At 70.8% G+C, this 227058-nt stretch carries 190 protein-coding genes and 2 riboswitches (2 of these 192 running past the window's edge); of the genes, 98 read left to right on the top strand and 92 right to left on the bottom strand.

Going from position 1 to position 227058, the window contains the following annotated elements:
* The 6 genes from K8625_RS11570 to K8625_RS11545 all read right to left on the bottom strand — a co-directional run.
* Nucleotides 1-323: the beginning of a hypothetical protein gene (locus K8625_RS11570; protein ID WP_194869257.1), read on the bottom strand. Its footprint begins 424 nt before the window's first position; 323 of the gene's 747 nt are visible here — the first part of the coding sequence; its start codon is at nucleotides 321-323; its stop codon lies beyond the left edge, outside the window.
* A complete protein-coding gene (locus K8625_RS11565) occupies nucleotides 320-1015 on the bottom strand; it encodes an RNA polymerase sigma factor (protein WP_223750710.1) in 696 nt (231 codons plus the stop codon). Before K8625_RS11565 ends, K8625_RS11570 begins: the two co-directional genes overlap by 4 nt.
* Before the next feature lie 209 nt (nucleotides 1016-1224).
* Nucleotides 1225-1653: an ADP-ribosylation/crystallin J1 gene (locus K8625_RS11560; RefSeq protein WP_223750711.1), complete on the bottom strand. Its 429-nt coding sequence runs from the start codon at nucleotides 1651-1653 to the stop codon at nucleotides 1225-1227.
* A gap of 93 nt (nucleotides 1654-1746) precedes the next feature.
* Nucleotides 1747-2046 carry a hypothetical protein gene (locus tag K8625_RS11555; protein ID WP_223750712.1) on the bottom strand — a complete coding sequence of 100 codons (300 nt, stop codon included), beginning with the start codon at nucleotides 2044-2046 and terminating at the stop codon, nucleotides 1747-1749.
* Entirely contained in the window at nucleotides 2043-2894 is an 852-nt protein-coding gene (locus K8625_RS11550; RefSeq protein ID WP_223782743.1) for a polymorphic toxin type 50 domain-containing protein, read from the bottom strand. The genes K8625_RS11555 and K8625_RS11550 overlap by 4 nt, the downstream gene beginning before the upstream one ends.
* A 277-nt stretch (nucleotides 2895-3171) precedes the next feature.
* Entirely contained in the window at nucleotides 3172-5448 is a 2277-nt protein-coding gene (locus K8625_RS11545; RefSeq protein WP_223782742.1) for a lamin tail domain-containing protein, read from the bottom strand.
* Between the two features lie 202 nt (nucleotides 5449-5650).
* Between K8625_RS11545 and K8625_RS11540 the strand changes: the two genes are divergently transcribed.
* The 5 genes from K8625_RS11540 to K8625_RS11520 all read left to right on the top strand — a co-directional run bounded on the left by K8625_RS11540 (nucleotide 5651) and on the right by K8625_RS11520 (nucleotide 10973).
* Nucleotides 5651-6136 carry a transcriptional regulator gene (locus K8625_RS11540; protein ID WP_223750715.1) on the top strand — a complete coding sequence of 162 codons (486 nt, stop codon included), beginning with the start codon at nucleotides 5651-5653 and terminating at the stop codon, nucleotides 6134-6136.
* 96 nt (nucleotides 6137-6232) lie between these two features.
* Nucleotides 6233-7135 (top strand): nucleotide exchange factor GrpE, encoded by a 903-nt coding sequence (grpE, locus tag K8625_RS11535; protein ID WP_223750716.1) that lies wholly within the window; start codon nucleotides 6233-6235, stop codon nucleotides 7133-7135.
* 5 nt (nucleotides 7136-7140) lie between these two features.
* Nucleotides 7141-8964, top strand: a complete 1824-nt coding sequence (dnaK, locus tag K8625_RS11530) for a molecular chaperone DnaK (protein WP_141326698.1) — start codon at nucleotides 7141-7143, stop codon at nucleotides 8962-8964.
* A gap of 89 nt (nucleotides 8965-9053) precedes the next feature.
* A complete protein-coding gene (locus K8625_RS11525; RefSeq protein WP_223750717.1) occupies nucleotides 9054-9353 on the top strand; it encodes a hypothetical protein in 300 nt (99 codons plus the stop codon).
* A gap of 144 nt (nucleotides 9354-9497) precedes the next feature.
* Nucleotides 9498-10973, top strand: a complete 1476-nt coding sequence (locus K8625_RS11520) for a serine/threonine-protein kinase (protein ID WP_223782902.1) — start codon at nucleotides 9498-9500, stop codon at nucleotides 10971-10973.
* A gap of 72 nt (nucleotides 10974-11045) precedes the next feature.
* Here the strand turns inward: K8625_RS11520 and K8625_RS11515 are convergent, their stop codons facing one another.
* Entirely contained in the window at nucleotides 11046-11906 is an 861-nt protein-coding gene (locus K8625_RS11515; RefSeq protein ID WP_223782741.1) for a YsnF/AvaK domain-containing protein, read from the bottom strand.
* Between the two features lie 368 nt (nucleotides 11907-12274).
* On the opposite strand from K8625_RS11515, the gene K8625_RS11510 reads away from it, so the two are divergent.
* From K8625_RS11510 to K8625_RS11475, 8 genes are all read left to right on the top strand, one after another.
* Nucleotides 12275-13483 (top strand): ABC transporter substrate-binding protein, encoded by a 1209-nt coding sequence (locus K8625_RS11510; RefSeq protein WP_223750719.1) that lies wholly within the window; start codon nucleotides 12275-12277, stop codon nucleotides 13481-13483.
* Nucleotides 13484-14404, top strand: a complete 921-nt coding sequence (locus K8625_RS11505) for a branched-chain amino acid ABC transporter permease (protein ID WP_046716478.1) — start codon at nucleotides 13484-13486, stop codon at nucleotides 14402-14404. It begins immediately after the preceding gene.
* On the top strand, nucleotides 14404-15468 hold the full coding sequence (locus tag K8625_RS11500) for a branched-chain amino acid ABC transporter permease (protein WP_223750720.1): 1065 nt from the start codon (nucleotides 14404-14406) through the stop codon (nucleotides 15466-15468). Before K8625_RS11505 ends, K8625_RS11500 begins: the two co-directional genes overlap by 1 nt.
* The gene (locus K8625_RS11495; RefSeq protein WP_267699254.1) at nucleotides 15465-16349 is read left to right on the top strand and encodes an ABC transporter ATP-binding protein; all 885 of its coding nucleotides are present in this window, start codon (nucleotides 15465-15467) and stop codon (nucleotides 16347-16349) included. Before K8625_RS11500 ends, K8625_RS11495 begins: the two co-directional genes overlap by 4 nt.
* A complete protein-coding gene (locus K8625_RS11490) occupies nucleotides 16346-17101 on the top strand; it encodes an ABC transporter ATP-binding protein (RefSeq protein WP_223750721.1) in 756 nt (251 codons plus the stop codon). The genes K8625_RS11495 and K8625_RS11490 overlap by 4 nt, the downstream gene beginning before the upstream one ends.
* Before the next feature lie 188 nt (nucleotides 17102-17289).
* Entirely contained in the window at nucleotides 17290-18063 is a 774-nt protein-coding gene (locus K8625_RS11485; RefSeq protein ID WP_223782740.1) for a hypothetical protein, read from the top strand.
* A 163-nt stretch (nucleotides 18064-18226) separates the two neighbouring features.
* Entirely contained in the window at nucleotides 18227-20446 is a 2220-nt protein-coding gene (locus K8625_RS11480) for a sialidase family protein (protein WP_223782739.1), read from the top strand.
* Between the two features lie 123 nt (nucleotides 20447-20569).
* Nucleotides 20570-21337: a methyltransferase domain-containing protein gene (locus K8625_RS11475; RefSeq protein ID WP_223782738.1), complete on the top strand. Its 768-nt coding sequence runs from the start codon at nucleotides 20570-20572 to the stop codon at nucleotides 21335-21337.
* 9 nt (nucleotides 21338-21346) lie between these two features.
* Here the strand turns inward: K8625_RS11475 and K8625_RS11470 are convergent, their stop codons facing one another.
* The 4 genes from K8625_RS11470 to K8625_RS11455 all read right to left on the bottom strand — a co-directional run bounded on the left by K8625_RS11470 (nucleotide 21347) and on the right by K8625_RS11455 (nucleotide 25538).
* Entirely contained in the window at nucleotides 21347-23410 is a 2064-nt protein-coding gene (locus K8625_RS11470; RefSeq protein ID WP_223750725.1) for a putative metal-binding motif-containing protein, read from the bottom strand.
* Nucleotides 23411-23494: 84 nt separating this feature from the next.
* Nucleotides 23495-24112, bottom strand: coding sequence for a YiiX family permuted papain-like enzyme (locus K8625_RS11465; RefSeq protein ID WP_223750726.1), 618 nt, complete (start codon nucleotides 24110-24112; stop codon nucleotides 23495-23497).
* A gap of 343 nt (nucleotides 24113-24455) precedes the next feature.
* Entirely contained in the window at nucleotides 24456-25010 is a 555-nt protein-coding gene (gene thpR, locus K8625_RS11460) for an RNA 2',3'-cyclic phosphodiesterase (protein WP_223782737.1), read from the bottom strand.
* A gap of 3 nt (nucleotides 25011-25013) precedes the next feature.
* On the bottom strand, nucleotides 25014-25538 hold the full coding sequence (locus K8625_RS11455) for a metal-dependent hydrolase (RefSeq protein WP_223750728.1): 525 nt from the start codon (nucleotides 25536-25538) through the stop codon (nucleotides 25014-25016).
* Nucleotides 25539-25640: 102 nt separating this feature from the next.
* Here K8625_RS11455 and K8625_RS11450 point away from each other — a divergent pair, with 102 nt between their 5' ends.
* A complete protein-coding gene (locus K8625_RS11450; RefSeq protein ID WP_223750729.1) occupies nucleotides 25641-26885 on the top strand; it encodes an adenylate/guanylate cyclase domain-containing protein in 1245 nt (414 codons plus the stop codon).
* Between the two features lie 69 nt (nucleotides 26886-26954).
* On the opposite strand, the gene proS is transcribed toward K8625_RS11450, so the two are convergent.
* The gene (gene proS / locus K8625_RS11445) at nucleotides 26955-28388 is read right to left on the bottom strand and encodes a proline--tRNA ligase (protein WP_223750730.1); all 1434 of its coding nucleotides are present in this window, start codon (nucleotides 28386-28388) and stop codon (nucleotides 26955-26957) included.
* A 401-nt stretch (nucleotides 28389-28789) separates the two neighbouring features.
* On the opposite strand from proS, the gene K8625_RS11440 reads away from it, so the two are divergent.
* Both K8625_RS11440 and K8625_RS11435 read left to right on the top strand, forming a co-directional pair.
* Entirely contained in the window at nucleotides 28790-29413 is a 624-nt protein-coding gene (locus K8625_RS11440) for an MXAN_6652 family MXYO-CTERM-anchored protein (protein WP_223782736.1), read from the top strand.
* Between the two features lie 83 nt (nucleotides 29414-29496).
* Nucleotides 29497-30339: an endonuclease/exonuclease/phosphatase family protein gene (locus K8625_RS11435; RefSeq protein WP_223782735.1), complete on the top strand. Its 843-nt coding sequence runs from the start codon at nucleotides 29497-29499 to the stop codon at nucleotides 30337-30339.
* Here the strand turns inward: K8625_RS11435 and K8625_RS11430 are convergent.
* Nucleotides 30326-30877 carry a hypothetical protein gene (locus K8625_RS11430; RefSeq protein WP_223750733.1) on the bottom strand — a complete coding sequence of 184 codons (552 nt, stop codon included), beginning with the start codon at nucleotides 30875-30877 and terminating at the stop codon, nucleotides 30326-30328. The genes K8625_RS11435 and K8625_RS11430 overlap by 14 nt on opposite strands.
* Nucleotides 30878-30988: 111 nt before the next feature.
* Nucleotides 30989-31372, bottom strand: a complete 384-nt coding sequence (locus K8625_RS11425) for a hypothetical protein (protein ID WP_194869560.1) — start codon at nucleotides 31370-31372, stop codon at nucleotides 30989-30991.
* A gap of 160 nt (nucleotides 31373-31532) precedes the next feature.
* Here K8625_RS11425 and K8625_RS11420 point away from each other — a divergent pair, with 160 nt between their 5' ends.
* Together K8625_RS11420 and K8625_RS11415 are read left to right on the top strand one after the other, a co-directional pair.
* Nucleotides 31533-32894 (top strand): hypothetical protein, encoded by a 1362-nt coding sequence (locus K8625_RS11420; protein ID WP_223782734.1) that lies wholly within the window; start codon nucleotides 31533-31535, stop codon nucleotides 32892-32894.
* A 35-nt stretch (nucleotides 32895-32929) separates the two neighbouring features.
* On the top strand, nucleotides 32930-33580 hold the full coding sequence (locus K8625_RS11415; RefSeq protein WP_223782733.1) for a YdcF family protein: 651 nt from the start codon (nucleotides 32930-32932) through the stop codon (nucleotides 33578-33580).
* Here K8625_RS11415 and K8625_RS11410 read toward each other — a convergent pair.
* Complete coding sequence (locus K8625_RS11410) at nucleotides 33561-35069, bottom strand: trypsin-like peptidase domain-containing protein (RefSeq protein ID WP_223750736.1); 1509 nt, start codon at nucleotides 35067-35069, stop codon at nucleotides 33561-33563. The genes K8625_RS11415 and K8625_RS11410 overlap by 20 nt on opposite strands.
* Nucleotides 35070-35171: 102 nt before the next feature.
* Nucleotides 35172-35681 carry a MarR family winged helix-turn-helix transcriptional regulator gene (locus K8625_RS11405; RefSeq protein WP_141333126.1) on the bottom strand — a complete coding sequence of 170 codons (510 nt, stop codon included), beginning with the start codon at nucleotides 35679-35681 and terminating at the stop codon, nucleotides 35172-35174.
* 119 nt (nucleotides 35682-35800) lie between these two features.
* Here K8625_RS11405 and modA point away from each other — a divergent pair, with 119 nt between their 5' ends.
* From modA to modC, 3 genes are read left to right on the top strand one after another with little or no spacing between them, the layout of a single operon-like run.
* Nucleotides 35801-36562, top strand: a complete 762-nt coding sequence (gene modA / locus K8625_RS11400; protein WP_223782732.1) for a molybdate ABC transporter substrate-binding protein — start codon at nucleotides 35801-35803, stop codon at nucleotides 36560-36562.
* Nucleotides 36559-37236, top strand: a complete 678-nt coding sequence (gene modB, locus K8625_RS11395; protein WP_223750738.1) for a molybdate ABC transporter permease subunit — start codon at nucleotides 36559-36561, stop codon at nucleotides 37234-37236. The genes modA and modB overlap by 4 nt, the downstream gene beginning before the upstream one ends.
* Nucleotides 37233-38303, top strand: coding sequence for a molybdenum ABC transporter ATP-binding protein (gene modC, locus K8625_RS11390; protein ID WP_223750739.1), 1071 nt, complete (start codon nucleotides 37233-37235; stop codon nucleotides 38301-38303). The genes modB and modC overlap by 4 nt, the downstream gene beginning before the upstream one ends.
* 64 nt (nucleotides 38304-38367) lie before the next feature.
* On the opposite strand, the gene K8625_RS44420 is transcribed toward modC, so the two are convergent.
* The 4 genes from K8625_RS44420 to K8625_RS11370 form a co-directional block, all read right to left on the bottom strand.
* Nucleotides 38368-41388: an Ig-like domain-containing protein gene (locus K8625_RS44420; protein ID WP_370641904.1), complete on the bottom strand. Its 3021-nt coding sequence runs from the start codon at nucleotides 41386-41388 to the stop codon at nucleotides 38368-38370.
* 205 nt (nucleotides 41389-41593) lie between these two features.
* Complete coding sequence (locus K8625_RS11380) at nucleotides 41594-43621, bottom strand: glycosyl hydrolase family 18 protein (RefSeq protein ID WP_223782731.1); 2028 nt, start codon at nucleotides 43619-43621, stop codon at nucleotides 41594-41596.
* A gap of 160 nt (nucleotides 43622-43781) precedes the next feature.
* Nucleotides 43782-44948, bottom strand: a complete 1167-nt coding sequence (gene nagA / locus K8625_RS11375; protein WP_223782730.1) for an N-acetylglucosamine-6-phosphate deacetylase — start codon at nucleotides 44946-44948, stop codon at nucleotides 43782-43784.
* Entirely contained in the window at nucleotides 44945-45955 is a 1011-nt protein-coding gene (locus K8625_RS11370) for an SIS domain-containing protein (RefSeq protein WP_223782729.1), read from the bottom strand. Before K8625_RS11370 ends, nagA begins: the two co-directional genes overlap by 4 nt.
* Before the next feature lie 304 nt (nucleotides 45956-46259).
* Here K8625_RS11370 and glgC point away from each other — a divergent pair, with 304 nt between their 5' ends.
* The 3 genes from glgC to K8625_RS11355 all read left to right on the top strand — a co-directional run bounded on the left by glgC (nucleotide 46260) and on the right by K8625_RS11355 (nucleotide 50144).
* Nucleotides 46260-47507, top strand: coding sequence for a glucose-1-phosphate adenylyltransferase (gene glgC, locus K8625_RS11365; protein WP_223750743.1), 1248 nt, complete (start codon nucleotides 46260-46262; stop codon nucleotides 47505-47507).
* A gap of 268 nt (nucleotides 47508-47775) precedes the next feature.
* The gene (locus tag K8625_RS11360; protein WP_223750744.1) at nucleotides 47776-48657 is read left to right on the top strand and encodes an HmuY family protein; all 882 of its coding nucleotides are present in this window, start codon (nucleotides 47776-47778) and stop codon (nucleotides 48655-48657) included.
* Between the two features lie 44 nt (nucleotides 48658-48701).
* Nucleotides 48702-50144 carry an MXAN_6640 family putative metalloprotease gene (locus K8625_RS11355; RefSeq protein WP_223782728.1) on the top strand — a complete coding sequence of 481 codons (1443 nt, stop codon included), beginning with the start codon at nucleotides 48702-48704 and terminating at the stop codon, nucleotides 50142-50144.
* 54 nt (nucleotides 50145-50198) lie between these two features.
* On the opposite strand, the gene K8625_RS11350 is transcribed toward K8625_RS11355, so the two are convergent.
* Nucleotides 50199-51284 carry an energy transducer TonB gene (locus tag K8625_RS11350; protein ID WP_223782727.1) on the bottom strand — a complete coding sequence of 362 codons (1086 nt, stop codon included), beginning with the start codon at nucleotides 51282-51284 and terminating at the stop codon, nucleotides 50199-50201.
* A 263-nt stretch (nucleotides 51285-51547) separates the two neighbouring features.
* On the opposite strand from K8625_RS11350, the gene K8625_RS11345 reads away from it, so the two are divergent.
* The 5 genes from K8625_RS11345 (at nucleotide 51548) to K8625_RS11325 (ending at nucleotide 56639) form a co-directional block, all read left to right on the top strand.
* Entirely contained in the window at nucleotides 51548-52633 is a 1086-nt protein-coding gene (locus K8625_RS11345; RefSeq protein ID WP_223782726.1) for a type III polyketide synthase, read from the top strand.
* Complete coding sequence (locus K8625_RS11340) at nucleotides 52627-53202, top strand: isoprenylcysteine carboxyl methyltransferase family protein (protein WP_223750748.1); 576 nt, start codon at nucleotides 52627-52629, stop codon at nucleotides 53200-53202. The genes K8625_RS11345 and K8625_RS11340 overlap by 7 nt, the downstream gene beginning before the upstream one ends.
* Nucleotides 53195-53473 carry a phosphopantetheine-binding protein gene (locus tag K8625_RS11335; protein ID WP_141332129.1) on the top strand — a complete coding sequence of 93 codons (279 nt, stop codon included), beginning with the start codon at nucleotides 53195-53197 and terminating at the stop codon, nucleotides 53471-53473. Before K8625_RS11340 ends, K8625_RS11335 begins: the two co-directional genes overlap by 8 nt.
* Nucleotides 53474-53517: 44 nt before the next feature.
* Nucleotides 53518-55224 carry a fatty acyl-AMP ligase gene (locus K8625_RS11330; RefSeq protein ID WP_255665614.1) on the top strand — a complete coding sequence of 569 codons (1707 nt, stop codon included), beginning with the start codon at nucleotides 53518-53520 and terminating at the stop codon, nucleotides 55222-55224.
* A 317-nt stretch (nucleotides 55225-55541) separates the two neighbouring features.
* Nucleotides 55542-56639: an NAD(P)/FAD-dependent oxidoreductase gene (locus tag K8625_RS11325; protein WP_223750750.1), complete on the top strand. Its 1098-nt coding sequence runs from the start codon at nucleotides 55542-55544 to the stop codon at nucleotides 56637-56639.
* Nucleotides 56640-56647: 8 nt separating this feature from the next.
* Here the strand turns inward: K8625_RS11325 and K8625_RS11320 are convergent, their stop codons facing one another.
* Nucleotides 56648-57292, bottom strand: coding sequence for a TetR/AcrR family transcriptional regulator (locus K8625_RS11320; protein WP_223750751.1), 645 nt, complete (start codon nucleotides 57290-57292; stop codon nucleotides 56648-56650).
* A gap of 90 nt (nucleotides 57293-57382) precedes the next feature.
* Here K8625_RS11320 and K8625_RS11315 point away from each other — a divergent pair, with 90 nt between their 5' ends.
* Entirely contained in the window at nucleotides 57383-58426 is a 1044-nt protein-coding gene (locus tag K8625_RS11315) for an SDR family oxidoreductase (RefSeq protein ID WP_223782724.1), read from the top strand.
* Between the two features lie 97 nt (nucleotides 58427-58523).
* Nucleotides 58524-59633: an MBL fold metallo-hydrolase gene (locus K8625_RS11310; protein ID WP_223782723.1), complete on the top strand. Its 1110-nt coding sequence runs from the start codon at nucleotides 58524-58526 to the stop codon at nucleotides 59631-59633.
* Nucleotides 59634-59636: 3 nt separating this feature from the next.
* Here K8625_RS11310 and K8625_RS11305 read toward each other — a convergent pair whose 3' ends face one another.
* Nucleotides 59637-60992, bottom strand: coding sequence for a hypothetical protein (locus K8625_RS11305; RefSeq protein WP_223750754.1), 1356 nt, complete (start codon nucleotides 60990-60992; stop codon nucleotides 59637-59639).
* 350 nt (nucleotides 60993-61342) lie between these two features.
* Nucleotides 61343-62284: a LysR family transcriptional regulator gene (locus K8625_RS11300; RefSeq protein WP_223782722.1), complete on the bottom strand. Its 942-nt coding sequence runs from the start codon at nucleotides 62282-62284 to the stop codon at nucleotides 61343-61345.
* A 106-nt stretch (nucleotides 62285-62390) separates the two neighbouring features.
* Here K8625_RS11300 and K8625_RS11295 point away from each other — a divergent pair, with 106 nt between their 5' ends.
* The 3 genes from K8625_RS11295 to K8625_RS11285 all read left to right on the top strand — a co-directional run bounded on the left by K8625_RS11295 (nucleotide 62391) and on the right by K8625_RS11285 (nucleotide 66092).
* A complete protein-coding gene (locus K8625_RS11295; RefSeq protein ID WP_223782721.1) occupies nucleotides 62391-64118 on the top strand; it encodes an alkaline phosphatase family protein in 1728 nt (575 codons plus the stop codon).
* Between the two features lie 504 nt (nucleotides 64119-64622).
* The gene (locus K8625_RS11290) at nucleotides 64623-65186 is read left to right on the top strand and encodes a regulatory protein RecX (RefSeq protein WP_046716438.1); all 564 of its coding nucleotides are present in this window, start codon (nucleotides 64623-64625) and stop codon (nucleotides 65184-65186) included.
* Between the two features lie 129 nt (nucleotides 65187-65315).
* Nucleotides 65316-66092 (top strand): alpha/beta fold hydrolase, encoded by a 777-nt coding sequence (locus tag K8625_RS11285; RefSeq protein WP_223782720.1) that lies wholly within the window; start codon nucleotides 65316-65318, stop codon nucleotides 66090-66092.
* Nucleotides 66093-66095: 3 nt separating this feature from the next.
* Here K8625_RS11285 and K8625_RS11280 read toward each other — a convergent pair whose 3' ends face one another.
* Nucleotides 66096-67007: a LysR family transcriptional regulator gene (locus K8625_RS11280; protein WP_141326527.1), complete on the bottom strand. Its 912-nt coding sequence runs from the start codon at nucleotides 67005-67007 to the stop codon at nucleotides 66096-66098.
* Between the two features lie 90 nt (nucleotides 67008-67097).
* On the opposite strand from K8625_RS11280, the gene K8625_RS11275 reads away from it, so the two are divergent.
* Nucleotides 67098-68213, top strand: coding sequence for an aldo/keto reductase (locus K8625_RS11275; RefSeq protein WP_223750759.1), 1116 nt, complete (start codon nucleotides 67098-67100; stop codon nucleotides 68211-68213).
* A 3-nt stretch (nucleotides 68214-68216) separates the two neighbouring features.
* On the opposite strand, the gene K8625_RS11270 is transcribed toward K8625_RS11275, so the two are convergent.
* The 7 genes from K8625_RS11270 to K8625_RS11240 form a co-directional block, all read right to left on the bottom strand.
* Nucleotides 68217-68807, bottom strand: a complete 591-nt coding sequence (locus K8625_RS11270) for a Uma2 family endonuclease (protein WP_223782719.1) — start codon at nucleotides 68805-68807, stop codon at nucleotides 68217-68219.
* Nucleotides 68808-68856: 49 nt separating this feature from the next.
* Nucleotides 68857-69447, bottom strand: coding sequence for a Uma2 family endonuclease (locus tag K8625_RS11265; RefSeq protein WP_223782718.1), 591 nt, complete (start codon nucleotides 69445-69447; stop codon nucleotides 68857-68859).
* Between the two features lie 64 nt (nucleotides 69448-69511).
* Nucleotides 69512-70249: an SDR family oxidoreductase gene (locus tag K8625_RS11260; protein WP_046716433.1), complete on the bottom strand. Its 738-nt coding sequence runs from the start codon at nucleotides 70247-70249 to the stop codon at nucleotides 69512-69514.
* A 24-nt stretch (nucleotides 70250-70273) separates the two neighbouring features.
* On the bottom strand, nucleotides 70274-71665 hold the full coding sequence (locus K8625_RS11255) for an FAD-binding oxidoreductase (RefSeq protein WP_223782717.1): 1392 nt from the start codon (nucleotides 71663-71665) through the stop codon (nucleotides 70274-70276).
* A 13-nt stretch (nucleotides 71666-71678) separates the two neighbouring features.
* Nucleotides 71679-73124: a UbiA family prenyltransferase gene (locus K8625_RS11250; protein WP_223750763.1), complete on the bottom strand. Its 1446-nt coding sequence runs from the start codon at nucleotides 73122-73124 to the stop codon at nucleotides 71679-71681.
* A 75-nt stretch (nucleotides 73125-73199) separates the two neighbouring features.
* Nucleotides 73200-74243, bottom strand: coding sequence for a methyltransferase (locus K8625_RS11245; protein WP_046716431.1), 1044 nt, complete (start codon nucleotides 74241-74243; stop codon nucleotides 73200-73202).
* A gap of 11 nt (nucleotides 74244-74254) precedes the next feature.
* Complete coding sequence (locus K8625_RS11240; protein ID WP_223782716.1) at nucleotides 74255-74638, bottom strand: MXAN_6627.5 family MYXO-CTERM protein; 384 nt, start codon at nucleotides 74636-74638, stop codon at nucleotides 74255-74257.
* Between the two features lie 114 nt (nucleotides 74639-74752).
* Here K8625_RS11240 and K8625_RS11235 point away from each other — a divergent pair, with 114 nt between their 5' ends.
* A complete protein-coding gene (locus K8625_RS11235) occupies nucleotides 74753-76081 on the top strand; it encodes a response regulator (protein WP_223750765.1) in 1329 nt (442 codons plus the stop codon).
* Between the two features lie 73 nt (nucleotides 76082-76154).
* Here K8625_RS11235 and K8625_RS11230 read toward each other — a convergent pair whose 3' ends face one another.
* Complete coding sequence (locus K8625_RS11230) at nucleotides 76155-76802, bottom strand: hypothetical protein (protein WP_223750766.1); 648 nt, start codon at nucleotides 76800-76802, stop codon at nucleotides 76155-76157.
* 57 nt (nucleotides 76803-76859) lie between these two features.
* Between K8625_RS11230 and K8625_RS11225 the strand changes: the two genes are divergently transcribed.
* The 4 genes from K8625_RS11225 (at nucleotide 76860) to K8625_RS11210 (ending at nucleotide 79622) form a co-directional block, all read left to right on the top strand.
* On the top strand, nucleotides 76860-77360 hold the full coding sequence (locus K8625_RS11225; RefSeq protein ID WP_223750767.1) for a hypothetical protein: 501 nt from the start codon (nucleotides 76860-76862) through the stop codon (nucleotides 77358-77360).
* Between the two features lie 57 nt (nucleotides 77361-77417).
* The gene (gene bcp, locus K8625_RS11220) at nucleotides 77418-78374 is read left to right on the top strand and encodes a thioredoxin-dependent thiol peroxidase (RefSeq protein ID WP_223782715.1); all 957 of its coding nucleotides are present in this window, start codon (nucleotides 77418-77420) and stop codon (nucleotides 78372-78374) included.
* Nucleotides 78375-78657: 283 nt separating this feature from the next.
* Nucleotides 78658-79143 carry a hypothetical protein gene (locus K8625_RS11215; RefSeq protein WP_223750769.1) on the top strand — a complete coding sequence of 162 codons (486 nt, stop codon included), beginning with the start codon at nucleotides 78658-78660 and terminating at the stop codon, nucleotides 79141-79143.
* A 98-nt stretch (nucleotides 79144-79241) separates the two neighbouring features.
* The gene (locus K8625_RS11210) at nucleotides 79242-79622 is read left to right on the top strand and encodes a hypothetical protein (RefSeq protein ID WP_223782714.1); all 381 of its coding nucleotides are present in this window, start codon (nucleotides 79242-79244) and stop codon (nucleotides 79620-79622) included.
* 286 nt (nucleotides 79623-79908) lie between these two features.
* Here K8625_RS11210 and nagZ read toward each other — a convergent pair whose 3' ends face one another.
* Both nagZ and K8625_RS11200 read right to left on the bottom strand, forming a co-directional pair.
* Nucleotides 79909-80973: a beta-N-acetylhexosaminidase gene (gene nagZ, locus K8625_RS11205; RefSeq protein WP_255665612.1), complete on the bottom strand. Its 1065-nt coding sequence runs from the start codon at nucleotides 80971-80973 to the stop codon at nucleotides 79909-79911.
* A gap of 165 nt (nucleotides 80974-81138) precedes the next feature.
* The gene (locus tag K8625_RS11200; RefSeq protein WP_223782712.1) at nucleotides 81139-82155 is read right to left on the bottom strand and encodes a hypothetical protein; all 1017 of its coding nucleotides are present in this window, start codon (nucleotides 82153-82155) and stop codon (nucleotides 81139-81141) included.
* Between the two features lie 312 nt (nucleotides 82156-82467).
* Here K8625_RS11200 and K8625_RS11195 point away from each other — a divergent pair, with 312 nt between their 5' ends.
* Both K8625_RS11195 and dbpA read left to right on the top strand, forming a co-directional pair.
* The gene (locus K8625_RS11195; protein WP_223782711.1) at nucleotides 82468-82866 is read left to right on the top strand and encodes a DUF488 domain-containing protein; all 399 of its coding nucleotides are present in this window, start codon (nucleotides 82468-82470) and stop codon (nucleotides 82864-82866) included.
* 91 nt (nucleotides 82867-82957) lie between these two features.
* On the top strand, nucleotides 82958-84340 hold the full coding sequence (dbpA, locus tag K8625_RS11190; protein ID WP_223782710.1) for an ATP-dependent RNA helicase DbpA: 1383 nt from the start codon (nucleotides 82958-82960) through the stop codon (nucleotides 84338-84340).
* Between the two features lie 6 nt (nucleotides 84341-84346).
* On the opposite strand, the gene K8625_RS11185 is transcribed toward dbpA, so the two are convergent.
* Genes K8625_RS11185 through K8625_RS11170 form a run of 4 tightly spaced genes read right to left on the bottom strand, consistent with a single transcriptional unit; the run spans nucleotide 84347 to nucleotide 89267 of the window.
* Nucleotides 84347-85243 (bottom strand): hypothetical protein, encoded by an 897-nt coding sequence (locus K8625_RS11185; RefSeq protein ID WP_223782709.1) that lies wholly within the window; start codon nucleotides 85241-85243, stop codon nucleotides 84347-84349.
* Nucleotides 85244-85254: 11 nt separating this feature from the next.
* Nucleotides 85255-87357, bottom strand: coding sequence for a BatA domain-containing protein (locus K8625_RS11180; protein WP_223782708.1), 2103 nt, complete (start codon nucleotides 87355-87357; stop codon nucleotides 85255-85257).
* Nucleotides 87354-88232 (bottom strand): DUF58 domain-containing protein, encoded by an 879-nt coding sequence (locus K8625_RS11175; RefSeq protein WP_046716420.1) that lies wholly within the window; start codon nucleotides 88230-88232, stop codon nucleotides 87354-87356. The genes K8625_RS11180 and K8625_RS11175 overlap by 4 nt, the downstream gene beginning before the upstream one ends.
* Nucleotides 88233-88238: 6 nt before the next feature.
* The gene (locus tag K8625_RS11170) at nucleotides 88239-89267 is read right to left on the bottom strand and encodes a MoxR family ATPase (protein WP_223750775.1); all 1029 of its coding nucleotides are present in this window, start codon (nucleotides 89265-89267) and stop codon (nucleotides 88239-88241) included.
* A gap of 269 nt (nucleotides 89268-89536) precedes the next feature.
* Here K8625_RS11170 and K8625_RS11165 point away from each other — a divergent pair, with 269 nt between their 5' ends.
* From K8625_RS11165 to K8625_RS11155, 3 genes are all read left to right on the top strand, one after another.
* Nucleotides 89537-90907, top strand: coding sequence for a hypothetical protein (locus K8625_RS11165; protein ID WP_223750776.1), 1371 nt, complete (start codon nucleotides 89537-89539; stop codon nucleotides 90905-90907).
* Nucleotides 90908-90992: 85 nt separating this feature from the next.
* Nucleotides 90993-91310 carry a helix-turn-helix transcriptional regulator gene (locus tag K8625_RS11160; protein WP_223782707.1) on the top strand — a complete coding sequence of 106 codons (318 nt, stop codon included), beginning with the start codon at nucleotides 90993-90995 and terminating at the stop codon, nucleotides 91308-91310.
* A complete protein-coding gene (locus tag K8625_RS11155) occupies nucleotides 91307-91705 on the top strand; it encodes an SRPBCC domain-containing protein (protein ID WP_223782706.1) in 399 nt (132 codons plus the stop codon). Before K8625_RS11160 ends, K8625_RS11155 begins: the two co-directional genes overlap by 4 nt.
* 57 nt (nucleotides 91706-91762) lie before the next feature.
* Here K8625_RS11155 and K8625_RS11150 read toward each other — a convergent pair whose 3' ends face one another.
* Nucleotides 91763-93370, bottom strand: a complete 1608-nt coding sequence (locus K8625_RS11150; RefSeq protein WP_223782705.1) for a DUF3466 family protein — start codon at nucleotides 93368-93370, stop codon at nucleotides 91763-91765.
* Nucleotides 93371-93602: 232 nt separating this feature from the next.
* Between K8625_RS11150 and K8625_RS11145 the strand changes: the two genes are divergently transcribed.
* Nucleotides 93603-95054 carry a metallophosphoesterase gene (locus K8625_RS11145; protein ID WP_223782704.1) on the top strand — a complete coding sequence of 484 codons (1452 nt, stop codon included), beginning with the start codon at nucleotides 93603-93605 and terminating at the stop codon, nucleotides 95052-95054.
* Between the two features lie 58 nt (nucleotides 95055-95112).
* Here the strand turns inward: K8625_RS11145 and K8625_RS11140 are convergent, their stop codons facing one another.
* Both K8625_RS11140 and K8625_RS11135 read right to left on the bottom strand, forming a co-directional pair.
* A complete protein-coding gene (locus K8625_RS11140) occupies nucleotides 95113-96528 on the bottom strand; it encodes a fibro-slime domain-containing protein (protein ID WP_223782703.1) in 1416 nt (471 codons plus the stop codon).
* Nucleotides 96529-96741: 213 nt separating this feature from the next.
* Nucleotides 96742-97920, bottom strand: a complete 1179-nt coding sequence (locus K8625_RS11135; RefSeq protein WP_223750782.1) for a hypothetical protein — start codon at nucleotides 97918-97920, stop codon at nucleotides 96742-96744.
* Between the two features lie 143 nt (nucleotides 97921-98063).
* Here K8625_RS11135 and K8625_RS11130 point away from each other — a divergent pair, with 143 nt between their 5' ends.
* The 3 genes from K8625_RS11130 to fliB are packed head-to-tail and all read left to right on the top strand — an operon-like array spanning nucleotide 98064 to nucleotide 103175.
* A complete protein-coding gene (locus K8625_RS11130; RefSeq protein ID WP_223782702.1) occupies nucleotides 98064-101642 on the top strand; it encodes a TIGR02266 family protein in 3579 nt (1192 codons plus the stop codon).
* A gap of 17 nt (nucleotides 101643-101659) precedes the next feature.
* Nucleotides 101660-101899: a ClpX C4-type zinc finger protein gene (locus tag K8625_RS11125; protein ID WP_223782701.1), complete on the top strand. Its 240-nt coding sequence runs from the start codon at nucleotides 101660-101662 to the stop codon at nucleotides 101897-101899.
* A 13-nt stretch (nucleotides 101900-101912) separates the two neighbouring features.
* On the top strand, nucleotides 101913-103175 hold the full coding sequence (gene fliB / locus K8625_RS11120; RefSeq protein ID WP_223782700.1) for a flagellin lysine-N-methylase: 1263 nt from the start codon (nucleotides 101913-101915) through the stop codon (nucleotides 103173-103175).
* Between the two features lie 26 nt (nucleotides 103176-103201).
* Here fliB and K8625_RS11115 read toward each other — a convergent pair whose 3' ends face one another.
* Nucleotides 103202-103822: a DsbA family protein gene (locus K8625_RS11115; protein ID WP_223782699.1), complete on the bottom strand. Its 621-nt coding sequence runs from the start codon at nucleotides 103820-103822 to the stop codon at nucleotides 103202-103204.
* Nucleotides 103823-104042: 220 nt separating this feature from the next.
* Here K8625_RS11115 and K8625_RS11110 point away from each other — a divergent pair, with 220 nt between their 5' ends.
* A complete protein-coding gene (locus K8625_RS11110; protein ID WP_223746929.1) occupies nucleotides 104043-106076 on the top strand; it encodes a S9 family peptidase in 2034 nt (677 codons plus the stop codon).
* A gap of 74 nt (nucleotides 106077-106150) precedes the next feature.
* Here K8625_RS11110 and K8625_RS11105 read toward each other — a convergent pair whose 3' ends face one another.
* The 8 genes from K8625_RS11105 to K8625_RS11070 all read right to left on the bottom strand — a co-directional run bounded on the left by K8625_RS11105 (nucleotide 106151) and on the right by K8625_RS11070 (nucleotide 116277).
* Nucleotides 106151-106429 (bottom strand): hypothetical protein, encoded by a 279-nt coding sequence (locus K8625_RS11105; protein ID WP_223782698.1) that lies wholly within the window; start codon nucleotides 106427-106429, stop codon nucleotides 106151-106153.
* 61 nt (nucleotides 106430-106490) lie between these two features.
* On the bottom strand, nucleotides 106491-107198 hold the full coding sequence (locus tag K8625_RS11100; RefSeq protein ID WP_223782697.1) for a DUF4142 domain-containing protein: 708 nt from the start codon (nucleotides 107196-107198) through the stop codon (nucleotides 106491-106493).
* Nucleotides 107199-107627: 429 nt separating this feature from the next.
* Nucleotides 107628-109382 carry a tetratricopeptide repeat protein gene (locus K8625_RS11095; protein ID WP_223782696.1) on the bottom strand — a complete coding sequence of 585 codons (1755 nt, stop codon included), beginning with the start codon at nucleotides 109380-109382 and terminating at the stop codon, nucleotides 107628-107630.
* A gap of 11 nt (nucleotides 109383-109393) precedes the next feature.
* Nucleotides 109394-112537: a DUF4175 family protein gene (locus K8625_RS11090; protein WP_223782695.1), complete on the bottom strand. Its 3144-nt coding sequence runs from the start codon at nucleotides 112535-112537 to the stop codon at nucleotides 109394-109396.
* A gap of 446 nt (nucleotides 112538-112983) precedes the next feature.
* Nucleotides 112984-113529 (bottom strand): MarR family winged helix-turn-helix transcriptional regulator, encoded by a 546-nt coding sequence (locus K8625_RS11085; RefSeq protein WP_223747243.1) that lies wholly within the window; start codon nucleotides 113527-113529, stop codon nucleotides 112984-112986.
* Nucleotides 113530-113807: 278 nt separating this feature from the next.
* Nucleotides 113808-115520, bottom strand: a complete 1713-nt coding sequence (locus K8625_RS11080; RefSeq protein ID WP_223746933.1) for a dipeptidase — start codon at nucleotides 115518-115520, stop codon at nucleotides 113808-113810.
* A gap of 158 nt (nucleotides 115521-115678) precedes the next feature.
* Complete coding sequence (locus tag K8625_RS11075; RefSeq protein WP_141330867.1) at nucleotides 115679-116032, bottom strand: helix-hairpin-helix domain-containing protein; 354 nt, start codon at nucleotides 116030-116032, stop codon at nucleotides 115679-115681.
* The gene (locus K8625_RS11070; RefSeq protein WP_194869429.1) at nucleotides 116029-116277 is read right to left on the bottom strand and encodes a hypothetical protein; all 249 of its coding nucleotides are present in this window, start codon (nucleotides 116275-116277) and stop codon (nucleotides 116029-116031) included. Before K8625_RS11070 ends, K8625_RS11075 begins: the two co-directional genes overlap by 4 nt.
* A gap of 310 nt (nucleotides 116278-116587) precedes the next feature.
* On the opposite strand from K8625_RS11070, the gene K8625_RS11065 reads away from it, so the two are divergent.
* The 3 genes from K8625_RS11065 (at nucleotide 116588) to K8625_RS11055 (ending at nucleotide 119003) form a co-directional block, all read left to right on the top strand.
* Nucleotides 116588-117484, top strand: coding sequence for an MBL fold metallo-hydrolase (locus tag K8625_RS11065; RefSeq protein ID WP_223782694.1), 897 nt, complete (start codon nucleotides 116588-116590; stop codon nucleotides 117482-117484).
* 204 nt (nucleotides 117485-117688) lie between these two features.
* Nucleotides 117689-118138 (top strand): carboxymuconolactone decarboxylase family protein, encoded by a 450-nt coding sequence (locus K8625_RS11060; RefSeq protein ID WP_305070881.1) that lies wholly within the window; start codon nucleotides 117689-117691, stop codon nucleotides 118136-118138.
* Nucleotides 118125-119003: a sigma-70 family RNA polymerase sigma factor gene (locus K8625_RS11055; protein WP_223782693.1), complete on the top strand. Its 879-nt coding sequence runs from the start codon at nucleotides 118125-118127 to the stop codon at nucleotides 119001-119003. Before K8625_RS11060 ends, K8625_RS11055 begins: the two co-directional genes overlap by 14 nt.
* A 136-nt stretch (nucleotides 119004-119139) precedes the next feature.
* On the opposite strand, the gene K8625_RS11050 is transcribed toward K8625_RS11055, so the two are convergent.
* Nucleotides 119140-122001 carry a hypothetical protein gene (locus K8625_RS11050; protein ID WP_223782692.1) on the bottom strand — a complete coding sequence of 954 codons (2862 nt, stop codon included), beginning with the start codon at nucleotides 121999-122001 and terminating at the stop codon, nucleotides 119140-119142.
* A 268-nt stretch (nucleotides 122002-122269) separates the two neighbouring features.
* On the opposite strand from K8625_RS11050, the gene K8625_RS11045 reads away from it, so the two are divergent.
* From K8625_RS11045 to K8625_RS10975, 15 genes are all read left to right on the top strand, one after another.
* On the top strand, nucleotides 122270-123523 hold the full coding sequence (locus K8625_RS11045) for a dipeptidase (protein WP_223782691.1): 1254 nt from the start codon (nucleotides 122270-122272) through the stop codon (nucleotides 123521-123523).
* A 160-nt stretch (nucleotides 123524-123683) separates the two neighbouring features.
* A complete protein-coding gene (locus K8625_RS11040; protein ID WP_223746939.1) occupies nucleotides 123684-124784 on the top strand; it encodes a hypothetical protein in 1101 nt (366 codons plus the stop codon).
* Nucleotides 124785-124828: 44 nt separating this feature from the next.
* Nucleotides 124829-125425 (top strand): RNA polymerase sigma factor, encoded by a 597-nt coding sequence (locus K8625_RS11035; RefSeq protein WP_223782690.1) that lies wholly within the window; start codon nucleotides 124829-124831, stop codon nucleotides 125423-125425.
* Entirely contained in the window at nucleotides 125422-126294 is an 873-nt protein-coding gene (locus K8625_RS11030; protein WP_223782689.1) for a tol-pal system YbgF family protein, read from the top strand. The genes K8625_RS11035 and K8625_RS11030 overlap by 4 nt, the downstream gene beginning before the upstream one ends.
* Nucleotides 126291-127550: a hypothetical protein gene (locus K8625_RS11025; protein ID WP_223782688.1), complete on the top strand. Its 1260-nt coding sequence runs from the start codon at nucleotides 126291-126293 to the stop codon at nucleotides 127548-127550. Before K8625_RS11030 ends, K8625_RS11025 begins: the two co-directional genes overlap by 4 nt.
* Nucleotides 127551-127624: 74 nt before the next feature.
* Nucleotides 127625-128146 (top strand): FHA domain-containing protein, encoded by a 522-nt coding sequence (locus K8625_RS11020; RefSeq protein WP_223746943.1) that lies wholly within the window; start codon nucleotides 127625-127627, stop codon nucleotides 128144-128146.
* A 9-nt stretch (nucleotides 128147-128155) separates the two neighbouring features.
* Nucleotides 128156-128403, top strand: a riboswitch (cobalamin riboswitch).
* A gap of 58 nt (nucleotides 128404-128461) precedes the next feature.
* Entirely contained in the window at nucleotides 128462-130423 is a 1962-nt protein-coding gene (locus K8625_RS11015; protein WP_223782687.1) for a TonB-dependent siderophore receptor, read from the top strand.
* Between the two features lie 333 nt (nucleotides 130424-130756).
* The gene (locus K8625_RS11010; RefSeq protein ID WP_223782686.1) at nucleotides 130757-132370 is read left to right on the top strand and encodes an MXAN_6577-like cysteine-rich protein; all 1614 of its coding nucleotides are present in this window, start codon (nucleotides 130757-130759) and stop codon (nucleotides 132368-132370) included.
* Nucleotides 132371-132389: 19 nt separating this feature from the next.
* Nucleotides 132390-132606, top strand: a riboswitch (cobalamin riboswitch).
* 184 nt (nucleotides 132607-132790) lie between these two features.
* Nucleotides 132791-134167: a hypothetical protein gene (locus tag K8625_RS11005; RefSeq protein ID WP_223782915.1), complete on the top strand. Its 1377-nt coding sequence runs from the start codon at nucleotides 132791-132793 to the stop codon at nucleotides 134165-134167.
* On the top strand, nucleotides 134164-134892 hold the full coding sequence (locus K8625_RS11000) for a cell surface protein (RefSeq protein WP_223782685.1): 729 nt from the start codon (nucleotides 134164-134166) through the stop codon (nucleotides 134890-134892). Before K8625_RS11005 ends, K8625_RS11000 begins: the two co-directional genes overlap by 4 nt.
* Complete coding sequence (locus K8625_RS10995; protein ID WP_223782684.1) at nucleotides 134889-135380, top strand: ubiquinol-cytochrome c reductase iron-sulfur subunit; 492 nt, start codon at nucleotides 134889-134891, stop codon at nucleotides 135378-135380. The genes K8625_RS11000 and K8625_RS10995 overlap by 4 nt, the downstream gene beginning before the upstream one ends.
* Before the next feature lie 151 nt (nucleotides 135381-135531).
* Nucleotides 135532-137214 (top strand): FHA domain-containing protein, encoded by a 1683-nt coding sequence (locus K8625_RS10990; RefSeq protein ID WP_223746948.1) that lies wholly within the window; start codon nucleotides 135532-135534, stop codon nucleotides 137212-137214.
* A gap of 83 nt (nucleotides 137215-137297) precedes the next feature.
* Nucleotides 137298-140801, top strand: coding sequence for a serine/threonine-protein kinase (locus K8625_RS10985; RefSeq protein ID WP_223782683.1), 3504 nt, complete (start codon nucleotides 137298-137300; stop codon nucleotides 140799-140801).
* A gap of 75 nt (nucleotides 140802-140876) precedes the next feature.
* Nucleotides 140877-142568, top strand: a complete 1692-nt coding sequence (locus K8625_RS10980; protein WP_223746950.1) for a carbon starvation protein A — start codon at nucleotides 140877-140879, stop codon at nucleotides 142566-142568.
* Between the two features lie 21 nt (nucleotides 142569-142589).
* A complete protein-coding gene (locus K8625_RS10975) occupies nucleotides 142590-145232 on the top strand; it encodes a fused MFS/spermidine synthase (RefSeq protein WP_223782682.1) in 2643 nt (880 codons plus the stop codon).
* A 2-nt stretch (nucleotides 145233-145234) separates the two neighbouring features.
* Here K8625_RS10975 and K8625_RS10970 read toward each other — a convergent pair whose 3' ends face one another.
* Entirely contained in the window at nucleotides 145235-146011 is a 777-nt protein-coding gene (locus K8625_RS10970; RefSeq protein WP_223746952.1) for a YoaK family protein, read from the bottom strand.
* A gap of 65 nt (nucleotides 146012-146076) precedes the next feature.
* Nucleotides 146077-146421, bottom strand: a complete 345-nt coding sequence (locus tag K8625_RS10965; protein ID WP_223782681.1) for a histidine triad nucleotide-binding protein — start codon at nucleotides 146419-146421, stop codon at nucleotides 146077-146079.
* 196 nt (nucleotides 146422-146617) lie between these two features.
* Between K8625_RS10965 and hprK the strand changes: the two genes are divergently transcribed.
* From hprK to K8625_RS10930, 7 genes are all read left to right on the top strand, one after another.
* Nucleotides 146618-147583, top strand: a complete 966-nt coding sequence (gene hprK / locus K8625_RS10960; RefSeq protein WP_046716385.1) for an HPr(Ser) kinase/phosphatase — start codon at nucleotides 146618-146620, stop codon at nucleotides 147581-147583.
* Nucleotides 147580-148443: an RNase adapter RapZ gene (gene rapZ / locus K8625_RS10955; RefSeq protein WP_141332937.1), complete on the top strand. Its 864-nt coding sequence runs from the start codon at nucleotides 147580-147582 to the stop codon at nucleotides 148441-148443. Before hprK ends, rapZ begins: the two co-directional genes overlap by 4 nt.
* 6 nt (nucleotides 148444-148449) lie before the next feature.
* A complete protein-coding gene (locus K8625_RS10950) occupies nucleotides 148450-148998 on the top strand; it encodes a manganese efflux pump MntP family protein (protein WP_223782680.1) in 549 nt (182 codons plus the stop codon).
* A gap of 143 nt (nucleotides 148999-149141) precedes the next feature.
* A complete protein-coding gene (locus tag K8625_RS10945) occupies nucleotides 149142-150665 on the top strand; it encodes an NAD(P)/FAD-dependent oxidoreductase (RefSeq protein ID WP_223782679.1) in 1524 nt (507 codons plus the stop codon).
* On the top strand, nucleotides 150658-151761 hold the full coding sequence (locus K8625_RS10940; protein WP_223782678.1) for an alpha/beta hydrolase: 1104 nt from the start codon (nucleotides 150658-150660) through the stop codon (nucleotides 151759-151761). The genes K8625_RS10945 and K8625_RS10940 overlap by 8 nt, the downstream gene beginning before the upstream one ends.
* Nucleotides 151758-152603 carry an SDR family oxidoreductase gene (locus tag K8625_RS10935; RefSeq protein ID WP_141328636.1) on the top strand — a complete coding sequence of 282 codons (846 nt, stop codon included), beginning with the start codon at nucleotides 151758-151760 and terminating at the stop codon, nucleotides 152601-152603. Before K8625_RS10940 ends, K8625_RS10935 begins: the two co-directional genes overlap by 4 nt.
* A complete protein-coding gene (locus tag K8625_RS10930; RefSeq protein ID WP_223782677.1) occupies nucleotides 152600-153307 on the top strand; it encodes a QsdR family transcriptional regulator in 708 nt (235 codons plus the stop codon). The genes K8625_RS10935 and K8625_RS10930 overlap by 4 nt, the downstream gene beginning before the upstream one ends.
* A 3-nt stretch (nucleotides 153308-153310) precedes the next feature.
* Here K8625_RS10930 and K8625_RS44415 read toward each other — a convergent pair whose 3' ends face one another.
* From K8625_RS44415 to K8625_RS10855, 15 genes are all read right to left on the bottom strand, one after another.
* Nucleotides 153311-154036 carry an immunity 52 family protein gene (locus tag K8625_RS44415; RefSeq protein ID WP_223782676.1) on the bottom strand — a complete coding sequence of 242 codons (726 nt, stop codon included), beginning with the start codon at nucleotides 154034-154036 and terminating at the stop codon, nucleotides 153311-153313.
* A gap of 13 nt (nucleotides 154037-154049) precedes the next feature.
* On the bottom strand, nucleotides 154050-155192 hold the full coding sequence (locus K8625_RS10920) for a Tox-REase-5 domain-containing protein (RefSeq protein ID WP_223782675.1): 1143 nt from the start codon (nucleotides 155190-155192) through the stop codon (nucleotides 154050-154052).
* A 513-nt stretch (nucleotides 155193-155705) separates the two neighbouring features.
* Nucleotides 155706-156164 (bottom strand): hypothetical protein, encoded by a 459-nt coding sequence (locus tag K8625_RS10915; RefSeq protein ID WP_223782674.1) that lies wholly within the window; start codon nucleotides 156162-156164, stop codon nucleotides 155706-155708.
* A gap of 276 nt (nucleotides 156165-156440) precedes the next feature.
* Nucleotides 156441-157085: a putative glycoside hydrolase gene (locus K8625_RS10910; RefSeq protein ID WP_223746962.1), complete on the bottom strand. Its 645-nt coding sequence runs from the start codon at nucleotides 157083-157085 to the stop codon at nucleotides 156441-156443.
* Complete coding sequence (locus tag K8625_RS10905) at nucleotides 157082-157636, bottom strand: hypothetical protein (protein ID WP_194869357.1); 555 nt, start codon at nucleotides 157634-157636, stop codon at nucleotides 157082-157084. The genes K8625_RS10910 and K8625_RS10905 overlap by 4 nt, the downstream gene beginning before the upstream one ends.
* A 10-nt stretch (nucleotides 157637-157646) precedes the next feature.
* On the bottom strand, nucleotides 157647-160976 hold the full coding sequence (locus K8625_RS10900; RefSeq protein WP_223782673.1) for a hypothetical protein: 3330 nt from the start codon (nucleotides 160974-160976) through the stop codon (nucleotides 157647-157649).
* Entirely contained in the window at nucleotides 160973-162343 is a 1371-nt protein-coding gene (locus K8625_RS10895) for a GH1 family beta-glucosidase (protein WP_141328648.1), read from the bottom strand. The genes K8625_RS10900 and K8625_RS10895 overlap by 4 nt, the downstream gene beginning before the upstream one ends.
* Nucleotides 162324-163319: an ABC transporter ATP-binding protein gene (locus K8625_RS10890; RefSeq protein WP_223746964.1), complete on the bottom strand. Its 996-nt coding sequence runs from the start codon at nucleotides 163317-163319 to the stop codon at nucleotides 162324-162326. Before K8625_RS10890 ends, K8625_RS10895 begins: the two co-directional genes overlap by 20 nt.
* Entirely contained in the window at nucleotides 163316-165070 is a 1755-nt protein-coding gene (locus K8625_RS10885) for a dipeptide/oligopeptide/nickel ABC transporter permease/ATP-binding protein (RefSeq protein ID WP_223782672.1), read from the bottom strand. Before K8625_RS10885 ends, K8625_RS10890 begins: the two co-directional genes overlap by 4 nt.
* Nucleotides 165063-166043 (bottom strand): ABC transporter permease, encoded by a 981-nt coding sequence (locus K8625_RS10880; RefSeq protein ID WP_141328654.1) that lies wholly within the window; start codon nucleotides 166041-166043, stop codon nucleotides 165063-165065. Before K8625_RS10880 ends, K8625_RS10885 begins: the two co-directional genes overlap by 8 nt.
* Before the next feature lie 2 nt (nucleotides 166044-166045).
* The gene (locus K8625_RS10875) at nucleotides 166046-167695 is read right to left on the bottom strand and encodes an ABC transporter substrate-binding protein (protein ID WP_223782671.1); all 1650 of its coding nucleotides are present in this window, start codon (nucleotides 167693-167695) and stop codon (nucleotides 166046-166048) included.
* Nucleotides 167692-168537, bottom strand: a complete 846-nt coding sequence (locus tag K8625_RS10870; protein ID WP_223782670.1) for a family 16 glycosylhydrolase — start codon at nucleotides 168535-168537, stop codon at nucleotides 167692-167694. Before K8625_RS10870 ends, K8625_RS10875 begins: the two co-directional genes overlap by 4 nt.
* Nucleotides 168534-169760 (bottom strand): ROK family transcriptional regulator, encoded by a 1227-nt coding sequence (locus tag K8625_RS10865; protein WP_223746967.1) that lies wholly within the window; start codon nucleotides 169758-169760, stop codon nucleotides 168534-168536. Before K8625_RS10865 ends, K8625_RS10870 begins: the two co-directional genes overlap by 4 nt.
* 43 nt (nucleotides 169761-169803) lie before the next feature.
* On the bottom strand, nucleotides 169804-170547 hold the full coding sequence (locus K8625_RS10860) for a hypothetical protein (RefSeq protein WP_223782914.1): 744 nt from the start codon (nucleotides 170545-170547) through the stop codon (nucleotides 169804-169806).
* Nucleotides 170548-171059: 512 nt separating this feature from the next.
* Nucleotides 171060-173129 (bottom strand): hypothetical protein, encoded by a 2070-nt coding sequence (locus K8625_RS10855; RefSeq protein ID WP_223746968.1) that lies wholly within the window; start codon nucleotides 173127-173129, stop codon nucleotides 171060-171062.
* A gap of 166 nt (nucleotides 173130-173295) precedes the next feature.
* Here K8625_RS10855 and K8625_RS10850 point away from each other — a divergent pair, with 166 nt between their 5' ends.
* Entirely contained in the window at nucleotides 173296-173931 is a 636-nt protein-coding gene (locus tag K8625_RS10850; protein ID WP_223782669.1) for a hypothetical protein, read from the top strand.
* Here the strand turns inward: K8625_RS10850 and K8625_RS10845 are convergent, their stop codons facing one another.
* The 5 genes from K8625_RS10845 to K8625_RS10825 form a co-directional block, all read right to left on the bottom strand.
* Nucleotides 173932-175980 (bottom strand): TonB-dependent siderophore receptor, encoded by a 2049-nt coding sequence (locus K8625_RS10845; protein ID WP_223782668.1) that lies wholly within the window; start codon nucleotides 175978-175980, stop codon nucleotides 173932-173934.
* An 86-nt stretch (nucleotides 175981-176066) separates the two neighbouring features.
* Nucleotides 176067-177080 carry a PEGA domain-containing protein gene (locus tag K8625_RS10840; RefSeq protein ID WP_223782667.1) on the bottom strand — a complete coding sequence of 338 codons (1014 nt, stop codon included), beginning with the start codon at nucleotides 177078-177080 and terminating at the stop codon, nucleotides 176067-176069.
* A gap of 51 nt (nucleotides 177081-177131) precedes the next feature.
* A complete protein-coding gene (locus tag K8625_RS10835; protein WP_223782666.1) occupies nucleotides 177132-178346 on the bottom strand; it encodes a serine/threonine-protein kinase in 1215 nt (404 codons plus the stop codon).
* 119 nt (nucleotides 178347-178465) lie between these two features.
* Nucleotides 178466-179182: an imm11 family protein gene (locus K8625_RS10830; RefSeq protein WP_223782665.1), complete on the bottom strand. Its 717-nt coding sequence runs from the start codon at nucleotides 179180-179182 to the stop codon at nucleotides 178466-178468.
* 164 nt (nucleotides 179183-179346) lie between these two features.
* Nucleotides 179347-180054 carry a metallophosphoesterase family protein gene (locus tag K8625_RS10825; RefSeq protein WP_223746974.1) on the bottom strand — a complete coding sequence of 236 codons (708 nt, stop codon included), beginning with the start codon at nucleotides 180052-180054 and terminating at the stop codon, nucleotides 179347-179349.
* A 214-nt stretch (nucleotides 180055-180268) separates the two neighbouring features.
* Here K8625_RS10825 and K8625_RS10820 point away from each other — a divergent pair, with 214 nt between their 5' ends.
* A complete protein-coding gene (locus K8625_RS10820; protein ID WP_255665607.1) occupies nucleotides 180269-181282 on the top strand; it encodes an SPFH domain-containing protein in 1014 nt (337 codons plus the stop codon).
* 24 nt (nucleotides 181283-181306) lie between these two features.
* Nucleotides 181307-182227, top strand: a complete 921-nt coding sequence (locus K8625_RS10815) for an NAD+ kinase (RefSeq protein ID WP_223782663.1) — start codon at nucleotides 181307-181309, stop codon at nucleotides 182225-182227.
* Between the two features lie 24 nt (nucleotides 182228-182251).
* Here the strand turns inward: K8625_RS10815 and K8625_RS10810 are convergent, their stop codons facing one another.
* From K8625_RS10810 to K8625_RS10800, 3 genes are all read right to left on the bottom strand, one after another.
* Nucleotides 182252-182821, bottom strand: coding sequence for a protease (locus K8625_RS10810; RefSeq protein ID WP_223782662.1), 570 nt, complete (start codon nucleotides 182819-182821; stop codon nucleotides 182252-182254).
* A 120-nt stretch (nucleotides 182822-182941) separates the two neighbouring features.
* Nucleotides 182942-184048 (bottom strand): M35 family metallo-endopeptidase, encoded by a 1107-nt coding sequence (locus K8625_RS10805; RefSeq protein WP_223746978.1) that lies wholly within the window; start codon nucleotides 184046-184048, stop codon nucleotides 182942-182944.
* 489 nt (nucleotides 184049-184537) lie between these two features.
* Complete coding sequence (locus tag K8625_RS10800; RefSeq protein ID WP_223746979.1) at nucleotides 184538-185029, bottom strand: peroxiredoxin; 492 nt, start codon at nucleotides 185027-185029, stop codon at nucleotides 184538-184540.
* 429 nt (nucleotides 185030-185458) lie between these two features.
* Between K8625_RS10800 and K8625_RS10795 the strand changes: the two genes are divergently transcribed.
* The 7 genes from K8625_RS10795 (at nucleotide 185459) to K8625_RS10765 (ending at nucleotide 190501) form a co-directional block, all read left to right on the top strand.
* Nucleotides 185459-185881 (top strand): PTS sugar transporter subunit IIA, encoded by a 423-nt coding sequence (locus tag K8625_RS10795; RefSeq protein ID WP_223746980.1) that lies wholly within the window; start codon nucleotides 185459-185461, stop codon nucleotides 185879-185881.
* Between the two features lie 33 nt (nucleotides 185882-185914).
* Nucleotides 185915-186400 carry a PTS sugar transporter subunit IIB gene (locus tag K8625_RS10790; protein ID WP_046716356.1) on the top strand — a complete coding sequence of 162 codons (486 nt, stop codon included), beginning with the start codon at nucleotides 185915-185917 and terminating at the stop codon, nucleotides 186398-186400.
* Nucleotides 186401-186404: 4 nt separating this feature from the next.
* A complete protein-coding gene (locus K8625_RS10785) occupies nucleotides 186405-187124 on the top strand; it encodes a PTS sugar transporter subunit IIC (protein ID WP_223746981.1) in 720 nt (239 codons plus the stop codon).
* Complete coding sequence (locus K8625_RS10780; RefSeq protein ID WP_141327233.1) at nucleotides 187121-187888, top strand: PTS system mannose/fructose/sorbose family transporter subunit IID; 768 nt, start codon at nucleotides 187121-187123, stop codon at nucleotides 187886-187888. Before K8625_RS10785 ends, K8625_RS10780 begins: the two co-directional genes overlap by 4 nt.
* Nucleotides 187889-187909: 21 nt before the next feature.
* Entirely contained in the window at nucleotides 187910-188188 is a 279-nt protein-coding gene (locus K8625_RS10775) for an HPr family phosphocarrier protein (RefSeq protein ID WP_141327235.1), read from the top strand.
* Nucleotides 188189-188234: 46 nt separating this feature from the next.
* Nucleotides 188235-190055 (top strand): phosphoenolpyruvate--protein phosphotransferase, encoded by a 1821-nt coding sequence (ptsP, locus tag K8625_RS10770; RefSeq protein WP_223782661.1) that lies wholly within the window; start codon nucleotides 188235-188237, stop codon nucleotides 190053-190055.
* A gap of 86 nt (nucleotides 190056-190141) precedes the next feature.
* Complete coding sequence (locus tag K8625_RS10765) at nucleotides 190142-190501, top strand: hypothetical protein (protein ID WP_223782660.1); 360 nt, start codon at nucleotides 190142-190144, stop codon at nucleotides 190499-190501.
* Between the two features lie 12 nt (nucleotides 190502-190513).
* On the opposite strand, the gene K8625_RS10760 is transcribed toward K8625_RS10765, so the two are convergent.
* The 5 genes from K8625_RS10760 to K8625_RS10740 form a co-directional block, all read right to left on the bottom strand.
* Nucleotides 190514-190999 (bottom strand): MgtC/SapB family protein, encoded by a 486-nt coding sequence (locus tag K8625_RS10760; RefSeq protein WP_255665582.1) that lies wholly within the window; start codon nucleotides 190997-190999, stop codon nucleotides 190514-190516.
* 33 nt (nucleotides 191000-191032) lie between these two features.
* On the bottom strand, nucleotides 191033-191632 hold the full coding sequence (locus K8625_RS10755) for an MXAN_6521/LA_1396 family lipoprotein (protein WP_223782658.1): 600 nt from the start codon (nucleotides 191630-191632) through the stop codon (nucleotides 191033-191035).
* Nucleotides 191633-191718: 86 nt separating this feature from the next.
* A complete protein-coding gene (locus K8625_RS10750) occupies nucleotides 191719-194397 on the bottom strand; it encodes an RND family transporter (RefSeq protein ID WP_223782657.1) in 2679 nt (892 codons plus the stop codon).
* Between the two features lie 111 nt (nucleotides 194398-194508).
* On the bottom strand, nucleotides 194509-196644 hold the full coding sequence (locus tag K8625_RS10745; protein WP_223746986.1) for a site-specific recombinase: 2136 nt from the start codon (nucleotides 196642-196644) through the stop codon (nucleotides 194509-194511).
* 108 nt (nucleotides 196645-196752) lie between these two features.
* On the bottom strand, nucleotides 196753-197328 hold the full coding sequence (locus K8625_RS10740) for an ABC transporter substrate-binding protein (protein WP_141327244.1): 576 nt from the start codon (nucleotides 197326-197328) through the stop codon (nucleotides 196753-196755).
* A gap of 231 nt (nucleotides 197329-197559) precedes the next feature.
* Between K8625_RS10740 and metK the strand changes: the two genes are divergently transcribed.
* On the top strand, nucleotides 197560-198738 hold the full coding sequence (gene metK / locus K8625_RS10735) for a methionine adenosyltransferase (protein WP_223746987.1): 1179 nt from the start codon (nucleotides 197560-197562) through the stop codon (nucleotides 198736-198738).
* 92 nt (nucleotides 198739-198830) lie between these two features.
* Here metK and K8625_RS10730 read toward each other — a convergent pair whose 3' ends face one another.
* The gene (locus tag K8625_RS10730; RefSeq protein WP_223782656.1) at nucleotides 198831-199655 is read right to left on the bottom strand and encodes a penicillin-binding transpeptidase domain-containing protein; all 825 of its coding nucleotides are present in this window, start codon (nucleotides 199653-199655) and stop codon (nucleotides 198831-198833) included.
* Nucleotides 199656-199975: 320 nt separating this feature from the next.
* Between K8625_RS10730 and K8625_RS10725 the strand changes: the two genes are divergently transcribed.
* Together K8625_RS10725 and K8625_RS10720 are read left to right on the top strand one after the other, a co-directional pair.
* Nucleotides 199976-202636 (top strand): CHAT domain-containing protein, encoded by a 2661-nt coding sequence (locus K8625_RS10725; protein ID WP_223782655.1) that lies wholly within the window; start codon nucleotides 199976-199978, stop codon nucleotides 202634-202636.
* A gap of 45 nt (nucleotides 202637-202681) precedes the next feature.
* Nucleotides 202682-203338: a hypothetical protein gene (locus tag K8625_RS10720; protein ID WP_223782654.1), complete on the top strand. Its 657-nt coding sequence runs from the start codon at nucleotides 202682-202684 to the stop codon at nucleotides 203336-203338.
* A gap of 76 nt (nucleotides 203339-203414) precedes the next feature.
* On the opposite strand, the gene K8625_RS10715 is transcribed toward K8625_RS10720, so the two are convergent.
* Together K8625_RS10715 and K8625_RS10710 are read right to left on the bottom strand one after the other, a co-directional pair.
* Nucleotides 203415-205214 (bottom strand): TIGR02996 domain-containing protein, encoded by a 1800-nt coding sequence (locus K8625_RS10715; protein ID WP_223782653.1) that lies wholly within the window; start codon nucleotides 205212-205214, stop codon nucleotides 203415-203417.
* 10 nt (nucleotides 205215-205224) lie between these two features.
* Nucleotides 205225-205695: a YchJ family protein gene (locus tag K8625_RS10710; protein ID WP_223746991.1), complete on the bottom strand. Its 471-nt coding sequence runs from the start codon at nucleotides 205693-205695 to the stop codon at nucleotides 205225-205227.
* Nucleotides 205696-205821: 126 nt separating this feature from the next.
* On the opposite strand from K8625_RS10710, the gene K8625_RS10705 reads away from it, so the two are divergent.
* Entirely contained in the window at nucleotides 205822-206715 is an 894-nt protein-coding gene (locus tag K8625_RS10705; RefSeq protein WP_046716342.1) for an undecaprenyl-diphosphate phosphatase, read from the top strand.
* Between the two features lie 19 nt (nucleotides 206716-206734).
* Complete coding sequence (locus K8625_RS10700) at nucleotides 206735-207346, top strand: CoA pyrophosphatase (protein ID WP_082165458.1); 612 nt, start codon at nucleotides 206735-206737, stop codon at nucleotides 207344-207346.
* On the opposite strand, the gene K8625_RS10695 is transcribed toward K8625_RS10700, so the two are convergent.
* Together K8625_RS10695 and K8625_RS10690 are read right to left on the bottom strand one after the other, a co-directional pair.
* A complete protein-coding gene (locus K8625_RS10695) occupies nucleotides 207343-208761 on the bottom strand; it encodes an MBOAT family O-acyltransferase (protein ID WP_223746994.1) in 1419 nt (472 codons plus the stop codon). The two genes, K8625_RS10700 and K8625_RS10695, sit on opposite strands and share 4 nt — an antisense overlap.
* 1 nt (nucleotide 208762) lies before the next feature.
* A complete protein-coding gene (locus K8625_RS10690; protein ID WP_370641911.1) occupies nucleotides 208763-211699 on the bottom strand; it encodes a GDSL-type esterase/lipase family protein in 2937 nt (978 codons plus the stop codon).
* 70 nt (nucleotides 211700-211769) lie between these two features.
* On the opposite strand from K8625_RS10690, the gene K8625_RS10685 reads away from it, so the two are divergent.
* From K8625_RS10685 to tpx, 6 genes are all read left to right on the top strand, one after another.
* Nucleotides 211770-212834, top strand: a complete 1065-nt coding sequence (locus K8625_RS10685) for a mannose-1-phosphate guanylyltransferase (RefSeq protein WP_223746996.1) — start codon at nucleotides 211770-211772, stop codon at nucleotides 212832-212834.
* Between the two features lie 201 nt (nucleotides 212835-213035).
* Entirely contained in the window at nucleotides 213036-214979 is a 1944-nt protein-coding gene (locus tag K8625_RS10680; protein WP_223782651.1) for a protein kinase, read from the top strand.
* Between the two features lie 732 nt (nucleotides 214980-215711).
* Entirely contained in the window at nucleotides 215712-217082 is a 1371-nt protein-coding gene (locus tag K8625_RS10675) for a phosphomannomutase/phosphoglucomutase (RefSeq protein ID WP_223746998.1), read from the top strand.
* Complete coding sequence (locus K8625_RS10670) at nucleotides 217079-217630, top strand: NADPH-dependent FMN reductase (protein WP_141328863.1); 552 nt, start codon at nucleotides 217079-217081, stop codon at nucleotides 217628-217630. The genes K8625_RS10675 and K8625_RS10670 overlap by 4 nt, the downstream gene beginning before the upstream one ends.
* A gap of 14 nt (nucleotides 217631-217644) precedes the next feature.
* On the top strand, nucleotides 217645-218577 hold the full coding sequence (locus tag K8625_RS10665) for an ROK family protein (protein ID WP_223782650.1): 933 nt from the start codon (nucleotides 217645-217647) through the stop codon (nucleotides 218575-218577).
* 18 nt (nucleotides 218578-218595) lie between these two features.
* Nucleotides 218596-219114, top strand: a complete 519-nt coding sequence (gene tpx, locus K8625_RS10660; RefSeq protein WP_223747000.1) for a thiol peroxidase — start codon at nucleotides 218596-218598, stop codon at nucleotides 219112-219114.
* A gap of 30 nt (nucleotides 219115-219144) precedes the next feature.
* Here tpx and K8625_RS10655 read toward each other — a convergent pair whose 3' ends face one another.
* Nucleotides 219145-219549 carry a hypothetical protein gene (locus K8625_RS10655; RefSeq protein WP_223747001.1) on the bottom strand — a complete coding sequence of 135 codons (405 nt, stop codon included), beginning with the start codon at nucleotides 219547-219549 and terminating at the stop codon, nucleotides 219145-219147.
* Between the two features lie 134 nt (nucleotides 219550-219683).
* On the opposite strand from K8625_RS10655, the gene K8625_RS10650 reads away from it, so the two are divergent.
* Entirely contained in the window at nucleotides 219684-220493 is an 810-nt protein-coding gene (locus K8625_RS10650) for a helix-turn-helix domain-containing protein (protein WP_223782649.1), read from the top strand.
* Between the two features lie 63 nt (nucleotides 220494-220556).
* On the opposite strand, the gene K8625_RS10645 is transcribed toward K8625_RS10650, so the two are convergent.
* From K8625_RS10645 to K8625_RS10630, 3 genes are read right to left on the bottom strand one after another with little or no spacing between them, the layout of a single operon-like run.
* Nucleotides 220557-221105 carry a M23 family metallopeptidase gene (locus K8625_RS10645; protein ID WP_223782648.1) on the bottom strand — a complete coding sequence of 183 codons (549 nt, stop codon included), beginning with the start codon at nucleotides 221103-221105 and terminating at the stop codon, nucleotides 220557-220559.
* A 52-nt stretch (nucleotides 221106-221157) separates the two neighbouring features.
* Nucleotides 221158-222132, bottom strand: coding sequence for a HEAT repeat domain-containing protein (locus K8625_RS43720; RefSeq protein WP_255665579.1), 975 nt, complete (start codon nucleotides 222130-222132; stop codon nucleotides 221158-221160).
* 11 nt (nucleotides 222133-222143) lie between these two features.
* Nucleotides 222144-223307 (bottom strand): HEAT repeat domain-containing protein, encoded by a 1164-nt coding sequence (locus tag K8625_RS10630; protein WP_223782647.1) that lies wholly within the window; start codon nucleotides 223305-223307, stop codon nucleotides 222144-222146.
* 183 nt (nucleotides 223308-223490) lie between these two features.
* Between K8625_RS10630 and K8625_RS10625 the strand changes: the two genes are divergently transcribed.
* On the top strand, nucleotides 223491-226343 hold the full coding sequence (locus K8625_RS10625; protein ID WP_223782646.1) for an HAD-IC family P-type ATPase: 2853 nt from the start codon (nucleotides 223491-223493) through the stop codon (nucleotides 226341-226343).
* Between the two features lie 3 nt (nucleotides 226344-226346).
* On the opposite strand, the gene K8625_RS10620 is transcribed toward K8625_RS10625, so the two are convergent.
* Nucleotides 226347-227058, bottom strand: partial view of a DUF547 domain-containing protein gene (locus K8625_RS10620; RefSeq protein ID WP_223782645.1) — the 3' portion only. Its footprint extends 206 nt past the window's final position; the window shows 712 of its 918 coding nt (coding positions 207-918); its start codon lies beyond the right edge, outside the window; its stop codon occupies nucleotides 226347-226349.

Here is a 227058-nt window from a genome sequence, read left to right as displayed (position 1 = left end):
GTGAGCACCACCGCGAGCACCACCGCCGCCAGCGCGCCGCCCAGGGCCGTCAGCGAGGGCCAGCGCGCGGGCGCCTCCAGGGGCGCGGCCGCCGCGAGCGCGGCCTCCAGGCCGCCTTCCGTCAGCGCGTGCCGCTCCACGGAGGAGGGCGCCTCCAGCGAGCCTTCCAGGGCGCGCTGCGCCCGGGCCCAGCGTTCATAGAGCGGGCCACATCGGTGACACAGATGCGCATGGCGCAGCAGGCGGGCGGCCTGGGGCGAGGGCAGCTCACCCTGGGCCTGTCGCGTCAGTCCCGCGTCGATGTGTCGCTCGTACCACCTCATGATGGGATGCTCCCTATGGCGCACAGGGCGAGGGTCGCCAGGAGCACACCCAGCTCCATGCGCCCGGGCTCCGCCGCCGTCTCCAACCAGCCGGAGGTCTTCAGGTACTCGGTGAACTGCGTGCGCAGCCGCCGCTCGCGCACCCGGACCTCTCCGCGGGTGAGCTGCAGCTGCTCGGCGGCGCTCTCCTGGGACAGCCCGTCCACGAAGCGCAGCTGGGCGAGCGCGCGGGCCTCCTCGGGCTGGGACTCCAGGAAGCGGCGCACCAGCTCGCGCACCTCGGTGCCCAGCGCCTCCTCCTCCGGGCTGCGTCCCTCGTTGGGGAGCTGACCGAGCTCCGGCGCCTCGTCCAGGGACACCGCTTCCCGGGACACCCGCCCCGATGCGCGCATCAGGTCGATGGCCGTGGAGCGCGCCACCGTCAGCAGGAAGCCCAGGTAGGGGCGGACCCCGTCGTAGGCCTGTCGCATGTTGGGGCGGAACGCGCGCACGAATGTCTCCTGGTGGGCCGCGTCCAGGTCCAGCGCGGACAGGGAGATGGTGCGGCTGGCTCCTCCCTCCGCGCCCACCGCGAACCGTCGTGAGAGGTAGCGCAGCACCTCCGGCGAATAGGCGCGGTACACCTGGGTGAGGACGGTGGTGTCCCCACGACGGAAGGACTCCAGGACGGAGCGGTCATTGCCTGGCAGCACGGTGTCTCCGACCCACGCGAGCCGAGTCCGAGCCCAATGCCCGGCCAGCCGTCATCCTCGAAAAAGGATACGGAGCGTGCCCTCGAAATGGGTCGTCCACCTCAACGAAGAGGGGTCGATTTCCTTGCGTGGCGGGTCGGAAATAGTTGCCGGGAGGGGGCTTTCCCTCCCGGCGGCACTTCAGGCTGGACGGGCCCGGGCCCTTGGCTTCAGCGCGCCGGGCGGGCCACGGTGTGCGGGTCGCCGGCGGGGACCCAGGGGATGGCGGGGCCCTGGTAGTCCGGGCCGAACCAGGCCTCGAGGAAGCGGATGGGGCCCACGAGGTGGGCGTTGAACTCCGCGAGCTCCTCGGCGGGGACCCACAGCTCCTGGTGGAGCCTGGCCCCCACGGTGCGGACGGGGTAGCGGGCGAGGAAGGGGGCCTCCACGTCGAAGGCGGTGACGAAGCCCACGTGGCCACTGCCCGCGTCCGGCGCGTTCCAGTCCCGGGCAATCTGCCGGGCGTAGTCCACGTTCATCACGGGGTAGAAGAAGGGCTGGTCCGGCAGCCGGGGAGGGAAGCCTCGGCCGTCGACCTCCCGGACGAGCTGCGCCTCCTTCAGCCCCACCGGGCGGTACAGCGTGAGCGTCTCCACCATGGGCGTCTCCTCGAGGAAGGGCGGGGCCATGCCGGGACAGGCATGGCGTGCCGTCGACGCGGGCTGGCGTGACGCCCTGACCGCTTCCGAGGGCTACGACTCCTGGCGGTAGTACACCCACGCCCGGTCCTTGGGAATCAGGGCCGGGGGGTCCAGGCGGATCAACTCGTGGGAGATCTCGTGGTCGTCGGGAAAGTCCGCGATGAGCTCGGTCTCCACCTCGGACATCGTCTCGCGGTCCTCGTCGCGAATCGCGCCGTCGAAGAACGCCTCGAAGTGCAGCCTGGTGTCATCGAAGCGGACGGTGACGGCGCGCAGCCGGGAGGGGATGGCTCCCAGCAGCGCCCGCTGCAGCGACAGGTGGACCAGGCTGCTTCGGTTGGGGGTGCTCATGGATTGGCGGGGACGATATGCGCGCCCTGACTCGAGTAGTGGATGATTCCGCGCGTCGTCGGCTGGCCGTTGACCTGACCGATGACCTCACCGAAGTCCACCCGCTCCCGGAAGCCCGGCTGACCGCGCGCGACGCTGCCCACGGGCTGGCCCTGGCCGGAGAAGCGGTCCAGCAGGCCCTGCGGGTTGGGGTGCGTGAAGGGGCTGCGGCCCGGGATGTAGTTCTGGTGCCCGACGATGTGCTTGCCCTGCTTGGCCTCCTCCAGCAGCACCCTCGCCGCGGCGGGCGCGGCCACACCCTCCACACCCGCGGCCGCCGCCGCTCCACCCACGCGGGGGGCGATGGCACCCGCCGTGGCGCGGGCCGCCCCGACGCCTCCCAGCAGCATCGAGGAGAGGCTCACGGCGTTCTGCGCGGCGGCCTCCGCCTGCGAGCGGGGCTGGATGGCCAGGTCGGTGCGGAAGCGGAAGTCGATGCCGGCGGCCCCCAGGCCCCGGTTGACGCCGGCGTTCACCAGGCTGGCCGAGTCCAGCACGAGGTTCGCGGCGCCCGTGGCGTAGCCCCGCGCCGTGTCCGCCGCCCAGCTGCCCACCCGCTGGGCCCAGCTCGCGCGCGGAGCCTCGGCGGGAGCGCTCGGCGCGGCGCCCGTCACCGCCTGCGCGACCTGCCGACGCTCTCCCGCCGGAGCGGGGTCGAAGCTGGAGACGCCGCGGAACTCCGCCGGAGGCTGCGCCCGAGGCGCGCTCGCCGGCCCGGCGGGCTCCGTCCGGGGCACCTCACGCGGGGCCTCCTCTCGCGAGGTGACAGGCGTGGGGGGACGACGCGTGGACAAGGGAGGGAGGGACATCGGGTCTTCTCCGGCTCGACTGGCTTTGAGGAGATTATCCCTCACACCTGACCTTGAGTTGCGTTTGGGGAAAGGCCAGTTGATTCAGGGGCTTGCCCTGATTCCTTTCAAAGACTTCCATCGTGGGATGGGAAGACCCGCCTGGGTCGATGTTGAAGCGGGAGCGCTCCGACCCACCCCGCGCCGAGGTGGCGCGGACGAGGTCGAGGGCTCCCGCCGTCGATGCTGGGCGTCCGGGCTTGCGAGAGCCCGTCGCCCGTGTGGCCTTCAGCGCGGCTCAGAAGGCCGAGCCGTCCACGCGGCGCCCCGGGGACGCGAGCGAGGAGGACAGCGAATCGTGGCGCACCCATTCGCCCGCGCCCGTGCCGTCCGGGTTGCGGTTGAAGGAGACGCCCAGCGTGGTGCTGCCGTAGGAGGCGTGGTCCTGCTCGGAGCCGTCCGGACGGACCAGGTAGGCGGAGTCGTTCGAGCGGTTGAAGCGAAGTCCGTCGCCACCGTTGGCGCCCGCGGTGTTGGGCACGCCCATGGGCACGGCCGAGGCGTCGCCATACACGGTGTAGACGGCGCCCGGCTGCAGCATCGTCCCCGCGGGGAAGACGTGGCGCGCGGGCTTGTCGCCGCGCCGGGACTCGTCGTCATGCAGCGAGTAGCCGCCCAGGTTCACCGCGGCAGTGCCGGTGTTGCGCACCTCCACGAACATCTTGTCGTAGTCCGGCGTGGTGCTCCCGCTCGGCGGCAGCGGCTGGGGCAGGTACTCGTTGATGAACAGCGTGGGCACGGGCCGGTTGAGGGTGAAGGGGGCATCGCTGATGTCCGCCAGGGTGGAGTCCGCCGCGTCGTTGATGCGCACCCGCGCGGTGGAGGAGCCCTCCGAGGGCACCGTCCACGTGAAGCTGCCCGAGGCCGCGGGCACGGAGGTGGCGATGTCGCTCCACACCACGCCGTTGTCGAGCGAGTACTGCAGCCGCACGTTCTGCACGCCGGAGGCCGTCCAGGTGATGTCGAACGTGCTGCCCGCGGCGAGCACCTCGCCCCCGTTGGGCGCGGTGACCTTCAGCGTGCGCGCCGTCACCTGCCCGAAGTTGTAGCGGCTGATGATGGGGTAGTGGTCGGACGTGGTGGTGCCATAGCGGGTGATGCTCGGGCGCAGCACCGCGGCGGACCCCGGGACGTAGGACTCCAGCATCTCGTTGCTGACCAGCTGGTGGTCGATGAACGTGTTGCGGCTCACCGTGGAGCCGATGCCCGACACGGACATCTCCTGGGTGACGAAGCGGTAGTTGTCGGCGTCGTCCACGAAGTTCCGATAGGGCGTGTCGCGGTTGTTGACGGTGGAGACGTCCACGTCATCGTTCCAGTCGCCCACCACCATCACCCGCTGCGTGGGCATGCTGCTGTCCAGGTAGCCCTTGAGCAGCTGCCCCGCCTCGAGCCGCCGCTCGTAGTCCGCCGACTCGGTGCCGTTGCTCGTGGCCTTCATGTGCAGCATCAGCACGGACAGGTCCACGTTCGTGCCGGACCGGGTGACGCGCAGGTCCACCCGCAGCGGCGGCCGGCCCGCGAAGTAGTAGTCGCTCGAACCCAGCACGATGCGCGCCTCGCGCACCTGCACCAGGCCCTTCTTGTAGAGGATGCCCAGCTTCTGCTCGTCCGCGTCGTAATAGAAGGAGCCGGACGGCACGAGCGGGTCGCTGGCCAGGAAGCCGTCGTACTCGGGAAGCTGCGCCTTGAGCTGCTCGAAGTGCGCCGCGTCGACCACCTCCGCCAGTCCCCAGACATCCACGCCCGCGCCGGCAATCACCGTCTTCACGTTGGCCAGCTGGAGCGCCTCATCCGACGGCCCCTGTCCCGTGTGGCCGAACCACTCGATGTTCCAGTTGCCCACCGACAGGGGGAAGCTCGTCGAGGGGCCGCCATCCGTCCCGCCTCCGTCCGGCGTGCCCGTGCCCGGCTTCACCTCCAGCGAGTAGCGCGCCTGCGCGGCGATGCCGCTGGCGTCCTCCACCTTCACCGTGAAGCTGGTCGTGCCCGCGAGCGTCGCGACGCCGGTCACCTCGCCGTCCTGCGACAGCGACAGGCCCTCCGGCAGCGCGCCCTCCACCACGGAGAACGTCACCGGGGGCCGCCCGCCCACGCCACCGAAGGTGTACGTGTAGCCATTGCCCGCCACGGCCGCCGTGAGCGTCGCGCCCACGAGCGCCGGCGCCGGCCACACCTTGAGGGTGTACGTCCGCGAGTCCTCGCTCTTCTCCACGTCCACCACGTCGACCTGGAGGGAGTAGTCCCCCGCGGCGCTCGCCGGGCCCGTCAGCCGCCCGTCCGTCGAGTAGAACGAGAAGCCCGGGGGCACCTCCGACTTCAGCGTGTAGCGCAGGGGCGCCGTCCCCCCCGTGGCGGTGATCCGCGTGTCGTAGGGCGCGCCCACCGTGGTGTCGGTCAGCGCGGAGATGTTGGGCAGCTTCGGGCCGCTGCCGGGGTTCGGGTCGTCCCCGCCGGAGCAGGCGCCCAGGAAGGTCAGGATGAGCAGCATCCCGACCGCGCGTTGGATGGACATGAAGGTGGTCTCCCCGAGAAGCGGTGGGGGCTCGGCCGTTCCCCCTATATGGAATCAGACACTCTAGCCGTATCCCGTGGGGGGATGCTCGCGGGACGTGTCCCCTCGGGGAACTGCAATGGCGCCGGGGGATGTCCGTGACATATTCGAGGGCCGCGAAACCCACGGGGGGCGCCGCCGCCCGGACGAGAGGACCTGCGCAATGGCCGAGAAGTGGGACAAGCACCTGATGGAGTTCCTCAAGCGCACCGGCGACGAGCTCAAGCGCACCACCGATGACCTGCGCGGCGAGGCCCAGCGCCTCCTCAAGGAAGTGAAGGACCCGGACAAGCAGGCCAAGGTGAAGGAGGGCCTGGTGCAGTTGCGCACCTGGGCCGCCAGCACCACTAAGGTCGCCGCGGAGAAGATTGAAACCGCCGTGCGCCAGGTCGAGGGCGCCGTGGAGCGCGCCTTCCGTCCCGAGGAGGGCGAGGCGGGCGCGCCGGGCACCACGAAGTCCGAGGCCGCCGACGCCGAGGCCCCCCGGGCCCCGCGCCCCAAGCCCGAACCCAAGGCCGCGAAGAAGGCCGCCCCCGGCACCAAGTCCATCGGCCGCAAGAAGGCCAGCGGGCGCCCGGCCGCCAAGAAGGCCGCTCCAACTTCCAAGAAGACCGTCGGCCGCGCGAAGAAGCCCACCGCCGGAGCGTGAAGTTCCGCCCGGCCTTGAATCAGACAGGTCCGGACTTCCGGTTCCGGTTCCGTCAGTCATTGCCGCCAGTTGGAACGGTGTGCGGCGCGTGAGATAGTGCGCGCCGTGGCCGGCTCCAGTGAAAAGGACAGCATCCAGGCGGAAATCGGGCAGGACGTCATCGACGCGGCGGTCCGCAGCGTCGAGCGTCGCATGGAGGATGAAGAGGTGACCGTCATCGAGGTGGAGGCCCCCCAGGCCGCTGCTTCCGAGGACGCGGCCGCCTCCGTCGCCCCCGAGGATTCCGTGCCTCCCCAGGACTCCCCAGCGCCCTCCGCGACCGCGGAAGAGGTCGCGCAGCTGCGTCAGGAGGTGGAGTCGCTCAAGGCGCAGGTCGAGTTCAGCCAGGCCAAGGGTCGCGAGACCATGGAGCGGCTGCGCGAGGCGCACGAGCGCGCCAAGGAGGCGCAGGACCGCATGGTCCGCGCCGCCGCGGACCTGGAGAACTACCGCAAGCGCGCGCAGAAGGAGAAGGAGGAGGTCCAGCGCTTCGGCTCGGAGAAGCTGCTCAAGGACCTGCTCCCGGTGATGGACAACCTGGACCGCGCGCTCGAGGCCGCGACCAAGTCGCCCGACATCGAGAGCTTCCAGAAGGGCGTGGCCATGACGCGCAAGTCCTTCGAGGACGCGCTCGGCCGCCACGGCGTGAAGTCCTTCAGCGCCAAGGGCCAGCCGTTCGACCCGCGCATGCACGAGGCCATCCAGCAGGTGGAGACGGCCGACACGCCCGCGGGCCACGTGGTCTACGAGGTGGTGCGCGGCTTCTTCCTCAACGAGCGCCTGGTGCGCCCGGCCATGGTCGTCGTCGCGCGCGCGCCCGAGGCCGTCGCCGCGCCCGTCGTGGACGCCGCCGCCTCATCCACCCCCGCGCCCGCCGAGGACTCACCTCCGGCGGAAGCCGAGCCGCGGGCCGAAGCACCCGAGCAGCACACGGACAGCACTTCCGGGGGGAGCCAGTAAGCATCATGGGCAAGGTGATTGGAATCGACCTGGGGACCACCAACTCCTGCGTCGCCGTCATGGAAGGCGGCGAGCCGGTGGTCATCCCCAACAGCGAGGGCAGCCGCACCACGCCTTCCATGGTGGGCTTCACGGACTCCGGTGAGCGGCTGGTGGGCCAGATTGCCAAGCGGCAGGCCATCACCAACCCGGAGAACACCGTGTTCGCCGTGAAGCGGCTCATCGGTCGGAAGTTCGACTCGCCGGAGGCCAAGAAGGCCATCGGCGTGAGCGCCTTCAAGGTGGCCGCGAGCCCCAACGGCGACGCCTGGGTGGAGATCCGCGGCAAGGGCCACAGCCCGCCGGAGGTCTCCGCCATCGTCCTGATGAAGATGAAGCAGACGGCGGAGGACTACCTCGGCGAGCCCGTCACCGAGGCGGTCATCACCGTCCCCGCGTACTTCAACGACAGCCAGCGTCAGGCCACCAAGGACGCCGGCCGCATCGCGGGCCTCAACGTCCTGCGCATCATCAACGAGCCCACCGCCGCGGCGCTCGCGTACGGCCTGGACAAGGTCAAGGACGGCGGCACCGAGCGCGTGGCCGTGTACGATTTGGGCGGCGGCACGTTCGATATCTCCATCCTGGAGCTGACCGCCGGCGTCTTCGAGGTGAAGAGCACCAACGGCGACACGTTCCTGGGCGGCGAGGACTTCGACCAGCGGCTCATCGACTACCTGGCCAAGCGCTTCGCCGAGCAGAACAACGGCCTGGACCTGCGCCGCGACCGCATGGCGCTGCAGCGCCTGAAGGAGGCCGCCGAGCGCGCCAAGCACGAGCTGTCCAGCGCGCCCGAGACGGAGGTGAACCTGCCGTTCATCACCGCGGATGCCTCCGGCCCCAAGCACCTGACGGAGACGGTGGACCGCTCCACCTTCGAGGCGCTGGTGGCGGACCTCATCGACCGCACCATCGAGCCCTGCAAGATCGCCCTCAAGGACGCGGGCCTGACCGCGCAGCACGTCAACCAGGTGCTCCTGGTGGGCGGCATGACGCGCATGCCCCGCGTGCAGCAGAAGGTGCGCGAGTTCTTCGGCAAGGAGCCGCACAAGGGCATCAACCCGGATGAGGTCGTCGCCGTGGGCGCGGCCATCCAGGGCGGCGTGCTCAAGGGCGAGGTGAAGGACGTCCTCCTGCTGGACGTGACGCCGCTGTCCCTGGGCGTCGAGACGGCCGGCGGCGTCTTCACCAAGATCATCGACAAGAACACCACCATCCCCTGCAAGAAGAGCCAGGTGTTCTCCACCGCGGTGGACAACCAGCCGCTGGTGAGCGTGCACGTGCTCCAGGGTGAGCGCGAGATGGCGGCGGACAACAAGACGTTGGCCCGCTTCGAGCTGGTGGGCATCCCGCCGGCGCCGCGTGGCGTGCCGCAGATTGAGGTGTCGTTCGACATCGACGCCAACGGCATCGTGCACGTCAGCGCCAAGGACCTGGGCACCGGCAAGGTCCAGCAGGTGCGCGTGGTGAGCAACTCCGGCCTGTCGGAGGCCGAAATCCAGGCGATGATCAACGACGCCCAGTCGCACGCCGCCGACGACAAGAAGAAGAAGGAGCTGGCGGAGCTGCGCAACAACGCGGACGGCCTCATCTACACCACCGAGAAGAGCCTGGAGGAGTACGCCAGCCTCCTGTCGGAGAAGGACCGCGAGGAGATCAAGTCGGACCTGGAGCGGCTCAAGGGCCTGCTCAACACCTCCGACCCGGTCGCCCTCAAGGAGGCCTTCCAGCGCCTGGAGGGCAGCGCCTACCGCATCGCCGACGCCATCTACACGGGCCAGGCGAGCTGAAGCACCCGCCTCGCGGGCGGGGGGATGCAATCGCCGGAACCCTTCCGGCGTAGAGTCAGTCACCCCCTGTCCGTTCCGAGGTCTCAGTCATGGATCCAGTCGAAGGCGTCGTCATGGTGCTCGTGGTGGCGATGACGTGCGGCATCCCCCTGTTGGGGTTGACGCTGCGCTTCTCGCTCAAGCCCGTGCTGGAGGCCTTCATCCGCCTGCGCGAGGCTCAGCTGGGCTCCCACCCGGAGAACGCCCTGCTGCGCGAGCGCGTGGCCTACCTGGAGCGCGTGCTGGAGGCCCACGGCCTCATCGAGGACCGCCGCGTGGTGCTCCCCACCAGCCCCTCCGAGCGCCTGCCGCCCGGCGCCACGGCCCTGAAGGACCGCGAGCGCGTCTAGCCCACGCGGTGTCGTTGACCCACGCACGCTGTTCTTGGTCCCTGGCTTCCCGGGGAATCCCTCCCAGGTTGTAATGGGGGGGTGGAATTCCCTTCCTTGGAGACAGAGGTCGCGTTCCTGCGTGGGCTGGTGGCCGTGCAGCGGATGGCGGACGACATCCTGGAGGACTGCCTCCAGCGCGGCCTGACGCTGGACGCGGGCCTGGACGTCTTCCTCACGCAGTGCGCGCGCATGGTGCATGCGCCCGCGGGCTTCGTGTCCCTGCGCGGCACCCGGGGGCCCGTGCTGACGCGGGTGCTGGGCGAATTGGGCGCGGACGTGTTCGAGGCGGCGCTCTGGCGCGGCCCCAAGCGGCTGCCCAACGGGCGGATGCTCTTCTGCACCCGGCTGAAGCTGGGCACGCTGGAGCTGGGCGGGATGGGGCTCGCGGTGGAGGGCGCCTTCCCGGACGGCGGCGGGCTGGTGATGAAGCTGGTGGAGGCCATCGGCGAGCAGCTCGACACGTCGGTGCTGGCCTTCCTGGCGCTGACGGACGGGCAGGGCCCGCTGGAGCGGCTGGACGACCTGGCCATGGACGACACGCCGGTGCCGCGCGGGCGCATCGGCAAGTACGAGGTCCTCACGCCCCTGGGCACCGGCGGCATGGCCCAGGTGCTGGTGGCGCGGGCCCGGGGCCCGGAGGGGCTGGGCCGGCTGGTGGCCCTCAAGCGCATCCTCCCGCACCTGACGGCGGACCCGGCCATCGTCCAGCAGTTCCTGGACGAGGCGCGCATCGGCCTGCGGCTGGCGCACCCCAACCTGGTGCACGTGTACGACTTTGGCGAGGCGCAGGGGGCGTACTTCATCGCCATGGAGCTGGTGCGGGGCGTGGACCTGGACCGGCTCCTGCGCGCGCGCCGGGGGCCCCTGATGCCCGAGCAGGCGGTGGCGGTGGTGGTGCAGGCGCTGCACGGCCTGCAGGCGGCGCACTCGCTCAAGGGCGAGGACGGCAAGCCGCTGCACCTGGTGCACCGCGACCTGTCCCCGCACAACCTGATGGTGGGCTTCGACGGGCGGGTGAAGATTCTCGACTTCGGGGTGGCCAAGGCGCGCGCCCAGCGGACCATGACGCTGCCGGGCATCGTGAAGGGCAAGCCCCTGTACATGTCCCCGGAGCAGGCGCGGGGGCAGCGGCTGGACGCGCGCAGTGATTTGTTCGCGATGGGGCTCATCCTCTACGAGGCGCTCACCGGCAAGCGGGCGTTCGACCGGGGCGACGAGCTGCGCTCCATGCAGGCCATCTGCGACGAGCGGCTGACGCGCCCGGACTCCATCTCCCAGCCGCTGTGGGACGTGCTGGAGATGGCCCTGGCCAAGTCGCCCACGGCGCGCTTCTCCGACGCCCTGGAGATGGCGGAGCGGCTGCAGGACGCCCTCACGCCGGTGAAGGACGCGGAGCTGGCGCGGCTGATGGCCCGGCACTTCCCTGACCGGCTGCGCGAGCTGCAGCAGCTGGACCGCACCGAGGCGCAGGGCCGCCTGGGCGTGTCCCCGCCCGCGGTGGAGCAGGACATCGAGGACGTGGACACCGAGCCGCGCCCGCGTCCCTCGCCCCAGCCCCAGAAGAAGGCCGCGCGCTGACCCCGGCACCGCCCCCGTGCTGTCGGGGAGCGGTGGCCGGGTGCCATGCCTTCACTTCACGCGACCGATGCCTCAGGAGCGGCGCAGCGACGGGTCGTCGGACGTCGCGTTGAGGGTGCGCGGCGCGTCGACCTCGCCCTCGGTGCGGATGTCCACGTTCTCGTGGCGCACCCGCTCGGTGAAGCGGCGCTCCTCCTCGACGACGTCCTTGTGGATGACGACCTCCTCGTCGAGCACCTGGCGCTTGATGACCTCCGCCTCCTCGGCGTGCAGGGGGACGACGATGGTCTCGTCCTTGAACGCGCCCGTCACCGGCGTGTCCGACGTCACCGCCCGCCGCTCCACGCGGACCCGCTCGTGGCGCAGGGGGACCTTCACCACCTCCTCCTCCTCCACGATCTCCTTGTGCACGCGCAGCTCTCCGGCCTGCATGTCGTGCTTCTCCACGCTCAGCCGCTCCCGGTGGACGGGGATGGAGATGTCACGGTTGTCGTTCCACTCCGTCTTGGCGCGCCGCAGCTCCGTGTCTGCCTTCATGTTGGCCTGGTAGCCGACGTCCTCCTTCAAGCCCGTGGTGGGCAGCGGCGTCACCGAGGCCCGGCCCGCGTTCAGGTCCGTCTCCCGCACGCGCGTCTCCGTCACCGTGCGCTCGGACGCCAGCCCCATGGCGCCGGCGGTGCCCAGGTCCGCGCCGCTCCGGGTGCGCTCCGCCTCGGAGACCTGCTGCAGGGCCTCCTTGCCGCGGTTGAGGATGACCTCCCCGTTGCGAATCTCGCTCACCTCGGTGAAGGAGACCCGGTAGTCCTTGGGGAAGAACAGGCCTCTCTCGATGTGGAACGCGTCGTCGCCGATGGCGAAGACCTTGCCGAGCTTCTCGTCGTCGATGCTGCGGACAACCATCCCTTCGCGTACGTCCTTCTTGTTCTTGAGCATGGCTGGCTCCTCCTGAATGCCTCCTGCTGCATCACCGGGAAGGTGGGAGCGGGTCCGCGGATGAACAGTGTCTCGCCAACATGCGTGCTCAGGGCTCGCCCCCGTGGTCGCCGTCGCGCCCCATGCCCGCCCGCCCGCGCGAACTCCGGCCCTGTCCACTTTCCGGGCACCCCCGGCGAAGCGGGTGGGATGACGCGGGAGCCTGGGATTCGAGCGCTCCGCCCTCGACGGGGGCTCGCGTGACGCGCCGCACGGAGGGTACGTGGGGGGAGGGCCTGTCTGGCAGCGCGCTTGACCCATGGAGAGGGCTCCCCTAGAAAACCGGGGCTTTGACTCGCAGCACCCCCTGTTGAGGAGGATTGCTCCGCATGCGACGCCTTGCCCCGATGCTGCTCGCCGCGCTCGCCGTCTTGGCGGCCGCCTGCGAGAAGAAGACGCAGCCCACCCCTTCTGGTGAGGCCGGCACGCAGGCCGCGCAGGGACAGGCCCCAAGCCCCGGCGGTGGCACGCCCGCGGGCGCGGACACCATCCTGCTGGGCCAGGTGGGCGCGCTCACCGGCGGCCAGGCGACGTTCGGCATCTCCACGCGCAACGGCATCGAGCTGGCGCTCAAGGAGGCCAACGCCGCCGGCGGCGTGAACGGCAAGAAGCTGGCGATCCGCGTCTACGACAACCAGAGCAAGCCGGAGGAGGCCGCGCAGGCCACCACCCGTCTCATCACCCAGGACAAGGTGGTGCTCATCCTGGGCGACGTGGCCTCGTCCAACTCGCTGGCCATGGCGGAGAAGGCGCAGGCGGCGGGCGTGCCCATGATTACCCCTTCGTCCACCAACACCACGGTGACGGAGAAGGGCGACTACATCTTCCGCGTGTGCTTCATCGACCCGTTCCAGGGCTTCGTGATGGCGAAGTTCGCCCGCGAGGACCTGAAGCTCGGCAAGGTGGCGGTGCTGCAGGACAACAAGAGCGCCTACTCCATCGACCTGTCGGGCGTGTTCACGCGCAAGTTCACGGAGATGGGCGGGAAGATCGCCACCACGGAGAGCTACAGCCAGGGCGACACCGACTACCGCGCGCAGCTGACGGCCATCAAGAAGACGCAGCCGGATGGCATCTACGTGCCGGGCTACTACAGCGAGGTGGGCGTCGTCGCCCGCCAGGCGCGCGAGGTGGGCCTCAAGGTGCCGCTGATGGGCGGCGACGGCTGGGACTCCGAGAAGCTCTTCGAGCTGGGTGGCAGCGCCATCACCGGCAGCTACTTCTCCAACCACTACTCGCCGGACAACCCGGACCCCCGCGTGCAGAAGTTCATCGCGGACTACAAGGCGGCCTACGGCGGCGTCCCGGACGCGCTCGCGGCGCTGGGCTACGACGCGGCCCGCGTGGCGATTGAAGCGCTCAAGCGCGCCAAGGATTTGAGCGGCCCGTCCGTGCGCGACGCGATTGCCCAGACCAAGGACTTCCCGGGCGTGGCGGGCACCGTCACCCTGGATGAGAAGCGCAACGCCGTGAAGTCCGCCGTCGTCCTCAAGGTCGGGGATGGCAAGACGCAGTACGTGACGACCATCAATCCCTAAATGGCGCAGCTCCTCCAGCACCTCATCAACGGCCTGGCCGCCGGCACCATCTACGCGCTCGTCGCGCTCGGCTACACGATGGTGTACGGCGTCCTCAAGCTCATCAACTTCGCCCACGGCGACGTCATGATGGTCGGCGTCTACATGGGCTACGCCACCGCGTTTGCGATTGGACGCGAGGCGCGCGGCTCGTTCCTGGGCATCGCCGCCGTCTTCGCGGTGGCCATGCTGGGCTGCGCGCTCATGGGCTTCCTCATCGAGCGCTTCGCCTACCGGCCCCTGCGCGAGAAGCCCCGGCTGACGGCGCTCATCACCGCCATCGGCATCTCCTTCGCCCTGTCCTACGGCTTCCAGCTGGACATCGGCTTCCTGCCGGGCGCCAGCCCGCGCGCGTTCCCCGAAATCATCGAGCCCACCGAGTGGCTCATCATCGGAGACCGCGACGTCGTGGTGTGGAACTGGCAGGTCATCAGCTTCCTCATCGCAGTGGGGTTGATGGTGGGCCTGCAGTACCTGGTGTTCGGCACGCGCTTCGGCCGGGCCATGCGCGCGGTGTCCTGGGACCACCGGGTGGCGGCGCTGATGGGCATTCCCACCGACCGGGTCATCGCGCTGACGTTCATGCTCAGCAGCGGCCTGGCCGCGGGCGCGGGCCTGCTCTACGCCATCAAGGACACGTCGGTGAGCCCGCTGATGGGCCTGTACGTGGGCCTCAAGGCCTTCGTCGCGGCGGTGATTGGCGGCATCGGCCACGTGCCGGGCGCGGTGGTGGGCGCGCTGGTGCTGGGGCTGGTGGAGGAGTTCGTCGTCGGCTACGCGGCCAGCACCTGGCGCGACGCGGTGGCCTTCGGCTTCCTCATCCTGGTGCTGCTCGTGAAGCCCGGTGGCCTGTTCGGCCGGGTCGCCGCGGAGAAGGTCTGATGGAGACCCCCGCGCTTCCCATCCCCGAGGCCCGCACGCTCGTGCCGCCCTCGCTGCGTGGCGTGCTGCCGGTCCTCGTCGCCATCCCCACGCTGGTGCTGTTCCAGTGGGCGCTGAGCGGCTCCGACTTCGCCACGTATCTGTTGTCCGTCGTCGGCGTGAACATCATCCTCGCGGTGAGCCTCAACATCGTGAACGGGATGACGGGGCAGTTCTCCATCGGCCACGCGGGCTTCATGGCCGTGGGCGCGTACATCGCCGGGTACTGCTCGCTGCAGCTCAAGGAGGTGGCGCTGTCCTTCCTCCCCGTGGCGGCCAGCGACCAGGTGCTCTTCACCGTGGCGCTGCTCGCGGGCGGCGTCGCGGCGGCGGCGTGCGGCTTCCTGGTGGGCCTGCCGTCCCTGCGCCTGCGCGGTGACTACCTGGCCATCGTCACGCTGGGCTTCGGCGAAATCATCCGCGTCGTGGTGCAGAACACGGACGCGTTCGGCCGCGCGCTGGGCCTGTCGGGCATCCCCCAGTACTCGAGCCCCGGCATGGTGTTCTTCTGGGTGTTCCTGGTGGTGCTGGCCGCGCGCCGCATCGCCGGCTCCAGCCACGGCCGCAGCCTGTGGGCCATCCGCGAGGACGAGGTGGCCGCCGAGGCCATGGGCGTGGACACCACCGGCTACAAGGTGCGCGCGTTCGTCTTCTCGTCGTTCTTCGCGGGCATCGCCGGCGGCCTGTTCGCCCACTTTGTGCCCATCATCAACCCCGGCTCCTTCACCTTCGTGCGCTCGATGGAAATCGTCGTCATGGTGGTGCTGGGCGGCCTGGGCTCCACCACGGGTGCCTTCGTCGCGGCCATCTTCCTGACGCTGCTGCCCGAAGGCATGCGCTCCCTGTTCGGCGCGCTGGGCACCGAGGGCAGCCTGGCGCAGCGGGTGGACCAGATTCGCATGCCCATCTACGGCCTGTTGCTCGTCGTCTTGATGCTCGCCAGGCCGCAGGGCCTGTTCGGCACGAAGGAGATCTGGGACGTGCTGCCACGGTGGCTGCCCCGCAAGCGCCGGGGGCTGGCGTGAGCGCGAACGTGACGGCCCTCTCCTCCACGTCCCCCGAGCCCGTGCTGGTGGCGGACGGCGTGAGCATCCAGTTCGGCGGCCTCAAGGCGCTCACCGACTTCCACCTGTCCATCCGGCAGGGGGACCTGCTGGGCCTCATCGGCCCCAACGGCGCGGGCAAGTCCACCGCGTTCAACGTGCTGACGGGCGTCTACCAGCCCACCCAGGGCGTGGTGCGCGTGGGCGGCACGCAGGTCAACGGGCGCAAGCCGCATCAAATCAACCTGCTGGGCGTGGCGCGCACCTTCCAGAACATCCGCCTGTTCCGCGCGCTCTCCGCGCTGGACAACGTGAAGGTGGCCTGCCGCGCTCAGACGGCGCTGCACCAGTCCAGCCTCAGCGTGGGCTCCAAGCTGCGCAACGCGGCCCACAACTACGCGGACTGGTGGCGCTCGCTCCTGCTCACCCCGGGCTTCCAGCGCGAGGAGCGGCGGCTGACCGAGCAGGCCGAGCACCTGCTGGAGGTCATGGGCCTGTCGCACCGCCGCGACGAGGAGGCGCGAAACCTCCCCTACGGTGAGCAGCGCCGGCTGGAGATCGCCCGCGCCCTGGGCAGCCAGCCCCGGGTGCTGCTGCTCGACGAGCCCGCCGCCGGCATGAACACGCGCGAGAAGGCGGACCTGATGGTGCTCATCCGCAAGCTGCGCGACGACTTCAAGCTGGGTGTGCTGGTCATCGAGCACGACATGAAGCTGGTGATGGGCATCTGCGAGCGCATCACCGTGCTGGACCACGGCGAGACCATCGCGCGCGGGGCGCCCGCCGAGGTGCGCAGCGACCGCAAGGTCATCGAGGCGTACCTGGGCGACAGCTACCTGGAGAGTCACGGAGGCGCGGCGTGAGCGAGGCGCAGGTGAAGACGCTGGGTGAGCGCCAGGCCTTCGCGCCGCTCCTGACGGTGGAGGGCATCAAGGTCCACTACGGCGCCATCCAGGCCCTGAAGGGCGTGTCGCTGACGGTGGGCAAGGGTGAAGTCGTCGCCCTCATCGGCGCCAACGGCGCGGGCAAGACGAGCACCCTGCGCGCGGTGAGCGGCATGCTCAAGGCCAGCGCCGGGAAGATTCGCTTCGGCGGCCAGGACACCACCAGCCTCAAGGCGCACCAGCTGGTGCCCCGGGGCATGGCGCACGCGCCGGAGGGACGGGGCATCTTCCCCAACATGTCCGTGCTGGAGAACCTGGAGCTGGGCGCCTACCTGCGCCGCGACACCGCGGAGGTGAAGGCGGACATGGAGAAGAGCTTCACGCTCTTCCCCGTGCTCAAGGAGCGGCGCACCCAGATGGCGGGCACGCTGTCAGGCGGCGAGCAGCAGATGCTGGCCATCGCCCGCGCGCTGCTCAGCCGGCCCCAGCTGCTCTTGTTGGACGAGCCCTCGCTGGGCCTCGCCCCGCAGGTGACGGAGACCATCTTCCGCACCCTGCGCGAGGTGAACCAGACGGGTGTCAGCGTGCTGCTGGTGGAGCAGAACGCCCACCTGGCGCTCAACTGCGCCCACTACGGCTACGTGTTGGAGACGGGCGAGGTGGCGATGGCGGGCCCCGGCAAGGCGCTCCTGGAGAGCGCGGAGGTGCGCCGGGCCTACCTGGGTGAATAGCTTCCGGAGGCCGATTTTCAGCCTCCGAAGCGCCCGCTTCCGTCCGGCCGCGGACGCTTCTGGGGTGTGCGTGACACCTGGAAACTGGCGGCCGTCCCAATCTCGGGTAGTCAGAAGTCGAGCAGTTCTATTAGCGTCGTCCGACGCACCGCGTTCATCTCCCACACCAAATTTCAGGAAGCGCGCCCATGCCTTCGTTGTCTCGCCTCCTTGCCGCCCTTGCCACCCTGTCGCTGATTTCACTCGCGTGCGTCAGCGCCCAGAAGACCGACCCCAACCAGCAGGCGACCTCCACCGTCGAGGAGCTGCCGAACGAGGGCGGTGAGTCGGGGGGCCAGCCGGCCGCCGCCGCGGGCCCGCAGCTGACCGAGGTGACGGCCGAAGAGGGCTTCACCGTGAAGATGCCGGGCCAGCCCCAGGTCCAGCGCCAGAAGGTGAACATCCCCGCGGGCGAGGTCTCCACGGCGGCGTACTCGCTGCAGACCGCCGAGGGCGTCATCTACTCCATCAGCACCGCGGACTACCCGGAGAAGGTCGTCGCGAGCCGTCCTCCCGAGGCGTTCCTCAACGAGGGCCGCGACGGCCTCACCAACCAGCTCAAGGGCACCGTCAGCAACGAGCAGGAGCTCACGCTGGATGGCTACCCCGGCAAGTCCTACACGGTGTCCTCGCCCAACGGCGAGGTGCGCGCGCGCAACTACCTGGTGGGCCCGCGCCTCTACACCATGCTGGTCCTCTACAACCCGAGCATCGGCGCGCCGGGCGCGGAGGACTTCCTGGGCTCGCTGGGGCTGGTGAATCCTCCTCCGGCCATTCCGCGCGCGGGCGCGGCGGGCGCGGATGGTGGCGTGGGTGACGGTGGCACGGACCCGGACGCAGGCGCTGTCGAGGCCACCGCTCCGGACGCCGGTGCCCCGGATGCGGGCGCTCCCGCCCCCGCGAAGCGTCGTCGCGCCAAGTAGTCGGAGGGCTCGCCCCGGGCCGCGCTCCCTTCGCTGGGGAGCGTGCAGCCGGCGACACGGGCCCCGTTGCTGTTCAACGGATGGGGGCCCGCACGCTGCGGGGTGACTTCCCTCGGTAGGTGCTCGCCCACATTCTCTCCTCGGATGTCCGGGGAGGGGATTCATGACAGGGCTTGCAGGGGCCTTGCTCGCCGCGGTGCTCGCGGCGGGTGGGACGGCGTTGGTACCGGTGAGCGGGGGCAATGCCCTCACGCTCCCGGCGCAGCGCCACATCGTTCGAGTCGAGACAGGCAGTGGTCGTCCCGCGAGCCTGCTGGTGGCCATCCAGCACGGCAACGTGGAGTCCAAGGGGCTGGTGCTCTACCGCTCCGAGGACGCGCTGCGCACGGTGCGGCGGGTGGGCGACATCCAGTCGGATGCCACGCACGCGGACCGGGCGGAGCTGCTCGCGGTGGGGCGGGACGTGGCGCTCGTGTATTCCTACGAGGGGCCACAGCTGGAGCCCTCCAGCCGGCATGACGTCTGGTTCCAGTGGTGGCGCTACCAGTCCGGCGCGGACACGTGGACGCCGGAGCCGGCGGTGCGGGTGATGAACGCGGACGCGAGCACGGGCTACTCGCGGGCGCTGCTCGCGCGGGACTCGAAGGGGCGGCTGTGGGTGCAGGCCTTCCGGCTGGAGTCGGACGGCGGCTCCACGGCGGTGGTGGCGGTGTCCACGGACGGGGGGCAGAGCTTCGGTGGGCACCAGGCGCTGGACAAGGTGAGAAGGCGCGGCGGAGGACGGCTGCTGAGCGTGGGGACGCGGCTGGTCTTCGTCTACGCCATGCATGACGGCTTCGTGCCCACGCGGATGCGCGTGCGTGACGACGAGGACCCGACGGGCACCTGGGCGCCCGTGCGCGAGGCGTTCTCCGACGGCATCTACCATGGCGCGGCGCTGAGCGCGGTGGCGGACGGCCGGGGCGGCATGCACCTGGTCTACAAGGACGAGCAGGAGCGGCTGTACCACCGGCGCTTCGACGGGACGTCCTTCGGTCCGCGCACGCTGGTGGAGGGCACGTCGGACTGGGCGATTCAGGCCGCCGTCACCCGCGTGGGGGACTCGCTCTACATCTTCTACAACCGCATGCGCGTGCTCAACGCGCACTACGAGCTGCGCGCGAGGGTGCTCTCGCCGGAGGGCACGCTGGGCAGCGCGGTGACGTTGGATGGGGACGCGACGTTCAAGGGCTACCCCAACGCGGTGGACGTGCTGCCCGCGGACAGCGCGGAGATACCGTGTCTGTATGGCGAGGCGCCGGACGCGAGCTCGCGGGGCACGGTGTCGCGGGTGGCGTGGGTGCGGGACGAGGAGCCGCAGGGGGAGGGGCCGTTCTCGCTCGACGTGGTGCGCTCCTCCTCCAGTCACGAGCTGCTCGCGGTGGATGGGGCCGGCACGCTGTACGGGCTCGCGGTGGGGGGCGAGCGCTCGCGGCTGATGGCGAGCACGGATGGGGGCGTGAGCTTCTCCGCGCGGAGCCAGGACAGCGGCAACCTGTGGACGATGGCGGCGATGTCGAACGGGACGCTGCTGGCGGTGGTGAGTCACAGCGGCGCGTACTTCCTGAAGCGCTCGACGGACGGCGGGCGCACGTGGCGGGACGAGGTGAGCCTGGGCAGCTACCGGGCGATGGGGCCGCGCAGCTTCGCGCAGCTCGGGAACACCTGGTTCTTCCTCGAGTACCAGACGTTCACCTCGTCCGCGGTGCCGGTGCGGCTGTGGGCGAGCACGGACAGCGGGGCGAGTTGGAGCGTGCGCTCCACGCTGACGGCGCACCGGCATGGTCATGCGCTGGTGGCGGACCCGGCGACGGGCGCGCTGTGGGCGATGATGGGCAGCAACAAGACGCAGGCGGCGGTGCTGCGCTCGACGGATGGCGGGCGGACGTGGACGTCGATGCTGCAGGGCTACGCGGCCAACGGCGTGGCGGGCGGGGTGCTGGCGGACGGCACGCTGCTGCTCGGCCAGTCGACGCTCTTCGAGCCCGAGCATCCGAAGCTGCTGCGGGTGTCGCGCACGGGGCAGGTGAGCACGGTGTTCGAGCTGCCGGGGCCGGCGTACTCGCTGGCGGCGGCGCCCGGCGGTGGCTGGGTGCTGGGCACGGCGTGGTCCAGCGCCGGGGACGTGCACGCTGCGGGGGATGTCTTCGTGCGGCTGTTCACCAGCGGCGATGGGGCGACGTGGAGCGAGGCGCGGCGGTATGAGCGGCTGGGTGGCGCGGACCTGGCGCGCGCCGACGTGTGGGGCGTGCTGCCCTCCGGGGACCTGGTGGTGCGGATGGAGAACGTGAGCGGCTTCGGGAGCGCGGGGACGGGCTTCCAGGTGCTGCGCATCCGACGCTGAGCGTGAGGCGTGAGGTGGGGCCGAGTGCTCCACCTCACGGTGCACATCGGTGTGCGAGCACGGGCCCACGTCGTGGGTTACATCCTCCGGTGCGCGGCGTGGACGCGTTACCGGGAGGACAGGATGTGGGACCCGACGCAGTACACGCGCTTCCGTGACGAGCGGAAGCGCCCGTTCTTCGAGCTGCTGTCTCGCGTGGACGCGCAGTCTCCCTCGCACGTGGCGGACCTGGGCTGCGGGACGGGGGACCTCACGCGCGTGCTGTCCGAGCGCTGGCCCCGGGCCCGGGTGGTGGGCGTGGACTCCTCGGTGGAGATGGTCGAGGAGGCGCGCCGCCGCCCGGCCTCGGCCACCGTGCGCTTCGAGGTGGGGGATCTGGCGGACTGGAGTCCGGAGCAGCCGCTGGACGTGCTCGTGTCGAACGCGGCGCTGCACTGGCTGCCGGACCACGCGACGCTGATGGGGCGCTTGGTGGCGAAGCTGGCCCCGAGCGCCGTGCTGGCCTTCCAGGTCCCCGCCAACTTCGAGGCGCCGTCGCATCGGCTCGTCGACGAGGTGCGCGGCCTGCCGCGCTTCGCCTCGAAGCTCGCGCCCGTGCGGCGCAGGCCCGTGGAGACGCTGGAGCGCTATGAGTCCCTGCTCTCCGACCTGGGCCTGTCCGTGGACGCGTGGGAGACCACGTACCTGCATCTGCTGCCGGGCGAGGACGCGGTGCTCCAGTGGCTGCTGGGCACGACGCTGCGCCCCGTGCTGGCGGCGCTGGGGGGCGAGGAGGGCCAGGCCTTCGTGGAGGAGCTGCGGCCCCGGCTGCGTCAGGCGTACCCCGCGCATGCGCGGGGCACTCCGTTCCTTTTCACCCGCCGCTTCGTGGTGGCGCGACGGGGCGGGTGACTCGAGCGGCTACGGCCACGCCGGCCAGCGGACGATGCGCCCGTCGTTGCCGACCACCCACAGGTCATCGGGACCCGTTCCGGTGATGTCGTTGTAGCGCCTGTCTCCCGAGTAGACATTCGTCCACGACTGCCCGTCGTACCGGTAGATGTGCTGGTTGGCGCAGGTGGCGTACGCCGAGCCAGCGCCGAAGGCGATGACAGACGTCAGTTGATGGTTGTTGGGGAAGGTCTGCCGGGTCCACGTCGTGCCGTTGACCTTCCTCAACACCGTTCCACCGTCGCCCACGGCGAAGGCCACCCGCTCGTTGACCACCCAGACGCCTCGCAGGCGCTGGGCTCCAATCGTGTCCTGCTCGGCGTTCTCCGACTCCCAGCGGCTGTTGCCCGGGTTGAACCGGAAGACCCGCGGGCCCCCCGACTGCCCGCCCACCAGCAGCAGGTGCGCATGGGAGATGCCATGCACGTCCTCGACCTTGGGGAGCGGGTTGTTGGCGGCATTGTAGTCGAGCGTGCCGCCGCCATCCCATGCGAAAGCCTGGCCCGTCGTCGCTGAGTCGGTGTCATTGGGCGACGCGGCGCCGTGAATCGTGAGCACCCCGCCGTTCCTCACGCCCGTCAGGCCGAAGATCCACTTGTCATCGTCCGACACCTGGGTGCAACCCGAGGCGTTGACGTCCTGGTGCGCCTTCTTGCCGCCCTCTGAGCCGAGCCACACCCGGCCATTGTTGCCAGGGTCGGCCCAGACGGCGCGCCACTGCGTGTCGGACGCGCCGCAGCCCGTGTCCGAGGTGACGGAGAAGTTGGTGGCGCTCGGCACCAGCTTCGCGAGCCGGTCGTCGTGGCCGCCCACCCACACGCCGCCCTTCGTCCACGAGGAGGCGGAGTACCAGTGCTTCTGTCCTCCACTGGTGACGGTCCGGCTGCTCCATGCCGGAGCCGCGCCACCCGGGCACACCGCCTGCGCGTTCTCGGGCTGATCATCGCAGTCGTTGTCCAGCCCGTCGCAAATCTCCGGAGCGCCCGGATACGTGCGCGCGTTGCCGTCGTTGCAGTCCGTGTTGTTGGTGACCCAGACGCCCGCGGGCTTCACGCAGGAGCGCACCTCTCCGGAGGCCGCGCCGAAGCCATCGCCGTCCTCGTCCGGGTACCAGGCCGTCGGCGTCACCGTGGACACACAGGTGACCCCCAGCTTGTCCTCCGCGCAGGCATGCGCGCCCGCGCACTGGAACGCGTCCGTGCACGCCTGGGTGAGCTGAGGGAAGTCCTCGTCCAGCCGGCCGTCGCAGTTGGTGTCCTCGCCGTCGCAGCGGTCCTGGCTGCCCGGGTGCACGCTGAAGGCGTTGTCGTTGCAGTCGTCCGGCGGCCCCGACGTGTAGCCCTCGGGCGTGGCGTTGCAGACGAGGAGCGGCTCGGAGCCCAGCTGTCCGTGACCGTCCCTGTCGTTGTCCGGATACACGCTGCGGCTCGGTGGCGTCTCACAGTACTGGACGAAGTCCGTCAGGTCGCAGCGGTAGACACCGTGACAGTCATCCGACGTCGAGCAGCTCGCGCCCAGCTGGAAGTGCTCCGCGTCACCGACGCCGTCGCAGTTGTCGTCCCGGTCGTTGCACCGCTCCTCGACGCCCGGGTTGATGTCGGCCACGTCGTCCCGACAGTCGGTGCCGTTGCTGCTCACGTCGACATAGCCGTCCTGGTCCGCGTCCACCGCCTGCAACGTCAGCGTGGTGTCCTGGATGGCATCCATCACCAGCGTCACGCGCTGCGAGTCGGTGACCACGCCGTCACCCACGCAGGCCTGCTCGAAGGCCGTGGCGCGCACCTCCACCGTCTTTCCCCAGTCCGTCGGAGGCGCCACGCCCACCGTCATCGTGCCGCCCTGGGCCCGCGTCCCGCGCACCTCCGTCACGTCCTGGGTGAGCTCCTTGCCGCTCTCCACGTCGCGCGCTTGCACGCGCAGGCAGCCGGGCAGGAAACGGGTGTAGTTCACCGTGACCTTCACCGCGCCCTGGGTGACGTCCTTCTTGCAGCCGACGATGAGGACCAAGGGGAGTACGAGCAGGAGGCGTCTCATGAGACGGAGTCTACCTGCTCCGGGCCCTGTCTCACGCGTTCGCGTGACGGGGTTGAATACACCCCGGATATGCGGAAGGCCCTGCTACGGCACTTCCGGAAAATCCGAGTGAACCACAGACAGGCGGGTATCCCGGGCCAGGCTCGCCGGCGTTATCAGGGTCAGCTCGAGGGGCACCTTGGCGCCGTAGCGCTCACGCATCTGTTTGCGCAGGCCCTCGACATCGAGCGAGCCCAGCGTCTCCAGCTCGCCGTACTCCACGCCCGCGCCCTGGGCGTACGCCTTGCGCACCAGCTCCGAGCAGTACATCGCGTCGTCGCCCCACTCGAAGCGCCAGTCGTACGGCTTGCCCAGATGGGCCTTGGCCGCCGCGAGCACGCGCTGCTTCGTCTTCGCGTCGACGTCCTCCGCGCGCAGCACCAGGATGCGGTCCTTCACGCCGCGCGCCTTCCACTTCGCGAAGGGGACGCGCTGCACGGGCTGCACGGCCTCCACCACGAAGGCGCCCTTTTCGGTGACCTCCACCAGGCCCACGTGGGACAGCGGGCTGTGCGTGGCCACCTGGATGGCCTGCGACTGCCGCGAGCGCGAGGTGTGCAGGACGATGTCCCCCGTCCGCAGCTTCGCCTCCAGCGCATCGCGTGGCGCCGCGACCGCGCTGAGTCCCCACAGCCACAGCGCCCACCCCATCATCCACCGCATGTGCCCGTCCTTTCCGGCGCTTGCGTGCGCTCGGCTGGGTGGATTGCAGGGGTGGTGCCAGCGCGCGTCCGGGGGAGGTCGTCCTGACACCGTGGGAGTCTGCCCTCGTCGTGGCTCGGACGAGTGGGCGCCGCGTCGGCGCGGTGCGTGGGCTCGGACGAGTGGGCGCAGCGTCGGCGCGGTGCGTGGGCTCGTCTGGGGCACGCGCCATCAGTCCGCGCGTGAGCGGGTGAGCTGGCACCGCGTTGGCGCGGTGTGTGGGCTCGTTTGTGGCACACGCCATCAGTCCGCGCGTGAGCGGGTGAGCTGGCACCGCGTTGGAGCGGGGCGCGACCACGCGCCATCAGCTCGCGCGCGTGAGCGGTACCTCCACCACGGGGACGTAGTCGGGCCCTCGGCTCTCGAACAACACGAGCCGGTCCACGCGCCCCTCGCCCAGCTCGACGCTCGCCAGGGCCTGCGCGCACGCGAGCAGCGCGGGGTCGCCCCTGGGCGCCTTGGCCCGGGCCAGCGTCAGGTGGGGCGCGTAGTCGCGGTGCTCGGGCTCGAAGCCGAGCGGGAGCAGCTGTGCGGCCGTGTCCGTCTGCAGCGCCTCGAGCGCCTCCACCTCCCCGCGCACGTGGGACCAGAGCACGCGCGGATGTGACGGCGTGCCGAACGTGCCGCCGCCTCCCACGGACAAGGTGAACGGCGCGTGGCGCGGGCCCACCGACGCGAGGGCCTCACGGATGGCGGGCAGCCGCGAGGACTCCACCTCCCCCAGGAACACCAACGTGAGGTGCACCCCCTCGGCGCGCACGAAGCGGGCCGTGGGCGCCAGCGCGCGCAGTCGCGACAGCTCCCCGGCGGCGCGCGCCTCGATGACATCGCCCAGCGTGACGGCGGTGAACAGTCGCATGGCTCAGCTCCTCCTCGCGGACCGGCGCGGCCAGAGCGCATAGGCCCAGAGGGGGATGAACGCGAGCAGCTCCGCGCCGACGACGTACATCCCTCGCGGCGACAGCATGCCCGCGCCGATGGGGGACACGGGCAGCGGACGCACGGGCGCGAACATGCGCGCGTTGGAGAAGGGCCACAGGAGCGCCGCGCCCAGCCCGCCGTCGGTGAGCGCGTCCAGGAGCCCGTGGCTCGCCACCGCGAGGAACGCGAGCCCTCCCCATCTCGTGGCGGAGGCGCCTCGCCACCTCGCCACCAGGGCCACCAGCAGCGCGATGCCCGCGGCGAAGGCGAACGAGTGCGACGCGCCGCGGTGTCCCCAGGGCGCCGAGTAGGGGATGCGGAACACGAAGGCCACCACGTCCGCGTCGGGCAAGAGCGCCAGCGCGGAGAACAGCGCCATGGAGGCGAGCAGCCGCCTCGTCGCCCTGCCGTTCGCTTCGTACCTCCCCAACGCCAGCCCCACCGCCACGTGACCGATGCTCGCCATGGATGTCTCCGGCCCGCGAGGATAGCCGTCCGCGAGGACCCAGGCTCGTGTCTCGGACCTCCCTGGAGGGGCGAGGGGAGGGTGGGCTAGCGTGACAGGGGCATGCGGAGGCTCTCCCAGGTCGAGGATACGCTGCGGCGGAGGTTGGCCGGGTGGCGCGCGCAGGTCGGCGAGTGGCTCAACCGTGTCCGCGCCGTCGGCGTGGTGTGCTGGCTGGGGATGGCGCTCCAGCTCGAGTGGCGCGTGCCGCCCTCCGTGCTCGTCGCCTACCTGGTGCTGGCCGTGGCGCTGTGGGCCGGCGCGCGCAGGTGGCCCTCGCTGGGACGCCGTCCGGCGCTCGGGCTCGCGTTCCTGGACATGCCCGCCATCTTCGTCCTCCAGTCGCTGGCCATCGGCGCGGTGGACAACGACAACGCGGTGCCGATTTCACTGCTGACGTTGGGCGTGTACATCGTGCTGGTGGTGCTCGTGTCGCTGGTGACGCTCTCGCCCGTCATCGTCGTGCTGGCCACCGCGCTCGCCATCGGCCTGGAGGCCGCGCTGGTGTTCCAGGCGGGCCTCGCGTGGGAGGCGTTCCTGCCGGGGCTGGTGCTGGTGCTGTCCTTGGGCGCGGCGGCCGCGTCCTTCATCGGCCGGCAGGTGCTGGGGCTGGTGACGCAGGTGGCGCGCGAGGAGATGCGCCTGGAGCGGCTGGGGCGCTACTTCTCGCCGGAGGTCGCGCGGCAGATTGCCCAGCACGGCTCCGAGGCCGGGGGCGGTGAGCACCGCGAGGTGACGCTGCTGTTCTCCGACATCCGCGGCTTCACCTCCATGTCCGAGCGCATGGAGAGCCCCCAGGTGGTGGCGCTGCTCAACGAGTACCTGTCGCGCATGGTGGACGTGGTGTTCCGCCACGGCGGGACGCTCGACAAGTTCATCGGCGACGGCATCCTCGCGTACTTCGGCGCGCCGCTGGATTTGCCCGGGCACCCGCGCTCCGCGGTGGCGTGTGGACTGGCGATGCTGGAGGCGCTGGAGACGCTCAACGCCGAGCGCGTGGCGCGCGGAGAGGAGCCGCTGCGCATCGGCATCGGCATCCACACCGGGCGCGTGGTGGTGGGGGACGTGGGCAGCGCGCAGCGGCGCGAGTACACGGTGATTGGCGACGCGGTGAACCTGGCCAGCCGCATCGAGGGCCTGACGAAGAAGGTCGGCGTGCCCATGCTGGTGTCGGAGGCCACGTGCCGCGCGTGCGAGGCGGACCCCTCGCTGTCGTTCGAGCCGGCCACGACGCTGCCCGTCGCGGGCAAGACGGAGCCGGTGGCGACGTTCGTCCCGGGACGGCGGGCGCTGCGCGAGGTGGGCTGAGAAAGCGCGAGGGCCGCGAGGGGAGCGACACGGCTCCTCCCACGGCCCTCGGTGTCTACAAGGGACGGCTCAGTACGCCTTGGAGAACACGATGCGGCCCGGCGAGTCCTCACCGGTGACGATGCACTTGCCCGGCTCCTGCTTGAGGGCGAAGGGCCGGTTGCGCGTGGTCAGGCCGGTCTCCTCCTTGATGCGCGCCTCCACCTTGGGGTCCAGGTTCCAGTGGGCGAGCAGGAAGCCCGCGTCCGCCTTCTCCTTCATCTCCTCGTAGGAGTTGACCTCGAAGGTGTGCGCCTCGCGGAAGTCCTTGGCCTTCTGGAACAGGTCCTTCTGCATGCTGTCCAGCATGGACTGGGCCTTGGCGGCGGCCTCGCCGAGCGGGATGAACTCCTTCACCTTCAGGTCGCGGCGCACCATGACGCAGGTGCCCTTGGCCAGGTCCTTGGGCCCGATTTCGATGCGCACGCAGGTGCCGGTGAGCTCGTGCTCGAAGTACTTGAAGCCCGGGCCCTTGCTGTCGTCGTCGTCCACCACGACGCCCAGGCCCGCCTTGCGCAGGTCGGCGGCGAGTCCGTGGCTCTTCTCCAGGACCTGGGCCTTCTCCGCGTCGGTGGCCTTGCCGAAGATGGGGATGATGACGACGTGGTTGGAGGCGAGCTTCGGCGGGACGATGAGACCCGAGTCATCCGAGTGGGTCATGATGAGGCCGCCGATGAGGCGCGTGGAGACGCCCCAGGACGTCTGCCAGACGAAGTGCTCGCGGCCGTCGCGGCCCTGGAACTTGGTCTCGAAGGCCTTGGCGAAGTTCTGGCCCAGGTTGTGGCTGGTGCCGGCCTGCAGGGCCTTCTTGTCCTGCATCATGGCTTCGATGCTGTAGGTGCGCAGGGCGCCGGCGAAGCGCTCGGACTCGGACTTGCGGCCCGTCATGACGGGCATGGCCATGTAGTCCTCGGCGAAGGTCCGGTAGACCTCCAGCATCTGGAGGGTCTCCTTCTCCGCGTCCTCCTCGGTCTCATGACAGGTGTGGCCTTCCTGCCAGAGGAACTCGGTGGTGCGCAGGAACAGGCGGGTGCGCATCTCCCAGCGCATGACGTTGGCCCACTGGTTGAGCAGCAGGGGGAGGTCGCGGTAGCTCTGGATCCACTTGGCGAAGCTGCGGTTGATGATGGTCTCGGAGGTGGGCCGGATGACGTAGGGCTCCTCGAGCTTGGCGCCGCCCGCGTGGGTGACGACGGCGAGCTGGGGGTTGAAGCCCTCGACGTGCTCGGCCTCCTTCTTGAGGTAGCTCTCGGGGATGAGCAGCGGGAAGTAGGCGTTCTTGTGGCCCAGGTCCTTGAACATCTTGTCCAGGACGCGCTGCATGTTCTCCCAGATGGCGTAGCCGTTGGGCCGGATGACCATGCAGCCCTTCACGTCCGAGTAGTCGGCGAGCTTCGCCTTCTGGACCACGTCGACGTACCACTCGGAAAAGCCCTTCTCGCGGGGCGTGAGCTTCTCGGCCATGTGCGGAGCACCCTTCTAAAGTCGTGGAAAGAGGACGGTTGCCTACGATGGGGCCACCCAGAAATCAACGGCCCCGTCGCTCCGGACCTCCCCCGTGTGTCACCCTGACGGGCACGCGGGGCACGTCCGCTGGGTGCGAGGAGGGCGGTGAGTCCATCACCCGCGGCCTCGCGAACCCCTCGTGAGACATGTGTTCGAGCCGCCTCTTGCCAGTGGCTTGCGCACCCTTACGAGGTGTCGGCCGGGACCTCTGATACCGAGTGACTGGAGTCCTCGCGTCAGGGCGAAACCCTCGACGAAACCGTCACGTGGGCCCTCCCGGGCGAGTGCTGGGAAGCGTTGCCGCGTCGCGGTATGAAGGTCTCCCCCTTCCTTCTCGGGTTCCTCAACCTGGAGGCTTCATGCAGTCGTTCCTTCCGTCCCTCAAGGTCGCCGGCGTCCTGGCCGCGTGCCTCGTCTCTGGCTCCGCCTTCGCCTACGCCACCGGCCAGAGCAACTACAGCGGCAAGAGCGGGCAGACCTGCTCCTCCGGCTGCCACTCGCGCTCGGGCACCGCGCCCACGGTGACCATCGAGGGCCCCGCCACGCTCAACCCCGGCCAGACGGGCAGCTACACCCTGGTCATCACCGGCGGCCCCGGCGTGCGCGGTGGCTACAACGTCGCCGTGGACGGCGAGGCCACCCTCACCGCCGGCGGCTCCGACTCCAAGAAGCTCTCCGGCGAGCTCACCCACTCCCAGCCGAAGCCCTTCACCGACGGCTCCGTGCGCTTCGCCTTCAGCGTCGTCGCCCCGTCCACCGGCACCACCCTCACCCTCTTCGGCGCCGGCAACTCCACCAACGGCAACGGCGAGGACACCGGTGACGCGTCCGCGGGCACCCAGCTCAAGGTGAAGGTCGGTGATGGTGGCGGCGACGGCGGCGGCGATGATGACAGCGGTGGCTGCTCCGCCGCCGGCGGCGCGCCCCTGCTCGGCGCGGCGCTGATGCTGCTCGGCGCGCGCCTGCGCCGCCGCGACGAGTAGCCCGCCCGCCTGCCCATCGGACAGGCCCCGGAGGGCGGGGCGACAACGGACGACGGCGCGACGTAGCATCGCGCCTTCGCCCCATGCACCTCCGCCTCCTCCCCATGCTGCTCATGCTGGGGCCGCTCGCGTGTGCGACCGGCCCCGGTCTCCTCCCGCCCGAAGTCCCCGTGGCCGCCGTGCACCGCGAGCCCGGGACGCTGCGGGTGATGACCTTCAACATCCAGTCCGGTGCCCGCGGCCTCGACGGCGTGGCCCGCGTCATCCGCGCCTCCGTGCCAGATGTCGTCGCGCTCCAGGAGGTCGACGTCGGCTCGGCCCGCGCTGGCGGCGTGGACCAGGTGGAGGCCCTCGCGCGCCTCACCGGCCTGCCCCACCGCGCGCACTTCCGCACCACGGACCTCCACGGCGGCGCGTACGGCATCGCGCTGTTGTCCCGCTTCCCGCTCGAGGCGCTCGCGCAATACCCGCTGCCCAACCCCCAGGGCGCCGAGCCGCGCACGCTCGCCCACGCGGTGATGGACGTGGATGGCCGCGAGGTGAGCGTCTACCTCACGCACCTCATCCGCCGACCCTTCAACGCCCGCGCGCGCCTGCGCCAGAGCGCGTTCGTGGCGAACCTGCTCGCCAAGGACACGAGGCCCCACCTGCTCATGGGCGACCTCAACGACGACCCGGACTCGAACCCGCTGCGCCTGCTGCGCCGGCAGATGAAGGACGTCGTCGCCGCCACGGGCGGAGCACGGGGCACCTACCCCATGCCCCTGTTCCTGCCCACGCTGCGCATCGACTACGTGCTGGCGTGTGACGCCTTCACGCCCGTGGCCAGCCGCGTGCTGCGCGTGGACGCGTCCGACCACTACCCGGTGGTGGCGGACCTGCGCCTGGACGTGTCCGCGTCCACCGCCGCGCTCAGCTCACGTTGAAGCGGTAGAGCACGTCCGGGTCCTTGCGCGTGAAGCCCTTGAGCACCTCGTGCTTCAGGTTCTTCGCGCCCAGGAACGTCAGGCCGCCCGCCGCGAAGCCCATCACCGACAGCTCGAAGTACACGTGCGGCTTGGGCACCTTGAAGATGTGCAGGTCCGTGTAGCCCTGACCCGGCAGCACCTCCATCTCGCCCTCGGTGAAGTAGCCCTTCCAGATGCCGGGCGTGAAGAAGAGGAAGCGGCGGAAGTCGCCGGGGCTGAACATCGCCTTGAGCTGCCCCTGTCCCAGCGCGTACTCGGCGGACTTCACGCCGAACTGCCACCACACGCCCTGGTCCCCGCCATAGAAGCGCTGGAGCAGCTCCTCGTTGAACCGGAGGAACGCATCCACCGGGATGCGCGTCACCGGGAGGATGGGCAGGGAGAAGACGGGCTCGCGTTTCTTGATGTCCGCCAGGAAGTCCCGCCACGCCTGCTCACCGTGCGCCTGCACCGTCATCTGCTGCCGTGCCAGGAACGCCACGCCTTTGACTTCCATCCGTGTGCCTCCACTGCTGCCCCGCGCGGGGCCGCGCTCGGGGAGTCCGTCCCGGGTGTCTCCCGGGAAGGTTAGGGTGCTCGGGCTCGCGCCGCAGGCGCCGCCCGGTCGCTACTCGAGCTGAAGACCACAGTCGGCGCACGCCCCCTCCACCAGGGGCGCGACGGTGCCGCAGGCGGGGCAGGGGGGCTCGCCCTCCTCGGACGCGGGCAGCACGAAGGGCGCGGCGCCCTGTGCCAGCACGCCCTCGCGCTGGATGCTGTCCATCCAGCGCTGCTGGAGCAGCGTGGCCACGCGCACGCCGTCCTCGGGGCGCACCAGCACCTGGAACTTCGGGCTGCAACCCGGCTTCGCGCACGCCTCGCGGTGCACCAGCGCCGGGACGTCCGCTTCGAGACATGCGTCCACCAGACGTCGCGCGTCCGCCAGCGCCATCTCCGCGCACGGCACCAGCTCCACGTCCGAGAGCGCCTTCGCCACTTCATCCTGGGTCATCACCCGGTGGATTGGAGCCCACGCGCGGGCCCCGCGTCCAGATGCGGCTGGTCATCTCGCACCCGGGGGCCCCTCGACCGGACAGCCGCCGGTCCCCACCCTGCCCGACGCTTCCTCGGAATTTCATGGGCCTGCGCAGGTGGTTTGGGGGCACGACGCGATGCTTCATGGCGGACGGGGCTGGAGGGTGGGCTGGGGGGTGGTGGTGCTCGCCCTGGCCTGTGAGCGGCACGAGCTGCCGGCTCCGGAGAAGGACTCGAGCGTCGAGCGTGTCACCCGGGGCCCGCGTTCGACGGGCGCGACGCGGTGGGTGCGGCCGTTGACGGGGCCGGGGCGCGAATCGGCCGCGGGGCTCGCGCACGACGCGCGGGGCGAGGTGGTGGTGGCGCTCAACTCGGACGCCGCGGTGGCGGACTTCTTCGGTCCGCTGCTCAACCCTCGCACGGGGCCGGTGACACCGGAGACCTTCGCGGTGGCGCGCTACGGCACGGGGGGTGAGCGACAGTGGTCGCTGTCGTTGCCCGGGTTCGCGGAGGTGCTCGCGGTGAGCGCTCGCGGGCGCGTCTTCGTGGTGGGGCGCAACGTGGCGGGGGCGGACCTGGGAGGCGGGCCGTTGCCGGCGGGTCGGTTCCTGTTGGAGCTGGGACGTGACGGTGTGTTCATCCGGGCGCGGAGCCTGGAGGCGCTCGGGGTGCCGGACACGCTGGTTCCTCGGCATGCGGACGTGGATGGGTTGGGCAACCTGGTGCTGGTGGGCTCTGTGTTTGATGCGAAGCGGGGTCGGGTTCCCGCCGCGGTGAAGCTGGACGCGAAGGGCGCGCTGCTCTGGACGTATGTGCACGAAGGGCAGGGCGAGGCGGTGTCAGCGGCGGTGGACGCGGAGGGGCAGGTCTACGTCGCGGGGGCGCTCCAGGCTTCGCGTGTGCGTGGGGCCCTGGACTCGCAGCCGTTCCTGGTGAAGCTGGATGCGCGAGGGCGGGCGCGGTGGGAGCGGCGGCTCGACACGCGCTCGGGCCGGGCCACGGGCGTGGCGGTGCGGGGGCAGCGGGTGCTGGTGACGGGAGGCTTCACCGCGCCGCTCACGTTTTTGGAGCGGACCTGCGCGGTGGAGCCTGGAGGCGGCAGGGGTTTCGTGGCGGCGTTCGACCCGGAGGGTGCGCCTCGCTGGCTGCGTGACTTCGGTTTCATGGGGACGGGGCTCGCGTTGGACGAGCAGGAGGGGGCGCTCGTCGTCGGCCGATACGAGGAGGGCGATGACCTGGGCACGGGCCCCATGGCGGGGGTGGCGGAGAGCCGCATGAACCTGTTCCTGGTGAAGCTGGACCGCGTGGATGGGGTGGTGCAGTGGGCGCGAGGCTTTCCCCGGGAGGCGCTCGGTGACGCGGACGCGGTGAGGGACTTCGTGTCGCTGTCGACGAAGGGGCCGGGCGCGGTGTTGGGCACGCAGCTGGGGCCGGTGGACCTGGGCACGGGTCGGCTGGCGGGCGCGTGGGAGTTGTTCCTCGGTGGCTTCGAGCCCTGAGGTAAACGCGTCGTCTCGCGGATAGTGTGGGGTGCGTGCCTCCCGCTTCGCTGCGCTCCCGTCCTGGTCGTCTCCGCCGACTCATCGTCGTGTCCGTTGGCGTGGCGACGTGTGGTGTGTTCGGCCTCGCGTTCTGGGTGGACCGCTTCGGTCAGCGCGAGCGCGCCGAGTCCTCGGATGCGGTGGTGGTGCTGGGCGCGCGGGTGCTGGCGGGCGGTGTCCCTTCCGGTGCGCTGAGAGCACGCACGGAGCAGGCCGTGGCGCTGTACCAGCGCGGCGTGGCGTCGAGGCTCGTGTTCTCCGGAGGCGTGGGCGTGCATCCTCCCTCGGAGGCACGCGCGATGCTGGCGCTGGCGACCCGACTGGGCGTGCCCCCGGAGGCGTGCGTGCTGGAGGAGGAGAGTCACTCCACCGACGACAACGCGCGCCTGACGTCGGCCCTGCTGCGAGAGCTGGGGGCGCGGCGCGTGGTGGTGGTGTCGGACCCGTATCACCTGCTGCGCGCGCGGCAGTACTTCCGACTCAACGGCTTCGAGGTGCTCACCAGCCCTGCGCTCCAGACGGAGCGCAACCTGAGCTGGGTGGACCGCTGCTACTGGACGATGCGCGAGGCCCTCGCCCTGCTGCTGCACCCACGCGTGCTGCTCGCGCGAGCGCCCGCGGACGTCACGACTCCGGCGCCTTGAGCGCGCGCAGCACGCGGTCGCCGCCAGGCATCGCCACGCGCAGCAGCACGGACTCACCGGGCTCGGCCTCGCGCAGGGCCTGCGCCAAATCCGAGGCGCGGCGCACGGCCCGACCCGACGCCTCCACCACCACCATGCCGGGCACCAGTCCCGCGCGCTCGGCGCTGGAGCCCGGGACGACGTCCGTCACCAGCGCGCCCGCGCGAGGCAGCTCCTGCGCCCGCGCCAGCCTCGGGTCCATGTCCGACAGCGTGAGCCCCACGCGTTGATGCGCCGGTGCCTCGGGCTCCTCGGCGGGACGTCGCGCGGCCACGCCCTCCAGGTCCGGCCGGGTGCCCAGCGTCACGTTCACCTCGGTCTTCTTCCCATCGCGATACACGGTGAGCGGCAGCGTGCTGCCCGGCGCCTTCAGCGCCACGGTGCGCGTGAGCGCGCGTCCCGAGGCGATGGGCCGTCCCCCCGCCTCGACGATGAGGTCATCCGGACGCAGCCCCGCCTCAGCCGCCGGAGTGCCCTGGGTCACATCGGTGACGAGCGCGCCATCGCGCACCGGCACCCCCAGCGCGGCGCCCAGATCCGGCGTCACGTCCTGAACCGCCACGCCCAGCCATCCCCGGGTGACGGTGCCCTCCTTCTCCAACTGGGGCAGCAGCTGCTTCACCAGCGTGCTGGGCACGGCGAAGCCGATGCCGGAGCCCTGGCCCGCGATGGCGGTGTTGATGCCCACCACCTCGCCCTGGAGGTTGAACAGCGGCCCGCCGGAGTTGCCCGGGTTGATGGCGGCGTCCGTCTGGAGGAAGTCGTCGAAGGGGCCCGCCTGGATGTCGCGCGCCTTGGCGGAGACGATGCCCAGGCTGACGCTCGAGTCCAGGCCGAAGGGATTGCCGATGGCCACCACCCAGTCACCCACGCGCAGCGCGTCCGAGTCGCCCAGCTTCACCACGGGCAGCTTCTCCACCTTCCCCTGGAGCTGGAGCACCGCCACGTCCGTGAGCGGGTCCGTGCCCACGACCTTCGCGTCCTGCTGTCGCCCGTCGGAGAAGTGCACCTGGATGGACCTGGCGCCCTGCACCACGTGGTTGTTGGTGAGCACCAGCCCACGCGCATCCACCACGAAGCCGGAGCCGAGGCCCTGGCGTGGCCCCTCTTCACGAGGGTCCTCGAAGGGTGAGCCGAACGGGAGCGCGCCACCGAACGTCCCACCCCGTCCCTCGTCACCCCACGGCGAGCCCGGACGCGAGCGACGGGTGGGCGCCGCGTCCCGCACCTCCACCTTGACGACCGCGGGCTGCACCGACGCGACCAGCGGCGCGACGGACGCGAGCGCCGCGTTCATGTCCGGCGGCATGACCTGCTTCGCGGGCGCGGACTCAGCGCTCGGGGACCCGGTGGAGGCAGGCGGAGGAGCGGGCGCCTCCTCCTGGCCGCGTCGGCAGGCCGACAGCATCAGGACCAGGGCCAGGACTCCCGTGCTTCTGCATCCCTTCATCACGTTCCTCCCTCGGGCCCACGCGACGTCACGGGAGTGAGTTGGGGCGCCTCGCTGCTGGCGGCACGCAAGAGCGGGTGTTGCTCGCCCGCTCGGGGGACATCAGGCCGAGCGCTCGCGGGAGGGCGTGGCCGCGGCCGCACCCAGCGTGTCCATGCGGCGCAGGAGCTTCTCCAGGATGCGGAAGAGTGCCTTGCGGTCGCCCGCGTCGAGGATGTGGAGCAACTGCCCCATGCCCTGCATCACGAAGCGCTCGAGCCGCTGGTAGGTCTGCAGGCCATCGGTGGTGAGCCGACAGCGCACGACGCGGCGGTCCTCGGCGGTGCGCTCGCGCACCAGGTGTCCCTCGCGCTCCAGCCGGTCGACGAGCCCCGTGACGGTCTTCTCGGTGACCCCCAGCCGGCGGGCGAGCTCACCCATCGTGAGCGCGCCGTCCTGGCCGAGCCACAGCAGCGCATGGACCTGGGGCGCGGTGAACTGGAGCTGCTCGCACGTGGCGGCGATGGGGTCGCGGAGCGAACGGCGCCGGCCCATGGCGAGCAGCAGGTGCTGGAGCCTCAGCACGTCCGCCGACAGGTCCTCATCCTCTTTAGAATGGATATTCCGGGACACGGAGTATGGCTTAGCGGGCATGGCCCCACGGGTCAACCCGTTGTCACGGCGTGGGCTGCCGTGCGGACAATGCGCTCCTTCGCCGACGGTGGTGAGAGGAGCGTGCAGGAGTGCGTACCATGTTTCGGCTGTACGTGACGTCCCTGTTCCTCGTGTCCTTGTTGGCGCGGGCGGAGGAGGGGCTCGTCTTCGCGGCGGCCAGCACCACGGACGTGCTCGAGGAGCTGCGGCCGGCCTTCACGAAGGCCACGGGCCACACGGTGGTGCTGGCGCTGGGCTCGTCGGGAGATTTGGCCCGCCAGGCGATGGCGGGCGCGCCGGCGGATGCGTTCCTGTCGGCGGACGTGGCTCGGATGGAGGCCGTGCAGGCGGCGGGCCTGGTGCGGCGTGGCTCGCGGGTGGAGCTGCTGTCGAACCGGCTGGTGGTGGTGGTGCCGGTGGGCGCGAAGGTGGCGCCGGGCAGGGCGGAGGACCTGAAGGGGCTGAAGCGGCTGGTGCTGGCGGACCCGGGCATCGTGCCCGCGGGGGTGTACGCGAAGGCGTGGTTGGAGAAGGTCGGGGTGTGGAAGGACGTGGAGGGGAAGGTGGTGCCGGCGTTGGACGTGCGGGGTGCGTTGGCGGCGGTGGAGGCGGGGCGGGTGGAGGCGGGGGTGGTGTACGCGACGGACGCGGCGCAGTCGAAGAAGGTGCGGGTGGCGTTCGAGGTGCCGTCGTCGGATGCGCCGCGCATCGTCTATCCGGTGGCGGCGCTGGTGAAGGGCAAGGCGCCGGAGGTCGGCGTCGCCTTCGTGAAGTTCCTCCAGACGGAGCCCGCGCGAGCGGCCTTCCAGCGCCATGGCTTCGTCGTGCTTTCGGCCGACGCGGGGACGAAGGCGCGGTGACAGCCGACACGGTGGGGTTGGTGGGGTTCACGGTGACGGTGGCGGCGGTGGCCACGCTGGTCATCCTTCCGCCGGGCGTCGCGGTGGCCTACGCGTTGTCGCGCTGGCGAGGGCCGGGGCGGGGCGTGGTGGACACGGTGCTGGCGCTGCCGCTGGTGCTGCCGCCGACGGCGGTGGGGTTGGTGTTGTTGGAGCTGCTCGGGCGCGAGGGGCCGCTGGGGCGCGTGTTGGATGCGATGGGCGTGGAGGTGGTGTTCACGCCGGGGGCGGTGGTGCTGGCGAGCGCGGTGATGGCGTTCCCGCTGCTCGTGCGCTCGGCGCGCTCGGGGTTCGAGGAGGTGGACCCCCGGTTGGTGGCGGTGGCGCGCACGTTGGGGGATTCGCGGGCGCGAGCGTTCTTCCGGGTGACGTTGCCGCTGGCGTGGCGCGGGGTGGTGGTGGGCGCGCTGCTGGCGTTCTCGCGAGCGCTCGGTGAGTTCGGCGCGACGGTGCTGGTGGCGGGGAACATCCCGGGGCGCACGCAGACGTTGTCGCTGGCCATCTTCCAGTACACGCAGCTGGGGCAGGACGCGGAAGCTCTGCGACTGGCGGGCATCGCGGCGCTGCTGGCGTTCGTCGCGGTGTACGCCACGGAAGGGCTGACGCGGTGGCGGGGACGGCGGGTGCGCGCGTGAGCCTGGAGCTGTCGGTTCGATTGCCGCTGGCGCGCTTCGTGTTGGAGGTGGACGCGCGGCTGGAGGGCGCGTCGGTGGCGGTGCTGGGGCGCTCGGGGTCGGGGAAGACGTCGCTGTTGGAGGTGCTGGCGGGGCTGCGGTCCGGTGCGCGAGGGCGCGTCGTCGTGGGTGGGCGCGTGCTGTTGGACAGTGGGGCGCGCGTGGAGGTGCCGCCGGAGGCGCGGCGCATGGGCTACGTGCCGCAGGACGCGCTGTTGTTCCCGCACCTCACGGCGGAAGAGAACGTGCGTTACGGCGCGCGGAAGGGGAGGCCGTCGCGCTTCGACGAGGCGGTGGGGTTGCTCGAGCTGGGGCCGTTGCTGCATCGCTATCCGGCGACGCTGTCGGGGGGCGAGAAGCAACGCGTGGCCTTGGCGCGAGCGTTGGCGACGGACCCGGCGTTGTTGCTGCTCGATGAGCCGTTGGCCGCGCTGGACGTGACGCTGAAGGAGCGGGTGCTGCCGTATCTGCTGCGCGTTCGCGACGAGGCGCGGGTGCCGATGTTGTACGTGACGCACCAACTGGGTGAGGCGCGGGTATTGGCGAAGGAGGCGGTGCTCCTGGACGAAGGGCGCGTGCGCGCGGCGGGGCCGGCGTCCCAGGTGTTGGGAGCGTCGGCGCGGGGGCTGCTGGCGTCGGAGGCGGAGGGTGAGGAGAACATCCTCGAGGGCGTGTTGGAGCGTCCCGACGAGGGCGGCACGCGCCTGCGGGTGACGCAGGGCTTGGGGCTCTGGGTGCCGGACGCGCCGGAGCTGGCGGTGGGCGCGCGAGCGGCCTACGCGGTGCCGGCGAGCGACATCCTGCTCTCCATGGGCGTGCTGTCCGGAGTGTCCGCTCGCAACGTGCTCGCGGGCACGGTGGTGGGTGTGGAGAGCGCGGGAGCAGGAGAGGCCGCGGCCACCGTGGATGTCGAAGGCGTGCGCTGGGTGGTGCGGCTCACCGAGGCCTCCGTGCGCGAGCTGGGCGTGAGCACGGGCGCCCGTGTGTACCTCGCGGTGAAGACCGCGGCGTGCCGCCGTCTGCGGTGAGCCGCTCGCTCTTCACCTCCGGCCCCAGCAGTCCCAGGGGCCGGAGGCAATCCACGGACGCCGCCTACTCGAAGACGGCCGAGACCAGGGAGTTGATGCCCGCGCCCGTGTCCCGCCGCGTCCAGATGACGGCCGCGCCTCCGAGTGGGCTGGTGGCCACCTCGAGAGAGCCGAGGTAGCCCTTCACGGTGGCGAAATCGAGCCGCTGGGGGGCGGTCCAGCCCGTACCCGGCACGAAGCGTCGAGCCCAGACGGCCGTGGCCGCTCCCTCGTCGACGCCATAGACGACCATGGCCGAGCCCGAGGGGGAGACGTGGAGGTCATTGCCCCCGCCGTAGTCCGATGCGAGCAGTTGGGCCGGCTGCCAGCCAGAGCCCTTCACGTAACGAGCACACCACAGCCCCGCGTCGGAGTTGGCGTCCGACTGACTCCAGACGACGAATGTATTGCCGGCCGCATCCGCGGCCACCGTTGGCTCTCCAAGGGACGTTCCCTGCGTGTGGAGGGTTACCGACTGGTCGTCGAAGCCGGAGTTGACATGGAAGGAGTTCGCGTACAGCTGGTTCACGCCGAGGTACGTGCGAATCCAGACGGCGAAGCCCGTCCCATCCGCGCTCAGGGCGATTTGCGGATAGCGGCCTCCGATGCTTGCGCCACGCGTCGGCGCGCTCCAGCTCCAGAAGCCCTGGCGCGAGTACTGGAGCGGGCCGGTGGGCTCGGACCAGACCAGCACCCCGTTTCCACGCGAGTCCACTCCGACATCATGTCCGTCCCACAGATAGGACCAGGTCGCGTTGTCCATGGTGCGCACGAGGACTGGCGTTCCCCAGCCCGAGCTCCCGGCGTACGGCTGTACCCACAGGAAGGTCTGCGTGGAGCTCTCCTCGACCCAGGAGGCGAGGGCCGCCTGGTTGGGCGCCGCCACCAGGCGGGTGGCCACCGCATTGCGCCCCGTGTTCTCGCCGAGCACCTGCGGCACGCTCCAGCTCTGGACGCTGCTGTCGGCGCCCGAGGCGAGGACGCTGTAGGCCCTGCGGATGCTGGAGCTCCCCTCCGGCCACGCCTCCACGACGGCGAGCGGGGTGCCGTCGGACAGGGTCGTGAGCGCGGCCGGGTTGGGAAGTGACGTGGAGAGGCTCCCCGCGCCCACGGCCTGGTCCGTCTCCCAGGCCGCGCCTGGCTTGTGTCGTCGCGCGCGGAGCCCGTCGTTGACGTACAGGGACGTCGCCACACCAGAGGCGTCCATCGTGAGCACCGCGGCGGTCGCGTGGTCGCTCGGGTTGCTCGAGAGGACCTGGGGGGCGCTCCACTGGGCCGCGCGGACCGAGTAGCCCCAGCTGTGTGAAGAGGTCATCGCGTTGCCAGCGAGGTCCTTCACCCCGTCGAGGACCACGCCCACCTGCGCGCCGAACGCCGGCCCCGGCTTCAGCGTGAGCGTGCACTTGCCCGCCGCGCAGGTCACCGCGCTTCCGGTCAACGCCTTGCCGTCCGCCGTGAGCTGGAACGAGGCCGGTGTCACGCTGGTGGTGTCGAGCGTCGTCTCGCTGAACGACACCTCGATGACGGTCCAGGGAGCGGCCGTGGCCGAGGACGCGGCGGGCGTGGCGGACACCACGCGCGGCGGCGTGACGTCCACGATGAACCCATCCGACCTCTTCCAGCCCGACGTGTTCCCGGCCGCGTCCACCGCGCGCACGCAGCTGTAATAGCGCTGCTCGGCCAGGGTGAGCACCGTGAGCTCCGCGGACGACGTGGCGCCGACATCCTGGATGCTGCTCGCGTTGCCGGGGCACGCCGGGGTGGACGTCACGGCGAGCTCGTAGCGCTGGATGCCCACCGCGTCGCTGAAGCCGGACCAGCGCGCCGCCGCGCGCGTGGTGCTGTTCTGATAGGCGAGCTCCGGTCCGGTGAGACCATCCATCACCGTGGCGGCCAGCTCCGAGGGTGCCGTGCTGTCCTCCACGAAGGTCAGCGCCGCGGAGCAGGCCGAGACGTTCCCGACCGAGTCCGTCGCCTGGGCCACGTAGCTCGACGTGCTGTTGTCGCCCACGGCGAGTGGCAGGGTGGCCAGACCCTGATGGTCGGCGGTCCGAGAGGCGAGCGCTCCTCCCACACACGTCGCGCCCGCGAAGACGCGCACCTGGGCTCCCGGCTCGGTGGTGACGTGGAGGACTGGCGCGTTGTGGTTGGCGGGGCTGACGGGGGTGGTGGCGAGGGCTGGCGTCGCGGGCGGCGTGCTGTCCTCGCGATATACGGGGCCCACGGTGCAGGCCGAGGTGTTGCCCGCCGCATCGGTGGTGGACACGTACGTGCCCGTGACGCTGTCGTCCGTGACGGACATGCGCAGGGAGAACGTGCCGGCTGCGTCCGCCACCTGGGTGTCGACCGGTGTCCCGGAGCAGGTCTCGTCCAGGTAGAGCCGGGCGGTGGCCGCCGACTCCGTGCTGCCGATGAGGCGCGGGGCGTTGTCGTTGGCGACCGCCGAGGGCGACAGCCGGAGGTTCGAGAGTGTCGGCGGCGTACTGTCCTCGCGGTAGTTCACTCCCTGGGACGAGCACGCGGAGACGTTCCCGGCCAGGTCGATGGCCAGCCCGTGGAAGGAGACCCACGCGTCGTCGGACACCGTCACGGGGATGGAGACCTGGCCCGTGGTGTCCGCGGTGCCCTCGCCGGCGATGGCGCCGGAGCAGCCCGCGACGGTGTAGAGGCGCACGCGCGCGCCGGGCTCGGTCCTGGCCAGGATGCGAGGAGCGTTGTCATTGGCGGGGGAGCCGGGCGTGGTCCCCAGGAGCGTCGGCGCGTCGGGAGGCGTGGTGTCCTCCGGAGTCCCAGCATCCGGGGTCCCCGCGTCGGGTGTCCCCGAGTCGGGTGTCCCCGAGTCGGGTGTCCCCGAGTCGGGTGTCCCCGCGTCGGGTGTCCCCGCGTCCGCGAGGCCCGCGTCGGGTGCTCCCGCGTCCGGAGTGCCCGAGTCTGGCACCGGCGTACCGGAGTCCGTCCCGGAGTCCGGCTGCGTCGAGCCATCAGGTGTTCCGTTCCCACTTCCCCCACAAGCAGCCAGCAGCCAACCACTCACGACTGCGACCACGAGCCCCCTCGGCATCGCTCTGCTTTTCATACGCCCCTTTGTCTGGCGAGACGCCTTCTCGCAGGCGCCATCTAACACGAGGCGTGGTGGCGCGGAGCAAGCGGGTCGAGGGACATCTCCCGCGAAGCCAGACCGCCCGCATGGGCGCGGTTGCACGCGGAGGCGGAGCCGAGACCCAGGCTCCGCCCCCCGTGCTTCACCGGCTTCAGCGCAGTCGCTGGTACAGCGTGTCGAGCAGCGTGCCGTCGTCGCCGCTCAGCTCCCAGAACATCGCGCCGCCCAGGTTCTTGTTCAGGATGTAGTCCGACTTCGCGTTCAGCGTGGACGGGTCGTCGTACGCAATCCACACCTTCGTCGTCGGGCTGTAGACGTAGGCCTCCTTCGCCTCGGGGTGGGTGAACTTGGTGTAGCCCGAGCCCGCGCGCTCGTAGTTGGCCTTGATGTCCTTGTAGTCGAACACGCCCGTCAGGCCCGACTGGCCGTCATCCCACGTGCCCTTGGTGGGCACGCCGCTCTGGAACAGGCCGTTGTTCACGTTCGGCACGCCGCCCCAGCCTCGGCCGTAGAACGGGACGCCCACGACAATCTTGTCCGGCGCCACGCCCAGCTCGAGCATCTTCGCCACCGAGCCGTCCGTGTAGAAGCCCGTCCCCGCCGCCGGGTCGCCCGTCACGCGGTAGAGCGCCGAGTGGAAGTTCACCGTGCTCTCGAATGAGCCGTGGTAGTCGTAGCTCATCACGTTGATCCAATCGAGGATGTTGGACAGGTTCTTCGTCTCCTGCTTGTTCGTCAGCAGGTCCGGCGACGCGCCCGTGGCGATGGTGAGCAGGTACGGCTTGCCCGTCTGCGCCGTCACCGCGTTGAGCTGGTTGCGGAACTCGGCCATCAGCAGCGTGTAGTTCTGCTTGTCCGCGGGGCTGTTGGTGTTGCCCGGCAGGCCGCCACCCACCGGGTACTCCCAGTCGATGTCGATGCCGTCGAACACACCCACGCCGTTCGCCGGGTCCACGCCGGGGTACTGGCCCTTGATGAACAGGTCGATGCAGGACTTCACGAACGCGGCCCGCGAGGCCTGCGTCGCCGCCACCTGCGAGAAGTACGTCGACCACGTCCAGCCGCCCACCGAGATGAGCACCTTCAGGTGCGACTGCGTCTTCTTCAGCTCCTGGAACGCGCGGAAGTTGCCGCGCAGCGCACCCGGGTTCCACTCGCCCGGCCAGCCGCCGCCCTTGTCGATGTCCGCGAACGAGTCACCGAGGACGCACCGCCCGTCCGCCGAGATGTTCGAGAAGGCGTAGTTGATGTGCGTCAGCTTCGCCGCGGGGATGTTCGCGACCTGGTAATTGCGCGAGTAGATGCCCCACTGGGTGAAGTAGCCCACGATGCGCTTGCCGCCACCCGGCTGTCCCGGAATCGCGACCTGCACGGTGACCTGCTTCGTGCCCACGTTGCCGGCCTGGTCGTACGCCCGCAGCGTGTACGAGTACGAGCCGTTCTGCGCCGGGCCGGAGAAGGTCCGCGAGTAGCTCAGCGCCGTGGACACCACGGCGCCGTTCTCCAAAATCTCCACCCGGTCCACGCCCACGTTGTCCGTCGCGGTGGCGCTGAGGGTCAGCGTCCCCGCCGCGGTGATGTTCGTCGAGCTGGCGTTCAGCGTGACGGTGGGCGCGGTGGTGTCACCGGGGACGGAGATGGCCACCTGCACGGTGACCTGCCGCGTGCCCACGTTGCCGGCCTGGTCGAAGGCGCGGAAGGTGTACGTGTACGAGCCGTTCTGCGCGGAGCTGGAGAAGTTGCGCGAGTAGCTCAGGCTCGTGGAGACCACGGTGCCGTTCTCGAGAATCTCCACGCGGTCCACGCCCACGTTGTCCGTCGCCGTGGCGGTGAGGGTCAGCGTCCCCGGCGCGGTGACGTTCGTCGAGCTGGCGTTCAGCGTGACGGTGGGCGCGGTGGTGTCCCCGCCGCCCGCGGGTCCCAAATCCAGCCACAGCGCGGCCACCGCCACGGGCGTCCAGTCCGCCTGCGAGGTGTGCGCCTGACGGCATTGATAGAGCCGTCCACCGTAGGTGACCTGCGCGCCCGTCGCGTAGGCGACGCCCGCCGCCCACTCGGCGACGAGCGGCGCGCGCATCACACTGCCCTGGCCCTCGCCGTGTGACGGGGAGACCTCTCCGCACCCGCTCGCGGACAGGGCCGAGACCATCAGTCCAATGAACCACTTGCTGCGACGCATGCTTGCTCTCCTCGCTTCGTTGGACGCGAGTCCGGAACCGCTCGGGAACTCGTTTCCAGGAAGGAGGCGTGGACCGGATTTTCCGGGTCAAAGCCTCACGCAATGAATGGTGTGAGTGGAAGAACACGCAGCCACCGGAAGTGACGCGAGCGTCACCTGCTCAGTGCCACTGTTCGTTTCCATCCACCCAGGTGGCGAGCACGCTGACGTCGTCACGCAGCAGCGCGAGGTTCGCGCGTTGGCCAGGCGCGAGCCCGCCCAGCTGCGACTCCAGACCGAGCAACCGGGCGGGGTAGAGCGAGGCCATGCGCAGCGCCTCCTCGAGAGGCACGCCCAGGAGTCGAACGGTGTTGCGCACCGCCGACGCCAGGTCGATGTCCGCGCCGGCCAGCGTGCCGTCCTCCGTGACCAGCCGTCCGTCGCGCCGCAGGATGCTCTGTCCATACAGCGTGAAGGTCGTCTCCTGCGTGCCCACGGGAGGCATCGCGTCCGTGACGAGGAAGACCTTGCCGCGAGGCTTGGCCTTCAGGAGCTGGCGCAGGTTCGCCGGGTGCACGTGGACGCCGTCCACGATGACGCCGCACCACGCGTCATCGGACTCGAAGCCCGCGACCACGGGGCCGGGCTGTCGCCCCTGCACCGGAGGCATCGCGTTGAACAGGTGCGTGAAGCCGCGCACACCCGACGCAAGTGATTGCACGGTCCGCTCGTAGCTCGCCGCCGTGTGGCCCGCGAACAACACCGCGCCCGATGCGCTGAGCTTCTGGAGGAACAGGTCCTCCACGCGCTCCGGCGCGAGCGTCATCAACAGCCTGCCCCCAGCCCGAACCAGTCGCTCGCTGAGCGCGACGAGGGACACGAGGTCCTCGGCTCCGGGCTGACGGATGTGGTGCGGCGCATGGACACCCGGGCGCTCGGGGCTGATGAACGGGCCTTCCAGGTGGACGCCGAGCACGCCGCTCCCGGGCTGCTCCAGCGCGCGCGCCGCGGCGTCACAGGCGAGCCGCGTGCGCTCGGGTGCATCGGTGATGAACGTGGGCAGCAGGCTCGTGGTGCCCGAGCGGCGCAGCGTGGACGCGATGGTGAGCGCCGCGTCGACCGTGGGCGAGTCGTTGAACAGCACCCCGCCCGCGCCGTTCACCTGGAGGTCGATGAAGCCGGGGGCGAGCAGGGTGTCTGCGGGCAGCTCGCGGGTGGAGAGCCCCACGGGCGCCTCGTGGCGCGGCACCACGGCGGCGACTCGTCCGGCGTCGAGCACCACCGAGTGGCCCTCGAGGATGCGCTCGCCGGTGAACACGCGCGAGCCCGTGAGGATGTGTCTGGTCACACCGTCTCCGTCACCTTGCGAAGGTTCGCGGGGGCATCCGGGTCCATTCCACGCGCCGTGGCGAGCCGGTGGACCGCCAGGTAGAAGCTCTGCACCTGGCACAGTGGCGCAATCGCCAGGGGAACACCAGGAACGTTGGGCAGCGTCGCGGCGCCGGGGACGGGGAGCACCGTGCGCACCTCCGCGCCCAGCTCCATCATCCGGCGCACCACCGCGCGCGTGCCCTCGGCGGAGCCGTCCTCCTGTCCCAGCGCGATGACGGGGAAGCCCGGCTGCACCAGGCCGAGCGGGCCGTGGGCCACCTCGGCCGCGCTGAAGGCCTCGGCGTGCAGGCGGCAGGTCTCCTTGAGCTTCAGCGCCAACTCGAGCGCCGCGCCCAGGCCGCTGCCCCGGCCGACGACATACAGGCTCTGCGCGTCGACGAGCGTCTGCAGCGCGGGCCACCAGTCGAGCGCGCACGCCGAGGCGAGGGCCTCCGGGAGCGCGGCGACGGCCTCGTGCAGCGCGGGGCTTGCGGACCAGTGCGCCGCCAGCCGCAGGAACGCGAGGCCGGAGAGCAGGTACGACTTGGTCGCGGCGACGGCGCGCTCGGGGCCCGCGTCCAGGGGGATGCTCACGTCACACAAGGCGCCGAGCGGCGCGGAGGCGTCATTGACGAACCCCACGACGAGCGCGCCCGAGGCCTTCGCCGCCTCCGTCAGCCGCAGCAGGTCGGGGCTCTGCCCGGACTGCGAGACGGCGATGAAGAGCGAGTCGCGCAGGTCCAGCGCGTGCGCGCCGTAGATGGACGCCACGCTGGGGCCCACCGAGGCCACCGCGCGGCCGAGCGTCGTCTCGATGAGGTACTTCCCGTAGACCGCCGCGTGGTCCGAGCTGCCCCGCGCGCAGGTGACGACGAAGCGAGGTGGCTGGCGCCGCAGCCGCTCCCCCAGCGCCACGAACATGTCCTCGCTCCGTGCCAGCTGGAGCCGGGCGACCCCGGGAGCCTCCGCTGCCTCGCGCGCCATGATGGGCAATCGACTCGACTCCTGACTCCATGTCCCGCTCACGCTCGACTCCACGAAGACACCTGGGCCTCGCTCAAGAGATAGGGCGCGACGCGGACTTGCTCCACTTCCTCGTGGCCGGCTGCTCGACAGTGAGCCATCCGCCTTGGACCGAGTGTCCGTCGATGGACGGCCCTCCAGGCGTCGCTCCAGGCGGGAGTCCGGCCCCGTTGACGCACGCGGACATCCCGAGCCCGCGCGCCGCGAAAACGGACAACCTCCCTGGGCCCCCTATACTGCGGCGCCAGGGAGGCAACACCTCGACATGGGCACGCGAATCCTGGGCATGGTGCTGGCCGGAGGCCAGGGAACCCGGCTGGCGCCGCTGACGCTGCGACGCTCGAAGCCGGCGGTGCCCTTCGGCTCGAAGTTCCGCATCATCGACTTCGCGCTCAACAACTTCATCAACTCCGGCATCTACTCCATCTACGTCCTGACGCAGTTCAAGGCGCAGTCGTTGACGGAGCACATCCAGCGCGGCTGGCGCTTCGGCTCGGTGTTGTTGTCGGACTACTTTATCACGCTCGTCCCCGCGCAGATGTACCTGTACGAGGAGCTGGGGCCCGTCTGGTACCGGGGCACCGCGGACGCCATCTACCAGAACATGCACCTGGTGGAGAACCACCGCCCCGAGCACCTGGCCATCTTCTCCGGCGACCACATCTACAAGATGAACGTGGCGCACATGCTGGAGCAGCACGAGGCCCAGCGCGCCGACATCACCATCGCCGCGTACCCCACGCCGCTCGCCGACGCGCACCGCTTCGGCGTCATGCAGGTGGACGAGCGCGGCCGCGTGACGGAGTTCCAGGAGAAGCCCAAGAACCCCAAGCCCATCCCCGGCCGGCCCGACACCGCGCTCGCCAGCATGGGCAACTACATCTTCCGCAGCAAGGTGCTCGCGGAGCTGCTGGAGATCGACGCGAAGTCGGAGGGCTCGCAGCACGACTTCGGCAAGGACGTGCTGCCGCGCGCGCTCAAGGACGGCTATCACATCCACGCGTACGACTTCGCCAGGAACCCCATCCCCGGCCAGACGGGGCCCAACACCTACTGGCGCGACGTGGGCACGCTGGACGCGTACCACGAGGCGTCCATGGACCTGGTGTCGGTGAACCCGGAGTTTGACATCTTCAACGCCGAGTGGCCGCTGCGCACCGCCAGCGAGTACAGCCCGCCCGCCAAGTTCGTCCACGAGTCCGGTGACCGCGTGGGCCGCGCGCTCAACTCCATGGTGGCCGGCGGCTGCATCATCTCCGGCGGCGTGGTGCGCGAGAGCATCCTCTTCCGCCGCGCGCGCGTGAACAGCTACGCCAGCGTGCAGCGCTCCGTCATCTTCGACGAGGTCGACATCGGCCGGCATGCCCAGGTGAAGAACGCCATCATCGACAAGGGCGTGCGCGTGCCGCCCAACGCGAAGGTGGGCTACGACCTGGACGCCGACCGCGCCCGGGGCTTCACCGTCACCGAGAGCGGCATCGTCGTGGTGCCCAAGGGCTACCGCTTCGAGTAGCCCCCGCCGCCTCCGCTCCCCGTCCTCCCAGGAGGCCTCCCGAGGCCTTCGCGGGGCTTGTCCTGTCTTCATCCGGGTTTCCGGGGTTCAAAATCCAATATTGAATATGAGAATCGTTATCAAGTAGGGTGCCGCCCTGTCGAGTGAGGTGGAGCCCTCGGGGCGTGCGGTGTGCGCGCGCGTGAAGGGGGGCCCTCGACGAGGAAGGCCGGGGCCCCCGCTCCGGTGGGCACGTCACGCAGTCCGTTCAGGGAAGAGGGATACGAAGATGAGTCATACCGAGCAGGCGTTGCCGAGGCGCGCCGGACAGCAGGGCCTGTGGGTCCTGGTCGCCGTGGTCATGTCGTTGGCGTTGCTGGCGAGCTGCGGAGATGACGACAAGGACCCCACGCCCAACCCCACGCCGGACGCGGGCCAGCAGGACGACGCGGGCACGCCGGACTCGGGCACGCCGGATTCAGGGACGCCGGACGCGGGGCCGCAGGTGTGTGGCCCGACGACGGTGAACTGCGCCGAGCAGACCATCGACACGCTGTCGCTGCGCACGGTGGTGAACACGGGCGTGGTGCGTGAGGAGGGGACGACGTCGGGCGAGTTCCTGACGTTCGTGGACTCCACCGCGGGCGGTCTCAACCCGACGATGTCCTATACGTACCTGCGGTTCACGGCGACGGGCGCCGAGCAGGTCCAGATTCACGACCACCAGGCGCTGGTGTCGCAGGACTGGGACATCGCGGTGCGTCGCTACACGATGCGCGTCAACAGCGGCACGTCGGGTCCGTCGTGCGTGTCGGTGGCGAAGGTCGCCGAGGGCACCACGTTCGCGCAGGTGGCGGCGGTGGACTCGTCCTGGACGTTCGAGACGGAGAAGTGGTGGGACGACTCCTCGGGCACCTGCACGCTCATCCCGGATGACTCGGGCCTGAACGGTCCGAAGACGGCGCTGGGCGCGTTCTGGGAGTACCCGGTGCGCTGCGTGCAGATGACGGGGCAGGTGTTCGCGGTGCGCCTGGCGGATGGTCGTCACGTGAAGCTGGAGGTGATGGGCTACTACGAGCCCGCCGCGCAGCAGACGTGCAACGAGACGGGCGCGGCGCCGACGCCGAGCGGCTCGGGTTCCATCCGCATCAAGTGGGCGTTCCTGCCGTGAGGCTCGGGGCGTGGCTTCTGCTGCTTCCCTTGGGATGTGGCCCCGTGGAGTCGACGCGGGCGCCGCACGAGCGTCCGGAGACGTTGACCGAGGGGCGACAGGGGCAGCAGGCGGGAGCGCGCCCCACCTCGCCCCTGGCGGTGCCGCCGAGCTTCGGCGCGGGTGAGCAGGTGGAGTCGGTGGTGTCCCCGAAGGGGCGCTTCCGCATCCACTTCTCCCGCGTCGGGCTCAACGCGGTGCCTGCGGGGGACGCCGATGGCAGCGGCGTGCCCGACGCCGTCGAGGTCGTCGGGCGCGCGTATGAGCGCGTCGCGGACTTCTACGTGAGCCTGGGCTTCGTGTTGCCGGGCAGCGACGCGGCGGTGGCGGACAACGGCGGGGACGGCCTGTTCGACGTGTACCTGGTGGACTTCGCCGGCGTCGCGGACGGGGCGTTCCGGCTGGACGACTGCGAGACGGAGTCGGGCCTGCGGTGCGTGGGGCACATGCTCCAGGAGAACGACTTCGCGGGGTACGACTACCCCTCGTACGAGACGGCGGTGGACATCCTCGCCAGCCACGAGTTCTTCCATGCGGTGCAGTCCGCGTACCGGACGGGCATGGGCGGCGTGGTGACGGAGGGCACGGCGGTGTGGGCGAGCGAGCGGTTCGACGCGTCGCTGGAGGACCTGGAGCACTTCTCCGCGTCGTACCTGTCGCGCACGGACTCCAGCCTGGTGCAGGACCCCACGGGGCCGGCGGCGTCCTTCAGCTATGGCGCGAGCCTGTTCTTCCAGTACCTGGGCGAGCGCGTGGGTGACGCGGCCATCCTGCGCCTGTGGGAGCAGAGCGTCACCTCGCCGGAGGTGCGGTGGCCGGTGGTGGTGGACCGCCTCCTGAGCCGCGACTGGAGCTTGAGCTTCGACGCTGCGTTCACGGAGTTCTCGACGTGGAACCTGTCCACGGGCGCGCGGGCGAATGCGTCACAGGGCTACGCGCGGGGTGGCGGTTACGAGGGGCTCAAGCCGGCCGTGAAGACGCTGCCCTATCAGGAGGAGGGCGTCCGGTTGACGACGGCGTCGGCGCGCTACTTCGAGGTGCCGGGTGGCTCGGAGCGGGTGAGGGCTCGGTATGTGCCTCGGGACGTCGCGAACTCGTCGCAGCAGCACCTGCTGGTGGCGGCGGTGACGGACACCGCGGTGCTGCGGGTGACGCGCGTGGATGGGCCGGGGACGCTGACCGCGAACGTGACGGCGTCAGATGCGAGCCGGGTCATCATCGCGGTGGTGGACGGTCGCCACGAGGGCACGGGCCGCTACGGCACGCTGTGCCTCACGGGTGAGACGTCCGGCGCGCCGTGTGTCGAGGTGACACCGGAGCCCGAGCCTGAGCCCGAGGTGCCCCAGACTCCCGACGATGACGACGACAGTGGCTGTGCGGCCGCGCCCGGTGCGCTGGGCTGGGCGGCGCTGGTGTTCGTGGGGTTGGGACGGCGACGGCGGTCGTAGCGGCGGTGAGGCGCCTCCTCGTGGGGCGCCTCTCGAATGCGATGGGCGGCCGCGTCAGTGGCTCGCGGGCGTGGGTGCGGTCTCGCACTGGCGCTGGTAGTCGGTGAGCACGCGCTGGAAGCGCTCCTGCTCCTCGCGAGGCCACTTGGCGGGCAGCTTCGCGACGGCCTGCTGCTGCTCCTGGACGGCCTGCTGGCAGCGGCCCTGGTGGAAGGCGACGAGGGCGCTCGTCTCCAGCGCGTAGGGATTGTGGGACGCCATCTTCCGACCCACGCGCGCCAGCGGCGCGGCCTCGTCGTAACGGCCCGCGCGCGCATGCAACCACGCGAGCTCCGTCGCGGCCCACCAGTAATTGGGGGCCAGGACGGTGAGCTTCCTCAAGGCGCGCTCGTATTGCGGGTCCTCGGGCAGGTCGCGTGCGTAGGCGCGCGCCACATGTGCCCAGGCCGCCGGGCTGGTCGGGAAGTGCGCCGCCCGCGTGCGCCCCCATTCCAGCTCCTCCTGGGGCGTGAGCTTCGCCCCGGGGAACCGCGTGTTCATCTGGAGTTGATACGGAATCTCGATGGGATGCCCCGCCAGCATCGCGGGCTGGAACCGCATCCCCTTCACCGACGTCAGCATCGCCTCAGTGAGCCCATACGGCGCCGACTCCAGCACCTGCACATGGCGGGGGAGGCCGTCCACGCCCAGCTGGAAGGTGACAATGACCACCGCCATGGCCCGCTCCCGCATCGCCTCCTCGGGGAACCCTGGCGGCTCACCCGCGATTCGCCTGGGCGGCTGGAAGTTCGTGCGCAGGTAGTCACACGCTTGTGTCAGCGCCGCGTCGCACGCAGCGGACAGGTCCGCGGAGGCCTGCCGCACATGCTCCTCCGTGGGCTTGCCCGAAAGCACCTGCACGGCCTCGGCGAAGATGGCCGGTGCCTCGGCGGGCTCCACCACGACGCTCGTCTCGACGCTGTGCGAGGGAACCCCCAGCGCGGCCTGGACCTCCAGGCCTTCCGTCTTCGGATCCAGGTACTGGGCCATGGTCCGGGACAGATGGCCGTGGCTCGCGGGCAGAGTGGGACCCAGCCGGGAGTGACTGCACGCGCAGAGCCCCGACAGCACGGCGCCCAGGACGAAGTTTGCGAATCTCATCGCGCCGCACGCTAGCGCGGGCCGCCCTCGCGCATAAAGGTGTGCCCAAGGCGTGTCGAAGGTCGTCCCGGCGCACGCGGTCCGCTGTCCTCCGCGCGACACGGGGAGCCCGGTGCCTTCACGCGCGCGAGCCCGCCGTCTACCGTGTGACACTGAAAGGCGCCGCGGCGTCGGGACTCGTTCAGTCGGGGGGACAGGTGTCGCGTCCTCCACGCGTTTCCGACTAAGCGTACCCCTGAGCGCCGCACGGACCCGAGACCTTCATGCACAGCGCAACCGGCCAGGACAGCAGCTCGCCCTTCATCCGCTCCGTGGGAAGAGCACTTCCGCCTCACTACGCCTCGCAGGAACAGCTCATCGCCGCCTTCCGCGAGCTGTGGGCCACGCGCCACTTCAACCTGGAGCGCCTGGAGGACCTGCACCGCGCCGTCCAGGTCGGAGGCCGCTACCTGGCGCTCCCCATCGACGCGTACCGCGAGCTCGTCACCTTCCAGCAACGCAACGACGCCTGGATTCGCGAGGCCACCGCCCTCAGCGAGTCGGTGGTGCGCCAGACACTCGAGCAGGCGGAGCTGACGCCCACGGACGTGGACCACGTCTTCTTCGTCACCGTGACGGGCATCTCCACCCCCAGCGTCGAGGCGCGGCTCGCCAACCGGCTGCGCTTCCGCGAGGACTTCAAGCGCACGCCCATCTTCGGGCTCGGCTGTGTCGCGGGCGCGGCCGGCATGGCACGCGCCGCCGACTACCTGCGCGCCTTCCCCACGCACACCGCCCTGTTGGTGTCCGCGGAGCTGTGCTCGCTGACGCTGCAGCGCGAGGACCTGTCCATCCCCAACATCATCGCCTCCGGCCTCTTCGGCGACGGCGCCGCGTGCGCGGTGCTCCGGGGCGCCCAGGCCCCCGGCGCCCGAGGTCCCCGCGTGGTGGCCTCCCGCTCCGTCTTCTACCCGGACACCGAGCGCACCATGGGCTGGGACGTGGTGGACTCGGGCTTCAAGGTCGTGCTGTCCGCGAAGGTGCCCCACCTGGTCAAGGACCACATCCGCGGCAACGTGGACGCCTTCCTCGCGAGCCACGGCTTGAAGCGCGATGACATCCGTCACTGGGTGGCGCATACCGGCGGGCCCAAGGTGCTCGAGTCCTTCGAGCAGGCGCTGGAGCTGCCGCAGGAGGCGCTCACGCGCTCGTGGGCGTCGCTGCGCGAGGTGGGCAACCTGTCCTCCTCGTCGGTGCTCTTCGTGCTGGGTGAGACGCTGGAGAAGGCGGACGCGAAGCCGGGGGACTGGGGCCTGATGATGGCGATGGGGCCGGGCTTCTGCGCGGAGATGGTGCTCTTGCGATGGTGACGCTCACGCAAGGGGTGTTCTTGGGGTACATGGGCGCGCTCGTGCTGGAGCGGCTCGTGGAGCTGGTGCTCTCCAAGCGCAACGCGGCGTGGGCCTTCGCGCGGGGTGGGGTGGAGACGGGGCAGCGTCACTACCGCTTCATGGTGGTGTTCCACACGCTGTTCCTCGTCGCGTGCGTGGCGGAGGTGTTCCTCCTGCACCGGTCCTTCCCGGGCGTGCTGGGCTGGGCGGCGCTCGGCGGCGCGCTCGTGGCGCAGGGGCTTCGCTACTGGGCCATCTCCACGCTGGGCTCGCGGTGGAACTCGCGCATCATCGTCGTGCCGGGCCTGCCCCCCGTGGAGGGGGGGCCGTACCGCTTCCTGCGCCACCCCAACTACGTCGCGGTGGTGCTGGAGCTGGCGTGTGTGCCGCTCATCCATGGCGCGTGGTGGACGGCCGTGTGCTTCTCGGTGGGGAACCTGGGGTTGCTCTTCGTGCGCATCCGCGCGGAGGAGGCGGCCCTGGGGGACGTGTACGCGAAGGCGTTCTCCCATCGTCCCCGTTTCCTTCCGGAGGTGCCCCGTGGCTGAGCTCGAACTGGAGGTCCTGGCGGAGATTCGTCGCATCGCCGCCGAGGAGCTGGAGTGGAAGGGCGAGGTGGAGCCCGGGCTCGACCTCCTCAAGGACCTGCAACTCGACAGCCTGGGGCTGACGGTGCTGGCGGTGGGGCTGGAGAACCGCTTCCGCATCCGCTTGTCGGAGGAGGACGCGCAGGGGGTACGCACGGTGGGAGATTTGACGAAGCTGGTGGAGCGGCGCGTGCTGTCCACCGCGCGCGTGGCGACGGAGGTCCGTTCGTGAGGGGACCCACGCTGCCCGCGGTGCGGTTCCCCACGGTGAACGCGATGCTCGCGTCGACGGCCGAAACGGACTTCCGGCTGACGTTCGTGGACGCGGCCGAGAAGGAGACCTCGCTGTCCTGGGCGGAGGTGTACCGACGCGCGCGGCGCACGGCGGCGGGGCTGTCGCGCCTGGGCGTGCGCGAGGGCGAGCGGGTGGCGCTGCTCTTGCCCACCTCGCCGGCCTTCATGGATGCCTACTTCGGCGCGTTGCTCGCGGGCGCGGTGCCGGTGCCCCTGTATCCGCCGGTGCGGCTGGGGCGACTGGACGAGTACCACCGGACGACGGCGCGGATGCTCCAGGTGACGGAGGCGTGCCTGGTGCTGACGGACTCGCGGGTGCGGCTGCTGTTGGGCCCGAGCGTGGAGAAGTCCCGTCCCCGCCTGGGCTGCCACACGGTGGAGGACGTCTCGCGCGACGACGAGGGGCGCGAGGTGGAGGTGGGCGCCAACGCGCTGGGCCTCGTCCAGTTCTCCTCCGGCTCCACGGTGGACCCCAAGCCGGTGGCGCTGACGCACGGGGCGCTGCTGGCGCAGCTGAGGGCGCTGGAGGTGGCGATGCCGGTGCCGCCCGACAGTCCCCGGGTGGGCGTGAGCTGGCTGCCGCTGTACCACGACATGGGGCTCATCGGCTGTCTGCTCTCGGCGCTGCACTATCCGGGGAACCTGGTGCTGATTCCGCCCGAGGCCTTCCTGGCGCGCCCCGCGCTGTGGCTTCGCGCGGTGTCCAGGCACCGGGGCTTCATCTCGCCGGCGCCGAACTTCGCGTATGGCCTGTGTTTGAAGCGGGTGAAGGACGCGGAGCTGGAGGACGTGGACCTGTCGTCGTGGAAGCACGCGCTCAACGGCGCGGAGCCGGTGTCCGCGGAGACGCTGCAGCGCTTCGTGGAGCGCTTCGAGCGGTGGGGCTTCTCCGCGCGCGCGCTGCGCCCGGTGTACGGACTGTCCGAGGCGTCGCTGGCAGTGACGTTCCCTCCGGAGGGCCGGGGTCCCCGCTCGCTGGGCGTGGACCCGGGGCTGCTCGCGAGCGAGGGCCGGGTGGAGGAGGGGGCGCGGAGGCTGGTGAGCGTGGGCTCGCCGGTGGCGGGCTTCGAGGTGGAGGTTCGCGACGAGCAGGGCGGGGTGTTGCCGGACAAGCGCGTGGGGAAGGTCTTCACGCGTGGGCCGTCGCTGATGAGCAGCTACTTCGGGGATGCGCTGTCCACGCGGCGCGCGCTGACGCTGGACGGGTGGCTGGACACGGGAGACCTGGGCTTCATCGCGGAGGGGGAGCTGTACCTGACGGGGCGCGCGAAGGACGTGGTCATCATCCGCGGGGCGAACCACGCGCCGCAGTCCTTCGAGGAGCCGCTCCAGTCGGTGGAGGGCGTGCGCACGGGGTGCGCGGTGGCGCTCGGCTTCACGCCCGAGGGTGGACAGGACGAGGCGCTGCTCATCCTCGCGGAGCGGGGTGGGACGGACGCCGACGAGGTGGTGGAGGAGCGCATCCGCGCGGCGGTGGTGGAGGCCACGGGCGTGCGTCCGCACACGGTGAAGCTGCTGGAGCCGGGGACGCTGCCGCGCACGTCGAGCGGGAAGCTGCGTCGGATGGAGGCGCTGCGGCGGCACCTCTCCGGAGAGCTGTCGCCGCCGAAGAAGGTGGGCATGGTGGGCATGGCGGTGGAGATGGCGCGCAGCGCGCTCGCCATGGCGCGGGCGGAGCACGACACGTGAGCCGTCGACTCTCCGGAGCGCCGTCGCCGCCGAGGCAGGCGGGAATTGCGGCGGAGATGGCGCACGGCGTGCTCGCCATGGCGCGGGTGGAGCACGACACGTGAGCCGTCGACTCTCGGAGAGGATGGGCAAGAGGCTTTGTTCGTGAGACGCCGCGCCGCCCTTGCCCTGGCGGGAGACGCCCGCCCGAGCGTCCCCTGCGCGACAGGTGGCGAGAGGCCGAGCATCACGCGGGGCCCTGGCCGGGCACGAGCACCGCGCGGCTCCCGGACGTGGCGCCATTGCGCGGAGGCGAGGTCTCTGGCGGAGTCCGCGCCATGAGTCGGTATGACGTCGCGGTGGTGGGAGGAGGCCCGGCCGGGCTCGCCGTGGCCATCCACGCCGCGACGCGGGGGCTGAACACCGTGGTGCTGGAGCGCGCCTCCTTCCCGGCCGACAAGGCCTGCGGCGAGGGGCTCATGCCCGCGGGGCTCGCGGCCCTGGAGCGGCTGGGCGCGCTCACGCACCTGGACCGCTCGCAGAGCGCGCCGTTCGTGGGCATCCGCTACGTGCAGGAGGATGGCAGCACGGCGGAGGGGCTCCTCCCCGCGCCAGGAGGGCTCGGCGTGCGTCGGGTGGCGCTCGCCGAGGCGCTCGTCACCCGCGCGCGCGAAGCGGGCGCCGAGCTCCGCGAGCGCACCCACGTGGTGTCGCATCGCCGCGTCGGCGACGGCGTGACGCTGGAGCTGGTCGACGGAGAGGTCCAGGCGCGGATGCTGGTGGCCGCGGACGGGCTCGCCTCACCCCTGCGGCGCGCGGAGGGACTCGAGCTGGACGCGGAGGGGCCTCGGCGCTTCGGCCTGCGCCGCCACTTCCAGCTCGAACCCTGGACTCCCTACGTCGAGGTGCACTTCGCGAACGGCGTGGAGGCCTACGTCACGCCCGCGGGCGCCCGGCGCGTGGGGCTCGCCTTCCTCTGGGAGGACGGAGGCGTGGAGGGGCGCGTGGGCTTCGAGACGCTGCTGTCGCGCTTCCCGAAGCTCGAGGCGAGACTGTCCACCGCGACACCGGACTCGCAGGTGCGAGGCGCGGGTCCGCTGGCGCGCGTGGCCCGCGTGCGCGTGGCGGACCGCTTCGCCCTGGTGGGCGACGCCGCGGGCTACGTGGACGCGCTCACCGGAGAAGGACTCTCCCTCGCCTTCTCCTGCGCGGAGTCACTGGGCGAGCTCCTGCCGGACGCGCTCGCGAGGGGAGCGACGCGCGACGTGCTCCAGCCCTACGAGGCGCGCTTCCAGCAGGTGTTCCGCAAGTACGCCTGGGCCACGCGCTCACTCCTGATGCTGGCGCGCCGTCCCTGGCTGCGACGCCCCATCGTCCGGATGCTCGGCCACAGCCCGTGGCTCTTCGAGCGCATCCTCCACTCCGTCGTCGGGTGAGCCGAGCCTCACGGCCCCTTGCCCACCACCCATCCGACGAACATCTCCGACGAGCGCTCCAGCAGCGGCTCGATGGAGTCACTCTGGCTCTTCTTGCGCAGCGGCCCCTCGTTCCACAGCGACGCGAGCCCGTGCACCCAGGACCAGATGGTGAAGGCCAGGATGTCCATCTCCACCTTGCCCCCCGAGGCCACGCGGACCTCCTGCGCCAGCTCCTGCAGCCGCGCGTAGGCGCGCATGCCTTCGGTGTGGATGCCCGCGTACTTCTCCACGTCGCTCCACTCCTGCCGGAACATCACCCGGTAGTGCGCCGGGTGCTCCACCGCGAAGCGCACGTAGCACCGCGCGAGCGCCTTGAGCTGGCCGTCGATGCGCGGCGCCCGGGCCTTCGTCATCGCCTCGTCCATCCGCGCGTTGAGCGCCCGATACCCCTCCTCCGCCACCGCCGCCAGCAGCGCGTCCTTGTCCCGGAAGTGGTGATACGGCGCCGCCGCCGTGACGCCCGCGCGCCGCGCCACCTCCCGCAGCGACACCGCGCCCACGTCCTCCGTCGCGATGAGCTTCAACGTCGCGTCCACCAGCGCCTGCCGCAAATCCCCGTGGTGGTACGTGCGCCGCTTGGGCGCCGCCGCCTTCTTCGTCCGGGTCGTCATCGCCCCAGCCTCCTTGCCCGCCCGTTCATCTTGACAGTGTTCAGACCGGCTCTTATTTGAACATCGTTCACATTAACGGGGAGCGGCAGGATGCGCGCATTCGTCACGGGCAGCACGGGGCTGTTGGGCAACAACGTGGTGCGGGCGTTGGTGGCGGGGGGGCACACGGTGCGGGCGCTGGCGCGCTCGCCGGCGAAGGCGCGCCAGGTGCTCGGTGGGCTGTCCGGTGTGGAGGTGGTGGAAGGGGACATGTTGGACGTGAAGGGCTTCGCGGCCGCGCTGGAGGGTTGTGACGTGGTCATCCACACGGCGGCGTACTTCCGCGAATACTACGCGGCGGGAGACCACTGGCCGAAGCTGTATGCCATCAACGTGACGGCCACGGTGGCGCTGGCGGAGGAGGCCCAGCAGCGCGGGGTGAAGCGCTTCGTGGACATCAGCTCCTCGGGCACGGTGGGCGCCAAGGCGGACGGCTCGCCCGGGGACGAGTCGACGCCGCCCGCGGCGCTGCTCGCCGGCAACCTCTACTTCAAGAGCAAGGTGGAGTCGGAGCGGGAGCTCAACGCCTTCAGCGCGCGCACGGGCATGGACGTGGTCTACATCCTGCCGGGGTGGATGTTCGGTCCCGGGGACGCGGGGCCCACCGCCGCGGGGCAGCTCATCCTGGACCTGGCCGCGGGGAAGATGCCGGCCCTGCTCGAGGGGGGCTCGTGCCTGGTGGACGCGCGCGACGTGGCCGAGGCCACCGTGGTGGCGGCCCAGAAGGGACGCTCGGGGGAGCGCTACCTGGTGGGCGGCGAGTTCGTGGACCTGGGCACGCTGACGCGGACGATTGAGGCGGTGTCGGGCATCCCCGCGCCGCGCAGGGTGCTGCCCCACGCGCTGGCGCTGATGTTGGGCGCGCTGGGGCAGACGTGGGCCCGGCTGACGGGGGGCGAGACGGCGCTGACGGTGGAGGGGGTGCGCGTGATGCGCGCGAAGCTGCGGGTGGACTCGTCCAAGGCGAAGCGGGAGCTGGGGGTGCGCTTCCGCCCGCTGGAGCAGACGCTGCGCGACACGGTGGACTGGCTGCGTGAGCACAAGCCCCAGATGGCGTCCGCCGCGAAGCGTCCTCGGGTGGCCACGTCCTCCTGAAGAGTCCTGCGCGGCCGCGTGCCCGCCATTACGATGGAGACCCGCCCTCGCCCTGACCGGAGGGCGTGGCCGTTGGCTTCGATGGAGCGTCGCCCCCATGCCCCAGGCGTCCCTGGCCCGTTGGTTTCCCGCATCGACCGCCCTGTGGGGCCTGCTCGCGTGCGCGCCGCTCGTGGGCGGCTGCCTCTTCGCGGGCCCCAGCCACCGGGGGCCGCCGATGGCGCACTTCGACGGGGAGAAGTTCCAGAATATCGGTGACGCGCCGATGCTGTCGGCGTCCGAGCTGATTGGCGCGGCGCTGAAGGAGCCTCGCGGCGCGTGGCGCGAGTACGAGGACCTTCCCCCCGGCAGGCCCCCGCCCGAGCGCGTGGGCCCGGGCAAGCTCAAGGTCACGCTCATCAACCACGCCACCGTGCTCATCCAGGCGGACGGGGTGAATGTGCTGACGGACCCCATCTACTCGGAGCGGCCCAGCCCGGTGCCGTGGGTGGGGCCCAAGCGGGTGCACCCGCCGGGCATCCGCTTCGAGGACCTGCCGCCCATCGACGTGGTGGTGGTGAGCCACAACCACTACGACCACATGGACCTGCCCACGCTGCGCAGGCTGGAGGCGGCGCACCAGCCGCGCTTCATCGTCGGGCTGGGCAACAAGGCGCTCCTGGATGACGAGGGGTTCCGGCACGTGGAGGAGCTGGACTGGTGGCAGGCCACGCGGGTGACGCCGGAGGTGTCGGTGACGGCGGTGCCCGCGCAGCACCGCTCGAACCGGGGGCTCACGGACCAGGCGGAGACGCTGTGGGCCGGGTACGTGGTGTCGACCACGGGCGGGCCGGCGTTCTTCGCGGGGGACACGGGCTTCGGTCCGCACTTCGCGATGATGGCCGCGCGCTTCGGGCCCATGCGGCTGTCGGTGTTGCCGATCGGGGCCTACCGGCCGCGCGTGCTCCACACGGTGCACATGGGGCCGCGCGAGGCGCTGGATGCGCACAAGGTGCTCGGCTCCTCCACGTCGGTGGCCATGCACCACAACACCTTCCCCATGGCCTTCGACGGGCAGGACGAGGCGAAGTTCCTGCTGTTGCGGCTGCTCGCGCGCGAGGAGGTGCGCCCGCGCTTCTGGGCGCTGGGCTTCGGCGAGGGGCGCTTCGTGGAGCCCCTGCCCCGGACGCCCGCCGCGGTGGCGAGCGTGTGCCCGGCGGAGCGGTAGGCGTCAGCGGTTGTAGGGCTTCTCCTGCACCCAGTGGAAGCCGCGTCCGCGCAGCTCGAAGTTCGAGATGTCCACCTGCTTGAGTCGAACGTGGACCTTCGCGCCGTCGACCTCGCCCTCGAGCACGAAGTGCTCCGCATCCGGCGTCTCGCGCTGGAGGGTGGCCACGGGCTTGGCGTCGTCGCCCCGTCCCGACATGAGGAGGATGGACTTGCCGGCCTCGCCCTCCTTCACGGGGAAGTAGCGGCGCACGTCATTCATCAGCCGGGCGGCCACCACATTGCGGCCGACGGACACGGCGCGCCAGCGATGCGGGTCCGTCAGCAGGGGCGGGAGCTCCTGGCCGTCCCGGGTGAAGGACTCGACCTTGTAGAGGCCTCCGAAGGGCGGCGGGGGCGCGCCGTCACCCCACTGGGTGTAGCGCTCGTGGCCCCTGGTGATGTTGTTGTGGAGCAGCCAGCCGATGAAGAGGACCTTCACGGCTCGGGAGGCCCAGAGGACGCGCGGGGAGAGGGTGAAGGGGAGCTCGAGGGACGCGGGCTGGGTGGCGCGGTTGAGGACGAAGACGTTGGCGAGCCGGCGCAGGTCCGGCAGCGTGAGGAAGACGGCGAAGAGCAGGAGCTGGGTGGAGTAGAGCTTGACGGGGACGTCGTAGAAGAAGTTCAGCGCGACGACGTTGGACATGACGCCGATGACCACCAGCGCTCCGAGCGTGGTGGTGCGACGGGCGAGCAGCAGCAGGCCGCCCAGCACCTCGGCGCCTCCGGTGAAGAGGTTGTAGCCGGGGGAGTGGCCCATGAAGGTCCACAACAGGCCCATGGGGGAGAAGTCGCCGAGGGACTGGGTGAGCCGCTCGACGGACGCCATGGGGAACTGCGACTTGAAGACCTTGGAGAAGCCGTAGCCCAGCATGGGGACGGCCAGCAGGTAGCGCACGTAGAGGTGCAGCAGGGCGTGGGCCTTCTCGTAGCGCGGACGCCGCCGGTCGACGAGGGACCACACGCCGGTCGCGACGAGGGCGAGCGCGAGGAAGACGGCGGTCTGGGCATAGTCGATGGCCTTGTCGCCGCTGCCCGTCTGCGCGAGAGAGAGCTCGCCCTGGTAGCCGGCCACGTTGCGGGTGACCCAGGGGACCACGAGGTTCCAGAAGTCGGAGATGGCCTCGGAGATGGGCTCGCCGATGACGGGGACGACGTACACCGGGAAGGGGAAGGCGTAGAGGAGGACGTAGGCGCAGACGAAGCGGAAGCCGAGCCGCTTCGCCAGGCTCCACGGAGGAAGGGACGGCTCGGGCGCGACGGTGGGCGTCACGGGCGCGACGGGCTCGGGCGCGGAAGGGACGGGGGCGGCGGTGGTCATGGCGGCCTCGGGCCGCCGAGCGTAGCCAGGGGCGTCGCGCGGACTCAAAAGGTGGTTGTCCGGTGGGGTGACGCGACGCGTGGTGAACGAGCGGTTGCGGGGGCTGGGGCGTCGGCGGTCACGCGCGTTTGGGGGGGCTGGGGCGGCGGTCGCGTGCGTTCGGAGACAGGGGAGCGTCGACGCTCACGAGTGTTTGTATCGGTATCAGGTGGTGCGTCATCGACGCGGCTTGTCCGAGGTGCCTTGTGAACCCCGCGCGTGAGGCTTCGTCGTCGAGAGCGAGCGGTGCGTTGGCGCGATGCGGCGGGGCGTCTCGCCAGAGACCGCCGTCCCTGATCGGTCGGACCCCTTCAGCGAGCGGAGCGTCGTGTGGGGCGGCGACGCGGCTGGCTTCGAGGCGCGGCGGTCAGGGGCTTCTCGCCCTCGGTGCGCAGGGCGTCGATGAGCCGGAGCGCCGAGGGGTTCTCGGGCGCGTTCGCCCGTTGCACGGAGTAGATGAGGTTGGTGACCTGCTTGCGGCCGGGCGCGGGGGCGATGACGACGGTGCCCTGGCGCGCGGCCTGGGCGACACAGTGGTCGGGGAGGATGGACCAGCCGTGTCCGGCGGCCACCGTGCCCACCACCTCCTCCAGCTCCTCGAAGTGGTACGTGCCGCGCATCGAGCGGGGCTGTCGTCCGTAGTGCCCCTCGAACCACTTGCCGAAGACGTACTCGCACTCGTCATAGGTGACGAAGGTCAGGTCCTCGAAGGCCTCGAGCCGCGGGAAGGTCTTCCCCTTGGCGCCAGGGGGCCCGACGAGCACGAGCTGTTCTCGCCACACGGGCGCGGTGAGCAGCCGGCTGGACACATGGGGCAGGTAGACGAAACCCACGTCACAGGCGCCGTCCTCCAGGGACTTGAAGACCTGTTCGGCCGTGGGGAAGCGCAGGGAGTATGGGGCCGCGAGTCGCTGACGGGCGAGCAGGGGATAGAGCACGTAGCGACCGAAGCCGCTCACGGAGGCGATGCGCAGGGGCTCGGCGGGTGCGTCACCGGTCCGCAGTCCGCGCGCGAGTCGGCCGAACTCGTCGAAGAAGCGCTCGCACAGGGCATGCAGCTTCGCGCCCGCGTCGGTGAGGGTGAGCGTGCGCGTGGTGCGGTCGAAGAGCACGGTGCCGAGCTGCTCCTCGAGCTGACGCACCTGGTAGCTCACCGCGGGCTGGGTACGGTGGAGCACAGTCGCCGCGCGACTGAAGCCGCGCTCCCGGCTCACGACGAAGAAGGTCTGGAGATAGCGAGGGTCCAGGTCCATCCAACCATTCTATGGGATTCATCCAGTCTATCCATTGGATGGATGAGGGCCGTGGCTCGCAGGATGCCTTCCACGCCGCGGTGCTCGCGGTGGTGGAGGCGGAACCATGGCGGCTTCGTTGAGTCGGGTGCTCATGTCGGTCGGCTGTCTGCTGGGGGCGCTGGGCTCCGGAGCGGGGCAGGCGCGGGAGTCGGAGCTGTCCTCGGGCAGGGTGGGGAGGCGGCAGGTGGCGCCGCCGCGGGGTGGCTCGCGGCCGGTGGTGTCGCCGGGCGAGGAGGTGGGGGCGAGGCCGTCGCTGGTGGTGTTCCTGGTGTTCGATGGACTTCGCTACGACGACCTGGAGCGCTGGCGTCACCGCATGGGGCCGGGCGGTTTCCGTCGGCTCCTGGAGGGTGGCACCGTCTTCGATGCCGCGCGCTATCCGTACGCGACGACGAAGACGTGTCCGGGGCACGCGACGCTCGCGACAGGGGCGCTCCCCGGAGCGCACGGCATCATCTCGAACGAGTGGTACGAGCGGGAGACGGGCGCGGACGTGAGCTGTGTTCGGGACCCGGCCAGCCCGCCGCTCGATGACCCGAAGGGGAAGGGTGTGTCGCCCCGGCGGCTGCGGGTGGCGACGTTGGGAGACCGCTTGCTGGAGACGCACGGTGGCTCCTCGCGCGTGGTGTCGGTGTCACTGAAGGACCGCGCGGCCATCATGCTGGGCGGGCAGCGCGGGCAGGCGTACTGGTGGGGCGCGAAGGGCTTCACCACGAGCCGTCACCATGCGCGCGAGCTGCCGACCTGGGTGTCCGAGTTCAATCAGGCCCTGGGCTCGCGGAGGGGAGGCGCGTGGGCACGGAGTGCGGAGGCGTCCGTGTATGGCTCGCTGGGCCCGGATGATGACGCGCGCGAGCGCCCGCCCGAGGGACTGGGGCGGACGTTCCCCCATCCGCTGACCACGGAGGAGGCGTTCCTGTACACGCCGCTGGGGGCGGAGACGTTGTTCGAGCTCGCGCTCGCGGGCGTGAAGGCGGAGCAACTGGGCAAGCGCCCGGGGGCGCGAGACTTGCTGGCCATCGGCATGTCGAGCGTGGACGTGGTGAGCCACAGCTTCGGGCCGGAGAGTCACGAGACGGTGGACATGCTCCTCCGGTTGGACCGGGCGCTGGCCGTATTCCTGGAGGCGATGGACCGAGAGGTGGGGCTGTCGAAGGTGTTGGTCGCGATGAGCGCGGACCATGGGATGGCGCCCGCGCCCGCGCGAGCCGAGCAGCGGTTGTCGGGGGAGACGGTGACGCGGGACGTGGACGCGGCGATGGATGAGGCCTTCGGCGCGGAGGACTGGGTGGAGGCGTTCAGCGCGCCGCATCTGTACCTTCGTCAGGCGCGATTGAAGGCGCGGGGCGTGTCGCTGGAGCAGGCGGTCGAGGTGGCGAAGAAGGCGGCGCGGGCCGTGCCGGGAATCGCGGAGGTGGTGTCCGCCGCGGAGGTGAGCGCGGACCGGGCGGAGGGTTTTGCCCGGAGGGTGCGGCAGGAGTACGTGCCCGCGCGCTCGGGAGAGCTGGTGCTCATCGCGGACCCGCATGTGCTGCTCGCGCCGGATGACGACCATGCGAGCACGCACGGGACGCCCTACGAGTACGACACGCACGTGCCGCTCATCCTCTACGGCCAGGGGCTGCCCGCCGTGCGACATGGGCGCGCCGTGACGCCACTGGACCTGGCGCCCACGCTGGCCTCCTGGCTGGGCGTGACGCTGCCGGAGGCCTCGGGGCTGCCGCTCTGTGAGGCGCTGCCCCCACGCGCAGGCACGCCCGCTTCGTGCTCGGAGCCTGCGGCTACACGGTGATGCGAGGGGCTCGCGGCTCCGTGAGGTGCTGCCCTATGAACAGGCACGCACGCCTCGTGCTCGGAGCGCGCAGCTTCACGGTGATGCGAGGGGCTCGCGGTGATGCTGAAGCCACCGTGAGGCGCTGCCCCCACGAATCGGCACGCCTGCTTCATGTTCGTAGCGCGCGGCCATACCGTGATGCGGGGAGTGTTCGCGGCAGTGCTCCAGGCCCTGTGACTCCGCAGTCCTGCTCTCCCGCTGATGCTCCGCGCAAGTGAAGGAAAGAGGGCGTGCGGTGGTGCGCGAGGGGCAGTGACTTCGCGGGTCCGCTCGGTGGCCCGACCTCCCTGCGAGGCGATGGCTCGCTGGGGCGTGGACCCCGTCGTCCGGGCGGCGCTGTCATCCGCGCGTCCTCGGCAGTGGGGGAGGCGGACGAGGGGCCTGCTCGTCCGCCCGCCCTCGTTTCGTCGGGGCGTCACCCGAGCGGCGTCTTCGTCGGACCGCCCTGATAGATAGGGCGGCGTGGAAGACGACCGGACCGGACAGGACAGCAGGCCCCCGAGGAAACAGAAGCGACCCCGGAAGGTGTCCGCTCGCTACCTGGAGAACGCGGCGCTGCACTACTTGAAGCGCTACGCCTCCACGGTGAGCCAGCTCAAGCGCGTGCTCGTGCGCCGCGTGGACCGCTCGGTGAAGGAGCACGGAGGGGACCGCGCCGAGGCGCTCGGGTGGATTGACGCGCTCACGCAGAAGCTCATCCGCAACGGCCTCATCAACGATGATGCCTACGCGGGCATGAAGGCGCAGTCGCTGCGCGCGGCCGGGCGCAGCACGCGGGTGATTGCGCAGAAGCTGCGGATGAAGGGCGTGGCCGCGGACCTGGTGCAGCGCAAGCTGGCGCAGGCCACCGCCGAGGTCTCCGACGAGGACGCCGCGCGCATCTGGGCCCGGAAGAAGCGCCTGGGCCCCTTTCGCAAGAACCTGGCGACGCGCGAGGAGAACCGTCAGAGGGATTTGGCCTCCCTGGCGCGCGCGGGCTTCTCGTTCGGGATTGCGAAGAAGATCATCGACGGGTCGCTCGACTGAGCACGGCCGTGCGCGGCCCGTGATGCCGTGAAGCAGTTTTGCGCGAAAGAACGAAGCTATCAAGTCGCGCCGCGTTCCCGTACGTCCCCGCGCGACCGGAATGTCTCCGGTCACGCACGGGGGCATGGGATGAACGCGACGCGAGAGACGCGCACAGTCACGCTGGAGGACCTGCGGCTGCACTGTACGCTGCTGGGCGAGGGGCCTCCGTTGCTCCTCCTTCACGGCTTCACCGGTGCGGGCGAGGACTGGGGCCACGTGTTCGACCTGGACGCGCTGGCCCGTGAGTACCGGCTCGTCATCCCCGACCTGCGAGGCCACGGCCGGAGCCACAATCCCTCGGAGGACTTCACCACGCGCCAGTGCGCGACGGATGTCCTCGCGCTCCTGGACGCGCTGGGCATCGAGCGGTGCCGAGCCATCGGGATGAGCCTGGGTGGCAACACGCTGCTTCACGTCGCCACGCGAGCACCCGCGCGCGTGGAGCGGATGGTGCTGGTCTCCAGCACGCCGTACTACCCCGCGTCGGCCCGCCGCATCATGGCGACCTACACGGAGGCGTCGCGCTCGGAGGCGGAGTGGGCGGACCTGCGCTCGAAGCACGTACACGGAGACGCGCAGATTCGAGCCCTGTGGCGACATGTCCGAGGCTTCGCGGACAGCTTCGATGACATGAGCTTCACGCCGCCGCACCTGGGAACGGTGCGCGCGCCGACGCTGCTCGTCCAGGGAGACCAGGACCCGCTCTATCCGGTGGAGCTGACGGTGGAACTGCACCGCTCCATTCCGGAGTCCCGCTTGTGGGTCGTCCCCGGTGAAGGCCATGTCCCGCTCTTCGGGGCGTGGCGTGAGGTCTTCGTCCGCACGGCGCTGGCGTTCCTTTCGGGGCCGACGCCCACGGGGTGAGCCTCAGGCGCGTGTGGGCGTGGGAAGCATCTTCCGCGCGAGCGCGACGAAGGCCTTCAGCGCGGGTGAGGCGCGAGCCCGGTGGGGGTAGTACAGGAAGAGGCCCGGGACGGAGGGTGCCCAGTCCTCCAGCACGGCCCGCAGCGTCCCCTCGCGTAACGCCGGGGTGAGCTCCGGCTCGGCGAGGTACGCCAGGCCCACGCCCGCCACGGCCATGCGCCGCGTGAACTGCGAGTCGTCCGTGACGAGCGGCCCCTTCACCGCGATGCGCAGCTGCTTGCGCCCGCGCTCCAGCTCCCAGTGGTACGGCAGGCCCGTGGTGGGGGCGCGGTAGCCGATGCACTCGTGCTGCGCCAGGTCCGCGGGGCGCGTCGGCGTCCCATGCTTCTTCAGGTAGGCCGGCGAGCCGACGATGAGGAAGCGGAAGGAGGGCGACAGGCGCAGCTGCACCATGTCGCGCTCCACGGACTCCGTCAGCCGCAGTCCCGCGTCGAGCCCCTCCGTCACGATGTTCACGAACCGGTCCGTGACCCGGACGTCGACGCGGACATGGGGGTGCTCCTGGATGAAGCGGGGGATGACAGGCTCGATGACGGTGGCGAGCCCCATCACGGGCACCGTGAGCCGGAGCGTGCCGCTGATTTCGGACACGTCCGCGGACAGGTGCTCCAGCGCGCCCAGCGCCGACTCCAGTCCTGGCCCCGCGCGCTCCAGCAGGCGCTGCCCCATGTCCGTGAGCGACACGCTGCGCGTGGTGCGGGAGAGCAGGGCGCCGCCCACGCGCTCCTCCAGCATGCGCACCGTCTGGCTCACCGCGGACGTGGAGACGCGGAGCTCCTTTCCCGCGCGCGTGAAGCTCTTGTGCCGGGCGACGGCGACGAACACGGCGAGCTCGTTCAGGGGTGTCAGGGCCATTGTGAAGCCATCCTAAACAGTGTTTGCGATTCCAGTCTCTTCTCGAAAAAGCCCGTGGGCGGCAGTTTGAGGTCATCCACGGAGGCACGCATGACGACGACGAACCGCATCGACACGCTGTCGAGGTACCACCTGCTGGGCCGCTCGGGCCTGCGGGTGAGCCCGCTCGCGCTGGGGGCCATGACATTCGGCACGGAGTGGGGTTGGGGCAGCCCCAAGGACACGGCGCACCGGCTGCTGGCCCGCTACCTGGAGGCGGGCGGCAACTTCATCGACACGGCGGATGGGTACACGGGCGGCACGAGCGAGGCGTTCATCGGGGACTACTTCGCGGAGCACGGCGGACGGGACAGCGCCGTCATCGCGACGAAGTTCACCGTGAACACGATTCCCGGGGACCCGAACGCGGGCGGCAATGGGCGCAAGAACCTCCGGCGCTCGCTGGAGGCGTCGCTGCGTCGATTGAAGACGGACTACGTGGACCTGTACTGGCTGCACGCGTGGGACGGAATCACGCCGCTCGAGGAGGTGATGTCCACGATGACGGACCTCGTGCGCTCGGGGAAGGTCCGCTACATCGGGCTCTCGGACGTGCCGGCCTGGTACTTCGCGCGGGCGCAGACGCTGGCGGAGAAGGAGGGGTGGGAGCGGGTGGCCGCGTTGCAGCTCGAGTACTCGCTGGTGGAGCGCAACATCGAGCGCGAGCACATCCCGGCCGCGTTGCAGCTGGGCGCGAGCATCACGCCGTGGAGTCCGCTGGCCTCGGGGTTGTTGTCGGGCAAGTACACGCGGGAGCGCGGCGTGGTGAAGGGGGATGGGCGCGTGGCGGCCATCCAGGGGGGAGGGAACCCGGGCTTCGAGAAGCTCTTCACGGAGCGCAACTGGGGCATCGTGGAGGCGCTGCTGGAGGTGGCGCGGGAGCTGGACAGGCCGCCGGCGCAGGTGGCGCTGGCGTGGGTGACGCGGCGGCCGGGCGTGGCGTCGACCATCATCGGGGCGACGAAGCCGGAGCAGCTGGAGGCGAACCTGCGCGCGCTGGACGTGGTGATTCCGGAGGCGCAGGCGGCGAAGCTGGAGGCGGCGAGCCGTCCGGAGCTCGTCCACCCGTACCACTTCTTCGAGAACGAGTTCTTCACCAGCGGCATGTTCACGGGAGGCACGTCCGTGCGAGCGGAGCCCACGTGGTTCCGCCCGGCGGCGCGCTGAGCCTCAAGGCATGGGACGCTGGAGCGAGCGCCACAGCCAGCTCCAGCGCAGCGGCAGGTCCTCGAAGGGCGGGACGCGGATGAGGTCCTCGTGCTCGTGATGGACGGCCACCTCGCTCCAGTGGCCCTCGCGCAGCTCGCTCACGGTGAGCGTGCGCGCCTCCAGGTCGATGAGCCACAGGTGGCGGATTCCGAGCCTCGCGTAGAACGGACGCTTGATGCGCACGTCGTAAGAGCGGGTGGACGGCGACAGGATCTCACAGACCCAGTCGGGCACGGTGGTCCACTGTCGCTCGGGGAGCGTGGGGACGCGCTCGCGTCGCCAGCCGGCGAGGTCGGGGATGAACTCGGGAGAGCCCTCGGCCTGGACGCCGGGCTCGACCATGAGCCACCAGCCGCCCGGGCCGGGATTGCCGAGCTGGAAGGGACCATCCAGCTCGCCGAAGAGTCTCAAGCCCAGATACACATGTCCGCCCCCGGGGCGGGCATGCGTGTACAGCGCACCATCGATGATCTCGCCCACGACGCCCTCGGGCAGCGCCTCGATGTCGGCGAGGGTCGCGACACCCTCTGTTTCGCGTTTGCCGTAGGCCATGCCCCGAGTGTGGAGATAGCAGCGTCGTCTGACAAGCCGACGTGGGAGGCTATGTCCCGGAGGTGGGCTCCAGGAGCGGCCAGAGCTCGCCGAGCCTCAACTCGAGGTCCTCGAACGGAGGCACTCGGATGACATCCTCGTCGCAGTAGGTCCCGACCTCCACCCACTGCCCCTCGCGCAGCTCGCTCACCAGCAAGGTGCGTGCGTCCAGGTCGATGAACCACAGATGTTTGATGCCAATCCGCGCGTAGAAGGGGCGCTTGATGCGCAGGTCGTAGGCGCGCGTCGACGGCGACAGGATTTCACAGGCCCAGTCGGGCGCGACGAGCCACGAGCCCGTCGGAATCCTCGCCACCCGGTCCTTCCTCCACCCTGCGACATCCGGAATGAACTCGGGTGAACCCTCCAACTGGATGCCGGGCTCCACCTGGATCCACCAGCCTCCAGGTCCTCCGCTTCCCTTCTGGAAGGGCCGCCAGAGCATGGCATGCAGGCCGCCCAGCGTGTCCATATGCCCAGCACGCGGCTGGGCATGCACATACAACGTTCCCTCGATGATCTCGCCCACGACGCCCTCGGGCAGCGCCTCGATGTCGGCGAGGGTCGCGACACCCTCTGTTTCGCGTTTGCCGTAGGCCATGCCCCGAGTGTGGAGATAGCAGAGTCGTCTGACAAGCAGCGCCGCTCCCGGCGTCCGTTTACAGCTAGAGCTTCAACTTCTTGAACACGGATTCCGGGATGCTCTTGATGATGAGCATGATGAGCGCCCAGATGCCGGGGACGTAGACCTCGTTCTTGCGCCCGTCCGCCGCGCTCAGGAGTCCGCGCGCCACCTTCTCCGGCGAGGCGAACAGCTTGTTCTTCGGGATGTGCGCCGTCATCGGCGTGTCCACGAAGCCGGGCTTCACCGTCACCACCGCCACGTTGGACTTCGCCAGCCGGTTGCGCAGGCCCTGGAGGAACACGTTCAGCGCGCCCTTCGACGCGCCGTACACGTAGTTGCTCTGCCGGCCGCGGTCTCCCGCCACCGACGAAATCACCACCAGCGTGCCCGCCTTCTGCGCCTCGAAGCGGTTCGCCAGCGCCGTCAGGAGCGACACCGCGCTCAGGAAGTTGGTGCGCAGCACCGCCTCCGTCGCCGCCCACGAGCGCTGCGCCTCCGTCTGGTCTCCCAGCACCCCGTGCGCCAGCACCACGCCGTCCAGCCCCCCCAGCGCCTGGAACGCCCCGTCCACCAGCGCCTCGTGCGCGCTGAAGTCATTCAGGTCGAGCGCCTTCGACTCCACCTTCGCGGCGCCCCGCGTGGCGGCATCCTTCGCCACCGCGTCCAGGTTCTCCACGTTGCGGCCCACCAGGTACAGCGAGGCACCGCGCGCGGCGAGCAGTCTCACCGTCGCCTGGGCAATGGCGCTGGTGGCGCCGAGGACGAGCACTTTCTTCATGGGGCTTGGAATCTCGAAGAGGGGTCAGCGAAGCGCAAGCAGGGATTGCGGCGCGGCGGCTCCGCCCTTCCGCTCCGACTCCAGCGAGAAGGGCAGGGCCACCGGGTTCATCCGCCGCCAGAAGGACGAGGAGAAGGCCGGGTCGATGTAGCCCGCGAACTCCGCGCGGCGCGGGAAGTACGCCGCGAAGCTCTCCGGGCTCATCCGCGCGTCCTTCGCCGGATACACCGCGCCGCCCGCCTCGCGCGTGAGCTTGTCCAGGTCCTCCACCAACCGGTACGTCTTCTCCCCCCGGTTGGCGAAGTCCATGGCCAGCGTCACGCCCTGGCGCGGGAAGGACAGCCACCCCGGCGAGGGGATGTCACCGAAGGTCTTCAACACCGACAGGAAGCTGGGCAGCGCGCCGCGCGAGCTGCGCTCCAGGATTTCCTTCAGCGCGTCGCGCGCCGTCGCGTACGGCACCACGCACTGGAACTGGAGGAAGCCACGCCGGCCGTAGATGCGGTTCCAGCCATAGATGGCATCCAGCGGATAGAAGAACGGGTCGTAGTGCGTCAGCCGCTGCTTCGGCTTGCCGTTCTGCCGGTGGAAGTACAGCCAGTTGAACGCCGACACCGACAGCCGGTTGAGGCAGAACGCCGGCATGTCCATGGGCACCGCCAGCCCCATGCCGTGCGACAGGTGGCTCTTCGCCAACGGCAGCCGGTCGAACTGCGGCGGCGCGAAGTTGCCCCGGTAGAGCAGCCCGCGCCCCAGCTTCCGGCCCCGCGCCAGGCAGTCCACCCACGCCATGGTGAACTCGTGGTCCGCCTCGGACTCGCGCGCCACGACCAGGAACTCATCCAGGTTCCCGAAGGGCACCGTCTCCTGCAACACGAACGGGTTGCTGATGGGCTTGAGCTGCACCTCCGCCCAGGTGACGAGCCCCGTGAGCCCCAGGCCCCCAATCGTCGCCCCGTACCAGTCCGGGTTCTCGTCCGGCGCGCACACCCGGCGGCTGCCATCCGAGCGCAAGAGCTCGAAGCGGCGCACGTACCGGCCGAACGTCCCGCCACGGTGGTGGTTCTTGCCGTGCACGTCGTTGGCGATGGCGCCGCCCACCGTCACGTACTTGGTGCCCGGCGTCACCGGCAGGAACCAGCCGCGCGGCACCGCCAGACGCAAGAGCGTGTCCAGCGACACGCCCGCCTCGCAGCGCACCACGCCCGTCGCCGCGTCGAACGCGATGAGCCGGTCCAGCCCGGAGGTGAGCAGCAGCGTGCCGCCCCCGTTCAGACACGAGTCGCCATAGCTGCGCCCCAGCCCGTGCGGCAGCACCGCGCCGGACACCTCGGGCAGCGCGTCCGAGCGCCACGTCAGCGCGTGCGTGCGCTGCTCGACTCGGGGATAGCGTCCCCAGGACTCCAGTGCCTTCATCGCGCAAGCCCTCTCACGTGGCCGCCCACAGCACCAGGGCCGCGACCAGCCCCACCGCGTAGCTCACCCGGTCCCTCAGCGCGAAGACGAGCGGGTCCTCGTTCACCTGCCCGCGATGCGCCAGCACCCAGATGCGGCCCACCCAGTACAGCATCACCGGGCACAAGAGCCACAGCCGCTCGGGGTGGTCGTAGTACACCGTCACCTCCTTCGAGGTGATGTACAGCGCCAGCACCAGCACCGACACCTGGCCCGCCGCCGCGCCCAGGCTGGCCAGCTGCTCGTAGTCCTGCGCCAGGTAGCCTCGCCCGTGCGCGGAGGTCTCGTTGGACAGCCGCAGCCTGCGCACCTCGGACAGCCGCTTCACCAGCGCCAGCGACAGGAACAGGAACATGCTGAACATCAACAACCAGCTCGACGTGGGCACGCCCACCGCCAGCGAGCCGCCGAAGATGCGCACCGTGTACAGGCCCGCCAGCACCAGCACGTCCAGCATCACCACCTGCTTGAGCCGCAGCGAGTACGCCAGGGTCAGCGCGTAGTACGTCGCCAGGAGCGCCGCGAAGGCGGGCGGCAACAACAGACACACCGCCGCGCCCGCCAGCAGCAACAGGGGCGCCATCACCACCCCCACGCTCACCGGCAGCGTGCACGCCGCGAACGGGCGGTTCTTCTTCGTCGGGTGCCGCCGGTCGGAGTCCAAATCCAGCAGGTCATTGAGCACGTACACGCTGGACGCGCACAGGCTGAACGCCACGAAACCCAACACCGCCTTGAGCAGCAGGTCCGGCGACGCGGCCTTGTGCGCGGCGAGCAGCGGCACGAACACCAGCGCGTTCTTCGCCCACTGGTGCACGCGCAGCGCCTTCACCCAGACGCGGGGGCTCGTCCTCGGCTTCTCGAAGACGCGGTGCACCGCGCGCCCCAGCCCGTGCGCCTGCTTCAGCACGCCCGAGGGCGCGTGCACCACCACCACCTGCCGCGACTCGCGCCACAAGGGCACGTCCACCGCGTCGTTGCCCGCGTAGTCGAACGTGCCGAGCGACGCCTTCAGCTTCGCGAGCTTGCGCGCCCCGGACAGGTTCTCCCGGCCGTCGCTCGCGTGCACCTCGGCGAACAGCCCCAGGTGCGAGGCCACGGCCTGCGCGATGCGCTGGTCCGCCGCGGTGGCGAGCACCAGCCTGCGCCCTTTCGCCTTCTCCTCCTGGAGGAAGCCGAGCAGCTCCTCGTTATAGGGCAGCAGCGAGGCGTCCAGCGCGGCGCGCCGGGCCACCTCCGCCTTGAAGTACGCCTTGCCCTTGAGGACCCACAGGGGAAGGAGCAGCACCAGCCAGGGCGCGCGCTTGAAGAGGACGAGCAGGTTCTCGTGCAGCGTGTCGGTACGCACCAGCGTCCCGTCGAGGTCGACGGCGAGCGCCACGTCTGGCGAATCAGCGGAGAGGGGAGTCTCGGGAACCATGGGCAACGGGAGGCGCAGGGTAGCCCATCGGCGCCTCCTCCAGGGGGCGGAAGGACGTGCCCGCCCGGACGAGACTCAGTCGAGCCGCGCCACGTGCAGCGTCTGCAGGGGCAGGTGGCGGATGGGCCGGCTGCTCTCGATGCGATAGCCCGCGTCGTCCAGGAAGCCCTCCACCTCGGCGGGCGTGTACGCCGCCGCGCCCGACGTCACGAAGTAGTGCAGGCCGATGAGCGGCGCGGAGCTGGAGGGGTCCTGGATGTCCTCGCGCAGGTACTCGAGCACCGCCAGCGTCCCCTTCGGCGCCAGCGCCCCCCGGATGCGGCGCAGGAGCGCCACGTTCTGCGCGGGCGTCAGGTGGTGCATCACCTGGAACAGCAGCACCCCGTCATACGGGCCGCCCAGGTCCGCGGTGAGGATGTCCCCGGCCTGGTGGGTGACCAGGTGGCTCAGCCCCGCGCAGGCGATGATGTCCCGCCCCACGCGCACGCTGCCCTCCAGGTCCAGCACCGTCGCCTTCAGGCCCCGGTTGCGCCGGCACATCTCCGCCGCGAACCAGCCGTGCGCCCCGCCCAAATCCAAGAGCGTCTTCGCGCCCCGGGGCAGGGGGATGGCGCTCGTCACCTCGGGGGCCGCCAGCCGGGCGAGCTGGTGCATGGCGTGGATGTAGTCACGCCAGCGCGGGTCCTCGGGGGCGAAGCCGTGGATGTCCACCGCCTCGCCCGTGCGCACCACGCCCTCCACCTGGCTCCACCAGTCCCACTGCGCGTAGTTGAACTCCAGGAACGCCCCCACGTACTGGGGCGAGCGCGGGTCCAGCCACCGCTTCGAGCGGGGCGCCAGCCGGTAGCGGCCGTCGCGCTGCCGCTCCACCGCCTCACAGGCGATGAGGGCCTCCAGCAGCGAGCGCATCCCCTCGGGGGACAGCTTCAGCCGGGCGGCCAGCGCCTCGGAGGTCGCCGCGCCGTCCGCCAGCGCGCCGTACACCCCCAGCCGCACCCCCGCCATCAGCGTGCGCGAGGCCATCATCCCGAAGAAGGCATGGGCCAGGGGCTTGGGGGCCAGGTTGAGCCAGTCCGCCACGCGCTCCAGCAGGTTGTCCGCCTTGAGGCCCAGCCGCATGCACGCGTCCCCTATCCTCGGTTGCGCCGGGGCCGGGCCAGTCCCGCCACACCCACCAGCACCAGCGCACCCTCCGCGCCCATCAGACAGCCTACCTGCTCCGCCTTGCGCACACCCGTGTAACGGCACTTCCCGTCGTCACAGGTGAAGCGCGCCGAACAGTCGCCGCTGTGGCGGCAGACGGTGTTCACCCGCCCCGTGCCGTCCTCGCCCTCCGGGTTGTCCCGGTCCGGCCCGCCCTCGCCGGAGGAGGCGTCCGGCAGGGGGATGATGATGCCCCCGTCGGCGCCCGCGTCGTCGGCGGACCAGGCCCACGCGAGCGCGGGGGACACGAGGGACAGGCACGCCAGCAGACCGAGGGTCCGGGCACGGAACAGGTGACGGAGAGAGGCCATGACGGGGTCGTCACCCTAACCGCCCGGCGGCACAGATGCATCCACCGTGGAAAGGGGAGGCCGGGGGTAGATTGTCCCACCCCCTGGCTGGCATCTGGTAGCGTACGGCCCGCGATGGCCGCCCCCAGAATCCTCGTCGTCGATGACAACCCGGAGCTTCTCTCCCTCCTCACGCAGCTCTTCGAGGACGCGGGCTACGAGGTCGTCGGCGCCAGCCGCGGCAAGCAGGCCATCGAGGTGGCCAAGGCGAATCCCCCCGGCGCGGCCGTCTTGGACATCCTGCTGCCGGACATGATGGGCTATCCGCTGGCGGACGCGCTGCGCAAGGACAACCCGCAGCTGCCGCTGCTCTTCATCACCGGCGTCTTCAAGGGCGGCAAGCACGCGCTGGAGGCGCGCCAGAAGTACCAGGCGGCCGGCTACTTCGAGAAACCCTTCGAGGCGCAGAAGCTCCTGGAGGCCGTCACCAAGGTCCTCGCCCCCGAGAAGAAGGCCCCACCCGCGGGCTCGCTCCAGGACGCCTTCGAGGTGGAACTGGACATCGACGTGGAGGAGGAGGGCCCCCAGGACGTCATGGAGCTGACGGGCCGCATCAAGGTGACGGGCGGCGGCAACATCACCGCGGAGATTCGCGGCGCCAACCTCACCGCCAGCCCCATGCAGAAGGTGCCGGCCACCCAGGTGCGGCCGCCCACGCCGGGCCGTCCCCCGGACCAGCCGCCCCCGGGCTCGGGCGCGCCGGGCAGCCGCCGGGGCGAGCTGAAGGACAACCTGCCCTCGCTGCTCACCGCCTACTACCTGTCCCGGGAGACGGGCGAGCTGGGCATCCAGAAGGGCAAGGTGAAGAAGGTCGTCTACTTCGAGAAGGGCATGCCCGTGTTCGCCCTCTCCAACCTGCTCGCGGACCGCTTCGGCCAGTTCCTGGTCCGCGTGGGGAAGATCAAGCCCGAGCAGCTCCAGGACGCCTCCGCCGTGGCGGGACAGACCAACCGCCGCACAGGCGACGTGCTGGTGGAGCGCGGGCTGCTCAAGGACACCGAGCGGCTGTACTACGTGGGCCAGCAGGTGAAGGCGGTCATCTACTCGCTCTTCGCCTGGGATGAAGCCACGTACGTGATGAGCTTCCGGGAGAAGGCCAGCGCGGAGTCCATCAAGCTGGACGTGCACCCCGGCAACCTCATCGTCCGCGGCATCAAGAAGCTCTACAAGCCGGAGCGCCTGCGTCGGCTGTTGCAGCCCGAGGACCGGCTCATCCCGGCGGTGGCTCCCTCGTACCAGTTCAACGAGGTGGAGCTGGAGCGGTGGGAGGCGGAGCTGCTGCCGAAGATCGACGGCATCCGCACGGTGGCGGAGCTGCTCGCGTTCGCCAACCGCCCCGAGCACGTCGTCTACGGGTTCCTGGTGGCGATGATGTCGCTGGGCATCCTGGAGAAGCGCTCGTAGGCCTCGTGGGCCCGGGCGTCGTCCTCGACGAGAGGGGACGCCCGTGGAGCCCCGAGGGAGTTTCGGGAGGTGCTCAGCCGCCCGTCAGGCGGGAGCCGATCCAGAACAGGCCGAGCGCGCCGGAGGCCAGCGCCACCGCGCGCTGCACCCAGGCGGTGATGCGCGCGTTGAGGCGGGTGAGGCCCTCGGCGAAGAGCAGGCCCACCGCGCCCATGCCGATGAGGATGCCCAGGGCGAAGCCGGGCAGGTAGGTCCACGCGGCCAGGCTCATGCTGCCGCCGACGAGCAGCGGGGGCAGGGCGAGCAGCAGCGAGCGCACGCCGCTGACGGCCATCAGCGCGCCGGCGGCGGTGCTGACGGTGTGCACGTGCTGGTGGGGCTCCTTCGCGTGGCCGGGCAGGTGGGGGTGGCCGTGGTCCAGGCTGTTGGGGAAGAGCAGGGCGGTGACGGCGAGCGCCACCAGCACGGCGCCGCCGAAGATTTCGGCCCAGCGCTCGAAGGTCTCCGACAGGCCCACGCCGGCCAGCAGGCACACCGCGGCGATGCCGCCCAGCATGGCCGCGTGCCCCAGCGCGAAGCGGAAGGCGGTGATGATGGCCGCCTTGCGCCGGCCGCCGTTCAGGGTTCCGAGCGTCGCCACGGCGGCGCAATGGTCCGGCCCCACGGCATGGAGCAGGCCCTGGAACAGACCGAGCAGGAAGGCGAGGAGGATGGGCGGCACGGCCCGTCACCCTAGCCGCGCTTCCCTCCAGAGGCCAGCAGGAGGTACCTACGCAGCATGTGGACTGCCTTCCAGCGGCCTGCCGCCGCGCTCTCAATCCTCCTGTGCCTGGTGTTCTCCACCGGGTGTGACTCCGGCCCCGAGAAGCTGCGCGAGGCCGACGTGAAGTACCAGGCCCTGGTGGACCAGGGCGTGCGTCCCACGGACCCGGCCTGGGACGAGGTCGTCGCGGCGCTGGAGGCGGTGCCCAAGGACTCGCGCTCCCGTCCGGAAGCCGACAAGCGGCTGGCGGCCATCCGGGGCCTGCGGGGCAAGCTGCCCCCGCGTCCGCTGGCGACCCCGGGCGCGACGGGCCCCGGCACCGACGACTCCGACGCCAAGCGCGCCGCGTGCGAGGCGCTGGCGAAGAAGCTGGGCGTGGCGGATGACGCCGCGCGCGAGCCGCTGCAGGCGGCGTTGACGCAGTGTCAGAAGGAGCTGGTGCGTATCGAGTCGCACAGCCACCCGCCGGGGGAGCATGGCCACGAGCACGGCCATGAGGCGCCCGCGACGAAGTAGCGCGCGTGGGGGAGATTGAGAACGTGCCCTGTTTGTGGCTATGGAACGCGCATGCCCATGCCCCAAGCAGGTGACGCGGCTCCCGACTTCCAACTGCAGGACCAGGACGGCAACACCGTGACGCTCTCGCGGTTCGCGGGGAAGAACGTCGTCCTCTATTTCTATCCGAAGGATGACACTCCCGGGTGCACCGTGGAGGCGTGCAGCTTCCGCGACGAGCACTCGACGCTGGAGGCCGCGGGCGCCGTGGTGCTCGGCGTGTCCGCGGACAGCACCGCGAGCCACCGGAAGTTCGCGACCAAGTTCAGCCTGCCCTTCCCGCTGCTGGCGGACACCGAGCACCAGATGTCGGAGGCGTACGGCGTCTGGGGCGAGAAGTCGCTGTACGGGCGCAAGTTCCTGGGCATCACCCGCGCGACATTCCTCATCGGGCCGGATGGCAAGGTGAAGCAGGTGTGGCCGAAGGTGAAGGTGACCGGGCACGTGGTGGAGGTGCTCGCCGCGCTGGGCGCGAAGCCCACGAGCCTTCCCACGGGGGAGTTACCGGCGCCGGGCTCGAGCCCGAGCGTGGAGGAGTCGAGCGCGGGTGACGAGGACGCGCGCGAGGCTCCGGTCGCGAGCGCTCCGGCGCCCGCTCCGGCGCGAGTGCCGGTGACGCGGTTCGATGCGCCGAAGCGCAAGGCGCCGCGTGACACGGGGACGGGTGCCACGGCCCAGGTGGAGGCTCCCGAGGCTCGCCCGGCGAAGGCCGCGCCCGTGACGAAGGCCGCGCCCGCGAAGAAGGCGGCTCCGGCGAAGAAGTCGGCCGCGCCCGTGAAGAAGAGTGCCGCGAAGAAGGCGGCTCCGGCGAAGAAGACCGCGCCCGTGAAGAAGGGGGCTCCGGCGAAGAAGTCGGCCGCGAAGAAGGCCGTGCCCGCCAAGAAGGGTGCCGCGAAGAAGTCGGCTCCGGTGAAGAAGGGGGCTGCGAAGAAGAGCGCTCCCGCGAAGAAGGCAGCTCGCGCGAAGAAGAAGTGAAGTCGCTTCGCTGAGTGGCGGGCTCGTCGATCCACGCAAATCTTGCGTGCTCCGGGCCCGCCCTCGCAAACCCTTCGCATCCGCCCGAATACACCTTCTGTCAGGAAGAAGCGTGGATGGTCACGCGGACCTCCTCGCCTGACGAAGTCATGAAGAGGACTGTTCGCACGCGCTCACGAGGGTTTAATTGAGCAGGCGGCCGAGGGCCGCCATGTACCTGTTTCGTGGGTGGACGCCGTCGAGTGTCCACCTTCGATGAACGGGAACCTCAAAGGGAGTGGACATGCGCGAGCTGAATCTTCGACGGTGGACCCAGGTGGCGGCGCTGACGATGGGCGCGCTGTGGACCGTGGGTTGTGGTGCGCTTCCCGAGACGGGAGGCAAGCAGCCGGACGAGCCGCGAGGCGGCGCGTTCGCGCAGCGTGGCATCCAGCCGAGCGCCCTGCTGGACATGGAGGGCAACGTGCATCCCGAGAAGTCTCCGCCGTGGTTGATGACCGCGGACCGGGGCCACAACGGCACCATCAAGGAGATTGGCTCCAGCATCGACCCGCGCACGCCCAAGCTCGACGGTCAGCAGAACAAGTCCCTCTGGGATGACTCGGGCAAGATGATGCAGGACCGCTACGGCAGCGCCACCTACTCCCCCACGGCGCAGGGCCTGGGCGGCGAGGACGGCGCCATGACGGGGACCGTCACGGACCACCACCGCTCCTGGGGCTACCGCCCGCTCGGCTGGCAGGACCGCAACGCCCACTCGCGCCGCTAGGCGCCCGGCGTGCCCTCGCCCATCCCCCCGCCGCCGTGGACGGGGGGATGCGTATCCATCCCTCTGGAGCCTCGGATGGCTCGCCGGAGGGATTGCACATGAACCACCGAACCGCGCGCCGTTGGCTCCTGCCTGGGGCCCTGGTCGTCATCACCTCGCTGGGCACCGCCTGCGGGGATTGGGGTGGCTCCTGGTACCAGGGCAACTCCAACGAGGCCCAGCCCTTGAGCAGCTTCGGTCCCGGTACGGGGGGCTCGGGCCCGAACATCGCCCCGGTGCAGGACCGCGTGGGCGAGAATCTTCCGCCCACCGCCGTGAACAACGTGCCGCCTCGCGTGCAGCCCGGAATCGCCCAAGGCGACCCGGACGCCATCCGCCGTGAGGAGGAGAAGGAGGCCCGGCAGGACCGCGAGGAGGCGAAGGACTCCGCTCCGGCGCGAGCGCCCGCCCAGACTCCACCTCCCGACAACACACACTGAGCCGCTGCCTCCAGGCCCGGGCGCCCCCTGGGTCCGGGAGCCGGGTCCACCCCCGGTCGCCGCCCTGCGCGAGCAGGGTCGCATCACTCCGCCCGTGAGCATTCATCCGAAGGACAGCGCCCCCTCGGACGTGGCCTCGCAAGAAGGCTTCGTCCGCGAGCGCCCTGGGCGAAATGGCCGCACGAACTGGACGTGGCCTCACGGGGCTTCCCCGTGCGCCCTCGTCGGCACGTGCGTGGCGCGACGGCCCGCGGGGGCGAGCCGAGCGGGCTCCACCCGCGAGCCCTCAGCGCGACGCGAGCATGACCTCGGTCGGGTCCTTGCCCGCGAAGGCGCTGTCGAGCCCCTGGGCGAGCGCCAGATGCTCGGCCCCGCCGAGCGTGGCGAGCCGGTCCTCCGCCGGGTGTGCGAAGCGCGCGGCGAGCACATCCAGCCGGCGATGCGCCTCGGTGATGCGCTCGCGCGGAATCCGTCCGGACTCCACCGCCTTCACCACCGCCTCGATGGCGCGCCGCTGCACGTCCACCTGATGGCACACGAGGAACAGGTCCACCCCCGCGAGCGTGCCGCGCACGGCGGCCTCCTCCACGGAGTAGTGCGCCGCGATGGCCTTCATCTCCAAATCGTCGCTGACGAGCACCCCGTCGAACCCCAGCTCCTGGCGCAGCACGCCCGTCAGCACGCGCTCGCTCATCGTCGCGGGCATCTCCTTGTCCAGCGCGTCGAACATGACATGCGCCGTCATCAACGACGCCAGCCGCGCCTGCGCGAAGGCCCGGAAGGGCACCAGCTCCACGCGCCGCAGCCGCTCCAGATCATGCGGCAGCCGGGGCAGCGTCAGGTGGCTGTCCGTCATCGTGTCGCCGTGCCCGGGGAAGTGCTTGCCGCAGGACGCGACGCCGCCCGCCTCGAGCCCGCGCGCGAGCGCCACGCCCAGCCGCCCCACCGCCTCCGCATCCCGGCTGAAGCTCCGGTCGCCGATGACGGGGTTGGCCGGGTTGGTGTCCACGTCCAGCACCGGCGCGAAGTCCCAGTCGAAGCCCACCGCGCGCAGCTCGTGGGCGAGCAGCCGTCCCACGCGCTCCACGACGCCCGCGTCCCCGCGCTGGCCCAGCTCCCGCATCGGGGGAAGGGTGGTGAACGGCGCGCCGCGCAGCCGGGCCACGCGACCCCCCTCCTGGTCCACCGAGAGGATGAACGGCCGGCCCGCGCGCACCTTGAGCGCGTGGCACAGCGCCGCCGTCTCCTGGGCCGTGCCCACGTTGCGCTTGAACAGGATGGCGCCGTAGATGCCGTCATCCATCAGCGACGCCAGGTCGGCGTCGACGCGGGTTCCAGGAAAGCCCACCATGAACAGGCGGGCACAGTCGCGATACAGGGCGGAGGCGGTCACCCGCGCAGTGTCGCACTACCCGGGGCGGGCTTGGGGAGCGGAATGCGGCGCGCCGCCCCGGGCGTCGTCTGCTCGTCAACTCCCGAGGCGTCCGAGGCCAGCACCTCCCCGCCGCCCGCCGACTCAGCTGTCGGGGAAGAGGTCGTCGAGGGCCTGTTGGGCCAGCGCGTCCTCCTGGGCCACGGCGTTCACGAAGGCCGAGGCCTTGTAGACGAACCGCGAGGAGATGTTCTGCTCGAAGCTGCGCTGCTTGAGCAACGCCACGCGACGGCGCTCCCTCGCCTGCAGGTCCAGGATGCCCGAGACCTCGTCGTCGACGAGCTCCTTGACGACCTGGAGCGTGCCGACGTCCGACAGGAACACCCAGGGGAGCTGCTCGGGCGTCAGCGGCACCAACGCGAGCTGGGGGTCCACGACGAAGGCCACCAGCGCTCCGGCCAGGACGACGCCCTGGCTCTGGAAGTACACCAGCGTGTCGTGGAGCGACTTCTTGTCGGGGCGATAGTGGCCGCTGTGGTTGGTGAGCATCTGCAACCGGCCGTTGAGGACGCGAATCTCCCCGGCGGACCGTGTCGGCGCGCCGCGAACGAAGGTCGAGTGGGCGATACGGTCCTCCTTGTCGAGGTGGTTGAAGACATACAGCCGCTGCTCCAGGTCCAGCACATATCCGCCGAAGCACGCCTTGCCATGGGATTCCATGCGGGACGTGTCGAAGAGGGACAGCTTCCCGCTGGAGTGACGTCGATAGAAGAGCCCTCCGCGGATGAACACCTGGAAGGGGCGCGCCTGCCACTCGGCGAACATCCGCGTGCGCTGGCGGCTCGGCCCCAGCCCGTTGTCGATATCCCGCGAGGGCTGGTTCACCGTCAGCATCTTCCGGAACGGGCCCGCCTTCGTCCGCATCGTCTGGCAGATGCTGCGCACGCTCCGGTCATTCAGCAGCCGGGCGAGGATGTTCAGGTAGCGCCCACGCCAATCCGTCAGCGTATCGGCCTCCCCCTCATCGAGTTGGTCCGGTGTCGCCAGGGCCGCCTTCGCTCCCGAGTAGATCTCCCAGGCCAGGGGCACCTGCTCGGACTCCTCGTCGACGAGTTGGTAGAGGCTGTGCACGCTCTGAATCTTCTCGAAGGTCTCGGACATGGATGTGGGGAGCCAAGGGGAAGGTCTCGGAGGTGTGCGGGTCGGAAGGTGGAGCCGTGGCCTGTCCGGACGGCAGAGCAAGCGACGAGCCAGGGCTTGCCCGGCTCGTGTGCCACGGTGTCCGCACCGCGAGCCGGTGTCTGGCGCGTTCTCCGGGGACGCGCGTGCGTTCGGGGCCACGGCCATGACATGGGACGTCATGCCCTGGGCGAGCCGCCAGGGCTTCCGCTACCGGTCCACGCGCGGGGTCGCCACGTTGCCCGGGGGGCCCGTGAGACGAGGGCGCCCATCGACCCAGGGGGCAGGCAGGCCATGATTCAGCTCGCGCGCGTGTATCACCATCTGGAGCCCGGGGACTCGGACGGCGCTCGCTTCCTCGTGGAGCGGCTGTGGCCCCGGGGCATCAAGAAGACCCGGCTCGAGCTCGACGGCTGGCTCAAGGACGTGGCGCCGAGCACGGAGCTGCGCAAGTGGTATGGCCATGAGCCGGCGCGCTGGAAGGAGTTCCAGCGCCGCTATGCCCGGGAGCTCTCCTCTCACGACGAGGCGCTCGCGCCCCTCCTCGAGGCGGCCCGCCAGGGCGACGTGACGCTGCTGTACAGCGCGCGCGACGAGGACCACAACAGCGCCGTCGTCCTGAAGGACTACCTGGAGAAGCAACGGCGGCGTCCGGCCAGGCGGCGCCCACGCCGTCGTCCCACGGTGCACTGACGCGGGGGGCTTGTTCCACCCCGGGCGACTGCTACAAGGGCGCGCTGATGCTCCGAGGCACCTTCCGCGCCTCCGTTCAATCGAGGCCCTGATGGATTTCGCCACGCTCGCGCTGTCTCCTCCGCTGCTCCAGGTCCTGGGGGAGCTCGGCTTCCAGTCCGCCACGCCCATCCAGGCGCAGAGCATCCCCGTGCTGCTCCAGGGCAAGGACCTGGTAGGCCAGGCCCGCACGGGCAGCGGCAAGACCGCCGCCTTCGCGCTGCCCCTCTTGCGTCAGGTGCGGCTCCAGGACCGTCGGGTCCAGTCGCTGGTGCTGTGCCCCACGCGCGAGCTGTGCGCGCAGGTGGCGGGCGAAATCCGCAAGCTGGGCCGCAGGCTCCCGGGGCTCCAGGTGCTGGTGCTCGCGGGTGGCCAGCCCATCCGCCCGCAGCTGGAGGCGCTGGAGAAGGGCGCTCACATCGCGGTGGGCACCCCTGGCCGAATCATCGACGTGCTGGACCGCGACGCGCTGGACACCCGTGGGGTGGCCACGGTGGTGCTGGACGAGGCGGACCGGATGCTCGACATGGGCTTCCGCGAGGACATGGAGCGCATCCTCGGCGCCATGCCGTCGCGCCGGCAGACGGTGCTCTTCTCCGCGACCTTCCCGCCGGACATCGCGGCCCTGAGCCGCGCGTTCCAGAAGGAGCCGGTGCGCGTGACGGTGGAGGACACCGAGGCCGCGCCGCCCATCCGCCAGCTTCGCTACAACTCCGCGCCGGAGGACAAGCCGGCGATGCTGCTCAAGGTCCTCCACCGCCACATGCCGGCGTCCGCCATCGTCTTCTGCAACCACAAGGCGACGGTGGTGGAGCTGACGAAGTCGCTCTCCGACGCGGGCGTCAGCGTGGACGGGCTGCAGGGCGACCTGGAGCAGTTCGAGAGAGACCGCGTCATGGCGAAGTTCCGCAACCTCAGCACGCGCGTGCTGGTGGCCACGGACGTGGCGGGGCGAGGCATCGACGTGGAGGCGCTCGACGCCGTCGTCAACTTCGACATGCCCTTCCAGCCCGAGCCGTACGTGCACCGCATCGGCCGCACCGGACGCGCGGGCCGCACGGGCCTCGCCATCGCGCTGGTGACGCCGCGCGACGAGCGCAAGGTGGAGGAGATCGAACAGGCCCTCGGCGTGAAGCTGGAGACGGGCGACCAGGCCGCGCTGGAGGAGACCTTCATGAAGCCCGGCGCGCTCGGCTCCGAGTGGGAGACGCTCTACATCTCTGCCGGTCGCAAGGACAAGATGCGGCCGGGCGACATCCTCGGCGCGCTGACGGGCGAGGCGGGCGGGTTCGCCGCGACGGACGTGGGCAAGATCGAGATCCAGGACCACATCGCCTACGTCGCCGTCGCCCGGCGCGTGTCCCGCATCGCCTTCCAGCGCTTGAGCGAGGGCCGCATCAAGGGCCGCAAGCACAAGATTGAGCGCGTGAAGTAACGGCGCTCAAGCCGGAGGCGGCGGGAGCCTGCGCACCTCGAAGTCGAACTCGCGCAGCTGTCCCCGCAGGAAGTCCGCGATGTACACCAGGTACGCGGGGAAGGGCGCCGAGTCCAGGAGCGCGAGGGCCTCGTCCCGCTTCTCCAGCTCGCGAAAGGCCTCCACCCGCAGCAGTCGATTCTCGTCCGAGTCCGAGGTCACGAGGTGGGCCAGTACATGCAGGTTGCTGAGCACCGCCCGCGTGCGCCTCCACGGGCTGCGCCAGGATGCGCCCTGGTGATGGGGCGCGTTGCTCATCCACCACAGGTGCTGGCGCGCCTCCCACTCCCACGCGGGGGGCCGCAGCAGGTTCTCCCGCAGGACGAACTGGAGCTCCGCCTCGGACGGGTGCTCCAACCTGGGCGCCTCCTTCCACTCGCGCGGGAGCAACGAGCGCGTCGACTGCGCTGTCGTGGACTCCAGCGAGACGCGCGCGCCCAGCTCCACCAGGCGCCTGGCCAGTCGTCCCGCCACGTCCTCAGCCCACGCCCCCAGCGGCGCTGGGAGCTTGTCGAGCATCCGCCGGGCCTCGGTCGGAGACTTGCCCAGCTCACGACTCAAGAGGTGCATCGCCTCGGCGCGGCGCCCGCCCGCGTGGGCGAGCGTGACGCGGGTGACGGGCTCCTCGTGAGGCACGGTGCGCTCCGTGAGCTCTCCCAGTCGACGTGACCCGGCGGCCCGGAACAGCGCGTGACACGAAGCACAGCGGGAGAAGACCGGGGGGCGCAGCGCCATCGGCGGCTCCTCGCACCAGCCATCCGTCCAGCCCGCGATGCCCAGCGTGTTGCCGGTGGCGAGTGAGCGGAGCAGGTGCGGCGCTCCACAGTGAGGACAGGCGATGACGACGTCGGGGCCGGGCATCATGGCCCCGAAGTCTATTTGCGCAGCAGCGTGCCCTCGAAGAAGAACGCCACGCACGCGGCCAGGATGAGCCACGTCCACAGCGGCACCGAAGGTCGGTCCTCGTCGCCGCTGGACGCCTTCACCGTCTCCTCGCCGAAGTACGCGGTGAGCGTCTCCTGCGGCACGCGCGTCAAGTCGCTCTCGGCCGGGTCCAGCGTCGCCGCGAAGGACAGCGCGGGCACCATCTTCCCCTCCGCGCCCAGCACCGAGTACGCCCCCGGCTCCAGCACCGGCCCCGCCACGACGGAGCCCTCCGTCTGCTCCTTCAGCGGCAGCTCCGAGCCGTCCGGCGCCTTCACCGCCGTCACCTTCTGCGAGCCCTCCGGACGCAAGCTCGCCAGCTCACCCACGCGAACGCGCACCTCCTCGCGCTCCTCCAGCGAGCCGGTGAGGTACGCCGCGAAGCGCTGCATCAGCGGCAGGAAGCTGGTGCGGATGGCGAAGTCGCTCCAGTCGCGGTCCACCGTGCTGGTGAACAGCGCCACGCGGCCCTTGCCCTTGCGCATCACCGCGACCGCGGGAGCTCCGTCCTCGTACGTGGCCAGCACCTGGCTCGCACCAGGAGACGTGGGGTTGTCCGCCTCCAGCAGCATGTAGCGGTAGAAGCGCGCGCCCACGAGGCCCTCCTCGGCGCGCCCGGTGAAGGGCGAGAAGAGCACGTGCTCCTGGTTCACCTGCGCCAGCCGCGCCGCCTTCGTCTCCGCCTCCGGGTCCGTGTCGCGCTCCGCGCTGGTGCGCAGCACGCGCAGCGGCCGGGGCAGCACCGCGCCCAGCTTCTGGTTGTAGTCCTCCGTGTTCACCCGGTCGCCCATGCTGACGAACAGGCCGCCGCCGTTCTCCACGAAGGTGGACAGCCGCGCCGCCTCCTCCGCGTTCGGCGCCGCCACGTTGAGCAGCAGCACCAGGTCGTACGTGGAGAAGTCCTCGCGCAGCCCCACCTCCGCGTCGCGCACGGCCACCTCCACCGGAGAGCCCGGCGCCGTCAGCGCCGCGTCCACGAAGAAGGCCTCGTCCCGGTAGCGCGTCGCGTGCGGCGCGCCGTTCACCACCAGCGCCTTGAGCGCGCGGGGCACCGGCAGCACGAACGCCCGTCGGTCATCCTCCGCCAGCGCGTCCGGCGCGAGCGTCACCTGGCCCACCACCGTGCCGCCCTGCGGGAAGCGCACCGTGAGCGCCTTCTGCGTGGTGCCACCGGCGGGCACGTCGACGAAGCCCTTGGCCAGCGTCGTCTCGCCCGTGCGCACCGCGGCCTCCAAATCCTTGACTGCCTCCGTCCCGAAGTTGCGCACCGTGAAGGTGAACTGGAACGCGCGCGGGCCGGCCTGCAGCGCGGGCTCCACCTTGAGGTCGACGATGGCGTGGTTGGCGAGCGTCTCCTTGCCCTCGGCCACGTCGCGCAGCACCACCTCCGGCTTCACCGGCGCGCCCGTGGGCCCCTTCACCGTGGGCGGCGGGGCCTCCAGCCGGAACGCCGTGGCCGCCATGTCGGAGACCACCACCAGCCGCTTGGCCGGCATCGGGTTCTCCTCCAACGAGCGCGCCGCCAGGTCCATGCAGCGCGACAGGTCCGCGCCGCCGTACGTCGGCTTCGCCTCGTCCACGAGCGCGCGCAGCCGACCCCGGTCGAACCCCGGAGGCGGCGGCGCCGCGGGCGAGCCCGTGCACACCACCACCGTGGCGGGCTCCTCGGGCAGCAGGTCCCTCAGCGCGTCGCGCGCCTCGTCCCGGCCCCGCTCGAAGAGCGACGTGCCGTCCGACCAGCGCATGGACAGGGACGCGTCCAGGATGATGGCCGTCGCGGCCGGGCCCTTCACCACCTGCGCGGCCTGCGCGTCGCGCGTCAGCTCCGGCCTGGCGAGCGCGATGGGGATGGCCAGCAGGATGAGCGTGCGCAGCACGTACAGGAGCAGGCGCTTCAACTTGAGGCGGCTGGCGGTGCGCTTCTGGCTTCTCAACACGAAGGCCAGCGGACCGAACGGATGGGGACGCGGCCTTCGCCGGTCGAACAGGTGCACCAGCAGGGGGATGAGGGCGCCCAGCGCGCCCAGCAGCATCCACGGATTGCCGAACGTCACCCGCGCCTCCCGCGCCGCGCCAGGTACCGCAGCAGCACGTCGTCCAGCTTCTCGTCCGTGCGCACCAGCTCGTAGTCCACGTCCGCCTCCGCGCACGACGCCTTCACGTTCGCCAGGAAGGCGTGGAACTCCTCCAGGTAGCTCTCCTTGATTTCACGCGGGTTCACCTCGATGCGGCCCTCGCCCTCCATGTCCATGAAGAGCGTGGGGTCATCGAAGGGGAACGTCAGCTCCGCCGGGTCCACGACGTGGAACAGCGACACGTCGTTCTTGCGCTGCCTGAGCGCCAGCACCCGCTTGAGCGCGTCCTGCTTCTCGTCGAGCAAATCCGACAGGACGATGACGGTGGAGCGCCGGGGCAGCACCTCCGCCAGGTGGTCCGCCGCGCTGCCCAGGTCCGTGGTGCCGCCGGCCGCCGTCGCATCCAGCGTGTCGAGCAGCACGTTCAGGTGGCCCGCGGACGCTCGCGGGGGCACGTCCTTCCACTTGCCACCCGTGAGCAGCGCCAGGCCCGCCGCGTCCTGCTGACGCACCAGCAGGTACGACAGCGCGCCCGCCAGCGTCGTCGCTACCTCCAGCTTGGACAAGGCGCCGCTCTGGTAGCCCATGGAGGCGGACGCATCCACCACCATCACCGCGCGCAGGTTCGTCTCGTGCTCGAAGCGCTTGACGTAGTACTTGTCGAACTTGCCGTACGCCTTCCAGTCCAGGTGGCGCAGCTCGTCGCCGGGCGCGTACTCCTTGTGCTCGGCGAACTCCACGCTCTGCCCCTGATGGGGGCTCTTGTGGAGGCCGGACAGCACCCCCTCCATCACCGCGCGGGCACGCAGCTTCACGCCCTTGAGGCGGGCCAGCGTCTGGGCATCGAGCAGCACGCGGCGCTAGCCCTTCACCACCGTGAGGAGCTGGTCCACGAGCTTCACGGACGTGATTCCCTCGCTCTCCGCGGTGAAGTTGGGCAGCACGCGGTGGCGCAGCACCGGCCGCGCCAGCGCGCGCACGTCCTCCACCGTCGCCACGAAGCGCCCGTGGAGAATCGCGCGCGCCTTGGCCGCGAGCACCAGGTACTGGCTGGCGCGAGGACCCGCGCCCCACGACACGTTCTTCGCCACGAAGTCCGGAACCCCCGCCTCCTTGGGCCGGGTGTTGCGCACCAGCTCCACCGCGAAGCGCACCACGTGGTCCGGCACCGGCACGCGCCGCACCAGGTCCTGGAGCGCGACGATGCGCTCGGGCGACAGAATCTTCTCGAGCGTCGGCTGCTCGCCGCCGGTGGTGCTCTTGACGATTTGAATCTCCTCCTCGGCGGTGGGGTAGCCCACGTCCACCAGGAACATGAACCGATCCAGCTGCGCCTCGGGCAGGGGGTAGGTGCCCTCCTGCTCGATGGGGTTCTGCGTGGCGAAGACGAGGAAGGGCGGGGCCAGCGGATACGTGCGGCCGCCGGCGGTGATGCGGTACTCCTGCATGGCCTGCAGCAGCGCGGCCTGCGTCTTGGGCGGCGTGCGGTTCACCTCGTCGGCCAGGATGATGTTGGCGAACAGGGGGCCCTGCACGAAGCGGAAGTTGCGCCGGCCGGTGGTGCGGTCCTCCTCCAGGATGTCCGTGCCGGTGATGTCCGAGGGCATCAGGTCCGGGGTGAACTGGATGCGGTTGAAGGACAGGTTCAGCACGTCCGCCAGCGTGGAGATGAGCAGCGTCTTGGCCAGGCCCGGCACGCCGACGAACAGGCAGTGGCCCCGGCTGAAGAGCGAGATGAGCAGGTGCTCCACCACCTCGCGCTGCCCGACGACGCGCTTCTCGATTTGAGCGACGATGGCGTTACGGGCCTGGGCAAGCTCCTCGACTGCGCGGAGGTCGTCGCTCGAGGCATCGGGCACGGGACGTGGGGCGGGGGCGGCGCTTTCCATGGAAGGAGTCTCTTAATTCGCGGGCGGCGCCCGGACCAACGGTTTCCTCCTTCCGAGCGGCCGAGTCGTGCGGTGGCAACCGTTGGAGTGGGGGCCTATTCCGCTGTCACACACTCGGGGGACGGGGCCCCGAGGCCCCCAGTCGCCTGCACGCCCCCCGGGCGGGTGTCTCCCCCCGAGGGGCAGGGGGAATGCCACGTCCCGGACACGCTGCTTACCGTCTCCGGAGAGCCGGCTCGCGAAGGACGGCGGCGGCTCGGGGAGCACGCATGCGGTCAGAGCGAGCGGGGCGTTGGTTCCAGGGCTGGAGGTGGCTCGCGCCGCTGGCCCTCCTGTGGGGCGTGGGGCTGGCGTGTGGCTCGGAGCCGGGCAGCCCGGAGCCCCCCGGGGAGGAGGCCGCGCCGGGCACGGACGGGGACAACTCGGGCTCGGGCACGCCGCCGAAGTCGGGCACCCGGCCGCCCTCCGAGGGCGAGGGTGCGCAGGTGCCCTGGGAGGCCCGGGTGGGCGGGCCCCAGGACGACTCGGGGACCGGCGTCGCCGTGGGGCGCGACGGGGACGTGGTGCTGGTGGTGTCGCAGACGCCCCGGCAGGACGCGGACCGCGAGCCGGTGGCCGGGGAGCGGCTGGGGGTGGTGCTGGGGCGGTACGCGGCGGATGGGACGCCGCGCTGGACGCGGGAGTTCCCCCGCGAGCGCCTGTCGGATTTGCGCGTGGCGGCGTCACCGGGGCCGGACGGCGCGGTGTTCCTCACGGGCAACGCGTTCCTGTACCCGGCGAACTTCGGGCTGGGCCCGGCGCAGGACGGCTTCCTGGTGCGCTTCTCCGAGGACGGCGAGCCGACGTGGCAGCAGCGCGTGGGGCAGAAGGCCCAGTCGGTGGTGGCGGACGCGGACGGCGGCGTGGTGGTGGCGGGTGAGGAGTGGGTGGGGGCGCTGAAGGACCCGGTGCTGACGCACTACGCGGCGGACGGCTCGGTGCGCTGGACGCGGCGCTTCACCGGGACGGGCGAGGAGACGGCGCTGCACGCGGTGGCGCTGGCGCCGTCGGGGCGCGTGGTGCTCGCCGGGCAGCTCGAGGACACGCTGGAGGTGGACGGCGAGTCCTTCGGCGCGAAGGGCCGTCGCGGCTTCGTGGTGCTGGAGTTCGATGAGGCGGGGAAGCTGGTGTGGGGTCGAGAGCTGCCAGGGGCCAAGGGCCGGGTGACGGCGGTGGCGGTGGGGCCGCAGGGCGGCGTCTCGGTGGCGGGCGACTTCGCGGGGCTGCTCGTGTGGGGCGGCACGTCGCTGGGGACGCAGGGGCCGTTCGTGCTCGCCGTGGGCGCGGAGGGCGAGGTTCGCTGGCTGAAGCAGCCCGAGTGCGGCGAGGAGGCCCAGGAGGGCGTGGCCGCGGCGGTGGACGAGACGGGCGCCGTCTCCGTGGCCTGTGGCGACGTGCTCACGCGCTATCCCATGGACGGCTCGGACCAGGCGCGGCGCGTGCTGCGGGCGCGCGAGTGTCCGAGCGGCCAGTGCACGCTCGCGGTGACGGGGCTCGCGGCGATGCCGGGACAGGGGCTGGTCGCCTCGGGCTGGCTGCGCGAGGGTGAAGGGGAGACGTGGAACCAGGAGGCGCTCCTGTGGCGAATCGCGCCCTGGTGACCTGAGCCGACGCACGTCGGGCCTGCGAGGGCGATGTGTCGGAAGAAGTTGACGCGTCGGAAGTTTCCGACGTATTGCTTCGAGCATGCAGAAGGTCGATGTCTTCTCCGCGCTCGCCAATCCGGTGAGGCGCGAGATTCTGGTGCAGCTGCGCAAGGGGCCTCGCAAGGTGGGGGACCTGGCGAGTCACTTCGACGTGGGGCGGCCGGCGGTCTCGGAGCACCTTCAGGTCTTGCGCAAGGCGAGCCTCGTGCGTGAGGAGCCTCGGGGGCGCGAGCGCTTCTACCACCTGGACCCGCGTCCGCTGTCCGAGGTCGGCGGCTGGCTGGAGACGTTCGAGCGCTACTGGAAGCAGCGGCTCGGCGACCTGGAACAGCTTCTCGACGAGGAGGACGCTTCATGAAGGACGCCGGAGTGATTCGGGTCAGCCATGTCTATTCGCAGCCACCGGCGAAGGTGTGGCGCGCGCTCACCGAGCCCGCGCTCGTGGCGCGCTGGTGGGCCCCGGGAGACATCCGCGCCGAGGTGGGCCACCGCTTCGAGATGGACATGGGACAGTGGGGCAAGCAGCGCTGCGAGGTGCTCGCCGTGGAGCCCGAGCGGCTGTTCCGCATCCAGTTCGCGCTGAACACCACCATCACCTGGACGCTGGTGTCGGAGGGCACGGGGACGCGGCTGGAGCTGACGCACGAGGGCTTCGACCTGGACTCGCCGATGGGACGGCGCGCCTTCGAGGGGATGAAGCCCGGCTGGCCGGGTGTGCTCGCGCGCATCGCCCCGGTGGCCGAGGAACTCTGACGCGCATGCGCCCCGCCCGGCGTGTGTCGTCGGACGGGGCGCGGTGTTGTGTCGGGGCTACTGGCGCACGAGCTTGAAGGCGGTGCTGGTGCCGTTGAAGCGGCCGAAGCCGACGATGTCGCCGCGGGTGTTGATGCCCTCGGCGGACAGGAGCGTCCAGCCGCTGTCCGCGGGAATCAGCGTGTTGAGGTCGTGGATGCGCTCGTCGACCCAGAGCACGGCGGCGGCGGTGCCCAGCGACGCGTTGCCATGGTACTGGCCCACGTAGCCGACAATCCAGCCCGACGCGTTGATGGCCTTCGCCTCGCTGTGGATGGCGGTGGGCTGGCTCGACAGGGTGCCCAGGCTCCGGACGGTGCCGTCGCTCCAGGTGAAGGCGTTGTAGATGGGCGAGCCGCCCGACGTGGCGCCGATGACGGCGGAGCCCACCACCTGCCGAGACTCGTTCACCGCGTAGGCCTGGCTCGCGAGGCTCACGTCCAGCGCGCCGACGTTGACCAGCTGGCCCTGGGCCGTCCAGAGCGTGGCGCGCGTGACGCCCTGCGCGTTCTTCGAGGACCCCACCACGTCACCCGCGTTGTTGATGTCCCACGCGCGGGCCAGCGTGTTGCCCTGGCCATCCAGCGAGCCCAGCTCCGTCATCGTCCCGTCCACCCAGCGGAACGCGCGGCTGGTGGTGCCGTTGGACGCGCCGCCGACGATGACGCCGCTGTCGTTGATGCCGGTCGCCACCGCGGACGCGCCGCCGAGCGTGCCCAGGTCGGTCATCACGCCGTTCTCCCAGCGGAAGGCGCGGGGCGTGTTGTTGTCGCTCTCGCCCACCACCACGCCGCTCGCGTTGAGGCCGTACGCACGGCTGAAGTTGTTGCTGCCCGGGAGGATGCCGAGCTCGGTGATGCTCTCCTCGCTCCAGCGGTAGGCGATGAGCGGCGGCGGCGTGCCGGTGATGACCGTCGAGCGCACGTTGCCCACCACCTGCCCCGCGTCGTTCAGCTCCAGCGCGAAGCTGCCGCTGCCCGAGGGGTACATGATGGGGACGATGGTGTACGTGGGCAGCACGGGGTTCGGCTGCTCGGGGACACAGGTGCCGTTCACCTCCACGTAGCCCGCGTCGCAGTGGCAGTGGTCACCGTGGCTGTGGCCGTGCTCGCCGCAGTCGAGCACTGGCTCCGTCTGGGGCACGCAGGTGCCTTCCTTCTCCTCGTAGCCTTCGTCGCAGTGGCAGTGGTCGCCGTGCGCGTGGCCGTGCTCGCCACAGTCCGGCCCCGTCACGGGGGCCGCGACACACGTGCCCTCCTGCTCGACGTAGCCTTCGTCACAGTGGCAGTGGTCCCCGTGTGCATGGCCGTGCTCGCCGCAGTCGAGGCCCGGCTCGGGGGCGACGACGCAGGTGCCGTTCTGCTCGGTGTAACCTTCGTCGCAGTGGCAGTGGTCGCCGTGCAGATGGCCGTGGCCTCCGCACTCGATGACGGGCTCCCCGGCGACGACACACGTGAGGCCGTCCGCGACGTAGCCCTCGTCGCAGTGACAGTGGTCGCCGTGCAGGTGGCCGTGGCCGCTGCACTCAGCGGTCTCGTCGGGCCCGGGCTCGTCCGAGGAGCCGCAGCTCACCATGAGGACGGCCGTGACGGCCAGGAATGCCAGATGGAGGGGTCTTGGATGCATGACTGTTCCCGGGGAGGTGCGAAGGGCGGAGCGCTCACGCGCCTTCGAGGTACGGGCGTTATGTCATGTGCGGATTGTTGATGCAACCGTGTTGCATATATGTCTCGTGTCCGGTTTTGGCCTGTTTGCCATCGATGTTTGGATTGACCAGGAATCAAGTCGTTGCCTGGGTCAATCGGGTCGAAGAGGCTTTCGAGGAGCAGCGAGTCGTGTTCCTTCGAGAGGAGACATCATGGGTTCATGGAGAGTCGTGGGGTCCTTGGCGCTGGTGGCGGGGCTGTGGGCGTGTGGTGGTGGCGCGCCCGTGGAGCCCGCCGAGACAGCGTCCAGCGAGGCGGCGCTCGACTGCGCCGCGCTGGGTTCGCCCGTGTATCACCGCATCCGGCCGAGCAATGGCGACAGCCTCTACACGCTGAACGCCAATGAGGCGACGAACGCGGGAACGACGTACGGCTACACGGAGGACCGGGGCGTGGCGTTCCGGGCCTCGGGAATCACGGGGACGGGGCTGTCTCCCGTGTATCGCATCTACAGCCCGAGTCGGACCGAGCACTTCTGGACCATCGACGCGGCGGAGAAGCAGCAGTTGGTGACGCAGGGCGGCTTCACCACCGACGAGGGCGTGGGCTTCTTCGCGTCGGCGACGGCCTCGCCGTGCCTGGTGCCCGTCTACCGCTACGCGAACGACACGCTGAGGAAGCACCGCTTCGCCATCACCGCCCAGGAGCGCGCGGCGCTCAGCGCGGCGGGCTGGGTGGACCAGGGCATCCGCTTCCACGTGGCCCCCGCGACGCCGCAGCCGGTGGACACGAAGTTCACGCTGGTCATCGTCCCGGACACCCAGAACGAGGTCGTCTCCAGCTCCACGCTCATCGACCACCGCATGCAGTGGCTCGCGGACAACAAGGCCGCGCTGGACATCCGCTTCGTGGGCCACACGGGCGACATGGCCAACTGGGACACGCCGGACCACATCCAGTACGTCCGCGCGGGCAACGCCTTCCAGAAGCTGGACGCGGCGGGGATTCCCTACGCCATCGCCATCGGCAACCACGACACCGCGGCCACCTGCCCGGGCGGCAGCGCGTGCCCCGGCAACGTGAACGCCAACCTGCGCAACACCACCACGTTCAACACCTACTTCCCGCCGTCGCGCTTCACCCGGCTGGGCGGCGTGTTCGAGGCGGGCAAGAGCGACAATTCCTTCCACACCTTCTCGGCGGGCGGGCTGAACTGGCTGGTGCTCAGCCTGGAGCTGTGGGCGCGCACGGACGCGGTGACGTGGGCCCGGAACGTGCTCGCGCAGCACCCGAACCACAACGTCATCGTGCTGACGCACTCCCACCAGAACAGCGGCGGCGGCATCGAGCAGGGCAACGGCGGCTACGGCAACAACAGCCCCCAGTACGTGTTCGACAACGCGCTCAAGCTGTACCCCAACGTGCGGTTCATCTTCTCCGGGCACGTGGGCACGCACGCCTACCGCGCGGTGACGGGCACGCAGGGCAACACCATCCACCAGATGCTGACCACCTACCACGACGGGTCCTCGAACCCGACGCGGCTCATCGAAATCGACACCGCCGCGAACACCTTCTCGTCGCGCGTGTACCTGCCCTACACCAACGTCGAGAAGACGGACGGCTCGAAGTTCACCGTCACCAACGTGTCCTGGGTGCGCTGAGGCACTTCACGCCACCGCTTCCGAGGAATGAGTGCCTCGGAAGCGGCGTCGTCGGGACTCAGAACAGCTCGAGCTGGCAGTACGCGCTGCAGCCGTCCTGGCTGTTCAGGTTGCCGTCGTCGCACTGCTCCCCCGAGGAGAGCTGCACGACGCCGTCCCCGCAGCGAGGCCCGAAGATGCAGCCCGCGGCGCACTGGCCATAGCCGCCGTCGTTGACGCCGTCGTCGCACTGCTCGCCCGGGTCCACCGTGCCGTTGCCGCACAGGAGCTGGGGGTGGGGGATGCACGCGGTGTACTGGCGGGGGTGGTGGAAGTTCTGGAGGCCCAGCCGGTAGGAGGAGCCGGTGGTGTGACGCTCCGCCTGGAACACGGCGAGCTGGTAGACGCCGCCTGGCGTGAGGCCCAGCGGGGTGGCGAGCGCGGCCAGGCTGACGCTGCCCGTCTCGGGGCCATGGATGCCGCCCAGGTCCAGCGCGAGCCGGCCGTTGACGAACACCCAGACGTCGTCATCTCCCCGGAAGCGGATGACCTCGGTGCCGTTGTACTGGAACCAGTGGCGCGTCTCGCTGGTGAAGCTGAAGTTGCGCGGCCGCGCGGGGGCGCCGTAGTCGTTGCGCAGGGGCTCCTGGCCCGCCGCGACCCACCCCGCGTTGTCGAGCGGGAAGAAGAACGCGTTGTCGTAGAGGTACTCGTTGTCAGGCGTCCGCGTGAGCTGCAGGTTGCCGACGAGCGGCAGGTTGACGTTGGGCACGTCACGGAACCACTGGTCGAACGCGTACTGGCCATGCGTCGTCAGCGAGCTCACCCCGACCTTCGCGTAGACGGGCTTGTTGTCGGGGCCCAGGGTGGAGGCCACGATGCCCCGCTCACTGCCGTTCTTGTTCTGGAAGTCGATGTGGCCGCGCGGCAGGCCGCCCGTGGCGGGCAGGTCGTAGCCGCGGAAGTCACGGTAGACGATGGGAAGCTCCAGCGCGGAAGGGGGCGGCGCCTCGAGGACCTGGCAGAGGAAGCCCGGCTCGAGCTGGCACGTCGGCGAGCACCCGTCGTGGGCCACGGTGTTGCCGTCGTCACAGGCCTCGGAGGAGTTGGGCTCGAGCCGGCCGTCGCCGCAGCGGGCCTCGCAGCTGCCGTTGAGGCAGCGGGGCTCGCGCTTGCACAGGGGCGTGCAGCCATCGCCCAGGTTGTAGTTGCCGTCGTCGCACTCCTCGGAGGGGTGCTTGATGGCGTCGCCACAGAGGGCGGAACCGGCGTCGGGTTCAGGAGGTCCGGCGTCGGGCTCGGAGGGGCCGGCGTCGGTGGCGGGGCCGGCGTCGGCCTCTCCACAGCCGGGCTCCAGCTCCATCCCGGGGGACTGCCACGGGTCCTTCACCGGAGCGAGGCCGGCGTCATCTTCGCGGCCGCAGGCGAACAGCGTGACGACGAGGGAGGCGAGCAACACGCTCGCCAGTCGGGGGGACTGAGGAAGTGTCTGCATTGTCGATGGGATTCCAGGTGGGTGAGGCGTGAGCCGGGGCGCATCCTGCTCCCGCCGTCTGACATTCCGTGGAACGCACCATCAGTTGGCTTGCTTTGGTTGCTGGATTACATGTGTCTCCCGGTGCGGGAGTGTGGTCGCCGGGCGGCGGGTAGATCCGGGCGTCGGGACTGCCCGTGGGGAGGTCGGAAGCCAGGGTGCCACGACAGGGTTTCAACCCGGCGGCACCGGAGGCCGGGGACTTCGTGCGGCAGCGGAAAGGGCGCCGTCCAGCTTCAGGTCCTGGTTCAGCCCCGCATCCTTGCTCACCCTCCAGATGCGCTGGTCCAGGTAGTAGTGGTGCAGGGCGAAGCCCCAGATGAAGCCGGCCATGAAGTCCCGCAGCGTCAGCCCCGTGCCCAGCGCGAGCTTCGCGTCGAACACGCCGCAGCCCGGATGCGCGCCGAAGCCACACCCCAGGCCCCGGTACGCCAAGGTGAAGGCAATGCCGCACACCGCATAGAAGATGAACCGCTGGCTCACCTTCGGCGCCCAGCCGAAGGACGCCGGGTCCACCCCCGCCGAGTGATAGCGATTGCGGTGATAGAACCAGACGATGCCGTGGTACTGCACGTTGTGGAACGCCGTCACCGCCACCGCGAACATGATGAAGTCCATCCGCGCGGACACCGACGGCCAGAACACCACCGCCGACAGCCCCACCGCCGCCCCCATCATCAACAGCTTGGGCCCGTTCACCGGCTGCCCCGTCCGCCAGCGCCACACCTGACGCCCCGCGCTCAAGAGCACCACCGCCGCCACCAGCGTGAAGCACGCCGCGGCGACCACCGGCTCCCAGCTCGGTGTCCCCGTCAGCCCCAATTGCTTGCGCGCCCCCGGATGCGTCACCGCGAACGCCACGAACGGCGCGACGAGCCCCACGTAGAGCGTCACGCTGTCCAGCCGCTGGTCCACCCGCGACGTCTCCCCCGACTTGCGCTGGTACAACCGCATCAGCCCGTAGTGCTGCCGCACCACGTGCCAGTACGCCCACAGCGCGGCGAAGGTGAGGAACAACACGAACGGCAGCTTGCTGCCGACGAGCAACGACACCCCGAAGCACACCGGCCCCAGCGCGAACCAGCCCAGGCTCCCCAACAGCAGCCGCCTGCGCGTCTTCCACTCGCGCGCGTCCAGGTACGTGCGCGACACCGTCGCGAACAGGTGCGGCCCATCCAGCACCAACACCCACGCCCACCACAACGCCAGGCTGCTCACCCCCGCCCCGGCATGAAGTCCGACAAGGATGAGGCTCGCGCAGGCGCCGCCCACCGTGGAAATCAAGTCGTGGCGTCGGTCGACCAGCCAGCCGGTGCGCGGCGCCACCGCGACGGTGAGAGGGATGGTGCTCATGGACGCCTCCTCGCGGCGCACGACATTACAGGAAGGTGCAGGTAGGCCGCAGGCCCACCTGTCCTGGTTCCTCGGCCTGCCAACCAACCGAGGCCCCAAAACCCTCTTGAGAAGGGGGCGGTGTACCGCGATGGTGGTGCGTTATGGATCAAGGCAGGCGCACCACGGACCGGAAGGCAGTCGGTCTGTTGGTGAAGCTCAAGCATGAAAGCGTGGGGAGCTTCGCGGAGGAGTTCGCCACCAACCTGAGCCCGGGCGGGATGTTCATCCGCTCGCGCACCCCGCAGCCCGTGGGGACACCCGTCAAGTTCGAGGTGCAGATCGCCGGAGGCGTGCGCGTGCTGCGCGGCACCGCCGACGTGCGCTGGGTCCGTGAAGTGGGAGACCCCGCGGGGCCTCCCGGCATGGGGCTCCAGTTCCACGAGCTGGACCCGGCCAGCCGCGCGCTGGTGGACATGATGCTCCTGCAGCGCAAGCCGGAGGCCCCCGCGGCCGTCGTCTCGCCGCTGCCCGCCATCGCCCCGTCCGTCGCGCCGCTGGCCCCCTCCATCGCGCCGGCTGTCGCGCCCGTGCAGGCCCGGCCCGCACCCGCGCCCGTGGCGAAGCCCGCCGCGGCGCCTCGTGGGCCCGCGCTGGACTCGCTGTTCGATGACCTGGACGCGCCGGCGGCTCCGGGGCTCGACGAGCCCTTCGACTTCTCCCCGCCGCCTGCCGCGCCCGCCGATGACGTGGACATCCCGCTCGAGGAGCTCATCGCGAGCACGCCGCCCCCGCCCGCCGCGCCGCTGATGGACGAGCCGCTGCCCGGGTTCGAGCTGTCGCTCGACGAGGCGCCGCTCGCGCAGGGCGAGATGCTCGATGAGGCGCCCATCGAGGTCGGTCTCTCCGTGGAGGACGAGTCGTCCTCGTCGGCGCGCTCCAGTGGCCCGATGGAGTTCGACCTCGACATGTCCGAGGCCACCGGGGCTCCGGCGCCTTCCGCCGCGAAGCCCAAGGGGGGCGCACCCGAGTTCGACCTGGACTTCAGTGACGCGGTGGAAGAGACGCCCGCGCGTCCCACCGCCACCGCGAAGCCCGCGGGTGGCGCGTTCGAGTTCGACTTCAGTGACGTGGTGGAGGAGACGCCCGCGCCGCCGCCTCCGCGCCCCAGTGCGCCGCCTCCGCCCGCCGCCGCGAAGCCCGCGGGTGGCGCGTTCGAGTTCGACCTCGATTTCAGTGATGCGATGGAGGAGACGCCCGCGCCGCCGCCTCCGCGCCCCAGTGCGCCGCCTCCGCCCGCCGCCGCGAAGCCCGCGGGAGGTGCGTTCGAGTTCGACATGGACCTGAGCGACGCGATGGAGGAGGCCCCCGTCGCGCCGCCGCCTCTTCGTGCCAGCGCGCCGCCTCCGGCTCGTCCCGCCGCCGCAGCGAAGCCCGCGGGGGGCGCGTTCGAGTTCGACCTGGACCTGAGCGATGCGGTGGAAGAGGCCCCGGTCTCTCCGCCTCCGCCTCCTCGTCCCAGCGCTCCGCCTCCCGCCGCCGCGAAGCCCGCCGGAGGTGCGCTCGAGTTCGACCTGGACCTGAGCGACGCGGTGGAGGAGGCCCCGGCCGCGCCGCCCCCGCGCCCCGTCGCGCCGCCGCCTCCTCCCGCCGCCGCGAAGCCTCGCAGTGGTGGCAGCCTGGAGTTCGACCTGGACTTCAGTGACGCGGTGGAGGAGCTGCCTCCCGCCGCGCCGCCTCCGACGCGCACCTCACCGCCGCCGCCTCCCTCCTCGGCTCGCCCGGCGGGCGGCGGCGAGTTCGACCTGGACCTGTCGGGCATGGGCGGCAGCGCGCCTCCGGGCGTGGCCGCTCCCCGCGCGCCCGTGGCCCAGGCCCGGCCGCCTCCGCCCCCGCCTCCGGCCGCGTTCCAGCCGCCGCCTCCCGCGCCCGCGGCTCCGTCACTGCCCAACGTGCGCCGCGAGGCCCCCAGGGCTCCCGAGCCGGTGGGGGCTCCCACGGTGCTGACGCCGGCCGCCCCGAAGGCCGCGCCCGTCGCGCCCTCGCTCGACGAGCGGGGTCTGCCCAGGACGGTCTTCCTCCCGTCGCCTCCGCAGATCGCCGGCACGGGCCCCGTCATCGGCATCGACCTGGGCACCACCAACTCGTGCGTGGCGCTCCTGTCCAACGGCCGCCCGGTCGTGCTGCGCTCGCGCGAGGGCTACAACACGATTCCGTCGGTCATCTCGCTCAACGCGCAGAACAAGCTGCTCGTCAGCCACCGCGCGAAGAACCAGTTGGTGCTGCGCCCCCAGCACACCATCTACGGCGCGAAGCGACTGGTGGGCCGGCCCTACGACAGCGCCGTGGTGAATCAGGTCCGCGAGCGCTTCCACTACGACATCGTCCCGGACGCGGCGGGCCGCGCCGCCGTGCGGCTGATGGACAGCGTGCTCTCGCTCGAGGAGGTGCAGGCCATCATCCTCCGCGAGTGCAAGGAGATGGCGGAGGCCCACCTCAACCAGAAGGTGGAGCGCGCGGTGGTGACGGTGCCCGCGTACTACTCCGAGCCGCAGCGTGAGGCCGTGCGCAAGTCCGGCATCCTCGCGGGCCTCAAGGTGGAGCGCATCCTCAACGAGCCCACCTCCGCGGCGCTCGCCTACGGCCTCAACCGCGAGCTCAACAAGCGCGTCCTCGTCTACGACCTGGGCGGCGGTACCTTCGACGCCACCATCCTCAAGATTGAGAAGAACGTCTTCGAGGTGCTCGGCACCGGCGGCGACATCTTCCTGGGCGGTATCGACTTCGACAACCTCATCGTCGACTTCCTGCTCAAGCGCTTCCAGGAGAAGGAGGGCCTGGCGTTCAACGGCGACGGCATCGCGCTGTCCCGCGTGAGCGACGCCGCCGAGCGCGCCAAGATGGCCCTCTCCGAGCGCGCCAGCTTCGAGGTCCACATCCCGATGTTGATGATGGACGACTCGGGGCGGCCTCGGGATTTGCGCGTGGTGATGACGCGGCAGGAGCTGGAGAAGATCTGCGACCCGCTGCTCAGCCGCACCGTGGACGTGGTGCGCGACGTGCTCCTGGACGCGAAGCTGAAGGCGGCCGAGGTGGACGACATCATCCTCGTGGGCGGCATGAGCCGCATGCCGCTGGTGCGCGACAAGCTCAAGGGCCTGTTCGGCAAGGGGCCCCAGGCGAGCGTCAACGCGGACGAGGCCGTGGCGCTGGGCGCGGCGCTGTACTCGGGCTCGGTGGACAAGGTGAGCAGCGTGGTGCTCATCGACGTGCTGCCCATGACGGTGGGCATCGCGATGCCCGGTGGCGCCTTCAAGCGCGTCATCGAGCGCAACAGCCCGCTGCCCGCGCAGCGCTCGTTCGCGCTGAGCACGTCGAAGGACAACGAGGAGGTCCTCGAGCTGTCCATCTTCCAGGGCGAGGACAATCACATCTCCGCCAACGAGTACCTGGGCACCGTGCGCATCGAGGGCCTGCCTCGGGGGCCGAAGGGCTCGGTGCGCGTGGCCGTCACCATCAAGCTCGATTCGGAGTGCGTGCTGCACGTCGAGGCGCGCGAGTACTCCACGCGCAAGGAAGTGAAGGCCACGCTGGCCACGCGCTACTCGCCGGAGGAGCTGCAGAAGCAGCTGCAGGTGAGCAAGGAGTCGGTGAAGGCCGCCGAGGAGCGTCGTGGCGCGGACCTGAAGGAGCGCGCTGGCGGATTCTGGGGCTTCGTGAAGAAGGCGCTGGGCCGGAAGTAGCCTGTGAGGAATGGGAGATGAAAGGACCGTACGTCTCGAATCAGCCCACGCCGGCCCGGCGGCGCTGCTCGTTCTGCGGCGCCCTGGCGCATCAGGTGGGGCGGCTGCAGGCGGGCATGGGGAGCGCCGCCATCTGTGATGCGTGTGTGGTGCGGCTGTTCGCGACGCTGGACCGCGAGGCCTTCTCCGTGACCGCGCCGCCCGTGTCGGGTGACGCGGTGGTGGTGGGGCTGCGGGGCGGCTCGGACGACGCCTGAGCTCGAAAGGTCCATGTCCGCCACGGCTCCCCGGTATCTGACGCGCTTCCAGTGTCTGGCGGACACGTGTGAGGACACGTGCTGCGCGGGGCTCGTGGTGCCGGTGAGCGACGCGCGGTGGAAGGTGCTGCGCGACGCGGTGGCGGGAGGACCGGACGCGGCGCGGGTCGAGGCGCTCGTGCTGCCCGACCCGGGCAGCGGCGTGGGCGCGGAGGCCGCGTACATCGCGAAGCGCGAGGACGGGCTGTGCTCGTTCCTCGATGCCCGCAAGTTATGCTCGTTGCATCGCGCGTATGGCGAGGCGGTGTTGCCGGATGCGTGCGCGGTGTTCCCGCGCGTGGCCACGCGCAGGGCAGGGCGGCTGGAGGTGACGGGCTCGTTCGGTTGTCCGGAGGTGGTGCGGCTGTGCCTGCTCGCGGAGGATGCGCTGGAGCCGGTGCCGGTGGACGCGTCGCTCGCGGCGCGGCCCGAGCTGGCGCGAGCGCTGGGCGGAGAGGACGCGGGCGACGCGTGGACGTGGCATGCGGCGCGGGTGCGCGAGGTGGCGCTGCGCATCCTGGAGCGACGCGAGTACCCGTATGCCTCGCGGCTGTTCATGCTGGGGGAGCTGGCCCGGCGGCTCGGGGCCTTCTACTTCCGGGGGACGGAGGCGTTTCGAGACGAAGCACTGCTCCTCTCGACGCTCTCTGACTTCGAGGCACCGTCGACGCTGGACGCGCTGCACGCGATGGTGTCCTCGGTGCGACTGCCCGGCGGCCCGTGGGCCGGCATCTGCGGCGCGGTGCTGCGCGCGCGCATCGACGGCGTCCGGGGCGCGCGGTTCCAGGCGTGGGCCCGCGCCATCCAGGCGTCCTACGGTGGTCCGAGCGCCGCGCCGGACGACGTCTGGGCCCAGTACTCCGAGCGACGCGCCCGACTGGAGCCCGTGCTCGGCGAGCGCATCGAGCAGTACTTCCGTCACCACGCGGTGAACCACTGGCTGCGCAACCCGTTCACCGACAGCCCCTCGGTGATGGACTCCGTCTTCAAGCTGACCCTGCGCGCCGCGATGCTGCGCTGGGCGCTGTTCGGACATCCCGAGGTCGTGGCGCTGTGTGAAGACCCCACACCGAGCGATGCCCGTGCGCGCCTCGACGCCGCGGCCGTGGAGTGCTTCCAGCTCAGCGCGAAGCACCTGGAACAATCACCCGAGCTGCACGACCTCGCGCAGGGGCTCTCCGGTGGCGCGGGACCCGACTCGCTCCCGCGCATGCTCGTGCTGCTCCAGGGCATGTAGCGAGCGCGAGTCGCCCCGCGCCCACCTCACGTCGTCGCGCGAGGCTTCGCGCCCAGCCGCTCCATCGCCTGCTTGAACACGGCGTAGTCCTGCGCGCCCTGGATGCCGAAGCGCTCACCCAGCACGAACGTGGGCACCGCGCTGACGCCCATCTCCTGCGCCGCGCGCACCGCGTCCTCCACCACCTTCGCGAACTCGCCGCCCTCCACCGCGCGCTGGAGCGCGTCCGCGTCCAGCCCCACCTCCTCGGCCGCGCCCCGGAGCGTCTCCCACTGCCAGAGGTCCTGACCCTCGCTCCAGTACCGACGCAGGATGGCCGCGTGGTACGGCTCCAGCTTGCCCTGCGTCCTCGCGTACTCCGTGGCCTGGTGCGCCCGCCGCGTGGAAGGAATCACGTCCCGGTCCACCATCTTCAGCCCCGCCTGCGCCGCGCGGACCTTGAGGGGGTTGTTCGGGTCCTTCATCTTCTCTCGGATGTGCGCGGGCAGGGGCAGCCCCTCCGGCGGCGTCTCCGGGCGCAGGAAGAAGGGCTGCCAGTCCACCTGGATGTCGAACTCCTTCTGGAGCTTCTTGACCTCCTGGAGACCGACGTAGCACCAGGGACACACGAAGTCGGACCAGACACGCACGCTGACGGGTGGGCTCATGCCCCTCTCACTAACCGGACTGGCGCGTCACGTCATGGCTTCCGCTCCCGGGAAGTCCCGACCCCACTTTCCATGACGCGCCGGGCATACGGGCGCCCCTCGCATGTTCCGACGCCCCAAGGTGGACAGCGCCCGGAGGAGCGGGCACGGTCCACCCCCGAAAACCCCGCCCGAGCGCTCGCCTGGATGGACGCGCGCGGGCCCACCCCAGGAGGACACCTTGCCGCTGTCGCTTGTCGCGGCCCTGGCCCTCGCCGCCACCCCGGCGCCGGCCAAGACCCAGCCGTTCAACCACCACGACATGATTTCGATGCGCCGGCTGAGCAACCCGCGCGTCTCTCCCGACGGGACCCAGGTCGCCTACGTCCTGCGCTCCACGGATTTGGAGGCCAACCGCGGCCGCACGGACTTGTGGCTCGTCGGCGTCGACGGGAGCGCCCCGCGCCAGCTCACCTCGCACCCGGACGCGGACTCGGACCCCACCTGGGCCCCGGACGGCAAGAGCCTCTTCTTCCTGTCCTCGCGCGGCGGCTCCTCCCAGGTGTGGCGCCTGCCCATCGACGGCGGCGAGCCCACCCAGGTGACGAAGCTCCCCCTGGACGTCGGCACCTTCCGCCTGTCCCCGGACGGCGCGCGGCTGGCCGTGTCCATGGAGGTGTTCCCCGACTGCGCTGGTCTCGACTGCAACACCCAGCGCGAGGCGGAGCGCTCCAAGCGCAAGGCCACCGGCCGCACCTACGACAAGCTCTTCGCGCGTCACTGGGACACGTGGAAGGACGGCCGCCGCTCGCACATCTTCGTCGTCCCCGTGGCCGGCGGCACGCCCGTGGACCTGATGAAGGGCATGGACGCGGACGGCCCCACCAAGCCCTTCGGCGGACCGGAGGAGTACACCTTCACGCCCGACGGCAAGAGCGTCGTCTTCACCGCGCGCGACGTGGGCCGCACCGAGTCCTGGTCCACGGATTTGGACCTCTTCGTCTCCCCCATCGACGGGAAGGCCAGGCCGCGCAAGCTCACCGAGAAGAACCGCGCCACCGACACCAGCCCCGTCTTCAGCCCGGACGGCAAGTCGCTCGCGTACCTGGCCATGTCCCGCCCCGGCTACGAGGCGGACCGCTACCGCGTCATCGTGCGCGCGTGGCCCGGCGGCCAGGAGCGCGTGCTCGCCGAGGATTGGGACCGCTCCGCCGGCGGCCTCGCCTGGAGCCCCGACAGCAAGACGCTGTTCGCCACCGCGGGCCACATCGGCCAGCAGCCCCTGTTCGCGCTCGACGTGGCCTCGGGCAAGGTGCGGCAGATTACGAAGGACGGCACGGACGACTCGCCGCAGCCGGCCGCCGGCAACCGCCTGGTCTACGTGCACGATGACCTGGACTCGCCCGCGGACCTGTTCGTCATCAACCAGGACGGTACGGGTACCAAGCAGCTCACCCAGGTGAACCAGGACACGCTCGCGCGCGTGCGCTTCGGCGGCTTCGAGCAGTTCGAGTTCCCGGGCTGGAACAACGAGACGGTGCGCGCCTACGTGGTGAAGCCGGTCGACTTCGACCCGAAGCGCCAGTACCCGCTGGCCTTCCTCATCCACGGCGGACCGCAGGGCTCGTTCGGCAATCACTTCCACTACCGATGGAACCCGCAGGTGTACGCGGGCCGCGGCTACGTGGCGGTCATGGTCGACTTCCACGGCTCCACCGGCTACGGGCAGGCCTTCACCGACGCCATCCGCGACGACTGGGGCGGCAAGCCGCTCGAGGATTTGCAGAAGGGCCTGGCCGCCGCGCTGCAGCGCTACCCGTTCATCTCCAAGGAGAAGAAGTGCGCGCTGGGCGCCAGCTACGGCGGGTACATGATCAACTGGATTGCCGGCAACTGGGCGGACGGCTTCAAGTGCCTGGTCAACCACGACGGCATCCTGGATGAGCGCATGGGCTACTTCGACACCGAGGAGCTGTGGTTCCCGGAGTGGGAGCACAAGGGCACGCCCTGGGAGAACCCCGAGGGCTACCGCAAGCACAGCCCCATCGAGCACGTGGGCAAGTGGAAGACGCCGATGATGGTGATTCACGGCGGCCAGGACTTCCGCGTGGTGGAGACGCAGGGCCTGGGCACGTTCACCGCGCTCCAGCGCCGCGGCATCCCCTCCAAGCTGCTCTACTTCCCGGAGGAGAACCACTGGGTGCTGCGCCCCGCCAACAGCCTGCAGTGGCACGACGAGGTGCTCGGCTGGCTGGACCAGTGGACGCGCAACTAGCTCACGCCTGAAGCCGTCCCGGGGGCCCTTCGCGCGGAACATCGCGCGAGGGGCCCTTCCATGTCAGGGGTGCCTCAGGGGACGACGAAGCACTCGTCGATGCAGTGCTCCAGGTACTCCGAACAGCTCCGGTCGGAGATGCAGTCGGCACACTCGGCCACGCGCTCGCGCCGCTCGTCCGTGTCCCGGTCGTCAACCCAGTCGTTGATGCGGTCCGCGCACTTGCCCGTGTCGTCGCTGCCCGGGAAGCACTCCTTGCGGAGGTCACAGATGGTGTCGGCGTTGCTGGAGCAGCCGGTGAGCACCGCTCCGAGCGCCAACAGACTCGTCACTGCGAGGGTTCGGATGGACATGTCGTGGTGTCCTACCGCACCCAGTGACGTCCTGGAATAGCCCTCGGAGCGGCGTGCGGGACTAGTTCTTCTTCGTGCCCATGTCGCCGTGGCCCGCGTGGTCCTTGTTGCCAGCCGGAGCGGGCGAGGCACCGGAGCCGCCCACGGCCATGCCGTCATCCAGCTTGCCCAGAATCTGCCAGGCCTGCTCGCGGTGGGCGGGGACCTTCTGGGTGAGCTCGGTGAACATCGCCGTCAGCTCGGGGCTGGCCGAGGGCATGCCCTGCCGCGCGGCGAGCACCTTGCCGAGCACGGCGTCATGGTCGCCCACCTGGGCCGCCATGTAACAAGAGTCGAAGGGCGCGCCCTGGAGGACGGTCAGTTCCTCCATCGTGGCCTTGTCCTGGGCCATCATCTTCTTCTCCACGTCGTTCATGGCCTTGGGCATGTCCGAGAGCTTCAGGCCCTTGCTCTTCGCATAGGCCATGAGCTTCTCGTCCATGGCGGTGTGGTCCTTGACCATCATCTCGCCAAAGGAGCGCACCTCGGCGTTCTGGGAGTTCTTCTGCGCGAGCTGGCCCGCCTGGATTTCCTGCTGGTTGGCGTAGTGCAGCCGCTCCAGCAGGGCCTTCTCATCGGTGGGGGCCATGAAGCCGCGGTACTCGGCCATGCCCTTCTGCGTCGTCGAGGGCTTCATGGCGGGCGCCGCCGACGCGCCGCTCTGCGCGAGCGCCGCGCCACCGGTGAACAGGGAGACCGCGAGGGCAAGGCCAGGAAGGGTGCGCTTCATGTGGACTGCTCCTTTCACGTCGGGAATCCAGCACTGTCGGGCCGCGGGCACGCACCTTGGGCCAACGCGTGGTCCGCGGTGCGCAGCGCGGCGCGGGTCCGTGCGACAGCGCACGAACGCCGATGAGGACGTGGGGCAGTCAACGCTGGGACTGTACGGGTGTCGGACCAGAGGTGTCGGGTGCCTCACTTCCCCGGCGTGAAGCTAGGCACCCCCTGACAGGTCGGCTGCGCGCGCACAGGCCCGCTCGCTCCCCGGCCCGACGGGCGCGAGGGACGTGCGGGGTGGCCCGCGTTCGCGGGCGACAGGCTCCTTCGACAACGGCCTGCGTCGAGGGCGGGCCGCCTTCAGCGGTCGGCGTCGGAAACGCTTCGAGGGCAAGAGCGCCTTCCGCAGCCGGCGTCGGGCGCGCTCGAACGCAGAGCGCCTTCAGCGGCCGGCGTCGGGTGTGCTCGCGGCGGGAGCGGCGGGCGCCTTGGGCTTGTCGCCGCCGGAGGCGGGCACGCTGGTGCCGGACAGCTCCGCCTCCTCCTGGAGGAACCTGCGCGCCAGCTCGTCCACCTCTTCGGGCTTCAGGCCCGTGAGCACCGCGGTCGCCGTCTTTGCGCGGCCCGCCAGCTCTGCCTCGCCGAGCGCGCCGTGGATGCGCGTGAGCGCCACGTGGATCTCCGGGTCGAACGGGTCCGACGCGAGCGCCTCCAGGTACGCCGTCTTCGACTTCGGGTAGTCCTTGCGGTGCAGGAGGATGCGGCCCAGGTGCACGTTGGTGGCGGGCGCGCCGGGGTGCACGCGGAGACTTCCGCGCAGCACGCTCTCCGCCTCGTCCAGGCGCTTGAGCTCCAGGAGCGTCAGCGCGTACTTGTTGGAGACGGACTCGTACTTGTCGCCCACCAGCTTGTGCGCCTTGGCGTACTCCTCGGCGGCGGCCTTCACCCGGTTGCGCTCGCGCAACAGCTCCCCCAGGTGCGCGAACTTGCGCGCGGGCACCTCCTGCACCTCGTTGAAGTCACCGAAGGAGATTTCACGGCCCTTCTTCTCGCCGTCCTCCTTCACCTTGCCCTTGGCGTCCTCCTTCAGCACCACGCGGTCGTCGCGCGGCACCAGCTCCATGGGGAAGGGCTGCTTCTTGATGTGGGCGAGCCAGGCCTTCTCGAACAGGCCGAACGGCATGCCCATGGCCGTCTCCACCGCCTTCTTGTCGGACTGGCCGGCCTTGAGCCCCTGCACCACGGCGCGCAGGCCCGCGGCGCCCTTGGACTGGTGGACGTAGTCGATGGCGTAGAACACCTCCGCGAACGCGGTGGCCGCGTCCTCCGCGGTGGGCAAGAGCGCGATGGACGGGTGCATCTTCTCGAACGGGATGAGCTTGTCCGCCTTCACGCGCTTGCCGAGCAGCGCCTGCGTGGAGGGCGTCATCGCCAGGCCCGCCTTGCCGCGCCAGCGCGACTCCAGGAACTTGGCCAGGCCCTCGTGCAACCAGATGGGCACCGTGTTGCGGCTCATCTGGCTGACGACGAGGTGGATGTACTCGTGCGCCAGCGTGTCCTGCCAGTCGTAGCCCTGCGCCACCGCCTTGGGGCTGGTCACCATCAGCTTGTTGAACTTGCAGATGGCGATGGTGCCGGTGGTGCGGATCTGCTTCTCGGTGAGCGTGCTGACCTTGGCCAGCTCGCGCGCGTTGTTCACCACCTCCACGCGAATCTTGCCGCCCGGAGGCGTCCAGCCCAGGTCCTCCGCCATGGCGCGGTGGATGGCCTCCAGCGTCTCCAGCGCGTACGGCACCAGCACCGCCTCCTTCCCCTTGGGGTAGAGGAAGATGAAGTGCTCGCTCTCCGCGCGCTGGTGGTTCTTGACGATGTCGCGCGTGTCCTTGGCCAGCCGCAGGTAGCTGCCCGGCTTGTCCTCGATGTTGGCGCCCTGCAGCAGGCCCACCGCGTCGTCGTAGCGGCCCTCCTCGAATGCCACGCGGCCCTGGTAGTACTTCAGGGGCTCCACGTCGGCGGGAATCAGCGCCTCCACCTCGGACAGCTCGCGCCGGGCGCCCGGCACGTCCCAGTCATCCAGCGCCGACTCCACCTGGCCCAGGCGCGTCTTCACCTCGTCCTTGAGCGAGGACTCCTGCGCGGAGGCGGGCATGGCCGCGCACAGGCCCAGCGCCAGCACCAGCGCTCCCCAGTGATTCATCCGGGCGTCCCTCACTTCACCAGCTCCTCGTAGTAGCGCTTCACCTGCTCGCGGTACTTCTCCGGCGCGCCCTGCTTCATCGCGTCCAGCAGGTCCTTGCGGAACTCCTTGGGCGCCTGGAAGGCGTCCTCGTCGGGCAGCTCCACCTGGTCCTTGGGGTCTCGTCCGGACTGGCCCTGCTTGCGCCCGCTCATGCCGCCCGGCAGCGGCAGCCCGCCCTTCCTGCCCTTCTGGCCCTGCTGCATCTGCTGCTGGAACTGCTTCAGGCCCTCGAGCGCCGCCTGCTGCTCGCCGTAGCCCCGGCCCGGGTCCTTGCCCTGCATGCGCTGGGCGGCCTCACCCATGCGCTGGCCCACGCCCTCCATCTGCTGCGCGGCCTCCTCGCCGAACAGGGGCGCGGTCTGCTCCATCTCCTCCATCTGCTGGCGCAGCCCCTGCGCGCGCTGCTCCAACTGCTGCTGCTGCTGGGCGAGCTGCTGCAGCTGCTGCTTCTCCTGCTGGGACAGCTGCGAGCCGGGAGGAGGGAAGAGGTTCTGGAGCTGGCGGTTGACGTCCTGCACGTTGCGCGCGTCGCGGTCCAGCCGCTGCGCCAGCTCCGAGGACTGCTGGCGCACCTCGGGCGGGTTGCCGAACATCTCGTCGAGCTGCTTCTGCTGCTCGCCCATGCCGGCCAGCTGGCGGGCGGCGTCCTCGGCGCGGGCGGCGGCCTCGGCGGCCAGGTCGAAGTCGTTCACCTTCAGCGCGTTCTCCACGTTGGACAGCTCCGACTGGGCCTCCTCCAGCGGGCGCGCGGCGCGGCTGTTGAGGTGCTCCGGGTTGAGCTTGTCGTAGCTCTGCTGGGCCTGCTGCACCTTGCGCAAGAGCTCGTCCTTGATGGCCTCGCCGCGCTGGGAGAGCTTCTCCTTGTTCTGCGCCCGGGCCTGGTCGCGCAGCTGGCGCGTCTGCTCCGCCACGCGCTGCTGCTCGTCGACGGTGCCCTTGAGCTCCTCCATGAACTTGCCGAACTTCTCGGCCAGCTCCGGGTACTGCTCGCCGCCGAACTCCTCGTTGGCGTCGTCCAGGCCCTTGAGCATCTCGTCCATCTGCATGCCCAGCTCCTGCAGCTTCGCGAGCGCCTCGTCCGTCTTGCCCTCGCGCATCAGCTTCTCGACGTCGTCCAGGGCGGACTGCAGGTCCTGCTCCTTCATCATCTCCGACAGGGCCTCGGCGTTGAGGTGCTCGTCGCGGATGCCCTTGCGCATCTCCGCCATGCGCTGCATCAGCTCCTGGATGCGCGCCTTGAGCTGTTGAATCTGCTCCATCACCGCCTGGCGCGCGGCCTCGTCCGGGTTGGCCTTGAAGTCCTCGATGAGGCGCGACAGCTCGCGGCGCTCGCCGGCCAGCTGCTTGGCCATCTCCTGCAGCGCCTCCAGCTTCTGCCGGTCCAGCAGCGCCTCCAGGTAGAGGATGTCCTTCTCCAGCTCGGTAATCTCCTCCGTCACCACGGCGGTGAGGCGGTTGCCGGTGCCCCAGTCCTCGCCGCGCGAGCGCTGGGTGCGCAGGAACAGGCGGCGGAAGTCCGCGGTGCCGTTGATGTGGCTGCCCAGCGACTCGGAGATGTTGGCCAGCGCGGAGACCAGCTCGGTGGGGACATCGCGCTCGCGCGACAGCGTCTGCGCCAGGGTGCGCATGTCGGTGATGAGCTGCTGGCCGCTGGTGTCCACCGCGCCCGCGGCGGCGATGGCCTGCGCGTCCTTCTGCTTCGCGCGGTCAGGCCCCTCCAGGCGGTCCGCCAGGTGGTCCACCATGCGGCCCCAGAGCTGCTCGGCCTTCTCCAGCGCGGCGCGGTGGTGCTCGGCGGCGGAGTAGATGCGCAGCACGTGCGTGCGGCTGACGCCCTTCTTGGGTCCCTCCACCGCGTCGTTGTCCTGCGCCTCCACGAAGTACGTAATCCGGTCGCCCGCGTCGACCTTGAGCGAGCCCAGGTCCCACGTGTACGTGTCGCGGCTCCGCCGGCCGTCCTCGCGCCGGAGCGGCACGCGTGTGTCCTGCTGCGCGCCGGGCGTGCGGAAGACGAGCGACAGGCCGGACAGGCCGTAGTCGTCGGTGGCCTCGTACTTGAGCGTCACCTTCTGGCCGGGGTCCACCTCCAGCTCCGCGGCGGGCGTCAAGAGCGACACCTGCGGCGCCTTGTCCGCCTCCACGGTGAGGGGGATGTCGGGGCCCACGGCGATGGGCTTCTCGCGCGTGCCGTAGAAGGCGAAGCGGTAGTGGCCGCCCTGCTTGGCGACGAAGGTGCCCGTCAAATCCCGGTTGCCCGTCACCTGGAGGGGCAGGGCCTCGCCGTTGATGACCAGCTCCGCGCGCTCCACGGGGCGGTCCGAGCGCGTCTTGATTTGAATCTCCGTGCCGGCCGGGGCGCTCACCGCGCCGTCGGTGCCGGGGACGGTGCGCTGGGACAGGCCGGTGTACGCGGGGTAGCGGTACGTCAGCTCGATGTCGCCCGTAATCGGTTCGACCTGGGCCTTGGCCTCGGGCGTCTTCGCGGTGTCGAGCACGCGCTGGACGCCCGCGGCCCACTTCTCGCCGAACAGGCCCATCACCAGCGCGAGCAGCAGCAGCACGCCGCAGGCGGCCAGGGCGGTGCGCTGCGCGGGGCGCGAGTCGACGACGGAGCGCGCGTCCACGGTGCGCACGCGCGTGTCCATCTGCTGGAGGAAGGCCTGGGCCAGCTCGGGCGAGCCGTTGGCGTGCGCGCCGTCCTCGCGCATCAGCTCCACGGCGGCGAGCACGTCTAGGGACAGCTCCGGGCGGCGCTCACCGACGAGCCGCGCGGTGAGCGTGTCATCCCCCACGCGGCGGCGCGCGAGCCACAGCCCGAAGACACACGCCAGCGCCACGCCCACCGGCAGCGCCAGGCCCAGCAGGCTGCCGCCCAGGCGCGGCGCCCACAGGCCCAGCAGGCCTCCGCCCACCCACAAGACGCACGCGGCCAGGAACCCCAGCGCGGTGCCCTGCAGCCACAGGTAGCGCCGCTGGCGCTGGCGCACGGAGGCCAGGAGCGCCCGGACCCCTTCGCCTCGCGAGCGCCGGCCCCTCGACGCGGGGGCGGACGGAGGGGGAGGTGGCGGGGGCGGCAGCTCGGGGCCTGGGCTCTGCGGGGTGTCGAGATTCACGCTGTCCTGTCCGCTCGTTCGCGAGGCAACCCCCGACAGGGGTGCCTATTTCCCGATTCTCTAGCAACGTCCGACGCGCCGCGAGGAGCTTGGACACGTCGATTTCGCTCGGGACGCGGCGAGGGTGTCCGACGCACGAAGGACGCGGCCGACGGAGGGTCCGGGAGGCAACGCGCGAGGGCCGTGCCCTTCGTCCCGACGGGGCGCGCCAAGTGCCCGTCATGACTCGGAAGCGGGCCAGGGCTCGGGGCTCGGATGCGCCCTGGGGCACGGGATGGCGAGCACCTCGTCTGGCGGGCAGGCGGGGGAGCGGCCCACGCACGAACGGGAAGGGACGGAGGCGCCTCGCCGCGCTCGAGCCACGCGGGGGCCACTCACTCCGGAGGGGCGGCGCCGAGGTCCTCGGCCCGCGAGGGGGGCGGGCCGTGACGCTGCTCGGCGACGGACTACTTGCGGACCTCTTCCTTGCGCGCCTCGTCCGCGCCCATCTCCACCTCGGACGGCTGCAGCCCACCCAGCTCCTGCGCGAGCGCGGTGAGCACGTCCTGGGTGGCGAGGATGCGCGAGCGCGACAGCCGCCCGAGCACGCGCTGCACGGCGGACTCGACGGTGCCCTCGGAGGGGATGTCGAGCGAGCGCCCCGCCTCGGTCAGCGCGAACAGCGCCTTGCGCCCGTCGAGCGGATCCGACTTGCGCTCCAGCAGGGCGCGCTTCTCCAGCCGCTTGAGGACACCCGTCAGCGTGCTGGGGTGGACGTGGAGGATCTGCGCGAGCGTCCCCGCGGTGATGCCGGGGAAGCGGCCCACCAGCCGGATGACCAGCCGCTGCGGACCCGTGAGGCCCAGCGTCGACTCCATCCGCTTGGAGGTGGACTGGAGCCCGTGGTCCACGGCCCACAACAGCCGCATGAACTCGAGCACTTCGCCGAGGGGCGGCCCCTTGAGCCGCTCGCCTTCGTGAGGTTCCGGTTCCCCGGTGGCCGCGTCCTTCATGCCTTCATCTTCCTTCACCTGCCGTCTCCCTGTCTCTGCCATGTCCATGGAGCCGCGGGAGGTGTCCAATCCTCGGGGTCCCCCGCCGCCAGATGGCGTTGTCTATCAGTCACTGAGGACAGAAGGGTGGGGCTTTCGTGCCCCGGCCCCGCAGGACCCCTCAGGGGAGCGCCCGGCCGCCCACCCCGCCAGGTGGGGGCCGGAGCGCCGGATTCCTCGGCGGGCACTCCGGAACATGGAAGGCCCGAGGCCCTCCCCGGGAGGGGAGGGCGGGACGCTCAGGGCGCGGGCGCCACGGTGGGCTTGGGGGCGGCCGGGGCGGGGGGCGCCTTGTTGGCGGGCGCGGGGGGGGCGGCGGGCTTGGGCTCCTCGGGCTCGGGCGGCATCTGGATGCTCTTGCCGCGCTCCTGCGCGATGCGCCGGTACCAGCTGTCCGGGTACTTGGGGTGGTTCACCTTGCCCTGCTCGTCGCGGACGTTGCCGTCGATGTACTTCACGAGCAGCGTCTCGCCGAGCTTCCTCCAGCGCGTGTGGACCTTCTCGCCCTGGCTGAGCGAGTACTCGGTGAGGTAGCGCCGGGCCTCCTCGGGGCTGCGCTTGTAGTGCTCCAGCGCGGTGCGCTCGATGTCGGCCTGGTCCGCGAGGAACTGGCCCTCCAGCGCGCCCTGCTCCTTGTGCACGTCCACGGACATGTCGCTCCAGCGCGCGTAGGCCTGGTTGGACACCCAGTTGAACACCCAGAAGGACGAGTCCCAGGAGAAGCTGCCCCGGCTGGCCACGCCCTGGGCGAAGTTGCGCGGCACCTCGCGGATGCCCGCGTACATGGGCGTGTAGACCGTCATGGACGTGTCATCCACGCCGAACCACAGCACGCCGCCGATGGGGGCGGGCATGGAGGCGCGCATCTGGGCGACGAAGGAGAAGCCCGTCTGCTGCGTGGAGATGGCGCGCTCGTGCACGTACTTCTTGCCATCCACCTCCCACGTCATCGGCCGCCACCGGTACGGCAGGGCGTAGGGGCCCGCGCCCACGTCCTTCGTCATGTCGAGCGGCGTGCCGTCGAAGTGGTCGCGCATCAGCGACATCACGTCCTGCACGGACAACTTCTTGTCGGGCTTCACCCACAGGGGCAGCCGCTTGTTGGGGGCCGAGCCGTCCGCGTACTCCGGCCCGAAGTTCTTCGACGGGGCCGCGCGCCGGAAGATGCTCCACACGCGCGCCTCGGAGAAGCGCTGCCCGCCGAAGTCGAGCGGGTTGTACGTCTGGGCGAAGCTGAAGTCCTTGTCCGCGCCCTTGAACCAGCCCTTCTCGCGCGCGAAGGAGATGACGTCCTTGGAGAAGAGCACGTTCTCCGGGTCGTTCATCGGGAACTGCTCGATGCGCGCCTGGTTGGCGTGCGCGGTGATGTGGCCCTCGGGCAGCTTGCGCGCCACCCACACGGCGCCCTTCTGGCCCGCGCCCTTGCCAATCATCTCCAGCAGCCACGCCTCCTTGGGGTCGGCGATGGAGAAGGACTCGCCGCCGGACGCGTAGCCGTGCTCGGCCACCAGCGTGGTCATGACCTGGATGGCCTCGCGCGCCGTCTTCGCGCGCTCCAGCGCGATGTAGATGAGCGAGCCGTAGTCGACGATGCCGGCGGGGCCCTCCAGCTCCTTGCGGCCACCGAAGGTGGACTCGCCGATGGACAGCTGGTGCTCGTTCATGTTGCCCACGACGGAGTACGTCACCGGGGCCTCGGGGATGCGCCCCAGGTGCTTGCCGGTGTCCCACTCGATGATGTCGCGCTGGGCGCCCGCGGCGTGGCGGCGGGCGGGCGTGTAGTACAGCTCACCGTAGAGCTCGTGGGCGTCCGCGGCGTACGTCATCAGGGTGGCGCCGTCCGCCGTGGCCCCCTTGTTGACCAGCATGCTGGTACACGCGAGCACGGGCGGAGCGACCAGCGCGGCCGACACGGGCAGCGCGGTGAGCAGTCGGGGCAGTCGTCGGTTCATGGCGGCGGATGCTCTACCAGCCAGGGCCCGGATACAAACGTCCGTTGCGATGCGCCGGGGTGTCCCCGGGCTTGCCCCCTCACCCAGCAGTCGCCGCCCGGGCCACGAAGGGAGAAAACCCGGGCGGCGACCTTTCCCGAAAGAATGGACTCGTTGCGTCAGTTGTTCGTGGCGACCACCTCCTTTCCGTCCGCCGGCATGAGGACCTGCTCCACCCGCAGGGTGGTGGGGCCGTCGAGCGCGAGGTGGGGCTTGAGCTTGAGGAACTTCTTCTTGCCGAAGCCCTTCACCCGCACGAGCTCCTCCACGCGCTGGAAGCGGCGCTTCTCCCGATGCTGGATGATGCGCTGCGCCGCCTTCTCACCGATGCCCGGGAGCAGGTCGAGCTGTGAGGCCGAGGCCTCGTTGAGGTTCACCACGCCCGTGAACTGGTGGCGTGGCCTGGCCGCCTCCGCTGCGTTGGGCCACCCCACCCAGAGGCCCACGAGCAGCGCCGCCCACACAGCCCTCACGAGTGGCCACCCACGGGCGCGGCGTCCAGGCCCACCTCGCCCGCGTAGCGCCCGCCCATGCCCGGGGTCTCGCGCTTCTCCGCCGCCTCCCGCACGTGCAGCTTGCCGTCCAGCGGCAGCACATCCAGCAGCACGTTGAGCGAGCCGTCCTTGTTCACGAACGCGCTGCCCGCCCTCACCCAGATGCTCCCGCCCTTGCCCTCACGAATGGAGAACACCGCCAGTCGCTTCCCCGCCATCAGCATCATCCACCTCCACACTCGACACCGCGCCACCACGGCGCGGACCGCCTCATTCGTTCGACCGCCTGAGGTCGACTCCGGCATGAGCAGCCGTCGTGCCAGCGCGTGCTCCCTCTGGAGAGGTGGTCGCGCCACCGTGCGTGTGCGCGCGAGCCGTCCCACCGCGAGGACGGGCGACGGGACTCCAGCGGCTTCTCGCGAGGCGAGAGCGTCACGGTGGACGTGGGGATGAACCGTGTCGGGGCTCGGGAATGAAATCGCGGGGCGTTTGCTAAGACGCGCCGTGCCGCGTCACCCGCCGTCTGGAGGTTCCATGAAGGCCGTCGCCGCCGTGCTCGTCCTGTTGCCGTGTCTCGCGCTCTCGCAGGAGCGCGACTTTTCCCAGGTGGAGGTGCGCGCGACGCCGGTGGCGGGCAACATCCACCTGCTCCAGGGCGCGGGTGGCAACATCGCCGTCTCCGTGGGGCCGGACGGCCAGCTCATGGTGGACACCGAGTTCGCGCCCCTCGCCGACAAGCTGCGCGCGGCCCTCAAGAAGCTCGGCAGGCAGCGGCTGGCCTATGTGGTCAACACGCACGTGCACAGCGACCACACCGGAGGCAACGCCGCCTTCGGACGCGAGGCGACGCTCATCGCCCACGCCGCCGTTCGCGAGCGCATGTCCAAGCCGAGGACGCGCCGCGGGGAGACACTTCCTCCCGCGCCGGAGCACGCGCGCCCCGTCGTCACCTTTCAACAAGGCCTGAGCCTCTGGTTCAACGGCGAGGAGGTGCGCCTGACGCACCTGCCCGCGGGCCACACGGACGGCGACAGCGTGGTGCTCTTCGTCGGCAGCAACGTCCTGCACACCGGCGACCTCTTCTTCGCGGACCGCTTCCCCGTCATCGACCTGGAGGCGGGCGGCAACGTGGAGGGCTACGTGCGCAACGCGGAGGCGCTGCTCGCGGGCCTGCCTCCCGGCGTGCGCATCATCCCGGGCCACGGACCGCTCAGCGGCCGCGAGGCGCTGGAGCGCTTCGTCGCCATGTTGCGCGAGACGACGACGCTCGTGCGGCGCAAGAAGGTCGCGGGCAAGACGCTGGAGCAGGTGAAGGCCGAGGGCCTGCCGGAGAAGTTCAAGGGCTTCGGCGAGGGGCACGTCAAGACGGACCGCTGGCTGGAGACCGTCTACACGGGCCTGGGCGTGGCGGCGCCGGGCGCGCGTCCCTGAGGGGCCCTTCATCCCCCTCGCCGCTGCCTCGCGAGCAGCCCGGCCCGTCAGGCAGGCCCGCGTGGCGCCGGCTGGGGAGCCAGGCTTGCGCCGGGACTCCTTGGACATTCGACAGGGCCATGTCACACGGTGCATCGGCTGCGTCGTCCTGGGGCTGGAAGGGCACTTCGCCCCCAGAACGAGGAGCCGTACATGAAGCCCAGGATGAACGCATTCGCGGTCGCGCCCGACGCCCTCAACCTCATGGTGGATTTCAGCAAGAAGGTGGAGGCCCTGGGCCTGGAGCCGAGCCTCCGCGAGCTCGTGAAGATCCGCTCGTCCCAGATCAATGGCTGCGCCTTCTGCATCCACCTGCACACCCGCGCCGCCCGCGCCCAGGGGGAGACCGAGGAGCGCATCTTCCTGCTGAACGGCTGGCGTGAGTCGCCGCTGTACACCGAGCGTGAGCGCGCGGCCCTGGGCTGGACCGAGGCCCTGACGCTCCTGTCCACGACCCACGCTCCGGATGAGGACTACGCCGCGCTCGAACCCCACTTCACCCCGGAAGAAATCGTGAAGCTGACCCTCCTGATTGGCCTCATCAACACCGCGAACCGGCTCGTGCTCGGCTTCCGCATGGTCCACCCGGTGAGCCCGCGCAGTGAAGCCGCCTGACTCGACGCCCGCGGACGTCTTCGACCCGCTCCGCCCCCGGCTGCTCCGCATCGCCTACCGGATGCTGGGCATCGTCGCGGAGGCGGAGGACGTGGTGCAGGAGGCGTATCTGCGCTGGCATCAGACGGACCGCGAGGCCGTGCGGGACGCCGAGGCCGTGCTCGTCCGCACGGTGACGCGCCTGTGCCTGGATGTCCTGAAGTCCGCGCGCGTCCGGCGCGAGGAGTACGTGGGGACCTGGCTGCCGGAGCCCATCATCGAAACAGTGGAGGGCGACGATTTGACGCTGACCTTGATGATGGCCCTGGAGCGCCTGTCACCCCTGGAGCGCGCCGCGTTCCTGTTGCACGACGTGTTCGGCATGGACTTCGAGCAGGTGGCGAAGGCCCTCGACCGCGCTCCCGCGGCGTGCCGCCAGCTCGCCAGCCGGGCGCGAGCGCATGTGCGGGAGGCCCGGCCCCGCTTCCCCGTGACGGAGGCGAAGGGCCATGAGCTGGCACGGGCGTTCCATGCCGCGTCCCAGAGCGGTGACATGCAGGCGCTCCAGACCCTGCTGGCCCAGGACGCCGTCCTGTATGCCGACGGCGGTGGCAAGGCGAGGGCGATTCCCAATCCCGTCTACGGTCAGGAGAAGCTGCTGCGCTTCTTCCAGGGGGTGTGGCGCGCTCCCGCCGTGAGCTCGGCGCAGCTGGTTCACGAGGGCACCATCGACGGCCTGCCCGCGTACGTCACGGTGGATGCGGAGGGGGTGTTGCAGACCACGGCGTTCGGCATCGAGGACGGCCGCATCGTCGCCATCTATGTCATGCGCAATCCCGACAAGCTGAAGGGCATCCGGCACAGGGTGGTGGGCGAGTCGCCGTAGTGGGGCTCTGACGCGACGAAGGACGCTCCACCGCTCCGTCCTCGTCGTCCTGGGGAACCACCCCATCGCTCGCCGCCGAGCCCGCGCGCTCGGGGCCTTTCGCCCGTGGGGGCGCACGCAGGCGCCCCCGGCTCCATCACAGCTCGTGGTAGGGCTTCTTCGTGGACAGGGGGTTGGACCGGCTCACGCCCGACAGGTTCCCCACGCTGTTGCTCCGTCGCAGCATGGGGCTGGGCGCGCCCACGTGCTGCGAGAGGTCATCGGGCGCCTGGGGCAGGTCCATCGCCTTGGCCTCCGCAATCACGGTCATGTGGGCCACCCGCAGGTCCATCGCCGCGGTCCGCGGGTTGTCGGGGGGCGCGGGCAGCGCGCCGTCATGCTCGACCAGGTACACCGCCAGCTGGACGGCCCACGCGCCACAGCTGTCCTGGGCGAGCGCTTCGTTCCCGTCGCGGTCGTCCTGGTAGCGGACGGTGCAGCTCTCCGCCTCGATGCCAGGGAATGGCAGGTTGAGCAGCTGGAGGTCCTCCACCGGCACGTCGTCGGGGCTGAGCGGGTCAATGTAGAGCAGCTTCGCCTTGCGACGTCCCAGGAGGTTCGGCGCCCCGAGCGTGATGTAGAGCAGCGCCCAGTGGTTTCGGTGGCGGTGGAGCGGCTGGATGATGACGGTCGTCGCCGTGGTGATGGCCCCATGGACGGCGGTGCTGTACGCGGAGCGGTTCATCTCCCGCCACTGGACGCGGCTGATGCCGGGGAGGACCGCGACGTGCGGGTGGCCCTGGAGGTAGTAGCGCTGGAGGCAGTAGATGTCGTCCTCCTCGTAGTAGGTCCCCTCGTCGTCGAGCTTCGGGAGGGCGCTGGGGTCGCTGAAGTGTCCCAGGGCCTCGTACTCCTTGCGCTTCGACTCCAGGTCCTCGGCCTCCTTCTCCCCGTCCCGCGGCGAGCCCGACTCCTGGCTCCCGGAGACCTGGGACTTCTTCTTGCGAGGCAAGTCGATGACCCGAGGGGAGGGCTCCGCCAGCACCCGCCGCTTCACCTTGCCCAGGTTGTGAGGGCTCAGCAGGGGGAAGTCATGGACGCGGGGCCGGACGGGCACGACGACGTCCTGGCTCGGGGGTTGGATGACCACGAGGGGGCTCCCCAGCGACAGGCTCCCGGGGAGCTTGAGGTTCGGGCGGTCGAAGTCGATGCCCGTGTTGAAGAGGTCCAGGTTGCGCATCAGCAGGCGCTGCTCGAGCATCATCCTGCGGAAGTTCGTCTCCACGGAGGAGAGGACGTTCAGCTCCCGGGCCGTCTTCCCCTCCTTGGACTTGAGCTTGAGCTGGTGCTTGAGCAGCCCATCGAAGAAGGTCTGGACCGACAGGGGGGTGCCACAGACACGCATGATGCCGTGGACGAGGTCTCCTCCCGTCGGGTGCTTGCTCGCGCTCTCGACCAGGATCAGCAACCCGCCTGCTCGCGACGTCTTCGACGTGGCCAGGAAGCCCTGGAAGAAGGCCAGGTACTCGGCCCGCTCCAGGGTGGTGTTGTTGGTCGTGTCGATGATGATGGCCCCGAGCTCTCGCGCGGACACGAAGGGCTTGTTGTCGATGTTGATGGGATTGGGCGCGCCGTCGAAGACCAGGACGCGGGTGCCGACCTTGCTGTCCAGTGACGCGTAGAGCTCGTCATGGTCGAGCTCGAAGTAGGGCGCCCAGGACTGGATGGGCAGGGGCTCGCCCTGGGAGTCCAGCTTGGCGCCGCCCTTCGAGGAGAACAGCCAGTTCGAATACAGCATCCCGAACATCGTCGCCGACCGGAGCGCGGCCATGCCCGACACCAGCGAGGCCTTCTTGAGGACGAGCCTGTCGTTCACCTCGACCGGCGCGTCTCCGTCTCCCTTGGTGGGCTTCCTCGACGGCAGCAGGTCCGAGTCGTCATCCTCGTACTCGGACTCCGACCCGTAGCCTGAGTCATCGGGCTCGGGCTTGCGCTTCTTCTTGGGACCCTGGACGCGTGGGAGGACGCCCGCGAGGGTGTAGGAGACCTGGTTGTTCTCGAAGGCCCAGGAGCACGCCACCTCGCTGCCGTTGAAGTTGCCGATGAGCTCCGCGTAGTTCGCCGCCGTGGCCTTGGGGGAGTTGTTCGTCAGGGCGTGCAAGGCCGACATCAGGCGGTCGAGCGCGGCGAGCTGGTCATCCCCATAGCCCTCCAGGGACGTGATGAGCTTGATGACCGGCGGCACCTTCGAGGGCACCACCTTGGGCATCACCTTGAGCATCGCGGTGATGAACTCGCCGGTGAAGTCGAGCGCCTCGATGATGGCCTCGGCCCCGGCGGCAGGAGGCAAGAGCCCCGGGTCCAGCCGGATGCCGTTGGGGATGTCCGCGAGCGTGGGGAAGACCGAGCCGAAGCCCTCGCGTGAGACGACCTCGATGCCAATGCCGCGGGCGCGCAGCGCGCGCGTGAGCCTGGCCCCGAAGACGCACTGGATGATTCGCCACTGGCCCTGGTTGTTCAGCTTCGAGGGGAAGGCCTGCGCCTCGTTTCCGAGGATGCACAGCATCGGATAGCCGTGAATCTGCCAGCCCGGGCCTCGCTCCATCGCGAGCCGCGTGCCCCCCTCGACGTGGAAGCTCTTGCCCTTCTGCACGAAGCCGGCGAGCACCGCCTGGCACACCGCCCGCTTGGACAGGATGGCGATGTCGCTGAGCGGCACGGCCAGCCCAGCGCAACCCTCCTCGAACAGGGAGAGCAGCGAGTACATGCCGCCCCCGTTGCTGAGCGGCTGACGTCCGCCTCCCTTCGACGAGGTGTCGAGCGGCTTGCCCCGGCCCAGCACGAAGCCCGGGCTGTACGAGCGGGGATAGGACCGCGTCCCCAGGTTCGCGCCCGTCGAGAACCTCGTGAAGGGCACCATCGAGTTCGCGGACGCGAGCATGACCTGGTGCAGCCACTCGAGGTCGTAGGTGATGCGGATGCTGCCCGCTTCTTGAGCTGCCTCGACTTGCCACACCATCGACCGGCTCCTTGGTTCCCCATCGGACGAGCCCGGGTGCGCATCGGGGGACGCGCGGCGTCGGGAGGGACCTGGCCGGAGGTTTTGCATGCGTCGCGCCAGGGTGGACTTCACTCGGGAGCGCGCGGGATGGGGCCCCTGGCGCACCGTTCCCGGGGCGCTTGCGTCGTGCCTGGACGCACGTTCGTCCCGAGGGGACGCGGCTTCAACCCATCCCCTCTCCGTGAAAGAGTGCGCCCACCCGTCCCGCCGTCCCGAGGTGCCTTGCGTGAACCGCTCCGTCCTCGCCGCCCTGGTCGTCCTGGGAACCGCCCCGTCGCTCGCCGCGGCGCCCGCGCCCGTCTCCGCCAAGGCCCGCGCCATCCATGACTCGGCGCTCATCATCGACACCCACGTGGACACGCCCCTGCGCATGCTCAACGAGGGCTTCGACGTGGGCTCCAAGCCGCCCAATGGCCAGGGGCACCTGGACCTGACGCGCGCGCGGGAGGGCAACCTGGGCGCGGCCTTCTTCTCCATCTGGGTGGAGCCCAAGGAGTACGCCGGCCGCTACACGCACCAGGCGCTGCGCATCATCGACTCGGTGCACACCGCGGTGGAGCAGCACCCGGACCAGATGGTGCTCGCGCTGTCGTCCAGGGACATCGTCGCCGCGCGCTCCGGCAAGCAGAAGAGGCTGGCCACGCTGCTGGGCGTCGAGGGCGGCCACGCCATCCAGAACGATTTGGGCGTGCTGCGCGACTTCTACCGCCTGGGCGTGCGCTACATGACGCTCACCTGGTCCAACACGAACGAGTGGGCCGACTCGTCGGGCGACCTCACCGACACCACCGTGAAGCACCACGACGGCCTCACCGACTTCGGCCGCGACGTGGTGCGGGAGATGAACCGGCTGGGCATGCTCGTGGACGTCTCGCACGTGTCCGACAAGACCTTCTTCGACACGCTGAAGGTGACGCGCGCCCCGGTGATTGCCTCGCACTCGTCCGCTCGCGCGCTCACGGACCACCCGCGCAACATGACGGACGAGATGCTCAAGGCCGTGGCCGCCAACCGCGGCGTCGTCATGGTGAACTTCTTCTCCGCCTTCGTCGACGACGACTACCGCAAGGCCTACGCCGCCATGTCCCAGGAGCGCGCCGCCGCCCTGGCCGCGGTGGAGGCGAAGCACCAGGACTCCGACCCTGTCACGCGCTTCCGCGCCCAGTCCCAGGCCGGCTGGGAGTGGGCCGCCAAGGTGCCGCGTCCTCCGCTCAAGGCCGTCATCGACCACATCGACCACATCGCCAAGGTGGCCGGCGTGGACCACGTGGGCCTGGGCTCGGACTTCGACGGTATCAACTCCGCGCCCGAGGGACTCGACTCGGTCGCGGACCTGCCGCGAATCACCGAGGCGCTGCTCGCCCGGGGCTACACGCGGGAGCAGCTGCACAAGATCCTGGGCGGCAATCTCCTACGGGTCTTCCGCGATGCGGAGGCCGTCAGCCGCGAGCTGCGCTCACCCCCCAGCGTCCGGCGCTGATTCCAGGCCCCGCGAGGGCAGGCGGCGGCACGAGGGAACGTGACGCCTGTCCGCCCGGGATTGCAGGCGCGGCGCATCTTTTCCGATGCACCTGCTGTACAGCGGGTCCGGGGAACCCGGGGGCTTCCTTCGGCCACACGCGAAAGCTAGCCTCGCGTTCATGGCATCGGGCGTCGTGTTGATTCGGCTGGGGCTCGTCGCCGCCCTGTGCCTGGGCGTGGAGGCTCGCGCGGAGGACGGCGGCGGCGCATGGCTGGCCGTGGCGCGCATCGCCTCCGCGGAGGACGGCGCCCTGCTCGAGCGCGTGCGCGGACAGAGCAGCGACCTGCCCGTGGAGCTGCGCGCCATGCCGGGCCCCTCCCTGGAGGGCCCGCCCCAGGCCCAGTGGCGCTCCGCCGTCGAGCTCGCGGACGCGCACCAGGCCCGCGCGGTGCTCTGGTTCCAGCGCTCCGGCTCCGAGCTGCGCGTCCACTTCGCCGAGCCCGGCAGCCGGCACCTCTTCATCCGCACCGCGAAGCTGGAGGGACAACCCGGCGCGCTCGAGTGGTCCGCGGGCGCCGAGGCCGTGGCGCTCGTGGTGCGCTCCGCCCTGCGCGCGGTGGAGGCGGGCACGCCCCTGGGCGAGGTGGTGGAGGCCGCCGCGCCCCCCGTGCCCGTGCTCGAACCCGAGGCCGGCCCCGTCGTCGTGCCCCCGGAGCTGTGGACCTATCCGCCGGCCTCGAAGGACGCGCGCTCCCTGCGGTGGCAGGTGATGGTGGGCGGGCTCGCCGCGCTGGATGGGTACACGGACTCCGGCCAGCAGGGGTTCCTGATTGGCTCCGGGTGGGAGTTCCCCTCGGCGCGGCTGCGGCTGCTGCTCTCGCTGAGCCTGGCGCGCATGCTCCCGGATGGGCGCACCGACGTGAAGCTGGAGCAGTACTCGGGCGGGCTGTGGCTGGACTTCCCGCTGCTGGAGACGGGCGCCCTGCGCTGGGGCCTGGGCGCGGGGGCGGGCCTGCTGCTCTTCGGCCGCAGCACGGAGTCGTACTTCCCGGGCATCCAGGCCGCCAAGCCGCGCTTCATCCCCGCGCTGCTGGTGGGGCCCGACACGTCCCTGCGGTGGAGCTTCTCGCGGCTGCTCGCCGTGGAGCTGTCCGTGGCCGCCGACGCGGCGGTGGGGCGGCCCGAGCTGGGTTACTCCGAGAATGGAAACTTCGTGCCGCGCAATCAGGGCTGGGCCATCCGGCCCAGGGCGTCCCTGGCGCTGGTGCTGCTGCCATGAGCGGTGATGACCCGTTTTCGCCTCGGCCTCCCTCCATGGGGTCGATGACGAGCACGGGTCCGGAGGCCATCGGCAGGGCAAGACCTGGAGTGGACCCGCGCATCCAGGCGGCCATCCAGGGGCGCAAGGAGGCCGCCGAGTCCTTGCTGCTGGAGCTCTTGCCGCGGGTGCGCAACCTGGTGCGCTACCTGGTGCACGGCGACGGGGACGTGGAGGACATCGCCCAGGAGGCGCTCATCGCGCTGCTCCGGGGGCTGCCCTCGTACCGGGGAGAGGGGCAGTTCCACTCGTGGGCGGACCGGGTGGTCGCGAGGACCACCTTCGCGTGGCTCCGGCGCGTCCGGGGCACCGAGGCGCGCAGGGGCGAGGAGCCGGCCGAGTTGATGGCGGTGCCGTCCGAGGACGCGCCGCCGGACGAGTACGTCCACCGCCGTCGCATGGTGATGCTGCTGGACCGTATCCCCGACGAGCAGCGGCATGCGATGGTGCTGCACCATGTGCTCGGCATGAGCGTGCCGGAGGTGTCGGACGAGCTGGGGATTCCCTTCGAGACGATTCGCAGCCGCCTGCGGCTGGGGCGCACGGCGCTGCGCGCGCTGGCCACGGATGCGGGTGGCACTCCGGAGGGAGGTGCGGCATGAGTCGGCTCGTGGATGAGGACGGGCCGGACGAGCTGCTTATGCCGTTGGATGACGGCTCCGGACCCGCGCGCCGGCTGTCGCGGCAGAAGTCCGCAGCGCTGGTGCAGGCCGCGCTCCTGGCCGCGATGGACGCGCCGTCGCCGCCCCCGCGTCGGCGACACCGGCCGCATTGGTGGATGGGCGGGGCCCTGCTCGTGGTCGGCGCCGCGGCGGTCGCGACCTGGCAGCTCTGGCGTCGCCAGGAGCCTGTTGCTCCGGAGGACACGGCGGTCATCGCTCCCTCCGCGCCGCTGATGCCCCGCGCCGAGCCCGTCGTGCCCGAGGTGCTCGCGCCGGAGCCACCCGTGCCGTCGGTGGCTGATGCGGCCGCGCGAGAGCAGTCCCTGCCTCCAGGGCCGGAGGGGGTCGCTCCGCAGGTGCCCGAAGCGGTCGCTCTGGAGTCCATCACTCCGGTGAAGCCCCGGATGAGCGCGCCGTCCGCCGCGCCCGCGCCGGAGGACCTGCTGCGCCGGGCCAACGCGCATCGGGCCACCGGACAGTGGAAGGCGGCCGAGGCGCTCTACCTGCGCGTCATCCGGGCCGAGCCCCAGGGCATGTCCGCGTACGTCGCGCGCGTGGCCTCGGGCGCGCTGAGGCTGGAGCACCTGGGCGATGCGCGCGGGGCGCTGCGCCAGTACCAGGAGGCCCTGAAGGGCTGGCCCGGGGGCTTGTTGGAAGAAGAGGCGAGCCACGGTGTCACCGAGGCGCTGCGCGCGCTGGGGGACCGGGACGGCGAGGTGCGCGCGTTGGAGGACTTCCTCGCGCGTCACCCCGATTCGCCCCATGCCGTGGCGGCCCGGAAGCGGCTGAAGGAGGTCTCAGGTCGATGAGTCGCGCCAACGTGACGAAGGTCCTCTGCGTGCTGGGGCTGGTGGGCGCCTGGAGCGCGTGCGAGGTGAAGGACCCGGTGGCCTTCATCGAGACGCCCCGCAACGACGCGGGGCCGGTGGCCTCGTCGGACGCCGGGCCGACGACGGGCGAGGGCGAGGAGCCCGCCGATGACCACACCGCCTTCTGCGCGTCCACGGGGCCGCTGCTCCTGGTGGGCGACAGCCTCACGGGCGCGAAGGTGTGCAGCGGGCACCTGGCCGAGCGGGCCTTCCGCTACGCGCTGTGCTCGTGCGAGCGGCTGGCCTTCAGCGCGTCGCTCACCACGGATGCGTTCAAGAGCTCGCTGGGCAAGTACGTGCCGGGCGGCAAGGGCGGCGCGGTGGCGACGAACGGCGGCGTCGCGGCCAACGACACGCTGACGATTGGCGGCGGGCTGAGCGCGGGCGGCGCGGACGGCATCCTGCTGGGGCGCGGCCTGTCGGTGGGCGGCGGGCTGTACAGCGGCGGTCCGCTCAGCGGCAACGTGTCCGCGCAGGTGACGGGGGACGCGTGGGTGCGCGGCGACGTGGGGCTCGCGTCGCTGAGCGTGGCGGGCAAGCTGGCGGTGCCCGCGGAGCGCAGCATGTCCGGCACGGTGACGGCCGCCGAGGTGCTGCGCGAGCCGGTGGACTCGGTGTCGCCGTGCGCGTGCGGGGACACCGCGTCGGTGGTGGACATCCAGGGGCTCATCGCCAACCACGCTCGCGAGAACCACAACGACGTCATCGACCTGGAGCCCTCGGCGCTGCAGGGCTTCACCGGCGAGCGCACGCTGGAGCTGCCGTGCGGGCGCTTCTTCCTGACGGGCATCGAGGGCCAGGGCCGGCTGAACCTCGTGGTGCGCGAGCGCACCGCGCTCTTCGTGCGGGACAGCGTCGTCATCGGCGAGCGGCTCTCGGTGGAGGTGGTGCCGCCGGGGGAGCTGGACTTGTTCGTGGGCGGCGACATGACGGTGGCCGGCCAGCTCCTGCTGGGGTCCGTGGACGCGCCGGCGAAGGTGCGCGTGTACGCCGCGGGGACGGGGACGCTGGGCATCTCCGCGGGCAGTGTGCTCGCGGGAAACCTCTACGCGCCCGGCGCCACGCTGACGCTCAGCGGCAACGCGGAGGTGTTCGGCTCCGTCTTCGTGCGCCACATCGAGTCGTCCGGCACGCTGGCGTTGCACTACGACTCCGACATCCTCTCGCTGGCGAGCGCCTGCGGAACCGTGGAGTGACGCAAGGGGGGTGGACAGGGCGAGGGGGCGTGCACAGGTTTGCGTGCACACCTTCCCGGCCTGGAGGGCTCGTCGTGCTCCACCGTCTGTCCGCGCTGATGTCCCGGCTCCAGGAGGACCGCGAAGCCCTGCTGCGGGAGGTCGGGTGGCCCGTTCTGGTGTGGGACTCCATGCCGAGCCGTCCGCGCTCCGTGGCGCAGGCGGAGCCGCCGACGCTGAAGGTGCCGATTCCATCGCGAGTCGTGGAGCCCGTGGTGTTCGAGCTGTGTCCGCGCTTCCCTGGCCGAGGGCCGGAGGTGATGGTGGGCCGCAGCCCCGAGTGCGACATCGTCCTGCCCGAGCCCACCGTGTCGCGACAGCACGCGCGCTTCCGTCCGGAACCGCACACTGAGGTGTGGAGCGTGACGGACCTGGAGAGCCACGGCGGCACCTTCGTGGAGGGGGTGCTGATTGTACCGGGGCGCTCGACGCCGCTGTTCAGCCAGGCCTCGCTGCGACTGGGGGGCGCGCAGGTGGTGTTCCTGCAGGCGAGCGCCTTCGAGTCCTACGCGCGCGCGTGCGAGGTGTCGTCCCGGGTGCGCTTGACGCGCTGGTAGTCAGCTCCTAGAAGGGGTGCGCCCTTGGGTGCCCATGTCGGGCTTTCAAGAGGGAAGCCGGTGCGATTCCGGCGCGGTCCCGCCACTGTGAATGGGCCGCCCTGAGGTCAGGGCCGGGGACTTCGGTTGTCGCCACTCCGGCGGTGTCCAGGCGGACGCTCCGGGGGAAGGCGGAAGCCCCCTTCCAGCCAGACGCGTCGTGCGCCTGGAGCTGGAGTCCATCAGCCAGGAGACCTGCCCGAGGGTGCGGACGTGTCGCGTGGCGGCACGTGCGGATGGCCTTCTCTCTTCGATGGAGAGAGCGGAAGGCGGAGCATGCGGCGCACCTTCCTCGCCGGGCACCTGGTGTGCCTGGCGCTCAGCCTGCCTTCCGGAGCGCGCGCGCAGGCGACGGACGACGTCGTCGTGCCCGCGACGGTGGTGCGAGGCAAGGCGCCGCCGCCTCCCGACGCCCCCGAGCGCCGCGACCCCACGGGCGCCATCACCGTCATCGACGCGAGCGAGCATGCGGGCGAGGCGCGGGACACGGCGGAGCTGCTCGTGGGCTCGGTGGGGCTCGCGGTGCAGGACTCGGGTGGCTACGGGCAGAGCAAGAGCCTGGTGGTGCGCGGCGCGGCGTCGAACGGGGTGTTGGTGTTCCTGGATGGAATCCCGCTCAACGGCGCGGGCGGCATGGCGGACCTGTCGCAGGTGCCGGCCGCATTGGTGGAGCGGCTGGAGGTGCTGCGCGGGGGCGCGGGGGCTCGCTATGGCTCGGGAGGGCTCGGCGGCGCGGTGAACATCGTCACGCGCGCGCCGTCGTCGCACGTGCGGGCCAGTGGAGAGGTGGTCTACGGGAGCTGGAACACGGCGCTGGGGCACGTGGCCATCACCGGGCCTTTGTTGGACGGGAACGCGCTGGTGCTGCTGCACGCGGGGCGCTCGGATGGGGACTTCGCGTACGAGCTGGATGAGCTGCCCGCGGTGCCGGACAACCCCGTCACGGCGGAGGCGCGCGCGCGCAACGACGCGAAGGGGGGAGGCGTGCTGCTGCGGTATCGGCGGCGGCTCCCGGGGGGCTCGCGGCTGGATGTGCTGTCCGAGCTGTCGCTGGAGGACCGCGCGATTCCGGGCACGGTGCAGAACCCCCAGTCCGCGGGGCGACAGGACCTGGACCGGCTGTCATTGGGCGTGCGGTGGTCGGGGACGCAGGCGAGTGCGAGGGGCTTCTTCCGTCGCGATGGCCTGGAGGTGACGGGGGGGCTGCTGGGGGCGGGAGGTCCGCAGCGGCATGTCGTGGGTGGGGTGGAGGTGGAGGGGCGGACGCTGCTCGGGGGCGGGCATGCGCTGACGGCCACGGTGGCGTCGTCGGGAGAGCAGGTCACCCAGGCGAGGGGCGCGCAGTCCGCGAGCTGGTGGCGTGGCAGTGTCATGGTGATGGACGAGTGGGCGCTGGTGGCTGACGTGTTGAGCGTCGTGCCGTCGCTGCGGTTCGAGCGGGTGGGGCCCTACTGGTTGTTCTCGCCGAAGGTCGGCGCGTGGCTGTCGTTGGGCGGAGGCGTGGGGCTTCGGGCGAACGCGGGACAGTCGCATCGCGCGCCGTCGTTCCTGGAGCTGTACATCCGTCAGGGGACGTTGTTGCCCAATCCGGGGTTGAGGCCCGAGCGGGCGCTCTACGCGGACGCGGCGGTGGTCTGGGACTCCCAGGCGACGGTGGCGGGGGCTCCGCGGTGGAGCATGACGGCGGGCGGGTTCGCGGCGCTTTACGAGGACCTCATCGCGTACGAGCTGTATCCACCGATGATGGCGCGGCCGTACAACTTCGACGCCGCGCGGGTGTGGGGCACGGAGCTGGAGGCGGAGGCGCGGCTGTTCTCGTGGCTGTCGGCGAGCGGTGGCTACACGTGGCTGCGCACGCAGAACCGGTTTGGAGACCCGCGCTACTTCAACCAGGACCTGCCCAATCGCCCGCGACACAAGTGGGTGGGGCGCCTGCGCGCGGGGCCGGAGTGGCTCAACGCGCGCACCGAGGTGCTGTATCAGGCGTCGCAGTTCGTCAACCGCACGGGCACGCGCTCTCTGCCCTCGCGCACGCTGTGGAGCGTGGGGGCCTCCAGCACCTTCCTGCGCAGGCCCGAGGTGACGCTGTCGGTCGAGGTGAAGAACCTGCTCGACGCGCGGGTGCAGGATTTCACCGGCTTCCCGCTGCCAGGGCGCGCGGCGTACGCGACGCTCGCGGTGTCGCTCGAGCCGGCTCCTTCTGCTCCCGAGGGCTCGAATGCACCGCGCGCTCCGTGAGCCCGGACGCCGGAGTTGTTCCGGAGCGCGTGGCGTGCGAGGTGACACCGCGCCGTCGCCAGTCGGTGTGCGGTCCTCTCAGCCGCCCGCGCAACTCTCGCTGGGCCGCTCGGCTCATGAGCTGCGCGCCCTGCGCGCTCGCGTGCCCATGCCGGTCGTTCACGGCACCCGTTGCAGCGCCGTCCTCTCGCAGGGGGCATCTCGCACGCACGCTCCTCGCGTCCGGTTCGTCCGTGGGGCCCGCTCGCGAGGTGCGCGTCGCATGTGTTCGCTCTCCCTGGCACCGGTCGTTCGCGGTGATGCCGCGCCTGCCTTCCCCTTCCTGAGGACTCGATGCTTCCTGTTCCTTCCTTCGTAGCGCCCAGGTTGCTCGTCCTGTCGCTGCTCTGTGTCTCGGCGCTCGTGCTCACGGGCTGTCCGGATGAGGGCGTGGTCTGCACCTCCGGCCTCGTCGTCTGTGACGGCGCCTGCGTGGACACGCGGAGCGACACCGCGCACTGCGGCGCCTGTGGCACCACGTGCTCCTCGGGGGAGGTCTGTCAGGACGGCGCCTGTGGTTGCCGCGCGGGCACCGAGTCCTGTGGTGGCGCCTGCGTGGACACCGCGACGGATGTCGCGCACTGCGGCGCGTGTGGCTCGGCCTGTGCCGCCGGGCAGGTCTGCGAGTCCGGCACCTGTCGCGAGGGCTGCTCCGAGGGGCTGCTGCGCTGCTCCGGCGCGTGCGTGGACGGCCAGACGGACGCGCTCCACTGCGGCGCCTGCGGCAACGTGTGCCCCGACGCGCAGTCCTGCCGCTCCGGGCGTTGCACCTACGACGTCGTGGCCGCGTGCTTCACCAACGGACAGCTCGTGGGCCTCCAGGCGGGGACGGACCAGCTCGGACCTCGCCGAGAGTTCGGCGCGGGCATCCAGGCGCTCGCGTCCTGGGATGGCTTCGTGCTCGGCGCGGACATGACCAACGGCAAGCTGCTCCAGGCGCCTGGAGGCAACCTGGGCGCGCTCGTCGAGGAGGACTCGCTGGGCGTCGTGTCCGGCTCCCCCAATGACATCCTCGTGGACCCGCCCCACGTGTACGTCATCGACTCGGTGAACAACACGCTCCAGGTGCTCCGCCGTGACGGTCCGTCCCACGGCAACGGCCTGGGCCTGCGCACCGTGGGGCAGTTGAACCTCGGCCCGAACACCAGCCCCCAGGCGCTCGCGCGCTTCGGCGATCTGCTCTACATCCCGCTCTTCGGCACCGGCAGCTCCAACTTCCAGCACGGCAACGCCGTGGCGCGCGTGGACATCTCCGACCCCACGCAGCCGCGCAAGGTGGACACGCTGTCGCTCACCGGCCTGGACCTGAAGCCCTTCGACGGCACGGGCTCCATGCCCCTGCCGTTCTCGGTGACGGCGACGCGCACCCACGTGTACGTGGCGCTCACCAACCTCAACCCCGCCAACGACTACCGCCCCAACGGGCCGGGCATGCTCGCGCGCATCGACCCCGCCACCGGCGCCGTCAGCGCCATCGACCTGGGCCAGGAGCGCTGCCTCAACGCGGGCTACGTGGAAGCCGTCGGTGACCAGCTCGTGGTCGCCTGCATCGGTGAGGCCATCTACGACACGGCCAACGGCTACCTCGCCACGTCCGTTCGCTCCACGGGGCTGGTGCTGGTGAAGAACGATGTCCCCGTGGCCTCCTACGCGCTGAATCCTGGCTGTCAGCCCGGCGCACCGGGTTGCCTGTTGTCGGTGGCCAGCCGCTTCGCCGTGTCCCGAGGCGCGGTGTACCTGGCGGACACCAACGCGGGCCGCGTCTTCGTCGTGGAGGTCGGTGATGGCACCCTCACCGAGCGCAGGGGCTCCTCCACGCCCACCGCGAAGGGCCCCGCGCTGGAGGCGTGCCCGGTGGACCCTCGACGCCCCGTGTCCAACGCCATCGACGTCACCGCGCTCCATTGACAATGCCTGTCGCCCGCCATATCCCGGCCGCGTCCTCGGTGCCGTCGTGCGAACCACGGCGGCTCTAGGGAACCCGGTGCGAATCCGGGACTGCCCCGCAGCGGTGTGCAGGAACGACCGCCGTCATTGAAGCACTGGTCCCTCACGGGACTGGGAAGCGACGGCCACTAGGTGGGCGCCCTCCGGGGCTCCCGCGCCTGCGAGTCCGAAAACCTGCCGTGGACCCGTGCCCCTTGGGCACGGACATCACCGAGGCCTCCGAGGGGAGGCGGCGGAGGCGTCAGCCCATTCACCGCGCACCGTGGGGTGCTCGGGTGCCCGCCTTCGACCGCGTCCTCCTGGAAGCCCACCCGCCCGTGGGGGCGGAGAGGGACGAGGACGCAGATGAAGACGGCTGAATCGAAGCGCGCGAAACCTTGGATGAAGTCCGCATCACTGGCCGTGGCCTCCTTCGCCGTGGCCCTGCTCGGCACCGGCTGCAACCCGGAGTGTGTCGACCCATTCGACTGCCGCGCCGACAACGGCGAGGCCCCCGCGGGGCAGCAGTGGGTCTGCGTCGACGAGCGGTGCGAGACCGAGCCTGCCCCCACCACCCCGACGCCCGACGCGGGGACGCCGGATTCGGGCACGCCCGACGCGGGCCCGCCGGACTCCGGGACGCCGGATTCTGGTACGCCGGACTCCGGCACGCCCGACGCGGGTCAGCCGGACTCGGGCACGCCCGACGCGGGTGAGCCGGATGCAGGTGCGCCGGACGCGGGTGAGCCGGATGCCGGCCCCGTGGTGGTCGACTGCGCGACGGTGCCGCTGGACCCGAAGCTGGGCACGCTCGTGCTCCAGCCGGGCTTCGTCGCCGCCGAGTCCGTGGCGCTGTCGCCGGACATCCTCGCGCTCGGTGCCTCTCCGGGTCCCACGTATGCGTTCTACGGCATCCAGGGACGGGGCAAGGACGCCGCGCTGTACTCGCTGGGCACCTGGCCCGACCTGCTGCCGGGCACCACGAAGCTCTTCGACATCATCACCCCCGCGGACCGCGAGGGCGGCGCCACGGTGTACCCGAACGGCTACGTCATCAACGACGGCCTGCGCGTCTTCACCGGCTACACGCTGGGCGCCACGGGCTCGCCGGGCAACGTCGCCGCGTATGACCTGGCCACGCCGGCCAACTCGAGCTTCGTCGTCGCGCCCAAGAACTTCTCCGCGGCGGCCTTCACGTCCGGGGAGCTGAGCGCGGTGCTCGTCAACGGCGGCGGTCTGGGCTCGGCCTCCGACCTGGCTGTCTATGGTCTCGTGACGTCCACGGACCCCATGGGCACGGTGCGCGCGGTCAACTTCCCGCAGGGTGACGTGGTGGGCAGCGGCTTCACCGCCGTGACGGACACGGGCGTCGCCGCGCTGGGCTACTTCGACCAGAACTTCGTCAACGTCCTCCACGGCGTGGCGCCCACGACGCTCGCCACCGCCATCACCAGCGGCACGCCGCTGGACCTGGGCACCCAGGCGAAGGTCGACGTGGGCAGCGACTTCAACGACGTCGCGGCCTTCGGCGGTGGCGTGGTGCTCAACCGCGGCGCCTACGCTCCCCCGGACTACGACTTCGTCGCCACCGACGTGTCCCGCTACGCGCTGTCGGTCGGCGCGAATGACGCCGTGACGGTGGGCGCGCGCGTGCCCGTGCTCACCTACGTCAACCAGTGCACCACGGTGCGGATGCTCAAGGCGCTCGGCTCCGACGTGCTCGTCGGCGTGTCCGACCGCAACGGCCGGCGCCTGGTGCGCCTCCAGGTGGCGCCGTGAGCACGCGCGCCTCCTCGTGGTTCGGTCGCGGCACCGTGCTCGCCCTGGCGCTGAGCCTGTCCGCGTGCGGTGGGGACGAGGCTCCCGTCACGGACGACGACGCGGGGCCCGGTGACTCGGGGACCGACGCGAGCCCCTCGCGGCCCGCGGACCCGTACGCCGACGAGGTGGTCGAGTACCTGCCCGGCCCCGGCGCGGGCTTCGGACAGGACCGCTTCCCGTCCATCGTCCTGGGCGCGCCGGTGGGCGCGGGGCTGGACAGCGGCTCGCTGGATGTCCTCTCTCTGGGGCAGGGTGGCTCCATCACCCTGCGCTTCACGGACCTCGCGGTGGTGGATGGCCCGGGCGTGGACCTGCTCGTCTTCGAGAACGGCTTCCTCATCGCCGGAGGCCCGCGCGCCTTCACCGAGCGGGGCCGCGTCTCGGTGAGCGACGACGGCGTGCAGTGGCACGAGTTCCCCTGCGCCCCCTCGGACGCGACGAACAACTACCCGGGCTGCGCGGGCGTGCGTCCCGTGACGGCCAACCCCGCCGCTGGCATCAGCGCCACGGACCCCGCCGTGGCCGGCGGTGACGGGTTCGACCTGGCCACCGTGGGCCTCGCCCGGGCGCGCTACGTGCGCATCGTCGACGCGGGCACCAACGGCTCGGCGGGCACCTCCGCGGGGTTCGACCTGGACGCCGTCGCCGTGGTGAACGGCGTGTCGCTGACCGCCGCGCCATGACGGACCTGGACCGCCGCGCCGCGCTCCTCACGTTGGCCCGGGGCGGCTGTGCCCTGGCCACGCTGGGCGCGGGGTGCGGCGGCGAGTGGCGGGAGGCCATCGTCCTGGCCCCTCCGCCCGAGGGCGCCTCCTGCCCCGACCTCCCCCAGCCCGGCACCGCCGCCGAGGGCTGGGTGGAGGTGCGGCTCGAAGCGCATCCGGGCCTCGAGTCCCCCGGAGGCCACGCCCGGGTGCACGCGCCCGAGGCCCTGCTGGACGTGCTGCTCGTCCACACGACGCCCGGGTGCTTCGTGGCGCTGTGGCGCATCTGCACGCACGGCGACTGCGGCGTGGACTGGCGGCCCGGGGAGGGCGTGGTGGAGTGCCCCTGTCACGGCTCGCGCTTCGCCCTGGACGGCGCCGTCCTCCAGGGCCCGGCCCGGCGGCCGCTGGCGGCGTTCACCGCGGTGCGGCAAGGCGCGTCCGTCTTCATCCACCGGCCGCGCTGAGCCCCGCACCCGAGGGAGCGGCCCGGCGCACTGTCAGTCCTGACCCGGCGACGGGGCTTTGCGCCGGGAGTCCGGGTCAGCCCCGTCCCCCTCCGGGGCACAGGTCTCCCTCTCTTACGTTGAGAGAGAGTCGTGTAATGTCGGGGATTCGATGTGGCAGATCATCATCAACGGGCCCGGCTACTTCGACACGTCCTATGACTTGCCCGAGGGCGTGACGAGCCTGGGCCGCGCCGACGAGAACGACATCGTGCTGGGCGGAGACCTGGTCTCGCGCCGGCACGCGCGCCTCTACGTGGAGGCGGACATCCTGCGCATCGAGGACCTGGGCAGCCGCAACGGCAGCCGCGTCAACGGCGCGCCCCTGCAGGGCTCCCGGCAGCTGTCCCCCGGCGACTCCGTGGCGCTGGGCGAGAACACGCTCGCGGTGCGCCAGCCCAACACCGTGGAGAACGCCGCCACGGAGATGGTGGACCTGGGCGCCGGCGGCGTCGTGCGCTTCGGCCACGGACAGGACGTGGGGCCCTCGGTCCTGCTCGCCAAGAGCGTGCGCGACGCGGACGTGCTGCGCCTGCTCGACAACGTGGGGCCGGTGCCCTTCGAGGACTTCAACCAGCAGGCCTCGTTCGTCCCCCCGGCCAGCCCCCGCGTGGCGCAGGAGACGCTGGTGCTGATGTTCCGCACCGCGGAGGCGCTCTCCACCGCCACCACGCTGTCCACCTTCCTGGACCTGACGATGGACCGGCTGCTGGAGCGCACCGACGCCACCACGGCGGTGGTGCTGCTCAAGCACCCCACGGGCGCGCTCGTCCCCGCGGCGGTGCGCCACCGGGGACGGCTGGCCAAGGGCGAGGTGCCGGTGTCCGACGCCATCGTCGACGAGGCGCTGCGCCAGGGCCGCGCGCTCGCGGTGGGCGACGTGCGCGACGACCGCCGCTTCGCCGCGCGCGAGAGCGTCATCCTCTACGGCGTGGCCAGCGTGCTGTGCATCCCCATCGGCTCCGAGGCCCCGTACCAGGGCGTGCTCTACGTCAACACCTCCGCCAAGGGCGACGGGCTGGAGCCCATGCTGGACGCGTGCTCGGCGGTGGCTCACCTGGTGGCCACCGGCGTGCAGAAGTTCTCCCCGCGCGACGGCGGCGCCACGCAGGAGCGACTGCGCCGCTCGCTGGAGCGCTTCCACCCGCCCGACGTCGCCGAGCGCCGCGCCACCGAGGCCCAGCGCCAGGGCGGCCGCCTGCCGGGCCTGGAGGAGCGCACCCTCACCGTGCTGCACGTGGAGCTGGTGGGCTTCCCCGCGCTGGCGTCGCGCATCGGCGGGGCCAAGGCGACCAGCCTGCTGAGCGACTTCCACTCGCGCGCCACCGGCATCGTGTTCAGCTTCGAGGCCACCGTGGAGTCCTTCATCGGTGAGTCCATGCGGGCCCTGTTCGGCGTGCCGTACGTGAAGGGCGAGGACTCCGTGCGGGCGGTGCGGGCGGCCTTGGCCCTGCGCTCGGACTGGGAGCGGGCGATGAGCCGCCGTCCCCTGGACGAGCGCTGCTCGCTCCGGATGGCCCTGCACACCACGCGCGCCCTGGTGGGGATGATCGGCAACGAGGTCCGCCCCGACTACACCGCCGTGGGCGAGGGCATGTCCGTGGCCACCTGGCTGGCGGCGACGGGCAACCCCGGGCAGGTGTTGATTTCCGGTAAGGTGCTGGCGGCCGTGGCGGCCCGCTTCGACGTGATGCCCCTGGGGGAGCGGCTGGTGCGCCCCCCCAAGGAGAAGGTGGCCGCCTTCGAGGTCCTCGACGAGGACGTCGGGGTGTTGACCAACCCCGGCCTGCGGTGAAACCCCCTGCGGCAGGTTGACGGGTTGATGGACCAGGGCAAGCCAGGGTTCAATGGGCGCCCGAGTGGTGGACCCCCGCCCCCATGAACGCTCATAACCCCTCCGCCCGGCTGCGCCCGTTCCGGCCCCAGCCCTTTGGCCGGTACACCCTCCTGTCCCATCTGGCGACGGGCGGCATGGGTGAAATCTATCTCGCGAGGCTGGAGGGCGCGCAGGGCTTCGAGAAGCTCTGCGTCATCAAGAAGATCCTCCCGCAGCTCGCCGAGGACACCGACTTCGTCGAGCGCTTCGTGGGTGAGGCGCGCACGCTCGTCCGCCTGAGCCACGGCTCCATCGCCCAGGTGCTGGACATGGGGCTGCACGAGGGCGAGGCCTACATGGCCCTCGAGCACGTGGACGGCAAGGACCTGCGCAAGGTGGCCGCCCGGGTGGGGGACAGGCAGGTTCCGCTGCCGCTGACGTTCATCCTCTACGTCATGGGCCGGGTGCTGGACGCGCTGGCGTACGCGCACCGCAAGAAGGACGACGACGGGGAGGACCTGAAGCTGGTCCACCGGGACATCTCGCCGCAGAACATCCTCATCTCCTACGAGGGGGAGGTGAAGGTCATCGACTTCGGGCTGGCCAAGAGCCGGCTGTCGGCGGCGAAGACGAACCCGAGCATCATCCTGGGCAAGTTCCTCTACATGTCCCCGGAGCAGGCCCGGCACCAGCCGGTGGACCGGCGCGCGGACCTGTACGCGGTGGGCCTGACGCTCTACGAGCTCATCTGTGGGAAGAACCCCTTCGACGGCATCCACCCCGGCGAGCTGATGTCCGTGGTGGCCAACCCGAAGGTGGCGCCGCTGGACGAGGTGGAGCCGCTCACGCCGCGCTCGGTGACGGCGCTGGTGGCCAAGGCGCTGGAGGTGGACCCGGCGCAGCGCTTCCAGACGGCGGAGGAGTTCCGCGGCCGGCTGCAGGCGTGCCTGATGGAGATCGACCCCAGCGCGGGGCCGGAGAGCGTCAGCCGCTTCATGCGCGAGCTGTTCACCGCGGACTTCCAGTCCGAGCGCCGGCTGCTTGCGAGCCTCAAGGACGTGCCGCGCGGTGGCTACGCCGAGGCGCGCGCCGCGGCTCCGGAGCCCTCGGAGGAGGGGGCCGCGCCGCGTCCGTCGCCGCCCGCGGGGGCGATGTTGCCGGCGAAGACCATCCGCCTGGATGGGCCGGTGGAGGCGCTGTCCTTCCATCCGACGCGGCGCAGTCGCGATGGTGGGCCCGTGGATGACGGGGAGACGCGTCCGGGCATCCCGATGGACGAGTCCACCCGGCCCGCCTTCCCGCTGGAGGCGCTGGAGGAGGAGGCTCGGGTGCGGGCGGCCCGGCTGAATCCGGACACGTCGCCCTCCCTGTCCGTGGAGGTGGCGCCCGAGGCGCCCGCCCGCCCGCCCGCGCCGCCGCCCGCCGTCGCGCCCGCGCCTCGGCCGCCGTCGCAGACGCGCGAGGTCCCGCTCACGACCATGCCAGCGGAGGCGATTCCGCCCGCGCCGCCACCGCCACCTTCGCGCCCGGACACGCGGCCCACGGAGCTGGAGCTGCTGCCCGTGGGCGCGGTCGTCGGTCCTGCGGACGGGCAGGGGAGCCCCTACGACGCCACCGACCCCCGCGCGGAGCCGCTGCGTCCCTTCGGTGAGGACCCGCGTGGCGCGGCGTCCCGGCCCCCCACGTTCAGCGGTGGGAACCCGCGTCCTCCTCCGCCTCCCGTCACACCGCCTCCCGCGGCGGTGATGCCCCAGCGGCAGGCGCTCGTGCCTCCTGGCGCGCCGGCACCGGCGTCTCCGGCGCGCTCCGGGGTGATGGTGATGCCCGCTGTCAGCGTGCCTTCCGAGGCGCCGGCTTCGGGTGTGACGACGCGGCCTGGACCTGGGGCCGCGATGCCCTTCGCGGGTGAGCAGCCCGCGTCCGGTGTGACGACGCGGCCAGGACCTGGGGCCTCGGTGCCCTTCGCGGGTGAGCAGCCCGCGTCGGGTGTGACGACGCGGCCAGGACCTGGGGCAGCCACCGCCGCGCCGCCCCCAGGTTCTCCGTCGCGCTCGGGCGCGATGACCATGCCTCCGGCCGCCGCGTCCGCGCGCGGTGGCTCCCTGACGTCGAACCCCGGCGTGCCGTCGCGCTCGGGTGCGATGTCGATGCCCGACGCGGCGCTGACGTCGAACCCCGGCGTGCCGTCGCGCTCGGGCGCGTTGCCGGTGCAGGGCGCCGCGTTGACGTCGAACCCCGGTGTGCCGTCGCGCTCGGGCGCGAAGGTGGGCGAGCCGGGCGTGGTGGTCTCCTATCTCGAGTCTTCGGGCGGTGACGCGGACGGCGAGCTGCCGGTGCTCACGCCCGAGCAGATGGGACACGGCGAGCCGTCGGAGCGCCTGGAGGAGATGGACACGAACCCCCGGGCGTCGCGGCCCGGGCGAGCGGAGCGCTACGAGGACACGCACCCGCGCGCGCCTCGGGACGCGGACACGGACCCTCGGGGTCCACGCGTGGCGGACATGCAGGCCCGCGCCGCCGTCCACGAGGACACCCAGCCTCGCGTCGTCCTGGACGAGAGCCTCCTGCGTGACGCGGAGGGCGTCGCGCGCGACGACGAGGAGCGCTCGGGTGTCTCGCGTCCGAAGACGGGCTCGCGCCGTGTGAGGCCGTCCTCTCCGGGCATGGCGCCCGCGCCGGGGCGACGCACGGGTGTCAGCCGTCCCGTGGTCGTCGCCGTGCCCGAGGAGGAGGAAGAGGACGCGGACGTGCGCGTGTCCATGGCCTCGCACGAGGAGACGCGGCGCACGTCGGTGCCCTCGCGGCCCAACGTCCCCGTCCGTCGCCCGTCGGAGGACACGCGCAAGACCACCGTGCCCAAGCGCGGCAAGCGCAGCTCCGCGCTGACGTGGGTGGTGGTGCTGGGCGGCTTGGGTGCGCTGACGGCGGGAGCGGCGTTCCTCCTGTCGGACCCCCAGGTCCGGGGAATGGTGATGAACCAGCTCGGGCAGCTCGGCCTCGTCGCCAAGGGGCCCGAGGGAGCTCCGGCTCCGAGCCCCGTGGCTCCAGGCGCGAAGGCCTCGAAGGCCCCTGGGGACGGCGCCGCGGAGCCCAAGCCGGGCGCCGTGGTGGCGGAGCAGGCCCCCGTGGAGGCGGCGGCCCCTGGCGAGCAGGCCCCGGCTGACAATCCCGCGGCGGTGGACAGCCCGCCGTCCGCGCCTCCCGAGGCCGAGGCGGCCACCGCGCCGAAGAGCGCCGAGGACGATGACGGCTCATTGCTGGCGCCCCTGGGGAAGCCGGCTCCGAAGGCCCCCGCGCCGAAGCGCGCCAACACCAATCGCGTGCGCATCATCAAGGGCGCGGGCCCGCAGACCGAGCTGGCACGCGAGTGGAAGGCGGCGAACGCCGAGTTCAAGAAGCTCGAGGCCCTCCGGTCCTGCGACAACCTGGGGTTCCTCTGCCAGAAGCGGGACGACCTGGATGAAGAAGTCGCCGCCGCCCAAGGGGAGTCCAACCCCGAGCTCTTGAAGACGGTGAGGAACTTCAGGAAGCAGGTCCAAGGCAAGCTGGCGTCAGGCGACCCGTGACGCCGTTGCCGTCGTCCTCGGACTTCCAGGAGCCAGGGTGTTGACCGGAAGTCCGGGTCGGGAAAGCCTCGCGGCATGAGCCTCCCCCTGATTGCTGGAGTGTTCCTGGTGGTGCTGGCGCTGGGCTATCGCTTCTACGGAGGCTTCATCGCCCGGCAGTTCCGCCTGGATTCTGGAGCGGTGACGCCCGCGCACGCGAAGAGCGACGGCGTGGACTTCGTTCCGACCAGGCCCTTCTACCTGTTGGGCCAGCACTTCAGCGCGATTGCCGCGGCCGGGCCCATCGCCGGGCCCATCCTGGCGGCGCAGCAGTTCGGTTGGTTGCCGGCGCTCTTGTGGATTGCGGTGGGCTCGGTGTTCATCGGGGCGATGCATGACTTCGCCACGCTGGTGGCGAGCATCCGCCACGGCGCGGTCTCCATCGCGGAGGTGGTGCGCAGCCACCTGGGGCCCACCGCGGGGCTGGCGATGCTGGCCTTCATCTGGGTGGCGCTCGTCTACGTCATCGTCGCCTTCACGGACGCGACGGCGGCCACGTTCGTCAGCGGCGACGCGGAGCTGGAGGGGCTCACCTTCCGCTTCAACCCGGGCGGCGCGGTGGCGTTCGCGTCCATCGCGTACCTGCTGCTGGCGGTGGTGATGGGGCTGGTGGACCGCTGGCTCAAGCCGCCCCTGTGGCTGCAGACGCTCATCTTCGTGCCGGCGACGCTGGGCGTGGTGTACCTGGGCACGCGCATGTCCACGCTGCTGGTGCTGGATGCGCGAGGCTGGTCCGCGCTCATCCTGGCGTACTGCTTCGTCGCGTCGCTCACGCCCGTCTGGGTGCTGCTGCAGCCGCGCGGCTACCTGGGCGGCTTCGTGCTGTACGCCGCGCTGGCGGTGGGCGTGGTGGGCATCTTCTACGGCGGGCTGAGCGGGGAGCTGTCCATCCAGCAGCCCGCCTTCTCGGGCTTCAACGTCCCGGGGCCCGGCGGCGCGCTGTTCCCGTTCCTCTTCGTCACCATCGCGTGCGGCGCGTGCTCGGGGTTCCACGGGCTGGTGTGCTCGGGCACCACGTCGAAGCAGATCGACAAGGAGCCGCACTGCAAGCCGGTGGGCTACGGGGCGATGTTGCTGGAGGGCTTCGTGGCGGTCATCGCGCTGGCGACGGTGATGGTCGCCACCAAGGCGGAGCTGACGGGCAAGGCGCCGGGCGCGGTGTATGGCGCGGGGCTGGGGCGCTTCATCGTCACGGTGCTGGGCAAGGAGTACCTCGTCATCGCGACGACCTTCGGGGCCATGGCCTTCTCCACCTTCGTGTTCGACACGCTGGACGTGTCCACGCGGCTGGGGCGCTACATCCTCCAGGAGCTGTCGGGGAAGAAGGGCAAGGGCGCGGCGATGGTGGCCACCGCGGTGACGTGTGGAGTGCCGCTGGCCTTCGTGCTGCTGGCGGGCTCGGGAGCGTGGCGCTCGTTCTGGACGTTGTTCGGCACGTCGAACCAGCTGCTGGCGTCGCTGTCGCTGCTCGGGGTCTGCGTGTGGCTCAAGAGCACGGGCCGGCCCTATGTGTATGCGTTGGTGCCCATGATGTTCGTGGGGGCTGTCACGCTCACCAGCCTGGTGCTCCTGGTGCGCGAGGCGCTGTCGCCGGCGAGCTCGGCGGCGTCGCGGGTGAACGGGGTGGTGGCGGTGGTGTTGCTCGCGTTGGCGCTGTCCCTCTTCGCCGCTGGGTCGCGCGCGCTGCGCTCCCGGCGCCATCCTCCCGCCGCGGCGCCGGCTGTCTGACGTACGTCTCCCAGGGTCTCCATGCTTCGATACTCCGTCGCCATCTTCACGAGCGCCTTCCTGTTGTTCGGGGTGCAGCCCCTGGCGGGGCGCTATGCGCTGCCCTGGTACGGCGGGACGCCCGGTGTGTGGACGGCGTGCATGCTCTTCTTCCAGGCGGCGCTCCTGGGCGGCTACGCGTACTCGCACGGGCTGGCCTCCCGGCTGACGCCGCGCCTGCAGGCGAAGGTGCACCTGGGGGTGCTGGCATTGGCGGTGGCCGTGTTGGGGGTGAGGGCGCTGTGGGTGGGCTCGCCGGTGGCGCCGGGGCCCGAGTGGCGCCCGGTGGGCACGGACCTGGCGGTGCCGCGACTGCTGGCGATGCTGGCGGTCACCATCGGCCTGCCGTTCTTCGTGCTGAGCACCACGGGGCCGCTGCTCCAGTCCTGGTTCGCGAGGGCGCGGCCGGGGCGCTCGCCGTACGTGCTGTATGCGCTGTCGAACGTGGGCTCGCTGCTCGCGCTGCTGGGCTATCCGTTCCTGGTGGAGCCCTGGGTGGGGCGGGGCGCGCAGGCGTGGGGCTGGGGCGTGGGCTTCGTCCTCTTCGCGGTGGCCTGCGCGGTGTGCGCGGTGGATGTGCTGCGCCATGAGCGCTCGGCGGCGGCTCCCGTCGAGGGACAACTCGGCGTCACGGTGACGCACGTGGCGGCGGACGCGGCGTCACGGCTCGCGGTGGGTGCTGGCGCAGCAGGGGGCTTGGGCTCCGATGCGAATGCCGCGCTCATGGGAGGCTCGCGCGAAGCCGAGCCACACGTCGCGGCGGGCGCTGGCAGAGTGGTCTCGGGCGTCGATGCGAATGCCTCGCCCGTGGCGGGCGCGGAGCCGCGAGCGACGGTAGGGGTTGGCGGAACGGTTTCGGGCGTCGATGCGAAGGCCTCGCCCGTGGCGGGCGCGGAGCCTCGAGCGACGGGAACGGTTTCGGGCGTCGATGCGAGCGAGGCTCTCGCCGGAGGCGCTTCGCGCGGGGGGACCGCCGGGCACGCCACGGACGCCGAGGCCGCGCACGCGGCCGCCTTCGCGGCGATGAAGCAGGAGGCGCGAGGTGGCGCGCCGGACGCCCCTGTGATGGAGCACCCGTCGAAGCCCGGCCTGAGGAACACGCTGGAGTGGCTGGGGCTGTCCACCTGCGCCTCCGTGCTGCTGCTCGCCACGACGAACCAGCTCTCGCAGGACGTGGCCGCGGGCCCGTTCCTCTGGGTGCTGCCGCTCGCCGTCTACCTGCTCACCTTCATCCTCGCCTTCTCGCGCGAGTCCTTCTACTCGCGCACGCTGTACTCGGTGCTGCTCATCGCCTCGGGCGCCGCGGCGGCGCACGCGCACGCGGCGGGCCCACACTTCCCGCTGCCGCTGCTGCTGCTGGCCTACGCCGCGTCACTCTTCGCCGGTTGCATGGTGTGCCACGGTGAGCTGTTCCGGCTGCGCCCCGCGCCTCGGCACCTGAGCGCCTTCTACCTGTGGGTCTCCGCGGGCGGTGTGCTGGGCGCGCTGTTCGTCAGCGGCGTGGCCACGAACTTCTTCCGCGCCTACTGGGAGTATCCGCTCTCGCTGGGCGGCTGCTGCCTCGTGGCGCTGTTGGGCCTGGCGAAGGCGCCCCCGGACGAGGCGCGCGGCCGGCGCGTGAGCCGGATGCTGCGCGGCGCGATGCTCATGATGGTGACGACGAACCTGTTCCTCTCGATGAGCCAGGACCTGGAGCGGGCCCGGTTCAGCGAGCGCAACTTCTTCGGCGTGGTGCGCGTGATGGAGCAGAACGCGGAGGACCCGGCGCTCCACCTCTTCGGCCTGCGCCACGGCGCCGTCACCCACGGCTGGCAGCTCGCCTCACCGGAGAACCGCTCGCGGCCCACGACCTATTACACGCGCGAGGCCGGACTGGGCCTGGCCATCGCCGAGCAGCGTCGACTGCGCGAGGCGGTGGGACTGCCCCCTGGCCTGCACGTGGGTGTGCTCGGCCTGGGCGTGGGCACCAGCGCGGCGCTGCTCGAGAAGGGCGACCGGGGCCGCTACTACGAAATCAACCCGGCGGTCATCGAGCTGGCCCAGGGCAAGGGCGGCTTCTTCAGCTTCCTCGCGGACTCACCGGCCACCGCGACGATGGTGGAGGGCGACGCGAGAATCTCCCTGGAGCAGGAGCTGGAGCGCGGCGAGCCGCAGGGCTTCGACGTGCTGTCCCTGGACGTCTTCTCCTCGGACGCGGTGCCCGTGCACCTGCTCACCGAGGAGGCGGTGGCCCTCTACAAGCAGCACCTGGCCCCCCACGGCGTGCTGGCGATGCACATCAGCAACGTGCACCTGGACCTGGTGCCGGTGGCGCTGGCGCACGCGCGCAAGCTGGGCATGCACGCGACGTTCGTCTTCCACGAGACGAAGGACGACGCCCTGCGCAGCAACTGGATGCTGCTGAGCCCGGACCGCGAGTTCTCCTGGGGGCCCACCTTCACCCGCGCCACCGCGCGCGTGCGGCGCCTTGGCCTGCGCGGCGAGCCGGACTTCACCTGGACCGATGACCGCAGCAGCGTGCTGCGCGTGCTGCGCCAGGGCGGCCCCGACTCGCGCGTCCTGGACGTGGAGGCCTCCTCGGGCCCGCCGCCCACCCAGCCCCTGGCCCAGCCCGCGTCCCCGTGAGGTCACGCCCGTGACGTGGAGCCTCGCGGCGCCCCGCGCGCCGCGGCCGGGCTCAAGTCCAGCCCGATGAGCAGCAGCAGCACCACACACGGCAGCCCCAGCGCCGCGGGCCCGTGGCGCAGGTAGAGCAACGGCCCGCCGGTGCACCCCAGCAGGAACGACAACCCCAGTCCCAGGTGCAGCCGCGTGCGCTCGAACTCGATGGCCGAGGGCAGGGCGCGCAGGCGCCTGAGCACCCCCGTCACCCCCTGGCCGCGCGAGCCATCCCGCACCCACGCGAACATCTGCACCAGCTGGATGCCGATGTCCGTGAGGATGCCGGTGACATGCGTCGTGCGCACCACCGCGCCGGACACGCGCGTGACGAGCGCGTTCTGCAGCCCCATCGCGAACGCCAGCGCCCACAGCAGCACCGGCGCACGCGCACCCGGCGCCGCGTCGAGCGCCACGCCGATGCCCGCCAGCGTCACCACCTCCACCGCGAGCGCGGCCACGTGCCGACCCCGCTCGCGCCGTCGGGACGCATCCAGCAGCGCCGCCGCGCACACCGCGCCGACCACGAAGGCCAGCAGCACCTGGGCGGCCCGGAACGCCAGCGCGCCGTCCCCCAGCGCGAGCGACTCGCCCAGGGACGCCATGTTCCCGGACATGTGGGACGTATGCACGCCGAGCGCCACGAAGCCCGTCGCGTTCACCGTGCCCGCCACCGCCGCGAGCAGCAGGGCCAGCACCGTGTAGGCACGACGATTCGCGGGAGTCGATTCCGTGGAGAAGGGCATCGCCGGCGCACCCCTCGCGCCTCACGGGACAGACACTAGCAACCGGTGGGCCCCACCGCTTCGCCTCACCCCGGAGGCCAGGTGAGCGAGCGGCCAGCCAGGAGGTGCAGGTGGATGTGGAACACCGTCTGCCCCGCATCGCCGTTCGTGTTCATCACCAGCCGGTAGCCGTTGGCGTCGTGGCCCAGCTGCTTGGCCAGCTTCGCCGCCGCGGTGAAGAGGTGGCCCACCGTGGCCTCGTCCTCCGCCGCGATGTCGTTCACCGTCGGGATGTGCTTGTGGGGGATGAACAGGACGTGCGTGGGCGCCTGAGGGTTGATGTCCTTGAACGCCAGGCAGACGTCGTCCTTGTAGACCACTTTGGCCGGGATGAGGCCGTCTCGAATCTTGCAGAAGAGGCAGTCGGACATGGCCGGGGCTTACCAACCCGCCGGACGCCGGGAAATGGTCATGGCGCGCATTGTTGAGGCGCCAAGCGGTGGCCCCGGCCCCCCGGGACGGCAGGCCGGTGGTCGGGTGGGCGTTCGGCGGTGGAGGTGGGGGATGACACCCCCCGTGGGCACTTCGACTCAAAAGGTCCCACCGGTGATATTCCAGGCCCCGACGATGAAATCCATCCGCATCTCCCAGCTCATCGAGGACCACGACTACGACCTGCGGCTGACGCTCGTCGCGGGTGCGGCGGGCCTGACGAGGACGGTGGACTCGCCGCGCATCCAGAAGCCGGGGCTGGCGCTGGCGGGGTTCACCGAGCACCTCCACCCCCGCCGCGTCCAGGTGTTCGGCAACACCGAGATTTCGTACCTGGCCACCCTCCCCGAGTCACGGCAGCGCGAGGCCCTCTCCAAGCTCTTCGAGGAGGAGGACCTGGCCTGCGTCGTCGTCACCAAGGAACTGGAGATTCCCCCCGTGCTGGTCACCGCCTGCGAGGCGGGGGGCCTGGCCCTGATGAAGACGCCGCTGCTCTCCAGCGACTTCATCACCCGGGTGCAGTCCTTCCTGGAGGAGGCCCTCACCGAGTCCAGCAGCCTGCACGGCGTGCTGATGGACGTCTTCGGCGTGGGCATCCTGCTCCTGGGCAAGAGCGGCATCGGCAAGAGCGAGATTGCCCTGGACCTGGTGATGCGCGCCCACCGTCTGGTGGCCGATGACATCGTCGACGTCACCCGCCGCAAGGGCGCCGTCTATGGGGCGGGTAATCCGGTCATCAAGCACCACATGGAAATCCGGGGCTTGGGCATCATCAACATCAAGGACCTGTTCGGCGTGGCGGCGGTCCGCGAGCAGAAGAAGATTGAGCTCGTCATCGAGCTGCAGGAATGGGACCCCCATCAGGAGTACGACCGGCTGGGAGTGGAGGACAAGCACCTGCAGATTGTGGGTGTGGACATCCCGCTGTCGGTGGTACCCGTGCGTCCTGGCCGTAACATGGCGACCATCATCGAGGTGGCCGCCCGCAACCAGTTGTTGAAGCATCAGGGCCACCACTCGGCGCGGGAGTTCGCCGAGCGGCTCAACCGGGCCATCGCCGAAGGGGCGATGCGCCGCACCCTGGGAGAAGAGGTCGAGTGACCGCGCCCGCGAAACAGTTGGTCGTCATCACCGGCATGTCCGGCTCCGGCAAGTCCACCGCCATCCGGGCGTTGGAGGACGCGGGGTTCTTCTGCATCGACAACCTGCCGGTGGTGCTGTTGCCCAAGCTCACGGAGCTGGCGGGCGGTGGCAACATCGAGCGCATGGCGCTGGTGGTGGACGTGCGCGAGGGCGTCTTCCTCAAGGAGGCCCCGCGCATGCTCGACGAGGTGCGTCGCGCCGGCCACCACGTGGAGGTGCTCTTCCTCGACTCGAGCGACGACAGCCTCATCCGTCGCTTCAGCGAGACGCGCCGCCGCCATCCTCTCGCCCCCAACGGCACCGTCGCCGACGGCATCAAGGCGGAGCGCGAGGCGCTGAGGGATTTGCGCGAAATCGCGGACCAGGTCATCGACTCGTCGGTGCTCAACGTCCACGACCTGAAGCGCATGGTGCAGGCGCGCTTCAGCCCGGAGCCCGCCGCGGGCCCCAGCCTGTCGGTGATGTCGTTCGGCTACCGCTACGGCGTGCCGCCGCAGGCGGACCTGGTGCTGGACGTGCGCTTCTTGCCCAACCCGTACTTCGTCCCGGAGATGAAGGGGCTGACGGGCAAGGTGCCGAAGGTGGCCGCGTACGTGCTGGACCGCGACGAGGCGCAGCAGTTCCTCGAGAAGGTGGTGGACCTCTGCCGCTTCCTGTTCCCCCGCTACCAGAAGGAGGGGAAGGCGTACCTCACGGTGGCGCTGGGGTGCACGGGTGGCAAGCACCGCTCGGTGGCCATCGCGGCGGAGCTCACCCGCCGGCTGACCGATGAGAACACCCGCGTCCAGCTATGGGACCGGGACATCGAGAAGGAATAGCCGGAGATGACCCTGTTCCTGCTCGCGCTCGGGGTGGCGATGGACGCCACCGCCGTCTCCGGAGGCATGGCCATCCGCGGGGCGCGTCCGCCAGACATCCTGAAGCTGGCGGTGACGTTCGGCCTGTTCCAGTTCGGCATGTCCCTGGCCGGCGCGCTCGGGGGCAAGGTCATCCTCACGCGTTTCGCGGCGGTGGACCACTGGATTGCCTTCGGGCTGCTCGCCCTGGTGGGCGGGCACATGATCTACGAGGCGTTCGCCCACGACGAGGAGGAGCGCGCCGCGTCGACGGGCATCAAGCTGCCCATGCTGATGACGCTGGGGGTGGCCACCAGCATCGACGCGCTCGCCGTCGGCGTGACGCTGCCCGCGCTGGAGCTGGGCGTCATCCTCTCCACCGGCCTCATCGGCGTGCTCACCTTCGTGCTGTCCGTCCTGGGCGCGTGGGCGGGCAAGCGGCTGGGTGAGCGTTTCGGCACCAGCATCGAACTGCTCGGAGGCGTGGTGCTCATCGGCATCGGCCTCAAGACGCTCGTCGAGCACCTGAACCACTGACGTCCCCACTGGCGGGCCCTCGCGAGCGACGGCCTTGTCGGAAATGAGTCAAGGTTGCGAAGTGACTCATGACGCGCCATGGTGGGAATCCGTAGCGCGGGTGGGGTGGGCGACGGGCGGGTTTCCTGGAGCGGAGGTTGGTGATGTCCCTGGCTCGGGTCCGACACTTCCACGTGGCCATCGCTGGCAGCGGCTTTGGTGGCCTGGGCATGGCCATCCGTCTGAAGCAGGAGGGGATGGAGGACTTCGTCATCCTGGAGCGGGCGGGGGACGTGGGCGGCGTCTGGCGGGACAACGTGTACCCGGGCTGCGCGTGTGACGTGCCCTCGCACCTGTACTCGTTCTCCTTCGCGCCCAACCCGCGTTGGTCGCGGGCGTACTCATCGCAGCCGGAGATTCACGCGTACCTGCGTGACTGCGCGGAGCGCTTCGGGGTGCTGCCGCACGTGCGCTTCCACCACACCGTGGAGGAGGCCTCCTGGGACGAGGCCGCGCAGCACTGGCGCCTCCAGACGTCCCAGGGGCTGTTCACCGCGGACGTGTTCATCTTCGCGGCGGGCGCGTTCAGCGAGCCCGTGGTGCCCACGCTGCCGGGGTTGGAGCGCTTCCAGGGCAAGGTGATGCACTCGGCCCGGTGGGATTCGAGCTACGCGCTGGAGGGGCGCCGGGTGGCGGTGGTGGGCACGGGCGCGTCCGCCATCCAGTTCGTCCCGGTCATCCAGCCGAAGGTGTCGCGGCTGGTCCTGTTCCAGCGCACGCCGCCGTGGATTCTGCCGCGCGAGGACCGTCCCATCGCCGCATGGAGACAGTGGCTGTATGCGCGAGTCCCCGGGGCGCGGTGGCTGACGCGCCTGGGCATCTACGCGGTGAAGGAGCTGTCCGCGCTGGCCTTCATGCACCTGTGGATCATCCGGCTTGCCCAGCGAGGGGCGAAGCGGCACCTGCGCGACTCGGTGAAGGACCCGGTGCTGCGCGCGAAGCTCACGCCCGGCTACACGATGGGCTGCAAGCGCGTGCTCGTCTCGGACGACTACTTCCCGGCGCTGACCCGGGACAATGTCGAGGTCGTCACGGAGGGCCTCCAGGAGGTGCGCGAGCACTCCGTCGTCACCACGACGGGCGCGGAGCACCCGGTGGACGCGCTCATCTTCGGCACGGGCTTCCAAATCACGGAGCCCGCCTTCGCGCGGCACATCCGGGGACGGGATGGGCGCTCGCTGACCGAGACGTGGGCGGGGAGCATGAAGGCGCACCTGGGCACGTCGGTGAGCGGCTTCCCCAACTTCTTCATGTTGCTGGGGCCCAACACGGGGCTGGGGCACACGTCCGTCATCCTGATGATGGAGGCCCAGTTCGCGCATGTGCTCAGCGCGCTGCGCTACCTGGAGGGGCGAGGGCTCGCGGCGGTGGAGCCCACGGCCGACGCGCAGGAGGCGTTCATCCAGGACGTCGACACGCGGATGGCGCGGACGGTCTGGCTCACGGGCGGGTGCGTGAGCTGGTATCTGGATGCCACCGGGCGCAACTCCACGCTGTGGCCCGGCTTCACGTTCTCCTACCACCATCGAGTCTCCGCCTTCGAGCCGTCGGAGTACGTGGCCATCGCCCGGCACGGGCGTTCGAGCGCGACGGCGGGGACTCGTCACCGGAAGCTGGCACATGGCTGATGACACGAAGCTCACCCTCCTGGAGCGCCTGGAGTTCAAGGTCGCGAGCGCGCTGTTCCGCCTGCCGCCGCCGATGCTGGTGCGCTTGTCCGGCAAGCCGCCGGTGGTGATTGACGGGCTGCGCCTGCACCCCGAGGTGCAGCTGCTGCTCTCGCTGCGGGAGCGCAAGGGCGTGCCCCGGAAGTCGGAGCTGCCTCTCGCCGAGTCGCGGAACCGGCTGCGGCGCGAGGCGCTGATGCACTCGGGGGTGCTGGAGCCGGTGGCGTCGGTGACGTCGCGGGTGCTCGAGACGAAGCAGGGCCCGCTGCGGGCACGGCACTATGTCCCGCCCGGGGACTCACGGGGGCGGCCGCTGCTGGTGTTCTTCCATGGCGGTGGGTTCGTGATGGGGGATTTGGACACGCATGACTCGCCGTGCCGGCGGCTGTGTCACCACGCGGGCGTGCACGTGCTCTCCATCGACTACCGGCTGGCGCCCGAGCATCCGTTCCCCTCGGCGGTGGAGGACGCGATTGCCGCGTTCGAGTGGGCGCTGGAGCACGCGGCGTCGCTGGGCGCGGACCCGGAGCGGGTGGCGGTGGGAGGTGACAGCGCGGGTGGGAACCTGGCGGCCGTCGTCGCGCAGCACACGGTGCGCGAGGGCACGCGCAAGCCGGCGCTCCAGTTCCTGTTGTACCCGACGATGGACCGCACCCGGGACTGGGGCTCGCTGTCGCACTTCGCGGAGGGGTTCTTCCTCACGCGCGTGGATGTCGAGTGGTACCAGGCGCAGTACATGATGGGCAGCACGACGCCGCTGGCGGACCCCCGGGTCTCTCCGCGTCAGGAGAAGTCGCTGGCGGGGGCGCCACCGGCGCTCATCGTCACGGCGGGGTTCGACCCGCTGCGGGACGAGGCGGAGGCGTACGCGACGGCGCTGCGGGAGGCGGGGACGCCGACGACGCTGCGCCGCTTCGACTCGCTGGTGCATGCGTTCGCGAACATGTCGGGGCTGAGTCGGGCCTGTCGGGAGGCGACGGTGGAGGTCGCGCGGTTGCTGCGCCGGATGCTCGACGAGGTGGAGCCGAGCCGGGCGCGAAACGGAGCCAGCACATGAAGACGGTGAAGGACAAGGTCGCGGCAATCACGGGCGCGGGCTCGGGCATCGGCCGGGCCACGGCGGTGTTGCTGGCGAAGCGGGGCTGTCACCTGGCGCTGTCGGACGTGAATCCGCAGGGCCTGGCGGAGACGGAGGCGAAGTGCCGGGAGCACGGGGTGCGCGTGCGGGTGGACCGGGTGGACGTGGCGAAGCGCGAAGAGGTGCACGCGTGGGCGGACGAGGTGGCGCGGGAGTTCGGCGCGGTGCACATCGTCATCAACAACGCGGGGGTGGCGCTGGGGGCGACCATCGAGGACACGCGGTACGAGGACTTCGAGTGGTTGATGAACATCAACTTCTGGGGCGTGGTGTACGGCACGAAGGCGTTCCTGCCGCACCTGAAGGCGGTGGACGCGGGGCACATCGTCAACGTGTCGAGTGTGTTCGGGCTCATCGGGGTGCCGACGCAGGCGGCGTACAACGCGGCGAAGTTCGCGGTGAAGGGGTTCACGGAGGCGCTGCGGCAGGAGCTGGAGGTGGAGGGGGGGAGCATCGGCGTCACGTGTGTGCACCCTGGGGGCATCAAGACGAACATCGCGCGCAACGCGAGGGTGACGGTGCGGCGGGGGTGGACGGATGAGCGCTCGTCGAGTGACTTCGAGAAGGCGTTCGCCACGACGCCGGAGCGCGCGGCGGAGGACATCGTCACGGCCATCCACAAGAACCGGCGTCGTCAGCTCATCGGCGGGGACGCGGTGCTCATCGACTTCATGCAGCGGCTGTTGCCCACGCTGTACCAGCGCGTGTTGGTGGCGGGGATGAAGCGGCGGCGCCGGAAGATGCTGAGCGCGGCGACATGAAGCGGACGGGGGCGAAGCCCGTGCGGCGGAGCGCGAAGGGGGCGCCGTCGAGGACGACGCGTCCGGCCTCGCGCGAGAAGGCGCGGGTGCGGGTGACGCCGTTGTCGAAGCGGCTGGAGGCGCCCTCGCGGGCGACGCCGAGGGATTTGTTCGCGTTGGCGATGCGGTGGTGGAGCGAGGGGGAGCGGTTCGACATCGGCAGGATGGCGCAGGAGCTGGGCGTCAGTCGGGCGACGGTGTTCCGGTGGGCGGGGACGCGCGAGCTGCTCTACGGGGAGGTGCTCTCGGCCCGGTTCGACGCGGCGTTGACGGCGGCGAGGGGCGAGTTCCAGGGCGAGGGCGCGGCGTACCTGGCGAACGTCACCGAGCGGCTCATCCAGCTGATTGTGGAGGACGCGCCGCTCAGGCGCTTCATCCAGCAGGACTCCGAGTACGCGATGCGCGTGCTGATGTCGAAGAGCAGCCGGGTGGAGGAGCGCTGCGCGGCGAGCATCCGCAGGGCGTTGGAGGAGGGCGTGAGGGACAAGCTCATCCGACCGGCGATGAACCTGGATGCGCTGTCGAACGTCATCGTCCGGGTGGGACAGTTCTTCCTGTACCGGGACGCGCTGACGGGAGACCCACCGGACGTGGAGTCCGCGATTACGGCGACGCTCATCCTGCTCACCGCGGAGGCGGGCGACGCGCGGTGGCGCAGGCGGTGAGACTCAGGGGTGGCCGCTGAGTGGCTTCAGCAGCCCTGCCTGGTCCAACAGCGCTCGCACTTGCTCCGCCAAGGCCACGTGTTCCGGGTTGCGCACCGTGAAGCGTTCGGGGGTGAGGATGATGAGCGTGCCCTTGTCGCCCACGGCTTCGACGCGCACCGGAGAGGGAAGGGGCGGCACCGTGCCCCGATGCCGTGCGAGATAGGTGACCCAGCCCACGTAAGGAGTCCCCTTGGGACGGTGTGGCTTCTGCAGGTCTCGGTGTTGCTCCGAAATCGCCACGCCCCAATCCGGCTCCCAGGCGTCAGCTGTATGTCGCAGGAGCGCTGAGAGCGCGGGTTCCGACAGGAGCCGCTCCAAGCTCGGGCCCCTACTGGGCAGCGTGTAGACACACCGGTTTCCGACCCATTCAGAGGAGCCGCCACATGCGATGAGGAAGCTGGTGGTCTCGTCGTCATCACTGGCGCCATTCCACCCTGCGATGCTGAATCCCAGCTCGTCGACGACCCGGTCCTTGCTCCGGCGGACGAAAGGCTCCAGCTCCGCCAACTGAGGAAGCAGTGGGCGCTTCAGTGCTTCGGCGCGTGACTTGCCTTGTTGGAACCAGTGCGCGAGCGAGGAGTCTACGGCTGGAAGCCGGTCGAGAAGGACTTGGAGTCGAAGCGCGCACTCCTCCGCCGACTCCTTCCTGGCTCCCCAATAGACTCCTGCGTAGTAGCTCTCGGTCACGGCTCAATGTTCCTCAGGGAAGAGGAGGCGTGAAGATGACTTCGATTCCCTCGACATCGTTGGCATCGAACAACTTCCGGATGGCCTCGGTGGTTCTCTCCTCCGCGATGTGCCATCGAATGGGCGCCCCTCTTGCGACGGCGCGCTGACGATTCGCCTGGTCGACGAGCGCCTTGGCGCCCGACCCTTCGAACCAGACCTTCGGCTTGAGGTCGTCGAGGAACTTGTTCGCATAGCCCGGTCCCTTCGCCTCCAGCAACACGCCCTGTTCGAAGCCATCGAACTTCACGCCACCGACCCAGTATGCCTCGTCCGCCGAGTGACCGGAGATCTGTTCCTGGTAGCGGCGAGCGCGGGGGGACATGGACTCCTTCGCGGGGCCCCACTGTCCCGGTCCAGGACCACCCGACGGTTGCATGGTCGCGGAGTTGACCCGATGAAGCACGATGGCCGCGCCAGGCCCGCCGCCTACAACGGTGGCTGCACGGCCGATGGGCACCGCGAGACGCTCCACTCGGAGCGCCCCCTGCGCTGACAGGGACAGCACCGGAGCGTGTGCTTCGGCGCCCGCCAGGGCTCCCGTCACCGAGCGAGTCGTGGCCGAGGCCGTCCCCGCCGTGACGAGGAGGTTGGTCGCCAGCTCAGCGGCGGCGCGGACCTGCTCTCCGCGAGTCATGTGCCGGAAGCGCTCGAAGTAGGCGGGAGACGCGGTGATGAGCGCGGCCACTCCGGAGGGCAGGTTCTTCAGCTCGGCGAGGCTGTCGAGCGGATGGGTGAGCAACTGCCCCACCGAGAGCGCCAGCTTCAGGAACGCGGACTCCGCTCCATCCAGCGCGCGACCGAGATAGTCCGCGTCGTCGTACACCTCGACGAACACGGCGCTGTCGATGGGCTCCAGTCGCTCGTCCGCGAGCCGGAAGACGAAGCCGTTGCTGACATAGAAGCGTCCCAGTTCGAAGTGACGCGCCCGGAACGCCCCATCTTCCCATGCGACCTCACCGATGCGTTGTTGCGCCCGCCCTGTGAGCGCCCACGCCAGGCATCCATCCGGACGGAGCACCGCTATCTGACGGAAGCGTCCAACGCGCCGCTGTAACTCGGCGGGCGCCACCGGCCCTCGCTCGATAACTTCACGCAGCAGGTGGCCCACCACCATTCGCGAAGGAAAGGTCCCAAGAGTGACAGGCTTGCGCAGAAGCGTCGCGAGCAGCCGCGCCGCCTGCGCTGGCGTGAGAGTGTTGCCGGGGATGGGCCGGTCGTCCTGCTCCTCGAGCCCGGCGTTCCTCAGCAGCGCCTCGAACGTGTCGACGCGCTCTCCTGGCGCGCTCCGGATTCCGGCCGACGAAGACGCGCGCGCGGTTTCGGTATCGTCGCGAAGAACCTCCCCTGACCGAGCATCGTGCTGTCGAAGCACGGAGGTACGACGTCGACCTGCTGACGACTCGACTCCCGAACAACCCATCAGAAGGATGGCAAGGCACAGCAGCCAGAGACCGGCACGCATGCTTCACCTCAGTCCATCATGGGCAGCGTCCATGTCGGCGGATGCTGGCATCCCTGTCTGACAGAGGGCATTGTCAGACAGTCGTCTGCCGCACGACGACAGGGCAGTACCCTGTCGCCGTGAAGACCGAGGGCACATGGAAGACGCCCTCACGCGCCCGATGCGTTACTGCCAGGTGCCGTTGCAGCACTCGGCGCCGCACTGTCCGCTGGACACGCAGGCCCGGCCAGCGAAGGGGCCACCCAGACACCGGCCGTTGAGCTTCGCGGAGCAGCCAATGGTGATGGAAGACGGGACACGCTGTCCGTCGTTGTAGGTCACCCCGCCGAACGAGCACGTCCGACAAGCCTGGGTGACGCCATCACAGGTGGCGAAGCCCGTGGGTCCATTCGCCCCAGAACACGTGGTCGTCCCCGTGCAATTCAGCGTGGTGCAGGTGCCGCAGACCGCCGTGGCGGTACATGCGACGAGGCTCGGGTCCTGCTCGGCCGTGTCCTGGGACAGCGCGCTCTCGGAGGTCATCGCCTCCGTGCCCCCCTCACCCGGCTGCGGCTCGGGGCTGCATGCGCCCAGGAAAATCGACAGCAGGGCGGTGGTGACGAGGGAGAGTCTGGTTCGAGTCATGACGAGGCAACTCCTACGGCCCGGGGGAGGCCGTCGATGGGGTGTCACTGCGGACATGACGGCCCTGCGCCTGCTGTCGCGCGCGAGTCACCCCATCGGTCGGTCGCGGCCCGTCGGCGGTCATGCTGCGCGGCCGAGACGCAGGACGCAATCTCGCGTCGGAGTTGCCGACCGCCCAGCAATGACTGTCATGTCGACCCTGGGTGACGATGGACTCGGAATTGCAAATGTGCAATCATTGCAATTCCGCGCGCCGCCGCCACCCAGGCCCACTGGCTAGTTCGTGAAGTACAGATTGTCGAGCAAGAGCGTGTTGCCCGACGGCCCCGCGCCCGACAGCAGCACGAACGGCGCCTGTACCGCCGCCAGGTTCACGCCCCCCGCCGAGAAGTCCGCCAGGGGGATGGCCAGGTGGTGCCACTGTCCATCATTCGCATACCCATACTTCGTCGCGTCGACCTGGAAGCCCTCCGTGTCGTTCATCCCAATCTTCACCGCGGCGAACCCCGGGTCCGACGACTGCAGGCTCACGTGCAGCGTCTTCCATCCATCCAGGCTGTGCGGCGTGTCCCAGTGGATGCCGAAGCCGAGCCACGCCTTGCCCGCGTGGACCACGCGGTCCGACAGCTTCCCCTCCACGCGCGTCGTCGACGAAGCAATCGAGACCGTGCCCTCGTACAGGTAGATGTGCGAGTCCACGTCGTTGATGATGATCTCCTCCGAGCGTCCTCCCTCGTAGAAGCCCACGAACAGCCGCCGCTGGCCCTGCTGGTAGGGGAACGGCCCCGGCAGGAACTCCTCCTCCGGATTCGGTCCCGCGTCCCCCTGCACCGACGGCTGGTGGTTCTCGTAGTCGGACTCGCCAGGGTCCGGTCGGCAGGCCCCCAGCATCAACAGAACGACACCCAAGGTCCGCTTCATGGCCGCACCGCCTTGTCCGCGCCGCTCGAGGTCCGCACCAGCACCCACCCGCCCGTCACCGTCCCACCCATCTCCACGATGGCCTTGTACGCCGGCGTCACCAGCTCGTACTGAATCGTCCCCGTGGCGTCGTACGTCACCGCGTCCGGGAAGTTGTCGAGCACCGACTGGTACGCCTTGATGGCCAGCTCCCGCACCACCGGCAGGTCCTGCTGCGACGCGAGCCCGTTCTGGTACACGCCCAGTAGGTTCAACCCCACGTAGTACTGCGCCTCGCCATACGGCCCGCGCGCCAGCAAGGTGGCCCACGCGTAGAACGAGGCCACCGGCCCCGCGTTGGCCTGGATGAGCCACTTCGTCTCCGTCCCTGGCGTCGAGTCCACGAAGGGGTTGTTCGGGTCGTCCAGGACGGTGGTGCTCGGGTGCACGCCCATCGTCGCGTCGTGCACCTGGAGCGTCAGGTCCTCCATCGACTCGCCATAGACATAGCTCGCGCGGTCGTAGCACCCAGAGGCGGCCAGCGCCGCGAGGAGCACAAGACACGTCTTCATCCGTCGTCCCTCAGAGCGAAAGGATTGCATACGCACCCACCTCGTATTCGCGGCCCTCGAGCCCCTCGGCGATGGCCGTCGTGCTCAGGCCCTCCGAGTACTCGTTCAGCATGCGCACCAGCCCTCGCAGACCGAAGCGCGTGGACACCGCCCCCAGCACCGGACGCTTCAGGCCGTAGGACAAGTCGCCTCCGACCTGCAGCGGATAGGTGAGGTTGAAGATGCGGTGGTAGTCGTACGGACCCCAGTCGTTGAAGCGCACCTGCGCCGCCAGGAGCAGTGTGTCGTACAGCGCGTTGGCGTCCAGTCCGAAGCGGCGCACCTGCCGCGCGTCCTCGCCACCCGACTGGTTGCTGCCCACGAACGCCGTGCCGTACAGCTTCAGCCGCTGCGACGGGTTGCCCACCATGCGCAGCGACGCCTCCCACTCGTCCCGAGCGGGCGGAGCGCCGGCGAACGGCACCGCGCTGCCATCCGCGAGGATGGCGATGCTCGCGTCACGCGACGTCGGCTGGTGGCGGTACACCAGGTCCAGGCCCGCGGCGAACGGCGCGTCCTCGCGCATCTCCCGGTCCCACTGCCAGAACCACGTCCCGGGCGTCGGGTCGAAGGTGATGAGCAGCTCCGCGCCCAGCGTCTCGCGGTTGTCGAGCACCGTGAACGCGTCCTGCAACACGTTGCGCGCGCGCACCGCCGGGAAGTACGTGCCCGTCTCCCGGTCGAACGTGTCGGGGATGTTCGGGTTCGGTCCGATGAGCGGCTTCTGGTACAGCAGATTGGGCGCCACCTCGATGGTGCCCAGCTGGAACGCCGCGCCCGCCTGCGCGCCGAAGTGGTTGCCGCGTCCGCTCTCCCGCAGGCTCCAGCCCGTGAGCACGATGCTCGGCTCCGGACCGCCGTCCGCCACGAGCCCCCGGAACGAGCCCTGCGCGAACACGCGCGCCCCGCCGAAGTCATACGTGGCCCGCGCCTTGGCGCCGAGCGTGTCCAGGAACTGCACCTTGTCGCGCAGCACCTCCTGGCCCGTACCCTGGTAGCCGGGGCCGTCCGTCTCGCGCGTCCAGGTGAACTCCTCGCCGATGCGCTGCGGCGCCGCGAGGATACCGCCCACGTCCACGGACAGCGGCCCCTGGTTCCACTCGAACGTCAGCGCCGTGCGGCGCGCCACGCGCTCACGGATGACGGAGGCCGTCTGCTGCGTGCCTCCGCGCGCGATGTCCTCCTGGTGCACCAGCGTCAGCGCCGCGTTGCCGAAGCCCTTGCGGTACTTGGCGACGATGGAGGGGTTGGCGCCCCAGTACAGCTCCGGGCCGATGGCGAGCTTGAAGCCCTCGTACGCGCGCTTGCCGCTGAGCACCACGCCGAAGGGCGCGTTGCCGTGGTAGATGTCGATGTTCGGCCCGTAGTTGGCCTCGCGGTACAGGCCGAAGAAGTCGCCCTCCTCGCCCCAGTGGTAGTGGCCGACGCGGTAGAAGCCCTCGAGCGCGAAGTCCGTGCGGTCCAGCTTGAACTCCGCCTGGTACAGCGCGAACCGGTCGAACCCCGACACACCCGGCTGCGCCACGCCCGGCGTCGGAGAGACACCCGGCGTGGGCGTCGTCGGCGCGGGCGTGTTGCCCCGGTTCTCGTAGAACAGGTTGTTGAGGCGGTTGGTGGCCACGTTGCCCACCACGTTGAACGACGCGCGCCCGTACACGCCGGTGGCGGGCTGGAGCGCCAGGTCGAAGAAGATGGACTCCGTGTGGTCGGAGGCCGTCTGGTTCGGCCGCGTCGTCGCGATGCTCCCGCGCGACAGCGAGCTGTCCATCACCAGCCGCAGGTTGGACACGCGCACCGCGCTGAGCTCATCCGCCTTCGCCAGGGCGATGGAGGACTCGTACCCCTTCGACAGCTCCGAGGGCCGCAGCGCCCCGAAGTGCGCGTGGATGCGGTCCAGGTCCGTCTCCTCCGCGTACGGGTCCAGCCGGAAGGCCGCCTGCAAGAGGTAGTAGGCCGTGCGCGGCTGGATGCGGGAGATGCCCGCGTCATCCGGCGTGCCGAGCGCGCAGATGCCGAACCACTCCTCGTTCATGTTGTTCTGGCCCGGCACGAAGTCCGCCGCGTAGCCGCCGTTGGGCCACGACGCCGTGGTGTCGTGCAGGGAGAGGTTGGTCTCCTGGCCCATCTTCCACCAGCCATCCACCCACTGGAACACGAAGCCGCCCAGCGCGTTGCCCACGCGGCCCTGGCCGTACGTCTGGGTGTAGATCTCCTCCCACTGCTGGCGCAGGTACTCGGCCTGCGCCAGGTGGTCCTCGCGGCCCTCCTTCGCGTTGTACGCGTCCGCGCCGAACTCGGAGAAGAGCACCGGCTTGTCCACCTTGCGCAGCACCTCCTCGTACAAGTCACGGACGCTCGGGCCGCGGTAGACGTTGGCGCCGAAGATGTCGATGTCCGCGGCGTGCTGCGCCACCAGGTCGATGTACTGGAGGTCGCCGTTGGCCAGGGCCACCGGGTGGTTCACGTCGCGCGCCTTGATGGTCCGCGCCGCTTCCCCCATCAGCGTGTAGAGGTGCACCGCGCGCGCGGCGTCCTCCTGGCCGGGCAGCGCCTCGATTTCATACGAGGTCCAGTGCAGGCCGTAGTTGTTCTCGTTGCCGAGCAGCCACAGCAGCACGCCGGGGACGCCCCGGTAGACCTCCACCTTCTTCGCCAGCTCCGCGAGCAGCGCCTCGCGGTGCGTCTTGTTGGAGTAGTCGATGTTCGGCACGAAGGCGCCGTTGACGGTGGCGCCGTAGCGGCCCATCAGCGGGTTCACCACGGTGGTGATGCCGTAGTTCTTGTAGATGAACTCCACCCAGCGCGGCGGGATGTCGTCGAACTGGCGGATGGAGTTGACGCCCATGTCGCGCAGCAGCGTCATCTCGCGCGCCAGCACCGCGCGCACGAAGTCATCGGGCTGGTTCCAGAGCGAGTAGCGGTAGTTCTCGCCGATGGGCGTGTAGCCCCAGTTCATGCCGCGCATCAGGAAGTCGCGGCCGTCCACCTTCAGCTTGAAGCCCCGCTCGTCGCGGTACACCTTGACGACGGTGGCCTTCTCCGCGCCCGCCGTGACGTCCACGGTGGGCAGGGCGATGGGCTGCGGTGACGGCGCGGGACTCGGAGGTCCCTCGGGCAGCGTGGACGTGGTGGGCGGAGGCGCGCCGCCGGGCTGCGCGGCGGCGGGCGGCGCGTTCTCCACGGGCGCCGCGGGGGGCTGCGCGGCGCCGGGCTGGACGGGAGGCGCCTGGACGTCCTGGGCGAGGCCCGAGGGCGCGTGCAGGGCGAGGGTCAGCAGGGGGGCGAGGAACAGGGCTCTCATGCGGCCAGCTCCACATCCAGCCCGTTCTGGGCCACCACGGCGCGGTACAGGTGCGCGCTGTCCTTGGGGATGCGCTTCTGGGTGGCGTAGTCGACGTAGACCATGCCGAAGCGCTTCTGGTAGCCGTAGGCCCACTCGAAGTTGTCCAGCAGGGACCAGGCGAAGTAGCCCTGGAGGGGCACGCCCTGGCGGATGGCCTCGAGCGAGGCCTCCAGGTGCAGCCGCAGGTACTGCACGCGCTTGGTGTCGCGCACGCGGCCGTCCGCGTCGGGGCCCGTGCCGTACGCGGCGCCGTTCTCCGTCACGTAGAGGCGGCCCGGGTTGTAGTCCTGGTGCAGCCGCACGAGCAGCTGGGTGAGGCCGTGGGGGCTCACCTCCCAGTCCATCTCCGTCTTCTCGCTGCTGACGTGGACGGTGCGCGGCGCGTTCTGCGACTCGGGGATGCGGTCGCTGCGCAGGACGGCGCGGTTGTAGTAGTTGACCCCGAGGAAATCGATGGGCGTGGAGATGTCCTCCAGGTCTCCGGCGCGCAGGAAGGGCAGGGTGTCCGACTTCAGATGGCCCGCGGCGACATGGTCCTGGATGACGTCCCGCGGGTAGCCGCGTCCGTAGAGCGGGTCCAGGTACCAGCGGTTGAAGCCACCGTCGAAGGAGCGGCAGGCCTCCAGGTCCTCGGCGCTGGGCGACGCGGGCTCGGCGGGCACCAGGTTGAGGGTGATGCCCACGTCCGCCTGGGACACGTTGGAGCGCAGCACGGGCACCGCCTGTCCGTGGGACAGGAGCACGTGGTGGGCCGTGGCCAGGGCCTGGCCCCAGTCCTTGATGCCGGGCGCGTGCTCACCGTTGGCGTAGCCCAGCACGCTGATGCACCAGGGCTCGTTGTGCGTAATCCAACGCTTCGCGCGGTCGCCGAGCTTCTGGCTCACGACGTCCGCGTACTCGACGAAGGCGCTCACCGTGTCGCGCGAGGCCCAGCCGCCCTGGTCCTGGAGCGCCTGGGGGAGGTCCCAGTGGTACAGGGTGACGCAGGGCTCGATGCCGGCCTCCAGCAGCCCGTCGACCAGCCGTGAGTAGAAGTCCAGGCCGGCCTGGCTCACCTTGCCGCGGCCGGTGGGGAGGATGCGGGGCCACGCGATGGAGAAGCGGTAGGACTTCAGTCCCATCCAGCGCATCAGCTCCACGTCCTCGCGCCACCGATGGTAGTGGTCGCAGGCGACGTTGCCGTTGGTGCCGTCCTGAATCTTCCCAGGCGTGGCGGAGAAACGGTCCCAGATGGATTCACCGCGCCCGTCAACATCGGTGGCGCCTTCAATCTGGTACGAGGAGGTGGCGACACCCCACACGAAGTCACGAGGAAACTGCCGCATCGTCAGGGACTCCTTTCGAGGACTCGAGGTGGCAGCGGACGTGGTGCTCCGCCGCGGAATGGTGGAAGGGGGGAATCGATTCGTGACAGCGCACGTCCGCGTGCGGACAGCGCGGGGCGAAGGCGCAGCCCAATGGCGGCGCGGGCCCGGCGGGAGTGCGAGCGGGCAGCGGCGTGCGCAGGAAGTCCACGCCGTCCGGCACCGCGGAGAGCAGCAGGCGCGTGTACGGGTGGCGAGGTGCCTGGAGCACCTCGCGGGTGTGGCCTGTCTCCACGACGCTGCCCGCGTAGAGCACCAGCACGCGGTCCGCGAGGTGTCGCGCGCTCGCCAGGTCGTGGGTGATGAAGAGGATGCCGATGCCGCGCTCGCGCGTCAGGCCCTTGAGGAGCTGGAGCACGCCTCGGCGCGTGGAGACGTCGAGCATCGACGTGGGCTCGTCCGCGATGATGACGTCGGGTTCGACGGCCAGCGCTCGGGCCACCGCGACGCGCTGCCGCTGGCCTCCGGACAGCTCGTGCGGATAGCGCTGGGCGAACTGCTCCACGGGCGTCAGGCCCACGGACTCCAGCAGCGCGTGCACGCGGCGCTTGAGTTCCACGCCCTGGGCCTTGCCGTGGCGCAGGAGCGAGCGCTCCAGGTGATAGGCCACGGTGTGCACGGGGTTGAGCGAGGCGAACGGGTCCTGGAACACCATCTGCACGCGGGCGCGGTAGGACAGCGACGCGGCGCGGCCGTCGTGCGCGAGGACGTTCTCTCCGTGCAGACGCAGCTCGCCGCCGTCCGGGGTGTCCAGCCGCGCGAGCAGGCGCGCCAGGGTGCTCTTGCCGCTGCCGGACTCACCGACGAGCGCGAGGATTTCGCCGCGCTCCAGTGAGAAGGAGACGTCCTGCAACACCTTGCGCCGGGAGCGCGAGAGGAAGCCGCCCAGCGGGAAGCTCTTCGACAAGCGCGTGGCCTCCAGGAGCGGCGGGCTCATCGGCGACCTCCGGGCAGCGCGGCCTGTGCGGTTTTGAGTGAGGCGTGCTCCAGGACATCCGGTGGCGGCGGCGCCACATCGGACGCGCCGAGGTGCGGGAAGGACGAGAGCAAGAGCCGCGTGTACGGATGCTTCGCGTCCGTGCGCAGCCGCTCCGCCGTGTCCACCTCCACCAGCTTGCCGGCCTGGAGGATGCCCACCCGGTCCGCGAGCGCCAGCAACAGCGGCAGGTCATGCGTGATGAACAGGACGGCGAAGCCCAGCCGGTCCTTCAGCTCCACCACCCGCTGGAGCAGCTCCTTCTGCACCACCACATCGAGCGCCGTCGTGGGCTCGTCCATCACCACCAGCTTCGGCTCCAGCGCCAGCGCCAGCGCGATGCCCACCCGCTGCCGCATGCCGCCCGACAGCTGGTGCGGCCACGCGTGCACCAGCTCCGGCTTCAGCCCCACCATCGCGAGCATCTCGCGCGCCCGCGCATGGGACGACGCGCGGGAGCTCCCCCCGTGCGCCGCCAGCGTGTCGTGGAACTGCTCTCCCAGCGAGAGCACCGGATTGAGCGCGCTCATCGCGCTCTGGAACACCATCGACACCCGGCTCCAGCGGAACTCGCGCATCGCCTCGGGCGACAGCGCGGTGACGTCCGTGCCGTCGAACAGGATGCGGCCCTGGGTAATCGCCGCCGACGGAGGCAGCAGTCTCAACAGCGCGTAGCCCAGCGTCGACTTGCCGCTCCCCGACTCACCCGCGAGCCCGAACACCTCGCCCGGCGCGATGTCGAGCGACACCTGGTCCACCACCCGCGAAGGCCCCGAGGTCGTCATGTACTCGATGGACACCCCACGCACGCTCAAGAGCACACCGGGCGTGGGCACCTCGGAGGACGCCTCGACCGCCTTCGCGGGCACCGGCGCCGAAGGGGGCGCCCGCAGCGCGGGGTTCGTCACCTCGTCGATGGCGGAGCTCAGCAGCGTGAGCGAGAAGCCCACCAGCGCGATGCACAGGCCCGTGGGAACGAAGATCCACCACGAGCGCGTCAGGAGCGCCGCGTCGTTGCCGGCCCAGTACAGGTTGGTGCCCCACGTCACCGCGCCCACGTCGCCCAGGCCCAGGAACTCCAGCCCCACCTGCGCGCCCACCGCGTACAGCGTGTTCCCGATGAACGACGACGCCACCAGCGACGCCATGTTGGGCAAGAGCTCCCGGGTGATGATGCGCGCGTGGCTCTCCCCGGCCACCACCGCCGCCGCCACGAAGTCCCGACCGCGCAAGGCCAGCGCCTCCGCCCGGAACACCCGCGCGTTCCACGCCCAGCCGGCGAAGGTGAGCACCACCACCATGCGCATCGGCCCCGAGGGCAGGTACGCCCCCAGCACGATGGCCAACGGCAGCCCGGGGATGACCAGGAACACGTTGGTGGTCAGCGTCAGCGCGTCATCCACACGCCGGCCCAGGTAGCCCGCCGTGATTCCCACCAGCGCGCCCACCAGCGTCACCAGCGCGCCCACCGCGAAGCCGATGGCCAGGGTCTCCCGCGCGCCCACCACCGTCTGCGCGAGCACGTCCTGTCCCTGCCCCGTCGTGCCGAACAGGTGCGCGCGCGAGGGCGGCTGGTGCGGCTGGCCCACCAGCTCCGTGGGGTCCATCACCAGCCACGGGCCCACCAGCGCGAGCAAGAGGAAGCCCAGCAGGATGCTGCCTCCCACCGCCGCCTTGCGCTGGCGGAGCAGGCGTCGAAGGGTCTCACGCATGGGCGCGGGTCCTCGGGTCCAGCCAGAGGCAGAGCAGGTCCACCGCGAAGTTCGCGGCGAGCACCGCCAGCGTGATGACCAGGAAGAGCCCCTGCATCAGCGGGTAGTCCTGGTTGCGCACCGCGAGGATGAGCAGGTAGCCCGTCCCCGGATACGAGAAGACAATCTCCGTCAGCAGCGAGCCGCTGAGCACGAACCCCAGCGCCATCCCGAAGCCCGTCACGTTGGGCAGCAGCGCGTTGCGCGCCGCGTACCGCAGCATCACCTGCCGGGGCGGCAGCCCCTTCGCGTGCGCCAGCCGCAGCGTGTCCGTGCCCAGCACGGCCACCATGGTGTTGCGCATGCTCAGCATCCACCCGCCCAGCGTGGCCACCACGATGGACGTCGCCGGCAGCACCGCGTGCCGCCCCACGTCCGCGATGAACGAGAGCGTCAGCCCCGGCTCCACGTCGTGCGAGTACGCGTGCCGCAGCGGGAACCACCCCAGCCCGAAGCCGAAGAGGTACAGCGCCAGCATGGCCAGCCAGAAGTAGGGGAAGGCCCCCAGGAACGCGAGCGCCGGCGCCAGCGCGGAGTCCATCCATCCGCCCCGGTTCCACGCCGCCAGCACGCCCAGCATCGTCCCCACCGCGAAGCTGATGACCACCGCGCACCCGGCCAGCCCCACCGTCCACAAGAGCCCCGTGCCGATGACCTCCGACACGCGCGACGGGTAGTACGCGTAGGACAGCCCCAGGTCGCCCGAGAGCAGGTGCTTCAGGTACGTGACGTACTGCACGTGCCACGGTGCGTCCGTGAAGCCGAAGGCCGTCTTCAGCGCCACCAGCGCCTCCGGCGAGATGCGCCCCTCGAAGCGCGCGAACATCGCCGTGGCCGGATCTCCAGGCGCGAGCCTCGGGATGACGAAGTTCATCGTCAGCGAGGCCCACGCCGCGAGCAGATAGAAGCCGAGCCTGCGAAGCACGTAGGACATGGTCAGGGCTCCCTCGGCGTGAGGGTCGTCAGCACCAGCAGGCTGTCCGGCTCGGCGTGCGGGGACAGCCGCGCGTACGGGTTCGCCTCGGAGGGAAAGCCGGTGAAGCGCTTGGAGTTGGCCTCACCCCAGGACGGGTTCGGGAACAGCGGAATCGCGGGCGCCGTCTCCGAGAAGCGCCGCTGCACCTGCGCCATCAGCGCCTGCTGCTCGTCGCGCGAGTCGGTGCCCTCGAAGCGCTCCAGCAGCGCGTCCGTCTGCGCGTCGCCGTAGCGCTGCCAGTTCGCCGCGGCCACCTCGCCCACCGGCCGCACCGTCGCCGACGACAGCATCCACTTGTAGAAGGTGTACGGCGTGGGCCCGTCCAGTGACCACGAGATGGCCAGCTGGAACTCGCCCTTCTGCAGCCGCGCCTGCCACGCGCCGAACTCGTACGTGCGCAGCTGCGCCTGCAGCCCCAGCTTGCGCAAGTCGCGCGCGACCACCTGGCCCGCGCGCACCCAGTCGGACCAGCCGCCCACCACCTCGATGTCCAGCGTCAGCGGCAGGCCGTCCTTGCCACGCCGCAGTCCGTCCTCGCCCGCGATGAGGCCCGCCTCGTCCAAGAGCCGCGCGGCCTCCTTCGCGTCGTGGCGCACCCACGCGTCGTCCGCGACGTCCGCGTCCCGCCAGCCCGCGTACGCGTCATTGAGGCCCGTGGCGTCCGCCGGCCGCGTGTAGCCGTACATCGCGATCTCGACCAGCCGCTCGCGGTCCAGCGCCATGCTCAGCGCCTTGCGCACGCGCACGTCGTCCAGCGGCGGCCGGGTGGTGTTCGGGTACAGGAAGACGGTGCTGCCGTAGAGCGGGAACCAGCGCGCGTGGTGCTCCGGGTCCTTGGACACGAAGGTGCGGTCCACGGCGGGGACGAAGTTGCCCGCCCAGTCCACCTCGCCCTCCACCAGCGCCAGGTTCGCCTGGTCATTGGTGGGGAACGCCAGGAAGCGCAACGCGCGCACCGCGGGCTTGCCGGGCTGCCAGTAGTACGGGTTGCGGCCCAGCTCGTATACCTGGTTGCGGAACAGGCTCACCTGCGTGAAGGGGCCGGTGGCCACCGGGCTTGGGTTGGTGAACGTCACCGGGTCCGCCACCAGCTCCCAGATGTGCTTGGGGACGATGGGCTGCGCGGCCAGGTCTCCGAAGCCCGGGATGAACAGCCGCGAGAACTGGAACGCCACCGTGTGCGGCCCCTCGGCGCGCACGTCCGACAGGAAGCGCCACACGCCGCCCGCGTCCAGCGCCGCGTGCTTGCGCAACAGCTGGAACGTGTACGCCACGTCCTCCGCGCTGAAGGCCCTGCCGTCGGACCAGCGCACGCCCTCGCGCAAGGTGAAGCGCAGCGTGCGGCGGTCCTCGGACCACGCATGCCCGGTGGCGAGCCACGGCGTGAAGCCGCCGGTGGACGGCGTGTAGAGCTCCAGGCACTCGTAGATGCCCGCGCGCGTGGGCCACCTGGAGCCCGCGCCGGGGAACAGCGGGTTGAAGTTGCGCACCCACGCGCTCTGCTGCTCCACGGAGACGAACAGCGTCCCGGGCGGACGGGGCCTGGGCTCGTTCGAGCACGCGGCCAACGTCAGCAGGAGGAGGGGGAGCAGTGAGGCCGCGGGCCTCATTCCGCCCTCGCGTAGACGCGCACGTAGTCCACGCGCATCGTCTGGGGGAACTGGGTGGTCCCGTCGATGGGCCCCACGTAGTTGCCGCCCACCGCGATATTCAGGATGAGGAAGTGGGGATGGTCGAACACCCAGCGCCGGTTGGCCGGCAAGTCCCTGGGCGTCACCTCGAGGAACGCGACGTCGTCGACGAACCAGCGGATGCGGTCGGGGTCCCACTCCACCGCGTAGAGGTGGAAGTCCTCGTACAGCTTGCCCCCGCTGACCACGTGCTCGCCGCCGACGTTCTCCCCGCCCGAGTAGCCCGGGCCGTGCAGCGAGCCCCGGACGATGGCGGGCAGCTGGCCCCGGTGCTCCATGATGTCGATTTCGCCGCACTCGGGCCAACCGACCTGCGGGAAGTTGGCGCCCAGCATCCAGAACGCCGGCCAGATGCCCTTGCCGGTGGGCAGCTGGATGCGCGCCTCGAAGCGGCCGTACGCGCGCTCGAACTTGCCGCGCGTGTTCAGGCGCGCGGAGGTGTAGTCGTTGCCCTGGTAGCGCTCCTTGCGCGCGGTGATGACCAGGTGGCCCTCGCCATCCAGTGACGCGTTCTCCGTGCGCGCGGTGTTGTGCTCGTACTGGCCGTTGCCCCAGCCGTCTCCTCCGACGTCCGCGTTCCACCGCTCGGGGGAGGGTGGGGCGCCCGGTGCGCCGTCGAACTCGTCCTGCCAGACCAGCCGCCAATCCTGATGCGAGGGCTGGTGGATGGTGGGAGGGGGCTCGATGCTCTTGGAGCGGGCCGGGTCACAGGCCACGCTCCCCAGGAGCAGGCACCACGCGAGGAGTCGGCTGGAGGTCATGCGATTCTTCCGACGTGTTGGAGTGGGAACAGCGTGCGGTCCCGGAGGGCCGCCTGGAGCACGAGCGTCGCCGCGCCCACCGCGATGGACTTGTCGCCCAGCGCGGAGGTGACGATGCGCGTCTCCGCCATGGACGTGGACAGCGCGCGCTTGCGCACCGAGGTCCGCAAGGGGTCCAGCAGCAGGTCCCCCACGGAGGAGATTTCTCCGCCGAGCACGACGATGGCGGGGTTGAGCAGGTTGAGCAGGCCCGCCACCGCGATGCCCAGGTACTGGCCCAGCCCGTCGATGATCTGCCGCGCCGCCGCGTCTCCGGCGCGCGCGCCCTCGACGATTTCGCGGATGGTCGGCGCCTTGCGGCCCTTGGTGCCCATCAGCTCCCGCGCGCGCTCCACCAACGCGCCGGACCCGATGAGGGTGACCAGGCAGCCGCGCAGTCCGCACAGGCACGGCGGCCCCGCGGAGTCCACGGCGATGTGGCCAATCTCTCCGGCCGTCCCTCCGGCGCCGCGGTACACGTCGCCGTGGATGATGTGGCCCGAGCCGATGCCCGTGGCCAGCTTGATGTACGTCAGGTCCTCCCCGTTGATGCCCGCGCCCCAGTAGCACTCCGCCAGCGCGCCCAGGTTCGCGTCGTTGTCCACCAGCACCGGCAGGTCGAACGTGTTGCCTAGCGCCTCGCGCACGTCGTAGCCGCGCCAGGCCGGCAGGATGAGCGGCGAGAGCTTCCCCGGCGCGGACGGGTGCACCGGGCTGGGCGCGGCCACGCCCAGGCCCACCACGGACTTGCGGGGCACGCGCTCGGCGTCCAGGCACTCCTGCACCAGCGCCCGGATGGACTTGAGCGTGCCTTCGGGGTCGTTGCGCACCTGCTGCGCGCTGTTGCGGTGCGTGCGCACGCGGCCTCGCAGGTCCGTGAGCACGACGGTGACGTGGGTGGCGCCCATCTCCACGCCGAGGATGCTGAAGGCGTCATCCCGGAAGCCGATGAGCGTGGGCCGGCGGCCACCCCGGGACACGCCGGCGCCGATGCTGCGCACCAGCCCGGAGTGCTCCAGGTCCGCGACGATGGCCGACACGGTGGACGGGCTGAGCTCCGTCCTCCGGGCAATCTCCGCCCGGGAAATCTGGCGCTCGCGCCAGATCATGTTCAGCAGCAGGCTGCTGTTCTGCGCCCGCATGCCCGCCGCGTCGACCGTCCGTGCCGCCGTTCCCACTTTCATCGTCCCCTTACGCTCCGTTCCACCGCGTGGAGGATGGTGGGGGTCACCGCCACTGGATGTCGTCGATGAAGAAGACGACCGGAGAGGGCTTGCCTCCCGCGACCCAGCCAAAACCACCCACCACCTTCCGGTATCGGACGCGGCTGACGTCGATTGTGTACTCAGTTGGCGTCGTCGAGAGCGTCACGTCGCCGGTATCCAGCGTGAATCCGTCCGCCTTGGTGCTCAGGCCGGCCAGGAACTTGACGACCTCGCCGCCCGAGGCTCCCCAGGCGTAGAAGGAGAGCACGGAGGCGCCGTCCGGGATTTCGAAGCCGGGCAGGTCGCCCCAGTTGCTCTCCGGGTACTGCCACCACACGCCGCCCCAGTTGTTGCCGCCCACCGTATATGTGAACTTGTGGCAGGTGCCCTTGCCCGTGCCGGGCCGAGGCGAGGCGCACTCGGACGCATAGGTGATGGTGCCCTGCTCGCCGTCGCCCATGTAGCCGCTCGCCGCCCAGTGGCTGTCCACCGCCAGGGGCAGCGTCACCGTGGGGCCCGCGTCCGGCGTGCCCGCGTCCGGGGGAGGCCCGCCCGCGTCCGGCGTCCCTGAATCAGGAGTCCCCGAGTCAGGCGTCCCGGAGTCGGGCGCACCGGCGTCCGGCGTCCCCGCGTCGGGCTTCGTCCCCGCGTCGGCGGGCGGGTCTTGCGTCTTGTCGTCCTCTTCCGGGTCACACGCGCCGAGCAGACTCATGGCGGCGAGCATCCCCGCCGCGGCACACGTCCAGGCGAAACGCTTGTGCTGCATGGGCTTCCCCTCCCTGCTGGAAAACTTCGTTCTTGCTGCGAAGAAACCAGTCGACGCACACAGGTGGCGCTCGCACGGTGCGATGCGTCATGAAAAGCGCTCTGCTTCAGAGGAGCGTGCGGTGAATCACGCCGTGCCCATCGCCCACACCCCCGGGGCCCACCGTCACTCCGTGACGAACCGGCGCCGCATTCGTTCGAGTGGCGAAGAAAGCACCAGTGACGTCTGGCGGATTGCAAGTTCGCGCACGTCTGCGTTTGCGGCGCGCGCAGGGCACAATGCCTGACGCGACGCGGCGGTGGCGCTGGTGAGAGTCATTGTCCACGCGGGCGCGAAGTCGTGAAGGCTGGCGCGCGGCGGGGGCGGAAAACTTCATTCGTCGAGCGAATGAAGTGGGGGCGGGACGGGGTGCTGCTCACGTCCGGTGTCGGGAGGAACGACGAGGCCGGCGGACACGATAGCGGGTGTCCGCCGGCCAGGACAAATCGAGGCGGTGTGCGAATGCAGCGCGGTTACGGGCTGGCGGTGAGCAGGTTCGTCATGGAGACGACGAAGGTGTAGTAGCCGCCGCCGTGGGTGGGCGGGGGCGGGTTCTGGCGCATCCACGCGGCGAGCTGCTCGGGGGTGCCGTTGGGGAGGGCGGTCCGGGCCTCTTCGAAGTAGTTGAGGAAGGTGCGCACGCCGGAGTTCGCGGGGGTCGTCTGTCCCTCGGGCGCGATGAGCCCCATCATCTGGTCGATTTCGGAGGGCGCCAGGTCGAAGGCCTGGGCCACCTCCCGCAGGCCGGCGGTGTCGGTGAGGCGGCGCGTCACCAAATCCCTCATGCGTGGGAAGTCGAGGCCGAGCGCCGCCAGGTCGCGGGCCTGGCTGGGGTAGGTGGACACGAACTCCACGCGGGCCGCGGCGTCGGGGATGCCGAACGCGGTGGCGCGCTCGGTGACGGCGCGGCGCACCTCCTCGTCGCGCAGGTAGCTCTCCCGGGCCTGGCCAATCTGGTTGAGGACGAAGAGGGTGGCGGCCACGGCGAAGCCCGGGGCGCCGGTGAGGATGCCCGCGAAGGACAGGGCGCCCGTGACGACGCTCGCGGCCTGCACGGCCACCTGGATGTGGGTGCCCTGGTTCTGCTCCTGGCGCGAGAGCAGCTCCACCACGTTGAGGCTCGCGGCCACCATGCCCAGGATGTTGCTGGCCTTGCCCACCAGCTTCGCCAGGGCGGGGGCATTCGCCGCCAGGTTCGCCGTGTGCTGGGCCGCTCCCTCGAGGACGGGGAACCTGCCGGCGGCGGAGGAGGTGACGCGGTGGAGCACCGACGCCACGGTGCCCAGGCTGAGGCTGACGGCCGCGGCGCCCATGCCCACCTTGCTCAAGGGGCCGGTGATTCCCAGCAGGACGTTGGGCTCGGAGAACACCTCGGGCCGCGTGAACATGGCCACCGAGAGCGCGGAGGTGACCAGCGACATGGCGCCGGCGCCGCCCTGCGTGGCCGCGTGGGTGGACAGCGCGGTGAGGGCGGCCACGTCGCCGGTGACGGCGCGCGACAGCGTGTCCAGCGTCGCCTGGGGGTTGGGGCCCAGGATGCTGGCCTGGACGCTCGCGGGCATCGCGTCGATGAGCGCGCGGCTGGCGGCCACGGCCTGCTCGGGCGTCTGTCCCTTCGCGAGCGCGTCCGCCATGGTGGCGTTGAGCGCGGGGCCGTAGACCTGGGCCTCCAGGTTGACGCCCGCGCCGCTGGCGAGGGTGGTCATCAGCGGGGCGTTGTTGGCCAGGAAGTCCACCGCGGCGCCCGCCTGGGGCGAGTCGGCGACCAGGGCCAGGCCCTCGAACAGCGCGGCCGCGGCGGTGGGCGTGGTGTAGGGCGAGCCCGCGTGGTGCTCGGCGAGGTAGCTCGTGAGCGCGTCGCCGTTGGCTTCGAGGTGGGCGGCGAAGTCGGCCACGGCCGCGTCGCGCGCCGCGTAGACGCCGGCGTTCTGCTCGCGGTAGCCGGCGATGTACGCGTCGCGCTCCTCGGTGGTCAGCGTGGGGCCGAGCAGCGCCAGGTCGTTGGCGAGCTGCACCTCCGTCGCGTCGACCGCCTGCTGCGCCGCGGTGGCGGAGGCGGACAGCGTCTGCATCCGCGCGTACGCCTCCGCGCCCGTCAGGCCCGGCGCGACCTGGGCGCGAGAGGTCGCCGTCGTGCCCTCGGGCCCACCCCCGCGCGAGACGAGGCCACCGTTGCCCGTGCCTCCGAGCAGGTTGCCTCGTCCTCCGTTCAGGAGGCTCGCGCTGGCCCCGGAGCCATTGAGCAGGGCCATGCCGCCGTTCATCAACATCCCCGCGGTGACTGTGCCGCCGCTGCCCTGGCCCCCGTGCTGCGTCGGCACATGAGGCCCGGGCTTGCCCGCGCCGGCCGTGTCGCCGTTCTTCGCGGCCCACTTGCGGAGGTCCGACTTGCGCGTGTCCTCGGCCTCGAAGCCGCTGTCCTGCTTCTGGTAGCGCGGCGTGGGCGGAGGAGGCGGCGGTGGCGGAGCCGGCCGGGCGGCCTCGGCCTCGGGCGGCGGCGTGGGAACGAACGACGGGGATGGGCTGGACGGAATCCGGGACATGTCGCGCGACCTCGCGTTGAAAACTTTCAACGGAAGTGTCGCGGCCCGCGCGTCGTCGGATGAATTAAACCGAGTTAAATCCGCGCCGCCTCGAGTGTCTTCGGCACGGGGCCCGGCGGCTGGGAATCGAGGCCCCGCTCCTCCGTTGTGGAGGTCCATGCGAGCGATGAAGCGACGAGAGGTCCTGGTGGGGTTGGGCGCCTGCGCGGCCGGCGTGGTGGTGGGAGCCTGCGCGGAGGCGGGTGGGGCGGTGCCCCGGGCGCGGCCGGACCTCTACGCGTGCGAGGGCTGTGAAGCGGTGGCCGAGCGCGTGCCGGAATCGATGACGTCCCGCGTCCAGCTCGCCTCGTCGACGGAGCCGGGCGAGCGGATGGTGCTGACGGGGCGGGTGCTGAGCCCTGGCACGCGAGCCCCCGTGGCAGGTGTCATCGTCTATGCCCATCACACCAACGCGCAGGGGCTGTATGCGAACGGGGGCAAGGAGACGACGTGGAGCCGGCGTCACGGCCGGCTGCGAGGGTGGGCACGGACAGGGAAGGACGGTGTCTACACGTTCGACACCATCAAGCCCGCGCCCTATCCGGACGGTTCGATGCCCGCCCACGTGCACCTGTTCCTCGGCGAGCCCGGCCGCGCTCCGTACCACGTCGATGACGCCGTGTTCGACGGCGAGTACGGCGTGACGGCGGAGTACCGCGCGAAGCAGGAGCTGCGCGGCGGCAGCGGCATCCTCAAGCTGTCACGCTCGCCCGCAGGCGTGTGGCTGGCGACGCGGGACATCGTGCTGGAGCTGCATCCCTAGTCACGGCTCGCTCAGCGCCGGGTCGAACAGGTAGCTCAGGCGGACGAGGAACTCGCGCGAGAACACGGGCAGCGGCGCATGGCCGCCGTTGTACGGCTGGGCGATGCGGAAGTTCGTCCCGAGGATGTTGTAGACGCCCGCGCCCACCTCCAGCCCTGGCGTGAGCACATCCCGCGCGCGCACGTAGAGGTTGAGCAGCAGCTGCGTCGGCAGCTCCTCCACGGCCGAGCGGCCCTGGTCATCCGGCACGTCCACCGCGAAGCGCCGCCCCACCAGCACCGCCGTCGGGTTCACCGACAGCCACGGCTTGAGCTTCAGGCTGCCGGACAGCGAGGCCTTGTGCGTGGGCATCCCGGTGAACGCGTTGGAGTGTCCGGGCACCTGGTAGTCGGCCACGTCGTTGCGGCCCGAGGGCGCGTAGAACGAGTAGCTCAGCGCCACCCGTCCCCAGCTCCCCTTCAGGTGGTAGTCCAGCTCCACGCCCCGGCTGCCGAGCCGCCCCAGGTTGCGGTACGCCTCCTCGTTCGTCACCGCGTCGTACGAGTAGATGATGGGGTCGGAGACGCCCACGTCGAAGGCGTTGGCGCTCAGCGCGTGGCCCTCGCCCAGGCGCAGCGTGCCCTCCAGCTCGTACACGGTGGTGCGCTCGGGCTTCACGTCCGCGCCCAGGCTGATGTTCTCGATGCCCGGCGCGCGGAAGGCGCGGCTGAACAGCGCCTTGCCGCTGAACGGACCGAAGGCGCGCAGGAGCACCAGCCGCGGCACGAAGGAGCTGCCGAAGGCGCTGTGGTTCTCGTACCGCGCGCCCGCGACCACGGTGGCGATGGGGTTCTCCGAGAACGCCTCCACGAAGCCCGCGACGTTCAGATAGGAGACGCTCGTCGCGCCGTCCGCGCCGAAGGCCGTCTGCAGTCCCACGTCCGCGGGCCCCTCCAGCCGCCCCTGGTCCGACGCCACGTCCACGCCGCCGGTGAGCTGCAGGTAGTCCAGCGCCGCCCAGCGCGCCATCGTCCGGCCGCGCAGCCGCATCACCCGCTTCTCGTAATAGAACTCCGAGCCCTGGTCCGTGTCGCGGAACGGCTCGGCGAGCGTCAGGTTGAAGCGGGGGATGATTTCAACCCGCTCGCTCGGACGGAAGCGGTTGCTCAGCTCCGCGTGGAAGGACTCGAAGTCGGTGGCCGCGGGCGCGTCCAGCACCTCGTCGAAGGCGACGATGGCCGACGTGGCGAAGCGCTGGTACAGCACGCTCAATTGCAGGTCCCGGTAACCCACGCCCGCCTGCACCGTCGTCGGGTCCAGCTTCGTGTTGCCGCCCAGCTGCGCGGTGTTGCCGAAGAAGTCCTCGAAGCGCCCGTCGCTGCGCTGCCCTTGCCCCAGCGACGCGGAGGCGAAGACGCTCAGGCCCGGCGCGGACTCGAACACCTTGCGGCCCGACAGCGTGAGGCTGCGCCGCCCGTTGACCGACTCCAGCTGGCCATAGGTGCCCGACACCATCAGGTCCGAGCTGCCCTGCACGCCGCGGGTGATGACGTTGATGACGGCCAGCTCCGCGTTGCCGCCGTAGATGACCGAGCCGGGGCCGCGCACCACCTCGATGCGTTCGATGAGCTCCACCGGCAGCTCGTTGCCCAGCTGCATCGTCGAGTAGAGCTGCTCGTTGAGCTCCTTGCCGTCGACGACGAGCAGCACCTTGCCCTCGTAACCCCACAGGCCGCGGAAGCCCGGCCCCACCGTGCCCTGCGTGTCCACGCCGAAGAAGAAGCCCGGCACCTGGAGCAGCACGTCCATCAGGTCGCGCGCGCCCGAGTCGCGAATCTCCTCCGCCGTCAGCGACGTCACCACCGCGGGCGAGTCACGCAGCCGGGTGATGGCGAACGAGGCCACCTGGCTGTGCACGTCCGACTCCCCATCCAGCGGCAGCTCCTCCTGCGCGCGGGCCTCGGGCGGGGGCTCGGGCGGGGGCTCGGGCTCCTCCCACTGGGCGAGGGCGGGAGACGCGCACAAGAGCAGCGAGAGCAGACCGGGGCGGAGCCGATGACGGCGGACCATGGTGACCTCCAGGCAATGACGGGGCGTGGGCGTCCAAGGCCCTCGCGGAGATTCGGAATGGGAGCGGTGCGGGGAACGAGAGGCTTTCAGCGCACCCGGACGGCGACACGACGGCCTGCTTCGACCTCGACGCTCATGCGACGCTTCACCTCGCCGTTGACGCGGACCTCCACGCGGGCGGGGCCGGCGGGGAGGTTCTGGGCGACGAGGGGTGGAAAGCCATAAGGGCGGTTGTTGACCCAGACCTCGCCGTAGAGCGACGGGGAGCTGATGTCGAGCTCCCCTCGCCCCGTCGCCTCGGCCTTCACCGCCACGGGCGCGGCGGCGGCGACGGGGGGCGTGGGCTGCGGCTCGGTGGGCGCGGTGGTGGCCACGGGGCGCGGAGGGGCGGGCGGCGCCAGCTGCTCGCTCACGTCCCGGTTGAGGGAGTGCACGCCGTCCTCCTCCAGCACCACCGTCTCCTCCATCAACCGGCGCTCCCCCTGCGCGAGCGCCACCCGGTAGGTGCCCGGCCGCAGCGGCAGCCGCGCGGGCGTCATGTCCACCGCCTTGCCGTCCACCTGCACCACCAGCCCCGGAGGCGTGGAGGTCACCAGCAACAGCCCGTTGCGCGGCTCCTCGACCACCGGGGGCGGCTCCTCCTTGGTGTGCTGCGGACTCGCTCGGGACGGACTCGAGCGCGAGGGCTTCGCGCGCGGCGGCGTCCGCGTGACGGCGGGCTCCCGCGCCGGCCTGGCGGGCTCCACGCGCGTCCGGTCGCGCTCGCGGGACTGGAGGTCCGTGGCGATGCGCAGGAGCTCGACCAGGTCTCCGCCCGGCGTCCTTCGCAGGCTCAGGGCCTCGGTGAACTCGCGGACGGCGATGTCGTAGTCGCGGTCCTCCAAGGCGGCGAGCCCCGCGGCGCGGCGGGCGCGGGACAGCCCCTCGTTCGCGTCCTCCGACGGCGGCGCGGGGGCGGTGACGGGCGGCGTGGGGGTGGCCGAGACGGGAGGGGGAGGAGGCACGTCCGACGCGCGGCGCTTGCGCACGACCACGTACGCCATGGCGTTGATGGCGAGCGTTCCGACGACGATGACGGCAATCCAGGTCTTCTGTTTCATCCGCTTCTCGGTCTCACCGCCGCGTCCACCCCGGCGCGAAGGCCGTCACCCTCAGGCGACGAAGTACCAGAACAGGGCACTGGCACAGATGGCGGCTCCGGCCGTCAGGACGACGGGCCAGGGAAAGGGAGGCTCGCCCACGGGCAGGGGCCCGGGAGGCGGGCTGTGCACCGTGGCCGACGTGCGCTCCTCCACCGGAGGCCCGGGCCGCGCGCCCGGCACGTCGTCCAGGGGGGACATATGCCCGGAGGACATGCCGCTGCCAGAGGCCCCGCTGAAGGCGGCCAGCGCCGCGCCCGTGCTCCCGGGTCGGTCCGCGGGGAACAGCGACGTCACCAGCGACGCCAGCTCGCGCCCGCCCGACGTCCAGTGCTGCGACGCGCGGAAGCGCTCCAGGTCCATCGCCAGCTCGCGAGCGCTCTGGTAGCGCGCGTCCGGCTCCTTCTCCAGCAGCCGCAGGATGATGCGCTCCAGCTCCGGCGCGAAGCCCGGTGACACCTGTGACGGAGGCGTCACCTGCACCTGGGTGGCGGCGACGATGGTCTGCTCCACCGTCTCGCGCTTGAACAGGCGTTTGCCGGTGGAGGCCTCGTAGAGGACGATGCCCAGCGAGAACAGGTCCGAGCGGTGGTCCAGCTCCCGGTTCGTTATCTGCTCCGGGGACATGTACGCGTACTTGCCCTTCACCACCCCGACGCTCGTGCGCTCCACGTTGACCGCGCTCTTGACGATGCCGAAGTCGGCCAGCTTGACGATGCCGTCACGCGACACCAGCACGTTGCCCGGCGTCACGTCCCGGTGCACCAGCTTCAGCGGCGTGCCGTCCGGCAGCGTCTTCGAGTGCGCGTACGCCAGCGCGTCCGCCACCGCGATGCCCACGTCCACCGCCACCCGCTGTCCCAGGGGGAACGCCGACTTCCACGCGTGCCGCAGCACCCGGTCCAGCGACTGGCCCTGGATCCACTCCATGGCCAGGTAGTACTGGCCATCAATCTTCCCGAAGTCGAAGACCTGCACGATGTTCGGATGCGTCAGCAGCGCGGCCACCTTCGCCTCGTCCGCGAACATCCGGCTGAACGCCTCCAGGTTGGCGTACTCCGGCAGCACCCGCTTGATGACACACGGCTTGGAGAAGCCGTCCGGACCGTCGATGGAGGCCAGGAAGATGTGCGCCATCCCCCCCGCGGCCAGCCGCTGGAGGATTCTGTACTTCCCGAAGAAGGCCTCTTCCACGGGGGCCGGCACCGGCACGTCGAGCCTGTCCAACGGTCGCCTCGGTAAAAACCTGTAAGGCGAGAAAGATACATTCCGTCTGACTACCCCTCAAGTTCGTGACTCTCGGAGTATCAGCCAGGCGGGCGTCTCGAGCGTCGGGGGCCGGTGGGTCATTCGCCGCGCGGTTTGCGCCGGCTCTTGCGGCGGGGTTTGCGTCGGGCGGGGGGCGGCCTGGTCACCTCGGCGAAGCGCACGCCGCTGACGCCCGCGTGCTCCAGGGCCTCTTTGATGCCCTCGGAGACGATGAGGCTGACGGGCCAGCCCCAGGTGCGCAGGACGCGGGCGCCGCCGGTCTTCTCCGGGTCGATGCGCAGGCCCTTCACGGTGCGGTAGTGGCCCACGCGCTCGGGAGGGGCGTCCTGGGCGGTGTAGTGGGCGACCTCCGCGCAGGCGCGCTCGTCGATACAGCGCATCAGCCGGGTGGCGACGAGGATGAAGTACGGCTCGCTCTCGCCCTCCACCTCCACGGGGAGCAGCTGCACGTCGTCCGGGGCCAGCTCCCGGAAGACGGAGGCCACGGTGGCGTGGACCACGGGGGTGAGCCCCGCACCGGCCAGCGAGAAGTCCAGGGGCCGCCCCGGGGGCTCGACGGTGAGCTTCAGCCGCCCCCGCTGGAGCACCGGGGCCCCCGAGGTGAAGAACCAGACGGAGTCGAGCTTCCGCCCCTCCACGGACACCGGGTCGCTCAGCTCCCGGCGGGCCGGGTGGCGGAAGTCGTCGTGCAGGTCGAAGTAGCGGGCGGCGCGGGCCGTCCTCGGGGGAGCTCGCCGCGCGGCGGACGCACGGCGGGGCCTGTCCGGAGTCTCCTCGGAAGGTGCCGCGCCCATGCGTGGAGTCCCTTCGGAGGAGGCCGGACCCGGAATGCGCCGCGCGAGCAGCCGGAGCGCGTGGGTGAGCCGCCTGAACATCCGCCGATGTTACTTCGCACCTCCCGGGTGGGGGCGAGCGGAACGTGAGGGCGCCCGCTCGCGCGCCTCCCTGGCCAGGCGGCCTACCAGGAGGTGTGCAGCGCGTAGCGGCCCGCGCGGGTGTCCAGGCTGAGGAAGGAGAACTGCCCCTCCGAGCAGGTGCCGCTGTTGAGGAACAGCCGGCTGCCGTGCTCCACCTTCATGCCCAGGTGGGTGTGGCCGGTGACGACGACGTCCGCCTGCTGCTCGTGGGCCCGCGCCAGGGCCCAGCGCTGGAAGGTGCAGCGCTCCGGGTCCGGCGTCGCGTGCGTCAGCCGGACATCCAGCGCCTGGAACATGCGGAACATCGCGTGCAGCCGCATGCGCCTGAGCCACGCGCCCGTCCACACCGCGGCCTCCGACAGCCAGCGCGCCTTGCGGATGACCCAGTCGTGGTGGTGACCGTGGGTGAAGAGCATCCGCACCCCGTCCGCCTCCAGGACCAGCTGCTCGGGCGCCCCCAGCACCGTGCCCGCCACCAGGTCGTGGTTGCCGTGGATGTAGTGGTACTGGGGCTGGGAGAAGCGCCTGACCAGCTCCGGGTGGGCGGCGCGAGCGGCCGCCAGCTCGGCCGCCTGGCGTCCCGGGGTCCTGGAGGTGAGCGTCTCGAAGATGTCCCCCAGGAGGATGATGCGCTCGAAGTCGTCCTCCAGCCCCCGCAGGAAGCGCAGGAAGGCCGTGTCCTCGTGGCCGAAGTGGTCCGCCACGTCGCGTCTGCCCAGGTGCAGGTCCGAAATCACCGCGATGCGCATGGCGTGCCCTGTTCCTCACCCGGTTTGCCCCGCAAGGCTGCGCACGCCCCCCGCGTCGCGCCACGAAATCCGCGGGCCCTGTCGCCGCGCGGATGTTCCCCACCTCCGGGACTCTTCCACCGGCGGTCACACTTCGGGTTGCCTTCGTGTCGGTTGGACACTAATAATGGTGTCGAAATAACACGAAGTGGCGAAGCATCGAGGGGTGGACCCCATGGTCATCGGCTACATGAAGGCGGCACCGACGTCGTACGTGATGCAGTTCGAGGGAGGACGGATGGTGCGGGAGGGGGCGGGGCTGTCGTTCTTCTACTGGAAGCCGTCCGCGACGCTGGTGAGCGTGCCCCTGTCGAGCGCGGACGTGCCCTTCGTGTTCAACGAGGTGACGCGGGACTTCCAGGCGGTGACGCTGCAGGGGCAGCTGACGTACCGGGTGGCGGATGCGCGCAAGCTCTCGGGGTTGTTGGACTACTCGCTGTCGGCGTCGGGGCGCTACCGCTCGGAGGACCCGGAGAAGCTGCCGGAGCGGCTGGTGCAGGTGGCCCAGGTGCGGGCGCGCACGGTGGTTCAGGGCCTGAGCTTGCGCGAGGTGCTGGTGAGCGCGCAGACGATTGAGGACCAGGTGCTCGCGTCGCTCGCCTCGGCCGAGCCCATCCGCGCGCTGGGGGTGGAGGTGATGGCGTTCTCGCTGCTCTCCGCCAAGCCGACGCCGGAGATGGCGCGGGCCCTGGAGGCGGAGGCGCGCGAGGGGCTGCAGCGCCAGGCGGACGAGGCCATCTACGCGCGCCGCAACGCCGCGGTGGAGCAGGAGCGGCGCATCAAGGAGAGCGAGCTGGCCACGGAGCTGGCCGTGCAGGAGCGCCAGCGGCAGCTGCGTGAGGCGAAGATGGCGGCGGACATCGCGGTGGAGGAGCAGCGCGCGGCGCTGATGGAGCGGTGGACCCAGAACGAGAAGCAGGCCGCGGACGCGCGCGCCTACGCGCTGGAGAAGACGCTGGCTCCCGTGCGCGGCGTGGACTGGAAGACGCTGATGGCCACCTCGGCGAGCGGCGGGGACCCCGCGCTCAACATCGCGCTCGCCTTCCGGGAGATGGCGGAGAACGCGCAGCGCATCGGCGAGCTGAACGTGTCGCCGGACCTGCTCCACTCGCTGATGAGCGCTGGTGCGGGGAGCAAGCCGCCGCAGGTCTCCGCGCCGCGCGCGCCGTCGCCCGGCCGCGAGCGCTGAAGCCACGAGAGGGGAGGGCACGCCATGTTCGAGAAGATTCTCCTGGTCACCCGGCGCACGCGGCTGGCGGGGCTGGTGGAGCGCTTCAACACGAAGAAGCAGGCGAAGTTCTACGTGGAGAACGCGGGGCAGGACTTCGACGAGTTCGAGCGCGAGGACCAGGCCTATGCGCGCGCGGTGGACCGGCTGCGCGACTCGCTGGACGTGGGGCTGCCGGTGCAGCAGGTGGACCGGAGCCTGGTGCCCACCTTCCTCTTCACCGGTAAGGAGGTGGTCGTCGTCGCCGGGCAGGACGGGCTGGTGGCGAACGTGGCCAAGTACGTGGGGGAGCAGCCGCTGGTGGGCGTGAACCCGGACCCGGACCGCTTCGACGGCGTGCTGTTGCCCTATGAAGTCCCGCAGGCCCGGGCCGCGGTGCGCAAGGTGCTGGAGGGCAAGGCGCGCACGCGCGGCGTCACGCTGGCGGAGGCGCGGCTGGAGGACGGGCAGCGGCTGCTCGCGTTCAACGACCTGTTCATCGGCGCCCGCACGCACGTGTCGGCGCGCTACCGGCTGAGCCACGGGGGACAGGAGGAGGCGCAGTCGTCCAGCGGGGTGCTGGTGTCCACCGGCGCGGGCTCCAGCGGGTGGCTGTCCTCCGTCTTCACGCTGGCGCGGGCGCTCACCGCGCGCACGGGCGGGGTGCCGGGCGGGGAGTGGCGGCTGTCGTGGGAGGAGCCCCGGCTGGCCTTCGTGGTGCGCGAGCCCTTCGTCAGCCGCAACTCGAGCGCGGAGCTGGTGGGCGGCTTCGTGACGTCCGAGCAGGAGCTGGTGCTGGAGTCGCGGATGCCGTCGGGGGGCGTCATCTTCAGCGACGGGATGGAGGAGGATTTCCTCGCGTTCGGCGCGGGGGCCCGCGCCCACATCCGTCCAGCGAAGCAGCGCGCGCGGCTGGTGATGGCCTGAGGGCCGCGCGCGCCCGGCTCCGGGTCAGGTCACCGTCACTTCGATGTCGGGGCAGTCCACCGCGGTGTCGTGGAACTCGCCGTTGAGGGCGGGCACCTTCGCCGCGTCCGTGGTGACGTCCATCAGCGGGCCCTCGAAGTGGATGCGGTAGGTGCCCGGCGTCTGGACGCCATACACCTGCGCCACGTCGACACTGCGCTCCTCCGACGCGCCCGGGGCGAGCGTGGCGTAGGAGGACGCGTCCGGCGGCCCGCGCTTGACCATGGGGCCCAGGTAGGGCTGCTCCGTGGCGGAGCCCGCGAGCGTCACCTTGAAGAAGTTGTTGCGGACGCCCTCCAGCGGCGTGTGCCACTTGAGCACGTACACCGGCTGCTCGGAGGTGTTGGTGAGCTTGAAGAGCACCTCCACCGGCTCGCCCGCCTTCACCTGGGCGGGCGCGCTCAGCGAGCACTCCAGCGTCTTCCTCGCCATGGCTGTCGTCTCCTCGGGCCGCGCGTCGACTGGCGGCGGCGCCTCTTCCTTGCGGGCCGCGCAGCCCGCCACGGCGATGGCCGCGGTCAAGAGCGCGATGCGACCTGCGTGTGCGTGCTTCATGTGTTGGACCCTCCGCCCTTCGCTCCGGGAGCGCGAGAGGCGCGCCCCTCGACAAAAAAGAAAGCGGGGACGCCCGGCCGCGCCCCCGCTTCCCCTTCACATCATGTCAACGGCGCGCTGTCACGGCAGCGCGGGCGTGTTCTCCGCGAAGTACTCGTGGCTGTCCGCGTTGTCGCGGGCGCGCGCGGAGTTGGACGTGGCCAGGCTGCGGCAGGCGCTCTGGCCGTAGGCGTGGTCATCCGTGTCCGCCACCACGGTGAAGTGGCTCATCTCGTGGACCAGCGTGCCGCCCTTGGAGTCGGTGCCGGACATGGGCGCGCTCCAGAAGGCGTTGCACACGTAGATGCGGTAGTGCCCGTTCTTGTAGACGTACGCGTAGGCGCTGTCCGTGCAAGCGCAGTCGACGACGACGTTCTTCGTGTCGAACGCGTTCTTGATGGCCGCGAAGTGCGACCGGATGGTGGCCACGTTCGTCGCGGTGTTCGTGCCGAACCATGTGGTGTAGCGCTGGCCGATGGTGCCGTTCAGGTAGTTGACGGCGCCGTTCGTCATCGACTGCGCGGTGGTGAACGCCGTCGACACCGTGGAGGCCGGGCGCGAGCCCGTGCAGCTCGACGTGGACAGCGCCTGCGCGGAGACGGTGTCGTTGCCCCAGGCGACGGGCGGCTGGAACTGACGGCCCTCCACGAACACGCTCAGGCTGTCGGAGGCCAGCTGGGACAGGCCCTGGTGGCCCTCGTCCGAGTGGTGGCCCTCCGAGTCGTAGCGGATGCTGTAGCTGCCCGTCTTCGCGAAGTCGTAGATGGTGGCCAGGTCCACCGTGTAGGAGACGCTCTCTCCGGCCGCCAGGCGCAGGAAGTCCGTCGTCGCCGGCGTGGCCCACTTGTAGTGACGGCCGTTGTACTCCGCCTTCTGCCCGTCCACCGTCACCTGGAACAGGTCCTCCTTGATGCCGTCCGTCGGCGTGTGCCACTTGAGCACCCGCACCGTGTCCCGCGACACGTTGGTGAGCGTCACCTGCACGTTGACGCCCTCGCGCGCCGCGTAGGACTGGCTCGGCACCGACAGCTTCACCGCCACATCGCCCGCGACCGCGTCACGCGCGCTCTCGCCGGCGGTGGGCGTTTCTCCCGCACGCTCGTCCGGCGCACCACACGCCGCCAACAGCGACACGCTGACAACGGCACCCATCCACCCATTGAGGCGACCACCTGAGCTGAAGCTCATGTCGGGGACTTCCTTTCGGGGATTGCTTTGGGGAGTGACTTCGCGGAGCGCGCGGCGGTCCTCATTCGGAGAATGCGGTCCTGTCGCGCTATCCAGCTTATAGCTCCGTTCACTCCACCCCGTCCAGGCCCGACATGTCGGGTGGCTACGGGCGCGCGTAGGCGACGAGCAGCGCCACCATGCCGACGGCGTACCCGAGCACCACGGGGCCGAGCGCGAAGAGGACGGCGTCGTAGAGGCTTTCAGTCTGGGTGTTCATGGCCTGGGTTCCTTGCGTGGCGCCGCGCGTCCATCGCGTGGCACCCGGACCCATGAGCAAGGCGTGGGCCATGACCTGTCCGGGCGGGAAACCCCATGCACTTCGCGCGGTTGAAGCGGGCCCGGGGGGGCGCGCGCCATCAGGGCCCGCGCAAGGTGTTCGCGCCTGGGACGCGCGCGTGCGGCCGCGGTATCGGCCCTCACGCGCGCGTGCAGGGGTTGCGTCGTGGCTCAGGGAGAAGCGGCGCTCTTGGAGGCGAGCGAGCGGACGAGCTCCAGCGCGCGGCGCACATGCTCGCCCACGCGAAGCTGGGATTCGAAGCTGTCCTGGACGATGCCCTGGCGGTCCACCACGAAGGTGACGCGGCCGGGCAGCATGCCGAGGAACGACGCGCCCACGCCGAAGGCCTCGCGCGCCTGACCCTTCTCGTCGCTCAGCAGCACGAAGGGCAGGCGGTGCTTGGCGGCGAAGCCCTGGTGGGACGCCACCGAGTCGCCGCTGATGCCCACCACCTCCGCGCCCGCCGCGACGAAGTCCTCGTACTGATCTCTCAACCCGCAGGCCTGCACGGTACAACCCGGTGAGTCGTCGCGCGGGTAGAAGTAGACGACGAGCACCTTCTGCCCCACCAGGTCCTTGAGGCGCACCGGCTGGTTGCCCGCGCCCGTCAGCGTCACGTCCGGCAGCACATCGCCCTGCTTCAGCAGCTTGTTCTTCGCCACGCTTGGCTCCTCCCGCACGCACCCGGTGCTACAGCCCCGTGCCGTCGACGCGTCAGTCAACCATGCCCCCGAGGGAGGGGCGAGCTTGCGGACGAGCGCCAACACGCACGGGGTGCACAGCCTGTCCCCTCGCTTTCCGAGAGAGCGCGTGGGCGCGGTGTCACGCGCAACCGCGCCGCACGCATCCACGATACTTCCACCGCATCTGAATCAGCGTGGGGGCGGCGGGTGTTGCTCCCACGTCCGGCAGGCGACAGCCCTGCGCGCGGCCGGACCCGAAATTTCGGGCACGGGAAGCAATGGCGTCTTACCTTTCGAGACAAGACGTGAGAGCTTAGCTACGGGTACAGGGCGGAAACTTTCGCCGAGGTTGCGCAAGATGCCGTTCAGGCGTAGGACGCAGCCTCGGGGGGTTGGTCAGGAGTGAACATGGTCGGCCTCGTCGTCGCATCGCACGGGCGTTTGGCGGAGGAGCTGGTCTCCACCGCGGAACAGATCGTGGGGAAGCTCCCCGCGGTGGCAACCTGCAACATCGAGCCGGGGACTCCCGTCGAGGACCTCCGCGCGAAGATGAAGCAGGCGGTGTCGCGCGTGGACACGGGTGATGGCGTCATCATCCTCGCGGACCTGTTCGGAGGTACGCCCTGCAAGGAGTCGCTGATGATGTGTCAGCGCATGAACCTGGAGGTCCTGGCGGGCGTCAACCTGCCCATGCTCCTCAAGGCCAACTCGCTTCGCTCCGAGCAGATGACCCTCCCGGAGATGGCCAACCAGCTCGCGTCCTATGGTCAGCGCAACATCACCTGTGCATCCGCCCTGCTTCGCGAGGCCCAGCAGCAGCCGCGAACTTGACCAAGTGGCGCGGGTCGGCGATTCGAGACGGCTGTGATCACCCTGGTCCGCGTCGACAACCGCCTCATCCACGGCCAGGTCGTCGAGGCCTGGCTGCCGCACCTCAAGGTCTCCCGCGTCGTCGTCGCGGATGACGAGGCTGCCTCCAGCCCGCTCATCCGCGCCGCCATGGCGCTCGCGGTGCAGAGCGCCATCGAGGTGCAGATCCTCCCCCTGTCCCAGGTGGACTTCGCCGCCCTGTCCAAGGACGGGGTGCGCACGCTGGTGCTCCTGCGCGACGTGGCCTCGGTGCCCTTCGCGTACGCGCACGGGCTCTCCCTGGGCGAGCTCAACCTGGGCAACGTGCACTTCGGCACGGGGCGCCGGCAGGTGTCCCCCTCCGTGTTCCTGGCCGAGGCGGAGCTGCGCACGCTGCAGCAGCTGGCCGAGCAGGGCGTGCGCGTGGAGGCCCGAGCCGTCCCCGCGGAGAAGCCCGTGGAGCTGCCGGACCTCTCCGAGCGGTGGGTGAAGGCCGGGTGAACACGTGAGCGTCCTCTGGACCCAGGTGGCGCTCGCGGGGTTGTGGGGCGGACTGGTGGCCGTGGAGCGCAAGGCGTTCCTGCAGGCCATGCTGTCGCGCCCATTGGTGGCCTCCACCGTGATGGGGCTCTTGCTCAACGACGTGCCCTCGGGCCTGGGCGTGGGGCTGCTCCTGGAGCTGTTCTTCCTGGGCACCGCCAACCTGGGCGCGTCCCTGCCGGAGAACGACACGCTGGCGGCCACCGCCACCAGCGCGGCGGCGTGCACGATTACGCTCGCCTCGGGCGCGGGCTCCACGCCGGCCATCTGGTCGCTCGCGGTGCTGCTGTTCATCGGCATGGGCCGGGTGGGGCGGCGCGCGGACCGGCTGTTGGAGGGCTACTCGGCCCGGCTGGCGCGCGTGGCGCTCGCCTCCGCGGAGGCCGGCAACCTCACGCGCGCCATGCGGCAGAACCTGTGGGGCATGTGGCCGCACTTCGTGGTGTACGGCGTGCTGACGGCCCTGTGCGCGCTCGCGGGCTTCTTCGTGGAGCCGGCGCTGCAGTCGCTGCCGCCCATGCTGGTGCGGGGGCTGGCGTGGGCGTGGCCGGCCATGGCCTCGGTGGCGGCGGCCATCGCGGCGCAGGGCAGCCACGCCCGGAAGGCGCCCCTGTACGCGGCCCTGGGCGCGGCGGCGGTGACGGTGGCGGTGGTGCTGTACGTGCTCCAGGGGCATGACGCGTGAGCGCTCCGGACACCACGCTTCCCTGGGGAGTGCTGCTGCGCGTCTTCATGCGCTCGCTCTTCCTGCAGGCGTCGTGGAACCCCAAGGGCATGCAGAACCTGGGGCTGGCCTACGCGGTGTTCCCCGCGCTCGAGTGGCTGTACGCGGCGGGCGCCGCGCGCGAGGAGGCGGTGCGCCGGCACCTGGTCTTCTTCAACACGCACCCCTACGTCGCCGCGGCGATTGTCGGCGGCGTCGTCTTCCACGAGGAGCGCATCTGTCGGGGGGAGGAGACCCCGGACAAGGTGGTGGCCTTCAAGGCGGCGCTGATGGGGCCGCTGGCGGCGCTGGGGGACGGGTTCTTCTGGCTGTCGCTCAAGCCTGCGGCGGGCGCGGTGGGGGCGGCGCTGGTGCCGCTCTTGGGCCTGTGGGCGGTGCCCGTCTTCCTGGTGCTCTACAACCTGGTGCACCTGCTGCTCCGGGTGAGGCTGTACTGGCTGGGGCTCACCCTGGGGGACCGGCTGGTGGAGGCGGTGGCGAAGGCCAACCTGCCGGCCCGGGGGGCGCGGCTGCGGACGGTGGCGGCGCTGTGCGCCGGCGGGCTGGCGGCGTGGCTGGCGGTGTCCTTCGGGGCGAACGCGGGCGGGGCGCACGCGCCCTTCCTGGCGGCCGGGTGTCTGGCCCTGGGGGTTGCATCCTACGTGCTGGTCAGCCGTCGGGTGCCCAACTACGTGGTGCTCTACCTCGCGGCGACGCTGGCCTGCGCGGCGGGTGCCTTCCTTTAAGACGAGAGGTAGGAGTCGCGAATGGCAACGGTGGCCGAGGGAACATACGAGATCATCAACGAGCTGGGGCTGCACGCCCGGGCCGCGGCGCAGATGGTCAAGGTGGCCAACCGCTTCAAGAGCGACGTGCTCATCGAGGCGCAGGGACAGCGGGCCAACGCCAAGTCCATCATGGGGGTGCTGATGCTGGCGGCCGCCCAGGGGGTGCAGGTGAAGCTGACCTGTAAGGGAGATGACGCCGACGCGTGTCTCCAGGAGCTGGCAAAGCTCATCGCCGACCGTTTTGGCGAGTCCAAGTGACGGATGACAATGCAAATGCGGTAGGACGGGGAGGGAACAAAGACACGTGAGCAGCCAGGCCACTCCCACACTGAGGTTGATGGGCATCGGCGCCTCACCCGGCGTGGCGGTCGGCCACGCCTTCATCCTGGACCGGAAGCGCATCCGCACGCCCAAGCTGCGGCTGGCGGAGGCGGAGGTCGAGCCCGAGCGGATGCGGATGAAGACGGCGGTGGACCTGTCGGACCGCCAGCTCGCCGAGCTCAAGGAGCAGATTACGCGCACCGAGGGCAGCGACCACGCGCTCATCCTCGAGGCGCACCGGCTGATGCTCCACGACCCGATGCTGGTGGACGCCGTCAACCAGCTCATCGTCGAGGACCGCATCAACGCCGAGTGGGCCGTCCGGCGGGTGGCCCGCAAGATAAAGCACCTGTTCGACAACATCCCGGACGAGTACTTCCGCGAGCGCCGCTCGGACGTGGACTACGTGGCGGACCGCATCATCCGCAACCTGATGGGCCAGGTGGTGGACGAGGAGGTGGAGGTCCCCGCAGAGGCCATCGTCGTCGCGCATGATTTGCCGCCCGCGGACGCGTCGCTGATGGCGCGCAGCGGCCGCGTGGCGGGCTTCGTGACGGACCTGGGCGGTCAGACGAGCCACACCGCCATCGTCGCCCGCGCGCGGGAGACGCCCGCGGTGGTGGGCGCCGGCCGCGCCAGCGAGCAGATCTCCCCCGGGGACCTGGTGGCCATGGACGGCACCCGGGGCATCATCCTGGTGAACCCCACGGAGGAGCAGCTCCAGAGCTTCCGCGAGGAGCAGCGCCGCCACCAGGAGGCCGAGCAGCTGGCGCTGGCCACCAAGGACCTGGAGGCGGTGAGCACCGACGGCTTCCGCATCCGGCTCAACGGCAACATGGAGTTCCTGGAGGAGATTCCGTCCCTCCTGGCGCACGGCGCGGAGGGCATCGGCCTGTACCGCACCGAGTTCATGTTCCTGGACCGCAAGACGGCGCCCACGGAGGAGGAGCACTACCGCGCCTACCGGCAGGTGCTGGAGGCCATGGGCGGCAAGCCCGTCACCATCCGCACGCTCGATTTGGGCGGCGACAAGGTGCCGGGCAAGACGAAGCACGAGAAGGAGCCCAACCCGGCGATGGGCCTGAGGGCCATCCGCTACTGCCTGTCCAACCGGGAGCTGTTCCGCGTCCAGCTGCGCGCGCTCCTGCGCGCCAGCGTGCACGGCAACCTGCGGCTGATGTTCCCCCTCATCTGCGGGGTGAGCGAGCTGCGCGAGGCCCGCAGCGAGCTGGAGGCGTGCCGCACCGAGCTGGGCCGCGCGGGCGTGCCCGTGGGCAAGCGCTTCCCGGTGGGCATCATGGTGGAGACGCCCAGCGCGGCGATGATCGCCGACCGGCTGGCGCAGGAGGCGGACTTCTTCTCGGTGGGGACCAACGACCTCATCCAGTACTCGCTGGCCATCGACCGCCAGAACCGCGAGGTGGCCTACCTCTACCGTCCGCTGCACCTGTCGGTGCTGCGCATGCTGGAGACCATCGTCCACGCGGCCAAGGCGGCCAACATCCCCGTGTCCATGTGCGGGGAGATGGCGGGAGACCCGCTCTACACGCTGGTGCTGCTGGCGCTCGGGTTCGACGAGCTGTCCATGACGTCCGGGCAGATTCCGGCCGTCAAACGCTTCCTGCGCCGGGTGGGCCGCAAGGACGCGACGGAACTCCTGCGCGAGGCGATGGAGCTGACCACCGCCGAGGAGATCGAGCGCTTCATGCGCACGGAGATGGACCGGCGCTTCGTCGACACGCCGGAGCCCGCGGCCGCCCACGAGTCCCCCGGCGACACGCCGTCCGGACGCACCACGGGCTGAAGCCCGCCTCGCACTCCCTGGAGCGCGAGGCGAGGGCCCGGCTGCCCGCCCGCCGGGCAGGGGCCCCGTGCCGTAGGAGGGCGGGCATGCCCAACTTCCAGGTCGGCACCGGACTTCGGGAGGCGGGTGTGTTCAATCCAGCGGACATCCAGAAGGGCATGACGGCCAGGGACAGGGACGGGGAGAACCTGGGCCTCATCACCGCCGTGGACGCGGCGGGGTTCCTCATCGAGAAGGGCAGCTACTTCCCGCGCGACTACCGCGTGGCCTTCTCCGACGTGACGGACATCGACCGCGACGACGTGTACCTGCGCGAGGACCTGGCCAGCCTGCCCGGCGTCAGGCCGGACGTGCTGGCGGCGCGCGGCGAGGTGGCCCGGCGGCTGCCGCTCCAGCACGACGCCACGGGCGCGCTCGGCGCGGCCCCCGCGGACTGGGACCGGTAGGGCGCGGCCCGCTCACTCCGGGCTCTCGTCCTCCGGGTGCTCGGGGACGCGGCCCTCCACCTTCAGACCCCGGCGGGCGCGGTGCCGGCGGATGGCCTTCTCCAGGGGGCGCAGACCCGCCAGCGCCACCAGGGCGATGACCACCGTGGTGATGGCCGCCCAGTGGAAGCCCATGCCCACCGCCAGCCCCACGGACGCGGTGAGCCACAGGTTGGCCGCCGTCGTCAGCCCCTTCACCTGGCCCTGGTCGCGGATGATGGCGCCCGCGCCCAGGAAGCCGATGCCCACCACCACCTGGCTGGCGATGCGGCTGACGTCCGCGCGCGAGCCCTCCGGCGCGCCCCCTGCCAGGGCCCCCTCCACGAAGACGCTGGAGAGCGTGAAGAGGCACGCCCCCAGCGACACGATGATGTGGGTCCGGAGCCCCGCCGACTGGCCGCGCAGCTCGCGCTCCAGGCCGAGCACGGCGCCCAAGAGCGCCGCGACCCCGAGCCTCATGACGATGAGCTTCTCCTCCACGATGGGAGGAGCCTACTCACCCAGCTCGATTTTCTCGTCCTTGTCCGCTTCCGTCAGTTCGGGATTGGGCAGCGTGTCGAGCGTGGCGGCGAGCAGCTTGGTGGTGGGCACGACGTACGGCGCCACCTCCTCGCCCAGCTCCTGGCTGAACTTCTGCACCCGCGCCGCGTAGTCCTCGTCGCGTGAGCCCCAGCTCCCCGCGGCCTGGGCCGCCCAGACCTCCTCGCCATCACTGCAGCGGAGCAGCTGCGCCTTCACCTCGGCCTCCGCGCCGTCGCCCTTCAACTGGATGGTGGGGTCCAGCCAGAGCACGCCCTCCACGCCCTCGGTGCACAGCTCCTTGAAGGTGGTGTCCGTGGGGCGGCCGGGCAGCGCGACGTTGTCCTTCACGATGAAGTCGCGGTTCTGGTTCACCCACTGGCGGGCGATGAGGCTCCACAGCTCCCCCACCGCGGGCTTCTCGTCCGGCAGGGGCTGCGCCACCACCACCAGCCGCTTGGTCTGCTTGCGGTCCACCTGCGCGTAGTCCGGCCGCACGCGGTGGCTCTTCACCGCCGAACAGCCCGCGAGCAACCCCAGCCCGAGCACGGGCGCCCATCGCATCAGCCTCATGATGTCTCCCTCTCCCGGCCCCCTTTCCTCACGAAGGAGAAGGGGGCCTCGTTACCGCGCGGTTGTGTGACGTCGCTGCCCGCCGCTCAGGCCGCCCGCGTCGAGCCATCCTCGCCGCCGGAGGCGCTGCCCGTGCCGTCGCCCGGCGAGGACTCGCGCTTGCGGCGGTCATGCATGAGCTGCATCACCGCGGCCAGCACGGTGAAGGACACCACCAGCGTGGTGATGAGGCCGATGCAGGCCACCATGCCCATGGAGCGCAGGCCGTTGTGCGCCGCGGCCAAGAGCGCCGCGAAGCCCGCCACGGCCGTCAGCGTGGAGGACGCCACCGCCGCGCCCACGCTCCTGAGCGCCACGAGCGGGGAGGTGCCCTCCAGGAAGCGGTGCAGCAGGTACAGGCCGTGGCTCACCCCGAAGCCCAGGAGGATGGGCAGGATGATGATGTTCATGAAGTTCAGCCGCAGGCCGACGAGCGACATGATGCCCAGCATCATCGCCACGCCCACCCCCAGCGGAATCACGGACGCCAGCGCCAGCTTCGCGTTGCGGAAGTCCAGGAAGTGCATCGCGAGAATCCACAGCGCGGTGAGCACCACCGTGACCTTGCCGTCCCAGAGGACGATGCGCGCCAGCTTCGCGTACAGCTGCGTGGCGCCCGCGGCGCGGAACTCCTTCTGCGCCGTCTGCGTCTTCGGGTCGAAGTCATCCTTGTCGAAGCGGCCCGGGTAGTAGGTGGCGGGGATGGCGCGCGTCTCGTCGGCGAACTGCATCATCTTCTGGCCGTCGAACAGGTCCACGCTCGAGTAGATGAACGTCAGCCAGCCGCGGTTCTCCGGCTGCGCGCTGGGCAGGTTCTGGAACTGGCTCTTGTAGTTGGCCGGCACGCCGTGCACGTCGAAGGGCTTGGCGTCGAGCACCTTCATGAAGAAGGCGGCGTTCTCCTGCATCTCCGGCGGCAGCGCGGCGATGGAGAACCCGCGGGCCTCCAGGTTCGCCATGTCCTGCTTCCACTCCTGCAGCACCTTCTCGTTGGCCTTGGCCGTGGCTTCCGGCGGCACGAAGGTGAAGACGCTCACCACCTGGTCGATGGACGGGTACTTCTCCGGGTGGTCGGTCAGCTCGCGGTAGATGCCCTCCGCCTCGTCCAGGTCCTTGGTGTAGATGGCCATGGGGTCGCTGGAGATGTTGAAGCGGGCGTTGATCTCGTCCTGCAGCAACACCGACGACATGCCGTCGGGGATGAGCGCGCGGGTGTTGTAGTTGAAGCCCACGCCGTGCTTCACGCGCTCGAAGAAGCCCAGGTTGCCCTCGGGGGGCTCGCCCGTGCCGGCCCAGGGCACGGCCGCCGCGCAGATGAGCGCGACGAGCGCGGTGCTCACGCCCAGCACCAGCCCGGGGCGGGGGATGCGCAGCTCCTGGCCGCTGGAGGAGTTGGTCGGCGGCGGCTTCATCTCGCCGATGAGCTTCTTGGGCCACGCCGGGTTGATGCGGCCGAACAGCGCCAGGAGCGCCGCGCTCCACACGAACAGCGTCAGGCCCAGGATGAGCGTGCCGCAGCCGGCCAGGAAGCCGAACTGGGAGAAGCCGCGGAACTCGCTCACCATCAGCACGAAGAACGAGCCACCCGTCACCACCGCGGCCACCGCCGCCGGCCGGCCCGCGTTGACGAAGGCGTCCACGATGGCCTCGTCGTACGGCTTGCCCGCGCCCAGCTCCAGCCGCGTGCGGAAGGTGAAGTGGATGCCGTAGTCGATGCCGAAGCCCATCAGGATGCCGCCCAGGATGGACGTGATCATGTTGAGCTCACCAATCGTCGCGTAGGTGAAGCCCAGCGTGTAGAGGGTGCCAATCACCGTGCCGCTCACCACGATGAACGTGGGCGCCAGCTTCCGGAAGAAGACGATGGTGATGAGGAAGATGGTGACCAGCGCGATGATGGTGACGGGCTCGAGCGACTCCTCGATCGCGAACGAGTCATCCACCGTCGTCTTGTACGAGCCGGTGTAGCCGTAGGCGATGGTCTTCGCGTCGCCCATCAGCTTGTAGTCCTCGACGAGCTTCGGCTTGCCGTCCTGCGCGGAGTACGCGGCCAGGTCCTTGTTGAGCTTGTCGAGGTAGTCCTTCGTCTTGCCAATCTCCGTGGTGTCCCACATCGGCTTGATGAGGATGAGCACCATCTTCTTGTCGGCGGAGATGTTGTAGTCGTCGCGGATGCTCTTCTTGCCGACGGACGAGTACTTGTCGACCAGGTCCTGGAGGTTCAGCTCCACGGGCTTGGTGGCGCCCATGTCGATGTAGAAGGGGTTGCTGCGGCGCAGCTTGTCCTCGAGGAAGGCCATGATGCGGCGCTTGCCCTCCACCAGGTCCTCCGTCTTCACGAAGAGGACCATGTTCTGCTGGATGAACTCGACCGGCAGCTTGTAGCTGACGGTGCGCACGTGCTCCTTGTCCGCCTGGAGCATGCCGGCGATGTCGTCCGCCGTGCGCTTCATGGCGGCCTCGTCCGTCGAGCGCAGGGCCAGCATCAGGAAGCCGCTGCCGCCCACCATGTCGATGACCTGCTTGACGTCCTTCACCTCCTGGAGGTCCTGGGAGATGAGGTCGAGCTGGTTCGAGTTGATGCGCAGCTGCAGCGTGGCCCAGGTGGACACGGCCAGCAGCGTCAGCAGCACGGCCAGGACGGTGCCGGGCCGGCGGACCAGGAGCCTCGCGAAGCTGTAGGCGAAGCGAGAATGGGAGTTCGGGTTTCGAGGAGCGCCGCTCATTCGCGGCGACCCTAGCGGCAAACGCCCGGCCCCGGAAGCGCGGCATGACCTGCCCGGCCGGCTCCCGGGCCGCGAGGAAGGGCCGCTCGGACCCTGGGAATAAACGCCCCGTCAGGAGCCGCCGTGCTCCAGGGCGGGGGCCGCCGGGGGCTCCCCGGGGGGCAGGAAGAAGGAGCGGGGGGCCGAGAGGAAGCGGGCCACGACCGCCCGCAGGAACGGCAGGGCCTCCGCGGTGGGCACGTCGCGCGCGCGAACGGCCACCCCCAGCGCCAGGCTGAACGACACCGCGAAGTTGATGACCCCGATGAGCCCCACGCCCACGAGCGCCCACAGGAAGTCCGGCTGGAGCACCCCGTGCGGGCCCAGCGCCGCGCCCGCCATGGCCAGGCCGCCGAGCGCGAAGGTGACGTGGCGGATGTCCAGGGGCAGCCCCACGAAGCGCCCCAGTATCGTCATCAGCGCCAGGAGGAAGCCCAGCGTCACGTTGGCGCCCAGACCCGACGCCGCGTGCGCCAGCCCCTCCGCGAGCCGGTGCGCGCCCCGCTCCCCGAGCAGCCTGCGCGTCAGTCGGTGGTGCGCGAGCGCCTCCGGCAGCCGCCGGTACACCACGAAGTTCTCCAGCCACCCGCCCGCCACGCTGGACAGCCACAGCAGCACGCCGGTGAGGGCCGCGTACAACAGCGCGCCGCTCTTCCACGGGTGCATGGAGGCCACCGTGGCCTGGGCCTTGGCGGGGCTCAAGAACGGCTGCCCCGTGGCCACCTGCCACAGCAGGGCCAGCACCACGGCCGCGGGCAGCACGCAGCCCAGGTTTCCCGCGAAGGCGGCCAGCTGGGAGCGGGTGATGCGCGGGATGATGTCCACCAGGCTGGAGAGCCGGTCCCCCCGCGCGCCCTCGCCGATGGCGCCCGCCAGCGTGGCCGCCGTGACGGAGGGCTGCTTGGTGGCCAGCGTGAAGCCCAGCGCCTGGATGAGCAGGAACGCGACCGCGTAGTTGAGGCCCACGCCCAGGAACGCGAAGAGCGGGGCCAGCGGCAGCGTGGCGAGCAGGAACTTGCTGGCCACCGCGACGGCCGTCACCAGTCCGCCGCCCGCCGCCGAGTGCACCATGGCGTGGAACTCCGGGCGCGTGGTGGTGATGTAGTGCTCTCCCGAGTGGCCCGCGCGCTCGATGATCTTGCGCGCCAGCATCCGCACGTTGCGCCGCGCCAGCTCCACCACGGAGCGGTCCGCGTGCGCCCGCCGCAGCAGGTCCGACAGCAGGCCCAGCGCCTCACGCCAGCGCGGCTCGCCCCGGGGCGCGCCCAGCACCCGCGCGATGGCCTCCATGCGCTCCAGGCTCCGGCGGATGCGCTCCAGCCGGTACACCAGGTCCACGCTGACGCCCGCCTCCTCCAGGTGCCGCGACACGCTGCCCACCACCCGTCGGCAGTCGTCCACGCACGTGCTCAGGTCCCGCAGGGTGTCCTGGGCCGCGTCGCGCGCCAGCACCGCGTCGCACACCAGCCGCAGCCGCAGGAAGGGCGAGGCGCGCAGCGAGGTCTCCGGCGTGCGGTCCCTCACGTCCTCGGTGGTGCCCAGCGCCGCCGTCTGCAGGGCCAGGAGCAACAGCGCGTCCATCAGGTCCGCGCGCACGCGGGCGCCCGGCTGGGGCATGGGGGGGCGCGGCTCGCCCACCAGCGCGGACAGCTTCGCGAGCAGGGCGGGCGACAGGTGGGCGAGCCACACCGCGTCCTCGGGCACGGGGAACAGCCGCAGGAGCAGCTCCGACAGCTTGCCGGGCTCGGGCGGCGCGGGCAGCACCGCCCGGGCCAGCCGGTCGGACGCCTCCGCGAAGAAGCCCTGGCCCGCGGGCAGCCCCACCTGGGCGAAGAGCTTCAGGCCCCGGCTGCCGTCGCACACGCCGGACACCAGGAGGGTGAGGCTCGCGCGCATGGCGGGCTCGCCCTCCAGCACGCGCACCATCAGCGCAAGCCTCGCGTCCGCGGGGGGCTGCTGCGGCTCGGTGTCGTCCACCAGGGCGTGCGCGGGGAGGCGCTCGCGCAGCCACGCCATCCACCGCTCCACCCAGGTGAGCCGTGCCTCCAGGCCCTCCTCGGGGACGTCGCGCAAGAGCCGGTACAGGTCGCGCACGGCGGGGTGGCCCGGCGCGCGGGGCGCGTACTGCATGCAGAACGCGTCCACCTCCCGCTCGGAGGGGCCGTGCTGGGAGCGGCTCGGAGGTGCAACGGAGTGGGAGGCGGTCATCAACCAGGCCAGAGGGGGAGGGACAGACTACGCCAGCCCGGCATCCCCTCGGAACCCCTCCGGCGACCAGGAGCCTGGTGGCCTGGTCGCCGGGAGTGGGCGCGGCGGCTACTTCTTCGCCAGCTCCTGCCGCATGCGGCCCAGCAGCAGGTCCCACCCGCCCTGCTTGAGCAGCGGCTGCACCTGCGTGTCGCGGATGTCCTGGAGCATGGAGGAGCCGAGCACCGTCACGTCGACCACCTTCCACGCGGCCGCGTCCTTCACCAAGCGGTACTTCAGCTTCATCTCCTGCGTCTTCAGCGGGTGCTTGATGAAGACGACCGAGTCCACCGTGGCCTCGCCGCCGTTCACCTCGGCGGGCGAGTAGACGATGTCCTCCAGCGACTTGAAGTTCTCGCGCACGCGCGGGAAGGCAATCTTCGCGAACAGGCCGTGGAAGAGGCTGACGAACTCCTTGCGCTGCTCGTCGGTCCCCTTGGACCACTCGTCGCCGAGCAGGTACTTGCCCTGCTCCTCACCGCCGAAGAGCTTGAGCGCGGCGGCGTCCCGCTCGTAGCGCACGGACGACACCACCGTCTTCACGGGCTTGACGACCGGGTCGTCCTTCTTCGGCGCCGCGGCGGCCGCGGGCAGTGCGAAGGCGAAGGCGACCAGGAGGGAGAGGGTACGGAAGCGGGCGTTCATGTCGGGCGAGTCCTCCAACGGGATTGCTCGGCGTTCTGTTAGCCCAGGAGAACGTCGGGCGCCTCGCGAAATTCATCCCCATGCGGGCCGAGGGCTTCTGGCCATGCCCGTTTGCCCAGGGGGCGCCCGCGAATGTGCGGGCATTGATGGCTGTTTGACTCCCCCAGGACCACACTTTAGTGTCCTGCCCTTCGCGCGTCGTCTGCGCCTCCTTCTCTCTACAGAGCCGACATGCCTACCGACTTCCTCTTCACGTCTGAATCCGTCACCGAGGGCCACCCGGACAAGATCGCCGACCAGATCTCCGACGGTGTCCTGGATGCCATCATCGCCAAGGACCCCCAGGCCCGCGTCGCGGTGGAGACGCTGGTCAAGACGGGCCTGGCCATCGTCGCGGGTGAGGTGACGACGAACACCTACGTGGACATCCCGCGCATCGTGCGCAGCACCATCTGCAAGATCGGCTACACCGACAGCTCGATGGGCTACGACGGCAACACCTGCGGCGTGATGGTGGCCATCGAGGGCCAGAGCCAGGACATCGCGCGCGGCGTGGACAACAAGAAGGACCAGGGCGCTGGTGACCAGGGCATGATGTTCGGCTTCGCGTGCGACGAGACGCCGGAGCTGATGCCCGCCCCGCTGCACTACGCGCACGCGCTCACGCGCAAGCTCGCCGACGTGCGCCGCAAGCAGCACGACTGGCTGCGCCCGGACGGCAAGAGCCAGGTGACGGTGGAGTACCGCGAGGGCCGCCCGGTGCGCATCGACGCGGTGGTGGTGTCCACGCAGCACTCGGAGGAGATCTCCAACAAGCGCATCCAGGAGGCCATCCGCGAGGACGTCATCGCGAAGGCGCTCCCCAAGAAGCTCATCGACAACAAGACGAAGTTCTTCATCAACCCCACGGGTCGGTTCGTGGTGGGTGGCCCCATGGGCGACTCGGGCCTGACGGGCCGGAAGATCATCGTCGACACCTACGGCGGCATGGGCCGTCACGGCGGCGGCGCGTTCAGCGGCAAGGACCCGTCCAAGGTGGACCGCTCTGCGGCGTACATGGGCCGCTACATCGCGAAGAACGTCGTGGCCGCGGGCCTGGCGCGTCGTTGCGAGGTGCAGGTGTCCTACGCCATCGGCGTGGCCGAGCCGGTCAGCGTGATGGTGGAGACGTTCGGCACCGCCACCGTCCCGGAGGAGCGCATCGCCAAGGCCATCCGCCAGACGTTCGGCCTGCGTCCGCGCGAAATCACCGAGGGCCTGGACCTGCTGCGGCCCATCTACCAGAAGACCGCCGCGTACGGTCACTTCGGCCGCTCCGAGAAGGAGTTCACCTGGGAGCGCACCGACCGCAAGGACGCCCTGCGCGACGCCGCCAACAGCACCAGCTCCCGCCGCCTGAAGGCGGTCTGAGGTCGCTGACACACCCGGCCGTCACGGTCGGGGCTCGACGCGGGCCGCTTCCCGGATGTGGGGGCGGCCCGTCGTCTTTTCCAGGCGTCGTGTCAGAGCAGCCCTTGCGCCTGGAGCGCATCGATGGCGGCGGGGAGCGCGAGGTTCTTCGACGGGGACTTGCTGCCCGGCGCCTGCTTCACGGCGCTGACGAAGACGTGGCGTCCCTTGGGGGAGGACACGTGCCCCACCAGCCACATCACGTCCCCGTCCTTGGCGTCCTGGTGCCAGCCCGTCTTCGCGCTGAGGGTGGCGTGGTCCTTCCAGGGGCCTCCCAGGTTGAGGCCGTCACGCACGCTGGCGACGGTGTCGGGGCCGTGGACCAGCGTGGCCTGGACGGCCTCGAGGACGCGGGGGCTGACGAGGAGCTGGCCCCGGTACATGCGCGCGAGGAAGTCGAGCTGCGCGTCGGGGGAGATGCGCAGCGGGCCGCCGAGCCAGAAGCGGGTGATGTCGCCGGAGGCCTTGCGGTTGCCGTAGTCCAGGCGCATGAGCCATTGCTCCAGGCGCTCGCGGCCAATCTGCTTCGCGGTGCCCTGGAAGACCCACAGCGCCGAGCGGCGCATCGCGGTGTCGAGCGTCTGGTCCTGGTTCCACATGGCGATGGCGTGCTGGGTGCCGTCCCACTTGCGCACCTCGTCCGTGCTCGACACGACGCCGGTCTCCAGGGCGATGAGCGCGTGGGGCACCTTGAAGGTGGAGGCCGGGACGAGCGGCGTGGCGCACAGCTTCGCGCCGTTGCGTGTGACTTCGCCGGAGTCCAGGTCCATCACGAGGAAGCAGCCGGGGTGCTTGGGCGTCTTGGGCGGTGCCGCGAGCGCGCTGGTGGTGACGAGGAGGAAGACGAGCACTGCGCGGAGGGAGCGGCGGCGGGACATGGGACTCCTGGGCGATGGGGGCGCTGCTGTGTCGGGCGTGCGCTTGGAGCAAGGTGTGGGCCAGGAGGACCCGCCTGGGACGGAGTCGTGCGCGTGGTTGGAGGGCCACACGGGTGCGGTGATTCGTCCGCACCGCCGTGGTTCGAAGCGGCGTAGCGTGTGACGGGAAGATTCTGGCGACCCGTCGTTGAGCGGGCATGGGCTGCCAGGGCACATACGCGGGGAGTTCGCCGGTGGATGCAGGGTCCGGGTCCTGGATTCCGAGGCCGAAGTCGGCCGTTCTCGTGGCGTTGGTGGTGGTGGTGGGAGGCGCGGCACTCATGGCGGGCTTGCGCTCGCGCCGCGGCGCTCCCGTGTCGCCCGAGCTGTTCCTCACCAGCGCCCCCGTGCGCATGCTCGAGGCCCGGGTCAGCTATCCGGGCGCGGACGTGTATCGGCCCTATGGGCCTCTGCGCTCGGCGGCGGACGCGGGCCGCGCGGCTCCGGCGCCCCTGAGCGAGCTGGCGCGACTGGAGTCCGAGGGTGACATGCACGGTCTCGCGGCGGCCTATCTGGTGCGCCGCAACGCGGAGATGGCCGCGCCCTATCTCGCGAAGGCGGGCACCTCGCCGGACGTCGCGAGCGACCAGGCCATCATGGCGCTGGACCGCGGTGACTCGGCCTCCGCGCTCGCGCTGCTGGAGGGGGTGCTCGCCTCGCGGCCCACGCATGCACAGGCCCTGTGGAACCGCGCGCTGGTGCTGCGGGACCTGGAACTCTGGGCGCTGGCCGCGCAGTCATTCGACGCGGTGGCCGCGCTGGGCGAGTCCGGCTGGGCCCAGGAGGCGACCTCTCGCGCCCAGGCCGCGCGCGGTCGGCTGCGAGGCACCGAGGACTGGCGAAAGACGTCGACGTGGGGCCAGTCCCTCATCGTGGACGGAGCGCGCGTGCCCGATGACGTGCTCCGCGCACAGCCCGGCATCTTCCGCATGTACTTCTACGAGGCCCTGCGCGCGGCCCCCACCGTGGAGCGCGTGCGCGCCCTGGAGCCGATGGCCGCGACGCTGGACGCGCACCCGGGCGGCACCGCCCTGCGCGCGGCCCTCCAGTGGACCCTGACGCGGGACTTCCAGCTCCGCGCGCCTCTGGCCCGTCGCTATCTGGAGCTGTACCGCACCCATCAGGTCTCGGGCGGTTTCGCCGCGTTCCTCGAGGACGTGCGTCGCGCCGGAGAGCAGGACCTGTTCCTGGGCGCGCTCGTTCGTGAGAGCAAGGTGGCGGACCACCTGGACGAGGTCTCCCGGCTCGTCGCGAAGCTCCAGGACCCGTGGTTCACGCTGCTCCTGGAACACGAGCGCGCACTGCAGGCCATCTCCCGAGGCGAGCTGCTCCAGGCCGAGCAGCTCCTGCTGAGCGCGGCGGCGCGGTGCCAGCAACACCCGCTGGGCTATCGCTGCATCCCCATCGAGTCCGACCTGGGCGACCTCTATCGTCAGCTCCACCGGTTGGCCGAGGCCCAGCGTCACCTGCTGGCCGCGCGTGCGCTGTACCGCGCGGACCCGCGCTGGGGAGAGGCGCAGCTCCTGCTCCAGCTCGGACAGCTCGCGCGCTACCAGGGCGATGCGGCGCTGGCCCGCGGCTACCTGGATGAAGCGCTGGCCCAGCGTCCCGACGACTGCACCATCCGTCACTTCGTCCGCGCCAACGATGCACTCGCCTTGCTGGAAGCGTTCTCCGTGGAGAGCGCGCAGGCCCGCATGCGCGAGGCGCTCGCGTGCAAGACGCCCCTGCTGTTGTCGGGCGCGAAGACGCTGGCGGACCTGGCCCGGCTCCAGCCGGACTCCGCGCTGGACGCGCGCCTCGTGCAGGGCCTGGCGGAGCGACGCCAGAAGGGGAACCTCACGCCGGGCGAGTCCGCGCTGCTGACGCACATCGAGGGCCGCTATGTCGTGGAGCGCGACCGGCCGCGCGGCGAAACCCTGCTGCGCCAGTCCATCGCCGAGGCCGCGAAGCTGCCCGCCACCAGCGTGGATGCCCGCAAGGCCCGCGCGTACAGCTACACGTCGCTGCTCTTCTCCTCCGCCAAGGCGGGCGAGTACGAGCAGGCGTGGCGCCTCTTCGGTGAAGAGGTGGGCGGACAGCTCCCCGGGCGCTGTGTCCTGGCCGTCACCACGGACGTCGAGCGCACGTTCGTGCTGGTGCGAGGCCCGGAAGGTCAGCTCGTCGGTCACCACGACGCGAGCCGCAGGGCCCCGCTGCACGACGAGCTCCGGGGGCTCATCCCCGACGCGATGACGGACCTGCTGCGCGCCTGTCCGGCGGTGGAGGTGGTGGCGCGCCCGCCGCTCCATGGTCGCGCGGGGCTGCTGCCGGAGGACCTCGCCTGGGCGTACCACTCGGTGCGCGCGTCGCCCGTCGCGTCCGGTACGCGGACGCCTCGCCGCCTCGTCGTCGCCGACGTGCAGGCGCCCGAGGCGCTGGGCCTGCCGATGCTCGGAGGCTGGGCGGGGCTGCCCGGAGACGAGGCCACGATGCTGCTCGGACGCCAGGCCACGCCGTCCCGCGTGCTGGAGGCGATGACGGACGCGACGCAGATCGAGGTCCACGCCCATGGGCTGATGAATCCGGACGTGTCCGAGGCCTCGTTGCTGGTCCTGTCGCCGGAGCCGAGCGGCCGCTACGCGCTCACCGCCGGCGAGGTGCGCGGGACGAAGCTGCGCGGCCAGCCGCTGGTCATCCTCGGCGCATGTCGGGCCGCGCATGGCGCCGCGTGGACGTACGAGCGCTTCAGCCTGCCGGTGGCCTTCCTGGACGCGGGCGCGAGCACGGTGCTCGCGGCGACGGTGGATGTGCCGGACGCGGAAGCAGGACCTTTCTTCAATGCCGTGAGGGAGCGGATTCAGCACGGCGAGCGCGCGGCCAACGCGCTGAGGGACGTGCGGATGGCCTGGATGAAGCGAGACCCACGCAGCTGGGTGCGCTCCGTCCTGGTCTTCGATTGACGGCGGGATGGGCCCGCCTGGATGGACTGGAGGGGGAACGACGATATGAAGACCTCGAAGAAGCTGATGATGTGTGTGCTGTTCGTGGGTGCCTTGACGGGATGCCGCACGCTGGGCTCGCGGCCGACGCCGAGCCCCTCGTGCCCGGAGGTGGCGCCGCTGCCGAAGGTGCCGACCATCCAGGCCCTGCCTCCCAACGCGGAGCTGCCCGAGGGCGCCACGCAGGTGGTCGTCGGACTGTGCCGCAGGACGGGCCAGTACCTCGCGCTGGGCGTCGCTCCCGAGCAGGGGCGCTTCGCGTACGCGGTGGCGGGCAGCCGGGGGACCAGCGATGCGTTCTTCGCGCGCGTCCAGCGGCTCGGCCTGCCGATGACGGTGTTCAGCGCGCCGGTGAAGCTGCGCAAGGGCGGCTCGGTGGGCAGCTCGGCGGTGGACACGAGCTCCGACCCGCAGCAGGGCAACCCCCAGGAGGACAAGGATCCGACGGAGGGGCCGACGTACGACCCCTGCATCAATCAGCAGGACGAGATTGGCGACAAGCCGCCGCCGGACCCGACGGACGAGGGCGGCGCCGCGCCCACGGTCCCCAACTCGTTCGCGAGCCTGGCCTGGCAGACGGCCAGTGCCATCGACGCGGCCTCGGACCCCGCGCCGGAGAAGCCGGACACCACGTCGCCCACGGGCTCGACGGTGCCTCGGTAGTCAGGTGAGTCGAGGCGAGGAGCCCGGACCGTGCACCGGGCTCCTCGCGGCGGGGGGACGAGCCGTGTCCCGTCCCTCACTCCGCGAGCACGCCATCGAGCTCGCCGACCCGTCGCAAGACCTCGTGCCTCGCCGCCGTGCGGAGCCGATGGTCCAGGATGAGCTTCGAGCGCTTGAAGGGGTCGAGCCGGTCGATTCGCTCGAGCCCCGCCAGGAGGTCATCGCGCACGAGCTCCTCGTGGGGCTCGTTCATCGCGGTGGTGAAGAGGTGGACCTCGTGCCTCCCCTCGGGTCCACGCACGAAGCGGAAGCCGCAGCTCCAGTCCTTGGAGTCGTTGCGTACCAGCCGGAGCGTGAGGTCCGGGACCTTCAGCCTCGGGACGAGCGGGATGAGGGCCAGCGCCTCCGCGGCGGAGGGGCCACTGACGTAGACGCGGAGCTGGAGACGCTCCAGCCTGTTCACGAGCGGTGACTCCAGGAATCGAGCGGCCCACCAGGGGAAGGCGAAGAGGTCCAGGTGGCGCAGCGAGGGGAACGCGCTGGGGTCCTGGGCCAGCTCCACCCATTGGTCCAGCGCGCCACGCATCGCGAGGGACTCGAGCCCGGGCCGCTTCGCCAGGTCCTGGGTCCTCACATCGCTGTTCACGAGCGAGCGCAGCGATTTCATCACCGGGTCCGTGGTGACGTCGTAGTCCCCGCGACCTTCCAGGTGCTCCACGGTGGCCCAGAGCGGATGACCCGCCGTCTTCTGGATGGCGCTCCGCAGGGCGCTCGAGTTGCCCTGCTTCAGCGCGGCGTGGGACAGGAAGCCCCGCGTGAAGACGCAGTCGGGCTTGAGCACCTCGTCGAGCGGACCGAGCAGCTCCTTGCGCGCGTTCTTGAGAAGCTCCCGCTCGCGTTTGCGCTCGGCGGTGGTGAGCGACCGACGCGTGGCCTCGAGCTGCAGGGCGATGAGCTCGCCGCGCGGATGGCCTTGCTCCAGCAGCACATCCGCCAGCACCGCGCGCGCCTCGTTGTCTCCTGGCTCCTCCAACACCCGCGCGAGCAGCGCCTCCGCGTCCCCGCCCTTCCTTGGCGCGACAGGCTCCGCCCCCCGCGGCTCCGCGTCGATAGGGAGGACGGCCCCGTGGGCCGCATTGGAGTGTTCGCCCACGGCCCAGGTCTTCCCTGGCGCGACGGGCTCCGCCCCCCGCTGCTCCGCGTCGATAGGGAGGACGGCCCCGTGGGCTGCTTTGGAGTGTTCGCCCACGGCCCAGGCCTTCCGAGGCGCGACGGGCTCGGCCTCCCGCATCTCCGCGTCGACGTGGATGATGGCCTGGTGGTCCGCGGCGGAGAGCTCACCTTCGCGGGCCGCGGCGTCGAGCTGGGCGCGAATCCGGTCGACGTGGCTCGCGAAGAAGGCCTCGGCGTCGTCCTCCACGTCGTAGCCCTTGCGCGCCTTCAGCACCGTGCTCGCGGCACGAGCATCCCGGATGCGGCGCGCCAGGGGCGCAAGCCTCGTCCAGAAGGGACGCGCGCCAGTGCTGGTGAAGGGAGGCTCCGCGAACTGGCTCGCGACCCAGCGGTCGATGCGCGGGTCCTCGGGCCAATCCGCGAGCGTCTCCAGTCGGGGCCTCGCCTTCACCGAGCCCTTGTCGAGCAGCGCCGCGAGCAGCGTCGTGAGCGTCGCGGCATCCCGCCTCTCGGCGAGCGCGTCCCAGTCCTTGGGTGCGGGCAGGTCCCTCGCGAGCTTCTTGCCCAGTCCGACGATGCGCTCGGCCAGCACCGTGTGGGGCGCTGCGCGCCAGCGCGTGAGCAGGTTCTCCAGGACACCCGCCCAGTCCCCCTGCTTCGTGGCCTCCTCCAGCGCGGGCGACTTCTTCGGCGCGGCGGGCATCGAAGACCTCCTACCGGGGGAACGTCGCCAGGGTAAGGGACTCGGGAGGGACGGTCAGCTCGCGGAGCATCAGGGTGTGCCCGGACAGGTAGCGCCAGCCGACACCGTCATGGCGGAAGTCCGAGCGCTCGACGAAGGAGCGCTCCTTTCCCTTCTCGAACACCTTGGCGAAGAAGAGCACCTGGGCGTTGCCCTGGGCGTCCGGCGCCTGTCGGTCCATCACCACCAGCTTGGGGAACTGGTGCCCCTGGGCGAAGACGCGCAGCTCCCGCACCACGTCGGCCTCGGGCCGGGCGCGGTCCGGGTGCTGGGGGTGGAGTGTCTTCCACAGGTAGGCGGCCTCGCGCTGGGCGAAGGCGCTGTAGCGGCTGCGCATCAGCCGCTCGGCGTCGGGGGCTTCCGCCTCGCCCTTGTGGAAGGGGGCGCAGCACTCGCGGTAGCGCAGGCCGGAGGAGCAGGGGCAGGGTGGGGCAGGGGGCATGTCTCGGGAGGGGAGCCTACCTGGACCGGCGGGGGGGCGGGAGCACCGCATGCTCTGCGAGCCACACACGCACAGGAACGCCCTTGCTGGCGGCGGTGTCCGGGCATACATCCCGGGACCGCGCCTATGAGCCTGATTGAAGCCATTGTCCTGGGACTGGTCCAGGGTCTCACGGAGTTCCTGCCCATCAGCTCCACCGCCCACCTGCGCATCGCGCCGGAGCTGTTCGGCTGGAAGGACCCGGGGGCCGCGTACTCGGCCGTCATCCAACTGGGCACGGTGGCCGCCGTGCTCATCTACTTCCGCAAGGACATCGTCTCCCTCGTCACCGCCTTCTTCAAGGGCCTGGCGAAGCGCGAGCCCTTCGGCACCGTCGAGTCGCGCCTGGCGTGGTTCGTCCTGGTGGGCACGCTGCCCATCGGCCTGTGCGGCCTCGCCTTCAAGAAGGCCATCGAGACGCAGTTCCGCTCGCTCTACGTCATCTCCGGCAGCCTCATCATCCTGGCCATCATCCTCTTCGTGGTGGAGAAGCGCGCCTCCCACAAGCGGACGCTGGCGGACATGACGTGGAAGGACGGCATCCTCATCGGCCTGTGGCAGGCGCTGGCGCTCATCCCGGGCTCGTCGCGCTCGGGCACCACGCTGACGGGCGGCCTGTCGCTCGGCCTCAAGCGCGAGGACGCCGCGCGCTACTCGTTCCTCTTGTCCATCCCCGCCACCACGCTGGCGGGCATCTTCGAGCTCAAGCACCTGTTGGAGGCCACCGAGCGGCCCAGCGCCGTGTCGCTCTGGGTGGGCACGCTGGTTGCGTTCGCCTCGGGCATGGCGGCCATCGCGTGGTTGTTGAACTACCTGCGCTCGCGCACCACGCTGGTGTTCGTGGTGTACCGCGTGGCGCTGGGCGTGCTGCTGCTGGTGCTGCTCCAGATGAACGTGCTCAAGCCGCTGTCGGGCGTGGAGAACGTGGACGTGCCGCCCGAGCCGGGCAAGCAGCAGCTCGAGAAGCAGATCACCGACTGAGTCGCGGAGGCGTGGCGTCGTGAGCGTGGAGTCGTTGTTCCAGGCGGTGGAGGCGCGGTTGTCCACGCGCCCCGCGCGCAGCGTGGACCTGCCAGGGCTGGTGCTGCGCGAGGCCTCCGTGCTGGTGCCGCTGTTCGAGCGCGACGGCGTGCCCCACATGGTGTTCACCCGCCGCCCGGCCACGCTGCGCACCCACGCCAACCAGTACAGCTACCCCGGCGGAGGCCGCGACGCGGAGGACCTGACGCCGCTGCACACCGCGCTGCGCGAGACGGAAGAGGAGCTGGGCATCGACCGGCGCGGCGTGCGCGTGCTGGGCATGCTGGACGAGGTGCCCACCATCTCGCAGTACCGCGTGCGGCCCTTCGTGGGCGTGATTCCGGGGGACGGCCGCTACACGCCGAGCCCGGAGGAGGTCGCCTTCATCCTCGAGGTGCCGCTGGCGCGCCTGCTGGACCCGGCCATCCTGCGCGTGGAGCGCAAGGAGGTCTTCGGCGCGGAGCGGGACTTGTACTTCTACACGTACGAGTCCCACGTCATCTGGGGCGCCACCGCGCGCATCCTCCGCGACTTCCTCACGCAGCTGTCGCAGGTGCCGGACTTCGAGTCGTTCCTCGGCGCGCGCGGCTAGAACTGCAGGTAGACGTACGGCCGCGCCTCCACGGACGCCAGGTGGCGGATGCCCAGGCCGAGCACCACGAGCGCCATCGCGCGCACGGGCACCGGCATCCGGACGAACGCCTCCGAGGCCACCGTGTACAGCTTCATCGGCACCACGTGGAAGAACACCGCCGCGGCCAGCATGCCCCACACCAGCGGGCTGACGTTGGCGATGCCCGGCACGCCCGCCATCATCCGCGCGTAGAACTCCCCCGCGTCCGTCATGGAGTGCGCGCGGAACACCACGCGCGTGAGCACCACCAGCGTGAAGGTGGCCAGCATGCCCGCCGCGACGCGGGGGATGCCCGGGTTCTCCGGCTTGCCCACCGACCACTCCCAGCAGCGCGTCAGCCCCAGCGCCACGCCGTGCACCGCGCCCCACACGGCGAAGCGCCAGTCCGCCCCGTGCCACAGGCCGCCCAGCACCATCACCGTCATCAGGTTGAAGAGCACGCGCGGCTTGGACACGCGGTTGCCGCCCAAGGGCCGGTACAGGTAGTCCCGGAGCCACGTGGACAGGCTCATGTGCCACCGGTTCCAGAACTCGCCCACGTTCTTCGCCAGGTACGGCCGGTTGAAGTTCTCCGGGAACTTGAAGCCGAACAGCGCCGCCACGCCCAGCGCGATGTCCGAGTAGCCCGAGAAGTCGTAGTAGAGCTCGAAGGTGTAGGCCACCGCGGCGACGATGCACTCGGCGGAGGCGTACTTCTCCGGCGCGGCGAACACCGGGTCCACGATTCCGCTGCCCAGCACGTCCGCGATGACCAGCTTCTTCACCAGGCCCACGGCAATCCGGAACATCGCCCGGCCGCCGTCCTCGGGCGTCAGCGTGGGCACGTCGCGGAAGCGCTCGAGCAGCTCCGACGCGCGGATGATGGGACCGCTCACCACGCGCGGGAAGAACAGCATGTAGAGCAGGTGCTCGAGGAACGAGTGCTCGGAGCTGGCCTTCCCCCGGTACACGTCCACCGTGTAGCTGATGGCCTGGAAGACGTAGAACGACAGGCCCAGCGGCAGAATCAAATCGAACGGCGTCTCGCGGACGTGGATGCCCCACGAGGCGGGAATCAGCGAGAGCGCCGTCTGACGGAGCAGCTCCAGGTACTTGAAGCCCGCGAGCAGCCCCAGGTTCGACACCACCGACAGCGTGACGAGCAGCTTGCGCACGCCGGGCGACCGCGCGCGGCCCATGCCCTTGACGAGCACATGGTCCACCGTGACGCCCGCCAGGAAGATGAGCAGCGGGAAGGGCGTGAAGGCCGTGTAGAAGAAGACGCTGGCGCCCAGCAGCACCAGCATGCGCGGCCAGTAGTGACGGTGCACCGCCCAGTAGAGCGCGAACACCGCGATGACGAACACGAGGTACTGGAGGCTGTGCGACAGCACGTCAGTTCCCCTCCATGCGCGCGGTGGGCTCGCCCTTCTTGCGCGCCTCGTAGGCCGACAGGAAGTCCCGGGCGAAGCTCGCCGCCAGCCGCTCGTAGCCCTCGGGCGTCAGGTGCACGCCGTCCGCGTGCCCGTACACCGGCCGCGAGCGCTGCCAGCGCAGCATGGCCCGCTCACCGCCCATGGCCGCGCGAGCAGACCAGTACGCGCACCCCGCGTCCCGCGCGACGCGAGGCAGCGTGTCCAGCACCGTCGCCAGCGAGGGCGCCTCCGTCCAATGCCCGCTCGCGTCCTTCGCCAGCCGGTCCGTGGGCCCCAGCACCAGGCACTCCGCGTTGCCCGTGGCCTTGCGCAGCCGCGAGATGAGCGCCGTGTAGTCGCCCGACAGGCCTTGCGCGTCCAGGCCGACGAGGTTCGCCTCGTTGGTGCCGTACCAGAACACGAGCAGGTCCGGCCGCCGCGACGCGAGCTGCGCGTCCACCGCCGCCGCGTCCATGTCCCGCAGGGTGAAGGACGTGGAGCCGGGGAGCCCCAGCGCGTCCAGCACCACGCCCGGCGTGTCGTACTCCAGCGCCGCGCCCAGCACGGTGACCTGGCTGTTGGGCGCCGCCGCGACCTCCACCTCGTGCGAGGTGCCGGTGACGGGGAACGAGCGGATGCGCACGGTGGGCGCGGTGAGCGGCTCGGGCGGAGGTGCGTCCGGGGGGATGTCCTCGCCGTCCACGCGGATGTCCGGCGACGCCACGTCCGGCACGTCGAGCGCGTACAGGTCCAACCGGCCCGTGCGCGACTTCTCCTCCGGGCAGCCCTTGCAGAACTGGATGCGCAGCTTCGAGCCCGGCGCGCCCACGGCGCGGATGCCCGTCAGGCCCCACAGGCCGCCCGGCGTCGAGTCCAGCGCGTCCTCCACCTTCCACTCCCCCGTCAGCTCGCGCGCCACGCGCGCCTTGTCCAGGCGAGGCGAGGACTTGCCCGCGGCGATGAAGCCCCGGCCCGCGTCGCCGAAGCGCTTGGAGAGCACGTCGCGCACCGCGTCCGTGAAGTAGTGCGACGCGGTATGCGACGCGCCCAGCTGGGCGATGCCCACGCGCAGCGCTTCACCGGACTCGCGGCGGCGCAGCTTGTCGAAGGTCCGCGTCAGCGCCACGTCCGCGTCCTGCAGCCCCGGCGTGTCCGCCACCGGCACCAGCGCGGTGTGCGCCTTGGCGAAGCTGCGCTGGAGCGCCAGGTCGAAGAGGTGGCCCAAGAGGTCGGAGCCCTTGGCGCGCGGGTGCACCAGGTCCTCCAGCATCAGCCCCGCCTCCAGCCACCGCAGCGCCGCGCCCTCGCCGCCCATGGCGTTGTAGGCGTCCCAGAACGCGCAGCCGCCCAGGCGCGCCTCCTCGCGGAAGATGTCGGAGACCTCCTTGGACCCTCGGCGCGGCACCGGCTCGCCGCCCATGGTCCGCACGCCCGCGTCGATGGGGGACATCACCAGGCACGCTGCGTCCGGCACGTTGGTGCGCACGCGGGAGACCAGCTCCTTCATCTGCGCGCGCACTTCCTCCAAGGTGGTGCGCTCGCGCGAGTAGAAGAACGCCTCGTTGCCGCCCACCATCAGCACCACCATGGACGGCTTGCGCTGACGCAGCTGCGCGCGGAAGGCCGCGGGCTGGGCGCGCAGGTACACCTCCGCCATGCCGCCCAGCAGGCCCACCGTGTCGTAGATGACGCCCGGCGTGCCCGTCTCCAGCGTCACGCCGTGCAGCTCCACCCGGCCGGACGTGGTGAGCGTCAGCGTCCTGGCGCCCTCGGGCAGGTTCACCCGCGCGAAGGCCGCCTCCGACTTCGTCTTCGAGAAGCCGCGCGTCTGGATGCGCTGCAGCGGACGGCCGTCCACCGACAGCTGCACGGAGCCGCTGGAGGGCTGGGCCAGGAAGAACAGCTCCGCGACCCTGGCTCCTTCCGCGTCGTACTTCGTGTTCTGCGAGCCGCCCGCCGCGGTGAAGGCCACGCCCGTCCAGCCCACCCTGTCTCGGGGCCACTTGGTGTCCACCAGCCGCTCGATGGTCCACCCGTCCGAGCCCCGTCCGGAGCGCGTCCACCGGCCCGCGCTCGCGGGGCGGGTGATGAAGAGGAAGCCCTTGCCGCCCGAGCCGAAGCGCTCCTGGAGCCTGTCGCGCACCACATCGGTGATGTAGTCGGACGCCACCAGCGAATCGCCCAGGTGCACCACGCGCACGGGCGTGCGTCGGGTGTCCGCGCGCAGCTCGCCCAGCGCCTTGTGGAACGGGGCGAGCCCGTCCTCCTCGCACGTGCCGTCCGCTCGCGCCTTGCGGCAGTTGAGCTCGATGTCCACGTGCTGGGCGCTCATCTTCTCGCGCAGCGCCTCCAGCTCCACGGCGCGGGCCAGGGAAGGCGCGCTCAGCTCCTCCAGGCCGATGCCCGGCACGGTGGGCACCACGGGCTGGTCCGGGGGGAGCGCGGCGACGTCGGTGCCCGCGTCCTCGCCCGCCTCGTCCTCGGGGGGCGCGGTGGGCTTCGTCGGCTGGCCGGCGGCCACCTCCGTCTCCGGCGCGGGCACGGGCTGGCCCCCCAGGAACCTCGCCGGGACGGTCAGCGCGACCAGCTTCTCCTGCAAGGGACCGCGCTGGAGGGAGGGCAGGGGGCGCCACGCCTCCGGAATCGGGGCGAGCGAAAGCCCCAACGTCAGCGCGATGGTGAGGAGGAGCGTCAGCCCGGTGGATCTGGCCTTGAGGAAGTCCAACAGCGCGGCATGAGACTGGCTTTTCGGGGGCGGGTCAAAACTCCCGCCACTTCCGGCCGCTTCGCCGTCCGGAGGGCGTCCGGCCGGGCGGGGTGGGCGGGAAGGTGGGAGTCGCAACGGCTCTGGAGGGGCTGGCTTCGTCACGGCTGCCCTCTTTCCCGGAAAGGCCGAAACGGTATGGTGCGCCGCCAGTCACGCCGGGGGGAAGACCCTGGCGCTTCTCGCTGGCTCCGAGCCGGCACTCGCAGGAGTCGTACCCCGCATGGCCCTCTACCCCGTCATCATGGCCGGTGGCTCCGGCACGCGTTTCTGGCCGCTGTCCCGGCAGGCGCGCCCCAAGCAGTTCCTGCCGCTCGCCTCGAAGCTGCCGCTCATCACCGACACCGCCCAGCGCCTCAAGGGCCTGGCCACGGTGAAGAACACCTTCATCGTGTGCGGCCCGCTGCACGCGAAGGCCGCCGCGAAGCTGGTGAAGGGCCTTCCCAAGCCCAACCTCCTGGTGGAGCCCGTGGCCCGCAACACCGCGCCCGCCATCGCGCTCGCCGCGGTGCAGGTGGCCGCCCGCGACCCGAAGGGCGTCATGGTGGTGCTGCCCTCCGACCACCACGTGGCCGACGTGCCGGGCTTCAAGCGCGTGCTGGAGCAGGCCGCGCGCATCGCCGAGGGGGGCCACATCGTCACCCTGGGCATCCAGCCCCACCGCCCGGAGACGGGCTACGGCTACATCCAGGTGGGCGACGCGCTGGAGGGCGGCGGCCGCGCGGTGAAGGCCTTCAAGGAGAAGCCCGACCCCCAGACGGCGCAGGCCTACGTGTCCTCCGGTGAGTACCTGTGGAACGGCGGCATCTTCGTCTTCCGCGCGGACGTCATCCTGGCCGCCTTCGAGCAGCACATGCCGGAGATGAAGAAGGGCCTGAAGGCGCTGCGCGAGGCCGCCGGCAAGCGCACCTTCGGCGCGGTGCTCAAGAAGGTGTTCCCCAAGCTGCCGTCCATCTCCATCGACTACGGCGTGATGGAGAAGGCCAGCAACATCGCGGTGCTGCCGGGTGACTTCGGCTGGTCGGACGTGGGCTCCTTCGCGGCCATCCCCGAGGTGCGCCCCGCGGACGCGCACGGCAACGTCATCTCCGGCGACCTGGCCGTCGTGGTGGACTGCAAGGGCTGCATCGTGCTCGCCGACAAGCGCCCGCTGTCCGTCGTGGGCCTCACCGACGTGGTGGTGGTGGACTCCGGCGACGCGGTGCTGGTGGTGCCCCGCGAGAAGAGCCAGGACGTGCGCAAGGTGGTCGAGGCCCTCAAGGCCCGCAAGCTGCAGAAGTACCTGTAGGTGCAGGCGCCCAGTGTGCGCTGGAGAAACTTCCGACCCCGGGGCTGAAAGAACTTCCGCTCCGTGGGTAACGGGGTTCTCCGCTTTCTCGTCCCGGCGGGAGGTTGTCGTGTCCAGTCGCTGACGAAGTGGGGGGTGCACGCCGGTTGCAGGGCCGTCGCCGCCCGCCCCATCCCGGGGCGGACGGGGCGGAGCTCGAACATGGCTTGCAATCACTGCGCGGTGGAGCATCCGGTGGGGTCGGTGTGTCCTCGGGCGCCGTCCCTGGAGGGGCAGCGGCATGGCCCGCTGGTGCTGGGCGCGGCGTTGGGCTCGGGGGCGTTGGGCACGGTGTACCTGGCGGAGCACACGCCCACGGGGCACCGCTTCGCGGTGAAGGTGATGCACCCGCACCTGGCGGCCCAGCCGGTGGTGCGCTCGCGCTTCCTCATGGAGGGCCGCGCGCTGCGCTCGCTCAAGCACCGCCATGTCGCGCGGGTGCTGGACGCGCGCATCGGCCCCGCGGGGCTGCCGTGCCTGCTGATGGAGCACGCGGAGGGGGAGCCCTTCTCGAAGCTGCCCATGCCGCTGGCTCCGGCGGAGGTCGTCCTGGTGCTGGCCCAGGCGCTGTGCGCGCTGGAGGTCGCCCACGCGCAGGGCCGCGTGCACGGCGGCTTGAGCGCGGACAGCCTGGTGCTGACGTGGGATTCGCGGGGCGAGCGGCGGGTGAAGGTGCTGGGCTTCGGCTCTCGCGAGGTGCTCACCGCCAGCCTGTCCCGCGAGGAGCGCGCGTGCGGCATGGTGGTGGGCTCGCCCGCGTTCCTCGCGCCCGAGCAGTGGGCGCAGGACTCGGTGGATGGGCGCACGGACATCTACGCCCTGGGCGTGGTGGGCTACCTGCTGGCCACGGGCCGGCTGCCCTTCGGCTTCGGGCGCGTGGGGGCGCTGTCGCCCGCGGCGCCGCACGAACTCAACCCTCGCGTGCCGCGCGCGCTCTCGGACGTGCTGCTGCGCGCGCTCTCGCAGCGCCCCGGGGAGCGGTTCCCGGACGCCGTCTCCTTCCGCGAGGCGCTGCTGGACAGCCAGGGCATCGGCCGGGTGCGGCCCGCGCCGCCGCAGCGCACGCGCACGTCGCGCGGGAGCATCTCCATCTTCGGCCACATCCTCCCGGAGGACGACGCCACGCCGCTGCACCGCGCGCTGCGCGAGGTCGCCTACGAGCAGGTGCCGACGGCCGAGCTGACGCCGCCGAAGATGGAGTCGCCCCGGGGCCTGCTCGTGCGGCTGTGGCTGGCCACGGACGCGGAGCTGGTGCCGGTGCGCCTGGGGGACGTGACGGTGGATGGCTTCTTCGCCACGTGGGCGGGGGTGCTGCCTCCGCTCGCCTCGCAGCTCCCGGTGGAGCTGACCTTCAAGGGCCGCAAGGTGGCGTGCGACTGCGACGTGGTCCGCCATGTCACGCGCGAGGAGGCACGGGCGTGGAACGGTGAGTCGGGGCTGCACGTGCAGTTCGCGGGCGAGGCGGCGCGGGAGCTCCTGGCGCACGCGCTGGGGCTGGGCTCGGGGCCGCGCGCGCTGGATGCGGAGCCGGTGCCGGACGCGGAGCTGGCCCGGGTGCTGTCGCGCGCGGCGGTGGTGGAGAAGGACCCGTACGCGCTGCTCGGCGCGCTGCCGCATGAGGACTTCGAGGCGGTGCGCCGTCGCGCGACCTCGGCGCTGCGCAGGCTGAACCTCTTCCGTCAGCGCACCCTGCCCTTGGGACAGCGTCAGGCGCTGGAGGCGCTGCTGCGCCGGGTGGAGGCGGCGGGCCGCATGCTGACCGACGTGGTGTCGCGCGCTGGCTACGACGCCACGCGGGGGAACCTCGCGGGGGTCGCCCGCTGCCTCGACGCGGGGCTGGCGGATGAGCAGGCGGAGGTAATGCGCGGTGCCTTCCTCGCGGCGCGTCCGCTGGCGGAGTCGCGGGCCCGGGCGCTCTTCACGCAGGGCCATGCGCTGGAGGTTCGGGGGCAGCACGACGCGGCTCTCGAGCGCTACGCGGAGGCGCTGGCGTTGGATCCGCTCAACGCCTCCTGGCTGCGCCACTACCAGGTCCTGCGCGGGCAGCCGCGCCCTGAGGTGCCGCTCTCCATCGAGAGCGCCGGCGTGGAGGTCACCGCGCACTGAAGGCACGCGTGTTCCGGAGGGGCGCTCCCAGCGGAGCGAGGGTGCGGAGGTCACCGCGCACTGAAGGCGCGCGTGTTCCGGAGGGACGCTTCAAGCGGAGCGTGGGTGTGGAGGTCGCCGCGCACTGAAGGCGCGCGTGTTCCGGAGGGGCGCTCCCAGCGGAGCGAGGGTGCGGAGGTCACCGCGCACTGAAGGCGCGCGTGTTCCGGAGGGGCGCCCCCAGCGGAGCGTGAGCGCTGTGGACTCAGGTCCGGCCTCTACCGAGGCCGTCCTCGTGACCCTGGCGATACGGCGAGCACGCACTCGGGCCTCTACCGAGGCCGCCCTCGTGACCCTGGCGATACGGTGAGCACGCACTCGGGCCTTGCCGAGGCGGCGCCCGCTGCCGAGGAGAGGTCGCTGGCACGCGCTCGGCGGCCGCGCCGTCGAGGCGGGGCCCACCCGAACTTCTCCGACCCATGAGGGCTCGCCTGGAGGGCGTTCGCCCCAGGAGGCCGGCCCGACCGGAGCGCTCGCCTCCCCCGACAGAGGGAGCCCGGAGCCCCGGTCGCCCCACAGCCGGGCGGGTGTGGGGGTTGATTGGCACCCCAGGGATTCACAGGGGCGCCGAGGGAGCATCGTTCAGCAGCCCGCGCAGGCCCCCTGTCGGGTGCCGGGAACCGTTGCGCTCGTGTAGAGTCCGCCGCCCTCTGTCATGCCCTCCGGTTCCAGGAGGAGGGCGGGGACACCTTCATGAACGCGCATATCTTCCGCGAGTACGACATCCGGGGTCTGGTGGACAAGGACCTCACGGCCGAAGTGGTGGAGCTCTTGGGCAAGGGCCTGGGCACCATCATCCGCCGCAACGGCGGCCGCTTCATCGCCGTGGGCCGCGACTGCCGCGAGTCCTCCACCCGCTTCCGAGACTCGCTCTGTGCCGGCCTGACGTCCACGGGCCTCAACGTCTTCGACGTGGGCGTGGTGCCCACGCCGCTGACCTACTTCGCCGCCAACACCCTGCCGGTGGATGGCCTGGCCATGATTACCGGCAGCCACAACCCGCCCGAGTACAACGGCTTCAAGATTGGCGCGGGCAAGACGACCTTCCACAGCCACGAAATCCAGGCGCTGCGCCGCCTCATCGAGGCGCGGGACTTCGAGGTCTCGAAGACGCCCGGCACCGTGACGCCGTACGACATCATCACCCCCTACAACCACTTCGTCCGCCAGACGGTGAAGGTGGGCCGCAAGGGGATGAAGATCGTCATCGACGCGGGCAACGGCACCGGCGGCGCCATCGCCGTCCCGCTGTTCGAGAGCATGGGCTTCGAGGTGGTGCCCCTGTTCTGCGAGATGGACGCGACGTTCCCCAACCACCACCCGGACCCCACCGTGGTGGAGAACCTCCAGGACCTCATCGCCGCGGTGAAGCGCGAGAAGGCCGAGGTGGGCATCGCCTACGACGGTGACAGCGACCGCATCGGAGTCATCGACGACCAGGGCAACATCCTCTGGGGCGACCAGCTCATGGTCCTCTTCAGCCGCTACGTGCTCAAGGACAGCCCGGGCGCGGCCATCGTCGGTGAGGTGAAGTGCAGCTACACGCTGTACGACGACATCGCCAGGCGCGGCGGCAAGCCCGTGATGTGGAAGGCGGGCCACTCGCTCATCAAGGCGAAGATGAAGGAGGAGCACGCGGAGCTGGCCGGCGAGATGAGCGGCCACATCTTCTTCAAGAACCGCTACTTCGGCTTCGACGACGCGGTGTACTCGTCCGCGCGCCTGCTCGAAATCCTCACCCACGAGAAGCAGAAGATGTCGGAGCTGCTCGCGGACGTGCCGAAGACCTACGCCAGCCCCGAGCTGCGCTTCGACACGAAGGAGGAGAAGAAGTTCGAGATGGTCAAGCGCGCCACGGAGACGCTGCGCGCGGCGGGCCACGACATCATCGACGTGGACGGCGTGCGCGTGACGTTCCCCGACGGCTGGGGCCTCATCCGCGCCTCCAACACCCAGCCCATCCTGGTGCTGCGCTTCGAGGCCAACACGCCCGAGCGCCTCAAGGAGATCCAGGCCCTCATCGAGGGCACCGTGGCCCAGGTGCAGCGTGAGGTGGGAGGGTGAGCGCGCCTAGAATCCTGGCCATCGCGGGCAGCCTGCGCACCGGCGGCTTCAACCAGAAGCTCCTGGCGCTGGCCGTCGAGAAGGCCCGCGCGCTCGGCGCGGACGTGGACGTGGTGGACCTCAAGACGGTGGGCGTGCCGCTCTACGACGGTGACGTGGAAGCCCAGGGCCTGCCCCCGAGCGTCGTCGCCCTGCGCGAGCGGGTGGCGAAGGCCCAGGGCCTCCTCATCTCGAGCCCCGAGTACAACTCGTCGATTCCAGGCGGCCTGAAGAACGCCATCGACTGGGCGTCGCGTGCGCCCGGCCGGCTGTTCCAGGGCAAGTGGACGGCCATCATGGGCGCCAGCCCCGGCAACTTCGGCACCGCGCGCATGCAGCCGCACCTGCGGCAGGTGATGTCGTCGGTGGGCGCGCTGGTGCTGCCCACGCAGGTGCACCTGGCGCGGGCCGCGGAGGCCTTCACGCCGGAGGGCCGGTTCAAGGACGACGCGCGGCAGCAGGAAGTCGAGGCGCTGGTGACCGAGCTGGTCCAGCGCGTGAAAGGCTAGAGGGGAACACCGCCATGCCGACGCTGGGAATCGACCTGGGGGGGACGTTCGCTCGAGCCGCCGTGGTGGACGAGGCGGGGAAGCTGCTCGCGTCGACCAAGGTGGCGCTCGCCGAGCGCAGCCCGTCCGGGGTGGTGGAGACCATCGCCCAGGCCGCCTCCGAAGCGGTGCGGTCCGCGGGTGTGCCGGTGGACGCCTGCGGCGTGGGCGCGGCCGCGCAGATCCACAAGGACTCCGGGGTGCTGTCGGTGGCCCCCAACCTGGGCTGGCGCAACGTGCCCCTGGGCAAGATGCTCACGGACCGGCTGAAGCAGCCGGTGAAGGTGGTGAACGACCTGTCCGCGGCCGCGTGGGGTGAGCTGCACGCGGGCGCGGGCCGTGGCGCGCAGGACCTGCTGGTGGTGTTCGTCGGCTCGGGCGTGGGCAGCGCCATCATCGCCGGCGGGCGCCTCCTGGAAGGCGCGGGCGGGGTTGCGGCCGAGCTGGGCCACATCAAGGTCGTCCCCGACGGGCGGCGCTGCGGCTGCGGCGAGCAGGGCTGCCTGGAGGCGTATACCGGGGGCCACAACCTCATCGCCCAGTCGAAGGAGCTGCTCGCCGCGGGCCGTGCTCCGCTGCTCGCGAAGCTCGTGGAGAACGACGCCTCCCGGCTGACGCCGGTGTCGCTGGAAGAGGCGGCGGAAGCAGGCGACGAGGCCGCTCGGGAGGTGTATGAGCGGGCCGCGCGTTTCCTGGCGCTGGCGGTGGCCAACCAAGTGACGGTGTTGAACCCGGCCAGGCTCATTCTCGGGGGTGGGGTGTTGAACCACTGCCCTGGGATGCGGCGCCGGGTGTTGGACGGTGTGAGGGCGTGGGCGTCCCAGACGTCCCGCGAGGGGTTGCTCATCGCCGACGCGGAGCTCGGCGACGACAGCGGCCTCATTGGTGCGGCACTGCTGGCCGCGTGACGTGAGAGGAGTGCAGTGATGGCCGAGTTCAAGGACCAGGTCACCTACCGCGGCAAGCCGGTGACGCTGGAGGGCGACGGGCAGGTGCAGGTGGGCGACCTCGCGCCCGACTTCACCGTGTACAAGGGCTTCTACGAGTCCCACCGCCTGTCGGAGCTCAAGGGGCAGGTGGTGGTGTTGAGCGTGGCGCCGAGCGTGGACACCAAGGTCTGCGCCATCCAGCTGCGCATGTTCAACCAGCAGGCGACGCAGCTGGGGCCGGACGTGAAGGTCTGGTACCTGAGCCTGGATTTGCCCTTCGCCCTCAACCGCTTCAGCGCGGCCGAGGGCATCCAGAACGTGGCGGTGCTCTCGGACTACAAGGACCGGGACTTCGCGCGGAAGTACGGGCTGTACATGAAGGAGCTGGGCCTCCTGGCGCGCAGCACCTTCGTGGTGGACCGCGAGGGCCGGGTGGTGTTCCGCGAAATCGTCCCGGAGATGATGCACGAGCCGGACTACGACGCCGCGCTGGAGGCGGTGCGCAAGGCGCTCTGAGGCACGCCTCGCGCCGCGCTCGACGCACGCTCAGGCGGGCACCATGCGGGCCTGCTTGAGGGCCATCAGCTCCAGGCCGCTGAAGGCGGCCACGGCCACGGCCTGCACCACGGTGAAGGCCACGCCCCAGACGGTGGGCTGCACCCAGCCCGTGGCGAGCAGCGCCAGGCTGTCCACCGTCCACAGCACGTTGGCGCCGATGATGGCCCAGACGAGCCCCCGGGGGACGAGGGGCCGGTTGGCCAGGAACACGAGCAGCGCGGCGAAGGGCAGCAGGCTGAAGCCCGCCGAGCGCAGCAGCGTGACGGGCAGGCCGAGCAGCTCGCTCAGGGGCTGGGCGGCGAAGAACATCAGGGCCCCGGTGGCGCCGCTGATGAGGCCGTCGGCGAGCAGGATGTGGCCCAGGAAGGTACGCGACGCGGGAATGGCGCTCATGGCTGTGTCCTTGGAATGCGGCGCCGGGGAAATCCCGCCGCCGTCTGGGGACACACATTGCGCGTGGGCGGTGCGCGGGTCGATTACGCGGGAGGTAATGGGCAGGCTTCCCCGTTGTTCCTAGGGTCAGGGGCATGATGATGCCGAGCCGTCCGGTGGGAGAGTTGCTGCGCGAGTGGCGTCAGCGCCGCAGCCTGAGTCAGTTGGACCTGGCGTGCCGCGCGGAGGTGTCCGCCCGCCACGTGAGCTTCCTGGAGACGGGGCGCTCCACGCCGAGCCGGGACATGCTGCTGCACCTGGCCGAGGAGCTGGACGTGCCGCTGCGCGAGCGCAACACGCTGCTCGTGGCGGCGGGCTTCGCGCCCGTCTACTCGGAGAACGAGCTGGACGGGCCGCGCATGACGGCGGCGCGCGAGGCGGTGGAGCTGGTGCTCTCCGGACACGAGCCGTACCCGGCGCTCGCGGTGGACCGGCACTGGCACCTCGTCACGGCCAACCGCGCGGTGGGTGTGCTCCTGGAGGGCATCCCCGGCGAGCTGCTCCATCCGCCCATCAACGTGCTCCGCCTGAGCCTGCACCCGGACGGCCTGGGCCGGCGCATCCTCAACCTGGAGCAGTGGCGCGCGCACGTGCTGGCCAGGCTGCAGCGGCAGGTGTCGGCCACCGCGGACGCGACGCTGGCGGCGCTGCTCGACGAGCTGCGAGGGATGGGGCCGGTGCCGAGCCACGCGGCCGAGCCGGACTACGCGGGCGTGGTGGTGCCGCTTCGCATCATGACGCCCCGGGGCGTGCTGGCCTTCATCGGCACGACGACGGTGTTCGGCACGCCGGTGGACGTCACCCTGGCGGAGCTGGCGATTGAGTCCTTCTTCCCCGCGGACGCGGCGACGGGGGAAACCCTGCGCCGGGCCGCCGCCGAGGCCCCGCGGCGCTCCGACGCGTGAAACAAGGACGCCCCGCCTCGGCCATAGGGAAACCGGAGCGGGGCGCGGGTTTGGGGACTGCGACTACAGCGTGGGCGTACCCACGCGATTGCTGCAATACGCACTGGAGCCGCACGTGGTGCCGACGCTGGTGTACCAGGCCGTCTTGCGGGTGCCGTACTGGCGGTTGTCCGCGTGCACGTGCGCGCCGGTGGAGTTGCCCGTGGAGCCCACCAGGCCCAGCGCGCAGCGGTCGCACGTCTTGGAGCCGGAGGACACGTTGGAGTTCAGGTGGAGCTGGCGGAAGTCCCAGCCGCTGCCGCCGGTGACGACGTAGTAGTTGCCCGCGCCGCCGTTGCAGCTGGTGCCGCCGCTGCAGTTGTTCGCACAGCCGCCGTAGTAGGCGTAGTAGCGGCTGACGTTGATCATCCCGCGGTGGTTCCACACGCTGCACGTGCCATTGCTCATGTCGAGCGCGTTGTGGCTGCTGCCCGAGCACGAGTAGTACGTCGTGGAGCCCACGCGCGCGGCCGTGTCACAGATGGGACCGACGGCCGTCGCCGACGACGCGCTCGTGGACCACCCCGTCACGGCCAAGGCCACCGTGGCCAACATCCACTTCAATGCCTTCATGGAACTGCCTCCTCTGGTTGTTTCGCTGCGGCACTGCCCGGTGATGCAGGGGTCACCTCCTCAGCCGCTGCTTCTCGCGCAGCAGCAGGTGCCACTCCTGGAGGTTGAGCTTCAGCGCGGACAGCCACGCGTCGATTTCAGGGTCCATGCGCGGGTCCACGCCGCGCAGCGACTCCAGCAGGGGCCGCGCGGAGGCCTGGCCCAGCCGGGCGATGCCCTCGAGCGCCGCCTTGCGCACCGCCGGATTCGTGTCCCCGCGGAAGGCCTCCACCAGCGCGCGCCGCGCCCCCGCTGACTCCGCTCCCGGCGCGCCTCCCAGCGCCGTCGCCGCCGCCGCGCGCAGCTCCGGGGACTCGGCCTTCAGGTGCCGGGTGACGCGCTCCACCGTCTCGTGGCCCACGGCCTCCATGGACACCTCGCCCAAGAGCCTCGCCGCCACCGCGGGGTCCTCGGCCGCCGACGCCACCGCCACCGTCGTCTCCGACACCGTGCGGTCATGGCCCGAGTACACCTGTGCGCTCTCCGCCAGCAGGTTGTCGGCCACCGCCTGGCGCACCTCCGGGGAGCTGTCGCGCACCAGCTGCTCGTACGTCACCACGCCGCCGTTCTTCGCCATGAACTCCACGGAGGGCGTGGCCCTGAGGGCCCGCACCGCCGCCGCGCGCGCCGCCGGGTCCGCGTCTCCCGCGGCTCGGGCCAGCAGCGGCTGCACCAGTCCGGGCGACTCCGCGTGACTCGCCTTCGTGGCCAGCGCCGCGCCCAGGGCCTCCAGCACCTCCGGCTGGTGCTCGCGCTCCAGCGCGGCCTGTAGCTCCCCGGCGGGCATGGCCAGCGCCGCCTCCCGCAGCCGCGCCTTCACGTAGTGCTTCAGCGCGGGCGAGCCGTCCTTCATCGCCGCGCGCACGTCGCGGAGCATCGTCTCCACCGAGCACGTCTCGGGCGTCAAGAGCGGCGCGGCCGCGCTCGCCGGCCCCGCCGCGCCCAGGAGGAACGACACCAGGAGCCCGCGCCCCCATCGCCTGTTCATGAGGGCATGCATCAGTGCGGCGCTCCTTCCTCGACGAGGCACGCGTGGTGCTCGCCCTTGCCCAGCCAGATGCGGGCGAAGTCCACGGTGCCGGAGGCGTACAGCTGCTGGAACTCGGTGTAGTCGCGCTGGAAGCGCGGGTCCTTCGCGGCGAGCCGCGCCAGCATCGGCAGCGCTCCCTCTCCCGCGGCGCGCACGGCGAAGCGGAAGATGGCCCAGCGCACGCAGACGTCGTGCTCCTTGTCGAACGCCGCCTCGTAGATTTTCAGCGCCTGCTCGGGCTCGCGCGTGACGCCCAGCCGGAAGGCGGCCATCTCCCGCACGTCGCGCTCGCGGTCCGTGGTGAGGATGTGCTCCAGCTCGTCGAAGGACTCCGGGCCGATGAGCGGGTCGGAGTACGACGGCATCTCCAGCGCGAGCAGCCGCACCGCCATGTCGTCCGAGGTGCCGGCGATGGAGAGCAGCTCCTTCCAGTACGGCGCATGGGTGCCCGTGCGCTCGAAGTCCTCCTTCATCACCCGGCCCATCGTGCGCGTGGCCACCCACGCGGTGGAGTCCGCCGTCTCGTCCAGGGCCACCGCCTTGAGCCGCGCCAGGTCCCCGGGCGACAGCCGCCGCTGGGTCTCCAGGGCGTCCAGCGCCGCCGAGCGGTTCTGGGTCGGCAGGCTCTTGTCCTCGCCCATCCCCAGGAGCGCCGCCGACACCTTCGCGTCGTGCACGGCTGGCGCCGCCTTCACGGCCTCCAGGTAGAGCCCCAGCTCCGGAGGGCTGGCCTGCTTCGCCCACTCGATGACCTGCAGCGCGCGCCCCGCGTCCTGCCCCACGAGCTCCGTCAGGCGCTCCTGGAGGTAGGTCGCCAGCAGGTTGTCGCGGTGCCCCACCGCCACCCCCAGCGCCGCGCGCAGCGCGTCCAGCGAGGTCGCCTTGTCCAGCTCCCGCAGGCCATCCCAGCACCCGGGCATCGGCAGCTGCTCCACCGCGGGCGTCGGCTCCGAGGCCGGCGGCACCCCCGAGGGCGTGCCCACCATGACGCCGCTGGAGGTGGGCGGCCTCGCGGCGCTCGCGGCGGGGGCGGATTCATTCGAGGAGGCAGACAGGCCTCGGGTCAGCAGCGCGACGACCGAGGCCACCAGCACCACCCCCAACAGGACCACACCGGACTTTTTGGAGTTCATCAGGACGAAGTCGAGAAGCTAGTGATTCCTTTAATTCTTGATTACTTGGAAATCGCGAGCCAGGCAACGGCTTTGTCACGGCCGCGACGCGTCGCCTGCCTCCTGCGAGGGCGGGCGTGGGGCGCGGGCCTGGGGCGGACATAGCTTGAGGGGAGAGAGCTGGTTGCTGACTGGGGGAGTCGAATGCGCGAGCCGCCACCCGCCGCGTCCGGCGTCGAGGACGCACGTGAGCCCGCTTCGGGAGCGGTGCCCTGGCATGCCCTGCCGGTCGAGCGGGCCTTCGAGCGGCTGGAGAGCGGACCGTCAGGGCTGACGGACGAGCAGGCGCGCGAGCGGCTCTCCCGTCATGGGCCCAACGTCCTGGAGCGACAGAAGGGCGAGGGGCCGCTGAAGCTGTTGTGGCGACAGGTGAACAGTCCGTTCATCTGGGTGCTCATCGTGTCGGCGGTGCTGGCGGTGGTGATGGGCAAGGTGACGGACGGGCTGGTGGTGGCCGCCGTGGTGGTGCTCAACACGCTCATCGGCTTCGTGCAGGAGTTCCGCGCGGGCAAGGCCATCGAGGCGCTCAGCCGGATGGTGCCGCAGAACGCGACGGTGGTGCGCGCGGGCCACAAGCGCGCGGTGCCCGCCGCGGAGCTGGTGCCCGGGGATGTGGTGGAGATTGCCGCCGGGGACAAGGTGCCCGCGGACATGCGGCTGGTGGGCTCGCGCAACCTCCAGGTGGAGGAGGCCGCGCTCACGGGCGAGTCCGTGCCGGCGTCGAAGCAGGCCTCGGTGGTGGCCAAGGACGCGGAGCTGGGGGACAGGACGAGCGTCGTCTTCGGCGGCACGCTGGTGACCTCGGGCGTGGGGCAGGCGGTGGTCATCGCGACGGGAGGCGCCACGGAGCTGGGGCGCATCTCGGAGATGTTGAGCGAAGCGACGGATTTGCAGACGCCGCTGACGAAGGCGCTCGCGAGCATCGCCAAGGTCATCACCGTGGCCATCCTCGTCGTATCGGTGCTGCTGCTCGGGGTGGGGCTGTGGCGCGGGTATGACATGAGCGAGGCGGTGGTGGTGGCCATCACCCTGGCGGTGGCGGCGATTCCGGAGGGCCTGCCCGCCATCGTCACCATCGCCCTGGCCATCGGCGTGCAGCGCATGGCGGCCCGGCGCGCGGTCATCCGCAAGCTGCCCGCGGTGGAGACGCTGGGCAGCACCACCGTCATCTGCTCGGACAAGACGGGCACGCTCACGCGCAACGAGATGACGGTGCAGGCCCTGTGGACGCCGACGGGGCGCTACACCGTCACCGGCGTGGGGTACGCGCCCCGGGGCGAGCTGCGCCGCGACGGCCCGGCGCTCAGCGAGTCGCTCCTGCCCGACGACGCGAAGGAGCTGCTGCTCGCGGGCGCGCTGTGCAACGACGCGGCGCTGGAGGGCGGTGATGGCAACTGGCGCATGACGGGCGACCCGACCGAGGGCGCGCTGGTGGTGGCGGCGGAGAAGGCGGGCCTGCGCGTGGAGGAGTCCCGCTCGCGCTTCACCCGCGTGGACGCCATCCCGTTCGAGTCGGAGAACCAGTTCATGGCCACGCTGCACGACGACGGCCGCGAGGGCCGCGTGGTGCTCCTCAAGGGTGCGCCCGAGGTCGTCCTGGCGCGCTGCGAGCTGGACGGCGCCGTGTCACGCGAGGCGGTGCTGGAGGAGGTGGAGCGGCTGGCGCGGCGGGGCATGCGCGTGCTCGCGGTGGCGTCGCGGCAGGTGCCCGAGGCGAAGGACGACCTGGCGCTCGAAGACGTCGAGGGTGGGCTGGAGCTCCTGGGCCTGCAGGGGATGATGGACCCTCCGCGCGAGGAGGCCATCGAGGCGGTGCGCGCCTGTCACGAGGCGGGCATCGTCGTGAAGATGATCACGGGCGACCACCTGGCGACGGCGGAGGCCATCGGCGCGAAGCTGGGTCTTCAAGAGGCGGGGATGCCGGGCGTCGCGGGCGCGAAGCTGGGGGCGCTGGACGACGCGCAGCTGGCGCACGTGGCCGAGAGCACGAACGTCTTCGCGCGCGTGGCGCCGGAGCACAAGCTGCGCCTGGTGCGCGCGCTCCAGGGCCGAAGGCACGTGGTGGCGATGACGGGCGACGGGGTGAACGACGCGCCCGCGCTCAAGCAGGCCAACATCGGCGTGGCGATGGGCATCACCGGCACGGCGGTGTCCAAGGAGGCGGCGGACATCGTCCTGACGGATGACAACTTCGCCTCCATCGCGGCGGCGGTGGAGGAGGGGCGGCGCGTCTACGACAACCTCATCAAGTCGCTCGCCTTCGTGCTGCCCACCAACCTGGGGCTCGCGCTCATCCTGCTGTGCGGCGTGGCGTTCTTCCCCATCCAGGACATCGGCGGGAGGGCGGTGCCGCTGATGGCGATGCTGCCCACGCAGCTGTTGTGGATCAACCTGGTGGCCACGGTGTCGCTCGCGCTGCCGCTGGCGTTCGAGGCGCGCGAGTCGGACGTGATGCGCCGCAGGCCGCGCCGTCCGGACGCGCCGGTGCTCAGCCACTTCGTGGTGATGCGCACGGGGCTGGTCGCGCTGCTCATGGCGGCGGGGGCCATCGGCCTGTTCCTCTGGGAGTACTCGCGCGAGCTGCCGGCGGTGGGGCACGCGCGGGCGCTGGCCGAGGCGCAGACGATGGCGGTGAACACCGTCATCAGCTTCCAGATTTTCTACATGGTGATGTGCCGCACGCTCACAGGCTCCGTGCGCAAGGTGGGCCTGTTCAGCAACCCCACGGTGTTCATGGGCATCGGCGCGCTGGTGCTGCTGCAGCTCGCCTTCATGTACGTGCCCTTCATGCGGAGCATCTTCGGAACGGCGCCCCTGTCGCTGGAGGCCATCGGCCTGTCCGTGCTGGTGGGCGCGGTGGTGCTGCCCGCCGTCGGCCTGGAGAAGTGGCTGCGAGGGCGCAAGGACGGCGGCCCCGTGCAGCGGCCCCGCGCCCGGGAGCGGGGGGACGAGGACCACACGCCGCCGCCCGGCAGACGCGAGCGGCTGCCCGCGTAGGCGTCAGCGCTCCGAGCGGACCTCGCGCGCCGCCGCATCCGGGAGCGCGGGGTCCTCCGGCTCGTACACGATGTGGCAGCGGTCCAGCTTCGGCCCGCAGGCGTGGTCCAGGTCCGCGCGCGTGTCGCAGCCGGGACGCTCCTCGCAGGTGTCCGGCAGGAACGCCCAGACGAACTGGAGCACGTTGCCCCGGCGCCCCTCGGGCAGCGCGGCGAGGAAGTCCTCGCGCCAGGTCTCGAACAGCTTCGCCAGGTACACCGTGTCGCGGTCCAGGCGCACGTGGCGCTTGTCGCCCACGAACCGGCGGCTGGCCTCGTTGAGCTGCGCGTCGAGGAACTCGGGCTGGAAGTGGGTGCTGTCCATGCGAGGCCCGCCGCGCGTGGCCTGGAACAGCGCCAGGTGGATGCGCGGGTCGGCGTACTCCCGGGCGAGGATGCGGTGGTGCAGCGACCACAGCGTCATGCGCTTGCCGCCCACCGGCCACGAGCGCCCCCAATAGAAGCGCCCGAGCAGCGGCCCGTGCACGCTCTCCAGATAGGGATACCCATCCACCACCTGCTGGAGCACCAGCGCGTGGTAGGCATTGAGCCAGAAGGCCAGCGCGTCCTCCGACGTCGGGAAGACGTCCGGACGGTTGTGCGGCGAGAACGACGCCAGCGATTCGACGAACCGGTCCAGCTCCGCGCGCTCGCGGCCGATGGAGGAGAAGTCCACA

This window comes from Myxococcus sp. AS-1-15, from assembly GCF_020037055.1.
Classification (GTDB): Bacteria; Myxococcota; Myxococcia; order Myxococcales; family Myxococcaceae; genus Myxococcus; species Myxococcus fulvus.
The sequence above is the reverse complement of the archived record's forward strand: the minus strand, read 5'-3'. Positions and strand labels throughout refer to the sequence as shown.

Excerpts from the sequence above, each read along its gene's own strand:
- K8625_RS11560 (WP_223750711.1), bottom strand. The coding sequence starts at position 1,653 with ATGGTGGAGACGCTCACGCTGTACCGCCCGGTGGGGCTGAAGGAGGCG.
- K8625_RS11555 (WP_223750712.1), bottom strand. The coding sequence starts at position 2,046 with ATGAGCACCCCCAACCGAAGCAGCCTGGTCCACCTGTCGCTGCAGCGG.
- K8625_RS11550 (WP_223782743.1), bottom strand. The coding sequence starts at position 2,894 with ATGTCCCTCCCTCCCTTGTCCACGCGTCGTCCCCCCACGCCTGTCACC.
- K8625_RS11545 (WP_223782742.1), bottom strand. The coding sequence starts at position 5,448 with ATGTCCATCCAACGCGCGGTCGGGATGCTGCTCATCCTGACCTTCCTG.
- K8625_RS11540 (WP_223750715.1), top strand. The coding sequence starts at position 5,651 with ATGGCCGAGAAGTGGGACAAGCACCTGATGGAGTTCCTCAAGCGCACC.
- dnaK (WP_141326698.1), top strand. The coding sequence starts at position 7,141 with ATGGGCAAGGTGATTGGAATCGACCTGGGGACCACCAACTCCTGCGTC.
- K8625_RS11525 (WP_223750717.1), top strand. The coding sequence starts at position 9,054 with ATGGATCCAGTCGAAGGCGTCGTCATGGTGCTCGTGGTGGCGATGACG.
- K8625_RS11520 (WP_223782902.1), top strand. The coding sequence starts at position 9,498 with ATGGCGGACGACATCCTGGAGGACTGCCTCCAGCGCGGCCTGACGCTG.
- K8625_RS11515 (WP_223782741.1), bottom strand. The coding sequence starts at position 11,906 with ATGCTCAAGAACAAGAAGGACGTACGCGAAGGGATGGTTGTCCGCAGC.
- K8625_RS11510 (WP_223750719.1), top strand. The coding sequence starts at position 12,275 with ATGCGACGCCTTGCCCCGATGCTGCTCGCCGCGCTCGCCGTCTTGGCG.
- K8625_RS11505 (WP_046716478.1), top strand. The coding sequence starts at position 13,484 with ATGGCGCAGCTCCTCCAGCACCTCATCAACGGCCTGGCCGCCGGCACC.
- K8625_RS11500 (WP_223750720.1), top strand. The coding sequence starts at position 14,404 with ATGGAGACCCCCGCGCTTCCCATCCCCGAGGCCCGCACGCTCGTGCCG.
- K8625_RS11485 (WP_223782740.1), top strand. The coding sequence starts at position 17,290 with ATGCCTTCGTTGTCTCGCCTCCTTGCCGCCCTTGCCACCCTGTCGCTG.
- K8625_RS11480 (WP_223782739.1), top strand. The coding sequence starts at position 18,227 with ATGACAGGGCTTGCAGGGGCCTTGCTCGCCGCGGTGCTCGCGGCGGGT.
- K8625_RS11475 (WP_223782738.1), top strand. The coding sequence starts at position 20,570 with ATGTGGGACCCGACGCAGTACACGCGCTTCCGTGACGAGCGGAAGCGC.
- K8625_RS11470 (WP_223750725.1), bottom strand. The coding sequence starts at position 23,410 with ATGAGACGCCTCCTGCTCGTACTCCCCTTGGTCCTCATCGTCGGCTGC.
- K8625_RS11465 (WP_223750726.1), bottom strand. The coding sequence starts at position 24,112 with ATGCGGTGGATGATGGGGTGGGCGCTGTGGCTGTGGGGACTCAGCGCG.
- thpR (WP_223782737.1), bottom strand. The coding sequence starts at position 25,010 with ATGCGACTGTTCACCGCCGTCACGCTGGGCGATGTCATCGAGGCGCGC.
- K8625_RS11455 (WP_223750728.1), bottom strand. The coding sequence starts at position 25,538 with ATGGCGAGCATCGGTCACGTGGCGGTGGGGCTGGCGTTGGGGAGGTAC.
- K8625_RS11450 (WP_223750729.1), top strand. The coding sequence starts at position 25,641 with ATGCGGAGGCTCTCCCAGGTCGAGGATACGCTGCGGCGGAGGTTGGCC.
- proS (WP_223750730.1), bottom strand. The coding sequence starts at position 28,388 with ATGGCCGAGAAGCTCACGCCCCGCGAGAAGGGCTTTTCCGAGTGGTAC.
- K8625_RS11440 (WP_223782736.1), top strand. The coding sequence starts at position 28,790 with ATGCAGTCGTTCCTTCCGTCCCTCAAGGTCGCCGGCGTCCTGGCCGCG.
- K8625_RS11435 (WP_223782735.1), top strand. The coding sequence starts at position 29,497 with ATGCACCTCCGCCTCCTCCCCATGCTGCTCATGCTGGGGCCGCTCGCG.
- K8625_RS11430 (WP_223750733.1), bottom strand. The coding sequence starts at position 30,877 with ATGGAAGTCAAAGGCGTGGCGTTCCTGGCACGGCAGCAGATGACGGTG.
- K8625_RS11425 (WP_194869560.1), bottom strand. The coding sequence starts at position 31,372 with ATGACCCAGGATGAAGTGGCGAAGGCGCTCTCGGACGTGGAGCTGGTG.
- K8625_RS11420 (WP_223782734.1), top strand. The coding sequence starts at position 31,533 with ATGCTTCATGGCGGACGGGGCTGGAGGGTGGGCTGGGGGGTGGTGGTG.
- K8625_RS11410 (WP_223750736.1), bottom strand. The coding sequence starts at position 35,069 with ATGAAGGGATGCAGAAGCACGGGAGTCCTGGCCCTGGTCCTGATGCTG.
- modA (WP_223782732.1), top strand. The coding sequence starts at position 35,801 with ATGTTTCGGCTGTACGTGACGTCCCTGTTCCTCGTGTCCTTGTTGGCG.
- K8625_RS11380 (WP_223782731.1), bottom strand. The coding sequence starts at position 43,621 with ATGCGTCGCAGCAAGTGGTTCATTGGACTGATGGTCTCGGCCCTGTCC.
- K8625_RS11370 (WP_223782729.1), bottom strand. The coding sequence starts at position 45,955 with ATGGCGCGCGAGGCAGCGGAGGCTCCCGGGGTCGCCCGGCTCCAGCTG.
- glgC (WP_223750743.1), top strand. The coding sequence starts at position 46,260 with ATGGGCACGCGAATCCTGGGCATGGTGCTGGCCGGAGGCCAGGGAACC.
- K8625_RS11360 (WP_223750744.1), top strand. The coding sequence starts at position 47,776 with ATGAGTCATACCGAGCAGGCGTTGCCGAGGCGCGCCGGACAGCAGGGC.
- K8625_RS11350 (WP_223782727.1), bottom strand. The coding sequence starts at position 51,284 with ATGAGATTCGCAAACTTCGTCCTGGGCGCCGTGCTGTCGGGGCTCTGC.
- K8625_RS11345 (WP_223782726.1), top strand. The coding sequence starts at position 51,548 with ATGCACAGCGCAACCGGCCAGGACAGCAGCTCGCCCTTCATCCGCTCC.
- K8625_RS11340 (WP_223750748.1), top strand. The coding sequence starts at position 52,627 with ATGGTGACGCTCACGCAAGGGGTGTTCTTGGGGTACATGGGCGCGCTC.
- K8625_RS11330 (WP_255665614.1), top strand. The coding sequence starts at position 53,518 with ATGCTCGCGTCGACGGCCGAAACGGACTTCCGGCTGACGTTCGTGGAC.
- K8625_RS11325 (WP_223750750.1), top strand. The coding sequence starts at position 55,542 with ATGAGTCGGTATGACGTCGCGGTGGTGGGAGGAGGCCCGGCCGGGCTC.
- K8625_RS11320 (WP_223750751.1), bottom strand. The coding sequence starts at position 57,292 with ATGACGACCCGGACGAAGAAGGCGGCGGCGCCCAAGCGGCGCACGTAC.
- K8625_RS11315 (WP_223782724.1), top strand. The coding sequence starts at position 57,383 with ATGCGCGCATTCGTCACGGGCAGCACGGGGCTGTTGGGCAACAACGTG.
- K8625_RS11310 (WP_223782723.1), top strand. The coding sequence starts at position 58,524 with ATGCCCCAGGCGTCCCTGGCCCGTTGGTTTCCCGCATCGACCGCCCTG.
- K8625_RS11305 (WP_223750754.1), bottom strand. The coding sequence starts at position 60,992 with ATGACCACCGCCGCCCCCGTCCCTTCCGCGCCCGAGCCCGTCGCGCCC.
- K8625_RS11300 (WP_223782722.1), bottom strand. The coding sequence starts at position 62,284 with ATGGACCTGGACCCTCGCTATCTCCAGACCTTCTTCGTCGTGAGCCGG.
- K8625_RS11295 (WP_223782721.1), top strand. The coding sequence starts at position 62,391 with ATGGCGGCTTCGTTGAGTCGGGTGCTCATGTCGGTCGGCTGTCTGCTG.
- K8625_RS11285 (WP_223782720.1), top strand. The coding sequence starts at position 65,316 with ATGAACGCGACGCGAGAGACGCGCACAGTCACGCTGGAGGACCTGCGG.
- K8625_RS11280 (WP_141326527.1), bottom strand. The coding sequence starts at position 67,007 with ATGGCCCTGACACCCCTGAACGAGCTCGCCGTGTTCGTCGCCGTCGCC.
- K8625_RS11275 (WP_223750759.1), top strand. The coding sequence starts at position 67,098 with ATGACGACGACGAACCGCATCGACACGCTGTCGAGGTACCACCTGCTG.
- K8625_RS11270 (WP_223782719.1), bottom strand. The coding sequence starts at position 68,807 with ATGGCCTACGGCAAACGCGAAACAGAGGGTGTCGCGACCCTCGCCGAC.
- K8625_RS11265 (WP_223782718.1), bottom strand. The coding sequence starts at position 69,447 with ATGGCCTACGGCAAACGCGAAACAGAGGGTGTCGCGACCCTCGCCGAC.
- K8625_RS11260 (WP_046716433.1), bottom strand. The coding sequence starts at position 70,249 with ATGAAGAAAGTGCTCGTCCTCGGCGCCACCAGCGCCATTGCCCAGGCG.
- K8625_RS11255 (WP_223782717.1), bottom strand. The coding sequence starts at position 71,665 with ATGAAGGCACTGGAGTCCTGGGGACGCTATCCCCGAGTCGAGCAGCGC.
- K8625_RS11250 (WP_223750763.1), bottom strand. The coding sequence starts at position 73,124 with ATGGTTCCCGAGACTCCCCTCTCCGCTGATTCGCCAGACGTGGCGCTC.
- K8625_RS11245 (WP_046716431.1), bottom strand. The coding sequence starts at position 74,243 with ATGCGGCTGGGCCTCAAGGCGGACAACCTGCTGGAGCGCGTGGCGGAC.
- K8625_RS11240 (WP_223782716.1), bottom strand. The coding sequence starts at position 74,638 with ATGGCCTCTCTCCGTCACCTGTTCCGTGCCCGGACCCTCGGTCTGCTG.
- K8625_RS11235 (WP_223750765.1), top strand. The coding sequence starts at position 74,753 with ATGGCCGCCCCCAGAATCCTCGTCGTCGATGACAACCCGGAGCTTCTC.
- K8625_RS11225 (WP_223750767.1), top strand. The coding sequence starts at position 76,860 with ATGTGGACTGCCTTCCAGCGGCCTGCCGCCGCGCTCTCAATCCTCCTG.
- bcp (WP_223782715.1), top strand. The coding sequence starts at position 77,418 with ATGCCCCAAGCAGGTGACGCGGCTCCCGACTTCCAACTGCAGGACCAG.
- K8625_RS11215 (WP_223750769.1), top strand. The coding sequence starts at position 78,658 with ATGCGCGAGCTGAATCTTCGACGGTGGACCCAGGTGGCGGCGCTGACG.
- K8625_RS11210 (WP_223782714.1), top strand. The coding sequence starts at position 79,242 with ATGAACCACCGAACCGCGCGCCGTTGGCTCCTGCCTGGGGCCCTGGTC.
- nagZ (WP_255665612.1), bottom strand. The coding sequence starts at position 80,973 with ATGGTGGGCTTTCCTGGAACCCGCGTCGACGCCGACCTGGCGTCGCTG.
- K8625_RS11200 (WP_223782712.1), bottom strand. The coding sequence starts at position 82,155 with ATGTCCGAGACCTTCGAGAAGATTCAGAGCGTGCACAGCCTCTACCAA.
- K8625_RS11195 (WP_223782711.1), top strand. The coding sequence starts at position 82,468 with ATGATTCAGCTCGCGCGCGTGTATCACCATCTGGAGCCCGGGGACTCG.
- dbpA (WP_223782710.1), top strand. The coding sequence starts at position 82,958 with ATGGATTTCGCCACGCTCGCGCTGTCTCCTCCGCTGCTCCAGGTCCTG.
- K8625_RS11185 (WP_223782709.1), bottom strand. The coding sequence starts at position 85,243 with ATGATGCCCGGCCCCGACGTCGTCATCGCCTGTCCTCACTGTGGAGCG.
- K8625_RS11170 (WP_223750775.1), bottom strand. The coding sequence starts at position 89,267 with ATGGAAAGCGCCGCCCCCGCCCCACGTCCCGTGCCCGATGCCTCGAGC.
- K8625_RS11165 (WP_223750776.1), top strand. The coding sequence starts at position 89,537 with ATGCGGTCAGAGCGAGCGGGGCGTTGGTTCCAGGGCTGGAGGTGGCTC.
- K8625_RS11160 (WP_223782707.1), top strand. The coding sequence starts at position 90,993 with ATGCAGAAGGTCGATGTCTTCTCCGCGCTCGCCAATCCGGTGAGGCGC.
- K8625_RS11155 (WP_223782706.1), top strand. The coding sequence starts at position 91,307 with ATGAAGGACGCCGGAGTGATTCGGGTCAGCCATGTCTATTCGCAGCCA.
- K8625_RS11150 (WP_223782705.1), bottom strand. The coding sequence starts at position 93,370 with ATGCATCCAAGACCCCTCCATCTGGCATTCCTGGCCGTCACGGCCGTC.
- K8625_RS11145 (WP_223782704.1), top strand. The coding sequence starts at position 93,603 with ATGGGTTCATGGAGAGTCGTGGGGTCCTTGGCGCTGGTGGCGGGGCTG.
- K8625_RS11140 (WP_223782703.1), bottom strand. The coding sequence starts at position 96,528 with ATGCAGACACTTCCTCAGTCCCCCCGACTGGCGAGCGTGTTGCTCGCC.
- K8625_RS11135 (WP_223750782.1), bottom strand. The coding sequence starts at position 97,920 with ATGAGCACCATCCCTCTCACCGTCGCGGTGGCGCCGCGCACCGGCTGG.
- K8625_RS11130 (WP_223782702.1), top strand. The coding sequence starts at position 98,064 with ATGGATCAAGGCAGGCGCACCACGGACCGGAAGGCAGTCGGTCTGTTG.
- K8625_RS11125 (WP_223782701.1), top strand. The coding sequence starts at position 101,660 with ATGAAAGGACCGTACGTCTCGAATCAGCCCACGCCGGCCCGGCGGCGC.
- fliB (WP_223782700.1), top strand. The coding sequence starts at position 101,913 with ATGTCCGCCACGGCTCCCCGGTATCTGACGCGCTTCCAGTGTCTGGCG.
- K8625_RS11115 (WP_223782699.1), bottom strand. The coding sequence starts at position 103,822 with ATGAGCCCACCCGTCAGCGTGCGTGTCTGGTCCGACTTCGTGTGTCCC.
- K8625_RS11105 (WP_223782698.1), bottom strand. The coding sequence starts at position 106,429 with ATGTCCATCCGAACCCTCGCAGTGACGAGTCTGTTGGCGCTCGGAGCG.
- K8625_RS11100 (WP_223782697.1), bottom strand. The coding sequence starts at position 107,198 with ATGAAGCGCACCCTTCCTGGCCTTGCCCTCGCGGTCTCCCTGTTCACC.
- K8625_RS11095 (WP_223782696.1), bottom strand. The coding sequence starts at position 109,382 with ATGAATCACTGGGGAGCGCTGGTGCTGGCGCTGGGCCTGTGCGCGGCC.
- K8625_RS11085 (WP_223747243.1), bottom strand. The coding sequence starts at position 113,529 with ATGAAGGACGCGGCCACCGGGGAACCGGAACCTCACGAAGGCGAGCGG.
- K8625_RS11080 (WP_223746933.1), bottom strand. The coding sequence starts at position 115,520 with ATGAACCGACGACTGCCCCGACTGCTCACCGCGCTGCCCGTGTCGGCC.
- K8625_RS11070 (WP_194869429.1), bottom strand. The coding sequence starts at position 116,277 with ATGCTGATGGCGGGGAAGCGACTGGCGGTGTTCTCCATTCGTGAGGGC.
- K8625_RS11065 (WP_223782694.1), top strand. The coding sequence starts at position 116,588 with ATGAAGGCCGTCGCCGCCGTGCTCGTCCTGTTGCCGTGTCTCGCGCTC.
- K8625_RS11060 (WP_305070881.1), top strand. The coding sequence starts at position 117,689 with ATGAACGCATTCGCGGTCGCGCCCGACGCCCTCAACCTCATGGTGGAT.
- K8625_RS11050 (WP_223782692.1), bottom strand. The coding sequence starts at position 122,001 with ATGGTGTGGCAAGTCGAGGCAGCTCAAGAAGCGGGCAGCATCCGCATC.
- K8625_RS11040 (WP_223746939.1), top strand. The coding sequence starts at position 123,684 with ATGGCATCGGGCGTCGTGTTGATTCGGCTGGGGCTCGTCGCCGCCCTG.
- K8625_RS11035 (WP_223782690.1), top strand. The coding sequence starts at position 124,829 with ATGACGAGCACGGGTCCGGAGGCCATCGGCAGGGCAAGACCTGGAGTG.
- K8625_RS11030 (WP_223782689.1), top strand. The coding sequence starts at position 125,422 with ATGAGTCGGCTCGTGGATGAGGACGGGCCGGACGAGCTGCTTATGCCG.
- K8625_RS11025 (WP_223782688.1), top strand. The coding sequence starts at position 126,291 with ATGAGTCGCGCCAACGTGACGAAGGTCCTCTGCGTGCTGGGGCTGGTG.
- K8625_RS11015 (WP_223782687.1), top strand. The coding sequence starts at position 128,462 with ATGCGGCGCACCTTCCTCGCCGGGCACCTGGTGTGCCTGGCGCTCAGC.
- K8625_RS11010 (WP_223782686.1), top strand. The coding sequence starts at position 130,757 with ATGCTTCCTGTTCCTTCCTTCGTAGCGCCCAGGTTGCTCGTCCTGTCG.
- K8625_RS11005 (WP_223782915.1), top strand. The coding sequence starts at position 132,791 with ATGAAGTCCGCATCACTGGCCGTGGCCTCCTTCGCCGTGGCCCTGCTC.
- K8625_RS10995 (WP_223782684.1), top strand. The coding sequence starts at position 134,889 with ATGACGGACCTGGACCGCCGCGCCGCGCTCCTCACGTTGGCCCGGGGC.
- K8625_RS10990 (WP_223746948.1), top strand. The coding sequence starts at position 135,532 with ATGTGGCAGATCATCATCAACGGGCCCGGCTACTTCGACACGTCCTAT.
- K8625_RS10985 (WP_223782683.1), top strand. The coding sequence starts at position 137,298 with ATGAACGCTCATAACCCCTCCGCCCGGCTGCGCCCGTTCCGGCCCCAG.
- K8625_RS10980 (WP_223746950.1), top strand. The coding sequence starts at position 140,877 with ATGAGCCTCCCCCTGATTGCTGGAGTGTTCCTGGTGGTGCTGGCGCTG.
- K8625_RS10975 (WP_223782682.1), top strand. The coding sequence starts at position 142,590 with ATGCTTCGATACTCCGTCGCCATCTTCACGAGCGCCTTCCTGTTGTTC.
- K8625_RS10970 (WP_223746952.1), bottom strand. The coding sequence starts at position 146,011 with ATGCCCTTCTCCACGGAATCGACTCCCGCGAATCGTCGTGCCTACACG.
- K8625_RS10965 (WP_223782681.1), bottom strand. The coding sequence starts at position 146,421 with ATGTCCGACTGCCTCTTCTGCAAGATTCGAGACGGCCTCATCCCGGCC.
- hprK (WP_046716385.1), top strand. The coding sequence starts at position 146,618 with ATGAAATCCATCCGCATCTCCCAGCTCATCGAGGACCACGACTACGAC.
- K8625_RS10950 (WP_223782680.1), top strand. The coding sequence starts at position 148,450 with ATGACCCTGTTCCTGCTCGCGCTCGGGGTGGCGATGGACGCCACCGCC.
- K8625_RS10945 (WP_223782679.1), top strand. The coding sequence starts at position 149,142 with ATGTCCCTGGCTCGGGTCCGACACTTCCACGTGGCCATCGCTGGCAGC.
- K8625_RS10940 (WP_223782678.1), top strand. The coding sequence starts at position 150,658 with ATGGCTGATGACACGAAGCTCACCCTCCTGGAGCGCCTGGAGTTCAAG.
- K8625_RS10935 (WP_141328636.1), top strand. The coding sequence starts at position 151,758 with ATGAAGACGGTGAAGGACAAGGTCGCGGCAATCACGGGCGCGGGCTCG.
- K8625_RS10930 (WP_223782677.1), top strand. The coding sequence starts at position 152,600 with ATGAAGCGGACGGGGGCGAAGCCCGTGCGGCGGAGCGCGAAGGGGGCG.
- K8625_RS10920 (WP_223782675.1), bottom strand. The coding sequence starts at position 155,192 with ATGGTGGTGGGCCACCTGCTGCGTGAAGTTATCGAGCGAGGGCCGGTG.
- K8625_RS10915 (WP_223782674.1), bottom strand. The coding sequence starts at position 156,164 with ATGACTCGAACCAGACTCTCCCTCGTCACCACCGCCCTGCTGTCGATT.
- K8625_RS10910 (WP_223746962.1), bottom strand. The coding sequence starts at position 157,085 with ATGAAGCGGACCTTGGGTGTCGTTCTGTTGATGCTGGGGGCCTGCCGA.
- K8625_RS10905 (WP_194869357.1), bottom strand. The coding sequence starts at position 157,636 with ATGAAGACGTGTCTTGTGCTCCTCGCGGCGCTGGCCGCCTCTGGGTGC.
- K8625_RS10900 (WP_223782673.1), bottom strand. The coding sequence starts at position 160,976 with ATGAGAGCCCTGTTCCTCGCCCCCCTGCTGACCCTCGCCCTGCACGCG.
- K8625_RS10895 (WP_141328648.1), bottom strand. The coding sequence starts at position 162,343 with ATGCGGCAGTTTCCTCGTGACTTCGTGTGGGGTGTCGCCACCTCCTCG.
- K8625_RS10890 (WP_223746964.1), bottom strand. The coding sequence starts at position 163,319 with ATGAGCCCGCCGCTCCTGGAGGCCACGCGCTTGTCGAAGAGCTTCCCG.
- K8625_RS10885 (WP_223782672.1), bottom strand. The coding sequence starts at position 165,070 with ATGCGTGAGACCCTTCGACGCCTGCTCCGCCAGCGCAAGGCGGCGGTG.
- K8625_RS10880 (WP_141328654.1), bottom strand. The coding sequence starts at position 166,043 with ATGTCCTACGTGCTTCGCAGGCTCGGCTTCTATCTGCTCGCGGCGTGG.
- K8625_RS10875 (WP_223782671.1), bottom strand. The coding sequence starts at position 167,695 with ATGAGGCCCGCGGCCTCACTGCTCCCCCTCCTCCTGCTGACGTTGGCC.
- K8625_RS10870 (WP_223782670.1), bottom strand. The coding sequence starts at position 168,537 with ATGACCTCCAGCCGACTCCTCGCGTGGTGCCTGCTCCTGGGGAGCGTG.
- K8625_RS10865 (WP_223746967.1), bottom strand. The coding sequence starts at position 169,760 with ATGAAAGTGGGAACGGCGGCACGGACGGTCGACGCGGCGGGCATGCGG.
- K8625_RS10860 (WP_223782914.1), bottom strand. The coding sequence starts at position 170,547 with ATGCAGCACAAGCGTTTCGCCTGGACGTGTGCCGCGGCGGGGATGCTC.
- K8625_RS10855 (WP_223746968.1), bottom strand. The coding sequence starts at position 173,129 with ATGTCCCGGATTCCGTCCAGCCCATCCCCGTCGTTCGTTCCCACGCCG.
- K8625_RS10850 (WP_223782669.1), top strand. The coding sequence starts at position 173,296 with ATGAAGCGACGAGAGGTCCTGGTGGGGTTGGGCGCCTGCGCGGCCGGC.
- K8625_RS10845 (WP_223782668.1), bottom strand. The coding sequence starts at position 175,980 with ATGGTCCGCCGTCATCGGCTCCGCCCCGGTCTGCTCTCGCTGCTCTTG.
- K8625_RS10840 (WP_223782667.1), bottom strand. The coding sequence starts at position 177,080 with ATGAAACAGAAGACCTGGATTGCCGTCATCGTCGTCGGAACGCTCGCC.
- K8625_RS10830 (WP_223782665.1), bottom strand. The coding sequence starts at position 179,182 with ATGGGCGCGGCACCTTCCGAGGAGACTCCGGACAGGCCCCGCCGTGCG.
- K8625_RS10825 (WP_223746974.1), bottom strand. The coding sequence starts at position 180,054 with ATGCGCATCGCGGTGATTTCGGACCTGCACCTGGGCAGACGCGACGTG.
- K8625_RS10820 (WP_255665607.1), top strand. The coding sequence starts at position 180,269 with ATGGTCATCGGCTACATGAAGGCGGCACCGACGTCGTACGTGATGCAG.
- K8625_RS10815 (WP_223782663.1), top strand. The coding sequence starts at position 181,307 with ATGTTCGAGAAGATTCTCCTGGTCACCCGGCGCACGCGGCTGGCGGGG.
- K8625_RS10810 (WP_223782662.1), bottom strand. The coding sequence starts at position 182,821 with ATGAAGCACGCACACGCAGGTCGCATCGCGCTCTTGACCGCGGCCATC.
- K8625_RS10805 (WP_223746978.1), bottom strand. The coding sequence starts at position 184,048 with ATGAGCTTCAGCTCAGGTGGTCGCCTCAATGGGTGGATGGGTGCCGTT.
- K8625_RS10795 (WP_223746980.1), top strand. The coding sequence starts at position 185,459 with ATGGTCGGCCTCGTCGTCGCATCGCACGGGCGTTTGGCGGAGGAGCTG.
- K8625_RS10775 (WP_141327235.1), top strand. The coding sequence starts at position 187,910 with ATGGCAACGGTGGCCGAGGGAACATACGAGATCATCAACGAGCTGGGG.
- K8625_RS10765 (WP_223782660.1), top strand. The coding sequence starts at position 190,142 with ATGCCCAACTTCCAGGTCGGCACCGGACTTCGGGAGGCGGGTGTGTTC.
- K8625_RS10760 (WP_255665582.1), bottom strand. The coding sequence starts at position 190,999 with ATGAGGCTCGGGGTCGCGGCGCTCTTGGGCGCCGTGCTCGGCCTGGAG.
- K8625_RS10755 (WP_223782658.1), bottom strand. The coding sequence starts at position 191,632 with ATGAGGCTGATGCGATGGGCGCCCGTGCTCGGGCTGGGGTTGCTCGCG.
- K8625_RS10750 (WP_223782657.1), bottom strand. The coding sequence starts at position 194,397 with ATGAGCGGCGCTCCTCGAAACCCGAACTCCCATTCTCGCTTCGCCTAC.
- K8625_RS10745 (WP_223746986.1), bottom strand. The coding sequence starts at position 196,644 with ATGACCGCCTCCCACTCCGTTGCACCTCCGAGCCGCTCCCAGCACGGC.
- K8625_RS10740 (WP_141327244.1), bottom strand. The coding sequence starts at position 197,328 with ATGAACGCCCGCTTCCGTACCCTCTCCCTCCTGGTCGCCTTCGCCTTC.
- metK (WP_223746987.1), top strand. The coding sequence starts at position 197,560 with ATGCCTACCGACTTCCTCTTCACGTCTGAATCCGTCACCGAGGGCCAC.
- K8625_RS10730 (WP_223782656.1), bottom strand. The coding sequence starts at position 199,655 with ATGTCCCGCCGCCGCTCCCTCCGCGCAGTGCTCGTCTTCCTCCTCGTC.
- K8625_RS10725 (WP_223782655.1), top strand. The coding sequence starts at position 199,976 with ATGGCGGGCTTGCGCTCGCGCCGCGGCGCTCCCGTGTCGCCCGAGCTG.
- K8625_RS10720 (WP_223782654.1), top strand. The coding sequence starts at position 202,682 with ATGAAGACCTCGAAGAAGCTGATGATGTGTGTGCTGTTCGTGGGTGCC.
- K8625_RS10715 (WP_223782653.1), bottom strand. The coding sequence starts at position 205,214 with ATGCCCGCCGCGCCGAAGAAGTCGCCCGCGCTGGAGGAGGCCACGAAG.
- K8625_RS10710 (WP_223746991.1), bottom strand. The coding sequence starts at position 205,695 with ATGCCCCCTGCCCCACCCTGCCCCTGCTCCTCCGGCCTGCGCTACCGC.
- K8625_RS10705 (WP_046716342.1), top strand. The coding sequence starts at position 205,822 with ATGAGCCTGATTGAAGCCATTGTCCTGGGACTGGTCCAGGGTCTCACG.
- K8625_RS10685 (WP_223746996.1), top strand. The coding sequence starts at position 211,770 with ATGGCCCTCTACCCCGTCATCATGGCCGGTGGCTCCGGCACGCGTTTC.
- K8625_RS10680 (WP_223782651.1), top strand. The coding sequence starts at position 213,036 with ATGGCTTGCAATCACTGCGCGGTGGAGCATCCGGTGGGGTCGGTGTGT.
- K8625_RS10675 (WP_223746998.1), top strand. The coding sequence starts at position 215,712 with ATGAACGCGCATATCTTCCGCGAGTACGACATCCGGGGTCTGGTGGAC.
- K8625_RS10665 (WP_223782650.1), top strand. The coding sequence starts at position 217,645 with ATGCCGACGCTGGGAATCGACCTGGGGGGGACGTTCGCTCGAGCCGCC.
- tpx (WP_223747000.1), top strand. The coding sequence starts at position 218,596 with ATGGCCGAGTTCAAGGACCAGGTCACCTACCGCGGCAAGCCGGTGACG.
- K8625_RS10655 (WP_223747001.1), bottom strand. The coding sequence starts at position 219,549 with ATGAGCGCCATTCCCGCGTCGCGTACCTTCCTGGGCCACATCCTGCTC.
- K8625_RS10650 (WP_223782649.1), top strand. The coding sequence starts at position 219,684 with ATGATGATGCCGAGCCGTCCGGTGGGAGAGTTGCTGCGCGAGTGGCGT.
- K8625_RS10645 (WP_223782648.1), bottom strand. The coding sequence starts at position 221,105 with ATGAAGGCATTGAAGTGGATGTTGGCCACGGTGGCCTTGGCCGTGACG.
- K8625_RS43720 (WP_255665579.1), bottom strand. The coding sequence starts at position 222,132 with ATGAACAGGCGATGGGGGCGCGGGCTCCTGGTGTCGTTCCTCCTGGGC.
- K8625_RS10630 (WP_223782647.1), bottom strand. The coding sequence starts at position 223,307 with ATGAACTCCAAAAAGTCCGGTGTGGTCCTGTTGGGGGTGGTGCTGGTG.
- K8625_RS10625 (WP_223782646.1), top strand. The coding sequence starts at position 223,491 with ATGCGCGAGCCGCCACCCGCCGCGTCCGGCGTCGAGGACGCACGTGAG.